Raw genomic sequence first — 198,848 nt, 5'->3', positions numbered from 1 at the left:
CACCCTTCATCGAGCATTACAACGCTCATCGCCACCACACCGCCATCAACGGCACACCCCTCAGCCGAGTGTTACCAACGTGACTGCCGAGTACAGCTAGGGGCCGCAGCGCCTCCGCGCACAGGGCATGACCGTGCATATTCCCGCGCTGCCGCCGCATCGGCGTCCCCGCAGGATGAGCGCGGATGCCGCGGCCTTCACTCTGCTTCGGGGGTGTGTGACGAGGCGATCTTCAGGGCGAGGTGGCAGCGGTGCGGTGTCACCAGCGGCAGGAGCCGGTTGACCTCGAGAGGTCCGCCCGCCTGTTGCAGGACACCACGGATGAGCTCGGCGTGCACATGGCACAGCATCGCCATGCGGTCATCGACGAGATCGTGGAACGCGCACGGCGAGAGGTCGACAGTGAGCGTCTCCTCATCCAGCTGGGGGTCGAGCCCGACGTCGTCGAGGTGCTCGTAGAGGGCATCGAACTGGTGAGCCACCGTCTCGTCGGCGGCGGTGGTCTGCAGCACCACGCTGCGCATCAGGTCGCCGTGGCGCTTGGCCGTCTCGACGCGTTGCGCAGTGACGGGACTCGGTGTGTCGGGACCGGACGGGTCGAAGATGTCGCGGGGCCGTCCGCGCTTACCCCTGTGCTCTGTCCGGCGCACGACGAACCCCTCAGCCTCGAGCACGCGGAGGTGATCACGGAGCGTGTTCTCATGCAGCTCTGTGACCGTGGCGAGATCGGTGAGCGACTGACCGGGGCGGACCAGCAGCTCGTGCATGATGCGCAGGCGAGAGGGCTGCGACAGTCCGCGATAGGCATCGACTCGACGAGTCATCTGTCCATTATCCCCGGGGCCACGCGCCCGCGCACGAGCCGCACTTCGCGATCGATCAGCCCTGCCGGCACGGCGACGTGTGAAATGAGCACGACCGCCTGGTCATCTCCCACCGCCGACAGCAGATCTCTCAGCAGCGCATCGGATGCCGCGGGGTCGACGCCGGCGGTGGGTTCGTCGAGCACGAGCACCGGGAAGCCGCGCAGCAGCGCCCGCGCGAGGGCGATGCGCTGGGCCTGACCGCCCGAGACGAGCGCACCCCGCTCGCCGACGCGGGCATCGAGTCCGCCGCGCGCGCGCACCCAGTCGGCGAGACCGACACGGTCGAGCGCGGCGAGGAGTTCGGCATCCGTCGCGGTGTCCTTCGCGAACAGCAGGTTCTGCCGGATGTCTTCGTCGAAGAGCATGGGCCGCTGCTCGCACAGACCGATCGTGAGGCGCACGTCGTCTCCGGCGAGATCGCGCACCGAGACGCCGCCGATCGTGAACGATCCGTCCACCTCGAGGAAGCGCACGAGCGCGTGCGCGAGGGTCGTCTTGCCGGCGCCGCTCGAACCCACGACGAGCACGCGCTCGCCGGGTCGCACGTCGAGGTCGACGCCGTGGAGCGAGTCGGCATCCGCACCCGGCCACCGCGCCGAGATTCCGCGCAGGCGGATGCCGTCGCCGAGGCGCGGAGCGACGCCGGTGGGCTCGACGGACTCGCGCACCAGTCCGTCGGGGAGCTCGGCCGGCAGCGCATCGGCGATGCGTGTCGCGCTCGCGCGCACCTGCCGCCACGCGGATGCCGCGAGCGGCACCGAACCGAACACTTCGAACACCGCCATCGGCACGAGCACCGCCACGGCGAGCCACGGGCCGCCGACCGTGCCGTCCGCGTGCAGCGGGGCGGTCGCGACGAGCGCGGCGATCGAGGCGATGCCCGCGATGAACGAGATGACCGCTGCCGTGCCCGCCTGCCCGAGAGCCCGACGCACGACGGCGCGGCGCACCGCCGCGTCGGCATCCCGGATGCGGGCGCGGGCGGCTTCTTCCGCGTCGTAGGCGATGAGCACGTCGAGGCTGCCGAGGTGATCGAGTACGGCGTCGGCGAGGGCGGCCCGAAGCGGCGCGATCGCGCGCTCGGCCCGGGCGCCTGCCGCCCAGCCCCACAGTGCCGATGCGAGACCCGCGGCGACGAGGCACGCGAGCAGCGTGAGCGCCGCCGGCCACGACACGAATGCCATGAACACGACCGACAGGAGCGCGACGAGCGCCGAGGCGACGAGCGGCTGCACCACGCGGAGGGGGAGGTTCTGCAGCTCGTCGACATCGTCGACGAGCGCACCGAGGATCGATCCGCGACGAGTGTCGGCGAGGCCGTCGGGGGAGAGCGGGATCAGCCGTCGCACGAGCGCGGATCGGGTGGTGGCGAGCTGACGCAGGGCGGCGTCGTGGCCGCTGAGGCGTTCGAGATAGCGGAACGTCGCGCGCGTGAGTGCGAACAGGCGCACGCCCACGACGGCGGCCGACAAGTACAGCAGCAGCGGCTGCTCGCTGGCCCGGACGATGAGCCAGGCGCTCACCGCGAGGAGGGCCACGGCGGAGGCTTCGGAGACCAGACCCGCCGCCGCCCCTGGCCAGAACCGACGAAGTGGCGGCATCGCCCCCCGCAGCACGTCGGCGGGTGTGGTCGTGGTACTCATGCCGTCACCTCGCGGGGCTGCAGCTCGACGATCGTGTCGGCGATCTCGCGGGCGCTCGTGCGGTGCGAGATGAGCAGCACGGTCGCCCCGCGGTCGGCGAGCCCGCGCAGATTCGTCCAGAGCGCGGCCTCCGTGACGTGGTCGAGGGCCGAGCTCGGCTCGTCGAGCGCGATCACGTTCGCGCGCCCGATGAGGTGGCGGTAGATCGCACGCGCGACCGACACCCGCTGCGCCTGGCCTCCCGACAGGCCGGCGCCCTGCACGCCGAGCGCGAGCTGCGGGTCGATCTCTGCGGCGGTCGCCAGCTCGAGTGCGGCGGCGATTGACTCGGGCCGGGGTGCGGCATCCCCCAGTGCGACGTTCTGTGCGACGGTGCCTGCGATGAGTCCCGGCTGCTGGCCCGACCACGCGAGCCACGCCGCCGGGGCGAGCCGCGCGACATCGGCGCCGCCGTAGGCCGTGGTGCCGGTGAAGGATGCCGCGCCCCTCAGCGCCGCGAAAAGACTCGACTTGCCTGCCCCGCTCGGCCCCGTGATGACGGTGACGCTTCCGGGCGGTGCAACGAGCGAGACCGGCGGGAGCCCGATGCCGTCGTGGACCACCGCGAGCTCGCGCACGACCAGGTCGCCCGGCGACAGGTCGGCGTGCTGCTCGGCGCGGGGGGACGAAGGCGCGGTGCGCGCGGCATCCAACACGGCGAACACGTCGTCGGTCGCGGCGACCCCTTCGGCCGCAGCGTGGAACTGCACGCCGACCTGGCGGAGCGGAAGGTACGCCTCGGGAGCCAGCAGCAGCACGAACAGACCCACCGCGAGCGTGAGCGACCCGTCGAGCAGCCGGAAGCCGATCGAGACGGCGATGATCGCGACCGCGATGCTCGCCAAGAACTCGAGTGCGAAGCCCGACACGAATGAGATGCGCAGCACCCGCATCGTCTCGCGGCGGTAGTCGTCGGTCACGCGCTCGATGGATGCCGCGGCCCGCCGTTGCCGCCCGAAGACCTTGAGCGTGCTGAGCCCGTGCACGGTGTCGGAGAAGCGCGCCGCGAGATGCTGCAGCGTCTGCCACTGCCGCTTCTGCACCGAGCGCGTCGCGAGGCCGATCAGCACCATGAAGATCGGGATGAGCGGCAGCGTGAGCAGCACGGTCAGCCCGCTGATCCAGTCCTGCCACCACATCACCGCGACGATCACGGGGGTCGCGATGACGGTGAGCACGAGCTGGGGGAGGTAGCGGCCGAAGTAGGCGTCGAGGGCGTCGAGTCCGCGTCCGGCTGTCACGGCGAGCTGCGCCGAGTTGCGCGTGGACAGCCATCCCGGGCCGAGCCGGCCGACGGCATCGACGAGACCGCTGCGCAATTCGGCCTCCACGCGGGCCGCAGCGCGCGCGGACGCCCATTCGCGCAGCCACAGGAGCGCCGCCCGCGCGGCGAACGCCGCCGTCAGCCACGCCAGCGTCTCGCGCAGCTCGCCGATCGGCATCCCGTCGAGAGCTCCGGTGATCGCGCTCGTCAGCAGCCACGCGATCGCGACGATCACCGCGGTCTGCGCGGCGCCGATCAGGCCGATCAGGACGAAGAACGAGCGTGACGTGCGGGCGTAGCGCAGAAGGCGCGGATCCACCGGACGCCGGCGCTCACGCGGGGGCACGGGAACCGTCTGAGTCATCACAACGATTCGACCCTATCCCGCCCGCACGCCCCGTCCTCCGGGGCCGTCATCAGTGCGCGGTGAGCGCGGCGGCCTTCTCGATGCGCGACCGCGTCACGCGCTTGCGGAACACCCAGTATGTCCACGCCTGGTACGCGAGCACCAGAGGGAGGAAGATGAGCGCCGCCCACGACATGATCGTCAGCGTGTAGTCGGTCGACGAGGCGTTCTCGATCGTGAGGCTGTTGTTCGCCAGATCGGTCGAGGACGGCATCACGTACGGGAAGAGCGCGAACCACAGCGTCAGGACCGCTGCCACGATCGTGGCGGCTCCGAACCCGAACGCCCAGCCCTCGCGGTCGCGCATGTTGAACACGAGCGACATGATCAGCGCGACCGCGGCGATCGCCGCGCCGGCGATCACGAGCGAGAGGAGCGGGGCACCGCGCCCGGCGGCGATGAAGATCGTCCACACGAGGAACGCCGCGGCCACCACGACCGTCAGCATCCCCGATCGCCGCGCCAGCCGACGGGCGTCCTGGTGCACCTGGCCGTCGGTCTTGAGGGCGACGAAGTAGACGCCGTGCGTGAAGAACAGCAGAAGCGTCGTGAGACCGCCGAGCAGGCCGTACGGGTTCAGCAGCGTCAGCAGAGACCCGGTGAACTCGAAGTCGGCGTCGAGCGGAACGCCCTGCACGATGTTCGCGACGGCGACGCCCCACAGCAGAGCGGGGACGGCCGACCCGACGACGATCATCGTGTCGAAGCCCTTCTTCCACTGGAGGCCCTCGCGCTGATGGCGATACTCGAACGACACGCCACGGGCGATCAGCGCGAGCAGGATGAGCAGCAGCGCGAGGTAGAAGCCGCTGAACAGCGTGGCGTACCACTCCGGGAACGCGGCGAACAGGCACGCGCCGGCGACGATGACCCACGTCTCGTTGAGGTCCCACACGGGACCGATCGTGTTGATGATCTGGCGGCGGCTGATGTCGTCCTTGCCGAGGAAGGGCAGTGACATCCCGACGCCGAAGTCGAACCCATCGAGCACGAAGTAGCCGACGAAGAGGAATCCGACGATCCAGAACCAGAGGTAGGCGAGATCCATGTTGTTGTCCTGAGATTCCTAGTAGACCGTCGTGGGGGTGTCTTCGAGCGCGGGCGGCTCGGCGGCCGCGCTGCCCGGCTCGGGCAGCGGATCGGGGCCCTTGTGCGCCGTCTTCAGGATCAGCCCGACTTCGACCACCGCGAGGATCGCGTAGATCAGCGTGAACGAGACCAGTGAGATGAGCACCGTCCAGCCGGGGACGCTCGGTGAGACGCCGTCTTCGGTGAGCATGAGGCTGAAGACGATCCAGGGCTGGCGGCCCATCTCGGTGAACACCCAGCCGACGAGGATCGCGAGGAGCGATGCCGGCCACGCCCAGATCGCCAGGCGCCACGCCCACACCGGAACGTCGCGCTTCGCGCGCTTGCGGGTGAGCCAGAGTCCGACGACCGCGGTGAGGGCCGCGACGCTGCCCAGACCGATCATCCAGCGGAACGACCAGTACGTGACCCAGAGGATCGGGGCGAAGTTGCCGTCGACCTGGTCGGCGAACTGCGGGAACAGCTCGGTGGCGTACAGCGCGTTCAGGTCGTTGATGCCCTCGACGCAGCCGTCGAACGAGTGCGTCGACAGGAGCGCGAGCAGATACGGCACCCGGATGGAGAACAGCTCGCTCGTCCCGTCGGGGGTGCCGAGGGTGAAGATCGAGAACGACGCGTCCGCCCCGCAGGCGCTGTCGAACATGGCCTCGGCCGCGGCCATCTTCATGGGCTGGGTCGCCACCATCACCAGGCTCAGCTGGTCGCCCGACAGCGCGACACCGGCGAACGCCACGATCATCCCCCACAGGCCGTAGCGCAGCGAAGAGCGCATCATCTCGATGTTCTGCTTGCGCACGAGGTGCCAGGCGGAGATCGAGATGATGACCCCCGCGGTCATCATGAACGCGGCGAAGAGGGTGTGGGGGAGTGCGGCGAGGGCGACGGGGTTCGTGAGCACCGCGAGGAAGTCGGTCATCTCGGCGCGGCTGCCGTCTTCGGCCATCCGGAAGCCGACCGGGTTCTGCATGAACGCGTTCGCGGCGAGGATGAAGTAGGCCGAGAACCAGGCGCCGATCGTCGCGATCCAGATGCTCGCCAGGTGCAGGCCCTTCGGCAGCTTGTCCCAGCCGAAGATCCAGAGGCCGATGAATGTGGCCTCGAAGAAGAAGGCCATGAGCCCCTCGAACGCGAGGGGAGCGCCGAACACGTCGCCGACGAAGCGGGAGTAGGACGACCAGTTCATGCCGAACTGGAACTCCTGCACGATGCCGGTGACCACGCCCATCGCGAAGTTGATCAGGAAGATCTTCCCGAAGAAGCGCGTGAGGTGCAGCCACTTGAGGTTGCCGGTGCGGTACCACGCACTCTGGAAGATCGCGACGGTCAGTGCCATCCCGAGCGTGAGCGGCACGAACAGGAAGTGGTAGAGCGTCGTCAGACCGAACTGCCAGCGCGCGAGAAGCAGTGGATCGAACAGGTCCATGGATTCCCCTTCAGGTCCGCATCAGTAGGCGAGTGCTGCGGCGACACTGGTCACGGTACACAGGCCGGGCGTGCCCAGGCGATGTCGAAACCGTGCAAAATACCTCGACGTCGAACGACCCGCGCTCAGCGGAATCCCCGGCCGACGCGCTCATGAGCGCACGAGTTCGACGGTGCAATCGGTGGGGCGCACCGACGTGCGGATGCAGCCGGCCTGGAGGGGACCCCCCGCTTCGGTAAGCACGGCTTGCATGAGTCCCAGGTGCACTGCGCAGAGCGTCTCGCGATGGTCGGCCTGGCTCGCGGCGTGCGGACACGGTGACAGCTCGATCGTGAGCCTCTCCTCGTCGACCGCGGGATCGAATCCGGATTCGGCGAGGTGCTCGACGATCGCGTCCAGCTGGTGGGTGGCGGCCTCTCCGAGCCGGGCGACACCGCGTCCGGTCCAGGGCATCACCCGGCGCATGACGTCACCGCGATCGGCGGCCTCCTTCACCTTGCGGCGGGCGATCGGGCTGGAGGCGTGACCCGTACCGGTCGCGGCGGAGTACAGCGTGCGCGGGCGCCCGCGCCGCGTGCGGTGTTCGATGCTCGGCAGGACATGACCCGCCTCGATGAGTCGCTGCAGATGCTCGCGCACCGTGTTCGGATGAAGTCTCGTGAGCTCGGCGAGCTCGGCGATCGTACGCTCGGGGCGGGCCTGGACGAGTGCGAGGATCTCGACGCGCGAGTAGCTGGAGATCGCACTGTATCCGGCGCGGGGCATCGACATGCCCCCGATTATTCAAGGCGCGGAATGCGTCGCTCAGGGTCGAAGGTCCTACCGGAGCCGATTCACGCGTCGGCGCTCGTGCAGCGTCTGCGGATTCGCCCCGCCGATCAGTCTGTCGTCGTCTTTTTCCGCGCCGTCCTCCCGCCAGCCGTGTCTCTCGTAGAAGGATGCCGCCCGCGTGTTCCCGTCGAGTACCCAGAGGTGCGCGAGATCGAAGCCCGCCTCGATCAGCCGTCGCTCGGCATCCGTCAGCAGTGCGTGCCCGATGCCCGACGACCACTCCTCCGGGAGGGCGTAGATCGCGTAGAGCTGGCCGTTCGCCGGCAGATCGTCATCGAGGGATCTTCCGTACGCCGCCCAGCCGACCACGGCGCCCTCTCCCTCGGCGACGAGATCGCCGCCGCGCGGGTCCGCGTGGTATTCCTCCCACAGTTCGGCGCGGCGTGCGGCCTCGCGGTCGATGTCCATGTGATCCAGGACCGCCTGGTCGATGAGGCCTTCGTAAGCCGCGCGCCACGAGCGCACCCGCACCGTCGCGATCGCGCGCGCATCCACGATGGTCGCTGGTCTCACCGTCACCGTCATGGCTCGACCGTAGCGGCGGGCGGCGCAATCCGAATGGGCGCCGGCGGCGAACAACAGGCATGGTCAGCGAGAAGAGCGGTCGTCTGCGGTTCTGGGTGTGGGCTGCAGTGTCCGGAGTCGTCAGCGCCGCGGTCTTCCTCGCCGCGGCTGAGTTGATGGCGCTTCTGGTCGCGCGGGAGGGCAGCCCGATCCTCGCCGTCGGCTCGTTCGTGATCGACATCGTGCCGCAGCCGTTCAAGGAGTTCGCAATCGCGACCTTCGGCGAGTACGACAAGATCGCGCTCCTGGTCGGGCTCGCGCTCGCCGTGCTGATCGCGTCGGCGATCGCGGGGGTGCTCGAGTACGTGCGACCTCCGCTGGGCGTCATCGCGCTCGGCGTCGCGGGCGCGCTGTCCGTCGCGGCGATCCTCACGCGGGCCGGTGCCGGCCCGCTCGCCGCGATCCCCCCGATCTTCGGTGCGCTCGCCGGGGGCACACTCTTGTGGTTCCTGTCCGCACGGCTCCGCCGGTGGGCTGGGGGCGCAGCGGGTGCTCGTGCCGAGGGCCCGGCATCCGTCGATCGCCGTCTGTTCTTCCGGGTGTCCGCGATCGCCGGAGCGGCAGCGGTCGTCGTGGGTGTCGGAGCGCGAGCGCTCATCAACGCCACGGCGTCGTCGATCACCGCGGTGCGATCGGCGCTCAACCTGCCCGCGCCGCGCAGCACTGTGACCGTGCCGGCCGGGGCGGAACTCGACATCCCCGGGATCTCGCCCCTGTTCACGCCGAACGAGGACTTCTACCGCGTCGACACCGCCCTGACCGTTCCCTCGATCGACCCGAACACCTGGCGACTCGTGATCGACGGGATGGTCGACACGCGCGTCGAGTTGAGCTTCGACGACCTCGTCGGCATGGGGCTGGACGAATACGCGATCACCCTGACATGCGTGTCCAACGAAGTCGGAGGTCCGCTGCTCGGTACCGCGAAGTGGCTGGGCGTCCCGGTGCGCGACGTCCTGGCACGTGCGGGAGTGCAGAGCGGCGCTGACATGGTGCTCTCGCGCAGCATCGACGGGTTCACCGCCAGCACGCCGCTCGAGTCGCTCACCGACGACGGTCTGGATGCGATCCTCGCGGTCGCGATGAACGGAGAGCCCCTGCCGCTCGAGCACGGCTTCCCGGTGCGCATGGTCGTCCCCGGCCTGTACGGCTACGTGTCGGCGACCAAGTGGCTCACCGAGCTCAAGGTCACGACGTTCGACGCCGACGAGGCCTACTGGACACCGCGCGGGTACAGCGCGAAGGCTCCTATCAAATTCTCCTCGCGCCTGGACACCCCGCGCACCGGTACGCCCGTGACCGTGGGCCGTACCCCGCTTGCGGGTGTCGCCTGGGCGCAGACCGTCGGGATCGAGCGCGTCGAGGTCAGCATCGACGACGGCGACTGGCAGGCCGCGACCCTGTCGACGCCGATCAACGACGACACCTGGGTGCAGTGGTACCTCGACTGGGACGCCACGGCGGGCACCCACTACGTCACCGTCCGAGCCGTGAACAAGGCCGGTGAGACCCAGATCGAGGAGCGCGCACCCATCGCTCCGGACGGCTCGACCGGCTGGCAGCGCAGCCTGATCACGGTCCGCTGACGCGGACGACGACACCGCACGATCGCGGCCCCGTGTCAAGCCTCCTTCGCGGCATCGATCCTCCTGCGATCATCGATTCGATGACGGAGACGGTCGTCGCCGGGCCTACCCGACCCGGCGATCTGCTCGGCGGACGCTATCGGCTGGAACAGCCGATCGGCGAAGGCGGAATGGGGTCGGTCTGGCGTGCCGTCGACACCGCACTCGGGCGGACGGTGGCCGTCAAAGTGTTCTGGGGCAGCACCGGGGGAGAGGGCGACGCGACCCGGCGTGAGTCCGAGAAGCGGCTGCTCGCCGCGGTGAGTCACCCGTCGCTCGTGACCCTGTTCGACGCACACATCGCGGCATCCGGTCCGTCGTACCTCGTCATGGAGTACGTCGACGGCGGAACGCTCGCGTCGCTCATCGAGAAGGGGCCGATCGGGCTGCGGGATGCCGCGTCCCTCGCGACCGACCTCGGCGAGGCCCTGCACGTCGTGCACGCGGCGGGGATCATCCATCGCGATGTGAAGCCGGCCAACATCCTCCTGCGTCCCCCGCTCACACCCGATCACACGTTCCGAGCGGTACTCGCGGACTTCGGCATCGCGTATGTCGCCGATGCCGCCCGGGTGACGGCCCCGGGAACCGCGATCGGAACGGCCGCGTACATCTCGCCCGAGCAGGTCCGAGGTCACGAGCCGACGCACGCCTCCGACATCTACAGTCTCGGACTGGTGCTGCTCGAGGCGCTGTCGGGGCGGCGCGCGTACGCGACGCAGACTCCGGTGGAGGCGATCGCCGTCCGTCTGACGGCATCGCCCGTGATCCCCGGCGACTGGGGGTACGGGTGGCGGTCACTCCTCACGGCGATGACGGCTCTGGACCCCGCCGATCGTCCCGATGCACTCGAGGTCGCTCGTCGGGGTCGCGACCTGGACACCGCGGACACCGCTCCGGCACTCACCCTGCCGGTCGGCGTCGTGGTGCCGCCGAAACCGGCGGTCCTGCCGCCGCTCGCCGCGCCCGCTGTCCCCCCGGTCTCAGCCGAGCTGACCCAGGTGCTCCCGGCGGAACCGCCGTCGACCGCGGCGACGGCACCCGGTCTGCGAACCCGGCATCGCCCGATCCGTCACACGCGCCCCAAGGCACTCGGCCTCGTGCTCGCCGCCGGTGCCGCCGCGGCAGTGGTCATCGCGATCGGGTCCTGGCTCGGTGTCACGGCGTCGGATCCGTCGCCCACGTTCCGCCCCGAGGTCGTGAACCCCGCACCGTCGGAGCCTCAGCCGATCTCGGAGACGACCGATCAGCCCGAGGAGCCGGCGACCGTCGATCCGAGTACGGTCGACCCGGCGCCGGTCGAGCCCGCCGCGCCGGTCGAGAACAACTCGGGGAACGAGAACGCCGGCCCAGGTAACAACAACGGCAACGGCAACAGCGGCAAGGATGGCGGCAAGGGCAAGCCCTGACGGTGGCTCAGGCGGTGACGCGCGGTTCCGTCGTCGCGGCAGGCAGGATGCGGAACTGCGGCACCTGCGAGACCAGGAGCCACGCCGGGAGCACCACGAGGCACAGCACCGGCAGCAGAGCGATATCGCCCGGGATCGCCACTGCGACGAACAGCGCGAGCCATCCGTCCCGGGCGACGACGAGCACCATGCCGAGCACGGCGCACGCGACGACCAGGCTGATCGAGAGTCCGGGGAACAGCGCGCTGACGAGCAGGCCGAGCGCCACTCCGATGAATGCCGCGGGGAAGACCCGTCCTCCGCGGAACAGCGCGGACGCGGCGACCAGCAGCGCGACGATCTTGATGCCCGCGATGATCGCGAGCTGACCGGCGTCGTACTGCGTCGGGTCCTTCAGCAACTCGCCCATCTGCGTGAGCCCCCTGAACATCGTGATGGGCCCGCCGATGAATCCCAGGATGCCGAGGATCAGTCCGCCGACCGTCGTGATGATGATCGGGTGGCGAAGGGCGTGCATCGTCTTGTACACGAGCGGGAAGAGGTACAGCGCGATCAGTCCGACGACGGTCACGGCGCACGCGACGAGCGCGCCGATCAGGATGTCACCGGCCTGCGGCGGTCCGTAGGCCGGCATGTCGAAGTCGAACGGGGGCGCACCCAGCAGATGCATCGTGATGGATGCCGCTCCCGCGGCCGCGAGCGGGAGGAAGAGCTTGTCCCAGAGCGAGCCTCCCGCGCGGACCGCCGCCACGAGACCGGTGAAAACCAGCGCCGCCGCCACCGGCGTACCGAACAGCGCGCCGATCGTGGCTGAGGCGGCGAGGAGCGTCGACACCTGCGGCGTCACCGCGGGCAGGAACCGCGCGAAAACCGCGACCATGATCGCGGTGTTGGTCGCGATGATCGGGTTCTCCGGCCCGAGGCTCACGCCACCCGCGAGTCCGAGCAGGGTCACCAGTGCAAGGCCGGGCAGGGTCTTCAGTGGCAGGGGAGGGGCGACGAGCTCCGTCGTCGCCGAATCTGCGCCGCCGTGTCCGGGGAGCACCTGCAGGGCGATGCCGACGGCGAGTCCGGTGACGGTCAGCACCAGGATGATCCACCACCCGTTCGGATCCACGCCCAGCGCCGTGGGAGCGGCATCCCAGATGACGTTCGACAGCGCGTCGGCCGCCCTATCGAGCGTCCAGAGGATCAGTGCCGAGACGATGCCGACGAGCAGGGCGGGGATCGCGAGCAGCAGAAGTCGCCGCGGCGTCACGTTCGGATCGGTTTCGGTGGGCGCGAGGGTCATGAGCGGAAAGTACCACCAGCCCCGCGGTTCGCGCCCGCAGTCTGTGCGGCGTCCTCAGACCCAGACGCCGGCGGATCCCAGCATGCGCTCCGGCGTGATCCGGATCACGACGCGCCGGGGGTTCGGTCGAGGCTGTCGATAGCGCCGCGCGTACAGCTCGACCGCGCGTGCGACCGCGTCCGGGTCGCGCTCGATCACAGCGTGTCCCGAGATGCTCAGCCATTGCGGCCCCGAGACCTGGCCGACGCTCGCGCGAGGATCGCGCTCGATGTTGCGCACCTTCTGGCTGCCGTCGCTCGTGATGATGCGCACCACGCCGTCCTCGAACGTGAAACCGACCGCGACGACGTGGATGCTCGCATCCCGCGCGAAGGTGGAGAGGGTCGCCAGGTGGTAGTCGCTCAGAAGGCGCGCACCGTCGGCGCTCGGCTGGAGTACGGGCATGGTTCCATCATGGACGGGTCAGCACGGTCGCGGCGCCGATTACTCTGGAGGGATGAAGGTCACCGCCTCCTCCGACTGGCGCGACGACATCCCCTTCGAGACTCCCACGCTCGTGGCCGATCTCGTTCCGGGCGAACCGGCGCGCTGCTCGGTGTGCGGCGCGGCCTCCGCGCCGCTGGCGCGCACCGAGCTGTGGGCCGTGAAGCATCGTCACCCGAATCAGCACGCGGGCTACATCCGGTTCTACTGCCTCCTGCACCGACCCGAGCCGCGACGTGCGCCGGTGGAGCCGATCGCCGCTCCCGTACGCCGCGCGCCGCGGGCCCGTGCGGAGAGCGCGGCGCCGGCGCGTCGACCGGTGTCCCTGGATGCCGCTCCCCGCGCCATGTGCCCGGATTGCTTCGTCGAGGTCTCGGCGACGGGGGAATGCGGGATGTGCGGCCGGCAGGTCGCCTGAGCCTCAGCCGGCCGCGCGCCGGACGATGTCGCGGAGCGCCGCCTCGACGGCATCCGTCACCTCGATCACGGCGTAGGCCGTGGGCCACATGACGCCGTCGTCCAGCAGGGCGTCCTCGTTGAAGCCCACCGTGCCGTAGCGCGTGTCGAACTTCGAGGCGGGCTGGTAGAAGACGACGACCTTGCCGTCACGAGCGTAGGACGGGAAGCCGTACCAGGTCTTCGGGTCCAAGTGCGGAGCCTCTTCGAGGACGATGCGGTGCAGGGCCTCGGCGACATCCCGGTCGGTGCCGCTGAGCGCGTGAACGGCATCCACGCACGCCTGAGCCTCGCGTTCCTTCTTCGCCGATCCGGTCCCGCCCTTGCTCTGCTCGCGCAGCTCGGCGGCGCGCTGCTTCATCGCGTCTCGCTCGGCGTCGCTGAAGCCCGTGGATCCTCCGTCGCGCTTGTCGGCCATGTGCTCATTCCCTCCTCGATCGGTCTGTATGGTCACGATACGGCGGGGCCGCGGACATCGCTTCTCCGATCCTGCTCGGTCGGCATCCCCGGTTCTTTGCGCGGGCCGGTGGGGACGGAAGGGCCGAGGCTCGGTTGAGGTGTTCAGAACGGCGCGCTGGCGTTGCTGGGGTTGCTGGGAGCGAACGCGACTGCGGGCGGGTACGCGGAGGGGATGTCGAAATAGACGGTGCCGGCGGGGGAGGTCCACTCGAGGACTCCGTCGGGGAGCTGCCGAAGTCTCCACGGCGTGAACTGCTTCATCGTGTGGTGCCGTTGACACAGATGCGCCAGATTGCGGGTGTCGGTGGGCCCACCTCGGGCGTAGTCGATCGTGTGGTCGACCTCGCAGCGGATCGCGGGTGTCCGGCATCCGGGGAATCGGCAATGTCGGTCTCTCGCTCTGAGGAGTCTGTCGATGGCGGCGGGTCGTTGGTACGTGTCCGGGGCGAGAACGGCGCCGGAGACGGGGTGGGTGAGGATCCGTTCCCAGGGGGACCGGCTGGTGCGGGCGAGTTCGCGGGCGGTGGTGGCGTCGATGGGTCCGTTGCCTTCGAGGGTGGCGGGTTCGTCGGTGACGCCGAGGAGGGCGAGGACGGGGATCACGATCTGCACTTTCGCGTGAATCGCACCGAGTACCGCGGTCCCGTCGGTGTCCCGGGTGGGGTCGGTGGTGGGGTGGCCGGTGAGGAGCATGTCCACGGCGAGGTCTGCACGGAGCTGGTCCATCGTCCGGGTGTCGGTGGTGATCACCGCGAGCTGTTCGTCGTCCAGCCCGGCGGGTGGCGTTCGCCTCGTGTCGACGATGACGCGGGCTTGCTGGGTCAGCCGGTCGTAGACCGTGTCGGCGAAGAGTGACGGGACGGCCAGCATGATGGTGGACATGCCCTCGGTTCCGCGGAGGACTTTCACGCACCGGGTCGCGTGCGCGGCGTCGTGGCGTTCCTGCATGCTGATCGGGTGGACCTGCTCGGCGAGGACCCGCAGCCGGGGGCCGACTCGGCCGGCGGTGTCCTCCGCACAGATCTCGGCGGCTGAGCGGTCGAACTCGTGTCGGTTCTCCGGAGGCAGGATCGCCCCGGCGTCCTGCACGGCGCGGACGTGCCCTCTCCTGATCCGCCCTTCTTCCCACGACGCCAGTGTCTCCGGGTAGTCCCCGACGAGCGTCGCGGCCTCGCCGATCTGGCGTTGCAGGGACCGGTCCGACAGCCGTGCGGCGACGGCGATCTCGGACGCGACCGTCCGCAGCACCATGTCCGCCTGCCGCTCCCGGGCAGAGACACCGGTCAGCACATCGTCGACGAGGTCCGCCGCCTGCGCGAGCACCCGCACCCGCGCCGCTTCTGCCGCGGCGATCGCCTGGTCGAACGCGGCGACCTGGTCGCGCAACCCGCGCAACGTCTCAGTCTGCGAGTCGGTGAATCCGACCACCGCGTTCGAATGCATGTTCTAAAGTTACCGCCGCCCACCGACATCGCGCCGGCGATCCCGCAGCCTGTGGAAACGCTGCCCAGGGTCACCACCGCTACCTGTCCGCGGGGTGGCGCATCTTCCCCTGAGGCAGTACATCTTTCGCCGAGATGGTGGCTCTTGCACCGAAATGGTGGGCACCATCTCGGCGAAGAACCCACCATCTCGGCGGAGGAGACGCCATCTCGCTGGAGGGGGCGCCCGTCCGGCACGTGCGATAGGCTTGGCAAAATACCCCATGGGGTATAAGGTGAGCAGGCGTCACTCCGCGAGCAGTCCGCCCGCAGTCCACCATTCTGAATACCCCGGAGGGTAAATTTGAGAATCGTCATCGTAGGCGGCGTCGCCGGCGGAATGAGCTGCGCCGCCCGTGCGCGGCGGCTCGACGAGTCGGCCGAGATCATCGTGCTCGAGCGCGGCGCCCACGTCTCCTTCGCGAACTGCGGCCTTCCGTACTTCGTCGGCGGCGAGATCGACGACGAGCGCTCGCTCCTCGTGCAGACGCCCGCGTCTCTGCGTGCGGCGCTCGCGCTGGATGTGCGCCCCGGCCACGAGGTGATCGCCGTCGATGCCGAAGCGCGGACGGTGACCGTCCGCACCGCGGAGGGCATGAGTCTGCTCAGCTACGACGCCCTCGTCCTCTCGCCCGGAGCCAGCGCCTTCGTGCCGCCCATTCCCGGCGTGGAGTCCCCCCGCGTCCGGACGTTGCGGACGGTGGAGGATGCCGTCGCCCTTCGGGATCGTGTCCGCGCGGGTGCCCGTCGTGCCGTCGTCCTCGGTGCCGGATTCATCGGCATCGAGGCGGCGGAAGCGCTCGCCGCGCAGGGGCTCGAGGTCACGGTCGTCGAACTCGCCCCTCAGCCGCTCCCGCCCGTCGAGCCGGAGTTGGCCTGGCTCGTCTCGGAGGAGCTCCGGGCGCTCGGCGTCGACCTGCGCGTCGGGGTGGCGGCATCCGCCATCGTGCCGGGAGCGGATGCCGATAGCGTCGTCCTCGCCGACGGTACGGAGGTGCCCGCTGATCTGATCGTCGTCTCGGTGGGCGTCCGGCCGGACACCGCGACGTTCGAGCGGGCGGGCATCGCATGCGAACGTGGGGCGATCATCGTCGATGATCACGGTCGCACGAACCTGCCCGGTGTCTGGGCGGTCGGCGATGCCACCCTGAGCGTGGACGCGGTCACCGGCGCGCGGCGACCTGTCGCGCTCGCCGGTCCCGCCAACCGCGCGGGACGCCTCGTCGCCGACGACATCATCCGACCCGAGACGGCGCGGGCGATCCCGCGGCCGGTCGGCACCGCGATCGTGCGGGTCGGCTCTCTCACCGCGGCGCTCACCGGTGCCAACCGGATGGTCCTCGACGCGGCCGGCGCCGACTATCGGACGCTGCACCTGCACGCGAACCAGCACGCCGGATATTTTCCGGGTGCGAGTCAGATCCACCTCGTCGTCCATGTCGATGCGGAGTCCGGTCGCCTCCTCGGCGCGCAGGCCGTCGGGGCGGAAGGTGTCGACAAGCGCATCGACGTGCTGGCGACCGCGATCCGGGCGGGCATGGCCGTGGATGAGCTCATCGATCTCGACCTCGCCTACTCGCCGCCGTACGGGCAGGCCAAGGACGCGATCAATCTGACCGGCATGGTGGGCGAGAACGTCCGCGGGGGGACGCTCGCGCTCTGGTACGCCGAAGAACTCGATTCCGTTCTCGATCGCGCTCTGGTCCTGGATGTCCGGCGCGAAGACGAATGGCTCACCGGGCACGTGCGGGACGCTCTCCACGTCCCGCACACCGAGTTGCGCGACCGCATCGACGAGGTGCGCGAGGCGGCAGCGGGCCGACCGGTCAGGGTCATGTGCGCATCCGGTGTCCGCTCGGCGATCGCCCATCGCGTCCTGACGCAGGCGGGGATGGATTCCGCGTCGCTCTCGGGCGGCATCCTCACCCTGCGCGCGACTCTCGGCTCACGTGCCGCAGCGATGCTCGACACTGAGGCGTTTATCCGTGGCTGATCCGCAAAGGCTCATCGCGAACCGGCTGCGGCGGGCGCGGGGACAGCTCGACGCCGTCATCGCGGCCGTGGAGGCGGGCATTGAGTGTCGTGACGTCGTCACCCAGCTCGCCGCCGTCGCCAAGGCGCTCGATCGCGCGGGCTACGCCATCGTCTCCTCGGCGATGCGCGAGTGCGTCGCGGTTCCCGAGGGTGAACGTCCTCAGGACGCCGTGACGGAGGACGAGCTCGAGAAGCTCTTCCTCATGCTGGCCTGACGACCCCCCCACCAACAGAGAACCAGAAGAAGGAGACGCCCCGTGTGCTACGCGGTGACATGCAAGAAGTGTGGAAAGACGACCTGGAACGGCTGCGGACAGCACGTCGATCAGGTCATGCGCGCGGTGCCCGCCGCGCAGCGCTGCCCGGGGCACGACGCCGAGCCGTCCAACGGTCTGTTCGCCCGGCTCTTCGGTCGGTGAATCGAGCGCGAGGTCACGCGAGCGTGAGGAACAGCTTCTCGAGCTCCTCGGGCGTCATCGACGTGTCATCGGGATCGGCCAGGCAGGTGCGCATCGCCGAGGCGACGATCGCATAACCGGCGCGATCGAGGGCCTTCGAGACCGCGGAGAGCTGAATCACGATGTCACGGCACTCCGCTCCGGACTCGACCGCCCGGATGACCGCCGCCAGCTGACCCTCCGCGCGGCGCAGTCGATTCACGATCTTCCGCTGCTGTGCGACGAGATCCGCTTCGTAGTCGTTGTCAGCTGCCTGAGCGATGTTCATGTCTCCTCATTCCGAGCGCGGTCGGTGGGACCACGATACCGCCCTGGGTATCCCCGCGGCCGTCAGCTGTCGGTGTTCGATCCGTGGTCCTGGGTCGGGAACAGGAGAATGGCCAGGCCGAGCGCGACGGTTCCTCCGATCAGCTGGGCTCCGAGGAACGGGAGGACCGAGGCCGGGGCGATGCCGGCGTACGTGTCGGTGAAGATGCGACCAATGGTCACGGCAGGGTTGGCGAACGAGGTGGAGCTGGTGAACCAGTACGCCGCGCCGATGTAGGCGCCGACGGCAGCCGCGATCATGGGCACGGGTCGTCGTGTGCGGGTCAGTCCGATGATGAGCAGGACGAGCCCCGTTGTGGCGACGACCTCGGCGAGGAAGGTGGCCGGTGTCGCGCGGTCGGTGGTCGAGATCGCGGTCGGGGTGTCGAACATCGTGTTCGCGAGGACCGCGCCGCCGATCGCGCCGAGGATCTGCGTCGCGGTGTAGGCAAGCAGAGCGCCGGGGGTGAGGCCCGTGCGCGAGCGGCGGCCGAGGACCGCGTCGGCGAGCGAGACCACCGGGTTGAAGTGCGCTTCCGAGACCGGCGCGAGCATCAGGATGAGGACGCCGAGACCCAGGGCGGTGGCGAGGGAGTTCTCGAGGAGTTGCAGCCCAGAATCGGTGGAGAGCCGCTGTGCGGCGATGCCGGAACCGACGACGACGGTGACAAGGAGCCCGGTCCCGACGAATTCCGCGAGGCAGCGCCGCCAGAGGGGGGCGCGCACGAGGACGGGGGTGTCGATCGTCACCGGTCGGCGGCCGTCGCGGCGGGGGTGAGCTCGGCAAGCAGGGCCTCGATGTGTCGACGGATCTCGTCGCGGACTGCGCGGATGCCGTCCAGGTCCAGTTCTGCAGGGTCCTTGAGGTCCCAGTCGAGGTAGCGCTTGCCAGGGTAGAACGGGCAGGCGTCGCCGCAGCCCATGGTCACCACGGCGTCCGCGGCGCGGACCACGTCGTCGGTGAGGGGCTTGGGGAATTCTTCTCCCACGTCGATCCCGGCTTCGGCGAGCACAGCGACAACCTCGGGGAGGATGCCGGAGCCGGGCTGCGAGCCGGCGGAGCGGACGTGCACCCGGGCTCCGGCGAGGTGGCGTGTGATCGCAGCGGCCATCTGGGAGCGCCCGGAGTTCTGCACGCAGACGTAGAGGATCTCAGGCACAGGTTTGGCGATCAGCCCCCGGGACTGCGCGAGCGCGGTGAGCCGATCGCGGGAGAACTTCTCGGCGATGGAGGCGAGGTGCGTGGAGACGCTCGCGGTGCGGGCCAGCGCCATGTACGACTCGAACACGACCCGCTCGACCGTCTCCGCGTTCACCAACCCCGAGAACTGCTGCGCGAGACGCTCCGCCGCCCGCTGCAGCACCTGATCCGCAGACAGCAGACCGTCCTGCCCGCGCGTGACGGTCACGACGGGTCTCCGGCCGGCACCAGCTCGCCTATCAGCGACTCGATGCGTCGGCGGATCTCGTCACGGATCGGGCGCACCGCTTCGATCCCCTGGCCGGCCGGGTCATCCAACTCCCAGTCCTCGTAACGCTTGCCAGGGAAGATCGGGCACGCGTCTCCGCAGCCCATCGTGATCACGACATCGGATTCCCGTACCGCGTCGACGGTCAGCACCTTCGGGGTGTTGCCGGCGATGTCGATGCCCTCTTCGGCCATCGCGGCGACCGCGACCGGGTTGATCTGGTCCTTCGGTGCGGAACCGGCCGACAGCACCTCCACCCGGTCGCCGGCCAGGGCACGCAGATAGCCGGCGGCCATCTGCGACCGGCCGGCGTTGTGGACGCAGACGAACAGGACGGTGGGCTTGCTCATGGGTGATCTCACTTCCTCTTGACTGAAAGCATAGATCACTGTCTATTTTTTGTGAGAGGGCTCCGGTGTCACTTCGGTGAACAGTTCGGACAGCAGCATGCGGACCCGGGTGTCGATGTCGTCGCGGATTCGGCGGACCGTTGCCAGCGGCTTGTCGACGGGATCTTCGAGGTCCCAGTCGAGGTAACGGCGGCCGGGGTAGACGGGGCATGCGTCGCCGCATCCCATCGTGACGACGACATCCGCCGCCCGGACGGTGTCGTCAGTGAGAGGCTTGGGAAACTCGGCGCCGACAGTGACACCGATTTCGTCGAGCGCGGCGACGATGGCCGGGCGGACCTGCCCTACCGGTGCCGAACCGGCAGTGCGGACGATGACCCGATCGCCGGCGAGCTGACGGAGGATCCCCGCTGCGAGCTGGGAGCGACCGGCGTTCTGAACGCAGACGAACAGCACCGTCGGGATCTTCGCATCAGGGTGGCCGGCGCGGTGCAGGTCATCGAGCCGCGCTGCCGCGAACGTGGCTGTGCGGGACGCGAGGAGCGGGGCGGGCCCGCTCGCGGCGAGGTGGTCTCTGCTGTCGGTGACGTATCGTGCCACGGTTTCCCGGCTGAAGGTGCCACGGTAGCGGGCGGCGAGATCATCGATCACGCGGTCCCAGTCCGGGTCCTCCATCGGCGTGGCTGCGCGACCGAGGAGAGCGGTGACCCGGTTCTGCTGGTCGGGATGCACGGAGTACCAGACGCGCCGACCCTCGGGCTGTCGGACCACGATGCCGGCCGCGCGGAGAGCGGCCATGTGGTGACTCACCGTGGGCTGTCGCAACGAAAGGCGTTCGGCGAGCTGTCCGACCAGCGCGCGACCATCCGGTGCGGCGTCGATCAGCTGCACGATGCGCGCCCGCGTCGGATCGGCGAGCGCGGCCAGCTCCGACACTCCGACCTGTGAAGTCATAGACCTCAGTCTATGACTCGGCTCGTGCGGCCGTCAGATACCTTGGGTGGCGGGTGTCGTGCATCAGATTCCGTTGCGCTGGCTGCGCCGCTCCACCAGGACCGTGTCCCGCCAGTGCCCGGCGTGCGGACCGAGGGGTGAACGGGCGATCCGCTCCCTGGTGCCGACGACCCGGAATCCTGCGGAGTCATGGAGGCGGAGACTGGCGAGGTTTTCGGGGAAGATGCTCGACTGGATCATCCAGTACCCGGCGTCCTCCGCCGCCTGAACGAACCCGGTCAGCAGCGCTCGCCCGATGCCTCGGCCGTGATGGGCGGACGCGACGTAGACCGAGTGCTCGATGACGCCGCGGTATGCGTTCCGGGTGGAGACGCGCGACGCGGCCGCCCAGCCGAGGACGGCGCCCGTGTCATCGACGGCGACCAGGCGGGCATCTCGGATCCTCCCGGCGTCGAACTGTGCCCACGATGGGGTCTCCTTTTCGAACGTCGCCTCACCGTCGGCGATGCCGGCGGCGAAGATCGCCTCGACGTCCGGCCAGTCCTGCGCCGTCATCGGTCGCAGCTCCGTCATGAGCAGCAGGAGGATTCGCCGCCGGCGTCGGTCGAGCAGACCCCCGTTGCCGGGAGGGTGAGTTGGACGCGGCCGGCGGAGCGCATGTCGCCGTCCAGCCAGGCGACCACGGAGCGGACCTGCTCATACCCGGTCGCGAGCAGGAACGTCGGTGCGCGGCCGTAGGACTTCATCCCGACCAGGAAGAACCCGGGCTCCGGGTGTCGCAGCTCATCGAACCCGTGCGGGGCGACCGTCCCGCACGAGTGCAGGTTGGGGTCGATCAGCGGCGCCAACCGCATCGGTGCTTCCACGATGTCATCCAGCTGAAGCCGAACCTCCCGCAGCATCGCCAGGTCCGGCCGGAACCCGGTCGCGTTCACCACCAGATCCGTGTCATGCGCGGCTGGTTCGCCGTTCCGGGATCCGGCCAGCCGGACCTTTTTGCCCTGGCGGCTCACGGCGGAGATCTCGAAGGAATCGATCTTCCGGATAGTCCCGGCCTGGACGAGCTGGTCGACGCGGGATCCGAGCCGGGCCCGGTCGGCCAGTTCATCCTCGGGCGAGGAGGACACCCGGGCCGCGGATGCATTGCGGATCAGCCAGGTCACCCGCGTCCCCGCTGCAGTCTCCGCAAGCTCGGCCAGGCCGATCAGCGTGTTCGCCGCGGAGTGCCCCGCCCCGACCACGGTGGTGTGGCGGCCGACGAACCGCGACCGGTCTGCGCCGAGCACGTCTGGAAGGGCATGGATCACCAGATCCGCAACCTCAGCCTGCCCGATCGGGTCCAGGCCTGACGAGCTCAGCGGGTTCGGGGTGGTGTAGGTGCCGGACGCATCGATCACCGCCCGCCCCGTCAGCTCCTCGATACGCCCGTCCTCCACCTGAACCCGGACCAGGAACGGCGTCTGCGCGCGACCAGCGGTGCGGGTGCGGTCCATTCCCTCCCGGGTCACCGCGACAACCCGGGCGCCGTAGCGGACGTGGGAGCGCAGAGCGTCCAGTTCGGCCAGCTGCGCGAGATACTCGTCCACCAGTTCCTGACCGGTCGGCGCGCGGTCCTCGTCCGCGGGTGGAACCCATCGGCCTTCTGCTTCGAGAAGGCGACGGGAAGCCGGATCGATCAGGTGCTTCCACGGGGAGAACAGGCGGGTATGACCCCAGAGCCTGATCCCCGCCGCGGCCTCAGCGCCCGCCTCGAGCACGACGAAGTCGAGGCCCCGCTCGACCAGGTTCGCCGCCGCCGCCAGGCCGATCGGGCCGGCGCCGATGATCACCACCGGCAGCGTCGCCAGCCGGTCGGTGACCGTCGCGCGGGGAGTCAGATCGAGCAGCGTCATGAGGCCCTCCAAACAACATCGATGAACGTCGATGACAGTATCGAACGCTCTATCGATCATTGTCAATATCGATTACCATCGATTCATGACCACGACATTCGCCGTCACAGACGTCTCCACCGCCGTGCAGTGCTGCGCGCCCCTGGTGCGAGAACCGATTCCGCAATCCGAAGCGGAACGTCTGGCCGTGACACTGAAGGCCCTCGCAGATCCCGCGCGGCTACGCCTTCTGTCCATCGTCGCGTCCTCCGCGGATCAGGAAGCGTGCGTGTGTGACCTGATCGAACCTGTCGGGCTATCCCAACCGACCGTCTCCCATCATCTGAAGGTGCTCACCGAGTCCGGATTCCTGTCCCGGTCCAAGCGAGGAACATGGGCCTACTACCGGCTTCAGCCTGACGCGCTTCGCACCGTGGCGACCTTCCTCGCCGCCTGAGCCACTCGCCGCCGCCTGCGGGTTCCGAGGAGGATGGTTCTCGAGATGAGATTCCTGGAGGACGTTCCACGGTTCCTGTTCTTCACCGGAAAGGGCGGTGTCGGCAAGACCTCGGTCGCATGCGCCACCGCGGTCCGCCTCGCGACCCTTGATCGACGCGTGCTGCTCGTGAGCACCGACCCCGCGTCCAACCTGGGCCAGGTGTTCGGTCTCACGATCGGCAATAACGTCACTGTGATCCCCGCGGTGCACGGACTGTCGGCGTTGGAGATCGACCCCGAGCAGGCGGTCGAGGCGTACCGGGAGCGCATCATCGGACCCGTGCGCGGCTTGGTGCCCGACGAGGAACTCGCAAGCATCACCGAGGGCCTTTCCGGTTCGTGCGCAACGGAGATCGCGTCCTTCGACGAGTTCACACACCTCCTGACCGACGACAGCCTGTATGGGCTCTACGACCACATCCTCTTCGACACCGCACCTACCGGGCACACCATCCGGCTTTTGCAGCTGCCGGGATCATGGACCGAATTCCTCTCGACCGGTGGCGACGCGTCGTGTCTTGGTCCGCTCGCAGGACTCGACAAGCATCGCGCTATTTATGCGGCCGCGGTCGATGCGCTCACCGACCCCGCCAGTACCCGGCTCGTTCTCGTGGCCAGGCCCCAGTCCTCCGCGCTGAGGGAGATCGAGCGCACCTTCTCGGAGTTGACGGCGATCGGGATCACCAGTGGATTCGTCGTGATCAACGGCGTCCTTCCCGACAGCGCCGGCGAGGAGCCCATCGGCGCCGCGCTGCGCCAGCGAGAAGCCGCCGCATTGACGGCCATACCCGCTGCCGTCGCCGACCTGCCGCACGACGTGCTGGAGCTCAAGGCCGAAAACGTGGTCGGCCTCGATGCCCTCCGTTCGTTCTTCGGTTCGGGCTCGGCCGAAACCACGGCGCCGGGACCGGCGGATCCCGCCGATGTGCCGGAGGCGCCCCTGGTGACATTGGTCGATGAGATCGAGCGAGACGGACACGGACTCGTGATGTGCATGGGCAAGGGCGGTGTCGGCAAGACCACGGTCGCGGCGGCCGTAGCCCTCGCCCTGGCCCAGCGCGGCCACGAGGTGCTCCTCACCACGACCGATCCGGCCGCCCACCTCGCCGACACACTCGTTGACGTGGTCGGCGGGCTCACCGTGACGCGGATAGACCCTGATGTCGCGCTCGAGCAGTACAAGGCTCGCGTCATGGCGACCAAGGGAAGAGGACTGGATGAGGTGGGCCGCGCGGCACTCGCCGAAGACCTGATGTCGCCGTGCACGGCAGAGGTCGCCGTCTTCCAGCAGTTCTCGCGGGCTGTTCACGATTCCCGCCGAACATTCGTCGTCATGGACACCGCCCCGACCGGTCACACGTTGCTGCTGCTGGATGCCGCCGGCTCGTACCACCGCGAGATCGCACGACAGATGGGGGAGGCGAACATGACCTACTCCACGCCGTTGATGCGCCTTCAGGATCCTGCTCAGACGAAGGTGATCGTGGTCACGCTCGCGGAGACGACCCCGGTCCTCGAAGCGGTCGATCTTCAGAACGACCTGGAGAGAGCCGGCATCCATCCCTGGGCGTGGGTCGTGAACAACTCCATCGCCGCCGCCCACCCGCAGTCAGCGTTCCTGCGCACCCGCGCACGCAACGAGGTCCCGCAGATCGCCCGCGTCCGGGGTCTGGCGGATCGCGTGGCGATCATCCCGCTGCTGACGGAGGAGCCGATCGGAGTCGCCCGGCTTTCCGCAATGACCACCGGCGCCGGCACACTCTCCTGAGGCGTCCCGAGGCGGGACGGCGTGACGACTGTGCCGGACACAGACCGGGACCGGCTTGCGACCGGGAGGGTCGGAGATCCCGAGAGCGGAGGATAGGGGATTCGAACCCCTGAGAGCTTTCACTCAACACGCTTTCCAAGCGTGCGCCATAGGCCACTAGGCGAATCCTCCGTGGCCCTCGCGGGCCGTCGACCATCCTACCCCGAGGCCGGCGGCACTCGAGTCCGCGGGTGTCGCAACCGGTTCTCGCGGCTTCAGTGGACGATGAGATCGGCATCCGTGACCCGGTCCTCGCCGATATGGCCCACTGAATCGCGGGGCGGGCGCTTCGGTGGACGGCAGGTGAGGCCTCGCCGGGGAATTTCCGCGAAAAGTGTCCAGCCAGGAACCCGAGCCCGGTAAAGCGAAGCCGGCACGCCTACCGTGCTCGGGCAGACCTTCCCGACCCGGCGTACACGCTGCCTGGACGCACCACGAGCGATCGGGGCGCGATCAGCGCGAGGATCCGCCGCGGAGTGTCGACGGCGGCGAAGAGGGCACTGCGCACCGATGTCGCGGCATCCGCGATCGCGTCGCCCTGCCAGAAGGCGTGCTTGCCTCCGGGCGCGTAGCTCGCCCGCTCGATCGCGCTGATCAGCACACTCATCTCCGCAGGCGGTGCGCCGTGGTCCTGGACAAGTCGGACGCCGAGGCTCCGCGGGCTCTCGCTCGCGGGCACGTCGATCCCCAGGTCGATCGCGGCGTCCTGCACCGCGAGCCACGCTTCGGCGGCATCGCCCGTCCGTGCCGCGGCGAGGGTCTGCCGACGGCGGACCTCGCGGAGCAGGGCGGGGATCGCGAGCGCGAACAGGATGCCGAGCACGATCGACAGCGTCGGCAGGGGGTTCACGGTGGTGCCGCTGGCGTCGCTCGTGCCGACCTCCGGCGCGTTGTCCTCGCCGTCCGGAGTGAGGCCGGAGTCGGTCGGCGCCGATGCCTCCGGGGCCGGGGTCGCCGCGGCGGGATCGTCCACGACGCCCGGAGCCGAGCCGGCCGAGGTGAAACTCGTCGGTACGCCGAGGCCGTTCGTCGGTTCGAACGGCACCCAGCCGAGTCCGTCGAAAAGCACCTCGGGCCAGGCGTGCAGCTGACCGCTGGAGATCGAGTACACCGTCTCGCGGTCGACGGCGTCACTGGTCGCACTTCCCGGGAGGTAGCCGACGACGATGCGCGTCGGCATCCCGAGTGTGCGGGCCATGAGCGCGAAGGCGGATGCGTAGTGGATGCAGTAGCCCTCGCGCACCTCCAGGAACCTCGCCACGGCATCCGTTCCCGACCCGTCGAAGCCGTCTTCAACGGGCGCGTCGAGCGAGTAGCGGAACTCCGGGCTGCGGAACCACCCCTGCAGCGCCACGAGCGCGTCGTAGTCGTTCGTCGTCCCGGCGGTGACCTCCGCCGCGAGCTCGCCGATGATCGGGTCGATCTCGGTGGGCAGCGCGGTCGTCCCGTCGGGCGGATTGTCGGTGCCCGCCGAGAGCGCGCGGATCTGCTCGAGCGTGGGCCGCGGGACGTTCGTGATGACCTCGTAGTTCTGTCCCTGCGTCGATCCGCCCTGCGGCAGGACCGTCCGGTTGTATGGGGCGACCGCCCACGTTCCGCGCAGTCCCTCGACGTCGACCGCGGGGTACGCGACCGGCAGCCACGGCGAGGACAGGTTGGTGACTTCGACGGTTGTGACGTATTCGGTCAGCCGGATGTCGGGATCCACCTCCACCGCCCCGAGGCTCTCCTCACTCGCCAGCGGCACCGTGCGTACCTTGTCGGGCTCCCACACGGTGCCCTCCAGCTGCGAGAGCGTCGTGACCCGCAGGTAGGGGGCGCTCGGCGCACTGCTGCGCACGAGCATGACCTCGACCTCGGTCGGGCGGCGCAGGTCGTCTCCGAGCTGGAGGGTCGCGTCGATCCCCGGACCCGTCCCGATCGTGCCCGACCCCGCGCGGGCCACGGGCTGGGGCAGGAGCGGCGCGGCGGCGACGGCGACGACGACGGCGATCGCCCCGATGCCGAGCGCCGTGGCGGGAACACCCGCCGTGCGGGTGGCCGCGCGGTCCTTCGGCTCCTCGCGCGAGCGCGTGTCAGTCCGGATCAGGAACAGGATCGCCGCGGCCAGCAGCACGAACGCCATGATGTCGACCTCGCCCGGCACGGCGATCGAGGGGATCAGCCAGACGGCGATCAGTCCGATCGCGGCCAGGAGCGGCATCCGTGCGGTCAAGACGACGTGATCGATGATGATCGTGAGCAGCCCCGTCCCGCCGACGATCAGCATCGACAATGCGGTGCTGGCGTCCAGAGGCGCGGCGCCGAGGGCGATCTCCTCCCCGGCGACCTGCACGAGCCCCGGGAGCGCCCGCACCGTCTCGGGTGTCGGGATGATCCACAGCAGCGCCGTGTCCCGCAGGAACACGAACGTCATGAAGACGATCCAGACGGATGCCTCGATCAGGCTCACGGCGAGGGCGGGGAGCCGCAGCCGGCGTGCGAAGAACCCGGCGGCCAGGACGGCTGCGGCGAGGAGGATCGCGCCGACCAGCCAGCCGCTCGGCCGGACGACCCGCATGAGGGGGAGGAGGGCAGCGAAAACCGCGACCAGGACGCCGATCGTCAGCGGCAGGTCCGCGCCGCGCCGCGCCGCTCGGTCATCGGAGGACATGACTGATCCCTCGCTGGGCGGCGCTGGACCACGCGACCGCGAGATCGCCGTCCGGGTCCACCGCGGCGGCATGCCATCCACCGTCCGCGGCACGTTCGAGCGCGTCCCCGACCGGGGCGACCGCCAGCAGCAGCGGAAGGGTGCTGTGGTGAACGACGGGCGCGACGGTGTCGGCATTCGCCGGATCGAACCGACCCACGATGAGCACGACCGGACCGGTCATCATCCCGGCGAACACCCGGGGGAGCTTGCCGAGGTGATCGTCCCGGCGTGCGGTGAGCCCGGCGAAGGAGTTCACGAGCCCCTCGACCTCGCTCATGTCGCCGCCGTCGATGCGCTCGGCGAGCGGGGTGCCGTCCGAGTCGATCACCTCGACCGCGTAGCCGTCGTGCACGAGGCGGGTGACGACCGAGACGCACGCCGACACCGCCGCCTCGAAGCCGGCGTCGGCGCCGGGAGCCTGCATCGCCTCGGGCGAGAAGCGCAGGACGCCGCGATCGATCACGACGGTGGCCTCGGGCGTGGACTCCTGCTCCTCCTGGCGCACCATGAGCTCGTCGCGGTGCGCCGTCGCACGCCAGTGGATGCGCCTCATCGAGTCCCCCGGCGCGTAGGGGCGCGCGATCAGGTTGTCCGCGCCCTGCCCGAGCTGGTTGTTCGTGGTGTGGAGTGTGCCGCCGGCTTCGCCCGCGAAGTCGCTCAGGGCCGGCAGATCAGTTACTGCGGGGGCGACCGTGACGGGGGTGCGTTCGCCGAACACCGTGGTGCGCCGCGCGAGCCCGAACGGGTCGGACGTGGTCACCTGCAGCGGGCCGAGGGGGTGGATGCCGCGCCGCTCGCCCGTGACGACGTATGAGAACTGCACGACGCGTTCGGCACCGCGCAGCCCCGAGCCGAGGGCGGGGAAGACGCCGCGCGCCTGCGCCGCCAGGCCCCGCGGGATCGTGTCGCGCCACGTGCCCGGGGCCGTCGGAAGCGCGGTGCGCACCCCGACCCGCACGGTCACGAGCGACTCGCGGCCGACAGCGGCGACGTCGGGGGAGAGCGAGCGCGTCACGGTGTCCGAGCGCCGTGTGAGGTAGAGCGAGAGGATGCTGGCCGCGAGCACCGCGACCAGCAGCAGACCGAAATACATCAGCTCGACGATGCCGACCTCGTTCGCCACGACGAAGCACGCGACGGCCAGCACGGCGGCCCCCGTCCCGCGGGCGGTCAGCGGCCAGAGGCGTCTCATCGCGATGTCACTGTCGCGCGGCGATCGGAACCCGCACGCTCGCGGCGATCCGCTCGAGGATCGAGGCTATCGCGTCGGCCGCGGTCCGGGCTCGGGCACCGCCCGCCGAGCGGGTCGGGATCAGCCGGTGGGCGAAGACCGGAACCAGCAGAGCGGTGATGTCATCGGGGATCACGAACCCGCGGCCGTCCAGCGCGGCCCACACCTTCGCGGCGCGCACGAGCTGCAGCGTGGCGCGGGGGCTCGCGCCCAGCCGGAGATCGGAGTGGGCGCGTGTGGCCCCCGCGAGGGCGACGGCGTAGTCCTCGATCGCCGGGGCGACGTGGACGGCGCGGGCCCACGCGATCAGCTGCGAGACACCCGCCGCGGTCGCCACAGGGGCGATGGATTCGAGCGGGTTGACCGTATCGCGCTGGCGGAGCATGAGTGCTTCGCTGCGCGGGTCGGGATAGCCCATCGAGATGCGCATCATGAACCGGTCGCGCTGCGCCTCGGGAAGCGCGTACGTGCCCTCCATCTCGAGCGGGTTCTGCGTGGCGACGACCAGGAACGGGTCCGGCAGCAGGTGCGTCCGTCCGTCGACCGTCACCTGGCCCTCCTCCATCGCCTCCAGCAGCGCGGACTGCGTCTTCGGCGATGAGCGGTTGATCTCGTCGGCGATCACGATGTGCGCGAAGATCGCGCCGGGCTTGAACTCGAACTCGCGGTCCACCGGGTTGAACACGCTGACCCCTGTGACGTCTCCGGGAAGCAGATCGGGGGTGAACTGGATGCGGCGCACCGTGGCGTCGATGGATGCCGCGAGCGCACGCGCCAGCATGGTCTTCCCGACGCCCGGCACGTCCTCGATGAGAAGATGCCCCTCGGCGAGGAGGCACACGAGTGCGCTGCGCACGGCTTCGGGCTTGCCGTCGATCACCCGGCCGACCGAGGCGAGGATGCCGTCGGTGGCCCGGGTGAAGCTCTCGGCCGTCATCGTGGACTCCGTCACAGCGACCCCCTCGTCCACCGTCGCCTCCGGGCGTGGGCGAACCCTTCCGATCCTAATCGCGGGTTCTCGGGGGTGGGCCTGGGAGATCCCTGCACGCGGGTCTCGGCCTCGCCGAAACGTGGGGCTTTGGTCCCGGACCGCGCACGCGCGACGGACCACGATGAACCCATGACCGACGACGCTCCCGCACCGGACCCGCGCCGCATGCGGATCCTGCTGATCAGTCTGATCGGCGCGGTCGCGCTCGTCGTGGTGATCGCGCTCGTCGCGGTCTTCGTGCAGCGCGACCCCGCGCAGTTGGACGCAACGACGCCGGAGGGTGTCGTGCAGCGCTACGTGCAGGCCGTGATCGCCGGCGACACCGACACCGCCGTGTCCTATCTCGCGCCCGACGTCGCCGCGGAGTGCGAGCTCATCCCGCTCGACACCCAGGACCGGCGGGTGACGCTGACCGCGACGACGCAACGCGCGGATTCGGCCACCGTCGAGGTCCTCATCGTCACCGTGTACGGCTCGGGTCCGCTGGGCAGTGACGAGTACGAGAGCGAGGGCGCCTTCGATCTCATCCGCTCCGACGACGCGTGGGCGATCCGAACGGCGCCGTGGGAGTTCGCCGTGTGCACCGAGACGGGTCGCGGCTGATGTCCGCTCCCGGTCGCGCCCAGACCGCAGTGCGCCGCGTCCTCGTCTACGGCATCCTGTTCGCGCTGATCATCGTCGCGGCCGTCGGACTGTCCGGCCTGCTCGAGCGGGCGGTCTCCGGCGGCGTCCTCGCCGCCGACGAAGCGGGTCTCGCGCGTTCGCTCGCTTTCACCGTCATCGGGATGCCGCTCGCGGGCGTGCTGTGGTGGTGGCAGCGCCGCCGGTTCGCCGACCCCGCGGAGAAGGATTCGCTCGTCTGGGCGCTGTACGTGGTCGCCGTCTCGACGATCGCGCTCGTCACGGCGACCGTGGCCCTCGCGTCGACGCTCACGGCGGCGATCGAGGGACGGTGGGATGCCGGCGCCTTCGCGGTCGCGCTCGTCTGGGCGGGAATGTGGGTGTGGCACCGCGCGATGCGACGGAGCCACGTCACCGGCCCGACCCGACTGCCGACGGTCGCGGTCACGATCGGCGCGGTCTACGGACTCGCCGTCCTGACCGTCGGCGCGATCAGCGCGGTCTCGGCGCTGATCGGCGCAGCGCTCGCGGGAGCGCAGCCCGTGCTGGGGGCATCGCAATCCTGGGGGATCGACGCACTGCAGGCGCTCGCCTGGGCGGCGATCGGCGGCTTCGTCTGGTGGTGGCACTGGTACCGCGACGGCGGGGCGGCGGCATCCGGCGGGTTCGCCCAGGTCGCGCTCGTGGTCGTCATCGGCGCGGCGGCCGCGACGACGCTCTTCGCCGTCGGGACGGTGCTGTTCGTCGTCCTCCGCCTGCTGTTCGACGTCGACCCGCGCGCGGACGTGCTCGCCCCGCTGGACGTCGCGATCGCTGCCGCGCTGTTCGGCGGGATCGTCTGGGTCTCGCACGCGGCGGTCGTGGCTGCGCGCCCCGAGGGCGTCCGACGCGGCGACCGCCTCCTGGTCTCCGGAATCGCGCTGATCGGCGCGGCCAGCGGATTCGGGGTCGTCGTCAATGCGCTCCTCGCGGCGCTCGCGCCGGTGATCGCGGGCGCCGACGCCCGGACTCTTCTGCTCGGCGGCCTGAGCGCGCTCGCGGTGGGCGCGCCGGTCTGGTGGGTCGCGTGGCGCCCGGCCGTCGCGGCGTCCCCCGACGAGGTTGCCGACCGCGCGCGCCGGGTGTACCTGGTCGCGATCTTCGGGGCCAGTGCGGTGGTCGCGATCGTGACACTCCTGCTGATCGGGTTCCGCGTGTTCGAGTTCACTCTGGGAGCAGCGGTGGGCGGGAGCCTTGTGGAGCGGGTCCGGGCCCCGCTCGGGCTGCTCAGCGCGACCGCGCTCGTGTTCGGGTACCACTTCGCGGTCTGGCGCCACGATCGGTCGATCGCGCGCCCCGAGACCGCGCCCGCGGTGATCCGAGGGGTGCTGCTCGTCGCCTCGCCCGACGCGGCGCAGCTGCGGCGCGACGTGCGGGCTGCCACCGGAGCGGCCGTCACGATCCTTCCCGCGGTGCCGGAGGACGGCGGTGACGCGCTGGGCGATGACGACGTGCCTGCGGTGGTCGCCGCGGTGGCCGGTGTCGCCGGGCCGCGGGCGCTCGTGCTGCGGGTCGACGGCGATGTCCGCGCGATCGGGCTGCAGGACGGCCCGGCACGGGAGCTCGGGCCGGCGGGTTAGACTTGTGTCAGCTCTCCGCGAGGCGGCATCCAGGCCAACTCCCCCAGGACGGAAACGTAGCAAGGGTAACCAGGCTCTGCCGGGTTCGCGGAGAGTCTTACTTTTCCCCGGGGGCTGCCGTCACCCGGGCGAACGGGCCGTCGATCGCCGCCCAGTGCAGGAGCATGATCGTCTTGGCGTCCTGGATGCGCCCGTCGCGGATCATCGCGAGCGACTCGTCGAAGTCGAGCTCGAGCACGTCGATGTGCTCTCCCTCCTCCTCCAGTCCGCCGCCCGCACCGGTCCGAGTGCCGGCGTCGTACGGCGCGGCGAAGAAGTGGATGCGCTCGGTCACCGAGCCGGGGCTCATGAAGACGTCGTACACGTGCTCGATCTCGCCGATGCGCACTCCGGTCTCCTCGGAGGCCTCGCGCCGGATCGCGGTGATCGCGTCGTCATCGTCGAGGAGGCCTGCGGCCGTCTCGATCAGCATCCCGTCCGGATGGCCGTTGACGTACACCGGATAGCGGAACTGCCGCGTCAGCAGCACCGTGCGGCGCGCGAGGTCGTAGAGCAGGACCGTCGCTCCGTTCCCCCGGTCGTACGTCTCGCGCTGCTGACGGGTCCACTGCCCGTCCGGGCCGCGATAGTCCAGCGTCGTGCGCCGCAGCACGTGCCAGGCGGATGCGACGAGCTCGACGTCGACCACGCGCACATCGGGATTCCCGTTCAGTTCTCGACCGGTCAGGTCGAGCCCGGTCCGCCCGCGATGATCGGGCACGACAGTGCCGGGACGGGGAGCGGGGGAGGCGGCGTCTGTCACGATCCGGAGCCTAGCGGGACGGCATCCGCGCCCTGCCGCAGCCCAGGCGAGGCCCGTAGGCTGGCGGTGTGGCGCAGAGCATCTTCATCACATCGGCCGAAGGCCATTCCGGCAAATCGACCGTGGCCCTCGGAGTGCTCGACGCCCTGAGTCACGCGACACCGCGCGTGGGTGTCTTCCGGGCGATCGCCCGGTCGACCGTGCAGCGCGACTACGTCCTGGAGATGCTGCTGGACCACGACGGCGTGGACCTCGATTACGACGAATGCGTCGGCGTCACCTACGACGACGTGCGGGCGGATCCGGATGCCGCTCTCGCGGTGATCGTCGAGAGGTACAAGGCGGTCGAGGCGCAGTGTGACGCCGTCGTGATCGTCGGCAGCGACTACACGGATGTCGGAAGCCCCGCGGAGCTCGCGTACAACGCCCGCATCGCCGCGAACCTCGGGGCGCCCGTGCTGCTCGTCCTGAGCGGGCGCTCGACGCAGGACGAGACGCAGCCCGAGCTCCTCGGCTCGTCCCTGCCGCGGACGGCCGCCGAAATGGGACAGATCGCCGATCTGGCGCTCGCCGAGCTCGCCCACGGCCGCGCCGAGCTCTTCGCGGTGATCGCGAACCGCGCCGATCCCGCGAGCGCCGCCGCGGCGACCGCGGCGATCGAGCGCTCGCTGCAGTCCTGGCTCGCATCGGCGCACGCGCGGGTGCCGGTGTGGACGATCCCGGAGGACCGGTTCCTCGTGGCGCCCTCCATGCGCGGCATCATGCGCGCCGTCGACGGCGACCTCCTCGCGGGCGACCCCGACCGGCTCACGCGCGAAGCCCTCGGCGTCGTCGTCGCCGGCATGTCGATGGTCAACGTCCTGCCGAGGCTGCTGGAGAGCTCGGTCGTGGTCATCCCCGCCGACCGCTCGGAAGTGCTGCTCGCGACCCTCCTGGCGAACGCCTCCGGCACGTTCCCCTCCATTTCGGGAATCGTCCTCAACGGAGGCTTCGAGCTGCCCGAACCGGTCATGCGGCTCCTGGAGGGGCTGGGCTCGAACGTGCCGATCATCACGACGGATCTCGGCACGTACGAGACCGCCGTGCGGATCATGAGCACACGCGGGCGGCTCGCCGCCGATTCGCAGCGCCGTTACGACACCGCGTTGGCGCTCTTCGAGACGAACGTCGACACCGACGAACTCCTGCGGGCGTTCGGCGTGGCACGCGCGACGGTCGTCACGCCCCTCATGTTCGAGTTCCAGCTCATCGAGCGCGCGCGGTCCTCCCGCAAGCGCATCGTGCTGCCCGAGGGCGACGACGACCGTGTGCTGCGGGCCGCCGCGACCGTGCTCAAGCGCGGCATCGCCGACCTCGTGATCCTCGGCGAGCCGTTCGAGGTGCGGGCGCGCGCGATCGAACTCGGGATCGACATCCAGCGCGCCGAGGTGCTCTCTCCCTTCGACCCCGTGCACGTCACGAAGTTCGCCGAGGAGTACGCCCGCCTGCGTGCCCACAAGGGAGTCACGATCGCTCAAGCCTCCGACACCGTGACGGACGTCTCCTACTTCGGCACCCTCATGGTGCACATGGGACTGGCCGACGGAATGGTCTCGGGTGCCGCGCACACGACGGCCCACACGATCCGTCCGGCGTTCGAGATCATCAAGACGAAGCCCGGCGTGTCCGTCGTGTCGTCCGTGTTCCTCATGGCGCTCGCCGACCGCGTCCTCGTCTACGGCGACTGCGCGGTGATCCCCGATCCCACCTCCGAGCAGCTCGCGGACATCGCGATCTCATCGGCCGCCACCGCCGCGCAGTTCGGCATCGATCCGCGCGTCGCGATGCTGTCGTACTCGACGGGGGAGTCCGGCTCGGGTGCGGAGGTCGAGAAGGTTCGCGCGGCGACCGCACTCGTGCGCGAGCGTGCGCCGGAGCTCCTCGTCGAAGGGCCCATCCAGTACGACGCGGCAGCCGACGTCGCCGTCGCCGCGGCGAAGATGCCCGGCTCGCAGGTCGCGGGGCGCGCGACGGTGTTCGTCTTCCCCGATCTGAACACCGGCAACAACACGTACAAAGCGGTGCAGCGCTCCGCGGGCGCGGTGGCGATCGGCCCGGTGCTGCAGGGCCTCAACAAGCCGATCAACGACCTCTCCCGCGGAGCGCTCGTCGAGGACATCGTCAACACGATCGCGATCACCGCGATCCAGGCGCAGGGTGAACCCGCTGCGGCGTCGGAAAGTGCGGTGCACGCATGAGCGTCGTCCTCGTGGTCAACAGCGGCTCGTCCTCGTTCAAGTACCAGCTGATCGACATGCGCTCCGAGACCGTGCTCGCATCCGGGCTCGTCGAGCGCATCGGCGAGCCGGTGGGGCGCTCGACGCACACGGTCGTCGCGCCGCCGGCGGACGGGGCGTCACCGACGCTGCTCGACGCGACGTACGAGCGTGAACTGCCGATCCCCGATCACACCGCCGGCTTCGGCGTCATGATCGACGCTTTCGCCGAGAACGGTCCCTCACTCGCCGAGAACCCGCCGACGGCCGTCGGCCACCGCGTCGTGCACGGTGGCGCCCGCTTCTTCGAGCCGACCGTGATCACACCGCTCGTCGAGATCAACATCGACGAGCTGTCCGTCCTCGCCCCGCTGCACAACCCGGCGAACCTCGCGGGCATCGTCGCGGCGAAGAAGGCCTTCTCCGACGTCCCGCACGTCGCGGTCTTCGACACCGCCTTCCACCAGACCCTTCCGCGGGCGGCCTACACGTATGCGATCGACGCGGAGCTCGCCGCCGCGCATCGCATCCGCCGCTACGGCTTCCACGGCACCTCGCACAAGTTCGTCAGTGAGGCCGCGGCTGCCTTCGTGGGCCGGCCCCTGGCCGAGCTGAAGCAGATCGTGTTCCACCTCGGCAACGGAGCCTCGGTCACGGCCATCGACGGCGGCAGCTCGGTCGAGACGTCGATGGGTCTGACGCCGCTGGAGGGCCTCGTGATGGGGACCCGGTCGGGGGATGTCGACCCCGCCGTGCTCTTCCAGCTCGCCCGCCGGGCGAACATGACGATCGACGACCTCGACGACCTGCTCAACAAGCGGAGCGGCCTCCTCGGAATCGCGGGCTCTGCGGACTTCAGGGACGTCAGTGCCGCGGTGGAGCGCGGCGACGACGACGCCCTCCTCGCGTTCGAGGTCTACGTGCACCGTCTGCGCGCGTACGCCGGCGCCTACATCGCCCAGCTCGGCGGGGTCGATGTGATCTCCTTCACGGCCGGCGTGGGGGAGAACGCGCCGGTGGTGCGCGCCGCAGCTCTGGAGACCCTCGGCTTCGCGGGAATCGAGATCGACCCCGAACGCAACGGTGCGCGCGGGCGCGGCATCCGGCGCATCTCCACCGACGATTCGCGCGTGGTCGTGCTCGTCGTGCCCACGAACGAAGAGCTGGAGATCGCCCGGCAGACGCTCGTGGCCGTCGCCGGCTGAGCCCTCCGCCGCGGGCGGCGATCCGGTCACCGGGGCGGGGCGCGTCCGACTACGCTTGCACCGCGGCACGACGCGCGCCCAGCCCTCATTTCTCACCCTCGCCCGGAGGTCCTGCGTGGCTCACGACTCCCTGCCCGATCTGACCGCGTACGACGCGGTCCTGTTCGATCTCGACGGCGTGCTGACCCCGACCGCCGAAGTGCACATGCACGCGTGGCAGAGCATGTTCGAGGAGCTGTTCGCCGAGTGGGGCATCCAGCCGCCCTACACCGAGCGCGATTACTTCGATTACCTCGACGGCAAGAAGCGCTACGACGGCGTCGCGAGCCTCCTGCGCAGCCGTGACGTCGAAGTCCCGTGGGGTGACCCGTCCGACGACCCGAGCGCCGACACCGTGTGCGGAATCGGCAACCGCAAGAACGAAGTGTTCTCGCGCGTCCTGCGCGCGGAAGGCATCGTCGCGTACCCCGGTTCGGTCGCGCTTCTGGACCGGCTCGATGCGGTCGGCATCCCGACCGCGGTCGTCTCGAGCTCCAAGAACGCCGAAGAGGTGCTGCGCTCGGCGGGGCTCCGGGAGCGTTTCACCGTCGTGATGGACGGCGTGATCGCCGAGCGCGACCATCTCGCCTCCAAACCCGCACCCGACGTCTTCCTCGAGGGGGCGCGCATGCTCGGCGTCGACCCCGCCCGTAGCGCGGCGATCGAGGATGCGATCAGTGGCGTGCAGTCCGCCGCAGCCGGCGGCTTCGCGCTCGTCGTGGGCGTGGATCGCGGCACCGGACCGGACGAACTGCGCGCGGCGGGAGCCCACGTCGTCGTGGCGGATCTCGCCGAGCTCGTCGGCGCCGCGTCGCACGATGCCCAGAGCTCGACCGGGGAGGGCCGGGCATGATCGACCGCGACCGGTTCCCGATCGACCCGTGGTGCCTGATCGAGAGCAGCTTCTCGCTGGATGACGTCGGGGTGACCGAGACCCTGTTCTCCGCGGGCAACGGCTACCTGGGCCTGCGCGGCAACCACATTGAGGGGCGCTTCGCGCTCGAGCACGGCACGTTCATCAACGGCTTCCACGAGACCTTCCCGATCCGCCACGCCGAGCAGGCCTACGGCTTCGCCGAGGTCGGCCAGACGATCATCAATGCCCCCGACGCGAAGATCATGCGCGTCTATGTCGACGACGAGCCGCTGTCGCTCGACGTCGCCGATGTCCGCGAGTACGAGCGCGTGCTGGACATGCGGGCGGGCGTCGTGCGCCGCCGGGTGCGCTGGACCACGCCGTCCGGCAAGGACGTCCTGATCGAGGACGACCGGCTCGTGTCGTTCGAGGAGAAGCACCTCGCGGTCCTCCGGCTCGAGGTCACGGTCCTGAACGCCGACGCGCCGGTCACGATCAACTGCCAGGTGCTGAATCGGCAGGACGGGGAGAACGTCTACGGCGGCAGCCCCAAGGCGACCAAGAAGGCGGGCTTCGACCCGCGCAAGGCCGAGCGCATCCAGGAGCGCGTCCTGCAGCCGGAGGAGTACTGGCAGGACGGCCAGCGGTCGGCACTGTCGTACCGGGTGACGGAGTCGGGCATGACGATGGCCGTGGTCGCCGACCACATCATCGAGACCGAGAACGAGTACAACGCCCGGACGCTCGTCGAGCCGGACATCGCGAAGAACGTCTTCCGCGTGCAGGCCAAGGCCGGCGTCCCGATCCGGATCACGAAGCTCGTGAGCTACCACACGTCCCGCGGGGTTCCCGCGCGCGAGCTCGTCGACCGCTGCCGCCGGACGCTGGATCGCGTCGAGGTCGAGGGCGTCGAGCGCCAGTACGACCGCCAGCGCGCGTGGCTCGACGGGTTCTGGGACCGCTCCGACGTCTGCATCGGCGGACACGACGACCTGCAGCAGGCCACCCGCTGGTGCCTGTACCAGCTCGCGCAGGCCGCAGCGCGTGCGGACGGACAGGGTGTCCCGGCGAAGGGTGTCACGGGCTCCGGCTACAGCGGTCACTACTTCTGGGACACCGAGATCTACGTCCTGCCGTTCCTGGCCTACACGACGCCGCTCTGGGCGCGGAACGCGATCCGGATGCGGTACCTCATGCTCCCGGCGGCGCGCCGCCGGGCGCATCAGCTCAACGAGCACGGCGTGCTGTTCCCCTGGCGCACGATCAACGGCGAAGAGGCGTCGGCGTACTACGCCGCCGGCACTGCCCAGTACCACATCAACGCCGACGTCAGTTTCGCGCTGGCCAAGTACGTCCGTGCCACGGGTGATGTGGAATTCCTCCACCGTGAAGGCGTGGACATCGCCGTGGAGACCGCGCGGCTGTGGGCGACGCTGGGGTTCTGGCGCACGAACGACAGCGACGGCGAGGAGTCCTTCCACATCCACGGCGTGACCGGGCCCGACGAATACACGACGGTCGTGAACGACAACCTGTTCACGAACGTCATGGCGCGCTTCAACCTGCGCTTCGCGGCACGGACCGTTCGCGAGATGGCCGAAGACGATCCCGAGGCGTACCGCCTCATGGTCGATCGGCTGCGCCTGGATCCGTCCGAGGCGGAGTCCTGGGACCGTGCGGCCGAGGCGATGCACATCCCGTTCAGTCCGGCGCTCGGTATCCACCCCCAGGATGCGGTGTTCCTCGAGCGCGAAGTGTGGGACCTCGAGCACACTCCGAGCGAGCAGCGACCGCTGCTTCTGCACTTCCACCCGCTCGTGATCTACCGCTACCAGGTGCTCAAGCAGGCCGATGTCGTGCTCGCGCTGTATCTGCAGGGCAATCACTTCTCCGATGAGGACAAACTCGCCGACTTCGAGTACTACGACCCGCTGACCACCGGGGATTCCACGCTTTCGGCGGTCGTGCAGGCCATCCTCGCCGCCGAGGTGGGATACCAGGATCTGGCGCTGGAGTACTTCCGCGAGTCGATCTTCGTCGACCTCGGAGACCTCCACCACAACGCCTCGGACGGTGTGCACGTCGCGTCCGCGGGAGGTGTGTGGACCGCGCTCGTCGCAGGTTTCGGTGGCATGCGCGACCACTTCGGTGAGCTGTCGTTCGACCCGCGCCTGCCGGCGGACTGGCCTGAGCTGTCGTACACGCTGCGGTGGCACGGGACGGCGCTGCGGGTGCGGCTCACGCGCGACGCGCTGAGTCTCACGGCGGGGGAGGGTGAACCGCTCGTGTTCAGCGTGCGGGGCGCGGCCTACGCGATCGGCCCCGGCGAGGAGGTCGTCGTGCCGCTCGCGGGACAGGGTCCGGTGATCCCCGGACGTCCGTCCCTCAAGCAGTTCGCCGACGTGCGCCGCGAGGACGGCACGCTGCTGTCCGCATCCGTGCCGACGGTCACCACGACGATCCCGGTGATCGGCTCGGCATCCGACGTGGAGCACGGCGCGGACGCGTGATCGGCGCTGCACCTCAGGCGACGACGGCGGCCCCCGCGATGTCGGGGGCACGCCGTAGGCTGGTGATGTGACGACCGCTCTGTACCGCCGATACCGTCCTGAGGCGTTCGGCGAGATGATCGGACAGTCGCAGGTGACCGAGCCGCTCATGACGGCTCTGCGCAGCGATCGCGTCGGGCACGCCTACTTGTTCTCCGGTCCGCGCGGCTGCGGCAAGACGACGTCGGCGCGCGTCCTGGCGCGGTGCCTGAACTGTGCGCAGGGACCGACCGATGTGCCGTGCGGCGTGTGCGAGAGCTGCGTCGAACTCGGCAGGGACGGCGGCGGTTCGCTCGATGTCGTCGAGATCGACGCCGCGAGCCACAACGGTGTCGACGACGCGCGCGATCTGCGTGAGCGCGCGGTGTTCGCCCCCGCGAGGGACCGCTTCAAGATCTTCATCCTCGATGAGGCTCACATGGTCACCCCGCAGGGCTTCAACGCCCTGCTCAAGCTCGTCGAAGAGCCGCCCGATCACGTGAAGTTCATCTTCGCCACGACCGAGCCCGAGAAGGTCATCGGCACGATCCGCTCGCGCACGCACCACTATCCGTTCCGGCTCGTTCCGCCCGCCCCGATGCTCGAGTACGTGCAGCAGCTGTGCGAGGCGGAGGGAGTGTCGGCAGAGCCGGGCGTGCTGTCGCTCGTCGTGCGGGCGGGCGGCGGGTCGCCGCGCGACACGCTGTCACTGCTCGACCAGCTGATCGCCGGCTCGGAGGGCACGGTCGTGACGTACGCGCGCGCGGTGGCCCTTCTGGGCTACACGCACGCCGAACTGCTCGACGAAGTGGTGGACGCTTTCGGCGCGGGCGATGCGGCGGCGGCCTTCACCGCCGTCGACCGCGTCGTGCAGACGGGGCAAGACCCTCGGCGCTTCGTGGACGACCTGCTCGAGCGACTGCGTGATCTCATCGTCGCCGCGGCGACCGGTCAGGGGGCCGCCGCCGTTCTGCGCGGTGTCCCCGCCGAGGACCTCGCCCGGATGCTGCGTCAGGCCGACACGTACGGCACCCTGCGCCTTTCGCGCACGGCCGACATCGTGATCTCCGCGCTCGACGAGATGACCGGCGCCACCTCCCCGCGACTTCAGCTCGAGCTCATGGTCGCCCGCGTGCTCGCGCACACGGGCGCTGACGTCGGTGCGCCTGCGGACCGGCCGGCGGCGGGTGCTCCGGTGGCGACCGCACGCGAGGCGGCGGTCGCGCCCGCGGCCTCCGCGCCGAGAGCCCCCGCGACCACAGCCGCCGCCGCACCGACAGCCACCTCGCCGACCGCCGTCGAGTCCGGCGGCAAACCGTCCTCTCCCGTGCCCACACCTCCTCTGGCGGACCCGGGCCCCGCTGCGGCGGCGCCCGTCGCCCCGGGAACACCGGAGCCCGCGCCGGCCGCCGCCGCACCGCCGTCGGGTCCGGTCACTCTGCAGCACATGCGCGATTCCTGGCCCGAGGTGCTGGGCCGTCTGGAGGCCGCGAGCCGCTCCTCGTGGCTCCTCGCCTCGAACGCGCGCGTCGTCGATCTCGACGGCGATGTGCTCACTCTCGCTTTCCAGAGCCAGTCCGATGTCGCGAAGTTCAAGAAGCTGGCCGCCGGCTCCGGTCCCAGCGAAGACCTCCGTCAGGCGATCCTGGCCGTGCTCGGCATCCGCGTGAAGTACCTGGCCAAGCACGACGGCGGCCCGGCATCGCCGCCGCCCTCGGCACCCCCGCCGTCGGCCGGCGCGGTGCCGCCGCGCGGCCCCGCGACCGTGCCCCCGCGGCCCGTCACCGCACCCGCCGCCGGGCCCGTCACCGAATGGGCGGTCGCGACGATCCCGAGCGACGCCGACGCCCCGCCGGTCGACATGCCCGAGTCGCCCCGCGCGCTCGGACAGTTCGCGGTCGACGACGAGCCCGAAGAGGCGGGCGCCGTCCGTGCCGGGGTCGCCACGATCGCGCCGCCGCGCGAAGGCGAGGTGCTGCCCGATCGCGAGGTGGCGCCGCCCGTCGACGCCGACGACGAACCCGACGACCTGGATGCCGCTCCCGACGCGGTGCTGCCCCCCGTAGTCGCCCCGCCGCTTCCGCCTACGACCCGACCCGCGCCCGGTGCGCAGAAGTACGGCGAAGCGGTCGTCCGACAGGTGCTCGGTGCCAGGTTCGTGCGTGAAGAGCCCTACCAGCCGCCCACGAGGTTCAGCTGATGTACGACGGCATCGTCCAAGACCTGATCGACGAGTTCGGCCGGCTGCCCGGCATCGGCCCGAAGTCCGCCCAGCGCATCACGTTCCACATCCTGCAGTCACCGTCCTTCGACGTGTCGCGGCTGGCGGTGCTGCTGGGTGAAGTGCGCGACAAGGTGCGCTTCTGCGACATCTGCGGCAACGTGTCCGAGCAGGATCGGTGCAGCATCTGCCGCGACCCGCGCCGCAATCCGTCGGTGATCTGCGTGGTCGAAGACGCGAAGGACGTCGCGGCGATCGAGCGCACGCGGGAGTTCCGCGGCCTGTACCACGTGCTCGGCGGTGCGATCAGCCCCATCGCCGGGATCGGACCCGAAGATCTCCGTATCGCACAGCTCATGCAGCGGCTCGCCGACGGCACGGTGCAGGAAGTCATCCTCGCGACGAACCCGAATCTCGAGGGCGAAGCCACCGCGACCTACCTCAGCCGTCTGCTGCACACGCTCGAGATCGCCGTGACGCGCCTCGCCTCGGGGCTTCCTGTCGGCGGTGACCTCGAGTACGCCGACGAGGTCACCCTCGGTCGTGCCTTCGAAGGTCGCCGCGCCGTCTGACGACGCCGGCCCGTGAGCACCATGACGGCGACCCTGTCGCGCTTCGACGGCCGCGCCTGGCTGCTCTTCTCGGCGATGGCGGTCCTCTGGGGGATGCCGTATCTGTTCATCAGCATCGCGGTCGAGTCCCTGTCGCCCCCGGCGGTCGTGGCCGGACGCACCCTCATCGGCGCCCTGCTCCTGCTGCCGTTCGCGTTGCGACGGAAGGCGCTGCGTCCGGCGTGGTCGAAGCTCGGCTGGGTGCTGGCTTTCGGGGCGATCGAGATGGCGGGCCCCTTCCTCCTGCTCGGCCACGCGGAACAGACGCTCCCGTCGGGGCTCACCGGGCTCCTCGTGGCCACCGTGCCGCTGTTCGCGGCAGTCATCGCGTTCACCGGCGGCGACCGGGCGGTGCTGCGTCCGGCCCGACTGATCGGGCTGATCGTCGGCTTCGTCGGCGTCGGCATCATCGTCGCGGGCCCCGGCCTGGCTGCCGGCGGAACGGCGGGGCTGATCGCGATCGGCGAGGTGCTGCTCGTGGCGCTGTGCTACGCGATCGCGCCGTTCATCGTCGCGCGACAGCTCAAGGGTGTCCCGGCGCTCGGCACGATCACCCTGTCCCTCGCGGCGGTCGGCGTGTTCTACCTGCCGATCGCCCTCCTCACCCAGCACGAACCGCCCACCGTCCGCAGTTCGCTCTCGCTCGTCGCCCTCGCCGTGCTGTGCACCGCGGTCGCGTTCATCGTCTTCTTCGCTCTCATCGACCGGGTGGGCCCCGCTCGCGCTCCGCTGTTCACCTACGTCAACCCCGTCGTGGCGATCCTGCTCGGCGTCCTGATCCTCGGCGAGCAGATCACGATCGGACTCGTGATCGGCTTCCCGCTCGTGATCGCCGGGTGCTGGCTCGCGGCGACCGGCGGAACGCTGCGGTCCAAGCCGCCGTCCGGAGACCTGCCGCCGGTCGCGTCCGGCTGAGTTCAGCGCAGGACTTCCACCAGCGCCACCCACGACACGATGATCGCCGTGATGATCGCCAGGATGCAGCCGGCCGCACAGAAGTAGAGCGCGGCCGGATCACCGGCCACGGCCAGGACGCCCGCGGCGGCGTAGGCGGCGACGGGCAGGAAGCCGACGGCGGCCTTGACCGCCTTGGCCCGCGCGGAGGGGTTGTGATCGGCATAGATCTCGCGCGTCGCCACCACCTGGAAGACGCCCGCAACGGCGGCGGCTGCCAGCAGCGCGCCCCCGAACCAGACCGCACTGATGGCGGGGACGAGCCCGAGACCCGACCCGATGATCGCCAGCACGAGCGAGGAGATTCCGGCCGCGAGGCGAGCCGTCAGCGACCGGGCCTTCACGATCTCGCCGATGTTGACGCTCGCCGCCACGATGACCAGACCCGCGAGCGCGGCAGTGCCGCCGACCATCGCGACGTTGAATTCGCTCCACAGTTCGAGTTCGTCGCCCATGGCCGCGATGCTATCGCCCTGCCGGAGGCGCCACCGCTGCCCGGCCCGTGGGAAGAGCCGGCCTGGACACATGACCGAGGCGGCATGGCCGCGTCCCTAGAATGATCCCTTGGGGCGCGGCATCCGATCGTCCGCCCGTCATCCACCCGCGTCACCGCAGTGACGCCCCCGGGAGTCTCATCGTGGCGTTGTTCGTGCAGAAGTTCGGCGGATCGTCGGTCGCCGACGCGGAGAGCATCAAGCGGGTCGCCAAGCGCATCGTCGATACGCGCCGCGCCGGTCACGACGTCGTCGTCGCGGTGAGCGCCATGGGCGATACGACCGACGAGCTCCTCGACCTCGCCGGCCAGGTGGCACCGATCCCCGCGCCGCGAGAGCTCGACATGCTCCTCTCCAGCGGCGAGCGCATCTCGATGGCGCTGCTGGCGATGGCGATCCACTCGATGGGCTTCGAGGCGCGCTCGTTCACCGGGTCTCAGGCGGGCATGATCACCGACGCGACGCACGGGGCGGCGCGCATCGTCGACGTCACCCCCGTCCGACTGCGCGAAGCACTCGACGAGGGGGCGATCGTGATCGTCGCCGGGTTCCAGGGCTTCAACCGCGACACGCGCGACATCACGACGCTCGGTCGCGGGGGGTCCGACACGACCGCCGTCGCGCTCGCCGCCGCTCTCAAGGCGGACGTCTGCGAGATCTACAGCGACGTCGACGGCATCTTCACCGCCGACCCCCGGGTCGTGCCCCGCGCGCAGAAGCTCACGCACGTCTCGAGCGAGGAGATGCTCGAGCTCGCGGCGAACGGCGCGAAGGTGCTCTACATCCGCGCCGTCGAGTACGCGCGCCGCCACGGCGTGCTGATCCACGCCAGATCCACGTTCAGCTCCGGTGAGGGGACGTGGGTGCTCGGTCCCGGAATGTCCCTGCCCGCGGGCACAGAAGGAGCAGAAATGGAAGAGCCGATCGTCGCCGGGGTCGCCACCGACCTCAGCCAGGCCAAGATCACCGTCATCGGCGTGCCCGATGTGCCCGGCAAGGCAGCCGAGATCTTCAAGATCGTCGCGAAGTCCGGGGCGAATGTCGACATGATCGTGCAGAACGTGTCCGCCGCCGCCACCGGTCGCACCGACATCTCCTTCACGCTGCCGAAGGAGGACGCCGCGCTGGCGCTGCGCGCCCTCGCCGCCGAACAGGGCGAGGTCGGTTTCGAGAGCCTCGTGCACGACGATCAGATCGGCAAGCTCTCGGTCGTCGGCGCCGGGATGCGCACGCACTCGGGTGTCTCCGCGACGCTGTTCGAAGCGCTGAGCGTCTCTGGCATCAACATCGAGATGATCTCCACGTCCGAGATCCGCATCTCGGTCGTCGTCAGCGGCGACGAGCTCGCCGAGGCGGCGCGGGTCGTGCACACCGCGTACGGCCTGGACGGGGATGCCGAGGCCGTCGTCCACGCCGGCACCGGGCGCTGAGCGCCTCGTCGAGAGGCTTCCCTCTCATTCGTCCTGATCTCGTAATCTGATCGCCCGGCACTTTCCGGGGGACCGCCGTACGCTCGGTTCGTCGGAGGGGGGCACGATGAGCAGAACGACGCTGTCGACGAGGGCACGCTGGCTCTGGGGGATCGGGGCCGCACTTGCGGTCTCCGCGGTCGTCGGCGGGGCACTGGTCTTCCAGCCATGGCTGCTGTTCATCGACGTGCGGGTCGACGACGAGATCCCGGCAGCCGTGGCGACGGCGACGCCGGAACCCACGCCGGCGGCGTCGGCGAGCGTGGAACCCGCGGAGCAGATCACACCTGCTCCGCCGGCGGGTCCGGTCGACCTGCTCACCGGATCCTTCATCAGCCACGAGCACACCACGTCCGGGTCCGTCCGCGTGATCGAGAACCCCGACGGCACCCGCCAGCTCGCGCTCGTGGGGCTGGAGACCTCGAACGGGCCCGACGTGCACGTGTGGCTGAGTGCGGGTCCGGTCGTGGAGGGCACCGACGGGTGGTTCACCGCCGCCGGGTACGAGCACATCGATCTCGGTCCGATCAAGGGCAATATCGGTGACCAGCTCTACGACATCCCGGCTGACGTGGATCTGACCGTGTTCCGCACCGTCGACCTGTGGTGCGTGCAGTTCTCCGTCTCCTTCGGCGCGGCGGCGCTGTCGTAACACCGGATCCGGGGCGCGGCATCCGTTTCGGGTGGCCGATAGAATCTGGATTTCACCCTCGACCCGCAAGGAACCGCCATGACCCGCATCTCCGATTCCGGACTCTCCGTCGCCGTCGTCGGCGCCACCGGCCAGGTCGGCACCGTCATGCGCGAGATCCTCGCCGAGCGGTCGTTCCCGATTCGCGAGCTCCGCCTGTTCGCCACGGCGCGCTCCGCCGGCACCGCGGTCGAGTTCGGTGGGCAGACGGTCATCATCGAAGACGTCGCCACCGCCGATCCCGCGGGCATCGACATCGCCCTGTTCTCCGCCGGGGCCACCGGCAGCCGCGCCCACGCGCCGCGCTTCGCCGAAGCGGGAGCGACAGTGATCGACAACTCCAGCGCGTGGCGCATGGACCCCGAGGTGCCCCTCGTGGTGAGCGAGGTCAACCCGCACGCGATCCGCGAGGCGCACAAGGGCATCATCGCGAACCCGAACTGCACCACGATGGCCGCGATGCCGGTGCTGAAGGTCCTGCACGAGGAGGCGGGCCTCGAGCGCCTGATCGTCAGCACCTACCAGGCCGTCAGCGGGTCCGGGATCGCCGGCGCGGAAGAGCTGCTCGGACAGGTCGAGGGAGTGCTCGCGCAGGGCGACACGCTCCGGCTCGTGCACGACGGCTCCGCGGTGGACTTCCCCCAGCCCGAGAAGTACATCGCCCCGATCGCCTTCGACGTCATCCCGTTCGCCGGCAACCTCGTCGAGGACGGCATGAACGAGACCGACGAGGAGAAGAAGCTCCGCAACGAGAGCCGCAAGATCCTCGAGCTGCCCGAGCTCCGCGTCGCGGGGACGTGCGTGCGCGTTCCGGTCTTCACCGGCCACTCGCTCAGCATCAACGCCGAGTTCGCCCGCGACATCACGCCCGAGCGCGCCCGTGAGGTGCTTTCGGATGCCGCCGGCGTGCGCCTCGAGGAAGTGCCCACTCCGCTGCAGGCTGCCGGCACCGACCCGAGCTATGTGGGCCGCATCCGCGCCGACCAGTCCGCTCCCGAGGGCAAGGGTCTCGTGCTGTTCATCAGCAACGACAACCTCCGCAAGGGCGCCGCGCTGAACGCCGTGCAGATCGCCGAGCTGGTCGCCGCCGGTCTCGGCGTGTCCGCCTGACGCCCGCCGTCGCATCGTCTCGGCATGCCGAGGGGATAAGAAACGCGGACTTTACGGGCGCAGGAGCGTTCGGCCGTGGCGGGCGGGGTCGGAGCGAGAACTACACTTGACGGGTGAGTGAAACCGTCGATGTCGTGCTCATCGGGGGTGGCATCATGAGTGCCACCCTGGGCACCCTCCTCTCCGAACTGCAGCCCGACTGGAAGATCGTCGTCTACGAACGGCTCTCCGACGTCGGACTGGAGAGCTCGAACGCGTGGAACAACGCCGGCACGGGCCACGCGGCCCTCTGCGAGCTGAACTACACGCCCGAGTCCTCCGATGGCACCGTCGACCCGGCCAAGGCGATCTCGATCAACGAGCAGTTCCAGCAGAGTCGTCAGTTCTGGTCCGCGCTCGTGGACGAAGGCGCCCTGGATGCGCCGTCGACGTTCATCAACTCCACGCCGCACATGACTTTCGTCCGCGGCGAGAAGGATGTCGCGTTCTTGAAGAAGCGCTACCAGGCGCTGAAGGACCAGCCCCTGTTCGCCGGCATCGAGTACTCCGAGGATTCCCGCGTCATCAACCAGTGGGCCCCGTTGCTCATGCAGAAGCGCCGTGCGGGCGAGCCGTTCGCCGCGACCCGTGTGCCCGCCGGCACCGACGTCGACTTCGGCGCGCTCACCCACCAGCTCTTCGACAACCTGCGCGAGGGGGGTGCCGAGATCGTCACGAACCGCGAGGTGAAGCGCCTGAAGCGCCGGGCCGACGGCACGTGGGACATCTCGTGGCGGAACTCCATCGGTCGCACGCCCGGAAAGACCAACGCGCGCTTCGTGTTCGTCGGCGCGGGCGGCTGGGCGATCAAGCTCCTGCAGCGCTCGGGGATCCCGGAGATCAAGGGGTACGGCGTGTTCCCGATCGGCGGGCAGTGGCTCAAGACCTCGAACCCGGCGCTCGTCGCCCAGCACAAGGCGAAGGTCTACTCCCAGGCCTCGGTCGGGGCGCCGCCGATGTCGGTTCCGCACCTGGACACCCGTGTCGTCGACGGGGAGACCTCGCTCCTGTTCGGCCCGTTCGCGACCTTCAGTCCGAAGTTCCTCAAGAACGGGTCGATGCTCGACCTGTTCGCCCAGATCCGACCGAGCAACATCTTCGTGATGCTGAAAGTCGCGGTCGACAACCCGTCGCTGATCACCTACCTCGTCAGCGAGCTGCTGAAGAACCACAAGAAGAAGGTCGACAGCCTCCGCACGTTCATGCCCACCGCGAAGGACGAGGACTGGGAGCTCCTGAACGCCGGTCAGCGCGCGCAGGTCATGAAGAAAGACCCGAAGAAGGGCGGCGTGCTGCAGTTCGGCACCGAGGTCGTCACGGGCGCGGACGGCTCGATCGCCGGACTCCTGGGCGCATCGCCGGGTGCGTCGACCGCCGTGTCGATCATGCTGGGCCTCCTGCAGTCGTGCTTCCCCGATCGGATCGACGAATGGGAGCCGCGTCTGCGCGAGCTCATCCCGAGCTACGGCGAGAAGCTCAACCCGCGCCCCGAGCTCGCGCAGGAGATCCTCGCCGAGACCGCCGAGACCCTCGCACTGACCGCCTGACCCACCGTGCCCGCAGGCCCTAGGGTGGGCTCATGCGGGTGCGCGGGGGGCGCCGGTCCAGGCTGGCGGGTGCGGTGGCCGTCGTGCTCGCCCTGCTGCTCGCGGCGCCGCCCATGGCCTCCGCCGCACCGCGGGCGCCCGCGGATTCCGGTCGCGTGGCATCCGTCGAGGACTTCACCTACGACTCGTTCACGGGCGATTACTACCTCGTGCGCGGCACGGGCGGGCGCAGCGAGCTCTACACGGTGGAGACGCTCGTCGCGCGCTTCCCGGAGTTCGACCAGAACAAGGGCATCATCCGATCGATCCCGAAGGCGGACGGGGAGATCGAGCACGACACGCAGGTGCTGGACGTCACGGGTGCCGCCGGCGCACCCATCCCGTGGTGGACCGAGCAGGACGACGACTACGTGTACGTGCTCACCGGCGACGACAGCTACGTCCGGGGCGTGCAGACCTACGTCATCACCTACACGATGAACGACGTGGTGCTGCGCTACGAGGACACCGCGGCCGACGAATTCTTCTGGGACACCGTGGGGACCGACCACGCACAGCCGTTCGGATCGGTGACCGCGCGCGTGCACGTGGGCGGGGATGCCGCATCCGGCGTGCTCGATGACCGTGCGTACTGCTACGCCGGACCGTACGGGTCGTCGGATCCGTGCGGGATCCAGCGCGTCCGCGCCGAGGCGTGGCCGGCCGAGATCGCGTCGTGGGCGGGGGCGATGGGGTCCTCGGCGGAGCCTCGGGTGTCGTTCACGGCGGCCGAGGACGACCTCGGCGCGGACGAGAACGTCTCGGTGGCGATCGGCTTCGAGCTCGGGACGTTCTCCGCCCCGGAGCCGCCGCCCTACCCCTGGTGGCTGTGGATCCTGCCGGCCCTCGCGCTCCTGTCCGGCATCGGGGGGCTCCTTTTCGTCCTGGTCATGAAGGTCGTGCTGCGCCGCAATCCGGACCGCTCGCCCGTCATCGTGCAGTACACCCCGCCACCCGACGAGTCGCCGACCCTGTCGGCCGGTGTCCTGGACGTGCCCGAGCGCGCGCTCGCCGCGCACGTCGTCGACCTCGCGGTCCGCGATGCGGTCGAAGTGCGCGCCTCCGGCGACCGCGATCATCCGGACGACTTCGAGGTCGTCCTCGTGAGCAAGGAGGGTCTGGACGCCGACGACCTGCGCGTCGTGTCCACTCTGTTCTCACGCAAGGCGGAGCCGGGCGCGGACGTCGATCTCGGCGCGTTCGCCTCTTCGCCGCCCGTGCGCGCGGTGACCTACGTCCGACGCATCGACGAGTCGACGGTGCAGCGCGGCTACCGTGCGAAGGTGCCCGGATGGGTCGCCGCCGTCCGGGGCCTGTTCCAGATCGGCGGGCTCGTGCTCGCCATCGGGATGATCTTCTTCGGAGACGGCGCGTTCGCCGTGCTCGCGCCGCTGGCGCCGCTCGGCAACGTCCTGTACATCGGGGCGATCGTGAGCGGGTTCTTCGCTTTCCTCGTGCTCCCGTTCTTCCGCCTGCCGAAATCCACGCTCACGCTCGCGGGCGGCATCCACAAGACATATCTGGACGGCATCCGCGAATACCTGCGGCTCGCGGAGAAGGATCGCCTGGTCGCTGCGCAGTCGCCTCGGACGGCCGACCTGGTCTCATCCGGACGCCGCGCCTACGGGGACGCGCCGAACGGTCCCGGGGCGGACATCGTGAACGTGTACGAACGCCTGCTGCCGTACGCTGTCCTCTTCGGCATGGAGCGGGAGTGGTCGCAGGTCGTCCGCAGCGCCGTCCCCGTCGCAGCTCCCGCGACCCTCTCGCTCCTGGACGCGGTCTCGTCCCGATCGCTGTCCGAAGCGTCCTCGTCGATCGGACGGCTGGCGAGCACTCCGGTGAGCAGCTCCGGATCCTCCAGCAGCTCGTCCTCGAGCTCGAGCTGGTCCTCGTTCGGCGGTTCGTCCGGAGGCGGATTCTCCGGCGGCGGGGGCGGTGGCGGCGGTTTCGGGGGGCGCTGAAGCGGCGACTACGCTCGGCACGTGGCCAAACTGTACTTCCGCTACGGTGCGATGAACTCCGGCAAGTCGTCGTCCCTCCTGCAGGCGGCGTACAACTACGAGGAGCGCGGGCAGCACGTGCTGCTGGCCAAACCCGCGATCGACACGAAGGAGTCCGACAAGATCTCCAGCCGGCTGGGGATGTCGCGGGCCGTCGATTTCCTGATCGCGCCGGATGCCGACCTGCGCGCCCTGTTCGCCGAGCACCGCGCGCGCGTACAGGCATCCGGCTCGGAGGCGCTGTTCGACGAGCAGACCTCTTTCGGCCGGCCGGTGGACGTGGCGTGCCTCCTGGTCGACGAAGCCCAGTTCCTCACCCCGGAACAGGTCGATGATCTCCTCCGGATCGTCGTCCTGGACGGGGTGCCGGTCCTGGCGTACGGCATCCGCACCGACTTCCGCACCGAGGCGTTCCCGGGATCCCGACGACTGCTCGAGCTCGCCCACAGCCTGGAGGAGCTCAAGACGATCTGTCGGTGCGGGCGCAAGGCGATCTTCAATGCGCGCCTCGTCGGGGGCCGGTTCGTCTTCGACGGCGATCAGGTCGCGATCGACGAACTGTCCACCGACCGGGTGACCTACGAGTCGATGTGCGCCGAGTGCTACCTGCGCGAATCGGGCGGGCGGCTGGACGGCCGCTGACGACCGGGGCCCGTCGCTAGGCTGAAGCCATGCGAGTTCTCCTTGCCGGCGGCGCCGGCTACATCGGCGCCCACACGGCGGTCTCCCTGCTGGATGCCGGTCACGATGTCGTCCTCCTCGACGACCTCTCGGGCACGAGCGCGATCGCCGCCGACCGCATCGAGACGATCACCGGCCGCACCGCCCCGCTCGTGGTCGGCGACGCGTCCGACGACGCCGTCGTGGAGGAGGTGTTCACCGCGTACGGTCCGATCGACGCGATCATCCACCTCGCCGCCTTCAAAGCCGTGGGGGAGTCCACGCAGAAGCCGCTGGAGTACTACTCCAACAACGTCGACACCACGTTCGCGCTCCTGCGCGTGGGCTTGGCGCACGGCATCCGCTCGTTCGTGTTCTCCAGCACCGGCACCGTGTACTCCGACCCGGCGGACCTGCCGTTCACGGAGGAGTCGACGACGAGCATCGACCTGTCGAACGCGTACTCCAAGTCCAAGCGCATCAACGAAGTGGTCCTCGCCGACGTCGCGCGCGTGAACCCCGATCTGAACGTCACCGTGCTGCGGTACTTCAACCCGGTGGGCGCGCACCCGAGCGGCCTCATCGGGGAGGATCCGGCCGGCATCCCGAACAACCTCATGCCGTTCGTCGCCCGCGTCGCCGTCGGCAAGCTCGACCGCATCGGCGTGTTCGGGGACGACTACGACACCCCCGACGGCACGGGACTGCGCGACTACATCCACGTCGTCGACCTCGCGGAGGGTCACGTCACGGCGCTCGAGAAGGCCGAGCCGGGATACGCGGTCTACAACCTCGGCACCGGGCGTCCGGTGAGCGTGCTCGAGCTCATCGCGTCGTTCGAGAAGGCCGTCGGTCGTGAACTGCCCAAGCGGATCCTCGCCCGTCGACCCGGCGACGTCGCCGCGACCTACTGCGATCCGGCCAAAGCCGCGCGCGAGCTCGGATGGGTCTCCCGACTCACGATCGACGACTCGTGCCGCGACTACTGGAACTGGCAGTCGAAGAACCCGGACGGGTACGCGACCGTCTGACGGCTATGGCCTCCGCGGGGTGCGGCGAGGCGGCCACGGGATCAGCATCGACGTCGTGCGCCGGTAGTCGGCGTACGACGGATACTTCGCCGAAGTGATCGACTCGGTGAAGATCGTCGACCCGATGAACAGCACCGTCAGCAGCGCCGCCCCGATGATCGTCCAGTTCAGCGCACCGCCCCACACGCCCTCGCCCGCCGCGACCGCCGCGCTCGCGCCCAGCAGGTAGAAGACCCACCACTGGGCCTGTTCGAAGAAGAAGTTCGGGTGGCGGCTGAAGCGGAAGAGCCCGCCGGTGGCGAATCCCGGTTCGAGTCGGCCACCGGCGGCGGCCTTCGCCCGGTGGAAGTCCCACTGCTGCTGGTCGGCGGCGAACTCTCCGGCCAGGAATCCGAGGAACACCACCGCGAGCAGGACGTCTCCGATTCCGGGCGCACCGGGGTACTGCCAGGCCACGAGTGCGGGCATCGTGATCAGCACGAGGAGGGCGTTCTGGTACAGCACGATGAACAGCAGGTTGAAGATCTGGAACTGCCACGGCTTCATCCGTCCGCGCAGTATCGCCCAGCGGTAGTCCTCCATGCCGGTGTATCCGCCCTTGCGGGCGAAGTTGAAGGTGAGCCGGATCGCCCACGCGGAAACCAGCACGGCCATCAGGACGAGACGTCCGGATTCCTCGCCGGCGGCGATCGCGGCGCCCGCGAAGATCCAGACGTAGATCGCGGGGACGATCGACCACACGCGGTCCACCCACGATGTGTCTTTCGTGATCAGCGAGGCGATCCAGCAGAACAGACAGGAGAGCGACGCGACGACCAGCACGACGGCCAGCGGATCCATGGCCACAGCGTAGAACCGCCCGCGGGCTGGGTGTCCGCGGATCGCCGTACATGGTTGTGATGGGGATGTCTACCCATCGGAGGCGTTTCGGGGCGAGGTTAGGATGAAAAACCGTGCTGGTTGGGGCAGCACGGAACAGCAGAAGCGGCCAAGCCAGGGAGTGACCAGGGGATGAAGGCTTTGTCGTGGATGCGTGCGCGCCCCAAGGCGCTCGCGTCGGCGGCGGGCGTGACGATCGGCGCGGTGGCGATCACCACGATGGCGTTCGCCTACGAGGGATTCCCCACCACGAAAGTCGACCTCAACGACGGCGGGGTCTGGATCACCAAGACCTCCGCGATGCTCGTCGGGCATTTCAACCACGAGTCGACGGTGCTCGACGGCGGACTGCGGACGACCGGCGAGGACTACGACATCCTCCAGGATGCCGCCAACGTACTCGTGGTCGACTCGGGTGCCTCTACCCTCGCTGCGGTGGACCCGGCCCGGGTGTCGCTCGGCGATTCGGCGAAGATCCCCGGTTCGGCCAAGGTCGCCCTCGGCAATCAGACCGCCGCCGTCCTGGACCGCAAGTCCGGCGCCCTGTGGGTCGTGCCGGTGCGCGGCATCGCCGCCTTCGAGATCGAGGCGGCCGACCCGGTCGCCGATCTCGGGGCGGACGCGGATGTCACGGTCGCGAAGGACGGAACCGTCTTCGCCCTCTCCAGTGAGCGCAACGAGGTCGTCACGGTTCCGGTCGACAACGAGGGGCAGGCCGGCGAACCCTCGACGGCTTCGCTGGGCGAGCCGGCGTCGTCCGGCGGCGCGACCATCACGGCCGTCGGGACGACCCCCGTCGTGCTCGATCCGGTCGCCGGTGCGGTCATGTCACCCGGTGGGATGCGGACGGAGGTCCCGAACCTCGACGGCGCGGTTCTGCAGCAGGCCTCCGAGCAGACCGACGCCGTGGCCGTCGCGACCGGGTCCGAGCTCGTGCGGGTTCCGCTGGACGGCGCGGATCCGGTGATCGTCCCGGCGAAGGGACAGGGCGCTCCTGCGGCGCCGGTCTGGCTCCGCGGGTGCACGTACGGTGCCTGGGCGGGCTCAGGGGCGTTCCTGCGCGACTGCACCGGAACCGACAGCGACGTCTCGGCCGCGATCGAGGACGCACAGGACGTCGGAAGTCTCGTGTTCCGCGTCAACCGCGACGTGATCATCCTGAACGACGCGGTCGGCGGCGCGGCGTGGATGGCGAACGAGAGCCTCCAGCGCGTCGACAACTGGAACGATCTCACGCCGCCGGAAGGCGAGACGGAGAACGAGGACGACTCCACCGAGGAGACCGTCGAGACCACCCTGCCCGAGCGCAGCGAAGTGAATACGCCTCCCGTCGCGGAAGACGACTCGTTCGGCGTGCGCCCCGGCGCGTCGGCGCTCCTCCCGGTGATCGACAACGACAACGATCCCGACGGCGACGTGCTCGTGGCCACCGTCGCCGAGCAGAAGACCTCGATCGGCACGGTGCAGCCGATCTACAACGGCGCATCCCCGCAGATCGCGGTCGATGAGAACGCCACCGGGTCGGCGACGTTCTCCTACGAGATCGACGACGGCCGGGGCGGCACCGACACCGCCACCGTGACGCTGTCCGTGCACGAAGACGACCAGAACGCCGCGCCCACGCCCAAGCGCAAGACCTCCCTCACGGTGGAGACCGGTGGCACGGTCTCCTACAACGTGCTTCCGGACTGGATCGACCCGGACGGTGACGACATCTACCTGAAGGAGGTCGTCGCCGCCCCCGGCGACGAGGTCGATTTCAGCACCGATGGACAGCTCACCTACAAGGCGACCGCGAGCCTGCAGGGGCGCAAGGACATCCCGGTCACGGTCGCGGACGGATTCGGCGAGGTCACGACGACGACGCTCACCCTGGACGTCCGCCCGCAGGGCTCGACGAAGCCGAAGACGAATGCGGATCACGTCGTGACGCACGTCGGCGAGCAGATCACGGTCGCCCCGCTCGCGAACGACACCAGTTCCGGACGTGAACAGCTCCGGCTCGGGCGCGTCGATGAGGTACCCGGCGCGACGGTGCTGCCGGACTTCACGAACAAGACCTTCACGTTCACTGCCCCGACGGTCGGCGTGTACTACGTGCAGTACCTGGCGACCGCCGGTCCCGAGAACGGCGAGGGCATCGTCCGCATCGACGTGATCGAAGCCGCCCAGGTCGATCTGCCCCCCGTCGCGGTCCGGGACGTGGCGCTTCTGCCGACCGGCGGCGATGTGCTGATCGGTGTGCTCAACAACGACACGGACCCGGCCGGCGGCATCCTGGTCGTGCAGTCGGTGTCGATCGAGCCCGGGACCGGTGTGTCCGTCTCGGTGCTCAACCACGAGACCCTGCGCATCACCGACCAGGGCACGCTCGAGGAGCAGGTGCGGATCTCGTACCGGATCTCGAACGGCACGCAGTCCGCGGACGGCGAAGTCGTGGTCGTGCCGATCCCCGCGCCGGAGAAGATCCTCCAGCCCGTCGCGAATCCGGACACCGCGACCGTGCGAGCGGGAGACGTCGTGACCATCCCGGTCCTGGCGAACGACACCCATCCGAGCGATGACGCCCTGCATGTCGCCCCCGAGCTCATCGAGCCGTTCGTCGACCCCGAGGACGGGGAGGCGTTCGTCTCGCAGGACACCGTGCGATTCAAGGCCGGGCCCGAGGCGAAGACCGTGTACCTCACATACGAGGCGGTCGATTCGCGCGAGCAGAAGGCCGCGGGCTATGTCACGGTGCAGATTCTGCCGGTCGTCGAGGAGACCAACGCCGCGCCGCGACCCCGGGACATCGTGGCGCGCGCGCTGTCGGGCACGTCGATCGACATCGCCGTGCCGCTGGACGGCATCGATGCGGACGGGGATTCCGTCGAGCTCCTGGACATCTCGTCGAGCCCGACGAAGGGTCGCATCGTCGAGGTCGCGCAGAACTACCTGACCTATGAGGCCTTTGACGGCTCGACCGGAGTGGATGTGTTCCGCTACCGCGTGCGCGACCGCCTCGGCAAAGAGGGCACCGCGACGATCCGCGTCGGCATCGCCCCGGCCGAGGAGGTCAACCAGGCCCCGTACGCGGTGAAGGATGCCGTCGTGGTGCGCCCCGGCCGCGAGATCGCGGTGCCCGTCCTGGTGAACGACTCCGACCCGGAAGGCGATGACCTCGCCCTCGTCAAGAACGGTCTCGAAGTGCCCGCGATCGACGGCTTGTCCGCCAGGGTCTCCGGTGATCGTGTGCTCGTCCAGGCGCCGGACCGGGCCGTGGAGACGTCGCTGCAGTACACCGTGAAGGACGCGCGCGGCGCGACGGCCACCGCGGTCCTGCAGATCACCGTGGACGAGGACGTGCCGCTGCAGGCGCCTGTCGCTCGCGACGATCGTCTGCGGCCGTCCGATCTCGACGCGGAGACCTTGTCCGCTGATCTGGACATCCTCGACAACGACGAAGACCCGGACGGCACCACCGACCGGCTCGACGTCGAAGTCGGTGCGGGAGCGCGCCTCCTTCAGGACGGCAAGGTGCGGGTCACCGTGACGGACGAGCTCCAGCTCATCCGCTACACGCTGACCGACCAGGACGGTCTGCAGTCCTCCGCCTTCATCTTCGTGCCCTCCGAAGCCGGGTTGCGACCCACTCTGACCTCCACCAAGCCCATCGAGGTGCTCAGCGGAGAGACGAAGGAAGTGCCGCTGTCGAAGTACGTCACGGTCGCCGGCGGCGGCGAGGTCGTCATCACCGAGCACGCGAAGGTGAGCGCGGTCAATTCGAACGGCGCGGACCTCGTCAAGGACGAGCGCACCTTGGTCTACACGTCGGCCGACGGCTACTTCGGTCAGGATGCGCTCACGTTCGAGGTCACCGACGGCTCCGGCCCGGACGACCCCGAGGGCCGCAAGGCGACGCTCAGCATCCCCATCAACGTCATCCCGCCGGACAACCAGCAGCCCTCTTTCGTCGGCGGCCAGGTGAACGTCGCTCCGGGTGAGGATGCGACCGTGCTGGATCTCGCCGCCCTGACGACGGACCCCGATCCGGAGGACAAGGGCAAGCACGAGTACACCCTGACCGGCGGTCAGGAGAAGGGCATCTCGGCGCGGGTGGACGGCGATCGTCTGCTGGTCGAGGCCTCCTCGAACGCCAAGAAGGGCGCCGCGACGACCCTCACGCTGCGCGTCTCGGACGGCGAGACGGAGCCGGTCGAGGGAACGGTTCTCGTCCAGGTCACGGCGTCCAACCGCGCGATGCCCGCGGCGAACACCGACACGCTGCCCGAGGCGGATCAGGGCAAGAGCGTCACGGTCCCGGTGCTGGCGAACGACTTCAACCCGTTCCCGGAGACGCCGCTCAAGGTCATCTCGGCCGCCGTAGAGACAGGTTCGGGCCAGGCGAGCGTGAACGGATCGGATGTCGTGGTCACCCCGTCGGCCGACTTCGTGGGAACCCTCGTCGTGCGCTACACGATCCAGGACGCGACGGAGGACCGTGATCGCGAGGCGACCGGACAGGTCGTGCTGACCGTCCAGGGCGTCCCCGAGGCGCCGGGTGCGCCGACGGTGACGAGCGTGCAGGACCGGACGGTCGTCGTCTCGTACGCCGCGGCATCCAACAACGGAGCCGAGATCACGAAGTACACCGTGCGCGCCGTCCAGGGCGGCGCGTACTCGAAGGAGTGCCAGTCGACGACCTGCACGCTGGACGGTCTCACGAACAACGTGGAATACGTGTTCCAGGTGACGGCCACGAATCGCGTCGGCGAGTCCAAGCCGTCCGGATCGTCTGCGGTCGCACGACCCGACGCGCGTCCGGACACCCCGAACCCGCCCACCCTCACGTTCGGCGACAAGTCGCTCAATGTGGCGTGGACGACGCCGACGACGCCGGGTTCGCCCGTGGAGCGCTACACGCTGGAGATCTCTCCGGCGCCGCCGTCGGGCATCACCCAGAAGGACGTGACCGGGAACTCCGTCACGTGGGAGGGGCTGGAGAACGGCGGCAACTACCAGGTCCGCGTGCAGGCCCACAACCGGGCACCCGAACCGTCGAGCTGGAGCAACTGGTCGGCGTCCGAAGTGCCCGCCGGGCCCCCGCTGGCGGGGTCCGCGCCGACGACGGCCGAACTCGCACCCGTCGGAGACCAGGCCCAGATGCAGGTGAACTGGGCGACCCCGCCGAGCAACGGCGACGCGATCGACGGATACCAGCTCGAGGTGTGGCAGGGATCGACCCTGCAGCGGACGCTGACGCCCGGCGCCGGCGCGAACAGCCAGGCGGTCGTCGTACCGACGTCCGAGAGCGCATACACGTACCGCATCCGCGGGCACAACAAGGCGGGCTGGGGGGAGTGGAGCCCGATGTCCGCGCCGCGCCGCGGTGTTGTGGCGCCCTCCGCGCCGCGGATCGATTCCGTCACCGCCGGAGACCGCCAGCTCACCGTGGCCTTCACGCCCGGGTCGCGCGGTGGCGCGTCCACGAGCGAGGTCGCCTACCAGTACCGACTCAACGGTGGGGGTTGGGCGGGCTTCCCCGGCAACGGCGTGATCGGCGGGCTCGGAAACGGCACGGCGTACACGGTGGAGATGCGCGCCGTCGCCACGGTCGACGGCACGACGTACGCCGGCGCGGTGTCGAACGGTGTCCGCGAGACCCCGTACGGACAGCCGTTCGCGCCGGCAGCGAACGCCAGGAACCTGGGCCAGAGCGTCGAGGTCAGCTGGAACTCGGGCGGATCCGACAACGGCCGGCCGATCACGACGACGCAGATCCGGATCGACGGCGGCGGGTGGCAGGACGTCGGCGCGAACGGCTCGCGGACCGTCGGCAACGGCTACCAGCAGACGCATTCGATCGACGTGCGTGCACAGGACTCCACGGGTGCCTGGTCACCGGTCGCCTCCGCCTCGGCGCGGACGGACGACCCGCCGACGCCCCGCGCGTTCGTCACCCCGGGTGCCAGTGCGCAGGGTCAGCCGGGTTGCAGCAGCGCGTCGTGCGCCTACTTCGTCGTGAACACGCGCGACTTCAACGCCGGCACGTACAACATCGTGTGCCACTCGGACCGCGGCCAGATCAACAGCGGCTCCTCGTGGCGGCTCGACGCCAACGGCACGCAGCAGCTCGGGTGCTACTTCGGATACCCGGGAGTGAACGTCTGGGTGGAGATCAACGGCAAGGCCTACGAGAAACGCAGCTGGTAGCCGGCGCCCTTCTCCCCATCTGATTCTCGTCATCGCAGAGGAATGAACTGACATGAGCATGACCCCCGAACAGGCCGCCTGGTTCCACCAGACCTTCGACCGGCTGGTGCAGAACATCGACAAAGCGGTCCAGGGCAAGCACGAGGTCGTCTCGCTGGTGCTGTCCTCGATGCTCGCGGAGGGGCACGTGCTGCTCGAGGACGCGCCCGGGACCGGCAAGACGAGCCTCGCCAAAGCGCTCGCCGCAACCGTGCAGGGCACGAGCTCCCGTATCCAGTTCACCCCCGACCTCCTGCCCTCCGACGTCACCGGCGTGACGATCTACGATCAGCAGACGCACCGGTTCGAGTTCCACAAGGGCCCGATCTTCGCTTCGATCGTGCTGGCCGACGAGATCAACCGCGCATCGCCGAAGACGCAGTCGGCACTGCTGGAGGTCATGGAGGAGTCGCGGGTCACCGTGGACGGCGTGACCCACGAGACCGGACGCCCCTTCCTCGTGATCGCGACCCAGAACCCGATCGAGCAGGCGGGGACGTACAAGCTCCCCGAGGCGCAGCTCGACCGATTCCTCATCAAGACCTCGATCGGATACCCCGACCTCGCGGTCACGGAGAGCATCCTCGCCGGTGCCTCCAACCGCAACCCGTCCGCGGGGCTGAGCGCGATCATCACGATGGGTGCGGTCGCGGACATGGCCGATCTCGCGGCGACGGTGCACGTCGACCCCGCGGTGCTGCGGTACGTCGCCCAGCTCGCCGAGGCGACGCGCAACGATCCCGCGACGCGCCTGGGCGTGTCCGTTCGCGGCTCGATCGCGATGGTCCGCATCGCGAAGGTCTGGGCGGCCGCGCACGGGCGTCACTTCGTCCTGCCCGATGACATCAAGACGCTGGCACGTCCGACGTGGCAGCACCGTCTGATGCTGGATGCCGAGGCCGAGTTCGCCGGCACGACCAGCCAGACCGTGATCGATCGCGTGCTCGACTCGGTCGCGGCTCCGCAGGCGCGAACGGCGGCCTGATGGTCGCCGAGGCACCCTCGGCGCCCGATTCGACGCGCGAGGCCGGATGGCAGGACGTCGCCGCTCTGATCGGGGTGCGCGTCCTCGCGCGCCTTCGCCTGATCACCGCCGCCGTCCGGCCTTTGGCGTGGGTGCTCATCGCGGCGTCGGCCGGCTCGTGGATCGTCGGGCAGGTCGCGGGATGGTCCGAACTGACGATCGTCGCGATCGTGCTGGCCATCACGGTCGGGTTGTGCGCGCTCTTCCTGATCGGTCGCACGGCGTACGACGTGTCCCTCGACCTCGCGCGGACGCGCGTCGTCGTGGGTGAACGGGCCGTCGGCGCCCTGACCCTAGCCAACCGGGGTTCGCGGGCCATCCTGCCCTCCCGCATCGTGCTCCCCGTCGGCGCCGGTCGCGGCGAGTTCGGCATCCAGCGCCTCGCCCCCGGCGAAGAGGCGGAGGAGCTCTTCGCCATTCCGACGCAGAAGCGCGGTGTCGTGAAGGTCGGCCCCGTCAGCGTCGTGCGCGGCGATCCGCTCGGCCTCTTCGAACGCGCGCACCGCCGTGACGAGCCGGTCGACCTCTTCGTGCACCCGCGTACGGTGCTCTTCGACGGACAGTCGCTCGGTTACCTGCGCGACCTCGAGGGTCTTCCCGCCGCGGATCTGTCGCGCGACGACGTCTCGTTCCACGCCCTGCTCGAGTATCAGCCCGGCGACGACCTGCGCCACGTGCACTGGCGCTCGACGGCGCGCACCGGGACGATGATGGTCCGCCAATACGAGGAGACGCGTCGGTCGCATTTCGTGATCGGCCTCTCACGCTCCAGCGGGGATTACGACACGGCGGAGGACTTCGAGCTCGGCATCTCCGCCGCGGGCTCCATCGGACTGCGGGCGCTGCGTGACTCGCAGCGCGTGGACGTGCGGGTGCAGGGGCGAGAGCTCCCCGCCGGGACCGGCAAGCAGCTCCTCGATTCGCTCGCGGCGCTCGAGGCCAGCAAGCCGCGCGAGGGCGGCCTGGCGAACCTTGCCGGCGTCGTGTCGGCCACGATGCCGCTCGCGAGCGTCGTGGTGCTCGTCTGCGGGTCGAAGGTGCGAACCGAGGACTTGCGCCTGGCCTGCTCGCGACTGCCGTTCGGTGCCCGCGCGCTCGCCGTCGTCACGGACACCACGGCCTCCGCTCCCACGCTGCGCCGCATCGGCGAGGCTGACGTGATCACGATCGGCGCGCTCGAGCAGATCCCCGCGGCCCTGTCGAAGGTGCTCGCATGACCGACACATCAGCTGCACGCTCCGTGATCGCGCCGCGCCGGTGGATCCTGGACCTGGGAGCGACGGCGCTGCTCACCGCGACCGCATTGGTCGGCTTCTGGCCGACCTTCGCCGGGGCCTCCTTCCTTCCCGCGGCGATCGGCGGGATCCTGCTCGGCCTCGGCATCGCCGCACTCGCCGCCTGGCGCCGGTGGGGCATCCTCGTCGTGACCGGCCTCGTGATCGCCGCCTATCTCGTCTTCGGCGGTGCCCTCGCCCTCCCGTCCACGACGATCCTCGGTGTCATCCCCTCATTGCAGACCCTGCAGAGCCTGGTGCTGGGCACGGTGACCGCGTGGAAGCAGATGCTCACCACGGTCGCACCGGTCGCCGCCGCCGACGGCCACCTGATCGTGCCTTTCCTCCTCGCGCTCGTGACCGCGACGGCGACGGCATCCCTCGCCCTGCGTCTGCGTCAGGTCGGGTGGGCGCTGATCCCTCCGGCGGTGCTCCTGATGCTCGTGATCGCGCTCGGCACCCCCGAGCCCGCCTTCCCGATCGTGCAGGGGATCGTGTTCGCCGTCGGCGCGACCGCCTGGCTCGCCCTGCGCCAGATCTGGGCCCCCCAGAACAGCGCCGTCTCGGTCGGTCAGGTCGATCCGGCCCGTGCGTCCCACATGCGCATGCGTCGCCTGCTCGCCGGCGCCGGCGTGCTCGCGGTCGCCGTCGGCGCGGGCGTGGCGACGAGTGCCGTCGCGGCGCCGGCGGAACCCCGCCATGTCTTCCGCGACGCGATCATCCCGCCCTTCAACGTCCGCGACTACCCCAGCCCGCTGCAGTCGTTCCGCAAGAACGTCCGCGACGACGCCTCCGACACGCTGTTCACGGTCGAGGGACTGCCGCGTGACGCGCGCATCCGCACCGCGGTCATGGACGACTACGACGGCATGGTCTACAACGTGGCCGACGGTGGCCCGACCTCGACCAGCGCCTTCACTCCGCTGCGCTCCGACATCTCACCCGATGCCGAGGGGATCCCGGTGACGCTGCGGATCGCGGTCGGCGAGTATCGCGAGGTGTGGCTCCCGGTGGCCGGAGAGCCCACCGAGATCCGCTACTCGGGCGACCGGGAAGACGAATTGCGCCGCGGCACGTACGTCAACCCGTCCACCGGAACCGCTGTGGTCACCCCGAAGCTCCGCCGCGGGGACGAGTACACCGTCGACGCGGTGATCCCCACGATCCCCGATGACGACCAGCTCGCCGAGGTGGACTTCGGGAAGGTCGCGCAGCCCAAGCAGAGCAACGTGCCCGAAGAGCTCGCCGCGCTCGCGGCGGAGACCGTGGCCAGTGCGGAGTCGCCCATCGAGCAGGTCCGGGCGCTGGAGGCCTTCCTCTCCGAAGGCGGATTCTTCAGCCACGGACTCGAGGGCGAGGTGCTCTCGCGCGCCGGGCATACGTCGGAGCGGATCACGACGCTCATCGGCGGCGACCAGATGATCGGCGACGACGAGCAGTACGCCGCGGCGATGGCGCTGCTGGCCGGCGAGGTCGGCATCCCCGCCCGCGTCGTGATGGGCTACTACCCCGAGGAAGAGGACTCCGGCCAGGCGGTCTTCACCGCGACCGGTGACGACGTGCACGCGTGGGTCGAGGTGAATTTCGACGGCGTCGGCTGGCTCCCGTTCGACCCCACCCCGCCGGAGGATCAGGTCCCGAACGACCAGAACACCAAGCCCCGCACGGATCCGCAGCCGCAGGTCCTGCAGCCGCCGCCCCCGCCGCAGGAGCCGGTCGACCTGCCGCCCACGCTGCCGGAGGATCGCGAGTCCGAGGACGAGTCGATCAACCTCGCCGGCATCATCGGGACGATCCTGCTGATCGGGGCGATCTCGCTCGCGATCATCGCCCTCCTGCTGTCTCCCCTCATCCTGATCGGCGCGTGGAAGGCCGCCAAACGCCGTTCGCGACGCACCGCCGCCCGCCCGGCCGACCGCATCAGCGGCGGGTGGGAGGAACTGACCGATCGTGCAGTCGACTACGGGGCGCGCCTGGAGACGGGGGGAACGCGACCGGAGGAGGCCGCGGCCGTCGCCGTCAGCCTCGACGTCCCGCGGGTGACCGTCCTCGCCGAGCGCGCGGACGCCGAGGTGTTCGGGCCGTCGGATCCGACACCGGAGGACGTCGAGGCGTTCTGGACCGAGGTCGAGGAGATCGTCGGGTCGCTGGGCGAGCGGGCCGGGTTCTGGAAGCGCATGAAGGCCCGCCTGAGCCTGCGCTCGCTCCTGACCGGATCGGCGATCTCGTCCGGTCTGCGTGGACTCCGCGACGCCGCCACCGCGCGTGTCCGCGGCGGATCCGGCACGATCGAGGGGAAGGCCGCGAGCCAGTCGACGTCCGAGGAGAGTGAAACGCCATGACGGAGGATCCGTCCGCACCCATCGCGCCGATCTCTCGGCGCGCAATCGCGTACGTCATCGACGCGTTCATCCAGACGGCGCTGGTTTTCGTCCTCATCGGCGCGGTCATCGTGACGGCGACGGTCGTGGGCCCGCAGGGCATGCTCACGGCGCTTCTGATCGGCGGGATCATCGCCGCGCTCCTGATCCTCGGCTGGCTCGTGATCTACACCCTGATGCAGGCGGGCCGCGGCTCGATCGGCATGCGGGCACAGGGACTCCGGCTCGCCACGGCGACGGGCGACGCCCGCCTGGGGTTCGGTCGGGCTCTCCTGCGCAACATCGTGTTCTGGGCGGCGTGCGCGATCGTCGTCGGGTACTTCACCCCGCTGTTCGACGGTTCCGGCCGCTTCCAAGGGTGGCACGACAAAGCGGCAGGTGCGCTCATGCTCAACGCGAACGCGAACGCGAACGCGAACGCGAACGTCGCCTCGGCGCAGACGGCGAAGACGGATGCTGCTCCCGCGACGACGAAGCCGGATGCCGCTGCACCGGCATCCGCGGACATCGCTCCCGCGGCGCAGGCACCCGCGACCCGCCCGGCACCGGCGCCCGCGCCCGCGCCGAGCAGCGCACCTCCGGTCGCCTCGACGGACCAGGGGGCGCTCATCGCCTTCGTCCCCGGGGTCAGCCGGAGCTCCGCAGTCCGGGAAGACGCGCCCGTGGCGCAGACGGGCGCCGACGAACTCGACGCGACCGTCCAGGCGCCGCCCGCCGCGACCGCGGCGCCGCCCGCACCGTCCCGCCCGGATCCCGCGGCGCCGCCCGCACCGTCCCGCCCGGATCCCGCGGCGCCGTCTCCGGCCCTGATCGCGCCGGAGCCCGACGACATCGAGGACACGCGCATCAGCATCCCGGGTCACCGACTCGTCTTCACGTGGGACGACGGCACCCGCACCTCGGTGTCGCGACGCACGATCTTCGGCCGCAACCCGACGCCCGAGGACGGGGCGGTGATCGTGTCGGTCCGGGACGAGACGCTGTCGCTGTCCAAGACGCACTTCGAGGCCGCAGCCGAGGCGTCCGGGGGATGGGTGCGCGACCGCCATTCCACGAACGGCATGACCCTGGTCCGCGACGGGCAGCGCATCGCGTGCCCGGCCGGCCAGCGCGTGACCGTCCGCCTCGGCGACGCGATCGAGATCGGCGACCGCATCGTGACGATCGGCGGTTACGCGTGAGGCCGGCGCTGGTCGTCTCGACCGGCTCCGCGACGCACGCGGGTCTGCGCCGCGCCCTGAACGAGGACGCGCACTTGGCGAGCGCGCCCGTGTTCGTGGTCGCCGACGGGATGGGCGGGCACGAGGCGGGCGAGCGCGCCAGTGCCGCGGTGATCGCGGAATTCGCGACGTCGGTGGGACGCACGTCGCTTCACCTCGACGACGTGCGTCTCGCCCTCGCGCGGGCCCGGGTCGTCGTCGAACGGCTCTCCCTCTCGGCGGACGGGCGGGCGGGCACCACCCTCAGCGGTGTGGTCATCGCAGCCGTGGACGGGATGGGGTACTGGCTCGCGGTCAACATCGGCGACTCCCGGACGTACCGGCTCGCCGACGGCGAGCTCGAGCAGATCAGCGTGGACCACTCGGTCGTCCAAGAGCTCATCGAGACCGGTGAGCTCACCCCGGAGGCAGCCCTCACCGACCGGCGCCGCAACATCATCACGCGTGCCATCGGCGCGAGCAGCACGGGGGACGCCGACTACTGGCTGTTTCCGGCGGAGCTCGGCGACCGGATCCTGGTGTGCTCGGACGGTCTGACCTCCGAGATCTCCGACGAGCGGATCCGCGCGGTGCTCTCGAGCGTGCCGGACCCGCAGGAGGCCGCCGACGTCCTCGTCGGTGAGGCGGTCGAGGCCGGCGGGCGCGACAACATCACCGTGGTCGTCGTGGACGCCGTTTCGGTCGCCTCGCGCCCGGGCACGCTTCTCGAGACCGATTCGGACATGGACATGGACACGCGTCCGCGGGAAGCCGCAGGAGGAGTTCGCTGATGCACACGACCTACCGACCGGGCCCGTGGTACCTCATCGCCCTCCCCGGTGTCCTCGTCGCCCTGCCGCCCGAGACGCCGGCGGACGTCGTGCGCACACTCTGGGACCGGATGCCGGACCAGAGGTCGCTCGCGACGGTCCTCGACGTCCTCGCCTCCCACGCGGGCGGTGACTTCGCCGCGCTTCCCCCGTTCGTCGCGGCGGTCGCGGATGGGACCGATCTGCGCATCGCGCTGCGCGGCGACGTGTCCGCGCACGTGGGCACCGCCGGGGGAGTGCAGCACTTCTCCGGCGCCGAGCTGACCACGTGGAGCGAGAGGTTCGTCGGCGGTGCCACCCGCGTGGAGATCGCACTGGGTGGGGGTGGCGACGGCATCGAGCTCCCCCTCGGGAGTGGGGTCGTCCATGCCGCGGCGGCGAGCGCGGACCTCGAGGAGTCCCGGCCGGCCGCGGCGCCCGTGGTCGCGCGCGAACCCGAGGTCGAGCGCCCTGCCGCCCGGGAGCCGGAGCGCGCGCCCGAGCCGGAGCCCGCACGTGCACCGGAGCCGGAGGCCGCGCCCGAGCCCGCACCCGTGTCGGAGCCGGAGTCGGCGCCTGAGCCGGTGCCCGTCGAACCCTCCGTCCCCGACGCCACGCTCCTGCCGAGCGAGGTCACGCTGGCTCCCACGAGCGAAGACTTCGACCAGCTGTGGGGTGCGACCGTCCACTCCGCGCCGGTCGCCGGCGTCGAGCGGGCCCCCGCAGCCCCGGCATCCGCTCAGGGCGACCACGACGGTGCGACGATCTCCGTGTCCGAGCTGCGGGCGCTGCGCGAGCAGGCGCCCCCGGCGAGCGACGCGCCGACGGCGATCCTCCCGGTCGTCCCGGCGGCGAGCGGGCGCGTGCGCGTCTCCACCGGGCAGGTCGTGACGCTCGACCGCACGGTGATCATCGGTCGCCGGCCCCGAGCCGCGCGCGCCGGAGGCGCGAACCTTCCCCACCTCATCGCGGTCGACAGCCCGCAGCAGGACATCTCGCGCAGCCACCTGGAGATCCGTCCCGAGGGCGACACCGTCGTCGTGATCGACCTGCACACGACGAACGGGTCGACACTGCTGCGCAGCGGCGCCGAGCCCGTTCGCCTCCACCCGGGCGAACAGACGATCGTGCTCTCCGGCGACGTCGTGGACCTCGGTGACGGTGTCGAAGTCGTCTTCGAGGATCTGCCGTGAGCCGGCCGCCGTCCACTCCGCCGGAGCTGCCCGGCTTCCGCTATGTGGAGCCCCTCGGCACCGGCGGGTTCGCCGACGTCTTCCTTTACGAGCAGCAGATGCCACGCCGCGAAGTCGCGGTGAAGGTGCTTCTCGCCGACCGGATCTCCAGCGGCGCCGCGCAGGAGTTCGCCGACGAGGCCAACGTCATGGCGATGCTCTCCACGCACCCCGCGATCGTCACGATCTATCAGGCGGGCGTCGCGGGCGACGGCCGACCCTACCTCGTGATGGAGTACTGCCCCCGGCCGAACCTGCAGCAGCGTGCCCGCAAGGAGACGTTCTCGGTCGCCGAGGCGCTGCGCGTCGGCATCCAGGTCGCCGGGGCCGTGGAGACGGCGCATCGCGCGGGGGTGCTGCACCGCGACATCAAGCCCGCGAACATCCTCGTGACCGCGTACAACCGGCCGGCGCTCACCGACTTCGGCATCGCCTCCACGACGGGCGCGACCGGAGAGGCCGCGGGGATGTCCATTCCCTGGTCACCGCCGGAGTCCTTCGCCGAACCTCCGCAGAGCGGACCGCGCACCGATGTGTGGGCCCTCGGTGCGACGCTCTACACGCTCCTCGCCGGGCGCTCGCCCTTCGAACGGCCGGGGGAGCGCAACTCCAGCGCCGACCTGATCGAGCGGATCGAGAACGCGGCGCTGACCTCCACGGCGCGCCCCGACGTCCCGGAGAGCCTGGAACGGGTTCTCGACCGGGCGATGGCGAAGCGCCCGGACGATCGTTATCCGAGCGCCGTCGCGTTCGCGCGCGCTCTCCAGAAAGTGCAGATCGAGCTCTCCCACTCGGTGACCCCGATCGACATCGTCGACGACCACCCGCCCGCGGAAGACCTCGACGATGACGGCGACGGTCTCACGCGGGTCCGCGAGATCGTCAGCATCGACCCCGACGCGGGCTTCACCCGCCCGTCGGCGACCACGCAGCGCAAGGGCGGCCCCGCCGTCGCGGCGGATGTCCCGCGGTTCGATGCGCCGCCGGTCACGGCGGCGGGCGACACGGGCGCGGTGGACGACGCCACGCAGATGCGGGCCCCCGCGACCCAGACGCCGGCGACCGATGACGAGCGCACTCTGCTGCGTCCGCCGCGAACCGTCGCGCCGTATCCCGCACCGCCGACCGAGAGTCCCATGGTCGTTGCGTCCGCTCCGCCGCGCCCGACGCGGAAGGGTCTGTGGATCGCGCTGTCCGCAGCGGCCGCCGTACTGGTCGTGATCGGCGGCATCGTGGGACTGAACGTGCTGGCCTCGACGATTTCGACGCCCCCGGAGACGGTCGAGACGTCCGAGCCGCAGGATGTCGTCTCGGACTTCGTGCCGAAAGTGGCGGAGCTGACCGGATCGCGGCAGGGCGAGGTGATCGTCTTCACGTGGCTGAACCGCGACCCGCAGGAGGGTGACACGTTCATCTGGAGCCGGGTCCAGGTCTCCGGCGAGGTCGACCCGCAGCAGACGGAGGAGCCCGTGGCACAGCTCCCCGTCGCGGAAGGCACGGTGTGTGTCGACGTGATGCTGCGCCGGGACGACGGCCGCGTCTCCGAGCCCGTGCGTGGGTGCGTCGACGGATGATCTGGGACATCGCCGAGCAGAAGTCGACGATCGAGGGTCTCGATGCCGAAGGTCGACCGGATCCCGCGTACGCGCAGGCCCTTGGACTCCTGCGTGCGCCGTTCGGGCGCCGTGCACTGGCCTTCGCGGTGGATGTCGGGATCTGGGCGGTCCTTGCACTTCCCCTCCTGATCGGCGCCGTGCCGCTCGTGGCCAAGCTCGCGACCGGTGCGATCTCGCCCTACGGCTTCCTCAATCACCCGGACTTCCTCCTCGCCGCCGTGACCGCGGGCGTCTCGACGCTGCTCGGCGTGGTGTACCTCGTGGTGCAGCTGATCCTGCACGGCGTGAAGGGCGTGACGATCGGCAAGGCCGCGGCCGGCATCCGCAGCGTCAACGTCCGCACCCTTGAGCGGCCCCGCGTCGGTGCGGTCTTCGTGCGCTTCGTGCTCCTGATCGCGAGCGGGATCATTCCCCTGCTGGGTCCGGCCTTCCTGCTGGTCTCGCCCACGTTCGATCCCGAGGGGCGCGGCCGGGGACTGCACGACAAGGCCACCGGAGTCTGGCTCGTCGATGTGCGACGCGGTCTGAACCCGTACGACCAGAAGCGGATGCGCGTGGCGCGCAAGGTCGTGAAGGCGGAGCCGACCCGGGGCCGCTCGGCACTGCCGTCGCTCGCGACGCCCGCGGATCCGGACGCGCAGCCCGAATACCGCCCGGCCGGTCGCGTCAGCGCCGGCGTCATCGGAATGGCCCGTCCGCACGACGCCCGCGATCGACCCGCGATCGGTCTGGCCACCGCGGCTCCGGCTGCGACACCGCTCGAGGTGCAGCCCGGCACTCCGGTGCTGGGCGGCTATCGCGAGATCGTGCAGGGACAGGAACCGACGGATGCCGCGGCACTGCCGACGGCACGGGATACGGAGTCCGCGCCGGCCGGTGCGCTCGGGTCGGACCCCGCGCCCGACTCTGTCCCCGAGCCGCCGCTCGCCCGCGAGCCGGAGCCCGAGCGTGCACGTGAGCCCGAGCGTGCACGTGAGCCCGCCCGTGCAGCGGTCTTCGGGCTCGTGTTCGACTCGGGCGAGAGGATCGCGATCGACGGCGCCGTGCTGCTCGGGCGCAACCCCGACGCGGCGGATCACGCCGGGGCGCGCGCCGTCGCGCTGGCCGACGACAGCAGGTCCCTGTCCAAGACCCACCTGCTGGTGCGGTCGGTCGCGGACGGTGTGGAGATCACCGACTGCGGTTCGACGAACGGCTCGGGGTTGATCCGGGCCGGGACCGAATACGCGGTGGTCGCCGGGACACCGATCCTCACCACCGAGGGGGACTCGGTCAGACTCGGCGACCGTGTGGCCGCAGTGGTGCGGCTGTGAGCCGTCACAGACGGATGATGAACGCCGGCGCGGCCGGCAGGAGTGGGAGAGCGGCGTGAGGCTCAAACTGACGATGCGACGGCCGAGCGGAGACCCGGTCGACATCGTGATCACGGCGGACTCCACCGCGACCGCCGGTGACGTGGCGCGTCATGTCGCCGCGGCCGACCCGACACGCTCGACCCCGTTCTCGGACGAGGACGTGCTCACGCTCGCGGTCGCCCCGCCGACCGGGGACCGGCTCGTGCCGCTGCAGCCCGACGTACCGATCGGCGAGGCCGCCATCGGATCCGGATTCGCGGCATCCATCGTCAACTACGGGCCGGACTACGCCGTCGCCGACCGGCGCGAGACCGTCGGGGTGCTCGTTGCCACCGCCGGTGCGCTCGCCGGTCAGGAGTTCCCGATCGCGGCCGGCCATGCGACGCTCGGACGTGACGCCGCGAACGAGGTGGTCCTCGCCGACCCCATGGTCTCCAAACGCCACGCGCGGCTCGAGATCGGCACGCACATCGAGATCGTCGACCTGAACTCCGCCAACGGCGTTCTCGTGGACGGCGTCGCCGTGCAGCGCGTCCGCGTCGAGGAGGGCGAGCCGTTCGTGATCGGCGGCACGACCCTGGTGCTGCGCCGGGCGCGGTCCTTCGACGGTTCGGCGACGGAGGAGCCCATCATCGAACGCGGCGGCGGGCTGCTGTTCAACCGCAGCCCCCGCGTCGAGGTGCGGTATCCCGGCACGCTGTTCAAGGTGCCGCGCCTGCCTACCGAGAAGATCGGCCGACTGTTCCCCTGGCCCATCCTGATCGCCCCGATCCTCATGGGCATGGCGCTGTACGCGCTGAACGGCAACCCGCGCTCTCTCCTGCTGATCGTGATGACGCCGCTCATGGCGTTCGGCAACATCATCAACCAGTCCGCGCAGAGCAAGAAGGGCGAGAATCACGAGATCCTCCTGTTCGAGCGGCAGTACGAGCAGCTCGAGGAGGACTTCTTCCGGGGTAAGCCGGAGGAGGAGCTCGCCCGCAACGCCGAGGCGCCCCCGGTGGCAGAAGTCTTCGATCATGCGATGCGACTGGGGCCGCTCTTGTGGACACGCCGCCCGGAGCACTGGAACTTCCTCGCGTTGCGCCTGGGCAGCTGTCGCCTGCCGGCCCGCAACAGCATCGACGACGTCGACACGCCCGAGGGGCTGCCCGACTTCATCGACCGCGTCGACCGGCTGCGGGAGCGCTACGCCTTCGTGGACGACGTCCCCGTCTTCGAGACGCTCGCCGACGCGGGCTCGATCGGCATCGCCGGTCCCGAGGGGCCCGTCGCCGACACGATGCGAGGACTGGCGGTGCAGCTGTTCGGTCTGCACGCGCCGAACGACCTCGTCGCGGTCGCCTTCGCCGATTCGACGTGGACGCCCCAGCTGGACTGGCTGAAGTGGATGCCGCACACCTCGAGCGAGAAGAGCCCGTTCCGCGACCTGGCGCTCGCCGATTCCGCGCCGACGGCATCCGCACTCCTCAGCACGCTCGAGGAGTACGTGCAGCGCGCGGAGAGTGCCGGCGGTGGCGGTGAGCCCCGCGGCCCCTTCAAGGAGGACTGGAATCCGCTGCGGTACGGCACGGACGTGGCGCGGGCCGCGGCCGAGCACAAGAAGACGCCGCCGATCTCGGTCGTGGTCTTCGTCTCGGGCGACGCCCCCGTGGACCGCGGTCGGCTCACGGACGTCCTCGAGCGCGGTGCGGACCACGGCGTGCACGCGGTGTTCGTCTCACCCACCGTGGAATCCCTGCCCGCGGTCTGCCGGAGCTACATCGACGTCACCGCGGGCCTGCAGGACGCGGTCGTGGGTCTCGTCCGCAACGGCGAGAACTTCGAGCACGTGCAGGTCGAGGGCGTCTCCAACGCGTACATGCAGATGTTCGCGCGACGCCTCGCGCCCGTGGTGGACGCGAGCACGGTCGTGCACGACTCTTCCGACATCCCGACGTCGGTCATGTTCCTGCAGCTGGTCGACCCCGCGATCGCCGAAGACCCGACCGTCGTGATCGAACGCTGGCGACAGAACAACACCATCGTCGACCGTTCCCCGAACCCCCGCCCGCGACTCAAGAAAGCAGGCACCCTCCGCGCGATCATCGGTCAGGGTCCGAGCAACGCGATGGCCCTCGACCTGCGCACGCAGGGCCCGCACGCGCTCGTCGGCGGAACGACCGGTGCGGGCAAGTCGGAGTTCCTGCAGGCGTGGGTGCTCGGCATGGCCGCCGCGCACAGTCCCGACCGCGTGACGTTCCTCTTCGTCGACTACAAGGGTGGGTCGGCCTTCGCGGACTGCGTCGAGCTGCCGCACTGCGTGGGACTCGTGACCGACCTCAGCCCCCACCTCGTGCGCCGCGCGCTGACGAGCCTCCGGGCCGAGCTGCAGAACCGCGAGCACCTCCTGAACCGCAAGAAGGCGAAGGACCTGCTCGAGCTCGAGAAGCGCCAGGATCCGGAGTGCCCGCCCGCGCTCGTCCTCGTGATCGACGAGTTCGCCGCGCTCGCCTCCGAAATGCCGGAGTTCGTCGACGGCGTGGTCGACATCGCCCAGCGGGGACGCTCGCTCGGCATCCATCTGATCATGGCCACCCAGCGGCCCGCCGGCGTGATCAAGGACAATCTGCGCGCCAACACGAACCTGCGCATCGCCCTGCGCATGGCGGACGAATCCGACTCACGGGACGTCGTGGACGACGCGATCGCGGCGACATTCCCGGCGAGCGTACCGGGGCGCGCGATCGCCAAGACCGGCCCCGGTCGCCTCGTGCCGTTCCAGTCCGCCTACGCCGGAGGCTGGACGACGGAGGACGATTCCGCCGCCGCCGAAGTGCGCGTCGCCGAACTGCGTTTCGGCGCCACGCGCGAATGGGAGCCGGAGGGCCTCGCCGAGTCGGACTCGCACGAGGAGGACCTCGGCCCGAACGACCAGAAGCGGATCGTGTCCACCCTCATCGACGCGGCCGACCGTGCGCGCCTTCAGCGGCCCCGCCGGCCGTGGCTCGATGATCTCGCACCCGTGGTGGACCTGCGCGATCTGCCGAACGAGGGCGACACCCGCATCCCGATCGCGCTCGTGGACGTGCCCGAGAAACAGCTGCAGCAAGCGGCCGTGTTCGCACCGGACCGCGACGGCTCGCTCGTGATCTACGGCACCTCCGGCTCGGGCAAGTCGACCCTGCTCAAGACGATCGGCACCGCGGCCGGCATGCGACCCGACCTCGGGCGGGTTCAGGTGTACTGCCTGGACTTCGCATCCGGAGCCCTCGGCGCGCTCGCGGCGCTGCCGCACGTGGGTTCGGTCGTCGACAGTGCGGACGTCGAGCGCATCCAGCGGCTGCTGCGCACCCTGGATGCCGAGATGGACCGTCGCGCGGCGGCCTTCTCGGCCGCGAGCGCCGCCTCGGTGCAGGAGTACCGCGAGCTGCGCGACCCGCGGATGCCGCGCATCCTGTTGCTGATCGACAACTATCCCGAGTTCAAGAAGGACTGGGAGGTCGCCCCCGGCCGCGGACCGTTCTACCGGATCTTCATGCGGATCCTCGGCGAAGGCCGCACGCTCGGGCTGCACACCGTGCTCACGGCCGACCGCGGCAACGCCGTACCCAGCGCGGTCGCCGCGAACATCTCGCGACGCGTCGTGCTGCGCATGGGCGATCCGAGCCAGTACATGCTGCTCGGGGCGCCACGTGACGTGCTGGATGAGCAGTCCGGTCCCGGACGGGCGATCGTGGACGGCCACGAGGCGCAGATCGCGGTGCTCGGCGGGACGATGAACGTCGTCGAGCAGACGGAGGCCCTCGCGGCGCTCGGTGAGCGACTGCGCTCGGAGGGTGTCCGCGATCTTCCCGAGATCGGCGCGCTGCCGACCATGGTCGGTGCGGACGAGATGCCGGCGCAGGTCGACGGGATGCCGGTCTTCGGTGTCGCGGACGACACGCTGGCCGCGCACGGGTTCGAGCCGATCGGTTCGTTCGTGATCTCCGGTCCGCCGGCGTCGGGTCGCACGAACGCGCTCAAGGCTCTGATCGTCGCGATGGAGCGCTTCGACCCGCAGGTGAAGATGTACCACCTCGGCAGCAGGCGCTCCGAGCTCAAGGACTTCCGCCCGTGGGTGCGCAGCGCCACGCGGCCCGAAGACGAGAAGGAGCTCGTGACCGAGCTCGCGGAGCTCGTCGTCAGCGAGTCGCCCGGTGGACGCATCATGATCGTGGTCGAGGACATGCCCCACCTCGCGGACGGTGCGGCGGACCGGCCCATGCGGGCGCTCCTGCAGGCGATGAACGACAGCGATCATCTGCTGATCGGCGAAGCCGAGATCTCCCGCGCGAGCGGCAGCATCGGCGTGCTCGGCGAATGGAAGACCGGTCGCCAGGGGATCGTCCTCAAGCCGGACACCTACGACGGCGAGGCGATCTTCAAGACCGCATTCGGACGCGTGAAGCGCTCGGACTTCCCGGTCGGACGCGGCATCTTCGTGCAGGCGGGCCGTGCGGTGACGATGCAGATGCCGTTCGTCTCCGACACGCCGGCGACGGCGCGGGACACCCGGCGCGCCGACGATGTGATCGCCGCGGGCGGCTGAGAGGACCGGAGCGGGTTGTTCTGCCCATCGACCGACGCCGACCGGCGCTCGTAGGGTCGGAGCGGAGGTGGCGCCGTGGACCTGACGATCCGAGCGGTAGGCAGATGAGCATCGGCAAGGCCGTGATCCGTCCGCTCAAGGACGCGCTCGATGACATGCCGGTGCACGTCCGGCAGCTGTCGGAGATGTTCCGCAAGCACGCGCAGAGGCAGAACCGCAACACCGGCGAGGTCACCGATCTCGACGCGACCCGCGTGCAGCCCCCCGACGGCCACGTGCCCGACGCGTCCCGCCCGGGTGTGGACCGTGGCGACGGCCGTGACGCGCGCGGGCGATACGCCACCGGCCAGGAGAACAAGCCCTGGGTGGACAAGGAGCAGCTCGGCCTGGCGCATTACGCGGAGGACAACGATGTCGAGGTCATCACGACGCAGGTCCGCGTCGACTATCCGGGATCGCCGCAGAACGGACGCAAGTACGACGGTCTGGTGGCCAACGGCGACGGGGAGAACACGTACGACGGGATCGAGATCAAATCGGGCGGCGCGCTGGCGAAGTATCTTCAGCCGGGCAACACCCAGTACCAGTTCGACAATGCGGTGAACGCGGGGGCGCCCGCACGCGGCACACTGGACGGCAATGAGATCCTGGTCACGAGGGTGATCATCCGGGAGGAACCATGACGACGTACGGCCCCTTTGCCGAGACCACGCCACGAGGACAGACGGGCTGGATCGATGAGCGCCGCCGGCCGATCGCCGAGCACGTGCGCGCCGTCCTCGGCAAGCTCGACGGTACGAGCAGGTTCACCTACACGCTCTGGCGCGGATCGAACCCGGAAAGCATCGTCGTCACGCGCGACGACGACGCGGAGACGTTCATCCAGGCCGCAGGCTCCGCCGAGGCGATGACGGTGGAAGCGCGTCTGCGCGGTGAGGACGGCGATCACCACCTGTACACGATCGGCAGGAGGCAGGCCGCGGATGCAGGGACCGAGGAGACCGTCCTGGTGCCCATCGGGCCGGACCGCTCGGTGCGGGTTCTCCTTCGCGAGATCTTCACCGCCGACGAGGCGGCGGAGATCTTCGCCGCATTCGTACGGACCGACACGGTCCCCGACGCGTACGCGCGCCGCGAGCTGGATCTCTCGGTGGCGCAGTCCGAGCCTCGGTGATGGGCATGGGTACCCCTGCCCGTGTGCCGATTCGGGATCTTTGGCTAGCCTCGAAACACGAGAGGCCGCAGAGCCTCACCACGACGAACGCAGGAGGCGGTTCTCATGGCCGGACATGATTTCGGAGCAACGTACAGCGAGATGGAGAGTGCGGCAGCGCGCCTGCGCGATGGCCGCAGCACCGTCACCGACACCCTGAAGGAACTCCAGGGCGTCATCGACGACCTCGTCCAGGACGGCTTCAAGACCGAGAACGCCTCCGAGGCGTACTCCACCGCGTACTCCGAGCTCACGTCGTCGCTGGATGATGCGGCCGAGGCCGTGAACGACATGGCCCAGGCGCTGGACCGCATGGCGGACTCGATCCGCGACAAGGACGCCGAGCTCGCCGGCGGCTGAGTCATCGAGCTGACATCGAGGTCGTGGCGCCGGTCCGTGGACCGTCGCCACGACCTCTGTCGTGCGGGGTGCCCCGCATCGGCGCTTAGGATCGAACGGATGCGCGGAGGAGAAGAATGAGCGGCGGAGCGCCCTACTGGTACAACCTCACGACGCAGTCGGTGCAGCGCGCGGATCAGCGTCCGTCCGAGGACACGATCGGACCGTTCGACACGGCCGCGGAGGCGGAGGACTCGCCCGCGGTCCTGCTCGAGCACGCCCGCGCCTGGCTGGAGAGCGAAGAGAGCGAGCGCTTCCGCGAGATGGCCGAGGGTGACGACGGCTCCGACCTCGTCTGACCCTCTCCTCATGAGCGCACGACGCCGCATCGCGGCACTCTTGGCGGTCGCCCTCGCGCTGAGCGTGACGGCTTGCGCTCCGGCTCTCCCGGAGACCGTGGTGCCGGGTTCGGCGGTCACCGTGGGGTGGCCCTCCGCGTTCACCTCGGGGAACGCCGAAGCGGCGCCGACACCCGGCAATCTGGACATCGCGGCGATGACGCGTGCCGGATTCGGCGATCTCGTGGACGGCGAGTTCGTGGCGGACGACAGCTTCGGCACGGTCTCGATCGTCAGCGACGACCCGTTCACGGTGCGCTATGACCTGCGCGAGCCCGCCTGGTCCGACGGCATCCCGCTGGACGCCGCCGACCTGCTGCTGGGGTGGGCGGCAGCATCCGGATTCATCGACGTGACGCCGCCGAGCGTGGACGGCAGCGCGACGGCGGGGGACGCTCTGCCGACGGATGCCGCGACGCAGGTTCCCCGGATCGACGAGTTTGCGCGTGCGATCGAGGTCACCTATCCGGCGGCGATCGATGACTGGCAGAGCCGCCTCACCGTCGCAGTGCCCGCGCATGTCGTCGCGGCATCCGCGCTCGGTGTCGAGGATCCGATGGAGGCGAAGCAGGCGCTCATCACGGCGATCGAGCAGGATGACACCGCTGCCCTGGCATCGATCGCCGAAGTGTGGCGCGAGGGCTTCACGGTCGGCGGCAAGGTCTCCGATGGCGCGCTGATCTCGAGCGGGCCGTTCCGGGTCGACGAGGTCGCCGCCGACGCCCAGGGCCGCAGTCTCACTCTCGTCCCGAACGCCGCCTACCGGGGGGCTGCGACGCCCAAAGTCGCGAAGATCGAGCTCGTCCCCGCCGGTGCCGATCCGGTGGCCGAGGTCGGTGCCGGTGTGGACGTGGTGCAGGTCGCCCCCCTTGCCGCGAACCGCGAGGCGATCGACGACCTGGAACGCAGGGACTTCCCCGTCGACACGACCCACGACGGCACGGTGTGGACGCTCCTGCTCCGGCCCGGGGGTGTCTTCAGTGCGACGCCGGCGCGCGCGGCGTTCCTCCGCGCGATCCCGTCGGCGGCGCTCATGGAACGCGGAGCGGGCGCATGGGCGTCCGCGTACACCGCGAGCTCGGCGCTGCTCGCGGCGCCGGGAGGTCGCGCGTACGACATCATCGTCGAGGACGCCGGTTTCGCCGCCGCGCTGACCGGTGCCGACGACTCGGGCCGCGAGCGCGAAGCCGCGGGCATCGCCGCGGGGACGCCCGTGTGCATCGTCTTCGACCGCGCGGACGAGTTCGCCGCCGGAGCGTTCTCCGCCGCTCGGGATGCCGCTGCGGAAGCGGGCTGGAACGTGGGCGACTGCGGCACCGAGGACCTCGCGGGTGCGCTCGAGCAGGGTGGCTGGGAAGCCGCACTCGTGCGCGTCACGATCCCGCAGACCGCCGACGAGATCGGCGCGCAGTGGGGTACCGACGGGCTCGCGTCGCTGGTCGGCCTCGCGGATCCTGCGGTCGACGCACTCATCGGTCAGCTGGCGACGACGACCGATGTGTATGCCGAGCGGGATGTGCGCGCTCAGATCGAAGCGGCGATCATCCGCGACGCCGTCGCCCTGCCGATCGCGCTCAACCCGGTGATCACGGTCACGGACAAGTCGGTCGCGGGTATCGCCGCTCGAGACGGTCGGGGAGCGTCACTGACCGCCGGCGCCGTGCAGTGGGAGGTCATCCCGTGAGAGCGGTGGGGTGTTCTGCCCATCGCGGGACGGAGCAGGGGTCCGTAGCGTCGAAGAAGGAGGTGCGGTCGTGGGGATGATGCTGCCGAACGAGCTCGTCTGGGTGATGGAGAAGCTCGGATTCGAGTGGCCGGACATCGACGAGGACGAAGTGCGCAAGGGCGCCGTCCTGGTGCGGAATCTGGGCCACGACCTGGAGACCGCGATCCAGGCGATCGACTCGCGGATGAACGGCGACGTGGCGGCGGCGATGAGAGGGCAGGCCGGTCCCGCGGTCGTGAGTGCCTGGAACACGAATCGGTCGCAGAACATCCAGAAGCTGGTGGACATCATGCCGCCGGCGGCCATGGCGATGGACATCGGCGCCGAAGCGATCCTCGCGCTGAAGATGAAGGTCATCGTCGATGTGACGACGACCATGATCGCGCTCGTGGCGATGCTGACGAATCCGGTCTCCGCGCTCGGCGCAGGGCCGATGCTGCTGATCAAGAAGAAGCTGCTCAACGCGGCCGTGGACATCGCGGTGGAGCAGCTGCTGAACCAGCTGTTGCCGATGGCGATCGAACCGATGTCGGAACAGCTTCCGGCGGTCGTGGATGCGATCCTCGATGCACCGATGGTCGAGGCGACGGCTGGCGACTCGGATGAGTTCTACGCCGATCTGCAAGCGCTTCAGGAGGCACAGACAGCGATGAAGCTGCACGGAGCCGACATCCAGACCGTGACGTCGACCTTCTTCGTGGAGTTCTCGGCGCTGGACTTCGGCGGTGACGTCTGATGAGTGGGATCAAGTCCGTCATCCGCGAACTGAAGGAAGCGGTCCTGAAGGGCCTCGGGCACACCAAGGACAGGCTGCCCGGGTTGGCGGACAGGCTCACCGATCAATTCGGCACGGTCCGCCGCGGCGTCGATGACGTCGACGTGTTCGAGGCACCCCCTGCGCTGACAGGCAACAGCACCGATCGAGTCGACCGCACATCGACGGAGCTGCTCTTCCGCGCCGACAATCGTCCGCCGAGCGTGATCTTCAGCGAAGGATTCCAGGTCCTGGACGCCGGCAACAACGACCTCGACCACTTCGTGCGCACCAACGCTCCATCCAACTTCGTCAGCACGTCGCGTGACGAGAATCTCTACCGTCGCTGGGGATCTGCGTGGCGGTACACCGTGGATGCCCCCGGTGGCATCGACGTCGATGCCACGATGCCCAATGGTCCGTTCGCTCCGCATCAACCGGCGCCGGAGTTCGAGATCGCGTTCCAGGGCGGGGTGCCCGCTGAGAGCGTCGTCGGCGCGAACCCGGTCCTGCCGGGAGGCGACCTGGGCGAGTTCATTCCGAACCCCAATTACAGTGGTGGCAGATGACCGGCGACGACGGGAACACACAGATGACCGAACCGGCGAAGGCTCCCCCCGTGACGGACGCCCTGCGTGCACAGGCGAAAGCCAATCCCGGTACGTGGGTATACGCGATCGATCCCGGGTTCGACCCCGCGGGCACCGTGCCGCCCCACGGGATCGTCGGGGCATGGCAGTCCGACGCGCAGGGGGAATTGGGGGAAGAGTTCACCCCCAATCCCGACTACCTGCCCACGCCGCAGGCGCGCGGTTGGGCGGAGCCCTCGTCACCACTCGAGCGTGTCCTGCAGCTGGTGCTGTGCGGATACCTGCCCAACTCCAGACTCGCCGAAGAATTCGCCGCGTCTACGGTCTTCACCTACGGTCGTCCTGACGACGGGATCTTCTTGGCGCCGGCCCAGGATGGCGGCCGGCTCGCGTACGCCTTCACGGACGCCGATAAAGCAGCAGCATCCGGCTCTTCCGACCACCAGGCCATCACCGGCGCCGACCTCGCGGCAGCGTTGCCCGAGGGCGTGCGCATCGCGGTGAACCCAGGCGCCCACGTTTCGGCCATCGTCCTGCCGTCAGCGGTGCTCCGCTCGTGATTCAGAGTCCGCAGTCGATCCGTGTCGCCCGCGCAGGTGAACAGGCCGAAGCGGCGATCGCGTGGCGCTATGAGGAGCGCGGCTGGGTCGTGGAACTGAGCTCGCCGGCGTTCGAGACGGTGGTGGCGCGGGAGAGCGACGCGTTCGAAGCGCTGTGCCGGATCCGACGACAGCTCGAGCCGGACGGGTGGCGTGTCGGTGTCGCCGGCGCGCTTCCGGGCGTGTGGCCGAGTGGTATGGCCCGTGACCAAGGCGGAGGCTTGACCGTCTATCGCCTCGAGCCCGGCGAACTCGCCCCGTACGTCGACACCTTCTCGCCCGTCGATCCCGCGACCGTGACCACTGTCGCGCTTCAGGAGGCTGAGGCCGATCGCGTCTGGGGTCTTTAGCGGCCGACCCGTGCAGCACGCGATGCCTACGGGGGGAGTACTCCCCATCGGACTGTCGCTGCCGCGACCGTAGGGTCGTAAGAGGAGGTGGAGCCGTGGGAATGATGCTGCCGAACGAGCTCGTCTGGGTGATGGAGAAGCTCGGGTTCGAGTGGCCGGACATCGACGAGGACGAGTTGCGTCGTGGGTCGGGCATGGTGCGCGTGTTCCGCGACGATCTCGAATCGAAGATCCAGGTCATGGATCGCAAGGTCAACGGCGACCTGGCGGCCGCGATGCGCGGTCAGGCCGGTCCCGCCTATGTGGCGGCGTGGAACGCGAACCGGTCGCAGAACCTGCAGAAGCTCTTGGACATCCTGGGTCCCGTGCCGACCGGCGTCGACATCGCCGCGGATGCGGTGTTCGCGCTGAAGATGAAGGTCATCGCCGACGTGACGGCGACGATGATCACCCTTGTGGCGATGCTGACCAATCCGATCAGTGCCGTCGGTGCCGGTCCGATGCTGATAATCAAGAAGAAGCTGCTCAATGCCGCCGTCGACATCGCGATCGAGCAAGTGCTGAATCAGGTGCTGCCCATGGCGGTCGAACCTTTGGTCAACGAGCTTCCGGGCATCATCATGGCCGCGCTGGAATCGCCGATCGTGGAAGCGGTCGCCGGTGACCCGGACGAGTTCTATGCCGACCTGCAGGCGCTCGAGCAGGCGGAGGGCGAGATGGAGCAGCACGCGGCGGACGTCGAGACGCTCACCGACCGCCTGATGTCCGATCTTGCCGGCCTCAACATCGGCGGTGACTGAGATGAGTATCGGGAAGGCCGTGATCCGGCCACTCAAGGATGCCCTGGACGACATGCCGGTGCACGTCCGTCAGCTCTCCGAGATGTTCCGCAAGCACGGCCAGAAGCAGCACCGGAACACGAGCGACGTCCAGAATCTCGACTCCGCCGATGTCGTGCATCCGCTGCAGCAGGCGTGGCGGTCGGATACGGACTGGACACCGGATTCCGTGGTCAGCTGGAAGGGCGAAGCCCCCGACCCGAGCGATTACCTCGACTCCGACTACATCTCTCAGCATCTGGCGCGCTTCGACGACGGGGCGAGCCGCATCTACTTCTCGGATTCGCTGCATCGCTACGGACCGGGACAAGCCGACGGGTCGACGTTCGTCTTCCCCACCTCGGAGCTGCAGGACATCCTCGATCGGACCGGCGGACGAGCCGACGACGTCGCCGACGCTCTGGGAATCGACCGCAAATACTTCTATGGCCCGGACGGCAACCCGGTGGACGTGGAGATCCGACACTTCGATCCGAGTGAGCTCGAGAACCTCCGGATGCCGTCAGGCAACGAAGCGGGAGCGAACGAGAACTGGATCCCGGGCGGATACCTTCCGACCGGCGTCCCGGAGGCGGTCATGGATGTCCCCGGCAGCGCGACCGGCATCGGCAATCTGGACAGAGGTGGGACCGATTACAACCCCGGTCTCTGGCCGGGCACGGCACAGAGCCTGACGCTGCACCGATGAGCGGCTTCGGTGACCCCGTGATCCGGTCGACCGCTCTCGCTCCCACGTCGGTGCAGACCGGGGCGGTGATCTCGTACAGTGCCGAGAAGCTCGTCGCGAGCGGCGAGGAGATCGTCGCCGCGATCGAGTCCCGGCTCACGCGTCCGGTGACCTCCGGTGGGGGGCGTGACGAGTGGCTGATGAGCGAGGTACCCGCCCTCTCGCGCGGGACCGCATGGATCGTGCCGCTCGCGTGGATCCCCGACGACGATGACCAGACGCTGCGCACCAGGGCCGGCGAGCTGTGGACGGCGATCCGGTCCGCGTGCGAGTACCGCCATGGTGCACAGATCGGGATCCATCTGGAGGGTGACGAGACCGCACCGACACCCTACGCGCGGGAACTCGTCCGTACGGACGCGCGGCGAGCCGACTGGTGGGAGACCGGTGATTCGGCGATCGTCCTCGTCGTGTACGGCGACCCGATCCCGGCGCCGGTCAGGCGCATGGCCGTCCATGTCGTGCCGATCGGCTGGGTGTCGCAGCGCCGACCGACGGCTGCGAAGAAGATGACGGGGCTCGATCTCGCGTGGTCCTGGCGGGACGTCATCGCGGTCGCGCGCACGGGCGGCGCGGAGGCCAGGGCTAGCCTTGCAGAAGAGGACGAGAACGAGAAGTGATGACCCCGGAGGACGTAGACGTGACCACCACCCCGCAGATCTACGGTGCGAGCGAGCTGGGCGTTCTCTCCATCACGGCACCCGGCTCCGCGCACCCGCGCGTCGAGTACGTGGGCGGCGAGATCTTCGTCGGCCTGGCGGAGGACGGCGTCGTCGTCACGCAGGGGCAGGCCGATGCGATGACGCGCCCGTTCGCCGCGGCCGTCGTCGACTCGCTGCCGACCGTCTCCTCCCTGCCTGACTCCGATGACGGCGTCGTCCTGATCCAGGACGAGGCTCTGGCGGCCGGCATCCTGATCGAGCCGGAGCGCATCGCCGTGGTGGCCCTCGCGGGTGATCCGGTCGTGTTCGCTCTGTCGCGCAGCGCGGTCGTGATCGTGGGTGCCGACGACGAGGCGGGAATCGTTCGGGTCCTCGATATCGCCGAGGCGCTGTTCGATGAGGGTGGTCCGCTCGTGAGCGCCCACCCGGTCGTTCTGATCGATGGCGCCTGGAGGCCGTTCCGCTGGAAGGAGCGTTTCGCGCAGCTCGGGCTTCGGATCGAGCGTGTCCTGCGTCTGTTCAGTGTGCGGGCATACGAAGCGCAGAGCGCGGCTCTCGCGCGCCCCGACGTCCACCTCGCCGACCCGAAGATCCACGTGAGGGAGGACGGCGTCACGCTGACCTTCGCGGCGTGGCCCAAGGGGACGGCCACCCTCCTGCCCGTGGTGGACAACGTGATGATCGCCGACCCGGCCGGTTCGGTGAGCGTCGCGACGATGCAAGAGTTCCTCAGCGCGGCAGGGGACGCGGTCGTGCGCACGGGGTTGTCCCCGCTGCGCTACTTCGTTCCCGGCGCAGCTCCTCGGTGAAAGCGGCCGTCGGCGCAGACCGCGCAGGCATCGACGCGGGATGGTCGTCGGCCCACGTGGTGGATCTGCGCGCATCCGACCCTCGATGACGCGCGCGGCTGGCAGACTGTCGCCGGGGGAATGTCACGAGACCGACGTGAATGCTGAGAACCACTGTGAACAGAGCTGCTGCGAACACCGAGATGGAATCCACGGGCACCGACGCCGGAAGGCAAGCCGAAGCTGCACCCCTCCGGCTCGAGTTCGCCGGCGAGTGGATCGACGTTCCTCCCGACTCCGCGTTCATCATCGGCCGCGAAGGCGACCTCGAGATCGACGACAACCCGTACCTGCATCGCCACTTCCTCGAGCTGCAGTATCGAGACGGATTCTGGTGGCTGGCCAACGTCGGCGTTCTGCTCGCTGCGACGATCTCCAGCGCCGGGGGAGCGGTGCAGTCCTGGCTCTCGCCGGGGGCCCGGATGCCGCTCGTTTTCGAGCGCAGCGTCATCGTCTTCACCGCCGGCCCGGTCACGTATGAGCTGAGCCTGCACACGGACGAGGCGCCGTACGAGGTCTCCCGGCAGGTGCAGGCGACGATGAGCGGCGAGACGACGGTGATGCCGGCGAGCTTCACGCCGCTCCAGAAGCAGCTCATGGTGGCGCTGGCCGAGCCCATGCTGCGGCGCGAGGGAGTGAGCATGAACGAACTGCCCTCCTCGAGTGCCGCTGCGCGGCGGCTGGGCTGGACGATGACGAAGTTCAATCGGAAACTCGACAACGTCTGCGACAAGCTGGATCGGATAGGCGTACAGGGTCTCCGGGGCGGTGCGGGCAAGCTCGCCACGAATCGTCGCGCCCGGCTGGTGGAGTACGCCGTGACGTCTCAGGTCGTCACACGCGCCGATCTGCCGCTGCTGGACGATGAGTCGCTGCGAAGTCAGGTCGACTCCGACCGCGACTGACGGCGACCGAGGCGGTCTTCCGGTTGTGTGGTCTGACCATAGACGCTACTGTGGTCAGACCATAGAGAGGAGCGTCGTGCCCGAAGAAGCGCGCACCTGGCAGGTCGTCCTCGAGAAGATCGAATCCGACCTTCTCGACGGCGTCCTCGCGCCCGGTGATCGACTCCCGCCCGAGCGCGAGCTCGCCTCGACGCTCGGCGTCGGAAGATCCAGTGTGCGCGAGGCGCTTCGGGTTCTGGAGGTAATGGGCCTGCTCCGCACCGGCACCGGCTCGGGCCCGACGGCGGGAGCGATCATCATCGCGACACCGCAGGGCGGGATGTCGGCCCTCCTGCGCCTGCACGTCGCAGCGCACGGCTTCCCGCTCGACGACGTGGTGGCCACACGCCTCATCCTCGAGGCGGCGGTCGTCGAGATCCTGAGTGCCGACCGCACGAAGTCGACGCAGGCGGCGCTGGACATCGTCGACGCGATGGATGCCGATGACCTGAGTGCAGGAGAGTTCCTGGCGCTGGACGCCCGGTTGCACCTCGCCCTCGCCGAGGCGTCGGGGAACGTGGTGATCACCGCGATGATGGCGGGGCTCCGCACCTCGATCGAGACCTACGTGCAGGCGGGCGCCGCGCGCATCCCTGACTGGCCGTCCACGGCGGCTCGTCTGCGCGCCGAGCACCGCGCCATCCTCGAGGCCGTCGACAGCGCAGACGCGGCGTCGGCGCGAACCCTGATCCGCGAGCACATCTCCGGCTATTACGCCGAAGCCGGCCTGGCCCGCACCTGACGAAAGGACCACCGATGGTCAAACGCCAACTCCCCAAACCGACCGAGCTGCTCGAGCTGATGCAGTTCAAGAAGCCCGAACTGGACGGTCGGAAGCGTCGCCTCGACTCCGCGCTCACGATCCACGATCTGCGTGCGATCGCCAAGCGGCGCACTCCCAAAGCGGCGTTCGACTACACGGACGGCGCCGCCGAGGCGGAGCTCTCGCTCGCCCGGGCCCGCCAGGCGTTCGAGGACATCGAATTCCACCCCGGCATCCTCAAACCCGCCCCGGACGTCGACACGTCCGTCGAGATCCTGGGCGGCCCGTCCGCGCTGCCGTTCGGCATCGCACCGACCGGATTCACCAGGCTCATGCAGACCGAGGGAGAGAGTGCCGGGGCGTCCGCGGCCGGTGCCGCCGGCATCCCCTTCACGCTCTCCACGCTCGGCACGACCTCCATCGAGGACGTGAAGAAGGCCAACCCGCACGGGCGCAACTGGTTCCAGCTCTACGTGATGCGCGATCGGGACATCTCCTATGGGCTCGTCCGGCGCGCGGCGGCGGCGGGGTTCGACACGCTGCAGTTCACGGTGGACACCCCGGTCGCGGGTGCTCGTCTGCGTGACAAGCGCAACGGCTTCGCGATCCCGCCGCAGCTGACGGTGGGCACGATCATGAACGCGATCCCGCGGCCGTGGTGGTGGTACGACTTCCTCACGACGCCGAAACTCGAGTTCGCGTCGCTCTCGACGACCGGAGGGACCGTCGGCGAACTGCTCAACGCCGCGATGGACCCGACGATCAGCTACGACGACCTCGACGTGATCCGCAGCATGTGGCCGGGCAAGATCGTCGTGAAGGGCGTCCAGAACGTCGAGGACTCCGTCCGCTTGATCGACGCAGGTGTCGACGGCATCGTCCTGTCCAACCACGGCGGTCGGCAACTCGACCGCGCGCCGATCCCGTTCCACCTCCTGCCCCACGTCGTGCGCGAAGTGGGACGAGATGCGACGGTGATGGTCGACACCGGGATCATGAACGGGGCCGACATCGTGGCCTCGCTCGCCCTCGGCGCGAAGTTCACGCTCATCGGCCGTGCGTATCTCTACGGGCTGATGGCCGGAGGGCGCCAGGGCGTGGATCGGACGATCGCGATCCTGCGCAGTGAGATCGAGCGCACGATGCAGCTCCTCGGCGTCGCTTCGGTCGCGGAGCTCGAGCCGGGCCACGTGACCCAGCTCGCGCGCCTGGTGCCGGTGGGTCAGCCTCTCGCGGGCAGGGTCGGCGTCAGCTGATCCAGGTGCTCGGCGGTGTCCTCCCAGCCCTCGACGGCCTGGCAGGGCACCCCGAGCGCGAGAACCGGATAGTCGTTGCCGTCCGGGTCGAGGCGGTCGCCGAAGAACAGCATGTCCGCGAGCTCGATGCCGGTCTGTTCGGAGAGACGGCGCATGCCGTACGCCTTGTCGATGCCGCGGTGGGTGATGTCGACGGAGGTCGATCCGCCCGAGCGGACCTCGAGGTCGGGAAGGACGGCGGCGACGGCCTCGCGGAGGGCGTTCTTCTTGCTGCCGGTGGGATCCCATGCGGTCTTGGCGTCCAGGGGCGCCCTCTGACCGAGCGCGGAGAACGTGATCTGCGATCCGCGGTCCTCGAGGATGTCCCCCCAGGTCTCTGACTCCCACAGACCGAGCCGGCGGGCCTCGCCCTCGACGGCCGCGAGTGCGCGGGCTTTCTCGTCGTCCGTCAGCGTGTGCGCGTAGACGGTCGTGATCTCGTCGTCCTCGATGCGGTAGTACTGCGTGCCGCATGTCGGCAGCAGGTGGATGTGCGAAAGCACGTCGGCGGATGCCGAGGGCAGGCGATCGACGACCTGCACGCGGAACTGCTCGAGCTGACCGCCCGAGATGATCGCCACCTCGACGCGCTCGGCCAGCGCGACCAGGAGTTCGCCGATCCGCGGATCGATCGCGCTCTTGGAGGGGGCGAGCGTGTCGTCGAGGTCGAAGGCGACGAGGCGGGGAGTCGGCATGCGGTGCTCCTGTCGTGTGTGGGGGAGGGACAGCGAAGGCTCCGTCTGCCTGGAGAAACCAGGCGGACGGAGCCTCTCTGCTGTCGGGGTGACAGGATTTGAACCTGCGGCCTCGTCGTCCCGAACGACGCGCGCTACCAAGCTGCGCCACACCCCGTGGCAACCAGTCGAGTCTACCCCGAAGCGGAGCGTGGTCCGAACCGCGGCGACTCACCGGCTGCGTGGACCCGTCCGGTGCCCGTGCCTCCGGAGCCCGAGAAGCGCTCCACCGGCGGCGAGGAGCGCGATCCCGATTCCGGAGACGGCGCCGGCCGGGACGGGAGTGCCCGTCGCGGCGAGTGCTCTCGGTGACGGCGGCGGGGGTGCCGTGCCGACGAGCGTCGTCTCGTGGGCGACGCCGCATGTCCCCCTGTGCACGAGCGCGCCGGCGGCGTCGACGGCGCGCTCCTGCCAGTAGTACGTGCCGGCTCGGGACACCGCGGGCGACGTCACGACGTGTTCCCCCGGCTCGAGCATCACGTGCGCGTCGCTCGTCCACACGAGGGCCGCGTCCACGCAGGCCTCGCTCGGCGGCACGCCGTCGGCGGCGAGGTAGACCGTCGATGTCACTGTCAGGCCACCGGGAGGGATCGGCCCTCGGACGATGATCTTGTCGCTCAGCGGCTCACCCACCACCGCGGTGGCCTGCGCGAGCGACGAGACGTCGCTCCAGAGGCTGATCTGACTTGCTTCGCCGAAAGGCTCGCTCCACGAGTAGCCCGGAGGCAGCGCATCGCGGACCTCACCGGTCTGGTCCTCCGCGCGGATGCGCCACACCGCGGTGTAGAACCCCGGCTCCGGCAGCTCCCACAGCGAGGACACCCGGTAGTCGGCCTCGGGTCCGGCATCCGTCGTCAGCGCGAGCGAGCCCACGCTCTGCGCACCCTCCGGGACGTGCTCCGAGAGGACGGGGGCGGAATCGGTGCGGAAGACCTCCGCGGTGGCGGTCACGGGAAGCGGCGTGCCGTCCTCCGCTCGCGGCCAATCGGCGAGCGACCCCGCGAAACGGACGTCGTCCACGAACCCGCCGCCGGTCACGTACGCCGATCCGACGTGGGTGGCGATCGTCGGTGCGAATCGTGGCACGCGGGGCGCCGCATCCGATCCGGCGACGTCGAAGCCGACCTCTCCGGCGGGCCCGGCGGTGTCCTGGCCGCCCGGCGTGGTGAAGTGGCGGACGGCGGCGACCGCGGTGAGTCGCATCCGCCCGGAGCCGCTGACGGCGTACGGGCGACCGGGGGTCGGCGGGACGGTCACGATGGGGTACTCGACGCCCGGAACGACGTCCGCAAGGGTCGGCGACCCGTTCGCCGCGAACGTGGCGCCGACGAGCGTGACGGTGCCGACCGCGGCGGTGGTGGTCGCCTCGACGAGGACCGAGCCCGTTGCCGGGTCGGCGTCGTCGGCGCGGAAGACGAGCCGACCGGATGCCGCCGCCCTGCCCGCCGGGATCGACCGCGCTTCGTCGTAGTACGCGACGGCGAGTCTCTGGATCTCCGCGTCGTGCTCGGGGGCGAGGGCCGAGAACGTCCAATGGATCGCGCCGGCCAGGGAGTCGCCCGCGTAGCCGAAGCTGTGAAGGGTCTCGTCCCAGTTCGCGATCGCCTTCACGGCCCATCCCACGGCGGCGGACTGCACGGCATCGCCTGATTGCCCGTAGACGGTGACCAGGTGGTTGATCGCGGTGAGCTGCTGCGGGTTCAGGCCCGCCGCCCCCGCGCTCACCCCCTGGTCGGCGCTCGGACCCGTCGGGGCCGGGAGCCCCGGAAGGATGCAGTACGTGTGCACCCCGTCGACGAGCATCGACCCGTGCCATCCGTAGGTGGACACCGGAGCCCAGGAGCCGAAGCCCGCTCCCTGTGAGGCGGCGTGCGCGGCCGGCGCAGTGACCACCGACCCTGCGCCGGTCAGCACGAAGGCGGCCAGGAGCGCCGCGACGAGGCGGGCGAGGATGCGATGCGCAGGGGAAGCGGTGCGGCGGACGGTGGGGGACATAGCGGCTCCGATCGGTCGAACCGATCGTCGCCCGCGCCCAGCCGCGGCGGCGGGGGCTGCCGCGGATCTGTGGACGACCCGCCGGGTGAGGCGCTTGGGGAGGAGTCGCGGTCAGCGCGAGGTGAGCGTGATGAGCGACACTTCCGGACGGCACGCGAAGCGCACCGGGGCGTAGATCGAGTGTCCGATCCCGGCGCTCACGTTCAGGGGCACGATGCGTCCTCGATGCGACCACTCGCTCAGGCCGCGCGCCTGCGGGAGGGGGATGTCGCAGTTCGCCACGAGCGCGCCGTAACCGGGCACGCGCACCTGCCCGCCGTGCGTGTGCCCCGCGAGGATCATGTCCGCGCCGAGGTCGGTGAACGAGTCCAGCACGCGCCGGTACGGCGCGTGCGTGACCCCGAGCGTCGCAGCGGCGGGAGCGATGTCGGCCTGGAGCCTCTCGAGCAGCCCGGGGAGCACACTCAGGTCATCCCATCCGCGATGGGCGTCGCTGATACCGAACGCGTCGATCCGCACGCTGGGCAGCTGCAGAGAACCCACCGTGTTGTTGAGGTCGAGCCAGCCCAGTTCGTCGGCGAGGTAGCCGTCCAGCGCCCGGGTGTCGAGGGGTTCGCTCGTGTGCTTCACCTTCGACGGTCCGGTGAAGTACAGCAGCGGATTGCGCGGGCTGGGCGCGGCGTGGTCGTTGGATCCGTGCACGAAGGCCCCCGGGATGCCGCGCAGCGGGTCCAGTGCGACTCGCAGGCCCTGCAGACCCCGCTCGTGGCCCATGTTGTCGCCGGTGTTCACGACGAGATCCGGTTGCCACGTTTCCGCGAGCGCGGCCATCCAGCTCTGCTTGCGGTGCTGCCACGGCGCCATGTGCGCGTCCGAGAGGTGCAGCAGGCGCACGGATGCGGATCCCGGCGGCAGCAGAGCGACCTCGTGTCGGCGGACGGTGAAGAGATAGCGTTCGATGCCGATGCCCCACGTCGCGGCTCCCACGCCGACCGCCCCCACCGCTCCGAGAGCGGCGAGGGCGGTCTTCACAGCGGAGGATGCCACTACGTGCACTTCGCGCGGCTGTAGTTGACCGTGATGGCCGCGTTGCGGTTCACGACGGTCCCGGCCGCAGGATTCGTGCTCGTCGCCTTGCCCTGCGGGCCCGCGGACTCGTCCTCGGTACACGTGCCGGGTTGGACGTTGCCGAAGCCGGACCCGCGCAGATCGCTCAGGGCCTTGTCGAGCTGTTTGCCGCTGACATCCGGCACCGCGAGCCCCTGGCCGTTGCTCGGGCTGATCGTGACCGTCGTCCCGCCGCTCACGCGGCCGGCGCCGGGGTTCTGCGCGGCGATGATGCCCTCGGCCTCGCCGGAGTCGACCGGGTCGCCCACATTCACGCTGAAGCCGGCGTTCTCGAGCGTCGCCGTCGCCTGATCGACGCTCATGCCGATGACGCTGGGAAGATCGCGAAGAATGACGCGGGTGAGGTTCGAGTCCGGCTCGGGGAAGTCGTCCCCCCCATAGGCGGAGTCCGCGGCCTCCTGGGTCTGACGCGCCAGGATGTAGCGGAGACCGCCGAACGGCTCGAAGACGTCGTTGAGTCCTTCGATGTTGCCGACCCACGCGGCCGTGGTGACCTTCGTGCTCGACTCGATCATCCACGTGTGGTACGTCTCGTGCGTTCCGGTCTTTCCGAGCAACGGCGTGCCGTCGTAGGGGTTCGCCTGCGACCCGGTGCCGCCGCGCTGCATGACGCCTTCGAGCGCGTAGGCGGCCGTCGCGGCGACCTTCGGGTCGAGCACCTGCGTGCACGTGCGGGCGGGTGGGGTGATCTCCACGCCGTCGGAGTCGACGACGCGGTCGATCGCCTTGGGCTGGCAGTAGATGCCGTTGTTCGCGACCGTGGCGTACGCACCCGCCATCGCGATCGGCGACACGTTGCTGGAGCCGATGATCGAGAACTGGGTGTTCACGTCGACGGGCTGGCCGGTGCTGGCGTTCGTGACGCCCATCTTCGTGGCGACCTTCTCGATGTCGCACAGGTCCAGCTGCTCGGCCATCGCGAAGTATCCGGAGTTCAGCGACTGGGCGGTGAACTGCATCGGCGTGCCGGTGTAGCCGCCGCCGCCGCCGAAGTTGCCGACGCGGTCGTTCGTCGTGTTGACCCAGTCCCCGTCGCACGAGTTGGTCATGCGCTTGATGACGCGCACCTGACCGTTCAGCGTCTCGTTGACCGAGTGGCCCTTCTCGAGCCAGTCGATCAGTGTGAAGAGCTTGAAGGTCGAGCCGGGGTTGAAGCCGCCGGACGAGCCGTACGTGGAGTCGCCGGCGAAGACGAGGGCGCTCTTGTTCGGATCGGATGCCGCGCTGGCGTCCTCGGCGAACTGGGTGTTCTGGGCGATCGACAGGATGCGACCGGTCGTCGTCTCGATGCTGACGATCGTGGATCCGAGGCGCATGAAGTCGACGGAGGAGGGGACGTTCTCGACCATCGCCGATTCGGCGGCCGCCTGAATGCGGAGGTCGAGCGTCGTGTAGATCTTCAGACCGCCGCGCTTGAGTGCCTTCTCGCGCTCGTCGGCTGTCGCGCCGAATGCCGGGTCGTTCTCGACGATGTCGCGGACGTACTGACAGAAGTAGGCCGATCCGCCCGCGGTGCTGCAGCCGGTGTCCGCCGGGCTCAGCACGGGCGTGATGGGCTCGATCGCCGCTGCGACGTACTGCTCCTGCGTGATCTTGCCGTCGTCCAGCAGTCGGCTGAGGACGTACAGCTGACGCCCCTTCGTCGCGCTGTAGCCGTCGGCGGCGGCGAGCACCTGCTCGTCGGTGATCGTCCCCTCGTCGCGGAGGGTGATCAGAGCCTGGATGCTGCGCGGATCGACGTCGTCGATCGAGCCGTCCGGCGCCTTGTTGTAGGCGAGGTCGCCGTCGAAGATCGAACCGCCCGGGCGGTCGATGCGGTAGGTGTTCGGGTTCTGCACGATGCCGGCGAGCGTCGCCGCCTGCGCGACGGAGAGGTCTTTCGCGGACACGCTGAAGTACCGCTTCGCCGCGGCGTCGACGCCGTACGTGCGACCGCCGAAGTTCGCGATGTTCAGGTAGCCGAGGAGGATGTCGTTCTTGGAATACTTCTGCTCGAGCGCGATCGCGTACCGCATCTCCTGCAGCTTGCGCTGAATGCCGTCGGCGCCCGCAGCGGTCGTCGCCTCCGTCCAGCAGTTCGCGAGCACCTCGTCGGTCTTCGCGCGGATCTCGTCGGCGGTCGGTGCGACGTATAGCGTCGCCGGGTCGACGGCGACGCCGTCCGCAGCTTCCGCCGTGGCCTTCTCGGCTGCGGCGACCGCGGCGTCTTCCGCCGCCGTGTTCAGCTCGGCGACGGCGTCGGCGTCTGCGTTGGACTCGCATCGCTGGATGAGGACGTTCTTGACGTACTGCTGGCTGATCGAGGATCCACCCTGCGTCTCGCCGCCGCCGCGGACGTTCTGCAGGAGTGCGCGGGACGTGCCGATCAGGTCGACGCCGCCGTGCTGGTAGAAGCGCGGGTCCTCGCTGGAGAGGATCGCGTCGTACATGACCGGAGTGACCTGGTCGAAGGTGACCGGGGAGCGGTCCTGGTCGTAGAACGTGGCCAGCTCGACCTCGGACCCGTCGGCGGGGTTGATCGCCACGATCGTCGACGGAAGCATGAGCTTGTCGATGTCGAGCACGCTCGGGAGGTTGTCGAACATCGTGATCGCGTTCGTCGCGGCAGCACCCGTGAGGGCGATCGCGGGGGTCACGGTAGCGGTGATGAGGACACCCGCGGCGGCGCTCAGACCGATCAGGCCCAGCAGGCCCCCGACCACACCGCTAGCCGTGCGTTTCTTCTCAGGCATAGGCTTGATCGTAAGGGTGCTAGCTGGGCGAACCCTTCACGGACGCGCCTGCGCACTGCGCTGCGCCCGCCATCGCACCCGACGCATCGGAGAGTCCATGACAACGTGGGAGTACCTCACCACGCCCCTGCTGATCCACAACACCGCCGCGATCCTCAACAACTGGGGCAAGCAGGGGTGGGAGCTCGTCCAGGTCGTGCCCGGCCCCGAGGGCGGGCTCGTCGCCTACCTCAAGCGGCCGAGCGGAGCGGGTTCGGCCAACGCGGGGCTGGATGCCGCGGCGCAGGCCGCCGCGCAGTTCGAAGGGACGGGTCGATGAGCGTCTCCGCCCGGCTCGCCGAGCTCGGCATCCAGTTGCCGTCCGTCGTCCCCCCCGTCGCCGCCTACGTGCCCGCGAAGGCGCACGGCGATCTGGTGTTCACCGCCGGCCAGCTGCCGATGGTGTCGGGGGCGCTTCCGGAGGCAGGCAAGGTCGGCGACGGCCCCGGACTCGTCGCGCCCGCCGACGCGCAGCGTTACGCCCGCCAGAGCGCGCTGAACGCACTGGCGGCCGCCGCCGCCGCGGTCGGAGGAGTGGACCGCCTGAGTGGCGTCGTGAAGGTCGTCGGCTTCGTCGCCTCGGTTCCGGACTTCACCGGGCAGCCGGGCGTGATCAACGGCGCGAGCGAAGTGCTCGGCGAGATCTTCGGCGACGCCGGCCGGCACGCGCGATCCGCTGTCGGCGTGCCGGTGCTTCCCCTGGACAGTCCGGTCGAGGTGGAAGTGATCTTCAGCGTCGCGGAGTGACTCCGGTGATCTCAGCGCACCTGCGCTGAGATCACCGACATCACCGCGGTGTCGGCGAGGGTCGTCGTGTCGCCGACCTCGCGGCCCTCTGCGACGTCGCGCAGCAGTCGACGCATGATCTTGCCCGACCGCGTCTTCGGGAGCTCCTCGACGATGTAGACGTCGCGGGGGCGCGCGATGGGGCCGATCTGCTCGCCGACCCAGGCCCGCAGGGACTGTGCGAGGCCGTCCGGCGAATGCGCCGCCAGATAGCTCTGCTTGATGATCACGAAGGCGGCGACCGCCTGGCCTGTCGTCTCGTCCGACGCCCCGACGACCGCGGCTTCGGCGACCGCCTCGTTCGCGACGAGGGCGGACTCGATCTCCGTGGTCGACAAGCGGTGGCCCGACACGTTCATGACGTCGTCGACGCGGCCGAGCAGCCACACGTCTCCGTCCTCGTCGAGCCGCGCGCCGTCGCCCGCGAAGTAGTAGCCCTGCGCGGCGAACTTGTCCCAGTAGGTCTCCTTGTACCGCTCCGGGTCGCCCCAGATGCCGCGCAGCATGCTCGGCCAAGGGCGGGTGATCACCAGGAGTCCGCCGTTGCCGTTGCCCACGTGCACGCCGTCGTCGTCGACGACTTCGACGGCCACGCCGGGGAGCGGCACCTGCGCGCTTCCCGGCTTCGTCTCGGTCACGCCGGGCAGTGCCGAGATCATGATCGCGCCGGTCTCGGTCTGCCACCACGTGTCCACGATCGGGGCCACCTTGCCGCCGATGACCTTGCGGTACCACATCCACGCTTCGGGGTTGATGGGCTCACCCACCGAGCCGAGAAGACGGAGGGACGAGAGATCGTACTGCTCCGGGATCGCGCGGCCGAGCTTCATGAACGAGCGGATCGCGGTCGGCGCCGTGTAGAGGATCGTGACGCCGTACTTCTGCACGATCTCCCACCACCGGCCCGGGTGCGGGGTGTCCGGTGTGCCTTCGTACAGCACTTGCGTCGCACCGTTGGCGAGCGGTCCGTACGTCACGTAGCTGTGCCCGGTGATCCAGCCGATGTCGGCCGTGCACCAGTACACGTCCGTTTCGGGGTGCAGGTCGTGCACGACCCTGTTGCTGAAGGCGGCCTGCGTCAGGTACCCGCCGGAGGTGTGCATGATGCCCTTGGGCTTTCCGGTGGTGCCCGAGGTGTAGAGGATGAACAGCGGTGTCTCAGCGGGGAACGCGCGGGCCTCGTGCTCTGCCGAGGCCTGAGGCACGACGTCGTGCCACCAGATGTCGCGGCCCTCGGTCCACTCGACGTCGTTCCCTCCGCGCCGGACCACCAGCACGTGCTCCACGCTCTCCTGCACGCCCGAGCCGTTGCGGTCGCTGAGCGCCATGTCGACGGCGGGCTTCAGGGCGCTGACCTTGCCCTTGCGGTAGCCGCCGTCGGCGGTGATCACGAGCTTCGCGCCGGCGTCGTCGATGCGCGAGCGCAGGCTGTCGGCCGAGAATCCGCCGAAGATGACCGAGTGGATCGCGCCCACGCGTGCCACGGCGAGCATCGCTGCGATCGCCTCGGGGATCATCGGCATGTAGATCGCGACGCGGTCTCCCTCGCCGATCCCGAGGTCCTGCAGCACGTTTGCGAGTCTCTTCACCTCGTCCGTCAGCTCCGCGTACGTCACGTGGCGGGAGTCGCCGGGCTCGCCTTCCCACAGCAGCGCGACGCGCTCGCCGTTCCCGGCTTCCACGTGCCGATCGAGACAGTTGTACGCGACGTTGAGCTCGCCGTCGGCGAACCAGCTCGCGAACGGGGGGTTCGACCAGTCCAGCACCTGGGTGAACGGGGTGTGCCAGTGCAGTTCGCGGGCCTGCGCCGCCCAGAAGCCGGTGTCGTCTGCGGCTGCTTGCGCGTACAGGTCGGCGGTCGCGACGGCATCCGCGGCGAACTGCGCGGGCGGCGCGAAGCGCCTGCTCTCGGAGAGGAGGTGGTCGATCTGGCTGCTCATTGCTCGCTCCTTCGCGGGCCGTTCCGGGTACGGGCCTGCGGGACCCGTCTCTGCGTCACGGACAACCTATCGACGCGATCCCGGCCCCACTACCTCCGATAGTGGGGAGCCTCGGTCGAGCGGATGCCGCTCGGCCGTCCCGGCGATATATCGGTGAGGAGGAGATGAGAGCGTTTTGACCGGTCTGCGATTGTGCGTATGCTCATCCCCGGCCGAACTTCGATTCTGGCATTGCGGCACCCGACCCACCCCCGAAATGCGGTGTCGCGCGTGGCGGCATCCCATTCCCCCCATGGGATGCCGCCCCCTTTTCTTTCCGGCCCTGCGCGGCCGATGACCGACCGCTCCTCCCCAGGCGCCCTCCACGCTCCGATGTCCACGGATGCGCCTCCGTCGCGGGTGGCGGACGCGACGGCGACCTAGCGTCGAGCCATGTCCGAGCGATTCGTGGTCACCCCCCGCGTGGTCGCCGACGACGCCGCGCCGCCGCAGCCCGGCGCGCGACGGGCGAAGGGTGCGGCACCCGCCGTGCGCCCGGCAGCGGTGGCCCTTGCGGCGCCGCTCGAGCCGTTCGCCGCGTTCCTCGCGGACCCGACGGTGACCGACATCTTCGTCAACGGCGACTCGGGACTCTTCGTGGACCGGGGAGCCGGAGCCGAGCGCGCTCCGCACTGGCGGTCGAAGGAAGACGATGTGCGCGAACTGGCCGTCGCCCTGATCGGTCTCGGCGGCCGCCACATCGACGACGCGGCACCCGCCGTGGACGTGCGCCTCGAGGGCGGCATCCGCGTTCACGCCGTCCTCCCGCCGGTCGCCGCGGAGGGCACCGCGATCTCGATCCGCGTGCCGCGCCTGCAGCATCCCGATCTGCAGGCCTTGCAGCGGCAGGGCATGTTCGACGCCGAGACGCGAGCCCGGCTGGAGGACGCCGTCCTGACACGGCGGAACATGCTGATCACCGGGTCGGCCGGCGCGGGCAAGACCACCCTCCTCACGGCCCTGCTCGGCTGCGTGCCGCACTCCGACCGCATCGTCACGATCGAGGACGTCGCCGAACTCGCACCGGATCACCCGCACCACGTGCGCCTGGAGGCGCGTCAGCCGAACCTCGAGGGCGCCGGAGCGGTCGGGCTGGCACGACTCGTCCGCGAGGCGCTGCGCATGCGTCCCGACCGCCTGGTGGTGGGGGAGTGCCGGGGTGAAGAGGTGCGCGAACTGCTCACGGCGCTGAACACGGGGCACGACGGCGGGGCCGGGACGCTCCACGCGAACGGACTGCATGACGTCCCGGCCCGATTGGAAGCGCTCGGCGCGCTCGCGGGGCTGGGCGACATCGCCCTTGCCCGTCAGGCGGCCAGTGCGATCCACCTCGTGCTCCACGTGCAGCGCGACCCGGACGGCGTGCGCCGCCTGGTGGCTGCCGGTCGACCGGTCGTGGGGCCCGCCGGTCGTGTGGACGTCGAGGAGCTGCCGTGGTTCTCGGAATGACGGCCCGCGTAAGGGGCCTGCGTCGGAGGCGCGGTGGCCCCGGCGCTGGTGCGGGCGGGATCCCCGACACCGTGCTGCGGCTCGCGGTCCTCCTCCAGGCAGGTGTCACGCCGGAACGGGCGTGGGGATATCTCGCCGACACGGGCGACATCGCGGCCGGACGCATCCGCGACGCGCACACACGCGGCACGCCTCTCGCCCACGCGATCGCCGCTGCCGACGACGAGCCCGCGGGCCCGACCCGCAGACGGCGTCTCCCGCCGTCCGAGGCGACGGCACCCGTCGCCTGGCGTGACATCGCCGCGGCGTGGCAGGTGGCCGCTGCGGTCGGCGCGCCGATGGCGGAGAGCCTGCGCGCGCTCGCGGCGGCGCTGCGGGACGCGGCCGAGGCCGCCGACGACGTCCGGGTCGCTCTCGCGGAGCCCGCAGGGACGGCACGACTCATGGCGTGGCTCCCGCTCGTCGCAATCGTGCTGGGAGTCGCGCTCGGGTTCGACACGATGGGCACGCTCATCGGCAGTCCGGGCGGCATCGCGTGCCTCCTGCTCGGTGCGGCGTTGATCTTCGCGTCGCACCGGTGGAACGCAGCGCTGGTCCGACGCGCCCGACCACAAGGGGGCATTCCCGGCCTCCAGGCGGAGCTGCTCGCCGTCGCGCTCAGCGGGGGTGTGTCGATCGATCGGGCCCGCCGCCTCGTGCACGAAGCGACGGACGCGCCGTCGGATGCCGAGACCGACAGGGTCCTGATGCTCTCGCGGACCGCGGGCGTCCCGGCGGTCGAACTGCTCCGCGCCGCGTCGACGCTCGCCCGGCACCGCGCGCGGGTCGAGGGGAGGCTCCGGGCCGCGCGTCTGTCGACGGCCCTCCTGCTGCCGCTCGGCGTCTGCACGCTGCCGGCGTTCCTGCTGCTGGGAGTGGCTCCCATGCTTCTCAGCGTCATGACGACGATGCCGTCGCCGGTCTGAGTCGCGCCCCATCCGTGTCCGGTCCCAAGGAAAGGAATCCCATGTCCCCGCACTCCACCACACCCGCCGTGCCGCGGCTCACCCGCCGTCGCGCGCTCCGTCTCTACTACCACCGCGGCGCGGCGCCCTCGGCCGAGACGGGCGCGGCCACCGCCGAATACGCGATCGCCACGATGGCGGCCGTGGCCTTCGCCGGGCTCCTGGTGGTGATCATGCGCAGCGACGAGGTGCGCGGCATCCTCACCGATCTGGTCCGACGCGCCCTCACCGTCGCATGACGGGCCGCGGACTCGGCGAGCGCGGGTCCGTGGTCGCCGAGTTCGCGATCGCGCTCCCCGCCGTGGTGCTCGTCCTCCTCTTCGGCGCCGGTGCGGTGAGCGCGAGCGGCATGTCGGTGCGGTTGCAGGATGCGGCGTCCGATGCGGCACGGATCGTCGCGCGAGGTGAGCCGGACGCGCGGGCGGCGCAGGTCATGCAGTCCGCCGTCGCCGGGTCGACGACCGGCGTCGAGCGAGTCGGAGACGTGGTCTGCGTCACGGCGAGCGCGGTGGCGCCAATGATCGCGCTCACCCTCACGGCGCGGGCGTGCGCCCTCGCGGGTGGCCTCTGATGGCCGGTGCGATGCTCTCGCTCGGCGTGCTGGCGTGCGCCGCGACCCTGGTGGTCGGGGGATGCGGTGTCGGTGCGGCGGCCACGTTCTCGCAGCGACTCGCCGGGGCGGCGGACGCCGCCGCGCTCGCGGCCGCCGACACCGCATCCGGAGCTGCGGCCGGAGTGCCGTGCGGGCGCGCCGCGGAGATCGCCGCGACGATGGGCGCGACGCTCACGCGCTGCGATCTCGACGAGCTCGTAGCCACCGTGACGGTGTCGGCGGTCTTCGCACGGGTCTCGGCTTCGGCATCCGCCCGCGCAGGCCCAGCGCCGGGCTAGCCGTCGCGGACGGCTCCGTGGGGCGGAGCACAAGTTTTGTGTGTGTATGGTGTGCAACGACGAAAGGACGCCCCCGTTGGCTACAGGCAAGAAGCTCGTCATCGTCGAGTCACCGACGAAGATGAAGTCGATCCAGGGCTACCTCGGCGACGACTACGAGGTGCTCAGCTCGGTCGGACACATTCGCGATCTCGCGAGCAAGAAGGACATCCCGGCTGAGAAGAAGACCGCGTACGGCAAGTACTCGATCGACATCGACAACGACTTCGACCCCTATTACGTGGTCAACGACCGCAAGACGAAGACGGTCGCCGAGCTCAAGCGCGCGCTCAAGGGCGCCGATGAGGTCCTGCTCGCGACAGATGAGGACCGCGAGGGCGAGGCGATCGCCTGGCATCTGCTCGAGGTGCTCAAGCCCAAGGTCCCCGTGCACCGCATGGTGTTCCACGAGATCACGAAGGATGCGATCCGGGCGGCGGTGGACAACACCCGGGAACTGGATCTCGCCCTCGTTGACGCCCAGGAGACCCGCCGGGTCCTGGACCGCCTCTACGGCTGGGATGTCTCGCCGGTCCTCTGGCGGAAAGTCGGCAGCGGCCGCGAGGGTGCCGCGCTGAGCGCCGGTCGCGTCCAGTCCGCCGCGACCAGGATGGTCGTCGAACGCGAACGCGAGCGCATGGCGTTCGTCTCGGCCGGCTACTGGGACGTCGAAGCGCTCGCGGGCAAAGCCGGCGAGTCGTTCACGACGCGCCTCGCCCGCGTCGACGGTTCACCGCTCGCGCGCGGTGGGGATTTCGACGACCGCGGCGAGCTGAAGAAGGTCGTCGTCGTCCTCGACGAGGCTCAGGCCCGCGCGCTTGCAGCCGCCATCGAGAAGGTCGGCGAAGCCCTCGTCACCGCGCTGGAGTCCAAGCCCGGAACCCGCAGCCCGCGGGCGCCCTTCACGACCTCCACCCTCCAGCAGGAGGCCGGCCGCAAGCTCTCCATGAGTGCGAAGCACGCGATGAGCGTCGCGCAGCGCCTCTACGAAAAGGGCTTCATCACCTATATGCGCACCGACTCGGTCGCGCTGAGCACGCAGGCGATCCGCGCGGCGCGCGAACAGGCCGTGGCGCTCTACGGCGAGAAAGCGGTCCCGCTGAACCCGCGGGTGTACCGCAGCAACAGCAAGAACGCGCAGGAGGCGCACGAGGCGATCCGCCCCTCCGGTGAGCAGTTCCGCACTCCCGCCTCGGTGTCCTCGGAGCTCGACCGCGACGAGCAGCGCATGTACGACCTGATCTGGAAGCGGACGATCGCCAGCCAGATGTCGGACGCGAAGTACGAGACGACGACAGTGACGCTCGCCGTCGATGCACCGGTGGACGGAAAGGCGCAGCACGCCGAGTTCACGGCATCCGGCACCGTCTACACCTTCAAGGGCTTCCTGGAGGCCTACGAAGAGGGGCGCGACGAGAAGCGCAGCGACGCGGACAAGGCCGACGACCAGTCGCTGCCGGTCCTGGCGGTCGGCGACACGCTGCGCATGAAGGACGTCGAGCCCAAGGGGCACTCGACCTCGCCGAAGCCCCGCTACACCGAGGCGAGCCTGGTCAAGGCGCTCGAGGAGAAGGGCATCGGCCGGCCGTCGACGTTCGCGAGCATCATCGACGTGATCCTCGACCGCGGCTACGTCACCAAGCGCGGGCAGGCGCTCGTGCCCAGCTGGCTCGCGTTCAGCGTCGTGCGCCTCCTCGAGGAGCACTTCGCCGACCTCGTCGACTACGATTTCACCGCGGCGCTCGAGGACGACCTCGATGCGATCGCCCGCGGAGAGCAGCAGCGCACGGCGTGGCTCAAGGAGTTCTACTTCGGCTCGGACGCGCACCCCGGCCTGCGCAACATCGTCGAGAATCTCGGCGAGATCGACGCGCGCGAGTTGAACGCGACCCGCATCAGCGACACCGTGACGTTGCGCTTCGGCAAATACGGTCCGTACCTGGACGTCGTGGACCCCGCGGCCCCGGACGCCCCGCCCCGGCGGGTCAACATCCCCGAAGACCTCGCGCCCGACGAACTGACCCCCGAGCGCGCCCAGGAGCTGATCGACGCGCCGGTCGCGGGCAATCGCGTACTCGGCGAGAACCCCGAGAACGGCAAGCTCGTGATCGTGAAGGACGGCCGCTTCGGTCCGTACATCGAGGAGACCGAACCCGAGGACCCCACGGCGGTGGACGAGAGCACCGGGGAGATCGTCGAGGAGGCGCCGAAGAAGAAGACCGCGGCGCGGGGCGCGAAGAAGGATGCCGCCCCCAAGCCTCGGACCGCGTCGCTGTTCAAGTCGATGTCGGTGGACACGATCGATCTGGAGACGGCGCTCCGACTCCTCGAACTGCCACGCACCGTCGGCACCGACCCCGAGTCGGGCGAGGTCATCACCGCGCAGAACGGGCGATACGGGCCGTACTTGAAGAAGGGCACGGACTCCCGGACGCTGGACTCCGAGCAGCAGATCTTCGACATCTCGCTCGAGCAGGCGCTCGCGATCTACGCGCTGCCGAAGTACGGAGCGCGCCGGGCGTCGGCGGCGCTCGCCGAATTCGACAACGACCCGGTCAGCGGCAAGCCCATCCGGGTGAAGGACGGCCGTTTCGGCGCGTACGTCACCGACGGAGAGACGAACGTCACGATTCCGCGTGGTCAGACCGTCGCCGACATCACGTACGAGATCGCCGTGCAGATGATCGCCGACAAGCGCGCGAAGGGGCCCGCTCCCAAGCGGACCACGACGCGCAAGACGACCGCTCGCAAGGCGCCGGCGAAGAAGTGACGGACGGCCGCGGACTGTTCATCACGCTCGAGGGCGGCGACGGGGCGGGTAAGACCACCCAATCCGCGCTCCTGGAGGAGTGGCTCCGCGCGCGCGGGCGCACGGTCGTGCGCACACGGGAGCCGGGCGGCACCGAGGTCGGCGTCCTCATCCGCGACATCGTGCTGCACCATCGCGGCGAGATCGCGGCGCGTGCGGAGGCGCTGCTCTACGCCGCAGATCGCGCCCATCACATCGAGCACCTCGTCCGCCCGGCTCTCGAGCGGGGCGCCGTGGTGATCCAGGACCGCTACCTCGATTCTTCCGTCGCCTACCAGGGCGCCGGCCGAGTCCTCGGGCGCGACGAAGTCCGTGAGCTCTCCCTGTGGGCGACGGAGGGGCTGCTTCCCGATCTCACCGTGCTGCTCGATCTCGATCCGACCGCGGCGCGCGAGCGGCTGGATGCCGACGACAAGCCCTTCGATCGCCTCGAGGCCGAGGCCTCGGCGTTCCACGACCGCGTACGGGCCGAGTTCCTGGCGCTCGCCGCAGCCGAACCCGAGCGGTTCCTCGTCCTGGACGCGTCGCGCTCACCGGCTGACCTCGCCACGGACATCCAGGGCCGCGTGCAGGCGCTGTGGGACGCCCGCGAGCGCGGCGGCACCGTCGGCGGCGCCGATTAGGCTGGGGCGATGAGCAGCAGTGCGGTCGTCGACGCCTCTGCGGCCATCCCCGCCGAGCTGCCGTGGGGTGCCGTGTGGGGGCAGGACGACGCCGTCGCGACGCTGCGGGAGGCGGCATCCGACCCCGCGTCGATGACGCACGCCTGGCTCATCACCGGGCCGCCCGGATCCGGCCGTTCCACCCTCGCCTACGCGTTCGCCGCGGCGCTGATCGCGGAAGACGGTGACGAGTCCGCGATGCGGCAGGTGCTGGCGGGCACGCACCCGGACATGACCGCACTGCGCACCGAAGGCGTCATCATCTCCATCAAGGACGCCCGGTCCCTCGTCGAGCGGTCCTACTTCAGTCCCTCGCTCGGTCGATACCGCGTGATCGTGATGGAGGACGCCGACCGCATGGTCGAGCGGACCTCCAACGTTCTGCTCAAGGCTCTCGAAGAGCCGCCCGAGCGCACGGTCTGGTTGCTGTGCGCTCCGAGCGAGGCGGATCTGCTCCCGACGATCCGCTCACGAGTGCGCACGCTGCGGCTGCGTGAGCCCGACGTCGCCGACGTCGCACGGCTCATCACCCAGCGCACCGGTGCCGACCCGGTCATCGCCGAGCAGGCCGCGCGTCACGCTCAGCGCCATATCGGCATGGCGCAGCGGCTGGCGACGGATGACGCCGCCCGCGCGCGGCGTGATGCCATGCTCCGCGGCGTCCTCGCGGTGCGGAGCGTCGGCGATGCGGTCGAGGTCGCCGGGCGTGTGGTCGCCGCGGCCACGGACGACGCGAAGGCCCTCACCGCCGAGCGAGACGAGGCCGAGCGGGCCTCGCTCCTGCGCACGCTCGGAATCGCGGAGGGCGCCGCGGTGCCCCCTTCGGTCCGCTCGCAGCTGAGCGCGCTCGAGGATGATCAGAAGCGTCGTGCGACCCGCAGTCTTCGCGACGGCATCGACCGCGTGCTGACGGACCTGCAGTCGATGTTCCGCGACGTCGTGATGTTGCAGTTCGGCAGAGGCGGCGCCGGCGGATCCGAGCTGATCAACCGTGAACTCGATGCCGAGCTCCGCGCCCTCGCCGCGGCGTGGCCCACCGACCGCACCTTGACCGTTCTCGACCGGATCGCCGAAACACGTCGCAACCTCGAGCAGAACGTCGCCCCCACCCTCGCCCTCGAAAGCATGCTCGTCACCGTCGCGAGCGGGAGGACTCCGTGAACACCAGCATCCCCTCCGTCCCTTTCCGGTCTTCGCGACGCACCCGACGCGTGCTCGCGGTGCTGGCGGGCGTCGTCACCGCTTCGCTCGCGCTCTCGGGTTGTCTGTACTCGCTGATCCCCGAGTCCCGCCCCACCTCGACCGCGAGTCTGCCGCCGGACACCGACGGCGTCGCGGACGATCTGCTGCCCTTCTACGAGCAGGAGCTGGCGTGGTCGGCGTGCGGGGCGTTCGAGTGCACGACCGTCACGGCGCCGCTGGACTGGGAGAACCCCGCGACCGGTGAGATCGAGCTGTCCGTCATCCGGCAGCGGGCCGACTCCGGCGAGGCGATCGGCTCGCTCCTGACCAACCCCGGCGGCCCGGGCGCGAGCGGTGTCGGGCTGATCCGCGACAGCATCGACTACGCCGTCGGTTCCGCCCTGCAGGAGAAGTACGACGTGATCGGGTTCGACCCGCGCGGCGTGGGGGAGTCCACGGCCGTGACGTGCCTGGATGCCGCGGCCATGGACTCCTACCTGTTCGACATCCCGGCCGACCCGCGTGGTTCGGACGCGTGGACGGCGGACCGCGACGAGCAGAATGCGCAGTTCGCCGCCGCGTGCGAAGCCAACAGCGACGGCATCCTGCCGTTCATCACGACCGAGAACGCCGCCCGCGACATGGACCTGCTGCGGGCGGTGCTCGGCGACAAGAAGCTCAACTACCTCGGGTACTCGTATGGCACCTTCCTCGGGGCGACGTACGCGAAGCTGTACCCCGAACGGGTCGGCCGCCTCGTGCTGGACGGCGCGATCGACCCCGCGATCCCGGGCAGCGACGTCAGCACGATCCAGGCGATCGGGTTCGAGAACGCCCTGCGCGCGTACATGGCCGACTGTCTGACGCAGTCCGACTGCCCGTTCAGCGGGACGGTCGACGAGGGGATGGCCGATCTCGGCACTCTGCTCGCAAGCGTCGATCAGTCACCGTTGCCGGCCTCCGACGGCCGTCAGCTCGGGGCCGACTCGCTTCTGACCGGAATCATCGCGGCGCTGTATTCGCAGGACAGCTGGCCCTATTTGACCGGCGCCCTCAGCGAGGCGCTGCAGGGCAACCCCGACGTCGCGCTCCAGCTCGCCGACTTTTACTACAACCGGCAGGACGGCGCCTACCTGGACAACTCGACCGAGGCGTTCCGGGCGTACAACTGCATGGACTATCCGCTGGAGGATTCCGAGGCGGCGAAGGCCGCGAGCGACGCCCGCATCGCGGCCGAGGCGCCGACGGTCGCCCCGTACTGGTCCGGGCCCGACCCCTGCGCGGTGTGGCCGTACCCGCCGACCGGCACCCGCGGCGCGATCACGGCCGACGGGGCCGCCCCGATCGTGGTGATCGGCACCACGAACGACCCGGCGACGCCGTACGAGTGGGCGGTCTCCCTTGCCGACCAGCTGAGCTCGGGCGTCCTCATCACGCGCGTGGGTGAGGGTCACACCGGATACAACAAGGGCAACGCGTGTGTGGACGACGCGGTCGAGGCGTATCTGCTCGAGGGAACAGTTCCGCAGGACGGGCTGCGCTGCGAGTGAGCGGGGGCCGCGCGTTCGCGAGGGCGCCGCGGACACTGTAGGATTGCTGATCGTGCATCGCGCAAGCGGCGCGCGCCACCTTAGCTCAGTCGGCAGAGCATCTCACTCGTAATGAGAAGGTCGAGAGTTCGATTCTCTCAGGTGGCTCCACACGTTTTCCGCAGGTCGCGCCGGCGACCATGAGTCACGAGGTTCGCCGACGGACAGGGGTGGATCACCGCCATGGGCCCAGCGCTGGACGCGGTCATCGAGATCTTCACGTGGATCGGGTTCGGCGCAGGCGCCTTCCTCGCCGGCGTCGCACTCGTCGCCTATCTGTTCGACGGAACGTGGGTCCCGGTGCGTGCGGTGGTGGAGTCGACCGATCACGGAAAGGTCGTCCGCTGGTTCGATGAGGCGGGCGGTGTCAACGAGGCTCCGTTGAACCACGAGCAGCTCGCTGCCGTCGGCGATGCCTCGATGTACGACATCTTCGCGCGCCGCGGCTGGAACAACCGGATGCGGCTCACCCAGCGCTCGCCCCTCGTACGTGCGCTCGCCCTGCTCGCCGCGGGCCTCATCGGCCTCGGCACGATCGCCCTGATCCTGTCCGGCGTGCTCCTGTTCGCGCGCGGCTGAGTCCGCGCGGTCGTACGCTCGGAGGATGAGCAGAGCGCTTTTCATCGTCGACGTCCAGAACGACTTCACCGAGCGGGGCGCGCTCGGTGTGACCGGCGGCGACGAGGTCGCGGAGCGCATCAGCACGTACCTGGCCGCGCACTCCTCTGACTACGAGATCGTCGTGGCCTCGCGGGACTGGCACGACGGCGACAACGACAACGGCGGTCATTTCTCGCCCGCGCCGGACTTCGTCGACACGTGGCCGGTGCACTGCGTCGCGGACACGTACGGCGCCGCCTACGACGACGTCTTCGACACCACCGCGGTCACGCACCACCTGAAGAAGGGGCAGGGAAAGCCTGCCTACTCGTTGTTCGAGGGGGTGTCGGATGACGGGAACACCGCTGCCGCGCTGCTCGACGAGTACGGCATCCGCGACATCGACGTCGTGGGACTCGCGACCGATTACTGCGTCCGCGCCTCCGCGCTGGACGCGCTCGCGCACGGCCGTCGGGTGCGCGTGTTCACCGACCTGGTCGCCGGGGTGCATCCCGAGTCGAGCGCCGCCGCGCTCGCGGAGATCGAGGCGGCCGGGGCCGAGGTCGTGGGGTCCGGCGGCTGAGCGTTCACGCCCGCTGGAGCGAAGTAGGCTGGACGGGCGGGCCTCTAGCTCAGTCGGTAGAGCATCGGACTTTTAATCCGCGGGTCGTGGGTTCGAGCCCCACGGGGCCCACAAGCAGTGAGGGACGCCGCGCCAGCGGCGTCCCTCACGGCTTTTCGGCCGCGTGTCGTCGAGAGTCCACCGCGGGGACGAGCCCCACGGGGCCCACAGCGGGAAAGACGAAAGAGGGGACGTCACCGCGGTGACGTCCCCTCTCCCTGGTCGAAACGACCGCCGGCACCACCTCGCAGGCGCCGGCGGTCGTCCCGCCCCCAGGGGCCTGACGAAGAGCGTCAGGCGTCTGTGATCACTGAGCCGGAGGCATCAGCACCGTGTCGATGAGGTACACGGTCGCGTTGGCGGTCTGGACGCCACCACAGATCACGGCGGACTGGCCGTTGACGACGATGTCGTCGCCGCTGCCGGTGACCTCGAGGTCGGCGCCGTTCACGGTGGCGTGCGTGCCGTCGATCTCGTCGGGCGCGATCTGGCCGGGAACCACGTGGTACGTCAGGATCGACGTCAGCAGCGTGCTGTCGGTCTTGAGCGTCTCGATCGTCGCGGGGTCGATCTTCGCGAACGCGTCGTCGACCGGGGCGAACACGGTGAACTCGTCACCGTTCAGGGTGTCGACGAGGTTGACGTCGGGGTTCAGCTGACCGGAGACAGCCGCGACGAGCGTCTTCAGCAGCGGGTTGTTCGATGCGGCGGTGGCCACCGGGTCGACAGCCATGCCCGCGACCGAACCGGCGCCGTCCGGCACTGCCTCGGCGTAGGCGGCGCAACCGGGGCCGACCAGGTTGGCGGCCGGATCCATCGTCGCCTCGGGCGCCATGGTCTCCTCTGCCGCCGGCGGGGCGGTGGTCTCTTCCGTGGTCGAACCGCTCGACATGGGCGAACATGCGCTCAGGGCGATTGCTGCGGCGACGGCCAGGGGTCCGAGCAGATACAGCTTCTTGCGGGACATCTTGTCCTCCTCGTTACAGCGGTTCCGGGCGGAACCGCGCTGCTAGTGGTGCTGTGGGCCGACCGAGTCGGTGATCCTGGTCGATCCGGCCTACACAGGGTCTTCGGGGCCCTGCCGCGATCGGATGGGAACTTTTTCGGGATCGTTTCTCGAGTGCGGCATCCGGGCACGTGTCAACCGTCGCGTCGCGTGCGCTCGCGCGCGCGGTACTAAGGCATGCTGGGACGTGTGGTGATCGATGGCGTGGAAGTCCCCGAAGACGCAGCAGACGGCGTCGATCATGCCGGCGAGCTGCTGCAGCGCATCGCCGGCGGGGATCAGGCGGCCTTCGCTCGCCTGTACGACATGCTCTCGCCCCGCGCCTTCGGCCTCATCCTCCGCGTCCTGGTGGACCGTTCGCAGAGCGAGGAGGTCCTCCAGGAGGTCTTCCTCGAGATCTGGCAATCCGCCGCGCGCTTCGCTCCGAACAAAGGTCAGGGAAGATCGTGGGTTCTCACGATCGCACACCGGAGAGCGGTGGACCGCGTGCGGTCCGCGCAGTCCAGTGCCGATCGTGATGTACGCGTGGGCTTCCGCGATATGGACGTCGCCCATGACGGCGTCTCGGAAGAGGTCGAGTTGAGGATCGAGGGGCAGCGGGTGTCACAGGCACTGGCCGCTCTCCCGGATCCTCAGCGGGAAGCCATCACCCTCGCATATTTCGGGGGCTACAGTCAGAGCGAGATCGCGGCACTTGTGGGGGCGCCGCTGGGGACGATCAAGACGAGGATGCGGGACGGTCTGTCCCGCCTTCGGGTGGAGATGGGGGTGACATCGTGAACGAGAAGGACTTCGCCGAGCTGGCGGCCGGTGCCGCCCTGCACGCGTTGTCGCCCGAAGACCGCGCCGTCTTCGAGGCGGCGCGGGAACAGCATCCGGAGTGGGAGCGTCACGTGTCGACGGATGCCGCAACAGCAGCGCTGCTGGCGGACCAGGTCGTCGAGGTGGCACCGCCACCCGATCTGCGTGCCGCCTTGCTGGCTCAGATCGCCGCGACCGCACAGCCGGAAGCCGAGCTCGCACCGGCCGGTGCGACCGCTGTCAAGGCCCGGCGCTGGGGTGCGCGGGCGTGGTTCGCGCTGGCGGCCTCCCTCGCGCTGCTGGTCGGCGTCGGCTGGGGCGCGGTGTTCGTGGGCGACATGCTGGCGACGCCGGCGTCGGTGGTCGCGCTGAACCAGATCGAGTCCGCGCCGGACGCGCAGTCCGAGACCGTCGCACTCGCCGACGGCGGCGAAGCCACCGCGCACTGGTCGGAGTCGGTCGGCAAGACCGTCCTGGTCACCGACGGGCTGCCCGAGATCTCCGACGACCAGACGTACGAGCTCTGGTTCGTGCGCGACGGCAGTGCGATCCCCGCCGGTCTCTTCGCGAGCGACGACGGAACGGCCACGGCGCTCCTGGACGGAGCGGTCGAGTCCGGCGACGTGATCGCCGTCACGATCGAGCCGGCCGGCGGTTCGCCGACGGGCCAGCCGACGTCGGATCCGATCCTCGCGATCCAGACCGCCTGAGCCCCCTCCGATCCCGGCGGGTAGCCTTGATCAGGTGAGCGATCAGTCGAGGGAGTTCCACAAACCTGTTCGGCGTCCAGCGGAACTCTTCGATCGGCGCTTCGCCGCGGAGGACCCGGCGGAGGTCTCCCGGGTCGCCCATTCGACCGCCGCGGCGCTGCTCGCGCGGGCGCGCCAGGATCCCGACGGCGAGGTCGTGGACCGGCTCGTGGCCTTCACCGCGCAGTACGGAATCGACGACATCGCCGAGCTGTGGTCGCGGTCACCGGCGCGTTCGCTGCCCGGCACCCTCTGGCGGCTGTATCTCGTGCAGCTCATGATCCACGACGACCCCCAGACGGCGGCGCTGCTGTACGAACGCGGCCGCGTCGAGATCACCTCCGTCGACCCGGTCGTCGCGGGCGCACCGACCCCGGCCGGTCCGGACGAGCTGGTGCAGCTCGTGGACACGATCCTGCGCGGGCTCTTCCAAGGGGACTTCGCCGTCGCCCTGGATCGCGCGGCGGCATTCTGCCGTGTGGAGGCGTCCGGGGCGACGCACCTGGCCGACGACTACGACCACACCGAACCCGACCGTGCGGCGGCGCTGACGACCCGCGCGCTGCGCCTGGCCGATTACGCGACGGATCTGACCGCGTGCGCCGCGCTGTGGCGACGCCAGTCCCTGACCTGACCGCGGACCGAGCCCGGACACGTGAGTGCCGGGCCGCAGAACGCCTCTCGGCGCGAGGCCGCTCTCGGCGGCAGAAGATGGAGCCCGGGGTTACTGCGGCCCGGCTGTTCCAGTGTAACCGAGGGGCGACGGCGGGCATTCCCGGATGCCGTCTGGATAGGCTCGGAGGATGGCCTGGCACCTGGCGCTCGTGATCGAACCCGCGGCATCCGACGACAGCCGCACGGACTTCTCCGCGACGTTCCGCGCGGTGGATCCGTCATCGCCGGTGCTGCCGCTCGGCGAGCTGAGCGCGCAGCGGGGCGACGGGGTCTTCGAGTCTTTGGGAGTCGTCGGGTCCCATCCCCAGGAGGTGGACGCGCACCTTCGACGGCTCGCGCGATCGGCGGAGCTCTGCGATCTTCCCGTGCCGCACGCGGAGCAGTGGCGGCAGGCGATCGAGCGGGTGGCCCGCGGCTGCGGACCGGGGGAGAGCGTCATCAAGCTCATCCTGAGCCGCGGGATCGAACACGGAGCGGGTCCGACGGCATGGGTCACTGCGGCGCCGGCGGCCGATTTCACGGCGGCGCGCCAGGAGGGGATCCGGATCGCGACCCTCGACCGCGGCTACGACAGCGGCGCGCCCCTGCGTGTGCCCTGGCTGCTGCAGAGTGCGAAGACCCTCTCGTACGCGGTCAACATGGCGGCCATCCGTGAGGCGAAGCGCCGAGGCGCGGACGATGCGCTGTTCGTCACCTCCGACGGCGTGGTGCTCGAGGCGCCGACGGCCTCACTCATCGCGCGCATCGACGGCGTGTTCGTCACGCCGACGCCGGCGGGCGGCATCCTTCCGGGAACCACGCAGGCGAGCATCTTCTCGTGGCTGCGGAGCGAAGGCGGCTCCACCGCCTCGCGAGAGGTGACCGCCGCGGATCTGGGACGAGCGGATGCCGCGTGGCTGGTGTCCTCCGTGCGTCTGGCCGCGCCGATCCGTGAGATCGACGGTGTGCGCCTCCCGGTGGATCTCGATCTCACCCCGCGGCTCAACGACTATCTGCTGAGCCCGCGCGACTGATCCGCGCTGCGGATCACCCGAAGCGACCGGAGACGTAGTCCTCGGTCGCCTGGACGCTCGGGGTCGTGAAGATCGAGCGGGTGTCGTCGTATTCGATGAGCTTGCCCGGCTTGCCGGTGCCGGCGATGTTGAAGAACGCCGTCTTGTCGCTCACCCGCGACGCCTGCTGCATGTTGTGCGTGACGATCACGACGGTGTAGTCGTTCTTCAGCTCACCGATGAGTTCCTCGATCGCGTACGTCGAGATCGGGTCCAGGGCCGAGCACGGCTCGTCCATCAGGATCACCTCGGGCGACACGGCGATCGCGCGAGCGATGCACAGACGCTGCTGCTGCCCGCCGGAGAGCCCGGAACCGGGCTTGTCGAGGCGGTCCTTCACCTCGTTCCAGAGGTTCGCGCCCTGCAGCGACTTCTCCACGAGTGCGTCCGCGTCGGACTTCGACAGGCGCTTGTTGTTGAGCTTGACCCCTGCCAGCACATTCTCCTTGATCGACATCGTCGGGAACGGGTTGGGGCGCTGGAACACCATGCCCACCTGACGGCGCACCAGGACGGGGTCGACGTTCGGACCGTAGAGGTCGTCGCCGTCCAGCAGAACCTTGCCTTCGACGCGAGCCCGCGGGATGACCTCGTGCATGCGGTTGAGGGTGCGCAGGAACGTCGACTTGCCGCAGCCCGACGGGCCGATGAACGCGGTCACGCTGCGCGGCTCGATGTCCAGCGACACGCCTTCGACGGCCAGGAAGTCGCCGTAGTAGACGTTCAGATCGCTTACTTCGATGCTCTTGGACACGATTCCTCTTGATTCGATTCGGGTGGGAGGCCGCTCAGCGGCCGAGCTTGGGGGAGAAGACCTTCGCGACCAGACGCGCCACGAGGTTCAGGGCCATGACGATCAGGATCAGTACGAGCGCCGCGCCCCAGGCGCGGTCGATGTAGGCCTGGGCGGGAATGCCCTGGTTCATGTACTGCGTGTAGGCGAAGACCGGGAGGGTCATCATGCGACCCTCGAACAGGTTGTAGTTCATCGAGGTCGCCACACCGGCTGTCAGCAGCAGCGGCGCCGTCTCGCCGATCACGCGGGAGATCGACAGCATGACGCCGGTCGTGATGCCGGCGATCGCGGTCGGCAGCACGACCTTGAGGATCGTGAGCCACTTGGGCACGCCGAGCGCGTACGCGGCCTCGCGGAGCTCGTTGGGCACGAGCCGCAGCATCTCTTCGCTCGAGCGGACCACCACGGGGATCATGAGGACCGACAGCGCGATCGCGCCCATGATGCCGAGGCGGATGCCGGGCCCGAGGAACAGCGCGAACAGCGCGTACGCGAACAGACCTGCGACGATCGAGGGGATGCCGGTCATGACGTCCACGAGGAACGTGATGCCGCGCGCGAGGCGCTTGCCGTCGCCGTATTCGACGAGGTAGATCGCGGTGAAGATGCCGATCGGGATCGAGATGACCGCCGCGGCGAGCGTGATCAGGAGCGTCCCGACGATCGCGTGCAGGATGCCGCCGCCCTCGCCCACGACATTGCGCATCGAGTTCGAGAAGAACTCCGCGGAGAAGGCGGCGACGCCGTTGACGACGACGGTGTACGCGACCGAGACGAGCGGCACCATCGCGATGAGGAAGGCGACGCTCACGATGCCGGTCACGAGCCGGTCGACGGCCTTGCGGCTGCCCTCGACGATCGAGGAGATCACGGTGATGAGCACGAGGTAGCCGATCGCGGACACGATCGCCCAGCCGGCGAAGCTGAACTCCGTCTCGCCGGCGACGGCGAGCATCGCGAACACCAGGGCGACCGCGGCGGCGGTCAGACCCAGGAGTCCCCACGGTGCCCACCGCGGGAGGCGGCCGCTCGTGAGTGACACCGAGGAGTGCGGCGCGACGGGTCGAAGGGCCGCCGTCTCGGGAACAGGAGGGGTCTGCGTCGTCGTCATGTCAGTTGGCTCCCGAGAATTCCTTGCGGCGGCTGACGATCCAGCGCGCGAGCGCGTTGACGGCGAAGGTGACGATGAACAGGATCAGACCGGTCGCGATCAGCACGTTGATGTTCGTGCCGTACGCCTCGGGGAACGTGAGGGCGATGTTGGCCGGGATCGTCGAGGGGTTGCGGGCGGTGAAGAGCTGGAAGGTGATCACGCCGGAGGCGGAGAGCACCATCGCGACGGCCATCGTCTCGCCGAGCGCGCGGCCGAGTCCGAGCATGGATGCCGAGACGATGCCGCTGCGGGCGAACGGGAAGACGGCCATGCGCACCATCTCCCAGCGGGTCGCCCCGAGCGCAAGAGCGGCTTCTTCGTGGAGGACGGGGGTCTGTAGGAAGATCTCACGGCAGATCGCGGTGATGATCGGGACGACCATGACCGCGAGCACGATCGCGGCGGTGAAGATCGTGCGGCCGGTGGCCGAGACCGGACCGCCGAACAGCGGGAACCACCCGGCGTTCTCCACCAGCCAGGCGTAGACGGGCTGGACCGCCGGGGCGAGGACGAGGATGCCCCACAGGCCGAAGACGACAGAGGGGACCGCGGCCAGCAGGTCGACGATGTAGCCGAGCGTCTGGGCGAGCCGGCGCGGTGCGTAGTGCGAGATGAAGAGCGCGACGCAGACGGCGAGGGGGACCGCCATGATCAGCGCCAGGATGGAGGCCCAGACCGTGCCGAAGGCGAGCGGCCAGACGTAGTCCCAGAAGTTCGTCGTGATGATCGACGCGTCTTCGTTCGTGGCCGTGACGCCGGGGATGGACTGCACGAAAAGGAAGATCGCTACCGCCGCGAGCGTCACCAGGATCATGGATCCGGCGAACAGCGCGGTGCGGGAGAACCAACGGTCGCCGGCTCGCTGCACGGTTCGGGCAGGCCGCGCGGTGGTGGTCGTCATGAGGTCCCGTTCGTGGTGGGAGGGGTGGGGAGGAATGCCCGGCCCGGCGGAGGATCCGCCGGGCCGGGCGGGAGGATCAGTCCGTGACGATCAGGTCGATCGCTGCGGTGATCTGCTCGCGCAGGGCGTCGGAGATCGGCGCACTGCCGGCCGCGGCGGCCGCGGCGTCCTGGCCCTCGGCGGACGCGGCGTACGAGAGGTACGCCTTGACGACCGGGGCGACCGCGGCGTCGTTGTACTGCTCGCACGCGATGCTGTAGCTGATGAGGATCAGCGGGTAGGCGCCGGCCTCGGTGGTCGTGCGGTCGATCTTGATCGCGAGGTCACCGGCGCCGCGACCCTCTTCCATGGTCGAGACGTCGGCGGCCTTGGCCGCGCCCTCGGGCGAGTATGCGACGTACTCGTCGCCGACCTTGATCGCCACGGTGCCGAGGTCGCCGGCGCGCGAGGCGTCGGCGTAGCCGATCGTGCCCTGTCCGCCCTCGACAGCGGCGACGACACCGGAGGTGCCCTGCGCCGACTCGGGGGTGACGGCGGTCGCCGGCCACTCCTCGACCGAACCGAACGTCCAGATGCTCTCGGCGTTCGCCGACAGGTAGTCGGTGAAGTTGCCGGTGGTGCCCGACTTGTCCGAGCGCACGACGGGGGTGATCGCGGTCGCGGGGAGCGTCGCGTCCGGGTTCTGGTCGGCGATCGCCGGGTCGTTCCACGTCGTGATCTCGCCGGCGAAGATCTTCGCGAGCGTCTCGGCGTCCAGGTCGAGCGAGTCGACTCCGTCGAGGTTGAAGATCACGGCGATCGGGGAGATGTAGAGGGGCAGCTCGACGATGTCGGTCCCCTCGACGCACGCGGCGAACGTGCTGTCCGCGATCTCGTCGCTCTTGAACGCACGGTCCGAGCCCGCGAACTGGATCGCGCCGGCGATGAAGGAGTCGCGACCGGCGCCGGAGCCTGCCGGGTCGTACGTGATCGTGACGTCGGGGTTGGCCTCCTGGACGCCGGCCGTCCAGGTCTGGACGGCGACTTCCTGCGAGGTGGCGCCGCCACCGGCGATCTCGCCCGAGATGGCGGGACCGGCGGATTCGGACGGGGTGGTCGACCCGCCTTCGTTTGCGGCGCAGCCGGCGAGGGCGAGGGCCGCGATGGCGGCGACAGCGCCCACCTGGGCGATGCGGGAGATTCTCACTGTGTGAATCCTTCACGTGTCAGGGATGTGAGCCCGGTGCAGGGCCCGCACTGACCGTAGGCGCGGGTTCTTAAGAGAGTGCGCTCGGATGGTGAACGGAAGGTGAACGGCGAGGATGTATTCGGGCGCATCGGATGCGCCGGGCGTCAGACCTTCGGCGCGTGCGTCTCGATCGCCACGATCCCCGAGCCCGGATTGTTCACGGAGAGATGCACCACGGAGAACGCCGCAGGCTCCAACGCCGACGCGCTGCCGAGGTAGGAGCCGCGCAGGGTCCCCGTGGCCATCGCGATCTCCGTGAGGATCTCGGGCAGTACCGGGCCGTGGCTGCACAGGACGACGGGCTTGCGCGCGCGCACGCGCTGCCCGACGATCGTGCGGGCGTCCGAAGTGCCTTCCTCCCACGCGTCCTGACTGATGAGCGCCGTCTTCTCGATCTTCCGCCCGAGCGCGGCCGAGATCGGGGCGACGGTCTTGACGCACCGGGTCGCGGGGCTGGAGATGATCTTGCGGGCACCGAAGGCGAGCAGGGGACCGACGATCGCGTTGGCCTGCTTCTTGCCACGTCCGGTGAGCGGTCGCGCGGCGTCCGCGGCGTCCCACTCCTCCCGGGGGAGCGCTTTCGCGTGGCGGAGCACGATGAGCGGGAACGTCTGCAGCACGCCTTCGTCGACGAGCCGGGCGAAGTGCTCGAGGATCTCCACGTCCACCGGATAGCTCAGGCGCCCGGCCGCCTTCTTCAGCGGCACCCACTCGAGGGCGGCGATCTCCTTGTTGGGCACGAACGCGGAGGCCCGGATGGCGGCGTCCGTGGCCTCGGCCGCCCAGTAGTGCACGATCTTCTGCCGCTTGTTCGGCATCCGGTATCGAGAGACGCCGACCGGTACACCCAGGCTCACCCGGATGCCGGTCTCCTCGAAGATCTCACGGCTCGCGGTCTCCGCGAGCATCTCTCCGGGGTCGACCTTGCCTTTGGGGAGCGTGACGTCGCGGTACTGGGTGCGGTGGATCAGCAGCACGAGGAGCTTGTCGTCGACGACGCGCCACAGCACCCCACCCGCCGCGTAGACGGCGGTCTCGGTCATCGCACCGCCCGCGAGCGGCGGCGACGCTGCACCGCGGCCATCGTTCGATCCTGGATGTCCACGAGCGGCTTGCCGTCGGCGTCGACGCTGTGACGCGTCCACTCGCCTTCCGAGCCGAGCCACCACGAGCTCGTTCCGTCACTCATCGCGAGGTCGAACAGCTCGGAGAGCTCGGTGAGGTGGGTCGGGGCGACGACGCGCACGAGCGCCTCGACCCGGCGATCGAGGTTGCGGTGCATCATGTCGGCGCTGCCGATGTAGACCTGCGGATCGCCGTCGTTGTCGAACATGAAGATGCGCGAGTGCTCGAGGTAGCGGCCGAGGATGCTGCGCACCCTGATGTTCTCACTCACCCCGGGAACACCCGGCTTGAGGGAGCAGATGCCGCGAACCCAGACCTCGACCGGAACGCCTGCCTGGCTGGCACGGTACAGCGCGTCGATGATCTGCTCGTCGACCATCGAATTCACCTTGATGCGGATGCGGGCGGGCTTGCCGTCCAGCGCGTTGCGGCGCTCCTTGTCGATCAGGCGCAGGAGCCCCTTGCGCAAGTGGAGGGGAGCGACCAGCAGGCGCTTGAACTTCTTCTCGATCGCGTAGCCGCTCAGCTCGTTGAACAGGCGGGTCAAGTCGCGCCCCACCTGGTCGTCGACCGTGAAGAGGCCGAAGTCCTCGTAGATGCGGCTCGTCTTGGGGTTGTAGTTGCCCGTGCCCACGTGGCTGTAATGGCGGAGCAGGCCGTCCTCTTCGCGGATGACGAGCGCGAGCTTGCAGTGGGTCTTCAGCCCGACGAGACCGTAGACGACGTGGACGCCGGCTTTCTCGAGCTTGCGGGCCCAGACGATGTTGTTGGCTTCATCGAACCGTGCTTTCACCTCGACGAGGGCCAGCACCTGCTTGCCCGCCTCGGCGGCGTCGATGAGCGCCTGCACGATCGGGCTGTCGCCCGAGGTCCGATACAGGGTCTGCTTGATGGCCAGGACGTGGGGATCCTTCGCCGCCTGCTCCAGGAACGCCTGCACGCTCGTCGCGAACGACTCGTAGGGGTGGTGGACGAGGACGTCCGCACGACGGATCGCGCTGAAGATGTCCGAGCGGCCGTTCTGCTCACGGGGCTGGAAGGCGAGTGCCGTCGTCGGGACGTGCGAGGGGTAGTGCAGGTCGGGTCGGTCGATCTTGGCGAGGTCGAACAGTCCGCGCAGGTCGAGCGATCCGGGCAGCCGGTAGACCTCCTGAGCGGTGATGTCGAGCTCGCTGATGAGGAGGTCGAGCGTCACGTCGTCCATATCGTCGCCCACCTCGAGGCGGATCGGCGGGCCGAACCGGCGCCGCAGCAGCTCGGCCTCCAGCGCCTGGATCAGGTTCTCGGTCTCGTCCTCCTCGATCACGACGTCCTCGTTGCGGGTGAGGCGGAACGCGTGGTGGTCGAGGATCTCCATGCCGGGGAACAGATCCTCCAGGTGGTTGGAGATCAGCTCCTCGAGCGGCAGGTAGCGGACGGTGTCGCCGTGCCGCGAGACGTCCACGAAGCGGGGCATCATGGGCGGCACCTTCAGACGGGCGAACTCCTGGCGTCCGGTCTTGGCGTTGCGGATCCGGATCGCGAGGTTCAGCGACAGGCCCGAGATGTAGGGGAAGGGATGCGCCGGGTCGACCGCGAGCGGCATGAGCACGGGGAAGACCTGCCCTTGGAAGTACTCCGAGACCCGGCCCCGCTCCTCGTCGGTGAGCTGATCCCACGAGATGACCTCGATACCGGCATCCGCCAGCGCCGGCCTGACCTGCGACGTCCACGCGTCCGCGTGCCGCAGCTGCAGGGCGTGCGCGTCGGCGGAGATGTCGGCGAGTACGTCCTGCGGGGAGCGGCCGACGTTGGTCGGCACGGCGAGGCCGGTGAGGATGCGGCGCTTGAGGCCTGCGACGCGCACCATGAAGAATTCGTCGAGGTTGCTGGCGAAGATCGCGAGGAAGTTCGCCCGCTCCAGCACCGGAAGGGCCGGATCCTCGGCGAGCTCGAGGACGCGCTGGTTGAAGGCGAGCCAGCTGAGTTCGCGGTCGAGGTACCGGTTGTCCGGCAACTCGGCGTCGGCGACCTCGGACAGGTCGAAGTCGTCGTCGTCCGCGTCGCCGAGGCCCGCGTCGAGCACGTCGTGTTCGATCATCCCCACATCATTGCAGGCGGGGGTGACGCGCGTGTGAACGGCTGCTACGCGCCGGTGCGTTCTCGCGGCGCGGGCAGCTGGTCCTCTTCGTACACGTTGAACCGGTAGCCGACGTTGCGGACCGTGCCGATCAGCTGCTCGAGGTCGCCGAGCTTGGCGCGGAGTCGTCGCACGTGGACATCGACGGTGCGCGTGCCGCCGAAGTAGTCGTATCCCCAGACCTCGCTCAGCAGCTGCTCGCGCGTGAACACCCGCGAGGGGTGCGTGGCGAAGAAGTGCAGGAGTTGGAACTCCTTGTACGTCAGGTCCAAGGGCTTGCCGTGGACCTTCGCCGAGTAGGACGACTCGTCGATCGTGATGCCCGAGGTCTGGATGCGCGTGGAGACGGCGTCCTTCGTCATGCGCCCGATCGCGAGGCGGATGCGAGCGTCGACCTCGGCGGGCCCCGCGGTCACGAGGATGACGTCGTCCACGCCCCAATCGGTGGACACGGCCGTGAGGCCGCCCTCGGTCACCACGAGCAGGAGCGGGGCGTCGAGGCCGGTCGTGTTGAGGATCTTGCACAGCGACTTGGCGCCGACCAGATCCAGGCGCGCGTCGACGAAGATGATCTCGGCGCTGGGCGCGTTCACGAGCTGAGCAGGTTCGGCGGGGATCTGCCGCACGCGGTGGCTGAGCAGTTCGAGCGAAGGCAGCACGGGCCCGCCGCCGGGAGCCGAGCTCAGAACGAGAAGCTGTGCCAAAACGCCGTCCTTCCGGCGCAGGGAGCGCCGCCGTCGGTCCAGTTTAGAGCGCTCGGCGGTCTCGGACGGATTCCGCGGGCGACACCGGGTGCGGATCGGTGTCGTCGTGCGCGAGAATGAACCCGTGGCCACCCCCGAACTCGCTCCTCGTCGCACCTTCGGCGGCGTGATCGCCGTGTGGGTGATCGCCGCGCTCCTCGGGGTCGCGATCGGGATCTTCGTGCCCGAGCCGTGGCGAGCCGCGTGGCTGACCGTCGGACTCGGCGGCTGCGTCGTGCTCGCGTTCGCGATCCAATTGTGGTTCGGGCGTTCGCAGGGCTTCACCGAGCGGGTCGCGGCGAGCACACTCGGGGCGCTCCTCACGATGGGCGTCATCAGCCTGGGCTTCGGCTTGGCGGCGGTCGTTCCCGGATAGACTGACGGTCATGGATCTCGTTGCGCTCGAACTGTTCTTCGTCGGGCTTCTCGCGCTCGCGTCCCTCGCGATCGTGTTCGTCTCCGGCGTCGTGATCAAGAACCTCTACCGCGGCCAGCGCTGACGGCGGCACGGTCGTGTTCGATCTGCCGACAGACCTGCCCGCCGACCTCGCACCGCTGTCCTGGCTCACCGGAGTCTGGGAGGGCACCGGTGTGATCGACTACGAGATCGAGGACCATCGGTTCGCCGGCGAGTTCCTCCATCGCGTGAGCTTCAGCCATGACGGCGGCTCGGCGCTGAACTACTCCGCGAGCGCGTGGCTGCTGCAAGACCCCGCCGAGGGCGATACCGAGCGCGGGCGGATCCCGCTGGTCTCCGAGATGGGCTACTGGCGGTTGTCGCGCGCCGCATCCGATGCCGACGCGGGTCCTGGTCTGCTGCCGGCCCGCACCGCCCCGGTCTCGCGCTCCGCCGACGACGTCGAGAAGCTCCGCAACGCCGAGGGCGGATTCGACATCGAGGCTTCGATCGTCCACTCGGACGGCATCAGCGAGCTGTATCTCGGATCCATCCGCGGCCCCCGGATCGACCTGGCCACGGACGCGGTCGTACGCACCGCCGGCACGAAGGTCTACGCTGCGGCAACCCGCATGTACGGTCTCGTCGACGCGCATCTGCTCTGGGCGTGGGACATCGCGGCGTACGGTCGCGAACTGTCCTCGCACGCGTCCGCACGCCTGGCGCGGGTGCAGTGATGGCCGACGTTTACGCCCGCGTTCCCGGCGCCGTGCTCGGCGAGACGGGACTGCGTCATCTCGGAAACCCGCTCGGCGAGCAGCGCGCCCTGACCGCCGGGCGCGCGATCGCTCCGCTGTCGGATCGACGCGTGCTCTCCGTCTTCGGCGAGGACCGGCTCACGTGGCTCGACTCGCTCTCTTCGCAGGCGCTGGCCCGCCTGTCGCCAGGAGAGAGCACCGAGCTGCTCGTCCTCGACCCCCACGGCCACGTCGAGCATGCGGCATCCGTTCTCGACGACGGCAGCACGACGTGGCTGATCGCCGACCGTGATGACGCCGAGGGGCTGCTGGCCTGGCTCGTGCGGATGCGCTTCCGTCTGCGCGTCGATCCGCAGGACCGCAGTGCCGATTTCGCGGTGTTCGGCGGGACGGCGGAGGCCGTGTCCGCGCTCGCCGTCGCGACTCCGGACGCCGTGCCGCTCGTCTGGCGCGATCCCTGGCCGGCCGTGGGCGCCGGGGGCCACGCGTACGCGGTACCCGCCGCGCATCCCGGCAGCGACCGGGACTGGGCGGAGGCGATCGTGCCGCGCGCCGAAGAGGAGACGATCGCGGATGCCGCTGCCGCAGGCGACCTGACGCTCGCCGGGACGGACGCCGCCGAAGCGCTGCGGATCGCGGCCTGGCGTCCGCGGTGGGCGGGCGAAGTGGACGCGCGCCTGCTGCCGCACGAAGTGGATTGGCTCCGCACTGCGGTGCACCTGGAGAAGGGCTGCTACCGCGGCCAGGAGACGGTCGCCAAGGTGCACAATCTCGGGCACCCGCCGCGCCGGGTCGTGGCGCTGCAGCTGGACGGCAGCGATTCGGTGCTGCCTGCCCGCGGCGACGACGTGCTCGTGGACGGTTCCGTCGTCGGGGCGATCACCTCCGCCGCTCGTCACTACGAGGAGGGTCCGATCGCCCTCGCGGTCGTGCGGCGCAACACTCCGGTCGGCGCCGAGCTCATCGTCCGCACCGCCGAGGGCGACGTCGTCGGGGCGCAGGAAGTGATCGTGCCGCCTGAGGCCGGGGCGACGGCGAACGTGCCGCGTCTTCCCCGGCTCGGCCGCCGAGCCGGCTGACGGGACGATGAGCGAGGCCGCCGAGCCGACCACGACGGCGATCGCGACCGGGTGGCGACGCCGGCTCGACCCACGCCGGGGACTGCGGCGCGTCGGGGGATCGTCGATCGCGATCCTGCAGATCGTCGTGGCTGCGACGGGGGCGTACGCGTTCGCGGCGTATGTGCTGGGTCACCCGGCGCCGCTCCTCGCAGCGACCGTGTGCGTCTCCAGCCTCGGACTCGTGCGTGACGCTCGCCCGCGGCGCGTGCTCGAGACGGTCCTGGGCATGCTGGTCGGCATCCTGGTCGCCGAAGTGCTCCTTCTCGTCGCCGGTTCCGGCTGGTGGCAGCTCGCCCTGGCTCTGGGCCTCACCCTCGTCGTCGCCCGGTTCCTCTCCGCACAGGCGAGCTTCGCGATCGCCGCGGCGATCCAGGCGCTCATCGTGATGGTGATCCCGGCGAACACCCCGTTCCAGCGGCTCATCGACGGGGTCGTCGGCGGGATCGCGGCGCTCGTCGTGACCGCCCTCATCCCGCGCACGCTTCAGCGGGAGGAGCTGCGCACGGCAGCTGCGGTGTTCGCCGCGGTCGAGTCGGCGACGCGGACGATGGCGCAGGCCCTGCGGCGCGGTGATCGGATGCGGGCCGAGCGCGGACTCGAGAAGGCTCGCGCCCTGCAGCCTCTCGTGGATGCCTGGGCCACGTCGTTGGATTCCGCGATCGCGATAGCCAAGATCTCGCCGTTCCTCCGCCGTCATCGGTCCGAGCTCGAGCGCCACGACCGGGTGCGGCAGTCCATGGACCTCGTGACCCGCAACCTGCGCGTGATCGCGCGGCGGGTGGTGTACCTCTGTGAGGACGGCGCCCCGCGACCGATCGACGCCGACGTCCTCACCGAGCTCGCGCGCGGGGCTGAGCTCATCGCGCAGTCCCTGTCCGACATCTCCGCCGAGCCTGTCGCGCGCGAGGCCGTGAGGGCCGTCGCGGTCCGACTCGACCCGGCGGCGATCCTGCCGGACGGATCGGCGGGCGAGCTGAACTTCATCGCGGCGCTGCGTCCCCTCGCGGTCGACCTCCTCACGGCGACCGGGATGCCCGGCGCCGAGGCGCGGGCCTGCGTGCCCCGCATCTGAGCAGGCGGCGCTCAGCGCGGCGCGACCGCGTGCCACGGAACGGTGAGTTCGCCCAGGCGCCACCGTCCGCGCGCCTGTACGGGCACGCCGCGATCACGCAGGGCGCCGAGCGCCGCCTCCCAGCGCTGCACGGGACCGAACGGCGCGAGGCCGGCCGCGCGCTCCCATTCCCGCTCGAGCTCGACCAGCAGGTCGTGGATCCGCTCGCCCGGGACGTTGCGGTGGATGAGCGCCTTCGGCAGACGTTCCGCGGCGATCGCGGGCGACTCGAGCCTCGTCAGGCGCAGCGACACCGTGAGCGTCTGGGGCTCGCCGCGGTCATCGATCCCGACCCATGTGCAGATGCGCCCGAGCTCGTCGCACGTGCCCTCGACGAGCAGGCCGCCGGGCTGCAGGCGCGCCGCCATCCGCTGCCACGCCGCGGCGACATCCGTTTCGTCGTACTGCCGAAGCACGTTCATCGCCCGGATGACCGAGGGGCGGCGGGAGACGGGGACTTCGAACCCGCCGAGCGCGAAGTCGACCCGGGCATCGGGGGCGAAGCGCGTGCCGCCCGCGCGGACCGCGGAAAGCTGCTCACGCGCCCGCAAGACCCGCGCCGGGTCGATCTCCAGCCCGATCACCTCGACGTCGGGGCGCGTGCGATGCAGGCGCGCGGACAGCTCGAGGGCAGTGACGGCGCTCGCCCCGAACCCCAGGTCGACCACGAGCGGGTCCGTCGTCCGCCGCAGCGCCGGATGACGCGCGATCCAGCGATCCACGCGTCGCAGGCGATTCGTGCCGGTGGTACCGCGCGTGATCTGCCCGACAGGGGCGCGGCCCGAACCCATCAGGCCATGATGGCAGGCTCCCCGCCGTCCGGGGGACGGCAGGCCGCTCGCTATCATGGGGGCCATGACCGCGCCCTACACGCTGATCCTCCTCCGCCACGGCCAGAGCGTCTGGAACGAGCTCAACCTCTTCACCGGATGGGTCGATGTCCGGCTCTCCGAGAAGGGCAAGGCCGAAGCGACCCGCGGTGGTGAGCTGCTCGCCGAGGCCGGCATCCTGCCCGACGTCTTGCACACGTCGGTCCTCAGCCGCGCGATCCAGACGGCGAACCTCGCTCTGGACGCCGCCGACCGGCTCTGGATCCCGGTCAAGCGCACCTGGCGCCTGAACGAGCGTCACTACGGCGCGCTGCAGGGCAAGGACAAGGCTCAGACGCTCGAGGAGTTCGGTCCCGAGCAGTTCATGCTGTGGCGCCGCTCGTTCGACGTCCCGCCGCCGCCGCTCGACGACGACTCCGAGTTCAGCCAGGTCCACGATCCGCGCTACGCGGGAATCGACGGCGAAGTGCCCCGCACGGAGTCGCTCAAGCTCGTGATCGACCGCTTCCTGCCCTACTGGGAGAGCGACATCGTCCCGGATCTGCGCGCCGGCAAGACCGTCCTCGTGACGGCGCACGGCAACTCGCTGCGGGGCCTGGTGAAGCACCTGGACGGCATCAGCGACGCCGACATCGCCGAGCTCAACATCCCCACCGGCATCCCGCTCGTCTACCGTCTGGGCGAGGACCTCGCGCCGCTCGGCCCGGGCGAATACCTCGACCCCGAAGCCGCCGCAGCCGGCGCCGCGGCCGTCGCGAGCCAGGGCAAGAAGTAACCCGCGCTCAACACGAGGAGAGCGGATGCCGATCCTCGGCATCCGCTCTCCTCGTGTGCGTCGCGCCTCAGGGCGCGACGATGTCGATCGTGCCCGTCTCGACGGTCCAGTCGCCGGTGGACAGGTAGACGACCTTCTTCGCCACGGAAACCGCGTGGTCGGCGAACCGCTCGTGGTAGCGGCTCGCGAGCGTCGCGTCGACCGTGGCGGAGGCCTCGCCCTGCCAGGTGTCGCTGAGCACCTTCTCGAACACGCTCACGTGCAGGTCGTCGAGCTTGTCGTCGTCGTTGCGGATCTCCTCGGCCAGGATCGGGTCCTCCGTGCGCAGCAGCTCGGTGAGCTTGCGCGCGACGGCGACGTCGAGCTCGCCCATCTTGGTGAAGGTGGACTTGAGCCCCTTCGGGATCGCCCGCTCGGGGAACCGCATGCGCGTCAGCTGGGCGATGTGCTCGGCGATGTCGCCCATGCGCTCGAGCGACGCGCTGATGCGCAGCGCGCTCACGACGATGCGGAGGTCGCGGGCCACGGGTTGCTGGCGGGCGAGGATCTCGATCGCGAGCTCGTCGAGCTCGACCGCCTTCTCGTCGATCACGGCGTCGGCCTCGATGACCTCTTCGGCCAGGGCGACGTCGCTGGAGCTGAACGCGCGCGTCGCCTTGTCGATGGCGATCGTGACGAGCTCGGCGATCTCGACCAGACGTCCTTGGACGTCCTCGAGGGACTGATGGAAGACTTCGCGCATCGCAGCACCTTTCGTTCCGCAGCAGGCACACGCCTCGCGACCTGGCGATCATCGCCACCGAAGGTTAACGAACGGTGCCGCGCGAGTGAATAGTATCCGGACGCCCCCACCCGGGCGCCCGGGTGGGCCGGGGACGGAGCACGCCGCCGTCTATCGTGGAGCCATGGATTCGACGCAGCTCGCGCTGCTCGCCCTTCTGCTCGGGGCGGTCATCGGCGGCTCGGTGTCCACCGGCATCGTGATCGCACTGCGCGCCCGTGACCGGGCCCAGCACGAGACGTCATCGGCGATCCCCGTCGGGATCGGCGAGGTGATGCAGGGCATGGAGGATGCCGCCGTGGTGGTCGACACCTCCTCGACCGTGCTCGCCGCCTCGACCGCGGCGATCCCCTTCCACCTCGGCGAAGGCGACGTCGTGCCGTCCGACGAACTGCGCGCGATCGCGCGCAGGGCCCGCGCCGAGGAGGCCGTGATCACCGCGACGCTGCGACTGCAGCGCGGTGCACCGCCCGCGGAGCCGCGCCTCGTGGTGGTGCGCGCCTCGCGGATCTCACCGCGACTGACCCTGCTCGTCCTGAAGGACATCACCGAGCGCGAGCGGGTGGAGCAGATGCGGCGCGACTTCGTCGCGAACACGAGTCATGAGCTGAAGACCCCGGTGGGTGCCGTCAGCCTGCTGTCGGAGGCGATCGAATCCGCTGCGGACGACCCCGATCAGGTTCGGCACTTCGCCGGGCGACTGCAGGCCGAAGCCGCCCGGCTCGCGCTGCTCACGTCGCGCATCATGAATCTCTCCCGCCTGCAGGCGGCGGACGAGTTCACGGACGAACGAGAGGTCGCCGTCGACGAGGTCGTCGCGGCCGCCGCCGACGCGCACGCCATCCAGGCGGACGCGGCCGGCGTCCGTATCGACCGCGGAGGGGACCGGGGGCTGTACGTGCGCGGAGATGCGCAGGTGCTCGGTGAGGCGATCGGCAACCTCGTCGCGAACGCGATCGCCTACTCGCCTCGCGGGTCTCACGTGGGGATCGGCGTGAAGGCCGTCGACGGCGTCGTGGAGATCGCCGTCACGGATCGCGGCATCGGCATCTCCGAAGCAGATCAGGAGCGCGTCTTCGAGCGCTTCTACCGCGCCGACCAGGCCCGGTCGCGCCGCACGGGCGGCAGCGGTCTGGGGCTCGCGATCGTCAAGCACGCCGTGCAGCGACACGGGGGCGAAGTGCGGCTGTGGTCGCGTCCCGGGCGGGGGTCGACGTTCACGATCCGGCTGCCGCTCATCGATCCGCCCGCAGACCAGGTCGCGCCGCCCCGTCGCCGCGCGAAGAGGAAGAAGAAGGCACCGGCGACGCCCGCCGCGCCTCCCACGAACGGAGCCACCGTATGACACGCGTCCTGATCGTCGAGGACGAGCCCGACCTTGCCGACCCGCTCGCCTACCTGCTGCGCAGGGAGGGCTACGACGTCGAGATCGCCGAGGACGGGCCTGCCGCGCTCAGCGCCTTCCGCGAGCGCGGTGCGGACATCCTGCTGCTGGATCTCATGCTTCCCGGCATGCCGGGGACCGAGGTGTGCCGGCAGATCCGTGCGACCTCGCGCGTGCCGATCATCATGCTGACGGCGAAGGACTCCGAAGTGGACATCGTCGTCGGCCTCGAACTCGGAGCAGACGACTACGTCACCAAGCCGTACTCTTCACGGGAGCTGCTGGCGCGCATGCGCGCCGTGCTGCGACGCCTCGCCGACACCGAGACCGACCTGGCGGACCACGTCCTGGACGGCGGTCGGGTGGTTCTGGACATCGACCGCCACACCGTCGCGGTGAACGGCCGGGAGATCAACATGCCGCTCAAGGAGTTCGAGCTCCTCGAAGTCCTCATGCGCAACGCCGGCCGGGTGCTGACACGCGGGCAGCTGATCGACCGGGTGTGGGGGACAGACTATTTCGGCGACACCAAGACGCTCGACGTCCACATCAAGCGGATCCGCTCGCGCATCGAGGAGCACCCGAGCGAGCCGACCATGCTCATGACCGTGCGCGGGCTCGGCTACCGCTTCGAGGGGTGATGGCCCGCGGGGGCCCGCCCTGAATCAGGGGAGCAGGTCGCCGTAGTACGGCAGTGCGCCGTCCAGGACGGGCACGTCGAAGAGGATGCCCTCGCCGTCCCCGGACTGGAAATACATCGGGAGGTTCGCGCCGGGCTTGGTGTCGATGCCCTCCAGCGGCAGCGGATCGGTCTCGGCGGTGCCGAGGCTCACCGTGCTCAGGGCCGGGACGCGGATCTCCTCCGACGACTTCGACGACCCCTCGCCCCACTCGATGTTCAGCGTGTGGGGGTCGTTCGTCGCGTTCACGATCGCGGCGACGAGGTTGCCGTCGACACCCTCTTCATCGCTGACGATGAGCACATTGCGCACCTGCAGCGGACCGGAGTCGGGGATGTTCACGCCGTCCGACGGGGAGTAGGGGATCGTGGTCGCCTGCGTGGACAGCAGAGCACAGCCACTGGTTCCCAGAACCACGAGGGTGCTCAGGGCGAGCGACGCGATAAGGCGCGATTTCACGGATCCTCCTGGGCCGGACGACGACATCTCTAGCATTCTAGGGGTGCGTCGTCGGTGCCGTGGAGCGGGCGTCGGTGGGGCGGGCGGCGAACCTTACCGCATCTGCGCCTGTGGTATCCTGGAGGTTGCCGAAAGGACATAACTCCATGCTTTTTGAGGTTGGCGAAACGGTCGTCTACCCCCACCACGGGGCCGCGACGATCATCGAGGTCAAGGACCGGGTCATCAAGGGTGAGACCAAGAAATATCTGAAGCTCAACGTCACCCAGGGTGATCTCATCATCGAAGTACCCGCGGAGAATGTCGACCTCGTCGGCGTCCGCGACGTCATCGGCAAAGAGGGCCTGGACCGCGTCTTCGAGGTGCTGCGGGCACCGTTCACCGAAGAGCCGACCAACTGGTCGCGCCGCTACAAGGCGAATCTCGAGAAGCTCGCGTCCGGCGATGTGATCAAGGTGAGCGAGGTCGTGCGCGACCTGTGGCGCCGTGACCAGGACCGCGGTCTCTCGGCCGGAGAGAAGCGCATGCTGGCCAAGGCGAAGCAGATCCTCATCTCCGAGCTCGCGCTGGCCGAGAAGACCGACGAGGAGAAGGCCGGCGCGATCCTCGACGAGGTTCTCGCGAGCTGATCGCGCGATAGCGTGAGGGCGTGAGCATCACGCCCGTTCCGCGCATCGCGGTCATCGTCGTCGCGGCCGGTTCCGGCACCCGTCTGGGTGCGGATCTTCCGAAGGCGTTCGTCGGCATCGACGAGCACTCGATGCTGCGGCATGCCCTGACCCGCGTGCTCGAGGGCCCGTCCGCGCAGATCGTGGTGGTCGCTCCCAGCGGCCACGAGGGGGATGCCGTCACCGATGCCCTCGCCGCGGCGGGCGATCGTCGTGAGCTGGTGAGTGTCGTCACGGGCGGGTCCACCCGTCAGGCCTCGGTCGCGGCCGGTCTGGACGCGCTGTGGGGAGACGTCGAGATCGTGCTCGTGCACGATGCCGCGCGCGCTCTCGCGCCCGCACCCGTGTTCGACCGGGTGATCGAGGCGATCGAGTCCGGCAGCGACGGAGCCATCCCTGTGCTGCCCGTGATCGACACGATCAAGCGGGTCGACGGCGGCCGGATCGTCGCGGCCGTGGACCGATCCGAGCTCTCCGCCGCACAGACCCCGCAGGCCTTCCGCCGCGACGTCCTCGTCGCGGCCTACGCGACGGCGGCGGAGGACTTCACGGACGACGCCGCGTTGGTCGCCGCCGCGGGGCACACCGTCGCAGTCGTCGACGGCGACGCGCTCTCGTTCAAGATCACGACCCCCGCTGACCTCGACCGCGCCCGATCGCTCGTGGCGCGGCATCCGCTCGGCGCGTCGCACGCGCACCTGGAGAACCCCTTCCCGGTTCCCCGCGTCGGCGTCGGGACCGACGTGCACGGCTTCGGAGGGGACGGGGAGCTCTGGCTCGCGGGCCTGCACTGGCCGGGTGAGCCGGCGCTGTCGGGTCACTCCGACGGGGATGCCGTCGCGCACGCGATCGTCGACGCGCTGCTGTCCGCCGCGGGACTCGGCGACATCGGACTGCACTTCGGAACCGACCACCCCGAGTACGCCGGGGCCCACGCCGACGCGTTCCTCTCCCGGACGGTCGGTCTCCTCGGCGAAGCCGGCTGGCGCGTCGGCAACGTCGCCGTGCAAGTGCAGGCGAACCGTCCGAGGATGTCCGCCCGGCGTGCCGAGGCGGAGGCGGCCCTGTCCACAGCCCTGGGCGGCGCCGCGGTGTCGCTGTCGGCGACGACGACGGACGGGCTGGGATTCACCGGTCGCGGGGAGGGCGTCGCCGCGTTCGCGACGGCGCTGATCGTCCGCGCCTGAGCGGGGTCAGAGCGTCAGGGTCATGAAGATCGAGTACGGGTCTTCGCGGTAGTCCGCGAACGGTCCGCACGGCGTGAACCCCTCGCTGAGGTAGAGCCTTCGTGCCGCCTCGAAATCCGCCGGGCTGCCGGTCTCCAGCCAGAGCGTCTTCATGCAACGATCGCGCGCGGCCGCGACGATGTGGCGCAGAAGCGCCCGGCCCACGCCCTGTCCGAGGAACGCATCCGTCACCCGCATGGATTTGATCTCGCCGCGCTCGGCGTCGAGCGTCTTGAGCGCGCCGATCCCCGCGAGGCGATCGTCTCGCCAGGCGGACCAGAACGTGATCGACGGATGCCGCAGCCCGTCGATGTCGAGAGCGTGCACGCTCTCGGGCGGTGAGCTGTCGTGCATGCCATCCAGATGCGCGGCGATCAGGGCGCGGGTCGCGTCGCCGGACAGATCGTCCACGCGGATCTGCAACGGCGACACGTCAGGCCTCCACGGCGAACGGCTTCGGATCCCGTGCTCGCGAGCCCCAGGCCAGCAGTGCCAGGCCGGCGCCGAGGACGATGAGCCCGGCGATCGCGAGGACGGAGAGGCGTTCGCCGAGGACGACGATGCCCAGAAGGGCGGCCGTGAGCGGCTCGCCGAGGGTGAGCGTCGCGGCGGTCGCGGCGGTGAGCCCGCTCAGGCCCCATGTGAACATCACATAGGCGACCGAGATCGTGCCCAGGCCCAGCCACAGCGCCATCACCACCCCCGCGGTCGTGCCGAGCCAGGAGACGTCGACGAACGGCAGGAAGAACGCGAAGATGACCGCGGAGCTCGCGCCCATCGCGCCGACGACCGTGAAGGGATCCCACCCGGCATCCAGCAGCCGTCGCTGCGCGTTCGCGATCACGGCGAACGACGCTCCCGCGCCCACCGAGCCGAGGAGCCCGATCGGGTCGGTGCCGCCCACGCCGCCCGCTTCGCCGCCGAAGCCGAGCAGGATGACACCGAGCGTCGCGAGGCCGGTCGCGAGCATCCACGTCGGCGACGGCACCCGCCGGGTGAGCGCCCATTCCAGAAGACCCGCGAGGATCGGCGCGGAGCCGAGCGCGACGACGGTGCCGACCGCGACACCGTTGCGGGCCGTGCCGAGGAAGAACAGCGGCTGATACAGCGCCAGGCACGCCCCGGTGAGCACCATGAGGCCGAGCGCGCCGGTGGTCAGGCGGGGCGCGGGCGCGGCATCCGTCCGTCGGCGATGGCGCCAGGCGAGCGTGAACGCGATCAGCGCGAGGCCGGTGCCGCCGATCACCATCCGCATGACGCCGATCGAGAGCGGAGTCGTGCCCTCCGGCCCGAGCGCCTGGGACGTGCCGGTGGTGCCGAACAGCAGCGCGGCGGCGAGGACGGCGAACACGTGCAGCACCCTCCAGTTCTATCGTGAAGCGACCCCTGTGCCGACCGGGGCTTGCCCCGGCCCCGCCGGTAGGCTGGTGCGGTGACACCCGGTACCCGGCCCGTGCGGCTCTACGACACCAAGGCGCAGGCGTTGCGCGACTTCGTGCCGATGGACCCCTCGAACGTCACGGTCTACGTGTGCGGCCCGACCGTGCAGTCCGGCCCGCACATCGGGCACCTGCGCGGCGCATTGAGCTTCGACCTCCTGCGCCGGTGGCTCGCGCACCGATTCGGGCGCGTCACGTTCGTCCGCAACGTCACCGACATCGACGACAAGGTGCTCGCGAACGCGACCGACAGTGAGCCCTGGTGGGCGCTGGCCTATCGCATGGAGCAGGAGTTCACCCGCGCCCACTCTGCGATCGGGATCCTCCCGCCGACGTACGAGCCGCGCGCCACCGCCTCGATCCCGCAGATGCAGGAGCTCATCACGCGGCTGATCGACGCCGGCCACGCCTACGCCGCACAGGGCGACGTGTACTTCGACGTCCGCTCGTGGGGCGGGTACGGCGTCCTCACGCGCCAATCGCTCGACGCGATGGAGCCGGCGGCGGATGCCGACCCCCGCGGCAAGCGCGACCCACGCGACTTCGCCCTGTGGAAGGGTGCGAAGGACGACGAGCCCGACAGTGCGAGGTGGGAATCGCCGTGGGGACCCGGGCGGCCCGGCTGGCACATCGAGTGCTCGGCGATGTCGCGGCGCTACCTGGGCGCGGAGTTCGACATCCACGGCGGGGGGCTGGACCTGCGCTTCCCCCATCACGAGAACGAACTCGCGCAGTCCACCGCCGCGGGCGACCCGTTCGCGCGCTACTGGGTGCACAACGGTCTCGTGACCGTCGGCGACCAGAAGATGTCGAAATCGCTCGGCAACTTCCTGCTCGCCCACGACGTGCTCGCCGCGCGCGACCCGCTCGTCGTGCGCTACGCGCTCGCCGCAGCCCACTACCGCTCGAGCCTGGACCTCTCCGGCTCCTCCTTCGACGAGGCCGAAGCAGCCCTCGGACGCATCCGCGCGTTCCTCGAGCGTGCGGTGCGCGCCCTGCAGGACGAGTCCGAGGACGTCCGCATCGACGCCGCGGTTCCGGAGCGCTTCGCCATCGCGATGGACGACGACCTGGGGGTGCCGCAGGCGCTGGCCGTGCTGCACGAGACGGTGCGTGCCGGCAACACCGCGCTGGACGACCGCGACCTCGACGCCGTGCGGACGGCGTTCGCCGACGTCGCCGTGATGACCGGCATCCTCGGGATCGACCCGCTGGATGCCACGTGGAACGCCCCGCAGGGGGCTGAGGCTCTCGCGCTCGACGCGCTCGTGCAGAGCCTGATCGGGCAGCGCGCCGCCGCTCGGGCGGACAAGGACTGGGCTGCGGCCGATCGCATCCGCGACGCGCTGACAGCTGCGGGCATCACGCTCGAAGACACGAACGATCAGACCCATTGGAGTATTCATGGCCGGTAAGCCGGGGCGCCCAGGCGCCAGCAAGGGCAAGAAGGGCCCCACGAAGGGCACGGGCGGCAAGAACAAGCGCTCGCTCGAAGGACGGGGACCCACGCCGAAGGCCGAGGACCGCGCGTGGCACCCGGCGGGCAAGCGCAAGGCCGCGGCCGAGCGCTATGCCGCCGCCGGGGGCAAGGGCAAGCCGGCCGGCCAGCCGCAGTCCCGGCCGCGCGCGGCGAAGAAGGACGACGACACCGAGGTGGTCACCGGACGCAATTCCGTGCTGGAAGCCCTGCGCGCGAAGATCCCCGCGACGGCGTTCTACATCGCGCAGCGCGTGGAGATGGATGACCGCGTGAAGGAGATGCTCTCGATCGCCACGCATCGCGGCATCCCCGTCATGGAGGTGACCCGCCCCGAGCTCGACCGCATGGCGGGCTTCGACGGCGTGCACCAGGGGGTCGCCCTCAAGGTGCCGCCGTACGAGTACGCCCACCCGCAGGATATCCTGGAGCAGGTGATCGACCAGGGCCGCACGCCTCTGTTCGTCGCGCTGGACGGCATCACGGATCCCCGCAACCTCGGGGCGATCATCCGCTCGACCGGTGCCTTCGGCGGGAACGGCGTCATCCTCCCGCAGCGACGGTCCGCGAGCGTGAACAGCGCGGCGTGGAAGACGAGCGCCGGGGCTGCCGCGCGCATCCCCGTCGCGATCGCTCCGAACCTGACCGCCACGCTCAAGGAGTTCAAGAAGCAGGGCGTGTTCGTCCTGGGACTGGACGGTGGGGGAGACGTCTCGCTTCCCGCTCTGCAGCTGGCCGATCGCCCGGTCGTGATCGTCGTCGGCTCGGAGGGCAAGGGGCTCTCGCGGCTCGTCGGCGAGACGTGCGACCAGATCGTGTCGATCCCGATCGACGCGGCCACCGAGTCGCTCAACGCAGGGATCGCCGCGTCGGTCGCGCTGTACCAGGTGTCCACGCTCCGGGCCGCCCGCGCGGAGTGAGACGTCGCGCTGCATTCGAGGGAATGAATCGCGCGGCGGTGCGCTTGCTCTCCTCAACCCCGTCGAAAGGAACAGCATGACCCGTATCGCCGTCATCGGAGGAACCGGCTACGCCGGTAGCCACATCGTCACCGAGGCGGTGCGTCGCGGGCACACCGCGGTCTCCGTCGCCCGCTCCGTTCCGGCCGAGCGCGTCGAGCACGCCACGTACATCGAGGGCACGCTGCTGGACGTCCCGGGTCTCGTGGCAGAGCTCGAGGGCGTCGATGTCGTGATCTCGACCGTGCCGGCGCGCGGGGACATGCTGGGCAAGGTCCGCGAGGGCGTCGCCGAGCTGGTCGCGGCACTGCCGCCGACCGTGCGCATCGGCGTCGTGGGCGGTGCCGGGGGCAGCCTCGTCGCCCCCGGCGGCGAGCGTGTGATCGACCAGCCGTCTTTCACCGAGGAGTACAAGCCCGAGGCGCTCGAGGCGATCGACATCCTCGAGGATCTGCAGCGCAACGACCACGGACACGACTGGTTCTACATCCACCCCGCCGGCGGCTTCGGCGCATGGAACCCGGGGGAGCGCACCGGGACGTACCGCGACGGCGGCGACGTGATCGTCACCGACGCCGAGGGCGAGTCCTACATCTCCGGGCCGGACTTGGCGGTCGCAGTCCTCGACGAGATCGAGAACCCGAAGCACCCCCGCGAGCGCTTCACCGTCGGCTACTGATCTGAGGTCGCGCCGGTGAGTGCCGGCGCGACCGAGGGTCCCGGAAGGAATGCGATGATTCTTCACTTGGCAGTATTCACATGGCGCCGCGATGTCACAGGAGAGGACGTCGCGCAGCTCACGAGCGAGCTCAAGCAGATGGCGGCCGGCATCCCGTCACTGCGCACGTACGAATGCGGCGAGAACCTTCGTCTTCGACCCAGTGACTCCGACTATGCCGTCGCGGCTGTTGTCGACGACGCTGAAGGCTTGACGGCGTACCTCGACTCCGACTCACACAAGGCGGTGTACGATCGTCTCCTCGGTCGGATGGTCGAGAGACGTCACGCCGCTCAACTCGAGATCAGCGCTCTCTTCTGATCTTCAGGACCCCGGTGCGGATGCTGGTCTGAGTCAGACCAGGTCGCGCCAGTCGACCGCGTCCGCCTCGTCGTCGTCCTGGATCGGGATGTCGGCGGTGATGACGGGGAGGGCCATCGTCTCGGTCTCGGGAGCCATCAGGGTCGCCTCGTCGCGGCGGTGCCGGAGGACGTCCTCTATGTAGCTCGTGATCACTTCGGCCAGCGGCACGGATTTGCCGCGCGCCTGCGACATGTACCAGCGGTGCTCGAGCACCTGGTGGAAGACCTCGGCGGGCTCGAGCTTGGCGCGCAGCTCGAACGGGATGGACTTGATCACCGGCTCGAACACGCGGGTCAGCCATTCGTGGGCGACCATCTCCTCGTCGTCGCCGAGGCGGGAGATGCGCGCACGGAACTCGTCGAGGTCGTTCAGCAGGCGCCGGGCCTGGTTCTCTTCGACATCGAGACCGGTCAGTCGCAGCAGGCGCCGCGTGTGGTGTCCGGCATCCACGACCTTCGGCTGGATCGACACCTTCGTGCCGTCCGAGCGCGCCTGGATCGACATCTCGCCGATGTCGAAGCCGAGGTCGTTCAGGCGCTGCACGCGCTCGGTGATCCGCCACGACTCGTTCGCCGAGAACGCCTCTTCATCCGTGAGGGCCGCCCACAGCGAGTGGTACGAGGACATGATCCCGTCGGCGATCGCGATCGCATCGACACCGCCCTCGAGGCGCCCGCCGGCCTCGAGGTCCATGATCTCGCCGGCGATGTTCGTGCGTGCGACGTCGAGGTCGTGGAGGCGCTGGCCGCGGGTGAGTCCGCCCTCATGCAGCTCGCCGGTCTCGGCATCCACGAGGTACGCGGCGAACGCGCCCGCGTCCCGACGGAAGAGGGTGTTCGACAGCGAGACGTCGCCCCAGAAGAAGCCGACGTTGTGCAGGCGCACGAGGAGCACGGCGAGTGCGTCGACCAGGCGCCCGGCCGTGTCGGGCCGCAGCACCTGCGTGAACAGGGCTCGGTAAGGGAGGGAGAACTTCAGGTGCGCGGTGACGAGGGCGGCCGGCAACTCCCTGCCGTCGGCATCCGTCCGTCCATCGATCACGGCCACCCGGTCGACGCACGGGGCGTCGAGCCGGTCGAGGTTGCCGAGCATGTCGTATTCGCGCCGCGCCATCTCGGCGGTCGTCTCCTTGATCGCGACGACGCGGCCGGACAGGTTCGCGAAGCGCACCAGGTGGCGCGAGAGGCCCTTCGGCAGGAAGACGATGTTGCTGCTCGGCCACTCGCCGAGGGGAGTGGACCAGGGGAGGGAGAGCAGCCCGGGGTCGACGGAACTCGCCGTGATGCTCAGGGCGTCGGGCACGTTGCCTCCGTTCGGCGGGGGAAAGACAAGCGCGGCGCGGAGGGTCGGTGTGACCCTCCGCGCCGCGATGGTGTTCTCAGCTGCCGGAGATGACGGGAGCGTCGTTGAGGCGCTCGCCCGTCTCAAGGTCGAACGCGTGCACGTGACCGGCGGTCGCGGCGAGGGTCACCGTGTCGCCCGCGTTCGGGTGACGGCGACCGTCGACGCGCGCGACGATGTCGGTGCGCTTGCCGGCGATGTCCGCGTGGCCGTAGAGGTAGCCGTCCGCGCCGAGCTCCTCGACGAGGTCGACGACGACCGAGAGGCCCTTGCCGTCGGCGGGGCCCACCACGATGTCCTCGGGACGCACACCGACGGTGACCTGGCTGCCGTTCGCACGACCGACCGTGTCACGGTCCAGCGGCACGACCTCCGAGCCGAACTGGACGCCGCCCTCAGCGAGGTCCGCCGGGAAGAGGTTCATGGCGGGGGAGCCGATGAAGCCGGCGACGAACACGTTGTTCGGGCGCTCGTACAGGTCGCGCGGCGTGCCGACCTGCTGCAGGAGGCCGTCCTTGAGGACCGCGATGCGGTCACCCATCGTGAGGGCCTCGGTCTGGTCGTGCGTGACGTAGACGGTGGTGACGCCGAGGCGGCGCTGGAGCGACGCGATCTGCGTACGGGTCTGGACGCGGAGCTTGGCGTCGAGGTTCGACAGCGGCTCGTCCATGAGGAACACCTGGGGCTGGCGCACGATCGCGCGGCCCATGGCGACGCGCTGACGCTGACCACCCGAGAGGGCCTTCGGCTTGCGGGTCAGGTAGTCCTCCAGGTCGAGGAGCTTCGCCGCCTCGAGCACGCGGGCGGCGCGCTCTTCCTTGCCGACGCCGGCGATCTTCAGGGCGAAGCCCATGTTCTCGGCGACGGTCATGTGCGGGTACAGTGCGTAGTTCTGGAACACCATCGCGATGTCGCGGTCCTTCGGCGGCACATCGGTGACGTCGCGGTCGCCGATGAGGATGCGGCCCGAGTTGACCTCTTCGAGGCCGGCGAGCATGCGCAGGGACGTGGACTTGCCACAGCCCGAGGGGCCGACGAGGACGAGGAATTCGCCGTCTCCGACCTCGAGGTTCAGCTTGTCGACCGCGGCACGGGTGCCACCGGGGTACAAGCGGGTTGCGTTGTCGAACGTGACTGACGCCATTGTTCTCTTCTCCTTCACCGGCAGGTACGTGCCGGACGATCCGTAGTGATGGAATGAGCGGGGGTTGGGCCCGCAGCCCCTCGTTGGGCGTGCGCCCAGTATGACACGGTTCACACGCACGGGCCGTCTGGGGATTTCCCAGCCTGCCTGGTTAACATCGTTCTCGGTCGCCTCACCCGTGCGGCCATGCCGGAGCATCGCTCCGCAGTCCGCTCCGAGAGGTTTCATGTCCAGCGACGACTCCCCGAACGTGCCCGCCGAGCGGGACCGCCGTGACGCGGTCCGCGAGAAGGCGCAGCAGGTTCAGGCGAAGCAGTCTCGCGCGCGACTGATCCGCACCGCGTCGATCGGCGCGGTCGTGGTCGGCATCGTCGCGGTCGCGGCGGTCGTGGTCACCTGGGTGGTCTCCTCCTCTCTCTCGCAGCCGCAGCTGAGTCCGACGAACGTGACGGACGACGGATTCGTCGTGACCACCGTGACCGGCGTCGCATCCGCGACCGAGTCCGGCACCGTGGACGACGAGGCGGCGGCGCAGACGCTCGAGGCGCTCCCGACCGAGACGCCGTCACCCACTCCGACGGCATCCCCGACCGAGAAGCCCGCGGTCGACATCCGCGTATACGTCGACTACCTCTCCACCGGCTCTCACGACTTCCAGGTGGCGAACGTGCAGCAGCTGTCGAAGTGGGTCGCCGACGACGCCGTGACGCTGACCTACTACCCGGTCGCCATGCTGACCGCGAAGTCGAACGGCACGAAGTACTCGCTGCGCGCGGCCAGCGCCGCGGCGTGCGTGGCGACCCACTCGCCGGAGACGTTCTTCGCCTTCAACAACGCACTCCTCACCGAGCAGCCCGAGGTGGACGCCGACGGCTACACCGACACCGAGCTCGCCGACATCGCGCAGGCGCGGGGCGTGCAGTCGCCCAAGGTCGTGCGCGCGTGCATCGAGAAGCAGGAGTTCGCCTCGTGGGCGAAGGCCGCGACCGAGCGCGCCCTGCAGGGCCTGCCCGAGACGAAGGACGTCACGCTCACCGGTACGCCGATGGTGTTCGTGAACGGCGTGCAGTACGTCGGATCGCTGCAGGACCCCAAGGAGTTCGCGCAGTTCGTCCTGACGAGCGACAGCGACGCGTACTACAAGACGCCGTCACCCACCGCGACGCCCGGCGAGACCGCGACCCCGACGCCCACTCCGTAGGCGGATGCCGCTCTCACGGCTTCGCTAGACTCGGGGTTCTGCCGACTTGGCGCAATTGGTAGCGCACCTAACTTGTAATTAGGGGGTTACGGGTTCAAGCCCCGTAGTCGGCTCCAGAGGCGCGAGCGCTGCAGTTTCCTGCGAGCGCTGTGCCGATCATCACCGCGTCTGCAGGAAACTGCAGCACCCGCGGGCGACGTCCTGCGCCCGGGTCAGGGCGCCGGGGCGAAGGTCAGCGTGACCGGTGTCGCTCCGCTGCCCGGGTAGAACGTGAGCGTCGCGGTCACCGCGGCACCACCGACCGACGGCCCGACGGTCGCGATGAACGGCTCGGCGGAGTCCCCGCGGTTGTACTCCGCCAGGCCTTCGTCGAGCGCGTCGATCTGCGACGAGTCCCACCCGTAGGTCGGGGCGAGCGCGCGCACCGTGTTGACGGCATCCGACCACGTGCCGGGGTTGTCGAGCGCCAGGGTCACCGAGGCGAGCGCGCCAGACTGCGTGACCGCGGTGAGCGCCGCCACATCGTCCACGACGTAGACATCCGAGCCGCCCGCCATGACGGCGCGGACGGGCCGGCGGAACTCGGCCGACTTGTCCCCGTCCATCGGCATCCCGAGATCTGCAGCGGGCAGTGCGCCGTCGCCGATGCGCACGCGCACGATCCCCTCGACGTTCACGTAGTCGAACCCGGCGTCGGTGAGCATGCTCGAGCCGTCGGACGCCTTCTGATCGGTCGACGCCGCCGGCCGGTCCTCGGCCCACCATGATCCCTGCACCGCGAACGTCGCGAGCACGATGAGGCCGATCACGACGACGAGGATCGTGGCCGGCAGCCAGGTCAGAAGGGAGCGCGTGCGCGCGGATGTGGGCACCCCTTCAGGCTAACCGCGACCTCGGACGCGCTCGCCGTGCCGGGGGCCGCGCCCGCGCGAGGCATGATGGAGCCGTGCCACAACGTCGTCTGCCCGCATGGACGGCACTGGGCGGAGCGGTGCTCGTCGGCATCCTCACCGCGTTGCAGGCGAGGGTGAACGGGCAGCTCGGGGCGCGCATCGGCGACGGCCTCGTCGCGGCCGTCATCTCCTTCGGATCCGGGCTCGTGATCCTGATCCTGCTCTCGATCGCCCTGCCCGTCGGCCGGCGGGGTATCGCGGCGCTCGTGCGCGGCATCCGATCGCGGGGCATTCCGTGGTGGATGCTGGCAGGTGGCGCCGCGGGGGCCCTCACCGTCGCGACGCAGGGCATCGCCGTGGGACTGATCGGGGTGTCGCTGTTCACGGTCGGCGTCGTCGCGGGGCAGGCGATCTGCGGCCTCGTGCTGGACCGCACCGGATACGGACCCGCCGGCGTCGTGGCGGTGACGGTCCCGCGGCTGCTGGGTGGCGCGCTCGCCCTCGGGGCGGTCGGCATCGCCCTGATCGGCGACGGACTCACCGGGATCCCCCTGTGGATGCTGGTCATGCCGCTCCTGACCGGCGTCGGCATCGCGTGGCAGCAGGCGACGAACGGACGGCTTCGTCAAAGGGTGGGCACGCCCCTGACCGCGACGTTCGTGAACTTCGCCGGCGGAACGGTCATCCTGGCTGTCGCCGCGGCGATTCACGTCGGTGCCGTCGGGGCACCGCGCGCGCTGCCCGGCGAAGCATGGCTGTACACCGGCGGCGCGATCGGCGTGGTCTACATCTTCCTGTCGGCCGCGCTGGTGAGCCGCACCGGCGTGCTGCTGCTCGGTCTCGGTGCGGTCGTCGGCCAGCTGAGCACGTCGTTCGCGCTCGACGCGGTGTGGCCGGCGCCGGCGAGTCCGGGGCCGGTGCAGGCGCTCGCGATGGTGATCGTGGCCCTGCTGTCGGTGGTGGTCGCGACGGCGCCCTGGGGGCGGTTGCGGCGGCTCAGGAGCTGAGCTCGGTCGCCTCGGCCTCGGTGCGCTTGGCGGACGGGAGCCGCGAGAAGTGCCGGCGCGCGTCGACGGCTTTGCGGCGACCGGGGCGCGCTTTGGGCGGCTTGCCGCCGACGTACAGCCAGCCCAGGAGCTCTTCGTTCTTGCCGAGACCGTGCAGCTTCGCGACCGGCTTGCTGCGGGTGTAGTGACCCGTGCGCCAGATGACGCCCCAGCCCGCTTCGTCCAGCAGCAGGCTCAGCATGTGCGCCACGCCCGACGCGACGGCCTCCTGCTCCCACCGCGGCACCTTGTCGCTCTTGCGGTACGTCGCGACGACGGCGAGGAGGAGCGGTGCGCGCAGCGGCTTGGAGGAGGATCCCTTCGCGCCGACGGCCTTGTTGATCGCACGACCGAGACGCTCGCGATCGCTGCCGCGCAGCTCGATGACCCGCCACGGGCGCATCGAGGAGTGATCGGCGACGCGCCCGGCGGCGGTCAGCAGCGTGAGCAGTTCGGCGCGCGTCGGAGCCTCGTCGGTCACTTTCGACCACGAACGGCGGTTGCGCACCGCCTCCAGCGCCGAGGTCACGCGTCGGGCTCGGGGGTGAACGACAGGGCGATCGAGTTCATGCAGTAGCGGTCGCCGGTCGGGGTGCCGACGCCGTCGGGGAAGACGTGGCCGAGGTGCGAGCCGCACGCCGCGCACCGCACCTCGGTGCGGATCATGCCGTGCGAGGTGTCCTCGATGAGCTCGACCGCCTCGGGGCGCACCGACTCGTAGAAGCTCGGCCACCCGCAGTGCGAATCGAACTTCGTGCCGCTCTGGAAGAGCTCCGCGCCGCATCCGGCGCACGTGTACAGCCCTGCGCGGCTCTCGTCGAGCAGTTCGCCGGTCCACGCGCGCTCGGTCGCCGCCTGCCGCAGCACCTGGTACTGGTCGGCGTCGAGCTCGGCACGCCACTGCTCGTCGGTCTTCTGCACGCTGTAGGTCATTCCGGTCTCCTTCGCCGCGATGCACGCTCTGACGCCGTGCACATCGCCGCATCCATTCAACCTCACCGGTGCCTCCGCGGCTCCGTCGCGCGTGCGGGGAGAATGGCGGGATGGATGCCGCCGCGCCGGACACCGCCGAGGTCCGCGACCGCTACCTGCGGTTCGCGCGAGACGAAGCGCCCGGCCGGTCGGCGGTGTACGCCGCGTGGGCGGGTGGCGTCGCCGACGATGAGCGGGTGGCCGGCGTCCTGACGCGCATCCCCGCGACGCACCGCCAGCCCCCGCTCGTGTTCGCGGTCGCCCGGATGCTCGGTGCGCCGGAGGCGGGGTACGCGGCGTTCGCCGAGTGGGTTCTGGGTCATGCCGACGAACTCGTCGCGGAATGCTCGGCCCGCTCGCTGCAGACGAACGAGCCGCTCCGATGCGCCGCGCTGCTCCCCGCGTTCAGCGGCGTGTCCGGACCGATCGCGCTCCTGGAGGTCGGGGCGAGCGCCGGACTCTGCCTGTACCCCGACCGGTACTCCTACCGCTACGACGGAGGTGCGGCGTTGGACCCGTCCGACGGCCCGTCCGCGGTCGTGCTCCGCTCCGCACTGACGGGCGATCCACCCCTGCGGATGCCGGACATCGTGTGGCGGGCGGGTGTCGATCTCACTCCGCTCGATGCGGCCGACCCGGCCGACCGGCGGTTCCTGACGAGTCTGGTGTGGCCGGGGGAGGAGGGGCGCGCGGCGCGGATCGAGGCCGCGCTCGACGTCGTCGCGGCCGACCCGGCCCTGCTCGTACGAGGGGATGCGACAGACCCCGCGACGCTCGCGCACCTCGCGGCCCGGGCACCGGCCGATGCGACGCTCGTGATCACCACCCCCGGCGTCCTGCCGCACATCGACCGCGCCGGACGTGCGCGCCTCGTCTCGGCGATCCGGGCGAGCGGCGCGGTGTGGATCTCGATCGACCCGCCGGCGATGCACCTCGACGGAGTCGACGCGGTGGATGCCGCCGCCGGTCCGGGCGGGTTCGTGCTGCGTCGCGACGGTTCGGCGCTGGCCCGGGTCGATCCGCTCGGGGCATGGGTGGTGTGGTCGAACGAGACGTGAGGCGAGGGCCCGGAGTGGCATCCGAGCGAGATGCCGCCGGCGGGTTAGCGTTGCCGCGTGCCCCTGACCGACCGCGATCGCGCCATCCTCGAGTTCGAGGCCCGCTGGCGCGCCCACGCGGGGGCGAAAGAGGAGGCGATCCGCGCCGAACTCGGCCTCGCGCCCGCGCGGTACTACCAGCTGCTCGGAAGGCTGATCGACACGACCGCTGCGCAGGAGCACGACCCGATGCTCGCCGGGAGACTCCGGCGCATCCGGGACGCACGCGAGCACGCGCGCCTCGCTCGATCGGCGGGCGCTCCGCGCTGAGCGGTCACGTCCACGGCGGGGACGGGGCGAGCCCGTCGGTCCGGGTAGCATCGTGGGGTGCCGAGAGAGACCTTCCCGCGGGACCGATTCGACGACCTTCCCGCGGACGGGGGCCGAGTCGGCGCCCATCGTGCGGAGAATCCGCGGATGCGGGGCTGGGTCGTCCTGCTGTGGGCGGTCCTGGCCACGATCGTGCTGGTCGCGGTCGGCATCTTCGGCACGCTGCTGGTGAGCGGACGCGTCGTGCTCTTCCCGACGCCCACGCCGACGGCATCCCCTCTTCCGGTCGTCACCCCCGTCGTGGACACGACGTATGAGGTGCTCATCCTCAACGCGACCCCCGAGGTCGGTCTCGCCACTCAGATGAAGGACGTCGTGGTGGGCGCCGGCTGGGCGGAGGACACGGTGTCCGCCGGAGAGGCCGGGTCCACCGACTTCGCCGAGACGACGGTGTTCTACTACCTGCCGGCGGACGAAGCCGCCGCCGCGGGGCTCGCCGAGGTGATCGGCGGCGCGAAGATCGCGCAGAGCGACGTGTATCAGCCCACGGACGACCCCGAGGCCAAGCAGCTCGCCGTCGTGATCGGCCTGGACCGAACCTCGAATCCGCCGTCTCCGACGCCCTCGGAGTGACCGCGCGACCGCCGGGTGTTTCAGGCGGGTAAACACTTCGATGCATGCGTGTCAACAGTTGCTCCTCCCGCGATTTCCCGCGGATTCGCGTGCATACGATGGCCCTGTTCCCGCGCTTCAACAGGAGATTCAGATGACCCAGGGCACCGTCAAGTGGTTCAACGCCGAGAAGGGCTTCGGCTTCATCACCGTCGCCGATGGGCAGGACGTCTTCGTCCACTACTCGAACATCGACATGAGCGGCTTCCGCGTGCTCGAAGAAGGTCAGACGGTCGAGTTCACCGTCGGCTCCGGTCAGAAGGGACCGCAGGCCGAGTCCGTCCGCGTCGTCGCGTGACGCCACGCCCCTCCCGCGGCTTGCACTCGATGGGGTCGAGTGCCAGAATGGATTAGCACTCGACTCATCTGAGTGCTAAAGACATCGCAACGTCCGGGAGGGACGAAAAACACATGGCTAAGATCATCGCTTTCGACGAGGAGGCCCGCCGTGGTCTCGAGCGCGGCCTGAACATCCTGGCTGACGCCGTCAAGGTGACACTGGGCCCCCGCGGTCGCAACGTCGTCCTCGAGAAGAAGTGGGGCGCCCCCACGATCACGAACGACGGCGTGTCCATCGCCAAGGAGATCGAGCTCGAGGACCCCTTCGAGAAGATCGGCGCGGAGCTCGTCAAGGAGGTCGCCAAGAAGACTGACGACGTCGCGGGTGACGGCACCACCACCGCCACGGTCCTGGCTCAGGCGCTCGTGCGCGAGGGCCTGCGCAACGTCGCCGCCGGCGCCGACCCCATCTCGCTCAAGCGCGGCATCGAGAAGGCCGTCCAGGCCATCTCCGACGAGCTGCTCGCCTCGGCCAAGCCGGTCGAGTCCAAGGAGCAGATCGCCGCGACCGCGTCCATCTCCGCCGCCGACTCGACGATCGGCGACCTGATCGCCGAGGCGATCGACAAGGTCGGCAAGGAGGGCGTCGTCACCGTCGAGGAGTCGCAGACGTTCGGCACCGAGCTCGAGCTCACCGAGGGCATGCGCTTCGACAAGGGCTTCATCAACCCCTACTTCGTCACCGACCCGGAGCGCCAGGAGGCCGTGTTCGAGGACGCGTACATCCTGATCGCGAACCAGAAGATCTCGAACATCAAGGACCTTCTGCCGATCGTCGACAAGGTGATCCAGGACGGCAAGGAGCTCGTCATCATCGCCGAGGACGTCGAGGGCGAGGCGCTCGCGACTCTCGTGCTCAACAAGATCCGCGGCATCTTCAAGTCGGCCGCCGTCAAGGCTCCCGGCTTCGGCGACCGTCGCAAGGCGCAGCTGCAGGACATCGCGATCCTCACGGGTGGCCAGGTCATCACCGAGGAGGTCGGCCTCAAGCTCGAGAACGCGACGCTCGACCTGCTCGGCCGTGCCCGCAAGGTCATCATCACCAAGGACGAGACCACGATCGTCGAGGGTGCCGGTGACGCCGCGCAGATCGAGGGTCGCGTGACCCAGATCCGCCGCGAGATCGACAACACCGACAGCGACTACGACCGCGAGAAGCTGCAGGAGCGCCTCGCGAAGCTCGCCGGTGGCGTCGCCGTCATCAAGGCCGGCGCTGCGACCGAGGTCGAGCTCAAGGAGCGCAAGCACCGCATCGAGGACGCCGTCCGCAACGCGAAGGCAGCCGTCGAGGAGGGCATCGTCCCCGGTGGTGGCGTCGCGCTCATCCAGGCCGGCAAGGTCGCGTTCGAGGGTCTTCACCTGACGGGTGACGAGGCCACCGGTGCGAACATCGTCAAGGTCGCCATCGAGGCGCCGCTGAAGCAGATCGCGCTGAACGCGGGCCTCGAGCCCGGCGTCGTCGCGAACAAGGTTGCGGACCTCGAGACCGGCTTCGGCCTGAACGCCGCCACGGGCGAGTACGGTGACCTGTTCGCACAGGGCATCATCGACCCGGCCAAGGTGACGCGCTCCGCGCTGCAGAACGCCGCGTCGATCGCCGCGCTGTTCCTCACCACGGAGGCCGTCGTCGCCGACAAGCCCGAGAAGGCCGCCGCTCCCGCCGGCGACCCCACGGGTGGCATGGACTTCTGAGTCCTTCTTCCACAGAACAGCCCCTCCTTCGGGAGGGGCTGTTCTGCGTCCGGGGGGAGGTCAGCGGAACAGGCTCGTGGTCGCCTGCTCGGCATCCGCATACTGCCGACCCGCAGCGGCGAGGGCCGTGTTGATGCCGGCGAGCGAATCCTCGACCTGCCGCTGCGTCGCCCGCCACTGGTCGACGACACCCTGGAAAGCGACGGCGGCGGTGCCGGTCCACGAGCCCTGCAGCTGCGTCAGCTGATTGAGCATCGCCTGCGTCTCGGACTGCAGCCGATCGATCGTGCCGCGCACGGCGGTGGTGGTGGCGAGGACCGCGTCGCTGTCGACGGAGTAGACGGCCATGAGAGCTCCTTCGTGGGTCGGGTTCTCCACCGTACGGATGCCGGCAGCTCTTGCCGCTGTCCCACGGGCGGACTGTGCAGTCGTCGGGGCGCAGGCCTGGCTGGGGAGGAGTGGATCAGTCCGCCGGCAGCACGAGTCGCTCGAGCGGCTGCGTCTCGATCAGCAGGTGCTCGGCGGCATCCCGGGGCGCGGCGAGCGGGAAGGCGACGTGGAAGGTCGCTCCGCCGCCCGGCGTCTCCTCGACGGACACCGTGCCGTGCAGCGCTTCGACGATCGACGCGACGATCGAGAGCCCGAGGCCGGCGCCACCGGTCTCGCGGGCGCGGGAGGTGTCGGCGCGCCAGAACCGCTGGAAGATCTTGTCGCGGATCTGCTCGGGGATGCCCTCGCCGTGGTCGGCGACCTCGATCCAGCCCATCCCGGCCTCGGTGTCCACGCCCACACGCAGGTCGATCGGCGAGTCCTCCGCCGTGAAGCGGCGAGCGTTGCCGAGGAGGTTCGTGACGACCTGGCGGATGCGGTTCTCATCGCCCAGCACGATCGGGGCGGGCCGTGCGACCACGGTGACCGGCACGGTCTCGACCGGGAGCGCGGACTCGTCGACCTGTTCCAGCGCACCGACGCCCGGGCGCGGGCGGCGGCGGAGGAGCGAGAGCGGGTTTGCCGCGACGCGGGGGATCGCGGCGGTCGCCGGCGCGGGCCGGCGCTTCGTCTTCGTCGGAGCGGTGGGCGCGGGATCGTCGGTCGAGGGCGGGGGAGCGGCGGGTCCGGACGTCGTGTCGATGACGACGACCTGACGAAGCGGGGAGGTCGCACGGACGTCGAGCGCGGCATCCCGGGCGATCGGCCGAAGATCCACGGGCGCGATGACGACATCACGGCGTTCGTCCAGACGCGCGAGCGCGAGGAGGTCCTCGACGAGCACGCCCATGCGCATCGCTTCCTTCTCGATGCGCTCCATCGCCTGCGCGACGTCCTCATCTCCCGAGATCGCCCCCATCCGGTACAGCTCCGCGTAACCGCGGACCGTCACGAGAGGCGTGCGCAGCTCGTGGCTCGCGTCGCCGATGAACCTCCGCATCTGGCGCACCGACGCGTCGCGCTGCGAGAGCGCGGCATCCACTCGCCCGAGCATGGTGTTGATCGCCGATTTCAGCCGGCCGACCTCGGTGGTCATGGGCTCGATGTCGGTCAGCCGCTGACTGAAATCGCCCGCCGAGATCGCGGTCGCGGTCGATTCGACCTGGCCGAGACTGCGGAACGTGAGGGTCACGAGCCAGCGCGTGAGGAAGGCGCTCGCGATCAGGATGATGACGGCGAGGATCGTGTAGATGCCGATGTACTGCGCGACGACCTGGTACGTCGAGGCGAGCGGCAGCGCGACGAGCTGCGTGTAGAGGATGCCGGCACCCTGCAGCTCCTGCGGGGCGACCGTGGCGCGGAACTCGTACTCGCCGTCCTCGGAGTACAACGAGAAGGGCTGGAGCTGCTCGACTTGCGCCTGCTCGAGGGGGAACGTGCTCGGGTAGACCGGATCCACGCCCCGGCCACCGGCGGTGCCGATGAGGGGACCCTCCGCGGGGCCGTAGATCGCGACGCGGTAGTCGGTGGTGGGGGCGCCCTCGATGCGCGTGGTCTGGAGTGCGCCATCCTCGAGCGAGAAGTCGACGAGCGTCGCCGCGACATCGGTGCGGGCGAGCGCGACGAGCTGGGTCTCGACGTTGGCGATCAAGGTGTTGCGCAGGAAGTACGCCGTGCCGAACCCGGCGGCGATCAGGCCGACGGCGAGCAGGATGACGGTGACGCTCGTGACCTTCGCGCGCAGGCTGATGCCGCGCCACCATCGGGTGACCGCATCCGTCTTCTTCTGGCGCTTGTCGTACAGAGTGTCGGTCCCTCGGTTCGGGACCGCGTCAGGCGGTCTTGCCGGCCTTGAGCATGTAGCCGAAGCCGCGCTTGGTCTGGATGAGCGGTTCGGACGAGTGCGGGTCGATCTTGCGGCGGAGGTAGGAGATGTAGCTCTCCACGATGCCGGCGTCCCCGTTGAAGTCGTACTCCCACACGTGATCGAGGATCTGCGCCTTGGACAGCACGCGGTTGGGGTTGAGCATGAGGTAGCGCAGGAGCTTGAACTCCGTGGGGCTGAGGTCGATCGAGGCGTCGCCGACGACGACGTCGTGCGTGTCCTGGTCCATCGTGAGCTCGCCCGCGCGGATGACGGACTCCTCGTCGGCCTGCATCGTGCGGCGCAGGATCGCCTGGATGCGCGCGACGATCTCGTCGAGGCTGAAGGGCTTCGTGACGTAGTCGTCGCCGCCGGCGTTCAGGCCGGCGATCTTGTCTTCGGTCTCGTCCTTCGCGGTGAGGAAGAGGATCGGCGCGGTGTAGCCGGCGCCCCGGAGCCGCTTGGTCACGCTGAACCCGTTCATGTCGGGCAGCATGACGTCGAGGATGATGAGGTCGGGCTCCTCCTCGAGGACGGCCGAGATCGTCTGTGCGCCGTTGGAGACGGCCCTGACCTGGAACCCGGCGAACCTCAGGCTCGTGATGAGCAGGTCGCGGATGTTCGGCTCGTCGTCGACGACGAGGATGCGCGGTGCAGTCATGCCCTCATTATGGCGAGGTAATCGATGCGTCGCCTGGATATCGCGCGGAGCGCCCCGATCGGGAGACCACGCAGCCCTCATCGAGAGATCATGAGGGGTGACTTTCGACGCCGCCCCTCCGCCCGCGCCCGCACCTCCGCCCGCGCCCGCGCGTGAGCCGGTGCTGCCGCCCGACGCCCGCACGGGCGGGCTGGCCTTCCATCGGCTGGTGTTCGCCCGCCGACGGTCCGGGTGGTGGACTCCGCTCGTCGTGGGTCTGCTCGGTCTCGGCCTGTATGCCGTGATGATCGGGGCGGTCCTGGTCGTCGTGATCGTGATGGCCGTAATCGATACGGGCTTGGCTGATCGGCTCGCGACGGCGGGGGCGCGGTTCGACCTGGCCGATCCGCTGCAGGTCGCCGTGCTGCTCGGGTCGATCGCCCTCATGCTGCCCGCCTACGTGCTGGCCTCGCTCATCGTCAACGGTCCGCGGACCGGGCTCATCTCCTCCGCGGCGGGGCGGCTGCGGTGGAAGTGGATGCTGCGCTGCGGCGCACTCGCCGTCGCGACGGCGGTCGTGCTCACCGGGGTCTCGCTGCTGCTTCCGCCGGATCCGTCCGCCCAGGCGGGTGAGGTGCTCGAGCCCGCGCAGAACCCGTGGCTCCTGACTACCCTGCTGGTGATCCTCCTCGTCGTGCCGGTGCAGGCCGCTGCAGAGGAGTACGTCTTCCGCGGATACCTGCAGCAGTCCCTCGGCCGCTGGCTGCGGCATCCTCTGTTCGCGATCCTCCTGCCCGTGCCGCTGTTCGTCCTCGGGCACCTGTACGACCCGCTCGGGCAGGCCGGTGTCGCCGTGTTCGCGGTCGCCGCGGGATGGCTCACGTGGCGCACGGGCGGGCTGGAGGCGGCGATCGCCGTGCATGTCGTGAACAATCTGCTGGCGTTCGCGATGGCGCTCGCCGGGCTCAGCGACGTCAATGCGTCCTCGCCGGGCGTGGTGAGCTTCATCTGGTCGGCGCTGCTCGTGGGGGTCTACGTCGCGGGGGTGGAGGTGCTCATGCGCCGTACGCGGCTGCCCCGTGTGCTCGTGCTGCGCGATCCCGAGCCCGCGGTCCAGGGCTGAGCCCGGACCCGGTCCCGCCTCGGCCTCAACTGAGTGCACGACCTCGCGCCCAGTGCACGGGTGCTGCGCGTGAACACCCCGTGCAGTGGGTGCGAAGCCGTGCGCTCGGCGGTGCGGGAATCAGGCGGCGATGGCGTCGGCGTCGAGGATCGTGTAGCTGTAGCCCTGCTCGGCGAGGAATCGCTGGCGGTTCTGCGCGAAGTCCTGATCCACCGTGTCACGGGCGATCAGGGTGTAGAAGCTCGCGGTGTGACCGGACTCCTTGGGCCGCAGGAGCCGGCCGAGGCGCTGCGCCTCCTCCTGCCGGGAGCCGAAGGATCCCGAGACCTGGATCGCGACCGATGCCTCGGGGAGGTCGATCGAGAAGTTCGCGACCTTCGACACCACGAGCAGCGAGATCTCACCGACCCGGAACGCCTGGTACAGCTCCTCGCGCTCGTCCACCGGAGTCGCACCGGTGATCTGCGGGGCGTCCAGGGCCTGGGCGAGGATGTCGATCTGGTCGAGGTACTGCCCGATCACGAGGATCCGCTCGCCCTCGTGCCTCTTCACGAGCTGGCGCACCACGTCGATCTTCGCGTGCGCGGTCGCGGCGAGGCGGTAGCGCTCCTCGTCCGCGGCGGCGGCGTACTCGAGTCGGTCATCGGCGGGAAGGTCGACGCGGACCTCGTAGCACGCGGCGGGGGAGATGAAGCCCTGCGCCTCGATCTCCTTCCAGGGCGCGTCGAACCGCTTGGGGCCGATCAGGCTGAACACGTCGCCTTCGCGGCCGTCCTCGCGCACGAGGGTGGCGGTGAGCCCGAGCCGGCGGCGGGCCTGCAGGTCGGCGGTGAGCTTGAACACGGGTGCGGGCAGCAGGTGCACCTCGTCGTAGACGATCAGCCCCCAGTCCAGCGCATCGAGCAGGGCGAGGTGCGCGTACTGCCCCCCGCGCTTCGCGGTGAGGATCTGGTACGTCGCGATCGTAACGGGCTTGACCTCCTTGACCTGGCCGGAGTACTCGCCGATCTCCTCCGGGGTGAGCGTCGTGCGCTTGAGGAGCTCGTCGCGCCACTGCCGCGCGCTCACGGTGTTCGTGACGAGGATGAGCGTGGTCGTCTTGGTGTCGGCCATCGCCGCCGCGCCCACGAGCGTCTTCCCGGCGCCGCAGGGGAGGACGACGACGCCGGAGCCGCCGTCGGTGAAGATGTCGACCGCTTTGCGCTGGTACGGGCGCAGGGTCCAGCCGTCCTCGGCGAGGTCGATCGGATGTGGCGTGCCGGGTGTGTAGCCGGCGAGGTCCTCCGCCGGCCAGCCGATCTTCAGCAGCTCCTGCTTGATGTGTCCGCGCGCCCACGCGTCGATCACGAACGAATTCGGCGTCGGGTGCCCCACTAGCAGCGGCTGGATCCGCTTGTTGCGCGACACCTCGGCGAGCACCGCCGTGTCGGTCGCCGTCAGCAGCAGCTCGCCCTCGGGGTTGCGCTCGATGATGAGCCGGCCGTATCTGCCCACGGTCTCGCGGATGTCGATCGACACCGACGGCGGCACCGGGAAGCGCGACCAGCGATCGAGCGTCCCCAGCATGTCCTCCGCGTCGTGTCCCGCGGCGCGGGCGTTCCACAGGCCGAGCCGGGTGATCCGATACGTGTGGATGTGCTCGGGCGCGCGCTCGAGCTCGGCGAAGATCGCGAGCTCGTGGCGCGCGGTCTCCGCGTCCGGATGCGCTACTTCCAGCAGCACAGTCCGGTCGCTCTGCACGATGAGAGGACCGTCAGCCATAAGGATCAAGCCTACCGGCCGTGCGTGCGGTCAGGAGGCGGACCGGACGCTCACGATGCTCGAGACGGGCAGGGTGCGTTCGACGTCCGCAGCGCGGTCCAGACCCCGCAGGCGTCCGCCGCCGAGACCGGAGGCCTCGAGCGTGAGCGACCGGGCCGACCCGTCCGGCATCCGCACGACCACGACGATCACGGACTTCGCCCGCACGGCCTGCTCGAGTTCGCGCCCGAGCCAGGCGGCGTCGGAGTCGGTCTCCTGACCCTCGCGCAGCGCCCCGATCAGGCGCGCGTACGCCTGCCGAGGGTCGGTGTCGTCGCCGCGATCGGCCGCGCGTCCGCGGCGGCGCAGCGACACCGGCTCGCCGGCGTCGTCCAGGGCCACCACCGGATAGCGACCCTCGGCGAGCGCCCAGTACACCGCGTCGCGCTCGACGCGCGTCACGAGTTCGTCGCCGTCGCGGAGGAAGCCGAGGGGGCGCAGCGCCTGGTCGACCAGGATCGTCTCGCGCAGCGCCGGATCCGCGGCTTCGAGCCGGGTCCGGCCCGCCGCGGCGCGGATGCGCACGAGCCCGTGGCGGGCGGCGGTGCTGTCGATCAGGTAGTCCAGGGGCTGCGGGATGCCGGTCAGCGAGAGTCCGCGCAGGAACGAGCGGATCGACTCCGCGCTTTCACCCTCGGTCATCCCGGCACCCAGGGATTCGGTGCTGAAGCGGTACGTGGAGGCCTGCGCGCGCGATTCGCGCGCCGCGATCGTGCGCAGCCGCAGGTCCAGCGCCGGCGCGAGCGGACCCGGGGCGATCGCGGTGAGATCGGCCTGAAGGTAGACCCGGTCGATCTCGGCAGGCAGATGCGCGGCGAGGTCGGCCGGCGACGCGGGCTCCCCGGCGCGCAACGCCGCCGTCCACGCCGGCTCGCTGTCCGCGGGGGTGAGGAGCCCCCACGCTTCGGCGATCCGGAGCAGCCGCTCGGCCTGCTCGGGCCACTCGGGGTTCAGGGGATACGCGTGCGCCCACTGCGCGGCGGGCAGGAACCCGCCGTCCGCGGTCCGCAGTCCGGTCGGCAGGGCGCCGCGGAATCCTTCGACGACTTGCGCCCAGCGTTCGGCGGTCGTGGTCTCCAGCCACGCGCCGCCCTCCGCCGTGACGACCCATTCGCGTCCGACCGCGGTCACGAGACCCGCGGAACCGGCAGCGACGATCAGGTCGTCGACGTCGTCCGTCTCGCCGAGGGCGCCGGCATCCGTGAGTCGGCGTCTCTCGACGGCGCTCACCGATCCTGTGCCGGTGCGTGCGAGGGGGCTGTGCAGGCCGGCGACCAGGATGTCGGCGAGGGAGCCGACCGTGGCGAACGCGCGTTCGGCGGCCGCGGCGGTGTCGGTCTCGGAGGCGACCGGCGCGCCCTCCGCGGGTGAGAGGACGAACGCACCGGGATGGGCGGCCGCGACCGCGTCCAGCTGCACGGCGACGGCGGTGAACGGCGCGCCGGCGTCATCGACGAGAGCGAGCGGCCGCAGGGCCGCACGGTCGGCATCCGAGAGGGGATCCCCCTCGAGCGCGGCCTTCAGGGGGACGAGAGCGTTGCGCGGGAGGCGCACGAGGGCGCGTTCGACGGATGCCGGATCCAGAAGTGCGGCCGCGGCGTCGAAGAAATCGTGCCAGGGTGCGGTCGGGGCGACGCCGCGGGCTTCGAAGACGCGCGCCAGGGCGTCATCGTCGGCCGAGGCGAGTCGCCCGGCCAGTGCCCGCTCGTCGGAGACCATTACTCTCCGCGGTTGGCGCGTGCCCTTCGCAGGAACGTCATGATCAGCAGCGCCAGGATCATCAGGAACGCGATCGGCAGGGCGATGATCGGCAGCACGGCGACGATCGGCCACGCGCCGACCGTGAAGTCGGTCACCCCGAGCGGGCGGGCGATGATGATGGCGAAGAAGCACCCGATCGAGACGACCGCGAGTCCCAGCGACATGAAGGCGAGGATCCGGTCCAGGCGGCGGACCGGGACGTCGTCGCCGGGGGTGCGTGTGCTCATCCGCCCCAGCTTATCCGTCCGGCGGGCGTGGCGTAGGCTGGTGGATCGGGATCGATCGGTCCCGTGTTCCCCCGTGCCCGGCATCCGTGGCGCACGACACAGCGAGGTTTCCATGCCCACCGGCAAGGTCAGGTTCTACGACGAGGAGAAGGGTTTCGGCTTCATCGCCGGAGATGACGGTCAGGATGTCTTCCTGCACGCCACCGCCCTTCCCGCAGGATCCCCCGCACCGAAGGCGGGCACGCGGCTGGAGTTCGGCGTCGCCGACGGCAAGCGCGGGCTGCAGGCGCTGTCCGTTCGCGTGCTCGAGGCGCCCCCGAGCCTGTCCAAGGCGCAGCGCAAGCCCGCGGACGACATGGCGATCATCGTGGAAGACCTCGTGAAGCTGCTCGACGGCATCGGCGGAGACCTCCGCCGCGGCCGCTACCCGAGCTCCTCGCACGGCAAGAAGGTCGCCGCGGTGCTGCGCAAGGTCGCCGATGACTTCGACGCCTGAGGACGCCTCCTCCACCGATCTCACCGCTGAGGGCGCCGAGATCCCCGCGGCGGACGCTGCCGCGGCGGACGCTGCTGCGGCTGCCGTGACGCCGATCGACGAGACCGTTGCGCGCGAGCTCGCGCTCGCCGCGCTGCACGAGATCACCCCGGCGGCGACGGTCGGCGAGTACGTCGACTCGTCGACGGATGCCGAGGGCGTGCTCACCGTGCGGTTCGGCAACCGCATGCCCGGGTATCCCGGATGGTTCTGGACCGTGAGCCTCGCGCAGGTCGAAGAGTCCGCCCCGACGGTGCTCGAGGCGGAGCTCATGCCGGGCGAAGGTGCGCTCACCGCGCCGGACTGGCTGCCGTGGGCCGAGCGGCTCGCGGAGTATCAAGCGGCGCAGGCCGCGCTCGCGGCCGAAGGGCTGGCGACGGACGAGCTCGAGGACGACGAAGAGCTCGAGGACGAACTCGACGACGTCGATGACCTGGACGCGGCGGACTTCGACGAGGACGCGTCGCCGATCCTGCACTCGGGCGACGTGGACGGCGTGGACATCGACGTGCTCTCCGACGACGCGGACGAGGACGCCGATGCTGACGCGTCCGACGCCGACGCGTCCGACACCGACGAGTCCGATACCGACCGCTGATCCGTCTCGGCGCGTGACCGAGACGTCGGCTCAGCGGTGCGCGAGCGTGAAGTCGATGCTCCGGACCAGCTGACGCACGTCGTCCGGCTCGATCGAGACGAACGTCGCCACCCGCAGCTGGTTGCGGCCGAGCTTGCGGTAGGGCTCCGTGTCGACGATGCCGTTCGCGCGCAGGGTCTTGGCGATCTCCGCCGCGTCGACCGTGTCGTCGAAGTCGATCGTGACGACGACGGGGGAGCGGTCGGCCGGATCCGCCACGAACGGGGTCGCGACCTCGGACGCCTCCGCCCACGCGTACAGGACTCCGGAGGACTCCCGCGTGCGCGCATCCGCCCACGCCAGGCCGCCGCTGTCGAGGATCCACTGCAGCTGCTCGTCCAGCAGCAGCAGTGTGGTGAGCGCCGGGGTGTTCAGCGTCTGGTTCAGGCGCGAGTTGTCCAGTGCGTTCTTCAGGCTCAGGAACTCGGGGATGTACCGATCGGATGCCGCGATCCTCTCGATCCGGTCGATCGCGGCGGGCGAGACCAGGGCGAACCACAGACCGCCGTCCGAACCGAGGTTCTTCTGCGGCGCGAAGTAGTAGACGTCCGCCTCGGCGGCCGCGAAGTCGATGCCGCCCGCGGCGCTCGTCGCGTCGATGACGGTCAGTGCGCCCTCGTCTGCGGTGACGCGCGCGATCGGCGCGGAGACGCCGGTCGACGTCTCGTTATGCGGCCAGGCGTAGACGTCGATGCCCTCGACGGGTTCGGCGACCGTGCGGGTGCCTGCAGGCACGTTCCGCACGTCCGGGGTCTGCAGCCACGGAGCCTTCGCGGCTGCCGCGAACTTGCCGCCGAACTCACCGAACACGAGGTTCTGACTGCGGTTCTGGATGAGGCCGAAGGCGGCGGCATCCCAGAACGCGGTCGACCCGCCGTTGCCGACGATGACCTCGTACCCCTCGGGGGCGCCGAAGAGCTCGGCAAGTCGGGAGCGCACGTCGCCGACGAGGTTCTTCACCGGCGCCTGGCGGTGGGACGTGCCGAGCAGCGTCGCTCCGCGCGTCGAGAGGGCCTCGAGCTGAGCGGGGCGCACCTTCGAGGGGCCGCATCCGAAGCGTCCGTCAGCGGGCAGGAGGTCACTCGGAATCTGCAGGTGCGGCATCCCACGATTCTATGGGCGGGACCCGTGGCCTCTCATCCCTGTGACGCCCACCCCGGGAGGGCCCGTCGGGAGGATTGGATAGGCTGTCCTTGCACCGATTTCCGCGTCTGCGAGGCATGATGACCGACCTGATCGACACGACAGAGATGTATCTGCGCACGATCCTCGAGCTCGAGGAGGAGGCGATCACGCCGCTGCGTGCGCGCATCTCCGAGCGTCTCGGCCACTCCGGTCCCACGGTGTCGCAGACGGTCGGGCGGATGGAGCGCGACGGCCTCGTGGTCGTCTCGGACGACCGCACGCTCGAGCTCACCGACGCCGGTCGCAGCAAGGCGGTCGATGTGATGCGCAAGCACCGCCTCGCGGAGCGCCTCCTCTCCGACGTGATCGGACTGGACTGGGCGTACGTGCATGAAGAGGCATGCCGGTGGGAGCACGTCATGAGCGAGCAGGTCGAGCGCCGCCTCGTCGAGCTGCTCGGACATCCCACGGAGTCGCCGTACGGCAACCCGATCCCGGGTCTGGCTCAGCTCGGCGACCTGCCCGCGAACGGCTTCGAGCAGGACGTCGTGGGGCTCGTTCGCCGGCTGAATGCCGAGGGCGGACCTATCACCGGCACCGTGCGCCGCCTGGCCGAGCCCGTGCAGGTCGACCCCGAACTGCTGCAGCAGCTCAAGGCGGCGGGCGTCGTTCCCGGCGCATCGGGCGAGTACCGCTACAGCGAGGGCTACGTCCTGGTGCAGATGGACGGGAACGCCGAAGGACTCGAGCTGCCGGTCGAGGTCGCCTCGCACATCTTCCTCGTCGACGACCGTCGCTAGCCCCGCGCCCAGGCATCTGCCAGGCGCGCAACGTGACATATTCGTTACCTTCAGGTAGCGTGGGGGAGTCCACAGGCGAGAAGCCCGCCGTCGGACGCCACCCGGATTGCCTCCCCGGCTCGTCGTCCGGTTGGTTCACGCCCGCATATCGTGCCCCGACATCGAATGCTGACGAGCCAGCGCCACGGCGCAGAGGCGCCGGAGGAACTTTTGGCTGAAGAGATCGAATCGCCTGCCCCCCAGAGCGACGAGAACAGTGTCACCCGCCGTGCCCGCGGCAAGAGCAGCGCCTCGGTGCGCGCTCGGTTCGGGCGCACCAGCGCGGCTGGCCCGCAGAAGGCCGCTCCGGCTGCGCCGCGTCCCGCGAAGGGCAAGAACCACCCGGTCCGCAGCCTCGCGATCCTCGCGATGGTCGGCGGACTCGTCGCCACCGTCGCCCTTCCGGCGTACGGGGCCTGGCGTCCGACCGCCGAGACGCAGACCCTCCAGCAGGTCGCCCAGAACGACGCTCAGTCCCTGGTCGTCGCGTCCGACTCGTCGGCCGAGGAGCTGAGCCGCTCGAGCTACTCCGCCACGACGGCCGAAGAGATCCAGAAGAAGAAGGACGAGGAGGCCGCTGCGGCCGCCGCCGCCGAGCGCGCGCGACTGGCCGCCTCCACGGCATCCTCCGGGTACAGCGTCCCCGTCAACATCGCCCTCGTCTCTCCCGGCAGCGGCGAAGTGCGCTGGCCGATCCTGAACTTCACCCTCGGCCGCGGCCTCTGGGATTCCGGATACCACCAGGGCGTCGACCTGCTCGCCTCGTGCGGTGAGCCGATCTACGCGACCGCCGCCGGTGTCGTCAGTGTCTCCCAGGAGAGCTACGGCGGGTACGGCGTCGCCGTGTCGATCGACCACGTGATCGGTGGACAGTCGGTGAATTCTCTGTACGGGCACATGACGTACGGCAGCCGCCAGGTTTCGGCCGGCCAGTCCGTCTCGCCCGGTCAGCTCATCGGATTCGTGGGCAGCACGGGCAGTTCGACCGCGTGCCACCTGCACTTCGAAGTCCACATCAACGGCTCGGTCGTCGACCCCTGGGCGTGGCTGCAGGCCAACGCGGGCTGAGCGTGCGTTAGCCTGAAACCCGACGCTCAGAGAAGCGGAGGGAAGCCGATGGATCGCACACCTCGCATCCGAACCATGGATGCGCTTGGACGTCTCGTCCTTCGGCATTGCACGAGTGGATGCCGCGGCTCTGCCGTGGCGCCAAGGCGCTGTCCATAGGACAGCGCCTTTTTTCATGCCCCTGCGCACCCTCGAATCGTCGGTGGTCGAATCCCGGGAAGCCGTCCCGGCCGTTCGAGAGGATGAGGAATGCGCACTCTGGTGCTCAATGCGGGCTACGAGCCGCTCGCCGTCGTGTCGTTCAAGCGGGCCATCGTGCTCGTGATGAACGAGAAGGCCGTCGTCGTCGAGAGGGTGGACGATGATCCGGTGTGGGGGGCGCGCGGGGCGTACGAACGCCCGGCGGTGATCCTGCTGACCAAGTACGTGCGGGTACCGGGGAGTCGACACATCCCGGTCACCCGGCGCGGAGTTCTGCGGCGCGACGCCCACCGATGCGGGTACTGCGGCAAGGCCGCGTCCACGATCGACCACATCCTGCCGCGCTCGCGCGGGGGAGCGGATTCGTGGGAGAACCTGGTCGCGTGCTGCCTGCGCTGCAACAACGTCAAGGGCGACCGCACGCCGCAGGAGATGCACTGGGAGCTGCGGGTCCTGCCCCGGCCGCCGCGCGGCGTGCAGTGGACCGTGCGCGGCACCGAGCGCACCGATCCGTGCTGGGAGCCGTATCTCGCGCTCGCCGCGTAGGTCGCGCACCGCGGCGGTCCTCGCCGCCGCGGATTCGGAGGGGATCGAGGTCGCGGAGTGCGGTTCGGGATGCCGGGACCTCCGAAACCGCGATCTCCTCGGCATCCACGGGTCGTGTATCGAGAATCGAACATCCTGCCTGAATACACCCCTTTTCGATGTCGGAGGGCGGTCGTAGCGTCGCTCCTGTCGTTGACGGTATAGAACATCTGTTCTAGCCTGTGGGAGTGAGGGCGGCTGTGCGAGAAGTCGATGCACCCCGGGATCCCCGGGGCGAGGTGCACCGCCTGCGCGCCCAGATCGAGCGGGTCCAGGGCCGGTCGATGGAGGTGCCGCCGCTGCCGACGCATCCGGCGTTCGCGTCGCTGCTGCCCGGCGGCGGGCTGCGCCCCGGAGCCGCGTACTCGATCGCCTCGTCGTCTTCGCTCCTGCTGGCTCTGCTGTCCCAGCCGTCGCAGACGGGCAGCTGGTGCGGCGTGGTCGGCATGCCCGAACTCGGCGCCGAGGCGGCCGAGCACGCCGGCGTCGACCTCGAGCGACTCGTGATGATCCCCGAGCCGGGACCGCGGTGGCTCGCGGTGGCCTCGACCGTGGCCGAAGTCCTCTCGGTGGTGGCGGTGCGGCCGTCCTCCCGCGCGACCGACAAGGACATCTCGCGTCTGGCCGCGCGACTCCGTGATCGCGGGGCCGTGCTGCTCGTGCAGGGTCCGTGGCCGCAGGTGGAGGCGAGCCTCGAGCTGAGCGAGCCGCGCTGGAGCGGGCTCGGTCAGGGGCACGGGTACGTCTCGGCGCGTGAGGTCACCGTCACCGCGCGCAGCAGGCGCTGGCCGACCACGCGACGACAGCGGATGCTGCTCCCCGGCACCGACGGGCAGGTCATCGCCCTGCAGCCGGGGCTGCGACCGCACGAGACGATCGCGCCGATCAGGGCGGTGGGCTGACATGCACGCGGAGGCGCCCGTGCGCAGCCTCGTGCTGTGGATGCCGGACTGGCCGGTCACCGCTCTCGTGCGGGAGGCGGCGATCGCCGATCCCGGCGAGCAGCCCGTGGCGGTGTTCGCCCACAACACCGTGGTGGCGTGCTCGGCATCCGCCCGCGCCGAGGGGGTGCGCCGCGGTCAGCGTCGCCGCGATGCGCAGGCGCGCTGTCCGGGTCTGCGCGTCGTCGCCGCCGATCCCGCCCGCGACCAGCGCACGTTCGCGCCGGTGGTCGCCCGCATCGAGGAGCACGCGCCGGGGGTGCAGATCCTGCGACCGGGGCTGTGTGCGCTGCGCGCACGAGGACCCGCGCGCTACTACGGCGGCGAAGCCGAGGCGGCGACCGTGCTGCGGGGGGTCCTGGCCGAACTCGACCTGTTCGATGTGCGCGCCGGTGTCGCCGACGGGCCTTTCACCGCCGAGCACGCCGCGCGCATCGGCACGAGTCCCGCCGCGCCGGTCTTCGTCGTCCCCATGGGCGGGGCCGCCGGCTTCCTCGCCCCGCTGCCGGTCACCGCGCTCGCCGACGAGAGCGGCGGGGGCGGGCTGGATCCCGACCTCCTCGCCCGCCTCGGCGTGCACACGCTCGGCGCGTTCGCCGCGCTCGACCGCGACCGCGTGCGCGAGCGGTTCGGTCCCGGTGGGGTGCGGCTGCATGCGCTGGCCGGCGGCCGCGATTCCCAGCCGGTGCTGCCGCGGGTCCCTCCGCCCGAGCTGCACCGCGAGGTCGCGTTCGAACCGCCGCTCGAGATCGCCGAGCAGGTCGCGTTCGGCATGCGCATCGCCGCGGAGGAGTTCATCGCCGGGCTCGGAGCGCTCGACCTGGTCTGCACCGAACTCCGGGTCGAGATGATCGGCGACCGGGGGGAGCGCAGCGAGCGGGTGTGGCTGCATCCGGGCTCATTCGATCCCGCCGCGATCGTCGACCGCGTGCGGTGGCAGCTGGCCGAGGGGGCTCAGACCCGCGTGCTCAAGAGCGGGGTGACCCGGGTGCGGATCTCTCCGGAGGCGGTGGATGCGGCATCCCACCACGCCCCGGCGATCTTCGGAGCCGGCACCGACGAACGCGTGCACCATGCGCTCTCGCGGGTGCAGGCGATGCTCGGCCATCGCGGAGTGCTCACCCCGGCGATCGGCGGCGGGCGCTGGCTCGCCGAGCGGCAGGTGCTGGTCGCGTGGGGGGATCGGCGGGTCGTGGCAGCCGCGCGCGAGCAGCCGTGGCCCGGGAGCCTGCCCGATCCGCTGCCGAGCACGGTGTTTCCGGAGCGCCTCGCGGTCGAGGTCGTCGACGCCGACGGGGATGCCGTCGCGGTCGGTGACCGGGACGCGCTGACGGCGGCGCCGACGATGCTGCACGGTCCTGTCGGTGCCGGTGCCGGTGCCGGTGCCGGTGCCGGTGCGGGTGCTTCCCGGGCGCGGGCGATCCGCGGGTGGGCGGGACCCTGGCCCGTGATCGAGCGGGGATGGGATGCCGCGCGCACACGTCGCGCGCACCGGTTCCAGGTCGTCGACGCCGACGACGTCGCGTGGCTCCTCGTCTGCGAGCGCGGGGAGTGGTTCGCCGAGGGGCGGTACGACTGATGGGCTTCAACAACCCGTCCGTCCCGTGGTCCGAGATGGAACGGCTGCTGAGCGACCGGCGCGCGCCGTCCGCCCCGGCCGGTGCCGACGGCGGGGACAGCCCCGCCTGGTCGCGCAAGCGAGGCAAATACGAAGCGCCGCCCATCGAGCGTCCGGCGCAGGCCGTCCCCTACGCCGAACTGCACGTGCACTCGTCGTTCTCGTTCCTGGACGGCGCGTCCTCGCCGGAGGAGCTCGCCGAAGAGGCTGAGCGGCTGGGGCTGCACGCACTCGCGATCACCGATCACGACGGGTTCTACGGCATCGTGCGCTTCGCCGAGGCCGCCGAGGCGCTGCAGCTGAAGACCGTCTTCGGTGCCGAACTGTCCCTCGAGTTGCCCAAACCGCAGAAGGGCGAGCCCGACCCCGCCGGTGCGCACCTGCTCGTCCTCGCCCGCGGCGAGGATGGCTATCACCGGCTCGCCGCGGCGCTCACCCACGCGCAGCTTCAGGGGGCCGAGAAGGGCAAGCCGCTCTACGACCTGGAGGAACTCGCCGAGCAGGCGGGCGGAGACTGGGCGATCCTGACCGGGTGCCGCAAGGGGGCCGTGCGCCGGGCGCTCGCCGACGGCGGGGCCGGGGCCGCGGCATCCGCTCTGGATCGCCTGGTCGACCTGTTCGGGCCGGATGCCGTGCACGTCGAGCTGATCGACCACGGCAATCCGCTCGACACGCGACACAACGACGTGCTGGCGGGTCTGGCCGCCGAGCGCGGACTGCCGGTCCTCGCGAGCAACAACGTGCACTACGCCGTCCCCGAGCGCGCGCAGCTCGCCGCGGCGGTGGCCGCGGTGCGGGCGAACCGGGGGCTCGACGAACTCGACGGGTGGCTCCCCGCGCACGCGGGGGCGCACTTGCGCTCGGGGGCGGAGATGGCGGCGCGCTTCGCGCGGTATCCGGGCGCGGTCTCCCGCACCGTGACGCTCGCCGACGAGCTCGCGTTCCCGCTCCGGCGCGCGAAACCCGCGCTTCCGAAGCAGAAGGTCCCCGACGGGCATACGCCGATGTCGTGGTTGCGGCACATCGTGTGGGAGGCGGTGCCGCGGAAGTACCCCGATCTGTCGGCGGAGAACCGGGAGCGGATCGAGAAGGAGCTCGCGGTCATCGAGGTGAAGGACTTTCCGGGGTACTTCCTCATCGTGTACGGGATCGTCCAGGAGGCGCGGCGGCGCGGCATCCTGTGCCAGGGGAGGGGGTCGGCGGCCAACAGCGCCGTCTGCTACCTGCTGGACATCACCGCGGTCGACTCGATCGCCTACCAGTTGCCGTTCGAGCGGTTCCTCTCGTCGCTGCGCGATGAGGAGCCCGACATCGACGTGGACTTCGACTCCGACCGGCGCGAGGAGATCATCCAGTGGGTGTACGGGCAGTACGGGCGCGAGCGGGCGGCGCAGGTCGCGAACGTGATCCAGTACCGGCCGAAGAACGCCGTCCGCGACATGGCCAAGGCGCTCGGGCACTCGCCCGGGCAGCAGGACGCCTGGTCGAAGCAGGTGGAGCGATGGGGGGCGACGCTGGAGAGCGGACCCGATCACGACATCCCCGACCAGGTGATCGAATACGCCGCCGAGCTGCTGAAAGCCCCGCGCCATCTCGGCATCCACTCCGGCGGCATGGTGCTCACCGACCGGCCCGTCGGCGAGGTGGTTCCGATCGAGCACGCGCGCATGGAGGACCGCACGGTCATCCAGTGGGACAAGGACGACGCGGCCTGGATGGGACTGGTGAAGTTCGACCTCCTCGGGCTCGGCATGCTCGCGGCGCTGCAGTACTGCTTCGACATGATCCGCGCCGCCACCGGTGAGGAGTGGGAGCTCTCCACGATCCCGAAAGAAGAGAAGGCCGTCTTCGACATGCTGTGCCGCGCCGATTCGATCGGGGTGTTCCAGGTCGAGTCCCGCGCGCAGATGGGGCTGCTGCCGCGCCTGCAGCCGAGGCGGTTCTACGACCTCGTGATCGAGATCGCTCTCATCCGTCCCGGCCCGATCCAGGGCGGTGCGGTGCACCCGTTCGTCCGCCGCAAGCTCGGCCACGAGCCGATCACCTACGCCCACCCGAAGCTCGAGCCCGTGCTGGAGCGCACGCTCGGCATCCCGATCTTCCAAGAGCAGCTCATGCAGATGGCGATGGCCGTCGGCGAATGCACCGGGGAGGATGCCGATCTCCTGCGGCGCGCGATGGGATCCAAGCGCGGCGTGGAGAAGATCGAGTCGCTGCGCGAGAAGCTGTACGCCGGGATGGCGCGCAACGGCCTGGTGGGCCAGGCTGCGGACGACATCTACGCGCGCATCCAGGCATTCGCGAACTTCGGTTTCGCCGAGTCGCACTCGCTGTCGTTCGGGCTGCTCGTCTACGCCTCGTCGTGGATCAAGCTGCACTACCCGGCCGCGTTCCTCGCGGGACTCCTGCGCGCGCAGCCGATGGGCTTCTACTCCCCGGCGACCCTGACCGCCGATGCCCGGCGGCACGGGGTGCAGGTGCGGCGCCCCGATCTGCTGCGCTCGGGGGCGGAGCCGGTGGTGGAGCCGGTGGACACGGATCACCTGCCGCCGACCGGGCGGAAAGAGGGCACGCACCGGATCCTCCCGCCCACCGGGCGGGAGGAGTGCACGCACCGGATCCAGCCGCCGGTCGGGGTGTTCGACGCCACCGAGCCCGACGAATCCGCAGCGCACCGGCGGGACGGGCGGTTCGCGGTGCGACTCGGGCTCGCGGCGGTCAAGGGCATCGGGTCCGCGGTCGCCGAGCGCATCGTCGCCGAGCGCGAGAGCGCGGGGCCGTACCGCGACCTCCGGGATCTGGTGCGGCGCACCGGCGTCACCGAGGCGCAGCTGGAGTCCCTCGCGACCGCCGGGGCGTTCGAGTGCCTCGGCATCAGCCGACGTGAGGCGATCTGGCTCGCGGGGTCCGCCGCGCAGGACCGGGCCGAGTTCCTCCCCGATTCGCTCGCGTTCGTGCAGCCGCCGCTGTTCACGGATCCCACGAGCTACGAGCGGCTCGCGAGCGATCTGTGGGCGACCGGGATCTCCACCGACGACCATCCGCTCACGCACTTCCGGGCGGCACTGGACGCGCGGGGGGTGCTCACCTCCCGCGAGCTGCGCACCCACGAACCCGGGCGGAGGGTCGAGGTGGCGGGGCTGGTGACGCACCGGCAACGGCCGGCGACGGCATCCGGAATCACGTTCATCAACCTCGAAGACGAACACGGCCTGGTCAACGTCGTCTGCTCGGTGGGGGTGTGGAACCTGTACCGGCGGGTCGTGCGGGACGCGCCGGGGCTGATCGTGCGGGGGATGCTGGAGCGATCGGTCGAGGGAGTGACCAACCTCGTGGCGGACCGGTTCGAAGACCTGCAGGTGGAGGTCGGGCACCGGTCCCGGGACTTCCGATGAGGCGTAGCCTCGAGACGTGACCGAGCAGCAGCCGTACGAGGTGATCCGCGAAGAGAGCGGGTGGGAGCTGCGGCGCTATCCGGCGCACGTCGTCGCCGAGACCGCGGTGCACGGGGTCGCGTTCGAAGACGCCGGAAACCGCGCGTTCGGCCTTCTCGTCGGCTACATCAACGGGCAGAACACGCGCCGGCAGAAGGTCGCGATGACGGCGCCGGTCGTGCAGTCCTCGCAGAAGATCGCGATGACGGCGCCGGTCGTGCAGTCCTCCACCGGCGAGGGATTCGTGGTCGCATTCGTGCTGCCCGCGGCCATGTCCGAGCAGGACGCGCCGGTGCCGACGAACGCTGCCGTCCGGGTGCGCACGGTTCCCGAGCAGCTCGTTGCCGCGACCCGGTTCTCGGGGCGGTGGACTGAGGAGTCCTGGCGGAAGCATCGCGACGAGCTGCTGGCGGCGCTGTCGTCCGCAGGCGTCACCGTGATCGGCGAGCCCCGGTTCGCCCGCTTCGACCCGCCGTTCACGCCGTGGTTCCTGCGGCGCAACGAGGTGCTGGTCGACGTCGCCGGCTGAGCTCAGGCGCCGAGCTGAGCGAGAAGCTCGACGCGGTCGGTCGTGCCCGACACCTCGGTGATCCGGCCGCGCTGCACCCGGGAGAACACGAACTCGGCGACGTTCACGTGCCGACGCGTCGGGGCGATCCCGCGGAAGACGCCGGTATGCGTCCCGCTCGCGCGAAGGTGCGCCGCGATCCGGTCGTCTTCGACGACGAGTTGGATGCGGCGCCACTGCCAATCCGGAAACCCGTGGAACAGCTCCGCCAAGTCGTCGACGAACGCCTCGGCGCCGCCGGGCAGGTGGGCACGACGCACGCCCGGATCCACGAACGTCCGGACCGCATCCAGATCGTGCCGATTGCAGGCCTCGAGGAAGTCGGCGTACCATTCCCGCAGCTCCCACGACTCCACCGGTCCATTATCCGGGGCGCCTGCAGCAGGCGTGGGCTCACCCGCAGACCTCGTACACGTAGGACGGGTTCTCGGGGGTGACCAGGCCGCGGTCCCGCAGGACGACCGAGCCCGGGGTGTCCGGGTCGGCGCAGACCGCCGCGAAGTCGAGGCCATCAGTGTCCGAGTACTCGATGTCGATCACCCGGTCGCCGTAGACCGCGGTGTACGCCGCGCACTCGGCGAAAGCGGCGCACTCCTCGGCGACCGCGAAGTCGAAACCCGCACGTGCGCGCAGAGCCGCCGCATCCTCTGCCGCGTTCTTCTGGCCCGCGGCCAGCCCGGCGTCGTGCGCGGTCGCGACGAGCCGCGCGGCCAGGGCGAGGTTCCCGCTGAGCGTCAGCGCACCGTCGCTGCGTGTGTAGGTGTCGAGGTTGTCGAATTCCACCGCGTCGAAGCCGCTGTCGGCGCACTTCCGGATCCAGGGACCGACGATCTCCTCGATTCTGCCGCGCTTCTCATCGGTGGAGGTGTCCAGGAGAGCCTCGTCCGGCCAGGACGGATCGAAGACGACCGTGTCCCCCTCGCGCAGCAAGAGCTCTGCCGGCCAGTCACCGATTTCGCCCGGCTGGGTCTGAAAGGCGTTGACGTAGCAGATCGAGTACACCCCGACGGCGGGCTCCGCGCTCCGGTCGCGGCTGACGATCGTCACCTCGGCCGGAGGGTCATACGCCCCGCCCAACTGGTAGTCGGGTGCGCCCGGCGGGGGCAGGCGGATGCCGTTGGGCGGCGCCGCGCATCCGCTGAGGGCGACTGCGGCGAGGAGCAGTCCACCCAGAGCGCGTGCGGCTGCCACCTGCTCGACGGTAGCGCACCGCACCGGCGCGGACTTCTCCCGGCCGGACCGACTCGGGATGCCGTGTCCTGCGTTCTCGAGATCTCCCGCGCACTCGGGGGCGCCGCAGCGCTCAACGCGTGAACTGGTACCGGATCTCCACCTGGATCTCGCTGAGGCCCGACAGGTCCACCGCGGCGTTCTGCTGATCCTCGACCATCGTGACCGTCCAGGACCCGCCGATGCCGCGCCCCCAGAACCGCAGGGACAGCGGCGCCGTCAGCGGCAGGTCCACGACACCACCGGGCTCAGCGACCAGGCGGGTGAACTGTGCGTCGCGGGTGCTGGTCTGCGCCTGGAGCAGCTGCACGTGCACCTCGCCGTCGCGGCGACGCTGCGTGTACACCCCGCCGTGTCGGACCTCGCACGAGATCGCCCCCGACGGGTGCTCGGCGCCCACGAGCGCGAGGCGCACGCTGCGGGTCTTCGCGTCGGCGCGTCCGGCGGGGATGCGCTCGGCATCCACGTCGAAGTCGAGACGGCCGGTGGCCACGAACGAGGCGAACTCCGCGTCGCCCGGCCGGAAGATCCGCGTGAGGACATCCTGGTCGTGAGCCTGCTGGAAGTACGCGAGATAATCCTGCTGGATGTCGATGGGCTGGAGCAGGCGACCCCAGGATGCCGTGAGCAGGCCGGCCAGCTCGGCGTCGGTGATCTGCTTCTCGTTGTAGCGCCACCATGTCTCGGGGCTCAGCATGCCGGCATCCATTGCGACGTTCTTCGTCTGAGGTTCGAGCGTGAGGATCTCGACGGCCCGCGCGGCGCGGAAGATCATGCTGTTCAGTGCGTCGGCGCCGGCCTGAGCGATGCTGATCGCGAGAAGGCCCGCCTGCCGAACCCCCTCGGCACCGCTCTGCACGGTGCGGGCCAGGTCATCGGCTTGCTGGACGAGCTGGGCTGCTCTGGCCGCATGGGACTGGGACGCCTCGATGCGCCGATCGGCGAGGTCGACCCGGTTCTGCGCGATCAGCAGCTGGTGGGCGAGCTCCGCCCCGCGGCGCACGAGGGCAAGCTGCTCGGAGTTGTCGGCGTCGGGGGGCGAGGTCAGGTTCTGCACGAGGGTGACGAAGTTCACGATCGTCCTGCCTGCCCCGATGACCGCGTCGATGCTCTTGCCGACCTTCTTGTAGGCCTCCTCGACCTGCTTCGTGTCGGCGGGGCTGCCGGCCAGCAGCGCTTTCGCGACCGGCTCCGCCTGCGCGGTGACGGTGTTCACCAGGCTCACCATCGCGGGAACGGTCGCCACCAGGCTCGTTCCGAGCGTCGGGATCGCGGCGATCACACCGACGACGGCGCTCGCGATCTGACCGACCGTGCCGATGATGTCGCCGAAGCTGAACGAGGTCTCGGCGAGCTTCGGCTTGGCGGCGGCGATGTCGGCGACCGCCTGGTCGAGTTGCTGCTGGATGAACTCCGCCTCTTTCACGGCGATGTCCTTCTCGGTGGCGCCGAGGCTCGCGTCCTTCTCGAAGCGGTCGCGCGCCAGGTCGACGAACTGCTTCTGCTGGGTGATCATGGCGGAAAGCGCCGCCTGCGTGGCGGCCGCGCCGAGGCTCTGGATGCCGTTGAACAGGAAGGCGACGTTCAGTGGGGCGAAGCGCGCGAACGCCTCGATGTAGGTCTGGAAGTCGGGCAGGATATCCAGCTCGGGTGAGAAGCCGAGCGCGTTCGCGCCGCCGCCGACGAACACGCGCGCGCCGTTCGCGTCGTGCCGAGGGATGCCGACCAGCTGGTCCTGCAACCGCAGCGCCACCGCGTTGTCGGGCTGCAGCTCGAGGCCTCGCTGCAGTTCGAGCGCGGCGCGCTCACCGCCGTCGCCGGGGTCCTCGGCGCCCGGGGTGAACCGGTGGTAGTGGAAGTCGCCCATCGCGATGCGGAACGGCGCCCAGTAGTTCGCCCAGGACGGGCCGGTCGAATCCAGCAGGGGGCGCAGGCCCGCGATGAAGTCCTCCTCGGAGACGGTGGCCCGCGCGACGGTCCCTTCCGTGCCCCAGGTGCCCGCGGTGCCGTCCTGGCCGGGGGATGCTGCGCCCGAACTGCGTGCGCCGTCTTCGCCTGCTGCCCCGCCGACCCCGCCCCCACCGGGTGCCCCGCCGGCTGTCGCGAACACGGGCTCACTGTCGTCGGCGATGCTCGTGAAAGAGATGGCGCCGCCGCTGCCGCCGGAACCGCCGTTGCCACCCCAGCCGCCATCGCCGCCGGGGGTGCCGGGGATGTCCTGGTCGGGAACGACGATGTCCTCGTACGCGTCGTCGAACGGGTCTTCCGGGGTGAGGTCGACGCGGTCGGTGTGGCCGGCGATGAACGCGCCGTCGACCCCTCGCGTGCCGTTGCCGCCGTTGCCGCCGCCGGTCGCGGTGCCGCCGGCGACGGAGATCTGCACGTTCGTCGTGCGGCGCGCGTAGATCGTGACGCTCTGGGCGTCGCCGCCGTTCTGGCCGTTGCCGCCGCCTCCGCCGGGGCGTCCGCCGGCGAGCGGCACGCCGTCGTGCGAGTACATCTCGGTCACCGTGAGCGGTACGCCGTCGGCGCCGTTGGCGCCGGAGACCGTGGCCGGTTCGCCCGATGCGTCGATCCAGTGGCCGCCTCCGTCGAAGAGGTCGGCGACGATGACGACGGGTCGCTTTGTGATCCGGAGGTTCTGCGTGAGCCGGACCTCGCGGGCGAGGAGGAAGACGGGCCCGTCGCCGGCGTAGGTCTTGCAGATCTCCTCGACGGTGCCGTTGATCTCGATGATGTCGCGGATGAGCGGGGAGGTGTAGACGAAATCGGACATGGCGCTTCCTTCGGCGTGATCGGGGATCTTGCGGAGGAGGAGTCCCCCATGGCGGTCCGTGATACCTCCGCCCGCGGCGTCGAGGTGGTGGCTCTCGCGCCGAGGTGGTGGCTCTTCCGTCGAGGTGGTGGGTCTCCCGCCGAGGTGGTGGGTCTTCCGCCGAGGTGGTGGTTCTCGCGCCGAGGTGGTGGTTCTCGCGCCGAGAATGTGGGCACCACCTCGACGCAAGTGGCACCACCTCGACGCAAGAGGCACCATCTCGGCGGCGAGGGGACCATCTCGGCGGTGGGGGAGGAGGGGCGCCACCTCGGCGCGAAACCCGTGTGGATGGCGGTGGGCGGGGTGCGGCATCCGGCAGTCTGGGGGAGTGCGGCGGATCGTGGTGTGGTGGGACGAACAACAGGTCTGGCTGTATCTCGCGGCGATCGCGCTGGGCGCCGCGGTCGGGCTGATCGCCCCTGTCGCGGCTGAACCGCTCGAGTTCGCGATCACACCGGTGCTCGGACTCCTCTTGTACGCGACCTTCCTCGGCATCCCGTTCGCTCGGTTCGGCCGAGCGCTCCGCGATGTCCGGTTCCTCGGCACGGTTGTGGTGCTCAACTTCGTGCTCGTGCCCGTCGTCGTCTTCGCGCTGAGCCGGTTCGTCGCGACCGATGAGGCGCTCCTGGTCGGTGTGCTGTTCGTCCTGCTCACGCCGTGCGTCGACTATGTGATCGTGTTCGCGGGGCTCGCCGGCGGAGCTCGCGACCGGTTGCTGGCGGCGACACCGCTGCTGATGTTGCTGCAGATCCTCCTGCTGCCTGCGTATCTGTTGCTCATGGCCGGCCCGGGTGTGCTGAGCGCTTTCGATCCGCGCCCGTTCGTCGAGGCGTTCCTGCTGTTGATCGTGCTGCCACTCGCGCTCGCCGCCCTGACTCAGGTCGCCGGCCGCATCGGCCGTCGCGTACAGGCGTACATGGCCGCGGCGATGGTGCCGCTCATGATGCTCACGCTCGCTATCGTCGTCGCGTCGCAGGTGGCCGAGGTCGGCGGCGCGCTGGGCTCACTTCTGATCGTCGTGCCGATCTTCTCGGTGTTCGTGGTGATCATGGTTCCGCTCGGCCTGGTCACCGGTCGCATCGCACGACTCGACCTCCCTGGACAGCGGGCGGCGATTTTCAGCGGAGTGACCCGCAACTCGCTCGTCGTCCTGCCGCTCGCCCTCGCGCTGCCCGCCGGCTTCGCGCTGACACCGCTCGTCGTCGTGACGCAGACCCTGATCGAGCTCGTCGCGATGGTCGTGATGGTGGCGCTCGTGCCGCGCGTCGTGCGCGCCGACTGAGGCTGGTCCCGGATGCCGATCCTCGGCATCCGGCCCGCCCTGCTGCCTGCCTCGCCGAGGTGGTGGGTTTTCTGCCGAGGTGGTGGGGTTTTTGCCGAGGTGGTGGGGTTTCCCTCGAGGTGGTGGGTTTTCCGTCGAGGTGGTGGGTTTTTTGCCGAGGTGGTGGGGTTTCTGTCGAGGTGGTGGGATTTCCGTCGAGATGGTGGGCACCATCTCGAGGGAAGATGCACCATCTCGGGGGAGGATGCACCATCTCGGCGGAAGATGCACCATCTCGGGGGAAGAGGGGCCATCTCGGGGAGCGCGAGGAGCCGAGCGCTCACACCCGCCGGGTCTCGTACGCCCACATTGCGACCTCGACGCGGTTGCGCGCGCCGAGCTTGAGCATGATGCTCGCCAGGTGCGCCTTGACGGTGCCGAGGCTGATGAACAGCTCCGCGGCGATCTCGGTGTTCGTCCGGCCACGGGCGACCGCGCGCAGGACGTCCTCCTCCCGCGCGGTGAGCGGCTCCGAGGGCACGACAGCCGCACGCGCCGAAGCGAACACCGACAACAGCCGCACCGTGACCGACGGATCGATCAGCGCATCGCCCCCCGCGGCGGCGCGCACAGCGTCGGCGAGGAGCGCCGGTCCGGCATCCTTCAGCAGGAACCCGCGGGCACCGGCCTTCAGTGCGGCATAGACGTACTCATCCAGGTCGAACGTCGTGATCACCACGATCGCGACGGGCTCGCCCGCGAGCAGCCGGGTCGCCTCGATGCCGTCGAGGACCGGCATCCGGATGTCGAAGAGGCCCACATCGGGGCGCAGCGCCCGCGCGAGGCGCACCGCCTCCTGCCCGTCAGCGGCGACGCCGACGACCTCGATGTCGGGCTGCGCATCCAGCAGCATCCGCAGTCCCTCGCGGACCACCGGCTGATCGTCGGCGAGCACCACCCGGATCATCGGTCATCCCCGAACGGCAGCCGCGCCTCGACGATCCACCCGCCGGCTCCTGGCCCCGCCGTGCACGACCCGCCGTGCAGCGCCGCGCGCTCACTCATGCCGGCCAGGCCGAAACCCTGCCCGCGTGCACCGCCGCCGCGCCCATCGTCGACGACGCGGATGCCGACCTCCCCCGCCCCGACCGTCACGGTCACCGCGATCAGGGTCGCGCCGCGCGCGTGCCGGCGGCTGTTCGTGATCGCCTCCTGCACGATCCGGTAGGCGGCCGCGCCGACCGCGGGCGGCACGGGCGCCGGGTCGCCGTGCATCTCCAGCGCGACCCGCGGTTCACCCGGCACGGCGGCCAGCGCCGGCAGATCGGAAAGCGCCGCAGTCGGCGCGAGAGGCGCGATGCCGCCCTCGCGCAGCATCCCCACCATCGCGCGCATCTCGCGGAGGGTCTGCGTGGCCTCGCCTTCGATCACGCGCAGCGCGTCGCGGGCGGCAGCAGGATCGGCGGCCCCGGTGAGGATGCCGGCCTGCGCGCGGACCGCGATCGCGGAGACGTGGTGGGCGACGGTGTCGTGCAGGTCGCGGGCGAGGCGTGCGCGCTCCTCCAGCCGCACCCGCTCCAGGCGCTGGCGCCGCGCGGCGTCGATCGTGCGGAAGATCACGCCGAGCGCGACGCATACCGCGACGACGGCGATGCCGCCGATCGTGTTCTGCAGGCCGATCGGATCGACGGTGAACGCGCGGATCATCGTCGCGGCCACGACCGCGCCGCCGAGCGCGATCGCCCGCCCCGATCCCCACCGCGCGAGCGCGTAGATGAGGATCAGCAGTCCGGCGATGACGTACGTGTCGGTGGGGCGGAGCCCTGCGAAGCCGCGGATCGTGTCGAAGACGAACAGGGTGCCGAATGCGAGGGCGGTCATCTGCCCGGGACGCGTGCGACGCCAGAGCAGTGTCGGCAGCACCGCGAGCTCGATCGCCAGGGTCGCCCATCGCCAGGGCAGGTCGGGGCGGACGAGAGCCTCGACGACGGCGAGCACGACGAGGACACCGACGAGCACACCGTCGCGCCAGACGTGCGCGGGGGCGCCGGCGGCTGCCGGCAGATCCCAGGCGGTGCGCAGCAGGCGTCTCACGGCTGCATCCTACGGTCGGTGGCGCGTCGGCGCCGGGTGGGCATCACTCCTCGATCGTGCCGTCGTGCGGATGCGGCGGCATCGGCCGAAAGGCCAGATCTGAGGCTCCGGTCCGCTCTCCGGCTCATAGGAAGCGCATAGCGGACGCCTGCGAGGCGCATGGAGAGCTCGATCAGCATGGGTGTCACGCCACCACCAGAGGAGCACATCATGGAGCGCATTCCCGAGCCGGAGAACACCCCCGAGGGCCCCGCCTACGAGGGCCGTCTGCTTGTCCGCCCCGACGACGAGGTCGTCGACCAGGGCGCCGGCTTCGACATCACCACGATGGTCAGCCGCCGCGGCGTTCTGGGCCTGGTCGGCCTGGGGGCAGGTGCGCTGACCCTCGCCGCGTGCAGTGCGACGGCATCCACGGGCACCTCCGCGACCGCGACGGCCACCACGACGCCGACCTCGTCCGCCGCGCCGAGCGCATCCGCCACGACCGAGACGCCGAGTCTCACGCTCGCGACCACCGAAATCGCCCAGGAGACGAACGGCCCGTACCCGGCCGACGGCAGCAACGGGGTGAACGTGCTGGATCAGTCCGGCATCGTCCGCAGCGACATCCGCACGAGCCTGGACGGCGGGGCGACCGCGGCCGGCGTCCCGCTGACGTTCACCTTCACGCTGAGCGACCTCGCCAACGGCAACGCCCCGCTCGCCGGCGCAGCCGTGTACATCTGGCACTGCGACGCGCAGGGCCTGTACTCGATGTACTCGCAGCAGATCATCGACGAGACCTACCTGCGCGGCATCCAAGTGGCCGACGCGAACGGCCAGGTCACCTTCACCACGATCGTGCCCGGCTGCTACATGGGCCGCTGGACGCACATCCACTTCGAGGTGTACCCGGACGCGGCTTCCGCGATCAACGTGTCGAACCAGATCGCGACGTCGCAGGTCGCCTTCCCGCAGGACATGCTCGACCAGGTCTACGCACTCGCCGAGTACGACGGCTCGGCGAGCAACCTCGCCTCGCTCGGCGGCATCGACAACGACAACGTGTTCGGCGACGGCTACGCCACCGAGATGGGCACGTTCTCGGGCAGCACGTCCGCCGGCTACATCGGCAGCCTGCCTGTCGCGATCGACCCGACCACGACCGCCGCCGCCGGCGGACGCCCCTGAACCGCACGCACAAGGAGACCCGTCATGTTCGCAAACCTCACCGGCTGGCACGCCCTGATCGGGCTCGCCATCGTCCTGCTCATCTTCGGCGCGACCAAGCTGCCCGGACTCGCCCGCAGCCTCGGGCAGTCGGTGCGCATCCTCAAGGAGGAGTCGAAGAACGACGAGCCCGCGCCCGGCACGATCGCGATCCCGGTCGTCGCTCGCCCCGACGCCTCTCGCCCGTCATGACCACCGCCACCGCCGTCCGCGGCACGATGCCCCTGACGCGCCACGTCGCCGAAGCGCGCACGCGTGCGATGCGCGCGGCGGTGGCGCTCGCGATCGGCGTCGTGATCGGCTTCGTCTTCTCGGAGCAGATCCTCGAGGTGCTGCGCGCCCCGATCGAGCAGATCGCCTTCACCCGCGAGGCGAGTCTCAATTTCGACAGCGTCACCGGCGCGTTCGACCTGCGGCTGAAGATCGCGATCTTCACGGGCATCGTCGTCTCGAGTCCGGTTTGGCTGTTCGAGCTGTTCGCGTTCGTCTCGCCCGGGCTCACCCGGCGCGAGCGGCGCCTCACGTTCGGCTATTCGGGGGCGGCGCTCGCGCTGTTCCTCGGGGGCTGCGCGTTCGGCTTCGCCCTGTTCCCGCACATGGTGCAGCTGCTCACCGGGTTCGCCTCCGACGCCGACAGCACGATCCTCAACGCCGGCTACTACGTCGACTTCGTCCTCAAGGTCGTCGTCGCGACCGGGGTCGCGTTCGTCCTGCCGGTCATCCTGGTGCTGCTGAACGCGCTGGGAGTCGTCTCGGCGGTCACCCTGCGGCGCGGCTGGCGCTGGATCGTCGTGGTGATCGCGGTCTTCAGCGCGTTCGTGACCCCGGCCGCCGACGTGATGTCGATGTTCCTGGTCGCCGTCCCCATGGCGGCCCTGTTCGGCGCGGCGCTGCTGATCACGCACCTCCACGACCGACGGATGCTGCGCCGCTCCGACCCGATCCGTTCCGACACCCCGCAGGGGAGCGCCTACTGATGTTCGGTCTGACCTTCGAGAAGCTCTTCTTCATTCTGCTGCTTGCGGCGATCGTGATCGGTCCGCGCCGGCTGCCGGAGTATGCCGGACAGCTCGGGCGCGGCATCCGTCGCCTGCGTGCTTTCGTCGACGGCGCCCGCGACGGTGTCACGGAGACGACGGGCGTGCCGATCGACCAGTGGCGGAACGTCGACCTCAGTCGGTACGACCCGCGCCAGATCATGCGGGACGCGCTCGCCGACGACCCGGTGGCGAAGGGGCGAGCGGATGCCGCGGCTCCGGCAGTCGAGGGTGACAAGTCCCCGGCCGTCGAGCTCGACCAGCCGCCCTCGCCCGCCGAGTCGCCCTCGCCTGCCGAGCCGCCTCCCTCGATCGCGCCCCTCTCCGCGCCGCGCGCGCCGGCCTGGACGGATGCCGAGATCGCCGCCGTCCGTCCGGGACAGCGTTTCGTCATCGTCGGCGGATCGGCGCACCCGCGCCGGATCGCGATCGTCGACCTCGCCGAGGATGACCCGGTGCGCCGCGCGGCCGAGGCGGACGACCCCGCCGTCGCGGTCTAGCGACGCGGCGTTGCACGGCGGATGATCGCTTCGGCGACCGCGAGGTTGAGCACCCAGCCCAGGGTCATCGCGAGGGTCTTGCTCGTCGCATCGAGACCACCGGTCAGCATCCACGGCAGTGTCGTGAACACCTGGGTGCCGGCGGCGATGCCGATTGCGTAGGCCCGGATCATCCACGCGCGGTGCGCGGCGAACTCGCGGCGGCGCACCGAGACGAGACCGAGCACGAGCGCGGCGATCATCGCGAGCCCGAACACCCACCGCACGAGCGGCAGCAGGCCGCCGTCTGTGGCGGGCAGGTCGTACACCGCGGTCATCCACAGACCGGATGCCGCCCCCACGAGCCCCGCCGGGATCAGCACGCGGCCCGCAAGCCGGTGATACCGAGGATGCCGCTGCCGCAGGCTCGGCACGAACTGGAATGCGCCGAGCACGAGGTAGGTCGTCGCGCCGACGATGTGCAGGGTTACGGGGAGGGGGAGCGCGAAGAACCGGGCGTTTTCGGGCGTCACGTCACCGCCGCTCGCGAGCGACGTCAGGCGCAAGGCCCCGGCGAGCACGGGGACGGCGCTCAGCAGCAGGAGCGACGTCGGGATGAGCCACTCTCGGCTGCGCCGAGCGCGGGGTCGGGCAAGAGGCGGGGTGATCGTGCGGGTCATGAACCGATGCTCGCTGCGGGGACCGGGCGACCGCATCGGCCGAACGGCCAGGATTCAGTCGGCGAGGGCGGCCTCGAGCGCCGCGAGACGGGTCGCGCGGTCGCCGGTGATCTCGATCACATGCGTGGTGGCGGGGATCAGATCGGGATCGTCGAGCAGGTCGAGGAGGGCGGCATCCATGGCCTCGCGCAGGTCGGGGTCTTCGTCGTCGCCGACCCAGATGCGGTCGGCGGAGCTGAGGGGGAGCACGGCGAGCAGGTCGATGTGGCGCAGCGCGCTCGCCGTGAGCTCTCGGGCCCGTTCGATCACCTCGTCGGAAGCGGTGCCCCTCCCGAGCTCGTCGAGGGCGAGGAGGTAGGCGAGGAAGTCCAGCGGCGATCGCTCGGCGATGAACGTGGGGGAGTCGTTCTGCTCGAGCCGGTCGGCGCTGGCGCGGAGTTGCCGCAGGAGCATCCCCGGACCGGGCCGATCATCGCTCTCATCGATGAGTTCGAACGGGTCGGGCATGACCTCGACGTCGCGGTGCGCGGCGGCGAAGTCGGAGATCAGGGTGCTCTTCCCGCTGGCGTGCGTGCCCGAGATCGCGATGCGCATGGGGCACTGTAGCGCGCGCGGAGTCGGCGGTTGCGGGGTCCCGCCGCTACGGTGAGATGAATTGACGTTCGGGGAGCGTGGCCGTGGGCTATTTCATCGTGGTTCTGCTGCAGACCGTGGTGCTGCCGATCGTTTCGGGAGTCATCGAGCTCGCCGTCGTCGGCGGCGATCCGGTGCTCGTATTCGGCAAATGGTTCGTGTTCTGGGGCGTGGGGACGCGGCTGTTCCTCGCCGGGATCGTCCAGGTGTCGGGCCGGGCGAGCACCGCGCAGATCCTCGGCGCCACCGCGACGACCGGTGCCGAGCGGCAGCTGACCGCCGAGCTCGGCACGGCCAACCTCGCGATGGGCTTCGCCGGACTGTTCGCCCTCGTGCCGGGGTGGGCGCTGCCCGTGGGTCTCGCGGGCGGGCTCTTCCTGCTCATCGCCGGCCTCATGCACGTCGCCAAGAAGGACAAGAACGCGAAGGAGACCCTCGCGACCTGGACCGACCTGGTCGTCGGCCTGGCCGTCGCCGTGCTCGCCGTGTACACACTGGTCCGCTTCCTCGCATAAGGGTTCCGGATGCCGCACCCCCGTGTCAGGGTGCTGTCATGAGCAGCAACGCAGAGCGCTTCCTGGCAGGCTACCTCGACGCCTGGGAGACGAACGAGGTGGACAGCATCCGGGCGCTTTTCGCGCCGGACGCGACGTATCGGGGCAGCCCCCGCGATCTTTCTCCTGCCGTCGGCGTGGACGCGATCGTGGCGCACTGGCTCGAAGAGCGGGACGAACCGGACACGTGGTCGTATGAGGGCGAGGTCGAGCTCGAGACCTCGGGCGCCGCGGTGATCCGGGGTGTCACGACGTACACCGAGGGTCCGAAGACGAGCGTGTACGACAACGTGTGGCTCGTGCGCTTCGACGACGCGGGCCGGGCGAGCGAGTTCCAGGACTGGTGGTTCCAGCGGAAAGAGTGACGGGCCCCGCGCTGTGCGCGAGGACCCGTCGAGCTTCAATCGCTGTCGGCTCAGCCCTGGAGGCCGAGGGCGAAGCGGACGGAACCGTCCTGCCCGAGCTCCGCGTCGAGGACGCGGTCATCGAGCGCGGTCGTGGCCGTCTGGTCGAGGAACACGCGTGCACCTGCGCTGTCGACCACGGTGTCTTCGGGCTCGGGGGCGGGCGCCACGCTGAGCTCGAAGCCGTTCTGCTGGCCGGTGTCGCGGATGCGGACACCTGCGTCGTCGCCTCCGGAGTTGTTCGAAACGATCGTCTTGACGGCCTCTTCCGCGGTGTCGGTCATGGTGAGCATGGTTGCTCCTTTCCGTTGTGCGGGCATCGAGCGGGCCACGATTCCGAGATTGCGGACCGTCCGCAACCCCTGTCGCTCACTCACACGGGATACGGAGGTTCGCTTGTCTCGATCTGGGTGGCGCTGGTTGCTCGGCTAAACTTGCCGAGCCAGCCTCTGTAGCTCAATGGAAGAGCAGTTCCGTCCTAAGGAAACGGTTGGGGGTTCGAGTCCCTCCAGGGGCACAGCTTTTTTTCGCTCCTGACCTGGGATTCCTTCTGTGGTCTGACCACAAGAATGGCGCTTTTGCCCGTTTTTTGCCCGCATTTCTCAAACTCTGGGCTCGCCAACAGACCGCTCCACGGCCCTTCGTTCGGCGCCGAGGAACGGCGAAATGAAGCATTTCGAGCGGCTTGTGGCCCGTGGAAAAACTGAGCAATCTGCTCTCCGCGACTACTGCAGTCGTTGCGGCCGCGCGTAGCGGGTCTGCGGACCCGATGGCAGCGCCACCAACGGCATCTGCTCGTTCAGTCGCGTGGCGACTTCGTCCAGATCGTCCTCGAAGAGATCGGCGTACGTGTCGAGTGTCATCGCGGCCGACGCGTGGCCGAGCATCCGCTGCACGGCCTTCACATTTGCTCCCGAGCTGATGGCGAGGGACGCGGCGGTGTGACGGAGGTCGTGTGGAGTGAGCCGCGGAATCGATGCATCGATTTCCTGCGCCCGCCGGACCGCATTCGCGAACCATCCCTTGTTGCCCGAGTTGCGCATGTGATTGACCCCGTCACCGAATAGCAGACCATCCGGGCCCTTGCCGGCGCATGCCTGCTCGATCATTGGGGCGAGGCGCTCGGGGTAGGGGACCGAACGGCGTTCCTGCGTTTTGGGCGTACCGACGTGGATCTGGTAGGCAATCATGACCGCGTTCTCCTCGATCACGAACCGCCGACGCAGCCGGTTCACGCTGCGCACCCGCAACCCCGTGGCCTCTCCCCACCGGAGTCCGCAATAGGCGAGTGTGAGGACGAGCGTCGGGTAGGCGGAGCACGCCGCCAGCGTCGCCACCTGATCATGTGTGAGGTAGATGCGTCGCTTGCCCGGACCGTGCCGAGGAAGATTGCGCACGTTGCGCGCCGGATTGCTCGCGAGGCGCCGATCGTCGATCGCAACGTCGAGAATGCCGGCCAGAATCCCCAGCGCGCGAAGGACTACCGTGCGCGACTTCTGCGTTGCGAGCTCGGACACCCAGTCCTGGACTTCTGAGCGCCGGATAGACGAGATCTCGCGGTCGGCCCAGGCGGGAGCGACGTGGTTCTGCCATGCCCGCTCGAGCGTCATGTAGTACGAGGGCTTCGACATCGGCGGCTGCTTGGATCGCAGCCAGCTGTCCGCGAACATCCGGACGGGAACCCGCGACGAGGACGGGTCGATGTACTCGCCCTTCGACTTCGACACCGTGACCATCGAGAGGTAGAGCTTCGCTTCACGCATGGTCGTGAACCCGCGCTTCTCCGCCTCGGTGCGATCGGGCTTGCGATAGCGCACCCGATAGCGGCGGCCTTTCGCCGTCTCGTACGGGGTGACGTAGCCCATCTCGACCTCCCTTCAGTTGGCTCGATGGTCAGTATCGGCCTAGTGTCGGACACCGGTCGGCCGTCGTCAATGCGACCGACGTGAGATGTGGATAGATGGCGTAGACCGTCGCCAAATGGCATCGGGTTGACGGGCGCCTCCCTCCGACGCCGAGAGTGTAGCGATCGGACACGCCTCCGTTCTCGCCCGCTTACTCCTTGCAGACTCCGCGCTATCGCGCTCCGCTTAGCAGCCGTTCGCCGTCGAGCACTTCGCCAAGACCGATCGCTGGGACGGCTGATTGTCGAAGGAAGGCGGGGACCGGGGTCTCCGTCACCCGTTGTCGCAGGTTCTAGAGTGAGTTCCGTTGTCTAAACGCCATGCTGGGAGTTCCTTGCTCAACCACGCCACGTTCATCTGGAATGCCGCCGACATACTGCGAGGCACGTACAAGCAGCACCAGTACGGCGATGTGATCCTGCCCTTCACGGTGCTGGCGCGCCTGGACGCGGTGCTTGCGCCGACCAAGCAGGCCGTGCTCGCCGCGACCGAGGAGTTCGGGCCCGACGACGAGCCGTCGCAGGCGATGCTGCGGGCGAAGGCGAAGCATCCGTACTCCTTTTGGAACCGCTCGCGACACGACCTGAAGTCGCTTCAGGGCGACCCCGACAACCTCGAGAAGAACCTGCGCGACTACGTGCAGGCGTTCTCGCCGAACGTGCGCGACATCTTCGAGAAGTACAAGCTCGACGACACGATCATCGACCTCGCGTCGCACGACCTGCTGTTGCAGGTGCTGCAGCACTTCGCCAAGGCGAACCTGCATCCTGACGCGGTGAGCAACGAGCACATGGGCCACATCTTCGAGGAGCTCATCCGCAAGTTCGCGGAGGCGTCGAACGAGACGGCGGGTGAGCACTTCACTCCGCGTGAGGTGATCGAGCTGATGGTGTCGCTGCTCGTCGACAGCGACGAGAGCCTCGCGACGCCGGGGATCGTGCGCGAGGTCTACGACCCGACGGCCGGAACGGGAGGGATGTTGTCGGTCGCCGCCGACCGTATCCACGACCACAATGCGAAGGCGCAGGTGAACCTGCTCGGGCAGGAGATCAACCCCGCGTCGTATGCGATCTGCAAGGCCGACATGGTCGTGAAGGGCCAACCCATCGAGAACATCGTCCTCGGCAACACCCTGACCGATCCGGCGTTCGAGGGCCGCACGTTCCACTACGGACTGTCGAACCCGCCGTTCGGGGTCGACTGGAAGCAGTACCGCTCGCAGATCGACACCGAGCACCGGGTCGCGGGTTTCGCTGGGAGGTTCGGGCCGGGGCTGCCGCGGGTGTCGGACGGGTCGCTGCTGTTCCTCATGCACCTCGTGTCGAAGCTGCGCGAGCCGCAGCTCGGTGATCCGAACGCCGTCGCGGGGCGCGGCGCGATCGTGCTGAACGGGTCACCGCTGTTCACCGGCGGCGCGGGGTCGGGAGAGTCGAACATCCGCAAGTGGATCCTCGAGTCCGATTACCTCGAGGCGATCGTCGGCCTGCCGACCGACATGTTCTACAACACCGGCATCGCCACCTACGTATGGGTGCTGAACAAAGACAAGCCGGCCGCGCGGCGCGGCAACGTGCAGCTCATCGACGCGACCGGCATGTACGACAAGATGCGCAAGTCGATCGGTTCGAAGAGACGGATGCTGTCGAAGGATCACATCCGCGAGATCACGCGCGTGTTCAGCGCGTTTGAAGAGTCGAAGCACTCCAAGATCTTCCGCACGACCGACTTCTTCTATCGGACGATCACCGTCGAACGCCCGCTGCGTCTGAACTACGCGCTGTCAGAGGCGCGGATCGAGAAGGCGCTCACGTCGCGTGCGCTGTCGAAGTGGGATGCCGCGCAGCTCACCGTGGTGCGGTCGGCGCTGCTCGCGTCGGCGGCCGGCGACGCCGGTGAGCAGGTCGACACGTCTCTCGCCGCGTTCACCACCCGCCTCACCGTGATTCTCAACGACGCGAGCGTCACGCTGTCCGCGGCTCAGCTGAAGACACTCGTGTCGGAGCTTGGCGAGCCGGACGACGAGGGCGAACTCGTCATGTCGGCGGGCAAGCCGATGGCGGATGCCTCGCGCCGTGACACTGAGAACGTGCCGTGGGACGACGACATCCACGAGTACCTCGAGCGCGAGGTGAAGCCGTTCGTGCCAGATGCCTGGATCGACGAGTCGAAGACGAAGGAGGGCGCCGAGATCCCCTTCACACGCCACTTCTACGAGTACGTGCCGCCGCGGCCGCTCGAGGACATCGACCGCGATCTCGATGAGGTGCTCGGCCGGATCCGGGCTCGGCTGGAAGCGGTCAAGGGGTGAGCGAGTTGCAGCTGTTCGCGCCCAATGCGATGCGCGCAGTGGAGCATCGCGGCTGGGGCGTGCGACCGCTCAAGTTTCTGTTTCGCAGAGGCAAGGAGCTCGGCGAGGGTAGTGAGACGTTGCTCTCTGTCTACCGCGACCACGGCGTCGTCCCGAAGGACAGCCGCGACGACAATCACAACCGGGCGTCGGACGACCTGACGAAGTATCAGTTGGTGCGTCGCGGTGACCTGGTCGTGAACAAGATGAAGGCCTGGCAAGGATCGGTAGCGGTCTCGAGCCTCGACGGCATTGTGAGTCCTGCGTACTTCGTCTACAGTCCCCTCGCTGGTATTGAGAACAGGTACGCGCACTACCTCCTGCGCACCCGCGACTACTTTCGCTTCTACTCCGCGATCTCCGTCGGCGTTCGTCCCGGACAGTGGGATCTGGACCCGGTGGCTTTCGATCGCATGCCTGTGCTGTTGCCTTCGCTGCGTGAGCAGCGGCAGATCGCGGACTACCTCGACCACGAGACCACCGAGATCGACGCCTTCATTGCAGACCTGAACGCCTTGACTGCGCTCGCGAACACGCGGCTGGTCGCTCAAATCGATCGGCTGACGGCCCAGCCAAGCTCGACCGATGGTAGTACCGACACTGTTCCCCTGTCGCGAGCGCTTCCGGAGCGTGTGGACTACCGAGGTGCCACCCCCACGAAGGTCGACTATGGCGTGCAGCTCCTGACGGCGCGAAACGTGAAGATGGGTTGGATCGACTACGAGACGTCACGAGAGTTCGTAGCCGAGGACGACTACGCCGCAGTCATGTCGCGCGGCTTGCCGCGGCGAGGTGACATTCTCTTCACGATGGAGGCACCCTTAGGGAATGTGGCGCTTGTAGACCGTGAGCGTGTCGCGCTTGCCCAGCGATTGGTCAAGTTCAGATCGGCTCCCGACGTCGATCCGCAATTTCTCTGCTTCGCGATGCAATCGGCCGCGTTCCAGAATCAGCTTCGATCCTTCGCCACCGGATCGACTGTGCTTGGGATTAAGGCGAGCAAACTTAGTCAATTGCGATTCAACGTGCCGATTATGGAGACCCAGCTTCGAATTGCAGGGCTTCTGCGGGAAGCGCAGGAACGATCCGACCTCTTGGGCGCTGATATCGGCGCCGCGATCGCACTCGTGAAGGAGCGCCGCGCGGCGCTCATCACCGCCGCCGTCACCGGCCAGATCGACGTTGCGGCGAAGCGGACGCCCGTGGTCGACAGCATCCAGTCCGCCCTCGAGGAGGCGCGATGAGCACGCTCTATGCCGAGACCGAGTTCCAGAAGCTCATCGTGCAGCACCTCGCCGACCACGCGTGGGAGGTCGGCACGTCTGATCGCTACGACCGTGAACGTGCGCTGTATCCGGACGACGTGCTCGCGTGGCTGGCGCGCGACGACGAGAAGAACCTCGGCAAGATCGTCAAGAGCGACGATGACGCGAAGGGGCGCGAGCGCATCCTGAAGCGCCTCGCCGACACCCTCGCCACCGACGAGCACCACGGCGGCGGCACCCTCACCGTGCTGCGCAAGGGGTTCGACGTCGTCGGGGCAAAGCGGTTCCGCATGCTGCAGCAGCCGCCCGCGGACGACCGCAACCCGACGATGTCGGCGCTGTATGAGCGGAACATCCTGCGGGTCGTGCCTGAGCTGCGCTACTCGACCAAGAAGGACGACCGCCTCGATCTGGCGTTCTTCGTCAACGGCATCCCGGTGGCCACCGTCGAGATCAAGACGAACTTCGCGCAGAGCCTCGCGCACGCGATCACCCAGTACAAGCACGACCGCCATCCGCAGGGCGAACCGCTGCTGACGGCCGGGCGCGGCGCGCTCGTGCACTTCGCGCTCACGCAGGACGAGATCGCGATGACCACGCGGCTCACCGGAGAGGCGACCTCGTTCCTGCCGTTCGACCGTGGCAACAACGGGGGAGCCGGAAACGCCCTGAACGGCGACAAGCCGCGCACAGCCTACTTCTGGGAAGACGTGCTCGATCGTGACGCGTGGCTGACGATCCTGACGAAGTTCGTCTACACGAACCACGAGAAGCAGACGGATGCACTCACCGGCAAGGTGACCTATCGGTCGCAGATCCGTTTCCCTCGTTTCCATCAGTGGCGCGCCGTCACCGCCCTCACCGCCGCCGCCCGGTCCGACGGACCGGGACACAAGTACCTGATCCAGCACTCGGCCGGCTCGGGCAAGACCGACTCGATCGCGTGGACCGCGCACCGCCTCGCCTCGCTCCACACGCCGGCAGGCGAGAAGGTGTTCGACTCCGTCATCGTGATCGCCGATCGGCAAGTGCTCGACCGGCAGCTGCAGGATGCCGTCGACCAGCTCGTCACCGCCACCGGCACGTTCCAGGCGATCACCCGCGGGTCGGAGGGGTCGAAGACCGCGCAGCTGGCCGAGGCGCTGGCCACCGGCATCCCGATCATCGGCGTCACCCTGCAGACGTTCCCTCATGCGCTGAAGCAGATCCGCGAGAAGGGCGGGGCGCTCGCCGGCAAGCGCTTCGCGGTGATCGCCGACGAGGCGCACTCGTCGCAATCGGGGGCAGCCGCCGGCGCCCTCAAGACGCTGCTCTATCTCGGCGACGCGGTCGACGTCGACGACGACGAACCCGGCGCCGACCAAGACGCCCTGGTCGCCATGGCAGCGCACGCCGATACCGACCACCGACTCAGCTTCTTCGCGTTCACCGCTACCCCCAAGGCGAAGACCCTCGAACTCTTCGGCACGCCCGGACCCGACGGTAAACCCCGGCCCTTCGACCTGTACTCGATGAAGCAGGCCATCGAGGAGGGGTTCATCCTCGATGTGCTGCGCAACTACACGACTTACGAGATGGCCGCGCGGATCGCGAAGAGGGGGACGGATGCCGCAGCATCCGACTCCACCAGCACCGTCGATGGCGATGAGATCGACGTGCGCACGGGCACGCGGGCGCTCATCGGGCTCGTCGAGCTGCACCCGACGAACATCGCCTTGAAGGTGTCGGAGATCATTACGCACTTCCGCGAGATCGTGCAGCCGCAGCTCGGCGGGCGCGCGAAGGCGATGATCGTGACCTCGTCGCGGGCCGCCGCGGTGCGCTACGCGAGGGCGTTCGAGAAGCTCGCCACCGAGCGCGGACTGCCGCTGCGGGCGCTCGTGGCGTTCTCGGGCGAGGTGCCCGACCCCGATGTTGCGGCGCTGCCCGGGGTCACCCCGCCGTCGGTCACCGAGGCATCCATGAATCCGACCTTGAAGGGGCGCGACCTCGCCGATGTGTTCGCCCAGCCCGACCACCACGTGCTGATCGTCGCGAACAAGTACCAGACCGGGTTCGATCAGCCGCTGCTGGTCGCGATGTATGTCGACAAGCAGCTCTCGGGGATCGCCGCCGTGCAGACTCTCTCGCGGCTCAATCGCACGATGGCGGGCAAGACTGAGACGTACGTGCTCGACTTCGTCAACGATCCGTCGATGATCCAGGCCGCGTTCCAGGAGTACTACGAGGATGCCCGGGTCGAGACACGCTCCGACCCCGACCTCGTCGCGAACCAGCTCAACAAGCTCGACGCGGTCGGCATCTTCACATGGGCCGAGGTCGATCAGGTTTGGTCGGACTGGACTGCCGTCTCGAGCACCCCGGGCGCGGTTCACAACGCGCTCTCGGCGCACCTCGACCCTGCGGTCGATCGGTTCAAGACGCGATGGCTGGCATTGGCGGATCATGAGGAGGAGCGCGAACGCCTAGTCGACTTCCGCGCCACGCTCGCCCAATACGTGACCTCGTACGCCTTCTTCTCACAGGTGGTGCACTTCGGCGACCCGCGTTATGAGAAATTTTCAGTGTTCGCCGACCTGCTCGGCCGGCGAATTCGGGCTCTGGATGCCGGCGGCAGCGAGATCGTCGACGTGTCGGACGTCGTGCTCACGCACTACAAGCTCGAGAAGCTGAAGCAGGAAGACATCGCGCTCGCATCCGGCGAAGCCGACGGCCTGCGCGGCGTGACAGAGGCCGGCATGGCGAAGCTGCGCGAGAAGGAGCGCATGTCGACGTACGAGCTGATCGAGAAGGTGAACAAGTACCTCGGCGACCTGGCCGCGAAGGACGAGCACAAGGTGGGTGTGATCGAAGGACTCCTGATCGAAGCCGTCGACGATGCCGGGCTCGCCGAGCAGGCGCGCAACAACACTAAGGTCGACTTCTCGAACTCGCCGGCGTTGCAGGTCGTGCTCGAAGACGCCTTATGGTCACACGAGACCGCGAGCGCCGAGGTGCTCGCCGCCATTCGCAAGCTCGAGCCTCGGCAGCTCGTCGAGCTCGTGCTCGACTTCGGCCTGTATGAGCGGCTGCGGGAGCGGCCAGCGGGCTAGCGGGCTTCGCCTCGCTGCGCGTCAGCCCCGCTGGGGCGGCATTACACAGCGAGCCCGATTCAACCCCAGTGCTCGGCCTGGTAGCTCACCATGTCGTCTCCGTGAAGCTGCTTGGTCGCGTTGCCTATGCGAACCCAGAAGTCGGTAGCGCCGGAGCCTCCCTCGAGCGGCTTCGCGAACACGGGCTTTCCGGAGGCGGCCACGGAAACGATGCAGACGTCAGCGTCACTTGCTTGCTCGAACCGGATTCGAACGACACCGGCGGTCTGAATCGAGAGGCTGTTGTCGAGTTGTTGTCGGAGGAAGAGCTCGTATCCATCTCTGTTTGCCTTGCTGCCAAGAGTCTGCAGGTCTGCGCTTAGGCCGAGGACGTTCGCATCGTCGTCGACGCCGATTAGAAGCGATCCACCCTCTGCGTTGAGAAATCCGCAGACGGTCTTGGTAATCACGTGTTCCATCTTCTTGTCGGCCGCGCCAGTGTGAAGATTCACCCGGGCCGTCGACTTGTACTCCACCGTCTGTGACTCCCCGACAGCGATGAGATCGGCAAGCGCAGCTGACGTGTCATGCGGAGTGCCCTTTTCTTCGAGTCGAGCGAAGCCATCTCTCACTACTTTCGCAATAAGCTCGCGGCGTCGTTCAAGGAAGGTTGGGTAATCCAGTTGTTCCCACCCGATGGGGAGGGCGTGCCAAAGAGCCTGCCGCTTCAGCCGGTCCGGGTCAGTTGTCGCAGTCATCTCGCGCCAGTAGTCCCGTGGATCGTCAGCGCTGATCGCGGCATTCTCGGGCCAGTCGAGGAACGCCATGTTCCCGATGGCGTTCACCTGACGCGAGTTTGTGACGCCGATAGAGGTGAGGAAGGCCTTGGGGAAGAGGTGGTGACGCTCGATCGAACGTGGCGCCGTGACTGTTGGATCGAGCAGCTCCCGTATCCGCAGATCGCTGAACAACAACTCAGCATCCAGCAAATTCAGCGCCGCCCAGTATGCAAAGAGGACGGGGGACCGCGCAGACGAAGTGTCGAGGCGGTTTGGCAGCGAGATCTCCCAGTAGTCGCCCGTGAAGTTCGAGCGCACGATCCGGTCTAGCTCGTCGCAGAAGGAATCGCCATCACCCGGTTCCAAGTCGGCGATGCGACCAAGATCAGCCTCGATGGCGCTCTCCGGAGAGGACGTGTAGCGGCCAGTCGTGTGGGCCATGAAGAACCAGCGGGCGATCACTGATCGGAGAGTCTTCAGGTCCAGCCCGAAATCGCGCTTGCCGATGAGCCACAGGACGTAGGTGTAGATGACAGCATTCTCGGATGTCAGCATGCGGCGGCTCCGGAATCCCGCGTGCGTCAGACACTTTAGAAATTCATGCCAGTTAGTTAGGTCAATCACCTCGTCCTGCGCGCGCCGTAGCGTCTCGAACTGGGCAGTTCTGCGCTCTGGTGAGACGTCTCCAGTCTCTAGATCCTTCCCGCGAAGAATGTTGTACACGTGCTGCAGTCGTCCACGCCGGAACGCCAACCCCACGCTCGCTCGCAGAAGTTGGTCGGGACTTGGCTCGATGAAGGCATTCTTGGGCGAAGCGCCGCTCACCTTCGGGTCAACGACATCACGACAGAACCGTTCGAGCTCTCGCCGCCCTGCCTCCCAGTGCACTGACATCAGCGTCAGGATGAAGTCAGCCTGCTTGAGCTGCACGCCTTCCGAGTTGATACGGACGAAGATGTCGGCAACCTGTTCCTCGTCGGCACCGGAGTTCAGTTCGACGACCTGGAAGCGGAAGTTTTGCAAGTCGTAAACTCGGTCGATCCTGTCCTCGAGGAGGTCCTCCTCTTCTTGTGTCAGCTCAATGCGACGGCTCTCTGCCAGGCGTGCGAGGAAGCTGCGAACCGTCGGCCGGTAGCCGCCGCGCCAGAGCGCCGTGATGTCGGGCAGGAACTCCGGGTCTTTCTCGATCGCTGCGTCGGTCACTTCGAACGTCTCGTCGGCGGGACGGAATGCAACGCGGATTCGCTTGTCTTCAAAGGACTTTGTCAGGACGGGCCTGCCGGTGAGGACTGCATACAGCGACGTCAAACGTTGTTGGCCATCGACGATGAGAAGCTTGGCGACCTTTGCGTTGTCACCGCCGCCCACCTGACGGGTCCCGACCTCGGCGCCGGTCTCCCAGAACATCAGTGTTCCCACAGGGTACCCACGGTAAAGCGAGTCGAACAGATCGCGCGTTTTCGCGGACGACCATACGAACGGTCGCTGGATGTCGGGCAGCGCGATGTTGCCGTGCTTGATGTCCTCGACCAAGTGGGTGAGCGAGTAACCGGTGTCTCGATACAGAGTAGGAGTCACAACCGTGTGCCTTTCAGTAGTCATTCCAGGCCGCAATGCCGGGGTGGGTACGTCGCGGTCGTTGACCTGCAAGCGCACGCGTCGATCGTCGCTACTCTACGGCGGTCGAGCGGGCCTCAGAATGTTAACCGTGGACCGGGATTGAGGGCTTCCTCGCGTGATCTGCGCGGCTCCGAGTCGTACTCTTCAACTGAGCAAGACACCTGCTAGGCGCTCAACACTGAAGACTCGTCGGGCCATGGAATCGGCGTCAAATCGATTCTGCCGTCACGGATCCACCCCAGTAGGCGTTCGCGTACTGCTGCCTCAATGGACAGATAAGCAAGCATCGGTCCGGTGGTCGGCCCGCCCGCTCGCTTCGCCGCCTGGGCGTTTTGATACGCAGCGCGCTGAGCCTCCGCGCCTTGCACCACCCAGAGGACGAGCTCATCGAGGGGGAGACGCGAGGCAGCGACTGTCTGCGTCATCGCTCGGTATGAGGGTCGGTCGCTCTTGGCGGTCATTGTGGTTGCCGCGTAATCCAACATCGCCTGACCGATCATCGAGCGCTGTTCGTCGAATCGACGGGCAGCCTCGGTGGCGCGATCGCCTGCTCTCACACGCTCATTCCTATCGCGCTCCCGTCGCCGTTCGAATTGTTCGCGAATCCCCATCACGACCGTGACGCCGATTGCTACCAGTGCGACCAGCACAGACGACGCGGCACTGAGGAGGGGTATCAGTACTTCGGTGAGCACATCCCAAGGTGTCATTGTCTGGGCCTGGCTAACGGAATTCATCACGTTGCAAGTCTGTCGACCCCCGAACGCTTCTTAGCCCAGCGCCGCGCAGCGACTCTCGCTCGCGAGGCCGATATCGCGCGGGTTGTCGCCGGCCAAGGTTCCGAGCACTCGTCACGGACGACACCGCGGCAACCAGAACTGCGTCGGCACACCAGCGATGCTCTGCAAGGTACGGGCCGACCATCGAGCGGTAGTGATGCGATGCACGCAGGCACCCACGGTGGACGACGCCCTTTGAAGCCGCTTTGCTGCAGTTACCTGCAACGCAGAAAAATCCCTGGGTAACCGGGAAAACCTAGCCTACTGTGGCGCCATGCGCGGAGGTCTGGAGCGGTGGAAGAGGGGCGTCGAATCCCGAGGTGTTCGGCACGCGATCTCGTACGCTCTCGAGGGCATGTGCGACGCCCACATGTCATACCCGACGGGCGCCGAAGCGCTCGAGGCGTATGGCGCAGCGTCCGATTCCACCGTTTCCAGGTTCACCGTCGACAACGGCGTCATCACCTCCGACGAACTCACAGCCGGCGGACTTCGTGTCTGGCTCACCGGGCACGACCCAGTCATGGGGGAGGAGCGCGGCCACCAGCGGCTGAGTCCCGACGCCGACCTGCTGCTCGACGGGACGCTCAACCACCCGAAGTCGTACAGCGTCGCCGCGCTGCTGCATACCGAGCTCGCGGGCGAGTTCGAGGCACTCCAAGACCGGCTGCGTGAGCGCATCCTGCTCACGTGGCAGATCGAGCTAAACGCGCGGCGCGGGCATGGTGGGCTCATTCGCGAGGAGATCACGCGCATCGAGGTCGTCGAGCTGCAGCACCGCCGATCCAGAGCGCTCGACCCGCACATCCACCGTCACCTGTGGCTGAACATCAAAGTGCTTGGCGCGGATGGCAAGTGGTCCAACCTCGACTCGCGTGTCGCGATGAAGCTGCACACCGTCGTCAACGCCGAGGGGGAGCTCGCCGCCCGCACAGATCCCGGGTGGATCGCCGCGCTTGCACGCCACGGGTACAGACTCGACGATTCGGGCGAGATCGCCGAACTCGCCGGCGCCGTGCGTCCGCTCTCGCGCAGGTCGGGCCAGATCGAGCGGAACCGAACGCGCCTGATCGCGGAGTGGTCGGCGGCGCGCGGGGGCTCGGCGCCGAGTGCACAGGTGCTGCATCAGATCGACCGGCGTGCGTGGGCGGTAGCGCGACCGAACAAGCCGGCACACCTGGAGGAGATGTCGTGGGAGTCGCGCGTCCGCGACGAGATCACGGCGATCGATCCGAGCCTGATCGCCGCGCGTGCACCGATTGCGGTCGCTGCGACAGACCTGTACGCCCTCGATCTGGATCTGCTCGCCGCTGCGGCGATCGTCGATGCGGACGAACGGTCCACATCGTGTGGCGGACGGTTCAGTACCTTCGACATCCGCGCCGGCGCAACGCGCGCACTGTCGCGGACGGGCATCGTTGCGGAGCGCAACCAGCTCGACGACGTGATCGTCGAGATTACAACGCGCGCCGCGAAGGCCGTCTATCGGCTTGTTGCGGAGGCTCCGCCGGCGCACGTGAAGGCCTTCATGGCCACCGAGACAGTGCGCGCGAAGGTGCGCGTTGCCGGACGCCTCGACGTGCTTGCCCGGCCGGGGCGCTCACGCCTGCCGAATGAGCTGCATCGGTTCGCGCCCAACGAAGACCTCTCGACACTGGATGCATCGCAAGTCGTTGCCGCGTGCGCAATCGCCGGGACCGACGGGCTCGTCACGGTCACCGGCCCCGCCGGCACAGGCAAGACCACGATGCTGCGTGTTGCGTTCGCAGCGCTTAGAGCGCAACGGCGGCGGATGCTCGTCGTCGCTCCTACCCGGAAAGCGGCGACCGTGGCGTCTCGCGAGGTCGGGGCAGCGGCATCCAGTATTCATGCACTGCTCGCAGACCACGGCTACCGGTGGGGTGCCGATCAGGCCGGTGCGAAGGTGCGGACACGACTGCGCGTGGGGGAGATCGACCCCACCACGGGTGTCGCGTATGGCGGGCCCGCGCATTACGTGTTGCGATCTCGCGATCGGATCGTGGTCGATGAAGCGGGCATGGTCGATCTGCAGACGGCGAACGTTCTCATCGACCTCGCGATCGAGCAAGGGGTCGGGCTCGCGTTCGTAGGTGACCCGCACCAGGCGCTGCCGGTCGGGCATGCGGGCGCGATGGGTTCGGCGATTCGGCACGCGAATGCAGCGGTTGAGCTCGATACGGTGCACCGGTTCCGCGATCCCGAGTACGCGGCGCTCACGCTGCGGCTCCGCGACGCGAGTGATCGCGAGCACGCGCTGGCGGTCGCGAGCGAGCTGGCGGAACGCGGGCATGTCGTGCGGGTTGATCATCATGATGCAGCCCGTGAGCGGATGATCGACGCCTACTTCGAGTGGCACGCGCGTGGCAAGCGGGTGACTTTGGTTTCCGGTACCAACGCTGAAGCTGATGCGATCAACGATGCGGTCCAGCAGCGGCGAGTCGAACACGGTGAGCTGGATCCCGGCGTAGTCACGTGGGGGATGGGGAAGCAGCGCATCCTCGTCGGCGATACGGTCCAGACTCGCCGCAACGACCGGCTCACAGGCGTCGAGAATCGTAGGCAGTGGGTCGTACGCGGCATCCGCGAGGAGTTCGTCGATCTTGTGTCGGTTGGCGACAGCGGCGAGTTACGGCGAGTGTCTGCCGAGTATGCGCGGGAGCACCTGCAGCTCGCCTATGCGTCGACGGTGCATGGTGTGCAGGGCGACACCGCCGATGCGTCCGTGGTCGGGCCGGATGTGGACGCGGCGGGACTATACGTCGGCCTCACTCGCGGGCGGGTGCACAACATCGCGATCGTGGTGGCGCGGACGGATGCCGCCGCCCGGGAGTGTCTCGCCCAATCGATGCAGCGCGGCACACCGGAGCTGACTATGCAGGATGCCGTGCGCGCGGCTCAGGCGGAGATACGGCGCGCGGCGCGAGCGCGGGACTTGGCGGCGATGGCGGCCGGGCCGATGGTCGGGTCGGAAGTGTCGGCCGCTGCGAGGCGTGGGATGGGGATACGAGGCGATCGATTGGCGGTGCCCTCAGCAGGCCACTGACAGCTTGCGGGCCGGCGAACGCGGGGAATGTCGACGAGATCATCGTCGACATTCCGCGAGCACTGCCGCAGAAGTGCGGGCTTACGGGCCGGCAGGACTACTCGACTTGAGAGGCGTGGACCCGCCGGAGGGCAAACTCACCACGCGAGCGGAGCGCCCTAAGTGACGTCAACCCGTGCGCAAGCTATCGTGCGGACGCGTCGTCACCATACGATCTACTAGCGATCCCTCCCCCTGCAGATCGAGGGGCACTGGTCGCTCGATGGACGGGGATCCGATTGGGAATCAGCGTTGTTGACAGGAAGCTCCTATGGGGACGAGCAGCCAATAGATGCGCATGGCCCTCTTGCGATCAACGGCTGGTGCTGGATCTACAGAACCCGGAGTCGGACTTGCTCCGCAACCACGGAGCTGTGATCGGTGAGGAAGCGCACATTCGGTCCGCACGCGACACGGGTCCGCGCTACGACGCCCAGTACCCGCGAGAAAAGCTGGACACCTATGGCAACCTCGTGTTGCTTTGCCCAACTCATCACTCGATTGTCGACAAAGACGGAGGCGCGGCGTGGCCAACTGAAGCCGTCGAAAAGTTCAAGTCAACGCACGAACAAGCCGTAGACGCAGCCACAAGCGCTGCCGACCTCACGGCACGCGACCTTCAAGAGTTGCTGGCCGCGCAGATTGCAATATGGGAAACCAAGGCGCAGCTTGCGACCTGGCGCGTAGCGACCAGTCACTTAAACAATGTGTACCCACAACTGCGGCAGGATGAGGCTGACGGTCTTTTCGAGCTCGGCGCATGGCTGCTGGAACGCCGGTGGCCGGATGGATACCCCCGGATTGTCTACGCCTTCGAACATTTCCGACACGTCCTGACATGCTTACTTGAACTCATCGGACGCAGCTTCGAGGCAAAGGGAGAGATCCTCGAACTTCCTCGCGAATACAAGCGCATCGGGTGGGACGCCACCCTATACAACGAGTTGATCTCCGAATTCAACGTGAAGGCAAACGTCACTTGGCTACTGACGATGGAATTAACCCGCGCAGCGAACTTGATCATCTCGGCAGTGGCGGCGGAGCTTGATCCGCTCTATCGCCTCACGGAGGGGTACGTCCTCATGCAAGATGGTGATGCCTTTTGGGGGATCGAGCTTTCGCGCCTCCAGCACGACTCGCCGAGTTCAGGCTCGCTCCCGCAGGCGTACTCATTGCAGGCTTTGATCGACCGAACTGCTTTGGAACTCGGTGGGGGCGACCCCCGACGCGAGCGCGACATCGACCTATATGCTGTTGATGTTTCCGAGTGGGCGCGCCCAGTAACTGGTAACGGGCCCGACCATCCAGCCGGTTAGGTAGAAGCCGGCAGAAGAGGCGTCAGGCCGTGGGTGCCCCTGTGCGTTCCGAGCGCGCGGCGGGCTGTCGCGTTGACGCTGCAGCCTGTGTCGGCGTCCTGGTCTAGGGAGGTTCCCGCGAATGACCTATTGTGAGGGCGTGGTCATCGTCGCGGTGGCAACCCGTTCGCGTGACGTATCAGGTACGAAATCGACTCGATCTGGTTTCGCAATCCCTCCGGCCACATCTCCCAGGCAAGATTCTGGTCCAGGACATATCTCGCCACCGACATCTTGCTCGGCCTCGTCTTCTTGCCGCGGAATTTCGAGCCCAGAGGTGATTTGTAGTCGCCTGTTGGCATGGCGTAGATATGGTTGGGATAGAGGTGAAGTATCGCGTCCTTTAAGGTTGCTCGGGGCACATAGTTCTCAATCGTGTAGCCCTCCGTTACGAGCGCGGGTGCGTCGATGGCTTGCAGTTCCGAGATCACGCGCGTTTTTGTCGCGTTCAATCCCTCCGAAGCCGACGACTTATCCGAGTCAATCACCACCGCGAGGTTTCGGTTTATTCGTAGTAGCTGGATGAAGTCGCCCACCTCCTCGTCCTCCGCAGTCAGGTGACTCAAGAGTGCGCCACCATAAAACATGATCGAGAAGTGGGCTCCCTCAATCAGCTCCGGATCGCAGCCTTCCAGCCAGTGCCCGACATAGAGGCGATCCGAAGGCCCCTCGACCCAAATCACGAAGTTGGACTGCACTAAGTCAGAGGCGCGATTGCCCAGATCAGAGGCGACTCGCGCAAGATCCGCGGGATTTATCACGGGCTGTGCTATCGACCAGCTTTCAGGCATCTCAACGTGGGTGATTGTGGAGATCTCGGCATTAAGTAGCTGCGCGGAGTGCGTCGACATCAGGTAATGGTTGTCAGTGTGTTCGTAAAGATATTTGATGAGCTTCTTCTGCAGCGTCGGGTGCAGATGGACTTCAGGTTCCTCGACACATATCAGCTTCTGATTCGACGTCGTAGCGACAGTCGCGAGAAAGATCACCTCACCAATACCGGTGCCGACCTTGTCGAGTTCCATGACGCCGCGGCTAGTCCGCACGAGCACCGTGTCTTTTGTGTCTGGGATTTGTATACCGGCACGTGGATCCTCTAAAACGTCGCGAACAAACGACTGCAGTGCCTCAAAGCGCGCGGTATCTTGAGCGTGAGTTGCAAACCCAGGTCTCTCAATCCGCGCTAACTGAGCAACCAAGCCCGCGCCATTCCGGAAGTAGCTATCGCCGTCGCCGGCAGTGATCTCCCGGATCGCGTCCACCCAGCCCACGTCAGGAATCCACTGCCACGGCCGGAAGGCGCGCACAATCGCGTCCAAATTGTGGCTGGGATCTCCTGACGCGGTCGACTTTAGATTGAGAGCTATCTGGTGTAGGTGACCCGTCACGAAGGGAGACTGTTCCCTGCCAGCGGCCTCAGCCTGGTCCCGGCTGAGCGTGAGAGCCAGCCCGCCCCCCGGCCCCTCGGGACGTATCTCGATGTCGAGCCAAACTGTGTCGGCGTACCCTCGGGTATACGCCTCCGTCTGCAACCAGTTGCGAACGATCTCATCATCAAACCTGAGACTGCTGCGTACCGAGTCAGTCAGGTGCAGCCCGATCGAAATCAACCGAGCTCGGTCCGTCTCCCAGCCGGTCGGAAGATCGAGCCCGCCGGGATACAGAGACGCGAGAGCGACGTTCCCATCGCTTGCTCTCAGGGCCGTCAGGACGTCTGCCAAGAAATGGAGCGCGTTGGACTTGCCCGCATTATTTTGGCCGACAACCAGATGGATCTTTCCCATCGGGCCGAACACCGCGACGTCGTCGTCCGCTCCAAACGAGCGGTAGCCGCTAACACCAAACCCAGCGAAGTCCGAAAGTGCCATGCGGAAGATTCTGGCAGGGTCGAGCACGCCAGTACCTGCGACACCGCACACCGCGTCAAGTGCGATCGGCACGGTCGACAGCCATCCGCGACCCGATACCAGTTCGGATCGACAATGGAGTAACCGTAAGTGCCCGGTTCACTGACGCCCGTGCGAGTTAGCTCACCAGTGCGGCAGCTGATCGCGAGACATTTCGAGCGATCGATGTCTTGGCGCTTTTGCTTTGCACTGCCCGGGCGGTCACAAAGTTGCTCACACGACTGGGTGAGGCGGCTCACTACAGTTGCTAGTGGCGGTTCCGTTCGCTCCAGAATCTCGGATGGCCTCAAGAAGGATTCGTGTGAAAAGGCTGCTGCTCTCGCTCGGCGTCGCAACTTTGGGCGCCACTGTCGGCCTGATGCTTGTCTGGGGGATCGGCCTGCTCGACTGGGCGATGCTCATGCCTCTTATCGCGGCTTTCGTCTCAAGCCAATGGACGGTAGCCGCTGTCTGCGGGGCCCTAATCGGGCTGTTGGCGTTGCAGCTTGCCTTGCCCACACCGCGTCGAAGGCGGAACGGTCGACGTAGAAGGACACGATGGGTCGTGACCAGCTTGGTCGTTGTCGTTCTGGTCCTCATTCTCGCCATCTGGTTTATCCCACCGTTGCTTGCGGATTGGGACGCCGGGAACACCCGTCCAGATGCCGCCGAACGTTTGAGTGCTGTGACGGCGTCGCGACAGGCTCTGCTGCTAGCAGCAGGTGGCCTGCTGGCCATAGTGACCTTGACATTCACTTGGCGCCGCGACGTGATTGCTCGTGAAGGGGCAGACCTCGACCGCGACGCAAACTTCACGGAGCGGTACACGGAGGCGATCAAGCAACTCGGGGACGGTGCCAGCGCGATACGTCTAGGTGGGGTCTACGCGCTGGAGCGCATCGCGAAAGACTCGGTGCGCGATCGTCAGACAATCCTTGACGTCCTTGAGGCCTTCATACGGGAGCAGTCGCCTTCCACCAGACCGGGCGGCGATCTGCCCACAGAACTCCAAGCGGCGATTGTCGTCTTGGGTCGAATCACCCGGCTAAGCCCACCTGAACACCCCCTCTATCTCGGCTTCAGTAGCTTGTACGCAGGGGACCTGCGCAGGGCCGATTTTCGAGATGCGACCCTCCACCAATCGGTACTCATCGGAGCACAGCTTCAAGGGATCGATCTGCGCAAAGCCAAATTGCATGGTGCCAAAATGCAGGGCGCGTACCTCGGCGACGCGAATCTTGAGGGCGCAAGCTTCTATCGTGCAGTTTTGTCTTCCGCGGACCTTCGCGGGTCGAATTTGCGCTCTGCCCGACTTGAAGAAGCTGACCTTCGCGCGGCCCAACTTGATGGTGCAGATCTGACCGACGCGGACATGACGGGCGCGCTCGTGACCGTCGACAGTTTGGTTGGCGTGACTGTTTCCCCTGGTACGAAGAATCCAACGGACGCGCACTCTGGCGGGGTAATCGACATGCAATCTCTGCCATGAGCCCAGGAGCTGAAGCGTCTCGATGCTTCCGCCCGCGAATTCTCGTGCTCCCTCTAGCAGAGTCGAAGTGATTTGCTCGCGGACTACTGTGGGCGCGGGCTAGTTACTACCAATCACGCCTAAACCCCGCTCATTTGCCGACCGCACCGACAGTGCTGTCGTCGCAGACGATTACCCAGGCGCCGCTACAGAACGGCGCCACTTGACAGAACAAACTACATATCGGCTGGCCTCACGATCAGTGCCTCTGTTCGCGCGTCGCTCGCCGAGAGCTATCGACTTGCGAGTCACGTCCTGCCCGCCCATTCGCCGAACTTCGGCATCGACGCGCCCGCTCGCCACCTGAATGTCTGCAAAGCCGTTCTTGGCGAGCGCGGCGCGCGCTCGGTACCGCCACATGTGAGGGGATGTCGGCCCGCTACTTCGGCGCGGGACTCTCGTGCTGCTTCAGCCGTTGATCCCGAACACGCGCAGTAATGGGACGCGGGGGATCATGCGGCGCGGCCCGAGCTGGACCGTGGGGATGGTCCCGTTTTCGATGCCGAGCTTGATGGTGCGGTAGTCGACGCCGACGAGTTTTGCGGCGTCCTTCATGGTCAGTGCGAGTGAGGTGGACGACGTGCTCATGACAATCTCCCTCGGTGGGCAACTAATGACATCACTTGCTCACGCACTGTACACCGATGAATGCTTGATGTCATCGCTTGCTCAGAGTGGGGCGAACTGGCACACTCGCAGCATGCCTGAACTCGTCATCGAACAGGTCGACGCGGAGGTCGTCGATGCGGGGGACGGCGTTCACATTCCGCGCACGTGGGGCGCGATGGTGACGGGCCTTCCTGACGTTTCGGGCGCAGTCCATGCGCTCATCGTGTACGACCCCGTCTTGCGGCGCGCGGTGGCTGCGTCGGTTCGAGTCGACCGCGACGGGCTGGGGGATGAAGTGACCACGACACTGCTGCGCGATATCCGTGTGCAGGCGATCGTGCAATGGGCGGCTGCTCGCGTCGTTCGCGTCGACCGTGACGGCGGCGACCCCGAGTCGTACGGCGAGTACATCACCCGCCTGCGTACGGAGGAAGGGCGCTCTGAGGAGCAGAACCTGCGTGAGGCGGTCAGGCTGTACCGCCTCGGGTCGGTGATCAACGACGGCCCGCTCAAACTCGTCTCGGAGGAGCTCGGTGTCAGTATCAGCACAGCGACGCGGATGATGAATCGCGCCCGCGTCGCCGGTCTCGTCGATGAGGCGACCGGACGCGAAGTCTACGTTCAGGCTCGCGAACAGCAGCTTCGTGAGCAGGCCACGGGACCTGTCGTTGGCCCGGGGTCATCAGGTCCGTCGATCGGGCGCTGATCACCCAGACTCGAAAGTCCGTCCACACCTTGCTGGCATCGGAGCTGCCTCACCGCTTCTTCAGGCATTTGTGCACTTCTGACGGCATCAGCATCCAGTGTTGATCAATGTGCTGAGATTTCGCGGCGTCACGGATGCGGCAAAAACGAGTCTCGAGGATGCCCGATCCAGCCCCGGAAACACGCGGAATTTTTGCCCGCAATTTGCGGTCAAGTCCCGTGGTGTGGTGTTATTCCGTTGCATCCTGATGGTGGGTGATGGTCAGGCGGTGAGGTAGAGCTCGGGGCGTGCGGGCTCGGC

177 protein-coding genes, 6 tRNA genes, 1 other RNA gene and 1 pseudogene are annotated in these 198,848 nt (G+C 69.3%); 116 read left to right on the top strand and 69 right to left on the bottom strand.

What is annotated here, in order from left to right; translation table 11 throughout:
* Positions 1 to 197: 197 nt before the first annotated feature.
* The 7 genes from AB0P18_RS12825 to AB0P18_RS12795 all read right to left on the bottom strand — a co-directional run bounded on the left by AB0P18_RS12825 (position 198) and on the right by AB0P18_RS12795 (position 8,086).
* On the bottom strand, positions 198 to 824 hold the full coding sequence (locus AB0P18_RS12825; protein WP_363360336.1) for a helix-turn-helix domain-containing protein: 627 nt from the start codon (positions 822 to 824) through the stop codon (positions 198 to 200).
* Entirely contained in the window at positions 821 to 2,509 is a 1,689-nt protein-coding gene (gene cydC / locus AB0P18_RS12820) for a thiol reductant ABC exporter subunit CydC (RefSeq protein ID WP_363360335.1), read from the bottom strand. Before cydC ends, AB0P18_RS12825 begins: the two co-directional genes overlap by 4 nt.
* A complete protein-coding gene (gene cydD, locus AB0P18_RS12815; protein ID WP_363360334.1) occupies positions 2,506 to 4,176 on the bottom strand; it encodes a thiol reductant ABC exporter subunit CydD in 1,671 nt (556 codons plus the stop codon). The genes cydC and cydD overlap by 4 nt, the downstream gene beginning before the upstream one ends.
* Before the next feature lie 52 nt (positions 4,177 to 4,228).
* On the bottom strand, positions 4,229 to 5,266 hold the full coding sequence (gene cydB, locus AB0P18_RS12810) for a cytochrome d ubiquinol oxidase subunit II (protein ID WP_363360333.1): 1,038 nt from the start codon (positions 5,264 to 5,266) through the stop codon (positions 4,229 to 4,231).
* Between the two features lie 18 nt (positions 5,267 to 5,284).
* Positions 5,285 to 6,730 (bottom strand): cytochrome ubiquinol oxidase subunit I, encoded by a 1,446-nt coding sequence (locus AB0P18_RS12805; protein WP_363360332.1) that lies wholly within the window; start codon positions 6,728 to 6,730, stop codon positions 5,285 to 5,287.
* 150 nt (positions 6,731 to 6,880) lie between these two features.
* Complete coding sequence (locus tag AB0P18_RS12800; RefSeq protein WP_363360331.1) at positions 6,881 to 7,501, bottom strand: winged helix-turn-helix transcriptional regulator; 621 nt, start codon at positions 7,499 to 7,501, stop codon at positions 6,881 to 6,883.
* A 48-nt stretch (positions 7,502 to 7,549) separates the two neighbouring features.
* A complete protein-coding gene (locus tag AB0P18_RS12795) occupies positions 7,550 to 8,086 on the bottom strand; it encodes a GNAT family N-acetyltransferase (RefSeq protein WP_363360330.1) in 537 nt (178 codons plus the stop codon).
* Between the two features lie 59 nt (positions 8,087 to 8,145).
* On the opposite strand from AB0P18_RS12795, the gene AB0P18_RS12790 reads away from it, so the two are divergent.
* Together AB0P18_RS12790 and AB0P18_RS12785 are read left to right on the top strand one after the other, a co-directional pair.
* Positions 8,146 to 9,711 (top strand): molybdopterin-dependent oxidoreductase, encoded by a 1,566-nt coding sequence (locus tag AB0P18_RS12790; RefSeq protein WP_363360329.1) that lies wholly within the window; start codon positions 8,146 to 8,148, stop codon positions 9,709 to 9,711.
* A gap of 80 nt (positions 9,712 to 9,791) precedes the next feature.
* Complete coding sequence (locus AB0P18_RS12785; protein ID WP_363360328.1) at positions 9,792 to 11,159, top strand: protein kinase; 1,368 nt, start codon at positions 9,792 to 9,794, stop codon at positions 11,157 to 11,159.
* Positions 11,160 to 11,166: 7 nt separating this feature from the next.
* Here AB0P18_RS12785 and AB0P18_RS12780 read toward each other — a convergent pair whose 3' ends face one another.
* Together AB0P18_RS12780 and AB0P18_RS12775 are read right to left on the bottom strand one after the other, a co-directional pair.
* On the bottom strand, positions 11,167 to 12,450 hold the full coding sequence (locus tag AB0P18_RS12780; RefSeq protein WP_363360327.1) for an ion channel protein: 1,284 nt from the start codon (positions 12,448 to 12,450) through the stop codon (positions 11,167 to 11,169).
* Positions 12,451 to 12,504: 54 nt separating this feature from the next.
* Positions 12,505 to 12,894, bottom strand: a complete 390-nt coding sequence (locus AB0P18_RS12775; RefSeq protein ID WP_363360326.1) for a PPOX class F420-dependent oxidoreductase — start codon at positions 12,892 to 12,894, stop codon at positions 12,505 to 12,507.
* Between the two features lie 52 nt (positions 12,895 to 12,946).
* On the opposite strand from AB0P18_RS12775, the gene AB0P18_RS12770 reads away from it, so the two are divergent.
* Positions 12,947 to 13,351 carry a glucose-6-phosphate dehydrogenase gene (locus tag AB0P18_RS12770; protein WP_363360325.1) on the top strand — a complete coding sequence of 135 codons (405 nt, stop codon included), beginning with the start codon at positions 12,947 to 12,949 and terminating at the stop codon, positions 13,349 to 13,351.
* A 3-nt stretch (positions 13,352 to 13,354) separates the two neighbouring features.
* Here AB0P18_RS12770 and AB0P18_RS12765 read toward each other — a convergent pair whose 3' ends face one another.
* Together AB0P18_RS12765 and AB0P18_RS12760 are read right to left on the bottom strand one after the other, a co-directional pair.
* On the bottom strand, positions 13,355 to 13,807 hold the full coding sequence (locus tag AB0P18_RS12765; RefSeq protein WP_344055349.1) for a hypothetical protein: 453 nt from the start codon (positions 13,805 to 13,807) through the stop codon (positions 13,355 to 13,357).
* 143 nt (positions 13,808 to 13,950) lie between these two features.
* Positions 13,951 to 15,291: a DUF222 domain-containing protein gene (locus AB0P18_RS12760; protein WP_363360324.1), complete on the bottom strand. Its 1,341-nt coding sequence runs from the start codon at positions 15,289 to 15,291 to the stop codon at positions 13,951 to 13,953.
* Positions 15,292 to 15,633: 342 nt separating this feature from the next.
* On the opposite strand from AB0P18_RS12760, the gene AB0P18_RS12755 reads away from it, so the two are divergent.
* From AB0P18_RS12755 to AB0P18_RS12745, 3 genes are read left to right on the top strand one after another with little or no spacing between them, the layout of a single operon-like run.
* On the top strand, positions 15,634 to 17,322 hold the full coding sequence (locus tag AB0P18_RS12755; RefSeq protein WP_363360323.1) for an FAD-dependent oxidoreductase: 1,689 nt from the start codon (positions 15,634 to 15,636) through the stop codon (positions 17,320 to 17,322).
* On the top strand, positions 17,315 to 17,578 hold the full coding sequence (locus AB0P18_RS12750; protein WP_363360322.1) for a metal-sensitive transcriptional regulator: 264 nt from the start codon (positions 17,315 to 17,317) through the stop codon (positions 17,576 to 17,578). The genes AB0P18_RS12755 and AB0P18_RS12750 overlap by 8 nt, the downstream gene beginning before the upstream one ends.
* A 42-nt stretch (positions 17,579 to 17,620) precedes the next feature.
* Positions 17,621 to 17,782 (top strand): hypothetical protein, encoded by a 162-nt coding sequence (locus tag AB0P18_RS12745; RefSeq protein ID WP_363360321.1) that lies wholly within the window; start codon positions 17,621 to 17,623, stop codon positions 17,780 to 17,782.
* A gap of 13 nt (positions 17,783 to 17,795) precedes the next feature.
* Here AB0P18_RS12745 and AB0P18_RS12740 read toward each other — a convergent pair whose 3' ends face one another.
* The 7 genes from AB0P18_RS12740 to AB0P18_RS12710 all read right to left on the bottom strand — a co-directional run bounded on the left by AB0P18_RS12740 (position 17,796) and on the right by AB0P18_RS12710 (position 22,792).
* A complete protein-coding gene (locus AB0P18_RS12740; RefSeq protein WP_363360320.1) occupies positions 17,796 to 18,089 on the bottom strand; it encodes a metal-sensitive transcriptional regulator in 294 nt (97 codons plus the stop codon).
* Between the two features lie 62 nt (positions 18,090 to 18,151).
* Complete coding sequence (locus tag AB0P18_RS12735; RefSeq protein ID WP_363360319.1) at positions 18,152 to 18,877, bottom strand: MIP/aquaporin family protein; 726 nt, start codon at positions 18,875 to 18,877, stop codon at positions 18,152 to 18,154.
* Positions 18,874 to 19,536, bottom strand: coding sequence for an arsenate reductase ArsC (locus AB0P18_RS12730; RefSeq protein ID WP_363360318.1), 663 nt, complete (start codon positions 19,534 to 19,536; stop codon positions 18,874 to 18,876). The genes AB0P18_RS12735 and AB0P18_RS12730 overlap by 4 nt, the downstream gene beginning before the upstream one ends.
* Positions 19,533 to 19,946: an arsenate reductase ArsC gene (locus AB0P18_RS12725; RefSeq protein ID WP_363360317.1), complete on the bottom strand. Its 414-nt coding sequence runs from the start codon at positions 19,944 to 19,946 to the stop codon at positions 19,533 to 19,535. The genes AB0P18_RS12730 and AB0P18_RS12725 overlap by 4 nt, the downstream gene beginning before the upstream one ends.
* A 42-nt stretch (positions 19,947 to 19,988) precedes the next feature.
* Positions 19,989 to 20,900: a metalloregulator ArsR/SmtB family transcription factor gene (locus AB0P18_RS12720; protein ID WP_363360316.1), complete on the bottom strand. Its 912-nt coding sequence runs from the start codon at positions 20,898 to 20,900 to the stop codon at positions 19,989 to 19,991.
* A 63-nt stretch (positions 20,901 to 20,963) separates the two neighbouring features.
* Positions 20,964 to 21,473, bottom strand: a complete 510-nt coding sequence (locus AB0P18_RS12715; protein WP_363360315.1) for an N-acetyltransferase family protein — start codon at positions 21,471 to 21,473, stop codon at positions 20,964 to 20,966.
* Positions 21,470 to 22,792, bottom strand: coding sequence for an FAD-dependent oxidoreductase (locus AB0P18_RS12710; protein ID WP_363360314.1), 1,323 nt, complete (start codon positions 22,790 to 22,792; stop codon positions 21,470 to 21,472). The genes AB0P18_RS12715 and AB0P18_RS12710 overlap by 4 nt, the downstream gene beginning before the upstream one ends.
* A gap of 85 nt (positions 22,793 to 22,877) precedes the next feature.
* Between AB0P18_RS12710 and AB0P18_RS12705 the strand changes: the two genes are divergently transcribed.
* Entirely contained in the window at positions 22,878 to 23,228 is a 351-nt protein-coding gene (locus AB0P18_RS12705) for a metalloregulator ArsR/SmtB family transcription factor (protein ID WP_363360313.1), read from the top strand.
* A 45-nt stretch (positions 23,229 to 23,273) separates the two neighbouring features.
* Complete coding sequence (gene arsA, locus AB0P18_RS12700; protein WP_363360312.1) at positions 23,274 to 25,037, top strand: arsenical pump-driving ATPase; 1,764 nt, start codon at positions 23,274 to 23,276, stop codon at positions 25,035 to 25,037.
* 86 nt (positions 25,038 to 25,123) lie between these two features.
* Here arsA and AB0P18_RS12695 read toward each other — a convergent pair.
* The 4 genes from AB0P18_RS12695 to AB0P18_RS12680 all read right to left on the bottom strand — a co-directional run bounded on the left by AB0P18_RS12695 (position 25,124) and on the right by AB0P18_RS12680 (position 29,939).
* Positions 25,124 to 25,208, bottom strand: a tRNA-Ser gene (locus AB0P18_RS12695).
* 247 nt (positions 25,209 to 25,455) lie between these two features.
* The gene (locus AB0P18_RS12690) at positions 25,456 to 27,729 is read right to left on the bottom strand and encodes a DUF3488 and transglutaminase-like domain-containing protein (protein WP_363360311.1); all 2,274 of its coding nucleotides are present in this window, start codon (positions 27,727 to 27,729) and stop codon (positions 25,456 to 25,458) included.
* Positions 27,716 to 28,963 (bottom strand): DUF58 domain-containing protein, encoded by a 1,248-nt coding sequence (locus tag AB0P18_RS12685; RefSeq protein WP_363360310.1) that lies wholly within the window; start codon positions 28,961 to 28,963, stop codon positions 27,716 to 27,718. The genes AB0P18_RS12690 and AB0P18_RS12685 overlap by 14 nt, the downstream gene beginning before the upstream one ends.
* A gap of 7 nt (positions 28,964 to 28,970) precedes the next feature.
* Positions 28,971 to 29,939, bottom strand: coding sequence for a MoxR family ATPase (locus tag AB0P18_RS12680; RefSeq protein WP_363360340.1), 969 nt, complete (start codon positions 29,937 to 29,939; stop codon positions 28,971 to 28,973).
* Positions 29,940 to 30,122: 183 nt separating this feature from the next.
* Between AB0P18_RS12680 and AB0P18_RS12675 the strand changes: the two genes are divergently transcribed.
* The 3 genes from AB0P18_RS12675 (at position 30,123) to ffs (ending at position 32,336) form a co-directional block, all read left to right on the top strand.
* The gene (locus AB0P18_RS12675) at positions 30,123 to 30,596 is read left to right on the top strand and encodes a hypothetical protein (protein ID WP_363360309.1); all 474 of its coding nucleotides are present in this window, start codon (positions 30,123 to 30,125) and stop codon (positions 30,594 to 30,596) included.
* Positions 30,596 to 32,233 (top strand): DUF5671 domain-containing protein, encoded by a 1,638-nt coding sequence (locus AB0P18_RS12670; protein ID WP_363360308.1) that lies wholly within the window; start codon positions 30,596 to 30,598, stop codon positions 32,231 to 32,233. The genes AB0P18_RS12675 and AB0P18_RS12670 overlap by 1 nt, the downstream gene beginning before the upstream one ends.
* Before the next feature lie 6 nt (positions 32,234 to 32,239).
* Positions 32,240 to 32,336, top strand: an RNA gene (gene ffs / locus AB0P18_RS12665) — signal recognition particle sRNA small type.
* On the opposite strand, the gene AB0P18_RS12660 is transcribed toward ffs, so the two are convergent.
* Positions 32,331 to 33,035, bottom strand: a complete 705-nt coding sequence (locus AB0P18_RS12660) for an NUDIX domain-containing protein (RefSeq protein ID WP_363360307.1) — start codon at positions 33,033 to 33,035, stop codon at positions 32,331 to 32,333. The genes ffs and AB0P18_RS12660 overlap by 6 nt on opposite strands.
* A 68-nt stretch (positions 33,036 to 33,103) precedes the next feature.
* On the opposite strand from AB0P18_RS12660, the gene pta reads away from it, so the two are divergent.
* The 7 genes from pta to AB0P18_RS12625 all read left to right on the top strand — a co-directional run bounded on the left by pta (position 33,104) and on the right by AB0P18_RS12625 (position 43,665).
* Positions 33,104 to 35,272 (top strand): phosphate acetyltransferase, encoded by a 2,169-nt coding sequence (pta, locus tag AB0P18_RS12655; RefSeq protein WP_363360306.1) that lies wholly within the window; start codon positions 33,104 to 33,106, stop codon positions 35,270 to 35,272.
* Positions 35,269 to 36,495: an acetate kinase gene (locus tag AB0P18_RS12650; protein ID WP_363360305.1), complete on the top strand. Its 1,227-nt coding sequence runs from the start codon at positions 35,269 to 35,271 to the stop codon at positions 36,493 to 36,495. The genes pta and AB0P18_RS12650 overlap by 4 nt, the downstream gene beginning before the upstream one ends.
* A gap of 115 nt (positions 36,496 to 36,610) precedes the next feature.
* On the top strand, positions 36,611 to 37,387 hold the full coding sequence (locus AB0P18_RS12645) for a beta-phosphoglucomutase family hydrolase (protein WP_344055273.1): 777 nt from the start codon (positions 36,611 to 36,613) through the stop codon (positions 37,385 to 37,387).
* Entirely contained in the window at positions 37,384 to 39,900 is a 2,517-nt protein-coding gene (locus AB0P18_RS12640) for a glycosyl hydrolase family 65 protein (RefSeq protein ID WP_363360304.1), read from the top strand. The genes AB0P18_RS12645 and AB0P18_RS12640 overlap by 4 nt, the downstream gene beginning before the upstream one ends.
* A 67-nt stretch (positions 39,901 to 39,967) precedes the next feature.
* On the top strand, positions 39,968 to 42,118 hold the full coding sequence (locus tag AB0P18_RS12635) for a DNA polymerase III subunit gamma and tau (RefSeq protein WP_363360303.1): 2,151 nt from the start codon (positions 39,968 to 39,970) through the stop codon (positions 42,116 to 42,118).
* Positions 42,118 to 42,711 (top strand): recombination mediator RecR, encoded by a 594-nt coding sequence (recR, locus tag AB0P18_RS12630; protein WP_344055267.1) that lies wholly within the window; start codon positions 42,118 to 42,120, stop codon positions 42,709 to 42,711. The genes AB0P18_RS12635 and recR overlap by 1 nt, the downstream gene beginning before the upstream one ends.
* A gap of 21 nt (positions 42,712 to 42,732) precedes the next feature.
* Positions 42,733 to 43,665, top strand: coding sequence for an EamA family transporter (locus AB0P18_RS12625; protein WP_363360339.1), 933 nt, complete (start codon positions 42,733 to 42,735; stop codon positions 43,663 to 43,665).
* A 2-nt stretch (positions 43,666 to 43,667) separates the two neighbouring features.
* On the opposite strand, the gene AB0P18_RS12620 is transcribed toward AB0P18_RS12625, so the two are convergent.
* Complete coding sequence (locus tag AB0P18_RS12620) at positions 43,668 to 44,159, bottom strand: hypothetical protein (RefSeq protein WP_344055265.1); 492 nt, start codon at positions 44,157 to 44,159, stop codon at positions 43,668 to 43,670.
* Between the two features lie 182 nt (positions 44,160 to 44,341).
* Between AB0P18_RS12620 and AB0P18_RS12615 the strand changes: the two genes are divergently transcribed.
* The 7 genes from AB0P18_RS12615 to galE all read left to right on the top strand — a co-directional run bounded on the left by AB0P18_RS12615 (position 44,342) and on the right by galE (position 52,787).
* A complete protein-coding gene (locus AB0P18_RS12615) occupies positions 44,342 to 45,628 on the top strand; it encodes an aspartate kinase (protein ID WP_344055864.1) in 1,287 nt (428 codons plus the stop codon).
* Positions 45,629 to 45,734: 106 nt separating this feature from the next.
* A complete protein-coding gene (locus AB0P18_RS12610; protein WP_344055263.1) occupies positions 45,735 to 46,319 on the top strand; it encodes a DM13 domain-containing protein in 585 nt (194 codons plus the stop codon).
* A gap of 78 nt (positions 46,320 to 46,397) precedes the next feature.
* Positions 46,398 to 47,468, top strand: a complete 1,071-nt coding sequence (locus tag AB0P18_RS12605) for an aspartate-semialdehyde dehydrogenase (RefSeq protein ID WP_363360302.1) — start codon at positions 46,398 to 46,400, stop codon at positions 47,466 to 47,468.
* 113 nt (positions 47,469 to 47,581) lie between these two features.
* Entirely contained in the window at positions 47,582 to 49,054 is a 1,473-nt protein-coding gene (locus tag AB0P18_RS12600; protein ID WP_363360301.1) for a malate:quinone oxidoreductase, read from the top strand.
* A gap of 32 nt (positions 49,055 to 49,086) precedes the next feature.
* A complete protein-coding gene (locus AB0P18_RS12595) occupies positions 49,087 to 51,057 on the top strand; it encodes a DUF2207 domain-containing protein (protein ID WP_363360300.1) in 1,971 nt (656 codons plus the stop codon).
* A 21-nt stretch (positions 51,058 to 51,078) separates the two neighbouring features.
* Positions 51,079 to 51,738 (top strand): thymidine kinase, encoded by a 660-nt coding sequence (locus AB0P18_RS12590; protein ID WP_363360299.1) that lies wholly within the window; start codon positions 51,079 to 51,081, stop codon positions 51,736 to 51,738.
* Positions 51,739 to 51,767: 29 nt separating this feature from the next.
* On the top strand, positions 51,768 to 52,787 hold the full coding sequence (gene galE, locus AB0P18_RS12585; RefSeq protein WP_344055253.1) for a UDP-glucose 4-epimerase GalE: 1,020 nt from the start codon (positions 51,768 to 51,770) through the stop codon (positions 52,785 to 52,787).
* A gap of 3 nt (positions 52,788 to 52,790) precedes the next feature.
* Here galE and AB0P18_RS12580 read toward each other — a convergent pair whose 3' ends face one another.
* Entirely contained in the window at positions 52,791 to 53,627 is an 837-nt protein-coding gene (locus AB0P18_RS12580; RefSeq protein ID WP_344055251.1) for a DUF1295 domain-containing protein, read from the bottom strand.
* A 189-nt stretch (positions 53,628 to 53,816) separates the two neighbouring features.
* Between AB0P18_RS12580 and AB0P18_RS12575 the strand changes: the two genes are divergently transcribed.
* The 26 genes from AB0P18_RS12575 (at position 53,817) to AB0P18_RS12450 (ending at position 87,365) form a co-directional block, all read left to right on the top strand.
* Complete coding sequence (locus AB0P18_RS12575; protein ID WP_363360298.1) at positions 53,817 to 59,858, top strand: Ig-like domain-containing protein; 6,042 nt, start codon at positions 53,817 to 53,819, stop codon at positions 59,856 to 59,858.
* A 52-nt stretch (positions 59,859 to 59,910) separates the two neighbouring features.
* Positions 59,911 to 60,882, top strand: coding sequence for a MoxR family ATPase (locus tag AB0P18_RS12570; protein ID WP_344055247.1), 972 nt, complete (start codon positions 59,911 to 59,913; stop codon positions 60,880 to 60,882).
* Positions 60,882 to 62,138: a DUF58 domain-containing protein gene (locus AB0P18_RS12565; protein WP_363360297.1), complete on the top strand. Its 1,257-nt coding sequence runs from the start codon at positions 60,882 to 60,884 to the stop codon at positions 62,136 to 62,138. The genes AB0P18_RS12570 and AB0P18_RS12565 overlap by 1 nt, the downstream gene beginning before the upstream one ends.
* Positions 62,135 to 64,537, top strand: a complete 2,403-nt coding sequence (locus tag AB0P18_RS12560; protein ID WP_363360296.1) for a DUF3488 and transglutaminase-like domain-containing protein — start codon at positions 62,135 to 62,137, stop codon at positions 64,535 to 64,537. The genes AB0P18_RS12565 and AB0P18_RS12560 overlap by 4 nt, the downstream gene beginning before the upstream one ends.
* A complete protein-coding gene (locus AB0P18_RS12555; protein ID WP_363360295.1) occupies positions 64,534 to 65,757 on the top strand; it encodes an RDD family protein in 1,224 nt (407 codons plus the stop codon). Before AB0P18_RS12560 ends, AB0P18_RS12555 begins: the two co-directional genes overlap by 4 nt.
* Positions 65,754 to 66,566, top strand: a complete 813-nt coding sequence (locus AB0P18_RS12550) for a protein phosphatase 2C domain-containing protein (protein ID WP_344055239.1) — start codon at positions 65,754 to 65,756, stop codon at positions 66,564 to 66,566. Before AB0P18_RS12555 ends, AB0P18_RS12550 begins: the two co-directional genes overlap by 4 nt.
* A complete protein-coding gene (locus AB0P18_RS12545) occupies positions 66,566 to 67,777 on the top strand; it encodes an FHA domain-containing protein (protein ID WP_363360294.1) in 1,212 nt (403 codons plus the stop codon). Before AB0P18_RS12550 ends, AB0P18_RS12545 begins: the two co-directional genes overlap by 1 nt.
* Positions 67,774 to 69,390, top strand: coding sequence for a protein kinase (locus AB0P18_RS12540; RefSeq protein ID WP_363360293.1), 1,617 nt, complete (start codon positions 67,774 to 67,776; stop codon positions 69,388 to 69,390). Before AB0P18_RS12545 ends, AB0P18_RS12540 begins: the two co-directional genes overlap by 4 nt.
* Entirely contained in the window at positions 69,387 to 70,745 is a 1,359-nt protein-coding gene (locus tag AB0P18_RS12535) for an RDD family protein (protein ID WP_363360292.1), read from the top strand. Before AB0P18_RS12540 ends, AB0P18_RS12535 begins: the two co-directional genes overlap by 4 nt.
* Before the next feature lie 55 nt (positions 70,746 to 70,800).
* Positions 70,801 to 75,357: an FtsK/SpoIIIE domain-containing protein gene (locus AB0P18_RS12530; RefSeq protein WP_363360291.1), complete on the top strand. Its 4,557-nt coding sequence runs from the start codon at positions 70,801 to 70,803 to the stop codon at positions 75,355 to 75,357.
* 104 nt (positions 75,358 to 75,461) lie between these two features.
* Positions 75,462 to 76,040 carry a hypothetical protein gene (locus AB0P18_RS12525; RefSeq protein WP_344055229.1) on the top strand — a complete coding sequence of 193 codons (579 nt, stop codon included), beginning with the start codon at positions 75,462 to 75,464 and terminating at the stop codon, positions 76,038 to 76,040.
* Positions 76,037 to 76,531 carry a hypothetical protein gene (locus tag AB0P18_RS12520; RefSeq protein WP_344055227.1) on the top strand — a complete coding sequence of 165 codons (495 nt, stop codon included), beginning with the start codon at positions 76,037 to 76,039 and terminating at the stop codon, positions 76,529 to 76,531. Before AB0P18_RS12525 ends, AB0P18_RS12520 begins: the two co-directional genes overlap by 4 nt.
* Before the next feature lie 105 nt (positions 76,532 to 76,636).
* Entirely contained in the window at positions 76,637 to 76,930 is a 294-nt protein-coding gene (locus tag AB0P18_RS12515; RefSeq protein WP_344055225.1) for a WXG100 family type VII secretion target, read from the top strand.
* 116 nt (positions 76,931 to 77,046) lie between these two features.
* A complete protein-coding gene (locus AB0P18_RS12510) occupies positions 77,047 to 77,268 on the top strand; it encodes a hypothetical protein (protein WP_344055223.1) in 222 nt (73 codons plus the stop codon).
* 10 nt (positions 77,269 to 77,278) lie between these two features.
* Entirely contained in the window at positions 77,279 to 78,991 is a 1,713-nt protein-coding gene (locus tag AB0P18_RS12505; RefSeq protein ID WP_363360290.1) for an ABC transporter substrate-binding protein, read from the top strand.
* A gap of 76 nt (positions 78,992 to 79,067) precedes the next feature.
* Positions 79,068 to 79,769 carry a hypothetical protein gene (locus AB0P18_RS12500; RefSeq protein WP_344055863.1) on the top strand — a complete coding sequence of 234 codons (702 nt, stop codon included), beginning with the start codon at positions 79,068 to 79,070 and terminating at the stop codon, positions 79,767 to 79,769.
* Positions 79,769 to 80,356 carry a hypothetical protein gene (locus tag AB0P18_RS12495; RefSeq protein ID WP_363360289.1) on the top strand — a complete coding sequence of 196 codons (588 nt, stop codon included), beginning with the start codon at positions 79,769 to 79,771 and terminating at the stop codon, positions 80,354 to 80,356. Before AB0P18_RS12500 ends, AB0P18_RS12495 begins: the two co-directional genes overlap by 1 nt.
* A 50-nt stretch (positions 80,357 to 80,406) precedes the next feature.
* A complete protein-coding gene (locus AB0P18_RS12490) occupies positions 80,407 to 80,937 on the top strand; it encodes a type VII secretion system-associated protein (RefSeq protein WP_363360288.1) in 531 nt (176 codons plus the stop codon).
* Positions 80,934 to 81,326 (top strand): hypothetical protein, encoded by a 393-nt coding sequence (locus AB0P18_RS12485; protein WP_344055217.1) that lies wholly within the window; start codon positions 80,934 to 80,936, stop codon positions 81,324 to 81,326. Before AB0P18_RS12490 ends, AB0P18_RS12485 begins: the two co-directional genes overlap by 4 nt.
* 101 nt (positions 81,327 to 81,427) lie before the next feature.
* On the top strand, positions 81,428 to 82,126 hold the full coding sequence (locus AB0P18_RS12480) for a hypothetical protein (RefSeq protein WP_363360338.1): 699 nt from the start codon (positions 81,428 to 81,430) through the stop codon (positions 82,124 to 82,126).
* A gap of 1 nt (position 82,127) precedes the next feature.
* A complete protein-coding gene (locus tag AB0P18_RS12475; RefSeq protein WP_344055861.1) occupies positions 82,128 to 82,853 on the top strand; it encodes a hypothetical protein in 726 nt (241 codons plus the stop codon).
* Complete coding sequence (locus AB0P18_RS12470) at positions 82,850 to 83,512, top strand: hypothetical protein (RefSeq protein WP_344055215.1); 663 nt, start codon at positions 82,850 to 82,852, stop codon at positions 83,510 to 83,512. Before AB0P18_RS12475 ends, AB0P18_RS12470 begins: the two co-directional genes overlap by 4 nt.
* A gap of 20 nt (positions 83,513 to 83,532) precedes the next feature.
* Positions 83,533 to 84,363 (top strand): hypothetical protein, encoded by an 831-nt coding sequence (locus AB0P18_RS12465; RefSeq protein WP_363360287.1) that lies wholly within the window; start codon positions 83,533 to 83,535, stop codon positions 84,361 to 84,363.
* A 182-nt stretch (positions 84,364 to 84,545) separates the two neighbouring features.
* On the top strand, positions 84,546 to 85,307 hold the full coding sequence (locus AB0P18_RS12460; protein WP_363360337.1) for a hypothetical protein: 762 nt from the start codon (positions 84,546 to 84,548) through the stop codon (positions 85,305 to 85,307).
* A gap of 76 nt (positions 85,308 to 85,383) precedes the next feature.
* The gene (locus AB0P18_RS12455; RefSeq protein WP_344055211.1) at positions 85,384 to 86,088 is read left to right on the top strand and encodes an FCD domain-containing protein; all 705 of its coding nucleotides are present in this window, start codon (positions 85,384 to 85,386) and stop codon (positions 86,086 to 86,088) included.
* Positions 86,089 to 86,102: 14 nt separating this feature from the next.
* Positions 86,103 to 87,365, top strand: a complete 1,263-nt coding sequence (locus AB0P18_RS12450) for an alpha-hydroxy acid oxidase (RefSeq protein WP_363360286.1) — start codon at positions 86,103 to 86,105, stop codon at positions 87,363 to 87,365.
* On the opposite strand, the gene AB0P18_RS12445 is transcribed toward AB0P18_RS12450, so the two are convergent.
* The 5 genes from AB0P18_RS12445 to AB0P18_RS12425 form a co-directional block, all read right to left on the bottom strand.
* Positions 87,332 to 88,099, bottom strand: coding sequence for an HAD-IIB family hydrolase (locus AB0P18_RS12445; RefSeq protein WP_344055207.1), 768 nt, complete (start codon positions 88,097 to 88,099; stop codon positions 87,332 to 87,334). The two genes, AB0P18_RS12450 and AB0P18_RS12445, sit on opposite strands and share 34 nt — an antisense overlap.
* Positions 88,100 to 88,182: 83 nt before the next feature.
* Positions 88,183 to 88,256: transfer RNA gene (locus AB0P18_RS12440), tRNA-Pro, on the bottom strand.
* Between the two features lie 53 nt (positions 88,257 to 88,309).
* Positions 88,310 to 90,133 (bottom strand): hypothetical protein, encoded by a 1,824-nt coding sequence (locus AB0P18_RS12435; RefSeq protein WP_363360285.1) that lies wholly within the window; start codon positions 90,131 to 90,133, stop codon positions 88,310 to 88,312.
* 111 nt (positions 90,134 to 90,244) lie between these two features.
* Positions 90,245 to 91,180 carry a metallophosphoesterase gene (locus AB0P18_RS12430; RefSeq protein WP_363360284.1) on the bottom strand — a complete coding sequence of 312 codons (936 nt, stop codon included), beginning with the start codon at positions 91,178 to 91,180 and terminating at the stop codon, positions 90,245 to 90,247.
* Entirely contained in the window at positions 91,180 to 93,993 is a 2,814-nt protein-coding gene (locus AB0P18_RS12425; protein ID WP_363360283.1) for a transglycosylase domain-containing protein, read from the bottom strand. The genes AB0P18_RS12430 and AB0P18_RS12425 overlap by 1 nt, the downstream gene beginning before the upstream one ends.
* A 97-nt stretch (positions 93,994 to 94,090) precedes the next feature.
* On the opposite strand from AB0P18_RS12425, the gene AB0P18_RS12420 reads away from it, so the two are divergent.
* Both AB0P18_RS12420 and AB0P18_RS12415 read left to right on the top strand, forming a co-directional pair.
* The gene (locus AB0P18_RS12420) at positions 94,091 to 94,312 is read left to right on the top strand and encodes a hypothetical protein (RefSeq protein ID WP_344055199.1); all 222 of its coding nucleotides are present in this window, start codon (positions 94,091 to 94,093) and stop codon (positions 94,310 to 94,312) included.
* Positions 94,309 to 94,779 carry a RidA family protein gene (locus AB0P18_RS12415; protein ID WP_363360282.1) on the top strand — a complete coding sequence of 157 codons (471 nt, stop codon included), beginning with the start codon at positions 94,309 to 94,311 and terminating at the stop codon, positions 94,777 to 94,779. The genes AB0P18_RS12420 and AB0P18_RS12415 overlap by 4 nt, the downstream gene beginning before the upstream one ends.
* Positions 94,780 to 94,790: 11 nt before the next feature.
* Here the strand turns inward: AB0P18_RS12415 and acs are convergent, their stop codons facing one another.
* Positions 94,791 to 96,758, bottom strand: a complete 1,968-nt coding sequence (gene acs / locus AB0P18_RS12410) for an acetate--CoA ligase (protein ID WP_363360281.1) — start codon at positions 96,756 to 96,758, stop codon at positions 94,791 to 94,793.
* A 432-nt stretch (positions 96,759 to 97,190) separates the two neighbouring features.
* On the opposite strand from acs, the gene AB0P18_RS12405 reads away from it, so the two are divergent.
* The 13 genes and pseudogenes from AB0P18_RS12405 to AB0P18_RS12345 all read left to right on the top strand — a co-directional run bounded on the left by AB0P18_RS12405 (position 97,191) and on the right by AB0P18_RS12345 (position 107,716).
* On the top strand, positions 97,191 to 98,246 hold the full coding sequence (locus AB0P18_RS12405; protein WP_363360280.1) for a TadA family conjugal transfer-associated ATPase: 1,056 nt from the start codon (positions 97,191 to 97,193) through the stop codon (positions 98,244 to 98,246).
* Complete coding sequence (locus AB0P18_RS12400) at positions 98,231 to 99,211, top strand: type II secretion system F family protein (protein ID WP_363360279.1); 981 nt, start codon at positions 98,231 to 98,233, stop codon at positions 99,209 to 99,211. The genes AB0P18_RS12405 and AB0P18_RS12400 overlap by 16 nt, the downstream gene beginning before the upstream one ends.
* Before the next feature lie 41 nt (positions 99,212 to 99,252).
* The gene (locus AB0P18_RS12395) at positions 99,253 to 99,489 is read left to right on the top strand and encodes a DUF4244 domain-containing protein (protein ID WP_363360278.1); all 237 of its coding nucleotides are present in this window, start codon (positions 99,253 to 99,255) and stop codon (positions 99,487 to 99,489) included.
* The gene (locus AB0P18_RS12390; protein ID WP_363360277.1) at positions 99,486 to 99,821 is read left to right on the top strand and encodes a TadE family type IV pilus minor pilin; all 336 of its coding nucleotides are present in this window, start codon (positions 99,486 to 99,488) and stop codon (positions 99,819 to 99,821) included. The genes AB0P18_RS12395 and AB0P18_RS12390 overlap by 4 nt, the downstream gene beginning before the upstream one ends.
* A complete protein-coding gene (locus AB0P18_RS12385; RefSeq protein WP_363360276.1) occupies positions 99,821 to 100,141 on the top strand; it encodes a helicase in 321 nt (106 codons plus the stop codon). Before AB0P18_RS12390 ends, AB0P18_RS12385 begins: the two co-directional genes overlap by 1 nt.
* 76 nt (positions 100,142 to 100,217) lie before the next feature.
* Positions 100,218 to 102,947 (top strand): annotated as a pseudogene (gene topA / locus AB0P18_RS12380) (type I DNA topoisomerase); the annotation flags it as partial.
* Positions 102,947 to 103,612, top strand: a complete 666-nt coding sequence (tmk, locus tag AB0P18_RS12375; RefSeq protein ID WP_363360275.1) for a dTMP kinase — start codon at positions 102,947 to 102,949, stop codon at positions 103,610 to 103,612. The pseudogene topA and the gene tmk, both read left to right, overlap by 1 nt.
* Before the next feature lie 9 nt (positions 103,613 to 103,621).
* Positions 103,622 to 104,812 (top strand): DNA polymerase III subunit delta', encoded by a 1,191-nt coding sequence (locus tag AB0P18_RS12370; RefSeq protein ID WP_344055181.1) that lies wholly within the window; start codon positions 103,622 to 103,624, stop codon positions 104,810 to 104,812.
* The gene (locus AB0P18_RS12365) at positions 104,809 to 106,383 is read left to right on the top strand and encodes an alpha/beta hydrolase (protein ID WP_363360274.1); all 1,575 of its coding nucleotides are present in this window, start codon (positions 104,809 to 104,811) and stop codon (positions 106,381 to 106,383) included. The genes AB0P18_RS12370 and AB0P18_RS12365 overlap by 4 nt, the downstream gene beginning before the upstream one ends.
* Positions 106,384 to 106,457: 74 nt before the next feature.
* A tRNA-Thr gene (locus tag AB0P18_RS12360) sits at positions 106,458 to 106,533 on the top strand.
* A 72-nt stretch (positions 106,534 to 106,605) separates the two neighbouring features.
* Positions 106,606 to 107,001, top strand: a complete 396-nt coding sequence (locus AB0P18_RS12355) for a hypothetical protein (RefSeq protein WP_344055177.1) — start codon at positions 106,606 to 106,608, stop codon at positions 106,999 to 107,001.
* Between the two features lie 25 nt (positions 107,002 to 107,026).
* Positions 107,027 to 107,605: an isochorismatase family protein gene (locus tag AB0P18_RS12350; RefSeq protein ID WP_363360273.1), complete on the top strand. Its 579-nt coding sequence runs from the start codon at positions 107,027 to 107,029 to the stop codon at positions 107,603 to 107,605.
* Between the two features lie 38 nt (positions 107,606 to 107,643).
* Positions 107,644 to 107,716 (top strand) — tRNA-Lys (locus AB0P18_RS12345).
* Between the two features lie 235 nt (positions 107,717 to 107,951).
* On the opposite strand, the gene AB0P18_RS12340 is transcribed toward AB0P18_RS12345, so the two are convergent.
* Positions 107,952 to 108,611: a fasciclin domain-containing protein gene (locus AB0P18_RS12340; protein WP_344055174.1), complete on the bottom strand. Its 660-nt coding sequence runs from the start codon at positions 108,609 to 108,611 to the stop codon at positions 107,952 to 107,954.
* A 216-nt stretch (positions 108,612 to 108,827) separates the two neighbouring features.
* Between AB0P18_RS12340 and sigK the strand changes: the two genes are divergently transcribed.
* From sigK to AB0P18_RS12320, 4 genes are all read left to right on the top strand, one after another.
* Positions 108,828 to 109,430, top strand: coding sequence for an ECF RNA polymerase sigma factor SigK (gene sigK, locus AB0P18_RS12335; protein ID WP_363360272.1), 603 nt, complete (start codon positions 108,828 to 108,830; stop codon positions 109,428 to 109,430).
* On the top strand, positions 109,427 to 110,161 hold the full coding sequence (locus AB0P18_RS12330; protein ID WP_363360271.1) for an anti-sigma factor: 735 nt from the start codon (positions 109,427 to 109,429) through the stop codon (positions 110,159 to 110,161). The genes sigK and AB0P18_RS12330 overlap by 4 nt, the downstream gene beginning before the upstream one ends.
* Before the next feature lie 34 nt (positions 110,162 to 110,195).
* Entirely contained in the window at positions 110,196 to 110,834 is a 639-nt protein-coding gene (locus AB0P18_RS12325; protein WP_363360270.1) for a DNA-directed RNA polymerase subunit beta, read from the top strand.
* Positions 110,835 to 111,003: 169 nt separating this feature from the next.
* Complete coding sequence (locus AB0P18_RS12320) at positions 111,004 to 111,888, top strand: aminodeoxychorismate lyase (RefSeq protein ID WP_363360269.1); 885 nt, start codon at positions 111,004 to 111,006, stop codon at positions 111,886 to 111,888.
* 13 nt (positions 111,889 to 111,901) lie between these two features.
* On the opposite strand, the gene pstB is transcribed toward AB0P18_RS12320, so the two are convergent.
* The 7 genes from pstB to AB0P18_RS12285 form a co-directional block, all read right to left on the bottom strand.
* Positions 111,902 to 112,681, bottom strand: coding sequence for a phosphate ABC transporter ATP-binding protein PstB (gene pstB / locus AB0P18_RS12315; RefSeq protein ID WP_344055164.1), 780 nt, complete (start codon positions 112,679 to 112,681; stop codon positions 111,902 to 111,904).
* 34 nt (positions 112,682 to 112,715) lie between these two features.
* Complete coding sequence (pstA, locus tag AB0P18_RS12310) at positions 112,716 to 113,834, bottom strand: phosphate ABC transporter permease PstA (RefSeq protein WP_363360268.1); 1,119 nt, start codon at positions 113,832 to 113,834, stop codon at positions 112,716 to 112,718.
* Between the two features lies 1 nt (position 113,835).
* Positions 113,836 to 114,777, bottom strand: a complete 942-nt coding sequence (gene pstC, locus AB0P18_RS12305) for a phosphate ABC transporter permease subunit PstC (protein WP_344055160.1) — start codon at positions 114,775 to 114,777, stop codon at positions 113,836 to 113,838.
* A 76-nt stretch (positions 114,778 to 114,853) separates the two neighbouring features.
* Entirely contained in the window at positions 114,854 to 115,963 is a 1,110-nt protein-coding gene (gene pstS / locus AB0P18_RS12300; RefSeq protein WP_344055158.1) for a phosphate ABC transporter substrate-binding protein PstS, read from the bottom strand.
* A gap of 146 nt (positions 115,964 to 116,109) precedes the next feature.
* Positions 116,110 to 117,048 carry an NUDIX domain-containing protein gene (locus AB0P18_RS12295; protein WP_344055157.1) on the bottom strand — a complete coding sequence of 313 codons (939 nt, stop codon included), beginning with the start codon at positions 117,046 to 117,048 and terminating at the stop codon, positions 116,110 to 116,112.
* A complete protein-coding gene (locus AB0P18_RS12290) occupies positions 117,045 to 119,210 on the bottom strand; it encodes an RNA degradosome polyphosphate kinase (RefSeq protein ID WP_363360266.1) in 2,166 nt (721 codons plus the stop codon). Before AB0P18_RS12290 ends, AB0P18_RS12295 begins: the two co-directional genes overlap by 4 nt.
* A gap of 44 nt (positions 119,211 to 119,254) precedes the next feature.
* Complete coding sequence (locus AB0P18_RS12285) at positions 119,255 to 119,953, bottom strand: response regulator transcription factor (RefSeq protein WP_344055153.1); 699 nt, start codon at positions 119,951 to 119,953, stop codon at positions 119,255 to 119,257.
* Between the two features lie 124 nt (positions 119,954 to 120,077).
* Between AB0P18_RS12285 and AB0P18_RS12280 the strand changes: the two genes are divergently transcribed.
* The 4 genes from AB0P18_RS12280 (at position 120,078) to AB0P18_RS12265 (ending at position 123,340) form a co-directional block, all read left to right on the top strand.
* Complete coding sequence (locus tag AB0P18_RS12280; protein WP_344055151.1) at positions 120,078 to 120,368, top strand: hypothetical protein; 291 nt, start codon at positions 120,078 to 120,080, stop codon at positions 120,366 to 120,368.
* Positions 120,369 to 120,505: 137 nt separating this feature from the next.
* Complete coding sequence (locus tag AB0P18_RS12275) at positions 120,506 to 121,126, top strand: FABP family protein (RefSeq protein ID WP_363360264.1); 621 nt, start codon at positions 120,506 to 120,508, stop codon at positions 121,124 to 121,126.
* The gene (locus AB0P18_RS12270; RefSeq protein ID WP_363360262.1) at positions 121,126 to 122,226 is read left to right on the top strand and encodes a glycine cleavage T C-terminal barrel domain-containing protein; all 1,101 of its coding nucleotides are present in this window, start codon (positions 121,126 to 121,128) and stop codon (positions 122,224 to 122,226) included. Before AB0P18_RS12275 ends, AB0P18_RS12270 begins: the two co-directional genes overlap by 1 nt.
* Positions 122,227 to 122,233: 7 nt before the next feature.
* The gene (locus AB0P18_RS12265; protein ID WP_344055145.1) at positions 122,234 to 123,340 is read left to right on the top strand and encodes an FUSC family protein; all 1,107 of its coding nucleotides are present in this window, start codon (positions 122,234 to 122,236) and stop codon (positions 123,338 to 123,340) included.
* 11 nt (positions 123,341 to 123,351) lie between these two features.
* On the opposite strand, the gene AB0P18_RS12260 is transcribed toward AB0P18_RS12265, so the two are convergent.
* Complete coding sequence (locus AB0P18_RS12260; RefSeq protein ID WP_363360260.1) at positions 123,352 to 124,170, bottom strand: class I SAM-dependent methyltransferase; 819 nt, start codon at positions 124,168 to 124,170, stop codon at positions 123,352 to 123,354.
* Positions 124,171 to 124,234: 64 nt separating this feature from the next.
* Between AB0P18_RS12260 and AB0P18_RS12255 the strand changes: the two genes are divergently transcribed.
* Positions 124,235 to 124,984, top strand: a complete 750-nt coding sequence (locus tag AB0P18_RS12255; RefSeq protein WP_344055141.1) for a phosphoglyceromutase — start codon at positions 124,235 to 124,237, stop codon at positions 124,982 to 124,984.
* Positions 124,985 to 125,051: 67 nt separating this feature from the next.
* Here AB0P18_RS12255 and phoU read toward each other — a convergent pair whose 3' ends face one another.
* The gene (phoU, locus tag AB0P18_RS12250) at positions 125,052 to 125,726 is read right to left on the bottom strand and encodes a phosphate signaling complex protein PhoU (protein ID WP_344055139.1); all 675 of its coding nucleotides are present in this window, start codon (positions 125,724 to 125,726) and stop codon (positions 125,052 to 125,054) included.
* A gap of 163 nt (positions 125,727 to 125,889) precedes the next feature.
* Here phoU and AB0P18_RS12245 point away from each other — a divergent pair, with 163 nt between their 5' ends.
* Positions 125,890 to 127,110, top strand: coding sequence for an ATP-binding protein (locus tag AB0P18_RS12245; RefSeq protein WP_363360258.1), 1,221 nt, complete (start codon positions 125,890 to 125,892; stop codon positions 127,108 to 127,110).
* Complete coding sequence (locus tag AB0P18_RS12240; RefSeq protein WP_363360256.1) at positions 127,107 to 127,790, top strand: response regulator transcription factor; 684 nt, start codon at positions 127,107 to 127,109, stop codon at positions 127,788 to 127,790. Before AB0P18_RS12245 ends, AB0P18_RS12240 begins: the two co-directional genes overlap by 4 nt.
* A 24-nt stretch (positions 127,791 to 127,814) precedes the next feature.
* Here AB0P18_RS12240 and AB0P18_RS12235 read toward each other — a convergent pair whose 3' ends face one another.
* Positions 127,815 to 128,288 carry a DNA modification methylase gene (locus tag AB0P18_RS12235; protein ID WP_344055133.1) on the bottom strand — a complete coding sequence of 158 codons (474 nt, stop codon included), beginning with the start codon at positions 128,286 to 128,288 and terminating at the stop codon, positions 127,815 to 127,817.
* A gap of 146 nt (positions 128,289 to 128,434) precedes the next feature.
* Between AB0P18_RS12235 and AB0P18_RS12230 the strand changes: the two genes are divergently transcribed.
* On the top strand, positions 128,435 to 128,917 hold the full coding sequence (locus AB0P18_RS12230) for a CarD family transcriptional regulator (RefSeq protein WP_344055131.1): 483 nt from the start codon (positions 128,435 to 128,437) through the stop codon (positions 128,915 to 128,917).
* Between the two features lie 20 nt (positions 128,918 to 128,937).
* Complete coding sequence (gene ispD / locus AB0P18_RS12225; protein WP_363360254.1) at positions 128,938 to 130,143, top strand: 2-C-methyl-D-erythritol 4-phosphate cytidylyltransferase; 1,206 nt, start codon at positions 128,938 to 128,940, stop codon at positions 130,141 to 130,143.
* A 6-nt stretch (positions 130,144 to 130,149) separates the two neighbouring features.
* Here ispD and AB0P18_RS12220 read toward each other — a convergent pair whose 3' ends face one another.
* Together AB0P18_RS12220 and AB0P18_RS12215 are read right to left on the bottom strand one after the other, a co-directional pair.
* Positions 130,150 to 130,614, bottom strand: a complete 465-nt coding sequence (locus tag AB0P18_RS12220) for a GNAT family N-acetyltransferase (RefSeq protein WP_363360253.1) — start codon at positions 130,612 to 130,614, stop codon at positions 130,150 to 130,152.
* Between the two features lies 1 nt (position 130,615).
* A complete protein-coding gene (locus AB0P18_RS12215; RefSeq protein WP_344055127.1) occupies positions 130,616 to 131,542 on the bottom strand; it encodes an EamA family transporter in 927 nt (308 codons plus the stop codon).
* Between the two features lie 72 nt (positions 131,543 to 131,614).
* Here AB0P18_RS12215 and cysS point away from each other — a divergent pair, with 72 nt between their 5' ends.
* From cysS to AB0P18_RS12195, 4 genes are all read left to right on the top strand, one after another.
* Positions 131,615 to 133,036 (top strand): cysteine--tRNA ligase, encoded by a 1,422-nt coding sequence (gene cysS / locus AB0P18_RS12210; RefSeq protein ID WP_363360252.1) that lies wholly within the window; start codon positions 131,615 to 131,617, stop codon positions 133,034 to 133,036.
* Positions 133,026 to 134,018 (top strand): 23S rRNA (guanosine(2251)-2'-O)-methyltransferase RlmB, encoded by a 993-nt coding sequence (rlmB, locus tag AB0P18_RS12205; RefSeq protein ID WP_363360251.1) that lies wholly within the window; start codon positions 133,026 to 133,028, stop codon positions 134,016 to 134,018. The genes cysS and rlmB overlap by 11 nt, the downstream gene beginning before the upstream one ends.
* A 76-nt stretch (positions 134,019 to 134,094) precedes the next feature.
* Entirely contained in the window at positions 134,095 to 134,736 is a 642-nt protein-coding gene (locus AB0P18_RS12200; RefSeq protein ID WP_363360250.1) for an NAD(P)H-binding protein, read from the top strand.
* Positions 134,737 to 134,802: 66 nt separating this feature from the next.
* Entirely contained in the window at positions 134,803 to 135,096 is a 294-nt protein-coding gene (locus AB0P18_RS12195) for a Dabb family protein (protein WP_363360249.1), read from the top strand.
* A 33-nt stretch (positions 135,097 to 135,129) separates the two neighbouring features.
* Here AB0P18_RS12195 and AB0P18_RS12190 read toward each other — a convergent pair whose 3' ends face one another.
* The gene (locus tag AB0P18_RS12190; protein ID WP_344055083.1) at positions 135,130 to 136,440 is read right to left on the bottom strand and encodes a DUF4032 domain-containing protein; all 1,311 of its coding nucleotides are present in this window, start codon (positions 136,438 to 136,440) and stop codon (positions 135,130 to 135,132) included.
* 76 nt (positions 136,441 to 136,516) lie between these two features.
* Positions 136,517 to 137,623 (bottom strand): sn-glycerol-3-phosphate ABC transporter ATP-binding protein UgpC, encoded by a 1,107-nt coding sequence (gene ugpC / locus AB0P18_RS12185; protein WP_363360248.1) that lies wholly within the window; start codon positions 137,621 to 137,623, stop codon positions 136,517 to 136,519.
* Between the two features lie 226 nt (positions 137,624 to 137,849).
* Between ugpC and AB0P18_RS12180 the strand changes: the two genes are divergently transcribed.
* Entirely contained in the window at positions 137,850 to 138,824 is a 975-nt protein-coding gene (locus AB0P18_RS12180) for a thioredoxin domain-containing protein (protein WP_344055079.1), read from the top strand.
* A gap of 40 nt (positions 138,825 to 138,864) precedes the next feature.
* Positions 138,865 to 138,940 (top strand) — tRNA-Thr (locus AB0P18_RS12175).
* Between the two features lie 96 nt (positions 138,941 to 139,036).
* Here AB0P18_RS12175 and AB0P18_RS12170 read toward each other — a convergent pair.
* Positions 139,037 to 139,696 carry a hypothetical protein gene (locus AB0P18_RS12170; protein WP_363360247.1) on the bottom strand — a complete coding sequence of 220 codons (660 nt, stop codon included), beginning with the start codon at positions 139,694 to 139,696 and terminating at the stop codon, positions 139,037 to 139,039.
* A gap of 74 nt (positions 139,697 to 139,770) precedes the next feature.
* Between AB0P18_RS12170 and AB0P18_RS12165 the strand changes: the two genes are divergently transcribed.
* The gene (locus AB0P18_RS12165) at positions 139,771 to 140,724 is read left to right on the top strand and encodes a DMT family transporter (protein ID WP_363360246.1); all 954 of its coding nucleotides are present in this window, start codon (positions 139,771 to 139,773) and stop codon (positions 140,722 to 140,724) included.
* On the opposite strand, the gene AB0P18_RS12160 is transcribed toward AB0P18_RS12165, so the two are convergent.
* Positions 140,714 to 141,292, bottom strand: a complete 579-nt coding sequence (locus AB0P18_RS12160) for a nitroreductase family protein (RefSeq protein WP_363360245.1) — start codon at positions 141,290 to 141,292, stop codon at positions 140,714 to 140,716. The genes AB0P18_RS12165 and AB0P18_RS12160 overlap by 11 nt on opposite strands.
* A complete protein-coding gene (gene msrB, locus AB0P18_RS12155; RefSeq protein WP_344055070.1) occupies positions 141,289 to 141,696 on the bottom strand; it encodes a peptide-methionine (R)-S-oxide reductase MsrB in 408 nt (135 codons plus the stop codon). Before msrB ends, AB0P18_RS12160 begins: the two co-directional genes overlap by 4 nt.
* 110 nt (positions 141,697 to 141,806) lie before the next feature.
* Between msrB and AB0P18_RS12150 the strand changes: the two genes are divergently transcribed.
* The 5 genes from AB0P18_RS12150 to groL all read left to right on the top strand — a co-directional run bounded on the left by AB0P18_RS12150 (position 141,807) and on the right by groL (position 145,805).
* Positions 141,807 to 142,793 (top strand): DUF2332 domain-containing protein, encoded by a 987-nt coding sequence (locus tag AB0P18_RS12150; protein WP_363360244.1) that lies wholly within the window; start codon positions 141,807 to 141,809, stop codon positions 142,791 to 142,793.
* Between the two features lie 57 nt (positions 142,794 to 142,850).
* Positions 142,851 to 143,102, top strand: coding sequence for a DUF3263 domain-containing protein (locus AB0P18_RS12145; RefSeq protein ID WP_344055066.1), 252 nt, complete (start codon positions 142,851 to 142,853; stop codon positions 143,100 to 143,102).
* Positions 143,103 to 143,159: 57 nt separating this feature from the next.
* Positions 143,160 to 143,735 carry a LytR C-terminal domain-containing protein gene (locus tag AB0P18_RS12140; protein ID WP_344055064.1) on the top strand — a complete coding sequence of 192 codons (576 nt, stop codon included), beginning with the start codon at positions 143,160 to 143,162 and terminating at the stop codon, positions 143,733 to 143,735.
* A gap of 133 nt (positions 143,736 to 143,868) precedes the next feature.
* On the top strand, positions 143,869 to 144,072 hold the full coding sequence (locus AB0P18_RS12135; protein ID WP_179433900.1) for a cold-shock protein: 204 nt from the start codon (positions 143,869 to 143,871) through the stop codon (positions 144,070 to 144,072).
* A gap of 113 nt (positions 144,073 to 144,185) precedes the next feature.
* Positions 144,186 to 145,805 carry a chaperonin GroEL gene (gene groL / locus AB0P18_RS12130; RefSeq protein ID WP_344055060.1) on the top strand — a complete coding sequence of 540 codons (1,620 nt, stop codon included), beginning with the start codon at positions 144,186 to 144,188 and terminating at the stop codon, positions 145,803 to 145,805.
* Between the two features lie 60 nt (positions 145,806 to 145,865).
* Here groL and AB0P18_RS12125 read toward each other — a convergent pair whose 3' ends face one another.
* The 3 genes from AB0P18_RS12125 to AB0P18_RS12115 form a co-directional block, all read right to left on the bottom strand.
* Positions 145,866 to 146,153, bottom strand: a complete 288-nt coding sequence (locus AB0P18_RS12125) for a WXG100 family type VII secretion target (protein WP_363360243.1) — start codon at positions 146,151 to 146,153, stop codon at positions 145,866 to 145,868.
* A 115-nt stretch (positions 146,154 to 146,268) separates the two neighbouring features.
* On the bottom strand, positions 146,269 to 147,885 hold the full coding sequence (locus AB0P18_RS12120) for an ATP-binding protein (protein WP_363360242.1): 1,617 nt from the start codon (positions 147,883 to 147,885) through the stop codon (positions 146,269 to 146,271).
* A 181-nt stretch (positions 147,886 to 148,066) separates the two neighbouring features.
* Positions 148,067 to 148,759, bottom strand: coding sequence for a response regulator transcription factor (locus tag AB0P18_RS12115; RefSeq protein WP_344055054.1), 693 nt, complete (start codon positions 148,757 to 148,759; stop codon positions 148,067 to 148,069).
* Positions 148,760 to 148,856: 97 nt separating this feature from the next.
* Here AB0P18_RS12115 and AB0P18_RS12110 point away from each other — a divergent pair, with 97 nt between their 5' ends.
* Positions 148,857 to 149,861, top strand: coding sequence for a type II CAAX endopeptidase family protein (locus AB0P18_RS12110; protein ID WP_363360240.1), 1,005 nt, complete (start codon positions 148,857 to 148,859; stop codon positions 149,859 to 149,861).
* A gap of 120 nt (positions 149,862 to 149,981) precedes the next feature.
* Here the strand turns inward: AB0P18_RS12110 and AB0P18_RS12105 are convergent, their stop codons facing one another.
* The 3 genes from AB0P18_RS12105 to AB0P18_RS12095 are packed head-to-tail and all read right to left on the bottom strand — an operon-like array spanning position 149,982 to position 153,649.
* Positions 149,982 to 151,622 (bottom strand): DNA repair helicase XPB, encoded by a 1,641-nt coding sequence (locus tag AB0P18_RS12105; RefSeq protein WP_363360239.1) that lies wholly within the window; start codon positions 151,620 to 151,622, stop codon positions 149,982 to 149,984.
* A 30-nt stretch (positions 151,623 to 151,652) separates the two neighbouring features.
* On the bottom strand, positions 151,653 to 153,380 hold the full coding sequence (locus AB0P18_RS12100) for a helicase-associated domain-containing protein (protein ID WP_363360238.1): 1,728 nt from the start codon (positions 153,378 to 153,380) through the stop codon (positions 151,653 to 151,655).
* The gene (locus tag AB0P18_RS12095; protein WP_344055047.1) at positions 153,380 to 153,649 is read right to left on the bottom strand and encodes a multidrug ABC transporter ATPase; all 270 of its coding nucleotides are present in this window, start codon (positions 153,647 to 153,649) and stop codon (positions 153,380 to 153,382) included. Before AB0P18_RS12095 ends, AB0P18_RS12100 begins: the two co-directional genes overlap by 1 nt.
* Before the next feature lie 112 nt (positions 153,650 to 153,761).
* Here AB0P18_RS12095 and AB0P18_RS12090 point away from each other — a divergent pair, with 112 nt between their 5' ends.
* Both AB0P18_RS12090 and AB0P18_RS12085 read left to right on the top strand, forming a co-directional pair.
* Positions 153,762 to 154,145 (top strand): cold shock domain-containing protein, encoded by a 384-nt coding sequence (locus AB0P18_RS12090; RefSeq protein ID WP_344055046.1) that lies wholly within the window; start codon positions 153,762 to 153,764, stop codon positions 154,143 to 154,145.
* On the top strand, positions 154,129 to 154,782 hold the full coding sequence (locus AB0P18_RS12085; protein WP_363360236.1) for a DUF3027 domain-containing protein: 654 nt from the start codon (positions 154,129 to 154,131) through the stop codon (positions 154,780 to 154,782). The genes AB0P18_RS12090 and AB0P18_RS12085 overlap by 17 nt, the downstream gene beginning before the upstream one ends.
* 30 nt (positions 154,783 to 154,812) lie before the next feature.
* Here the strand turns inward: AB0P18_RS12085 and serC are convergent, their stop codons facing one another.
* Complete coding sequence (serC, locus tag AB0P18_RS12080; protein WP_363360235.1) at positions 154,813 to 155,925, bottom strand: phosphoserine transaminase; 1,113 nt, start codon at positions 155,923 to 155,925, stop codon at positions 154,813 to 154,815.
* Positions 155,926 to 156,044: 119 nt separating this feature from the next.
* Here serC and AB0P18_RS12075 point away from each other — a divergent pair, with 119 nt between their 5' ends.
* The 7 genes from AB0P18_RS12075 to AB0P18_RS12045 all read left to right on the top strand — a co-directional run bounded on the left by AB0P18_RS12075 (position 156,045) and on the right by AB0P18_RS12045 (position 165,161).
* On the top strand, positions 156,045 to 156,746 hold the full coding sequence (locus AB0P18_RS12075) for a metal-dependent transcriptional regulator (RefSeq protein WP_344055040.1): 702 nt from the start codon (positions 156,045 to 156,047) through the stop codon (positions 156,744 to 156,746).
* A 210-nt stretch (positions 156,747 to 156,956) separates the two neighbouring features.
* A complete protein-coding gene (locus tag AB0P18_RS12070; protein ID WP_363360233.1) occupies positions 156,957 to 157,853 on the top strand; it encodes a M23 family metallopeptidase in 897 nt (298 codons plus the stop codon).
* A gap of 249 nt (positions 157,854 to 158,102) precedes the next feature.
* Entirely contained in the window at positions 158,103 to 158,600 is a 498-nt protein-coding gene (locus tag AB0P18_RS12065; protein ID WP_344055036.1) for an HNH endonuclease, read from the top strand.
* Between the two features lie 227 nt (positions 158,601 to 158,827).
* Positions 158,828 to 159,541, top strand: coding sequence for a hypothetical protein (locus tag AB0P18_RS12060; protein WP_363360230.1), 714 nt, complete (start codon positions 158,828 to 158,830; stop codon positions 159,539 to 159,541).
* A 1-nt stretch (position 159,542) separates the two neighbouring features.
* Positions 159,543 to 161,159 carry a DNA polymerase Y family protein gene (locus AB0P18_RS12055; RefSeq protein ID WP_363360229.1) on the top strand — a complete coding sequence of 539 codons (1,617 nt, stop codon included), beginning with the start codon at positions 159,543 to 159,545 and terminating at the stop codon, positions 161,157 to 161,159.
* Positions 161,159 to 164,593, top strand: coding sequence for an error-prone DNA polymerase (locus tag AB0P18_RS12050; RefSeq protein WP_363360228.1), 3,435 nt, complete (start codon positions 161,159 to 161,161; stop codon positions 164,591 to 164,593). The genes AB0P18_RS12055 and AB0P18_RS12050 overlap by 1 nt, the downstream gene beginning before the upstream one ends.
* A gap of 16 nt (positions 164,594 to 164,609) precedes the next feature.
* Positions 164,610 to 165,161: a heme-binding protein gene (locus AB0P18_RS12045; protein ID WP_363360227.1), complete on the top strand. Its 552-nt coding sequence runs from the start codon at positions 164,610 to 164,612 to the stop codon at positions 165,159 to 165,161.
* Positions 165,162 to 165,163: 2 nt separating this feature from the next.
* Here the strand turns inward: AB0P18_RS12045 and AB0P18_RS12040 are convergent, their stop codons facing one another.
* The 3 genes from AB0P18_RS12040 to AB0P18_RS12030 form a co-directional block, all read right to left on the bottom strand.
* On the bottom strand, positions 165,164 to 165,556 hold the full coding sequence (locus AB0P18_RS12040) for an ester cyclase (protein ID WP_363360226.1): 393 nt from the start codon (positions 165,554 to 165,556) through the stop codon (positions 165,164 to 165,166).
* A 37-nt stretch (positions 165,557 to 165,593) separates the two neighbouring features.
* Complete coding sequence (locus AB0P18_RS12035) at positions 165,594 to 166,391, bottom strand: endo alpha-1,4 polygalactosaminidase (protein ID WP_363360225.1); 798 nt, start codon at positions 166,389 to 166,391, stop codon at positions 165,594 to 165,596.
* Positions 166,392 to 166,503: 112 nt separating this feature from the next.
* Positions 166,504 to 169,206: a hypothetical protein gene (locus AB0P18_RS12030; RefSeq protein WP_363360224.1), complete on the bottom strand. Its 2,703-nt coding sequence runs from the start codon at positions 169,204 to 169,206 to the stop codon at positions 166,504 to 166,506.
* Between the two features lie 367 nt (positions 169,207 to 169,573).
* On the opposite strand from AB0P18_RS12030, the gene AB0P18_RS12025 reads away from it, so the two are divergent.
* Positions 169,574 to 170,527: a bile acid:sodium symporter gene (locus tag AB0P18_RS12025; protein ID WP_363360223.1), complete on the top strand. Its 954-nt coding sequence runs from the start codon at positions 169,574 to 169,576 to the stop codon at positions 170,525 to 170,527.
* A 319-nt stretch (positions 170,528 to 170,846) separates the two neighbouring features.
* Here the strand turns inward: AB0P18_RS12025 and AB0P18_RS12020 are convergent, their stop codons facing one another.
* Positions 170,847 to 171,473 carry a response regulator transcription factor gene (locus tag AB0P18_RS12020; RefSeq protein WP_363360222.1) on the bottom strand — a complete coding sequence of 209 codons (627 nt, stop codon included), beginning with the start codon at positions 171,471 to 171,473 and terminating at the stop codon, positions 170,847 to 170,849.
* Positions 171,470 to 172,600 (bottom strand): histidine kinase, encoded by a 1,131-nt coding sequence (locus AB0P18_RS12015; RefSeq protein WP_363360221.1) that lies wholly within the window; start codon positions 172,598 to 172,600, stop codon positions 171,470 to 171,472. Before AB0P18_RS12015 ends, AB0P18_RS12020 begins: the two co-directional genes overlap by 4 nt.
* Positions 172,601 to 172,810: 210 nt before the next feature.
* Here AB0P18_RS12015 and AB0P18_RS12010 point away from each other — a divergent pair, with 210 nt between their 5' ends.
* From AB0P18_RS12010 to AB0P18_RS11995, 4 genes are read left to right on the top strand one after another with little or no spacing between them, the layout of a single operon-like run.
* On the top strand, positions 172,811 to 173,770 hold the full coding sequence (locus tag AB0P18_RS12010) for an intradiol ring-cleavage dioxygenase (protein ID WP_363360220.1): 960 nt from the start codon (positions 172,811 to 172,813) through the stop codon (positions 173,768 to 173,770).
* Between the two features lie 24 nt (positions 173,771 to 173,794).
* A complete protein-coding gene (locus tag AB0P18_RS12005) occupies positions 173,795 to 174,001 on the top strand; it encodes a twin-arginine translocase TatA/TatE family subunit (RefSeq protein ID WP_363360218.1) in 207 nt (68 codons plus the stop codon).
* The gene (gene tatC / locus AB0P18_RS12000; protein ID WP_363360217.1) at positions 173,998 to 174,786 is read left to right on the top strand and encodes a twin-arginine translocase subunit TatC; all 789 of its coding nucleotides are present in this window, start codon (positions 173,998 to 174,000) and stop codon (positions 174,784 to 174,786) included. Before AB0P18_RS12005 ends, tatC begins: the two co-directional genes overlap by 4 nt.
* Positions 174,786 to 175,346 carry a twin-arginine translocase TatA/TatE family subunit gene (locus AB0P18_RS11995; RefSeq protein WP_363360216.1) on the top strand — a complete coding sequence of 187 codons (561 nt, stop codon included), beginning with the start codon at positions 174,786 to 174,788 and terminating at the stop codon, positions 175,344 to 175,346. The genes tatC and AB0P18_RS11995 overlap by 1 nt, the downstream gene beginning before the upstream one ends.
* On the opposite strand, the gene AB0P18_RS11990 is transcribed toward AB0P18_RS11995, so the two are convergent.
* On the bottom strand, positions 175,343 to 176,005 hold the full coding sequence (locus AB0P18_RS11990; RefSeq protein ID WP_363360215.1) for a DUF2306 domain-containing protein: 663 nt from the start codon (positions 176,003 to 176,005) through the stop codon (positions 175,343 to 175,345). The two genes, AB0P18_RS11995 and AB0P18_RS11990, sit on opposite strands and share 4 nt — an antisense overlap.
* 54 nt (positions 176,006 to 176,059) lie before the next feature.
* Entirely contained in the window at positions 176,060 to 176,599 is a 540-nt protein-coding gene (locus tag AB0P18_RS11985) for an AAA family ATPase (protein WP_363360214.1), read from the bottom strand.
* Positions 176,600 to 176,682: 83 nt separating this feature from the next.
* Here AB0P18_RS11985 and AB0P18_RS11980 point away from each other — a divergent pair, with 83 nt between their 5' ends.
* Both AB0P18_RS11980 and AB0P18_RS11975 read left to right on the top strand, forming a co-directional pair.
* Positions 176,683 to 177,153: a hypothetical protein gene (locus AB0P18_RS11980; protein ID WP_363360213.1), complete on the top strand. Its 471-nt coding sequence runs from the start codon at positions 176,683 to 176,685 to the stop codon at positions 177,151 to 177,153.
* A 38-nt stretch (positions 177,154 to 177,191) separates the two neighbouring features.
* Positions 177,192 to 177,557 carry a nuclear transport factor 2 family protein gene (locus AB0P18_RS11975; RefSeq protein WP_363360212.1) on the top strand — a complete coding sequence of 122 codons (366 nt, stop codon included), beginning with the start codon at positions 177,192 to 177,194 and terminating at the stop codon, positions 177,555 to 177,557.
* Between the two features lie 50 nt (positions 177,558 to 177,607).
* On the opposite strand, the gene AB0P18_RS11970 is transcribed toward AB0P18_RS11975, so the two are convergent.
* Entirely contained in the window at positions 177,608 to 177,889 is a 282-nt protein-coding gene (locus AB0P18_RS11970; RefSeq protein WP_363360211.1) for a Fe-S cluster assembly protein HesB, read from the bottom strand.
* Between the two features lie 152 nt (positions 177,890 to 178,041).
* On the opposite strand from AB0P18_RS11970, the gene AB0P18_RS11965 reads away from it, so the two are divergent.
* Positions 178,042 to 178,113 (top strand) — tRNA-Arg (locus tag AB0P18_RS11965).
* Positions 178,114 to 178,321: 208 nt separating this feature from the next.
* Here the strand turns inward: AB0P18_RS11965 and AB0P18_RS11960 are convergent.
* A complete protein-coding gene (locus AB0P18_RS11960) occupies positions 178,322 to 179,461 on the bottom strand; it encodes a tyrosine-type recombinase/integrase (protein WP_363360210.1) in 1,140 nt (379 codons plus the stop codon).
* A gap of 373 nt (positions 179,462 to 179,834) precedes the next feature.
* Here AB0P18_RS11960 and AB0P18_RS11955 point away from each other — a divergent pair, with 373 nt between their 5' ends.
* From AB0P18_RS11955 to AB0P18_RS11945, 3 genes are read left to right on the top strand one after another with little or no spacing between them, the layout of a single operon-like run.
* On the top strand, positions 179,835 to 181,808 hold the full coding sequence (locus AB0P18_RS11955; RefSeq protein ID WP_363360209.1) for a class I SAM-dependent DNA methyltransferase: 1,974 nt from the start codon (positions 179,835 to 179,837) through the stop codon (positions 181,806 to 181,808).
* On the top strand, positions 181,805 to 183,091 hold the full coding sequence (locus AB0P18_RS11950; RefSeq protein ID WP_363360208.1) for a restriction endonuclease subunit S: 1,287 nt from the start codon (positions 181,805 to 181,807) through the stop codon (positions 183,089 to 183,091). Before AB0P18_RS11955 ends, AB0P18_RS11950 begins: the two co-directional genes overlap by 4 nt.
* Positions 183,088 to 186,204, top strand: coding sequence for a type I restriction endonuclease (locus AB0P18_RS11945; RefSeq protein WP_363360207.1), 3,117 nt, complete (start codon positions 183,088 to 183,090; stop codon positions 186,202 to 186,204). Before AB0P18_RS11950 ends, AB0P18_RS11945 begins: the two co-directional genes overlap by 4 nt.
* A 59-nt stretch (positions 186,205 to 186,263) precedes the next feature.
* Here AB0P18_RS11945 and AB0P18_RS11940 read toward each other — a convergent pair whose 3' ends face one another.
* Positions 186,264 to 188,618, bottom strand: a complete 2,355-nt coding sequence (locus AB0P18_RS11940) for a DUF262 domain-containing protein (RefSeq protein WP_363360206.1) — start codon at positions 188,616 to 188,618, stop codon at positions 186,264 to 186,266.
* Between the two features lie 128 nt (positions 188,619 to 188,746).
* Positions 188,747 to 189,322: a hypothetical protein gene (locus AB0P18_RS11935; RefSeq protein WP_363360205.1), complete on the bottom strand. Its 576-nt coding sequence runs from the start codon at positions 189,320 to 189,322 to the stop codon at positions 188,747 to 188,749.
* 409 nt (positions 189,323 to 189,731) lie between these two features.
* Here AB0P18_RS11935 and AB0P18_RS11930 point away from each other — a divergent pair, with 409 nt between their 5' ends.
* Both AB0P18_RS11930 and AB0P18_RS11925 read left to right on the top strand, forming a co-directional pair.
* Positions 189,732 to 192,425: an AAA family ATPase gene (locus AB0P18_RS11930; protein WP_363360204.1), complete on the top strand. Its 2,694-nt coding sequence runs from the start codon at positions 189,732 to 189,734 to the stop codon at positions 192,423 to 192,425.
* Between the two features lie 362 nt (positions 192,426 to 192,787).
* Positions 192,788 to 193,780, top strand: coding sequence for a hypothetical protein (locus tag AB0P18_RS11925; protein WP_363360203.1), 993 nt, complete (start codon positions 192,788 to 192,790; stop codon positions 193,778 to 193,780).
* Between the two features lie 143 nt (positions 193,781 to 193,923).
* Here AB0P18_RS11925 and AB0P18_RS11920 read toward each other — a convergent pair whose 3' ends face one another.
* Positions 193,924 to 195,759, bottom strand: coding sequence for an AAA family ATPase (locus AB0P18_RS11920; RefSeq protein WP_363360202.1), 1,836 nt, complete (start codon positions 195,757 to 195,759; stop codon positions 193,924 to 193,926).
* 268 nt (positions 195,760 to 196,027) lie between these two features.
* Here AB0P18_RS11920 and AB0P18_RS11915 point away from each other — a divergent pair, with 268 nt between their 5' ends.
* Positions 196,028 to 197,194: a pentapeptide repeat-containing protein gene (locus AB0P18_RS11915; protein ID WP_363360200.1), complete on the top strand. Its 1,167-nt coding sequence runs from the start codon at positions 196,028 to 196,030 to the stop codon at positions 197,192 to 197,194.
* A gap of 447 nt (positions 197,195 to 197,641) precedes the next feature.
* Here the strand turns inward: AB0P18_RS11915 and AB0P18_RS11910 are convergent, their stop codons facing one another.
* Positions 197,642 to 197,821, bottom strand: coding sequence for a DNA-binding protein (locus AB0P18_RS11910; protein ID WP_363360198.1), 180 nt, complete (start codon positions 197,819 to 197,821; stop codon positions 197,642 to 197,644).
* Between AB0P18_RS11910 and AB0P18_RS11905 the strand changes: the two genes are divergently transcribed.
* Entirely contained in the window at positions 197,820 to 198,548 is a 729-nt protein-coding gene (locus tag AB0P18_RS11905; RefSeq protein WP_363360197.1) for a hypothetical protein, read from the top strand. The two genes, AB0P18_RS11910 and AB0P18_RS11905, sit on opposite strands and share 2 nt — an antisense overlap.
* Positions 198,549 to 198,848: the final 300 nt, after the last annotated feature.

Source organism: Microbacterium sp. NPDC064584 (assembly GCF_040687315.1).
GTDB lineage: Bacteria > Actinomycetota > Actinomycetes > Actinomycetales > Microbacteriaceae > Microbacterium > Microbacterium lacus.
Note: the sequence above shows the minus strand (reverse complement) of the source record. Positions and strands in the feature narration are given on the sequence as shown.

Excerpts from the sequence above, each read along its gene's own strand:
- AB0P18_RS11905 (WP_363360197.1), top strand. The coding sequence starts at position 197,820 with ATGACAATCTCCCTCGGTGGGCAACTAATGACATCACTTGCTCACGCA.
- cydB (WP_363360333.1), bottom strand. The coding sequence starts at position 5,266 with ATGGATCTCGCCTACCTCTGGTTCTGGATCGTCGGATTCCTCTTCGTC.
- AB0P18_RS12295 (WP_344055157.1), bottom strand. The coding sequence starts at position 117,048 with ATGACCGAGACCGCCGTCTACGCGGCGGGTGGGGTGCTGTGGCGCGTC.
- AB0P18_RS12150 (WP_363360244.1), top strand. The coding sequence starts at position 141,807 with ATGGATGCCGCCGCGCCGGACACCGCCGAGGTCCGCGACCGCTACCTG.
- rlmB (WP_363360251.1), top strand. The coding sequence starts at position 133,026 with ATGGCCGGTAAGCCGGGGCGCCCAGGCGCCAGCAAGGGCAAGAAGGGC.
- AB0P18_RS11995 (WP_363360216.1), top strand. The coding sequence starts at position 174,786 with ATGTTCGGTCTGACCTTCGAGAAGCTCTTCTTCATTCTGCTGCTTGCG.
- AB0P18_RS12180 (WP_344055079.1), top strand. The coding sequence starts at position 137,850 with ATGTCCAGCGACGACTCCCCGAACGTGCCCGCCGAGCGGGACCGCCGT.
- AB0P18_RS12760 (WP_363360324.1), bottom strand. The coding sequence starts at position 15,291 with ATGCATTCGAACGCGGTGGTCGGATTCACCGACTCGCAGACTGAGACG.
- AB0P18_RS11945 (WP_363360207.1), top strand. The coding sequence starts at position 183,088 with ATGAGCACGCTCTATGCCGAGACCGAGTTCCAGAAGCTCATCGTGCAG.
- AB0P18_RS11990 (WP_363360215.1), bottom strand. The coding sequence starts at position 176,005 with ATGACCCGCACGATCACCCCGCCTCTTGCCCGACCCCGCGCTCGGCGC.
- AB0P18_RS12535 (WP_363360292.1), top strand. The coding sequence starts at position 69,387 with ATGATCTGGGACATCGCCGAGCAGAAGTCGACGATCGAGGGTCTCGAT.
- AB0P18_RS12405 (WP_363360280.1), top strand. The coding sequence starts at position 97,191 with ATGTCCGAGCGATTCGTGGTCACCCCCCGCGTGGTCGCCGACGACGCC.
- AB0P18_RS12115 (WP_344055054.1), bottom strand. The coding sequence starts at position 148,759 with ATGACTGCACCGCGCATCCTCGTCGTCGACGACGAGCCGAACATCCGC.
- AB0P18_RS12500 (WP_344055863.1), top strand. The coding sequence starts at position 79,068 with ATGATGCTGCCGAACGAGCTCGTCTGGGTGATGGAGAAGCTCGGATTC.
- AB0P18_RS12680 (WP_363360340.1), bottom strand. The coding sequence starts at position 29,939 with ATGACGGCCGAGAGCTTCACCCGGGCCACCGACGGCATCCTCGCCTCG.
- AB0P18_RS12085 (WP_363360236.1), top strand. The coding sequence starts at position 154,129 with ATGACTTCGACGCCTGAGGACGCCTCCTCCACCGATCTCACCGCTGAG.
- AB0P18_RS12290 (WP_363360266.1), bottom strand. The coding sequence starts at position 119,210 with ATGATCGAACACGACGTGCTCGACGCGGGCCTCGGCGACGCGGACGAC.
- galE (WP_344055253.1), top strand. The coding sequence starts at position 51,768 with ATGCGAGTTCTCCTTGCCGGCGGCGCCGGCTACATCGGCGCCCACACG.
- AB0P18_RS12055 (WP_363360229.1), top strand. The coding sequence starts at position 159,543 with ATGCACGCGGAGGCGCCCGTGCGCAGCCTCGTGCTGTGGATGCCGGAC.
- AB0P18_RS12470 (WP_344055215.1), top strand. The coding sequence starts at position 82,850 with ATGAGCGGCTTCGGTGACCCCGTGATCCGGTCGACCGCTCTCGCTCCC.
- AB0P18_RS12545 (WP_363360294.1), top strand. The coding sequence starts at position 66,566 with ATGCACACGACCTACCGACCGGGCCCGTGGTACCTCATCGCCCTCCCC.
- AB0P18_RS12505 (WP_363360290.1), top strand. The coding sequence starts at position 77,279 with ATGAGCGCACGACGCCGCATCGCGGCACTCTTGGCGGTCGCCCTCGCG.
- AB0P18_RS12780 (WP_363360327.1), bottom strand. The coding sequence starts at position 12,450 with ATGACCCTCGCGCCCACCGAAACCGATCCGAACGTGACGCCGCGGCGA.
- AB0P18_RS12420 (WP_344055199.1), top strand. The coding sequence starts at position 94,091 with ATGACAACGTGGGAGTACCTCACCACGCCCCTGCTGATCCACAACACC.
- AB0P18_RS12710 (WP_363360314.1), bottom strand. The coding sequence starts at position 22,792 with ATGACGCTGCTCGATCTGACTCCCCGCGCGACGGTCACCGACCGGCTG.
- AB0P18_RS12565 (WP_363360297.1), top strand. The coding sequence starts at position 60,882 with ATGGTCGCCGAGGCACCCTCGGCGCCCGATTCGACGCGCGAGGCCGGA.
- AB0P18_RS11960 (WP_363360210.1), bottom strand. The coding sequence starts at position 179,461 with ATGGGCTACGTCACCCCGTACGAGACGGCGAAAGGCCGCCGCTATCGG.
- cydD (WP_363360334.1), bottom strand. The coding sequence starts at position 4,176 with ATGACTCAGACGGTTCCCGTGCCCCCGCGTGAGCGCCGGCGTCCGGTG.
- AB0P18_RS12105 (WP_363360239.1), bottom strand. The coding sequence starts at position 151,622 with ATGGCTGACGGTCCTCTCATCGTGCAGAGCGACCGGACTGTGCTGCTG.
- AB0P18_RS12785 (WP_363360328.1), top strand. The coding sequence starts at position 9,792 with ATGACGGAGACGGTCGTCGCCGGGCCTACCCGACCCGGCGATCTGCTC.
- AB0P18_RS12800 (WP_363360331.1), bottom strand. The coding sequence starts at position 7,501 with ATGTCGATGCCCCGCGCCGGATACAGTGCGATCTCCAGCTACTCGCGC.
- AB0P18_RS12555 (WP_363360295.1), top strand. The coding sequence starts at position 64,534 with ATGACGGAGGATCCGTCCGCACCCATCGCGCCGATCTCTCGGCGCGCA.
- AB0P18_RS12065 (WP_344055036.1), top strand. The coding sequence starts at position 158,103 with ATGCGCACTCTGGTGCTCAATGCGGGCTACGAGCCGCTCGCCGTCGTG.
- AB0P18_RS11975 (WP_363360212.1), top strand. The coding sequence starts at position 177,192 with ATGAGCAGCAACGCAGAGCGCTTCCTGGCAGGCTACCTCGACGCCTGG.
- AB0P18_RS12395 (WP_363360278.1), top strand. The coding sequence starts at position 99,253 with ATGTCCCCGCACTCCACCACACCCGCCGTGCCGCGGCTCACCCGCCGT.
- AB0P18_RS12385 (WP_363360276.1), top strand. The coding sequence starts at position 99,821 with ATGGCCGGTGCGATGCTCTCGCTCGGCGTGCTGGCGTGCGCCGCGACC.
- AB0P18_RS12775 (WP_363360326.1), bottom strand. The coding sequence starts at position 12,894 with ATGCCCGTACTCCAGCCGAGCGCCGACGGTGCGCGCCTTCTGAGCGAC.
- AB0P18_RS12255 (WP_344055141.1), top strand. The coding sequence starts at position 124,235 with ATGACCGCGCCCTACACGCTGATCCTCCTCCGCCACGGCCAGAGCGTC.
- AB0P18_RS12480 (WP_363360338.1), top strand. The coding sequence starts at position 81,428 with ATGATGCTGCCGAACGAGCTCGTCTGGGTGATGGAGAAGCTCGGGTTC.
- AB0P18_RS12670 (WP_363360308.1), top strand. The coding sequence starts at position 30,596 with ATGTCCGCTCCCGGTCGCGCCCAGACCGCAGTGCGCCGCGTCCTCGTC.
- AB0P18_RS12525 (WP_344055229.1), top strand. The coding sequence starts at position 75,462 with ATGAGCATCGGCAAGGCCGTGATCCGTCCGCTCAAGGACGCGCTCGAT.
- AB0P18_RS12240 (WP_363360256.1), top strand. The coding sequence starts at position 127,107 with ATGACACGCGTCCTGATCGTCGAGGACGAGCCCGACCTTGCCGACCCG.
- AB0P18_RS11930 (WP_363360204.1), top strand. The coding sequence starts at position 189,732 with ATGTCATACCCGACGGGCGCCGAAGCGCTCGAGGCGTATGGCGCAGCG.
- AB0P18_RS12425 (WP_363360283.1), bottom strand. The coding sequence starts at position 93,993 with ATGCCTGAGAAGAAACGCACGGCTAGCGGTGTGGTCGGGGGCCTGCTG.
- AB0P18_RS12260 (WP_363360260.1), bottom strand. The coding sequence starts at position 124,170 with ATGGGTTCGGGCCGCGCCCCTGTCGGGCAGATCACGCGCGGTACCACC.
- AB0P18_RS12495 (WP_363360289.1), top strand. The coding sequence starts at position 79,769 with ATGAGTGGGATCAAGTCCGTCATCCGCGAACTGAAGGAAGCGGTCCTG.
- AB0P18_RS12720 (WP_363360316.1), bottom strand. The coding sequence starts at position 20,900 with ATGACTTCACAGGTCGGAGTGTCGGAGCTGGCCGCGCTCGCCGATCCG.
- AB0P18_RS12520 (WP_344055227.1), top strand. The coding sequence starts at position 76,037 with ATGACGACGTACGGCCCCTTTGCCGAGACCACGCCACGAGGACAGACG.
- pstC (WP_344055160.1), bottom strand. The coding sequence starts at position 114,777 with ATGACGACCACCACCGCGCGGCCTGCCCGAACCGTGCAGCGAGCCGGC.
- AB0P18_RS12705 (WP_363360313.1), top strand. The coding sequence starts at position 22,878 with ATGACCACGACATTCGCCGTCACAGACGTCTCCACCGCCGTGCAGTGC.
- AB0P18_RS12625 (WP_363360339.1), top strand. The coding sequence starts at position 42,733 with ATGACGGCGACCCTGTCGCGCTTCGACGGCCGCGCCTGGCTGCTCTTC.
- AB0P18_RS11970 (WP_363360211.1), bottom strand. The coding sequence starts at position 177,889 with ATGCTCACCATGACCGACACCGCGGAAGAGGCCGTCAAGACGATCGTT.
- AB0P18_RS11910 (WP_363360198.1), bottom strand. The coding sequence starts at position 197,821 with ATGAGCACGTCGTCCACCTCACTCGCACTGACCATGAAGGACGCCGCA.
- AB0P18_RS12770 (WP_363360325.1), top strand. The coding sequence starts at position 12,947 with ATGAAGGTCACCGCCTCCTCCGACTGGCGCGACGACATCCCCTTCGAG.
- AB0P18_RS12805 (WP_363360332.1), bottom strand. The coding sequence starts at position 6,730 with ATGGACCTGTTCGATCCACTGCTTCTCGCGCGCTGGCAGTTCGGTCTG.
- AB0P18_RS12570 (WP_344055247.1), top strand. The coding sequence starts at position 59,911 with ATGAGCATGACCCCCGAACAGGCCGCCTGGTTCCACCAGACCTTCGAC.
- AB0P18_RS12050 (WP_363360228.1), top strand. The coding sequence starts at position 161,159 with ATGGGCTTCAACAACCCGTCCGTCCCGTGGTCCGAGATGGAACGGCTG.
- AB0P18_RS12475 (WP_344055861.1), top strand. The coding sequence starts at position 82,128 with ATGAGTATCGGGAAGGCCGTGATCCGGCCACTCAAGGATGCCCTGGAC.
- AB0P18_RS12460 (WP_363360337.1), top strand. The coding sequence starts at position 84,546 with ATGGAATCCACGGGCACCGACGCCGGAAGGCAAGCCGAAGCTGCACCC.
- AB0P18_RS12390 (WP_363360277.1), top strand. The coding sequence starts at position 99,486 with ATGACGGGCCGCGGACTCGGCGAGCGCGGGTCCGTGGTCGCCGAGTTC.
- AB0P18_RS12725 (WP_363360317.1), bottom strand. The coding sequence starts at position 19,946 with ATGAGCAAGCCCACCGTCCTGTTCGTCTGCGTCCACAACGCCGGCCGG.
- AB0P18_RS12685 (WP_363360310.1), bottom strand. The coding sequence starts at position 28,963 with ATGAGACGCCTCTGGCCGCTGACCGCCCGCGGGACGGGGGCCGCCGTG.
- AB0P18_RS12445 (WP_344055207.1), bottom strand. The coding sequence starts at position 88,099 with ATGCCGACTCCCCGCCTCGTCGCCTTCGACCTCGACGACACGCTCGCC.
- AB0P18_RS12270 (WP_363360262.1), top strand. The coding sequence starts at position 121,126 with ATGGCCGACGTTTACGCCCGCGTTCCCGGCGCCGTGCTCGGCGAGACG.
- AB0P18_RS12740 (WP_363360320.1), bottom strand. The coding sequence starts at position 18,089 with ATGAACATCGCTCAGGCAGCTGACAACGACTACGAAGCGGATCTCGTC.
- AB0P18_RS12355 (WP_344055177.1), top strand. The coding sequence starts at position 106,606 with ATGGGCCCAGCGCTGGACGCGGTCATCGAGATCTTCACGTGGATCGGG.
- AB0P18_RS12795 (WP_363360330.1), bottom strand. The coding sequence starts at position 8,086 with ATGACGGTGACGGTGAGACCAGCGACCATCGTGGATGCGCGCGCGATC.
- phoU (WP_344055139.1), bottom strand. The coding sequence starts at position 125,726 with ATGCGCGAAGTCTTCCATCAGTCCCTCGAGGACGTCCAAGGACGTCTG.
- AB0P18_RS12320 (WP_363360269.1), top strand. The coding sequence starts at position 111,004 with ATGGCCTGGCACCTGGCGCTCGTGATCGAACCCGCGGCATCCGACGAC.
- AB0P18_RS12640 (WP_363360304.1), top strand. The coding sequence starts at position 37,384 with ATGATCGACCGCGACCGGTTCCCGATCGACCCGTGGTGCCTGATCGAG.
- AB0P18_RS12560 (WP_363360296.1), top strand. The coding sequence starts at position 62,135 with ATGACCGACACATCAGCTGCACGCTCCGTGATCGCGCCGCGCCGGTGG.
- recR (WP_344055267.1), top strand. The coding sequence starts at position 42,118 with ATGTACGACGGCATCGTCCAAGACCTGATCGACGAGTTCGGCCGGCTG.
- arsA (WP_363360312.1), top strand. The coding sequence starts at position 23,274 with ATGAGATTCCTGGAGGACGTTCCACGGTTCCTGTTCTTCACCGGAAAG.
- AB0P18_RS12135 (WP_179433900.1), top strand. The coding sequence starts at position 143,869 with ATGACCCAGGGCACCGTCAAGTGGTTCAACGCCGAGAAGGGCTTCGGC.
- AB0P18_RS12265 (WP_344055145.1), top strand. The coding sequence starts at position 122,234 with ATGAGCGAGGCCGCCGAGCCGACCACGACGGCGATCGCGACCGGGTGG.
- sigK (WP_363360272.1), top strand. The coding sequence starts at position 108,828 with ATGCTGGGACGTGTGGTGATCGATGGCGTGGAAGTCCCCGAAGACGCA.
- AB0P18_RS12610 (WP_344055263.1), top strand. The coding sequence starts at position 45,735 with ATGAGCAGAACGACGCTGTCGACGAGGGCACGCTGGCTCTGGGGGATC.
- AB0P18_RS12575 (WP_363360298.1), top strand. The coding sequence starts at position 53,817 with ATGCGTGCGCGCCCCAAGGCGCTCGCGTCGGCGGCGGGCGTGACGATC.
- AB0P18_RS12230 (WP_344055131.1), top strand. The coding sequence starts at position 128,435 with ATGCTTTTTGAGGTTGGCGAAACGGTCGTCTACCCCCACCACGGGGCC.
- AB0P18_RS12765 (WP_344055349.1), bottom strand. The coding sequence starts at position 13,807 with ATGGCCGACAAGCGCGACGGAGGATCCACGGGCTTCAGCGACGCCGAG.
- AB0P18_RS12650 (WP_363360305.1), top strand. The coding sequence starts at position 35,269 with ATGAGCGTCGTCCTCGTGGTCAACAGCGGCTCGTCCTCGTTCAAGTAC.
- AB0P18_RS12605 (WP_363360302.1), top strand. The coding sequence starts at position 46,398 with ATGACCCGCATCTCCGATTCCGGACTCTCCGTCGCCGTCGTCGGCGCC.
- AB0P18_RS12510 (WP_344055223.1), top strand. The coding sequence starts at position 77,047 with ATGAGCGGCGGAGCGCCCTACTGGTACAACCTCACGACGCAGTCGGTG.
- AB0P18_RS12075 (WP_344055040.1), top strand. The coding sequence starts at position 156,045 with ATGACCGACCTGATCGACACGACAGAGATGTATCTGCGCACGATCCTC.
- tatC (WP_363360217.1), top strand. The coding sequence starts at position 173,998 with ATGACCACCGCCACCGCCGTCCGCGGCACGATGCCCCTGACGCGCCAC.
- ugpC (WP_363360248.1), bottom strand. The coding sequence starts at position 137,623 with ATGGCGTCAGTCACGTTCGACAACGCAACCCGCTTGTACCCCGGTGGC.
- cydC (WP_363360335.1), bottom strand. The coding sequence starts at position 2,509 with ATGAGTACCACGACCACACCCGCCGACGTGCTGCGGGGGGCGATGCCG.
- AB0P18_RS12030 (WP_363360224.1), bottom strand. The coding sequence starts at position 169,206 with ATGTCCGATTTCGTCTACACCTCCCCGCTCATCCGCGACATCATCGAG.
- pstA (WP_363360268.1), bottom strand. The coding sequence starts at position 113,834 with ATGACGACGACGCAGACCCCTCCTGTTCCCGAGACGGCGGCCCTTCGA.
- AB0P18_RS12095 (WP_344055047.1), bottom strand. The coding sequence starts at position 153,649 with ATGAGCACACGCACCCCCGGCGACGACGTCCCGGTCCGCCGCCTGGAC.
- AB0P18_RS12245 (WP_363360258.1), top strand. The coding sequence starts at position 125,890 with ATGGATTCGACGCAGCTCGCGCTGCTCGCCCTTCTGCTCGGGGCGGTC.
- AB0P18_RS12415 (WP_363360282.1), top strand. The coding sequence starts at position 94,309 with ATGAGCGTCTCCGCCCGGCTCGCCGAGCTCGGCATCCAGTTGCCGTCC.
- AB0P18_RS11985 (WP_363360214.1), bottom strand. The coding sequence starts at position 176,599 with ATGCGCATCGCGATCTCGGGCACGCACGCCAGCGGGAAGAGCACCCTG.
- acs (WP_363360281.1), bottom strand. The coding sequence starts at position 96,758 with ATGAGCAGCCAGATCGACCACCTCCTCTCCGAGAGCAGGCGCTTCGCG.
- serC (WP_363360235.1), bottom strand. The coding sequence starts at position 155,925 with ATGCCGCACCTGCAGATTCCGAGTGACCTCCTGCCCGCTGACGGACGC.
- AB0P18_RS12020 (WP_363360222.1), bottom strand. The coding sequence starts at position 171,473 with ATGATCCGGGTGGTGCTCGCCGACGATCAGCCGGTGGTCCGCGAGGGA.
- groL (WP_344055060.1), top strand. The coding sequence starts at position 144,186 with ATGGCTAAGATCATCGCTTTCGACGAGGAGGCCCGCCGTGGTCTCGAG.
- AB0P18_RS12005 (WP_363360218.1), top strand. The coding sequence starts at position 173,795 with ATGTTCGCAAACCTCACCGGCTGGCACGCCCTGATCGGGCTCGCCATC.
- AB0P18_RS12350 (WP_363360273.1), top strand. The coding sequence starts at position 107,027 with ATGAGCAGAGCGCTTTTCATCGTCGACGTCCAGAACGACTTCACCGAG.
- AB0P18_RS12595 (WP_363360300.1), top strand. The coding sequence starts at position 49,087 with ATGCGGGTGCGCGGGGGGCGCCGGTCCAGGCTGGCGGGTGCGGTGGCC.
- AB0P18_RS12090 (WP_344055046.1), top strand. The coding sequence starts at position 153,762 with ATGCCCACCGGCAAGGTCAGGTTCTACGACGAGGAGAAGGGTTTCGGC.
- AB0P18_RS12675 (WP_363360309.1), top strand. The coding sequence starts at position 30,123 with ATGACCGACGACGCTCCCGCACCGGACCCGCGCCGCATGCGGATCCTG.
- AB0P18_RS12435 (WP_363360285.1), bottom strand. The coding sequence starts at position 90,133 with ATGTCCCCCACCGTCCGCCGCACCGCTTCCCCTGCGCATCGCATCCTC.
- AB0P18_RS12825 (WP_363360336.1), bottom strand. The coding sequence starts at position 824 with ATGACTCGTCGAGTCGATGCCTATCGCGGACTGTCGCAGCCCTCTCGC.
- AB0P18_RS12010 (WP_363360220.1), top strand. The coding sequence starts at position 172,811 with ATGGAGCGCATTCCCGAGCCGGAGAACACCCCCGAGGGCCCCGCCTAC.
- msrB (WP_344055070.1), bottom strand. The coding sequence starts at position 141,696 with ATGACCTACAGCGTGCAGAAGACCGACGAGCAGTGGCGTGCCGAGCTC.
- AB0P18_RS12340 (WP_344055174.1), bottom strand. The coding sequence starts at position 108,611 with ATGTCCCGCAAGAAGCTGTATCTGCTCGGACCCCTGGCCGTCGCCGCA.
- AB0P18_RS12370 (WP_344055181.1), top strand. The coding sequence starts at position 103,622 with ATGAGCAGCAGTGCGGTCGTCGACGCCTCTGCGGCCATCCCCGCCGAG.
- AB0P18_RS12620 (WP_344055265.1), bottom strand. The coding sequence starts at position 44,159 with ATGGGCGACGAACTCGAACTGTGGAGCGAATTCAACGTCGCGATGGTC.
- AB0P18_RS12715 (WP_363360315.1), bottom strand. The coding sequence starts at position 21,473 with ATGACGGAGCTGCGACCGATGACGGCGCAGGACTGGCCGGACGTCGAG.
- AB0P18_RS12515 (WP_344055225.1), top strand. The coding sequence starts at position 76,637 with ATGGCCGGACATGATTTCGGAGCAACGTACAGCGAGATGGAGAGTGCG.
- AB0P18_RS12580 (WP_344055251.1), bottom strand. The coding sequence starts at position 53,627 with ATGGATCCGCTGGCCGTCGTGCTGGTCGTCGCGTCGCTCTCCTGTCTG.
- AB0P18_RS12200 (WP_363360250.1), top strand. The coding sequence starts at position 134,095 with ATGACCCGTATCGCCGTCATCGGAGGAACCGGCTACGCCGGTAGCCAC.
- AB0P18_RS12100 (WP_363360238.1), bottom strand. The coding sequence starts at position 153,380 with ATGGTCTCCGACGAGCGGGCACTGGCCGGGCGACTCGCCTCGGCCGAC.
- AB0P18_RS12450 (WP_363360286.1), top strand. The coding sequence starts at position 86,103 with ATGGTCAAACGCCAACTCCCCAAACCGACCGAGCTGCTCGAGCTGATG.
- AB0P18_RS12790 (WP_363360329.1), top strand. The coding sequence starts at position 8,146 with ATGGTCAGCGAGAAGAGCGGTCGTCTGCGGTTCTGGGTGTGGGCTGCA.
- AB0P18_RS12690 (WP_363360311.1), bottom strand. The coding sequence starts at position 27,729 with ATGTCCTCCGATGACCGAGCGGCGCGGCGCGGCGCGGACCTGCCGCTG.
- AB0P18_RS12125 (WP_363360243.1), bottom strand. The coding sequence starts at position 146,153 with ATGGCCGTCTACTCCGTCGACAGCGACGCGGTCCTCGCCACCACCACC.